Origin of the sequence: Spiribacter curvatus (genome assembly GCF_000485905.1) — a bacterium.
GTDB lineage: Bacteria > Pseudomonadota > Gammaproteobacteria > Nitrococcales > Nitrococcaceae > Spiribacter > Spiribacter curvatus.
The window spans coordinates 1245137-1475822 of the sequence record NC_022664.1 but is presented as its reverse complement, the minus strand read 5'-3'; the positions used below and the strand labels follow the sequence as shown (position 1 = coordinate 1475822).

Annotated in this window: 209 protein-coding genes, 3 tRNA genes, 1 other RNA gene and 1 pseudogene (2 of these 214 cut by a window edge); 131 read left to right on the top strand and 83 right to left on the bottom strand. The window is 64.4% G+C overall.

Features of this window, described 5'->3' with window-relative positions; genetic code table 11:
- A protein-coding gene (epmB, locus tag SPICUR_RS07215; RefSeq protein WP_023367571.1) for an EF-P beta-lysylation protein EpmB crosses the window boundary here: on the bottom strand, positions 1-472 show its 5' portion. The gene continues 524 nt to the left of window position 1, outside the view; the window shows 472 of its 996 coding nt (coding positions 1-472); it begins with the start codon at positions 470-472; its stop codon lies off the left edge, out of view.
- 80 nt (positions 473-552) lie between these two features.
- Between epmB and efp the strand changes: the two genes are divergently transcribed.
- Together efp and epmA are read left to right on the top strand one after the other, a co-directional pair.
- Entirely contained in the window at positions 553-1122 is a 570-nt protein-coding gene (gene efp, locus SPICUR_RS07210) for an elongation factor P (RefSeq protein ID WP_023367569.1), read from the top strand.
- Between the two features lie 7 nt (positions 1123-1129).
- Positions 1130-2077 (top strand): EF-P lysine aminoacylase EpmA, encoded by a 948-nt coding sequence (gene epmA / locus SPICUR_RS07205; RefSeq protein ID WP_023367567.1) that lies wholly within the window; start codon positions 1130-1132, stop codon positions 2075-2077.
- Here epmA and asd (SPICUR_RS07200) read toward each other — a convergent pair.
- Both asd (SPICUR_RS07200) and SPICUR_RS07195 read right to left on the bottom strand, forming a co-directional pair.
- Positions 2036-2941 (bottom strand): archaetidylserine decarboxylase, encoded by a 906-nt coding sequence (gene asd / locus SPICUR_RS07200; protein ID WP_023367565.1) that lies wholly within the window; start codon positions 2939-2941, stop codon positions 2036-2038. The genes epmA and asd (SPICUR_RS07200) overlap by 42 nt on opposite strands.
- A gap of 6 nt (positions 2942-2947) precedes the next feature.
- Positions 2948-3598 carry an SCO family protein gene (locus tag SPICUR_RS07195; protein ID WP_041382441.1) on the bottom strand — a complete coding sequence of 217 codons (651 nt, stop codon included), beginning with the start codon at positions 3596-3598 and terminating at the stop codon, positions 2948-2950.
- 61 nt (positions 3599-3659) lie between these two features.
- Here SPICUR_RS07195 and prmB point away from each other — a divergent pair, with 61 nt between their 5' ends.
- From prmB to SPICUR_RS07085, 22 genes are all read left to right on the top strand, one after another.
- Positions 3660-4571 carry a 50S ribosomal protein L3 N(5)-glutamine methyltransferase gene (gene prmB / locus SPICUR_RS07190; RefSeq protein WP_023367561.1) on the top strand — a complete coding sequence of 304 codons (912 nt, stop codon included), beginning with the start codon at positions 3660-3662 and terminating at the stop codon, positions 4569-4571.
- 32 nt (positions 4572-4603) lie between these two features.
- Complete coding sequence (gene aroC, locus SPICUR_RS07185) at positions 4604-5707, top strand: chorismate synthase (protein ID WP_023367559.1); 1104 nt, start codon at positions 4604-4606, stop codon at positions 5705-5707.
- A 15-nt stretch (positions 5708-5722) separates the two neighbouring features.
- Complete coding sequence (locus tag SPICUR_RS07180; RefSeq protein WP_023367557.1) at positions 5723-6886, top strand: MFS transporter; 1164 nt, start codon at positions 5723-5725, stop codon at positions 6884-6886.
- A 64-nt stretch (positions 6887-6950) separates the two neighbouring features.
- Positions 6951-8360 carry a 3-isopropylmalate dehydratase large subunit gene (leuC, locus tag SPICUR_RS07175; RefSeq protein ID WP_041382440.1) on the top strand — a complete coding sequence of 470 codons (1410 nt, stop codon included), beginning with the start codon at positions 6951-6953 and terminating at the stop codon, positions 8358-8360.
- Between the two features lie 3 nt (positions 8361-8363).
- The gene (leuD, locus tag SPICUR_RS07170; RefSeq protein ID WP_023367553.1) at positions 8364-9017 is read left to right on the top strand and encodes a 3-isopropylmalate dehydratase small subunit; all 654 of its coding nucleotides are present in this window, start codon (positions 8364-8366) and stop codon (positions 9015-9017) included.
- The gene (gene leuB / locus SPICUR_RS07165; protein WP_023367551.1) at positions 9014-10093 is read left to right on the top strand and encodes a 3-isopropylmalate dehydrogenase; all 1080 of its coding nucleotides are present in this window, start codon (positions 9014-9016) and stop codon (positions 10091-10093) included. Before leuD ends, leuB begins: the two co-directional genes overlap by 4 nt.
- A 31-nt stretch (positions 10094-10124) precedes the next feature.
- Positions 10125-11237: an aspartate-semialdehyde dehydrogenase gene (asd, locus tag SPICUR_RS07160; protein WP_023367549.1), complete on the top strand. Its 1113-nt coding sequence runs from the start codon at positions 10125-10127 to the stop codon at positions 11235-11237.
- Positions 11237-12862, top strand: coding sequence for a type IV pilus assembly protein FimV (locus SPICUR_RS07155; protein WP_023367548.1), 1626 nt, complete (start codon positions 11237-11239; stop codon positions 12860-12862). The genes asd (SPICUR_RS07160) and SPICUR_RS07155 overlap by 1 nt, the downstream gene beginning before the upstream one ends.
- Positions 12859-13659, top strand: a complete 801-nt coding sequence (gene truA / locus SPICUR_RS07150; protein WP_023367546.1) for a tRNA pseudouridine(38-40) synthase TruA — start codon at positions 12859-12861, stop codon at positions 13657-13659. Before SPICUR_RS07155 ends, truA begins: the two co-directional genes overlap by 4 nt.
- Positions 13660-13668: 9 nt before the next feature.
- On the top strand, positions 13669-14298 hold the full coding sequence (locus SPICUR_RS07145; protein WP_041382438.1) for a phosphoribosylanthranilate isomerase: 630 nt from the start codon (positions 13669-13671) through the stop codon (positions 14296-14298).
- The gene (gene trpB / locus SPICUR_RS07140; protein WP_023367542.1) at positions 14273-15505 is read left to right on the top strand and encodes a tryptophan synthase subunit beta; all 1233 of its coding nucleotides are present in this window, start codon (positions 14273-14275) and stop codon (positions 15503-15505) included. Before SPICUR_RS07145 ends, trpB begins: the two co-directional genes overlap by 26 nt.
- Positions 15502-16326 carry a tryptophan synthase subunit alpha gene (gene trpA / locus SPICUR_RS07135; RefSeq protein WP_023367540.1) on the top strand — a complete coding sequence of 275 codons (825 nt, stop codon included), beginning with the start codon at positions 15502-15504 and terminating at the stop codon, positions 16324-16326. The genes trpB and trpA overlap by 4 nt, the downstream gene beginning before the upstream one ends.
- The gene (gene accD / locus SPICUR_RS07130; RefSeq protein WP_023367538.1) at positions 16323-17207 is read left to right on the top strand and encodes an acetyl-CoA carboxylase, carboxyltransferase subunit beta; all 885 of its coding nucleotides are present in this window, start codon (positions 16323-16325) and stop codon (positions 17205-17207) included. The genes trpA and accD overlap by 4 nt, the downstream gene beginning before the upstream one ends.
- A gap of 9 nt (positions 17208-17216) precedes the next feature.
- Positions 17217-18509 (top strand): bifunctional folylpolyglutamate synthase/dihydrofolate synthase, encoded by a 1293-nt coding sequence (locus SPICUR_RS07125; RefSeq protein WP_023367536.1) that lies wholly within the window; start codon positions 17217-17219, stop codon positions 18507-18509.
- 27 nt (positions 18510-18536) lie between these two features.
- The gene (locus SPICUR_RS09580) at positions 18537-19049 is read left to right on the top strand and encodes an SPOR domain-containing protein (RefSeq protein ID WP_023367534.1); all 513 of its coding nucleotides are present in this window, start codon (positions 18537-18539) and stop codon (positions 19047-19049) included.
- A 26-nt stretch (positions 19050-19075) separates the two neighbouring features.
- Positions 19076-19666 (top strand): CvpA family protein, encoded by a 591-nt coding sequence (locus tag SPICUR_RS07115; protein WP_023367532.1) that lies wholly within the window; start codon positions 19076-19078, stop codon positions 19664-19666.
- A 4-nt stretch (positions 19667-19670) separates the two neighbouring features.
- A complete protein-coding gene (gene purF, locus SPICUR_RS07110) occupies positions 19671-21182 on the top strand; it encodes an amidophosphoribosyltransferase (protein ID WP_041381790.1) in 1512 nt (503 codons plus the stop codon).
- Positions 21179-22360 carry an O-succinylhomoserine sulfhydrylase gene (locus SPICUR_RS07105; RefSeq protein ID WP_023367528.1) on the top strand — a complete coding sequence of 394 codons (1182 nt, stop codon included), beginning with the start codon at positions 21179-21181 and terminating at the stop codon, positions 22358-22360. The genes purF and SPICUR_RS07105 overlap by 4 nt, the downstream gene beginning before the upstream one ends.
- Before the next feature lie 202 nt (positions 22361-22562).
- Positions 22563-23762, top strand: coding sequence for a glycine betaine/L-proline ABC transporter ATP-binding protein ProV (gene proV, locus SPICUR_RS07100; protein WP_023367526.1), 1200 nt, complete (start codon positions 22563-22565; stop codon positions 23760-23762).
- Positions 23763-23773: 11 nt separating this feature from the next.
- Entirely contained in the window at positions 23774-24613 is an 840-nt protein-coding gene (locus SPICUR_RS07095; RefSeq protein ID WP_148291363.1) for an ABC transporter permease, read from the top strand.
- A 35-nt stretch (positions 24614-24648) separates the two neighbouring features.
- Positions 24649-25518, top strand: a complete 870-nt coding sequence (locus SPICUR_RS07090; RefSeq protein WP_041381788.1) for a glycine betaine ABC transporter substrate-binding protein — start codon at positions 24649-24651, stop codon at positions 25516-25518.
- Between the two features lie 85 nt (positions 25519-25603).
- Positions 25604-26092 carry a hypothetical protein gene (locus SPICUR_RS07085; protein WP_023367520.1) on the top strand — a complete coding sequence of 163 codons (489 nt, stop codon included), beginning with the start codon at positions 25604-25606 and terminating at the stop codon, positions 26090-26092.
- On the opposite strand, the gene SPICUR_RS07080 is transcribed toward SPICUR_RS07085, so the two are convergent.
- The gene (locus SPICUR_RS07080) at positions 26060-26851 is read right to left on the bottom strand and encodes a UDP-2,3-diacylglucosamine diphosphatase (RefSeq protein ID WP_023367518.1); all 792 of its coding nucleotides are present in this window, start codon (positions 26849-26851) and stop codon (positions 26060-26062) included. The genes SPICUR_RS07085 and SPICUR_RS07080 overlap by 33 nt on opposite strands.
- Positions 26852-26877: 26 nt before the next feature.
- Here SPICUR_RS07080 and gltX (SPICUR_RS07075) point away from each other — a divergent pair, with 26 nt between their 5' ends.
- Positions 26878-28305 (top strand): glutamate--tRNA ligase, encoded by a 1428-nt coding sequence (gene gltX, locus SPICUR_RS07075; protein WP_023367516.1) that lies wholly within the window; start codon positions 26878-26880, stop codon positions 28303-28305.
- Complete coding sequence (gene cysS / locus SPICUR_RS07070) at positions 28298-29692, top strand: cysteine--tRNA ligase (protein ID WP_023367514.1); 1395 nt, start codon at positions 28298-28300, stop codon at positions 29690-29692. Before gltX (SPICUR_RS07075) ends, cysS begins: the two co-directional genes overlap by 8 nt.
- Before the next feature lie 15 nt (positions 29693-29707).
- On the opposite strand, the gene SPICUR_RS07065 is transcribed toward cysS, so the two are convergent.
- Positions 29708-30997: an HlyC/CorC family transporter gene (locus SPICUR_RS07065; protein WP_023367512.1), complete on the bottom strand. Its 1290-nt coding sequence runs from the start codon at positions 30995-30997 to the stop codon at positions 29708-29710.
- A 6-nt stretch (positions 30998-31003) separates the two neighbouring features.
- Positions 31004-31816, bottom strand: a complete 813-nt coding sequence (locus tag SPICUR_RS07060; RefSeq protein WP_023367510.1) for a cytochrome C assembly family protein — start codon at positions 31814-31816, stop codon at positions 31004-31006.
- 143 nt (positions 31817-31959) lie between these two features.
- Between SPICUR_RS07060 and ffh the strand changes: the two genes are divergently transcribed.
- Genes ffh through rplS form a run of 5 tightly spaced genes read left to right on the top strand, consistent with a single transcriptional unit; the run spans position 31960 to position 35359 of the window.
- Positions 31960-33363, top strand: a complete 1404-nt coding sequence (gene ffh / locus SPICUR_RS07055; RefSeq protein WP_023367508.1) for a signal recognition particle protein — start codon at positions 31960-31962, stop codon at positions 33361-33363.
- Positions 33364-33417: 54 nt separating this feature from the next.
- Positions 33418-33687: a 30S ribosomal protein S16 gene (gene rpsP, locus SPICUR_RS07050; RefSeq protein ID WP_023367506.1), complete on the top strand. Its 270-nt coding sequence runs from the start codon at positions 33418-33420 to the stop codon at positions 33685-33687.
- 49 nt (positions 33688-33736) lie between these two features.
- Positions 33737-34219, top strand: coding sequence for a ribosome maturation factor RimM (gene rimM, locus SPICUR_RS07045; protein WP_041382431.1), 483 nt, complete (start codon positions 33737-33739; stop codon positions 34217-34219).
- A gap of 6 nt (positions 34220-34225) precedes the next feature.
- Entirely contained in the window at positions 34226-34963 is a 738-nt protein-coding gene (trmD, locus tag SPICUR_RS07040) for a tRNA (guanosine(37)-N1)-methyltransferase TrmD (protein WP_023367502.1), read from the top strand.
- Positions 34964-34981: 18 nt separating this feature from the next.
- Positions 34982-35359 carry a 50S ribosomal protein L19 gene (gene rplS / locus SPICUR_RS07035; RefSeq protein WP_023367500.1) on the top strand — a complete coding sequence of 126 codons (378 nt, stop codon included), beginning with the start codon at positions 34982-34984 and terminating at the stop codon, positions 35357-35359.
- Positions 35360-35384: 25 nt separating this feature from the next.
- On the opposite strand, the gene serB is transcribed toward rplS, so the two are convergent.
- Complete coding sequence (gene serB, locus SPICUR_RS07030; protein ID WP_023367498.1) at positions 35385-36617, bottom strand: phosphoserine phosphatase SerB; 1233 nt, start codon at positions 36615-36617, stop codon at positions 35385-35387.
- Positions 36618-36679: 62 nt separating this feature from the next.
- Between serB and msrB the strand changes: the two genes are divergently transcribed.
- The 6 genes from msrB (at position 36680) to minE (ending at position 42769) form a co-directional block, all read left to right on the top strand.
- Positions 36680-37087, top strand: coding sequence for a peptide-methionine (R)-S-oxide reductase MsrB (msrB, locus tag SPICUR_RS07025; RefSeq protein ID WP_023367496.1), 408 nt, complete (start codon positions 36680-36682; stop codon positions 37085-37087).
- A gap of 67 nt (positions 37088-37154) precedes the next feature.
- Positions 37155-39044 (top strand): biosynthetic-type acetolactate synthase large subunit, encoded by a 1890-nt coding sequence (gene ilvB, locus SPICUR_RS07020; protein WP_023367494.1) that lies wholly within the window; start codon positions 37155-37157, stop codon positions 39042-39044.
- A gap of 67 nt (positions 39045-39111) precedes the next feature.
- Positions 39112-40977, top strand: coding sequence for a molecular chaperone HtpG (gene htpG / locus SPICUR_RS07015; RefSeq protein ID WP_023367492.1), 1866 nt, complete (start codon positions 39112-39114; stop codon positions 40975-40977).
- Complete coding sequence (minC, locus tag SPICUR_RS07010; protein WP_023367490.1) at positions 40977-41687, top strand: septum site-determining protein MinC; 711 nt, start codon at positions 40977-40979, stop codon at positions 41685-41687. The genes htpG and minC overlap by 1 nt, the downstream gene beginning before the upstream one ends.
- Before the next feature lie 16 nt (positions 41688-41703).
- On the top strand, positions 41704-42510 hold the full coding sequence (gene minD, locus SPICUR_RS07005) for a septum site-determining protein MinD (RefSeq protein WP_041382429.1): 807 nt from the start codon (positions 41704-41706) through the stop codon (positions 42508-42510).
- Between the two features lie 4 nt (positions 42511-42514).
- Positions 42515-42769: a cell division topological specificity factor MinE gene (gene minE, locus SPICUR_RS07000; RefSeq protein ID WP_023367486.1), complete on the top strand. Its 255-nt coding sequence runs from the start codon at positions 42515-42517 to the stop codon at positions 42767-42769.
- A gap of 20 nt (positions 42770-42789) precedes the next feature.
- Here minE and SPICUR_RS06995 read toward each other — a convergent pair whose 3' ends face one another.
- On the bottom strand, positions 42790-44400 hold the full coding sequence (locus SPICUR_RS06995) for a LysM peptidoglycan-binding domain-containing protein (protein ID WP_023367484.1): 1611 nt from the start codon (positions 44398-44400) through the stop codon (positions 42790-42792).
- A 10-nt stretch (positions 44401-44410) separates the two neighbouring features.
- Positions 44411-45178 carry a hydroxyacylglutathione hydrolase gene (gene gloB, locus SPICUR_RS06990; protein ID WP_023367482.1) on the bottom strand — a complete coding sequence of 256 codons (768 nt, stop codon included), beginning with the start codon at positions 45176-45178 and terminating at the stop codon, positions 44411-44413.
- Between the two features lie 72 nt (positions 45179-45250).
- Between gloB and SPICUR_RS06985 the strand changes: the two genes are divergently transcribed.
- Genes SPICUR_RS06985 through SPICUR_RS06950 form a run of 8 tightly spaced genes read left to right on the top strand, consistent with a single transcriptional unit; the run spans position 45251 to position 51502 of the window.
- Positions 45251-46015, top strand: coding sequence for a class I SAM-dependent methyltransferase (locus SPICUR_RS06985; protein WP_023367480.1), 765 nt, complete (start codon positions 45251-45253; stop codon positions 46013-46015).
- Positions 46002-46448, top strand: a complete 447-nt coding sequence (gene rnhA / locus SPICUR_RS06980) for a ribonuclease HI (protein WP_023367478.1) — start codon at positions 46002-46004, stop codon at positions 46446-46448. The genes SPICUR_RS06985 and rnhA overlap by 14 nt, the downstream gene beginning before the upstream one ends.
- A complete protein-coding gene (gene dnaQ, locus SPICUR_RS06975; protein WP_023367476.1) occupies positions 46448-47176 on the top strand; it encodes a DNA polymerase III subunit epsilon in 729 nt (242 codons plus the stop codon). The genes rnhA and dnaQ overlap by 1 nt, the downstream gene beginning before the upstream one ends.
- Positions 47173-47910 carry an HAD family hydrolase gene (locus SPICUR_RS06970; protein WP_023367474.1) on the top strand — a complete coding sequence of 246 codons (738 nt, stop codon included), beginning with the start codon at positions 47173-47175 and terminating at the stop codon, positions 47908-47910. Before dnaQ ends, SPICUR_RS06970 begins: the two co-directional genes overlap by 4 nt.
- The gene (locus SPICUR_RS06965) at positions 47910-48692 is read left to right on the top strand and encodes a competence/damage-inducible protein A (protein ID WP_023367472.1); all 783 of its coding nucleotides are present in this window, start codon (positions 47910-47912) and stop codon (positions 48690-48692) included. Before SPICUR_RS06970 ends, SPICUR_RS06965 begins: the two co-directional genes overlap by 1 nt.
- Positions 48673-49824, top strand: a complete 1152-nt coding sequence (locus tag SPICUR_RS06960) for a hypothetical protein (protein WP_023367470.1) — start codon at positions 48673-48675, stop codon at positions 49822-49824. The genes SPICUR_RS06965 and SPICUR_RS06960 overlap by 20 nt, the downstream gene beginning before the upstream one ends.
- Before the next feature lie 23 nt (positions 49825-49847).
- Positions 49848-50039 carry a hypothetical protein gene (locus SPICUR_RS06955; protein WP_023367468.1) on the top strand — a complete coding sequence of 64 codons (192 nt, stop codon included), beginning with the start codon at positions 49848-49850 and terminating at the stop codon, positions 50037-50039.
- On the top strand, positions 50036-51502 hold the full coding sequence (locus SPICUR_RS06950; RefSeq protein ID WP_023367467.1) for a sodium:solute symporter family protein: 1467 nt from the start codon (positions 50036-50038) through the stop codon (positions 51500-51502). The genes SPICUR_RS06955 and SPICUR_RS06950 overlap by 4 nt, the downstream gene beginning before the upstream one ends.
- On the opposite strand, the gene SPICUR_RS06945 is transcribed toward SPICUR_RS06950, so the two are convergent.
- Both SPICUR_RS06945 and SPICUR_RS06940 read right to left on the bottom strand, forming a co-directional pair.
- Entirely contained in the window at positions 51499-52068 is a 570-nt protein-coding gene (locus SPICUR_RS06945; RefSeq protein ID WP_158499836.1) for a chalcone isomerase family protein, read from the bottom strand. The two genes, SPICUR_RS06950 and SPICUR_RS06945, sit on opposite strands and share 4 nt — an antisense overlap.
- Complete coding sequence (locus tag SPICUR_RS06940) at positions 52061-52627, bottom strand: DUF3833 domain-containing protein (protein WP_023367463.1); 567 nt, start codon at positions 52625-52627, stop codon at positions 52061-52063. Before SPICUR_RS06940 ends, SPICUR_RS06945 begins: the two co-directional genes overlap by 8 nt.
- Positions 52628-52715: 88 nt before the next feature.
- Between SPICUR_RS06940 and SPICUR_RS06935 the strand changes: the two genes are divergently transcribed.
- Positions 52716-53420: a DUF3429 family protein gene (locus SPICUR_RS06935; protein WP_158499835.1), complete on the top strand. Its 705-nt coding sequence runs from the start codon at positions 52716-52718 to the stop codon at positions 53418-53420.
- Here SPICUR_RS06935 and SPICUR_RS06930 read toward each other — a convergent pair.
- Positions 53404-54813, bottom strand: coding sequence for a phospholipase D-like domain-containing protein (locus SPICUR_RS06930; protein WP_023367459.1), 1410 nt, complete (start codon positions 54811-54813; stop codon positions 53404-53406). The genes SPICUR_RS06935 and SPICUR_RS06930 overlap by 17 nt on opposite strands.
- 62 nt (positions 54814-54875) lie before the next feature.
- Here SPICUR_RS06930 and SPICUR_RS06925 point away from each other — a divergent pair, with 62 nt between their 5' ends.
- The 9 genes from SPICUR_RS06925 (at position 54876) to SPICUR_RS06885 (ending at position 63192) form a co-directional block, all read left to right on the top strand.
- Entirely contained in the window at positions 54876-56399 is a 1524-nt protein-coding gene (locus SPICUR_RS06925) for a lytic transglycosylase domain-containing protein (RefSeq protein WP_077176349.1), read from the top strand.
- Positions 56389-56937: a tellurite resistance TerB family protein gene (locus tag SPICUR_RS06920; RefSeq protein WP_237220325.1), complete on the top strand. Its 549-nt coding sequence runs from the start codon at positions 56389-56391 to the stop codon at positions 56935-56937. The genes SPICUR_RS06925 and SPICUR_RS06920 overlap by 11 nt, the downstream gene beginning before the upstream one ends.
- The gene (locus tag SPICUR_RS06915; protein ID WP_023367453.1) at positions 56937-57419 is read left to right on the top strand and encodes a hypothetical protein; all 483 of its coding nucleotides are present in this window, start codon (positions 56937-56939) and stop codon (positions 57417-57419) included. The genes SPICUR_RS06920 and SPICUR_RS06915 overlap by 1 nt, the downstream gene beginning before the upstream one ends.
- Positions 57420-57586: 167 nt before the next feature.
- Positions 57587-59743, top strand: a complete 2157-nt coding sequence (locus SPICUR_RS06910; RefSeq protein ID WP_023367451.1) for an adenosylcobalamin-dependent ribonucleoside-diphosphate reductase — start codon at positions 57587-57589, stop codon at positions 59741-59743.
- Between the two features lie 11 nt (positions 59744-59754).
- Positions 59755-60471 (top strand): TSCPD domain-containing protein, encoded by a 717-nt coding sequence (locus tag SPICUR_RS06905; RefSeq protein ID WP_023367449.1) that lies wholly within the window; start codon positions 59755-59757, stop codon positions 60469-60471.
- A gap of 75 nt (positions 60472-60546) precedes the next feature.
- On the top strand, positions 60547-60939 hold the full coding sequence (locus SPICUR_RS06900; protein WP_023367447.1) for a prepilin-type N-terminal cleavage/methylation domain-containing protein: 393 nt from the start codon (positions 60547-60549) through the stop codon (positions 60937-60939).
- Positions 60936-61808: a prepilin-type N-terminal cleavage/methylation domain-containing protein gene (locus SPICUR_RS06895; protein WP_023367445.1), complete on the top strand. Its 873-nt coding sequence runs from the start codon at positions 60936-60938 to the stop codon at positions 61806-61808. The genes SPICUR_RS06900 and SPICUR_RS06895 overlap by 4 nt, the downstream gene beginning before the upstream one ends.
- The gene (locus SPICUR_RS06890; protein ID WP_023367444.1) at positions 61805-62290 is read left to right on the top strand and encodes a hypothetical protein; all 486 of its coding nucleotides are present in this window, start codon (positions 61805-61807) and stop codon (positions 62288-62290) included. Before SPICUR_RS06895 ends, SPICUR_RS06890 begins: the two co-directional genes overlap by 4 nt.
- A gap of 44 nt (positions 62291-62334) precedes the next feature.
- On the top strand, positions 62335-63192 hold the full coding sequence (locus SPICUR_RS06885) for a D-amino-acid transaminase (protein WP_023367442.1): 858 nt from the start codon (positions 62335-62337) through the stop codon (positions 63190-63192).
- On the opposite strand, the gene dsbG is transcribed toward SPICUR_RS06885, so the two are convergent.
- From dsbG to SPICUR_RS06855, 7 genes and pseudogenes are all read right to left on the bottom strand, one after another.
- The gene (dsbG, locus tag SPICUR_RS06880) at positions 63193-63966 is read right to left on the bottom strand and encodes a thiol:disulfide interchange protein DsbG (protein WP_023367440.1); all 774 of its coding nucleotides are present in this window, start codon (positions 63964-63966) and stop codon (positions 63193-63195) included. It abuts the gene before it with no gap.
- A gap of 107 nt (positions 63967-64073) precedes the next feature.
- The gene (locus SPICUR_RS06875; RefSeq protein ID WP_023367438.1) at positions 64074-64412 is read right to left on the bottom strand and encodes a high-potential iron-sulfur protein; all 339 of its coding nucleotides are present in this window, start codon (positions 64410-64412) and stop codon (positions 64074-64076) included.
- 145 nt (positions 64413-64557) lie between these two features.
- Entirely contained in the window at positions 64558-65514 is a 957-nt protein-coding gene (locus SPICUR_RS06870) for an SLAC1 anion channel family protein (protein WP_023367436.1), read from the bottom strand.
- Between the two features lie 3 nt (positions 65515-65517).
- Positions 65518-65865: a hypothetical protein gene (locus SPICUR_RS06865; protein ID WP_023367434.1), complete on the bottom strand. Its 348-nt coding sequence runs from the start codon at positions 65863-65865 to the stop codon at positions 65518-65520.
- An 11-nt stretch (positions 65866-65876) separates the two neighbouring features.
- Positions 65877-66563, bottom strand: coding sequence for an NAD(P)/FAD-dependent oxidoreductase (locus SPICUR_RS10140; RefSeq protein WP_023367432.1), 687 nt, complete (start codon positions 66561-66563; stop codon positions 65877-65879).
- A 227-nt stretch (positions 66564-66790) separates the two neighbouring features.
- Positions 66791-67210: pseudogene (locus SPICUR_RS10250) on the bottom strand (FAD-dependent oxidoreductase); the annotation flags it as partial.
- A gap of 111 nt (positions 67211-67321) precedes the next feature.
- Entirely contained in the window at positions 67322-68830 is a 1509-nt protein-coding gene (locus SPICUR_RS06855; protein ID WP_023367428.1) for a protein adenylyltransferase SelO, read from the bottom strand.
- A gap of 65 nt (positions 68831-68895) precedes the next feature.
- On the opposite strand from SPICUR_RS06855, the gene SPICUR_RS06850 reads away from it, so the two are divergent.
- Complete coding sequence (locus SPICUR_RS06850) at positions 68896-69402, top strand: disulfide bond formation protein B (RefSeq protein ID WP_023367426.1); 507 nt, start codon at positions 68896-68898, stop codon at positions 69400-69402.
- On the top strand, positions 69402-71330 hold the full coding sequence (locus tag SPICUR_RS06845) for an ATP-dependent DNA helicase (RefSeq protein ID WP_023367424.1): 1929 nt from the start codon (positions 69402-69404) through the stop codon (positions 71328-71330). Before SPICUR_RS06850 ends, SPICUR_RS06845 begins: the two co-directional genes overlap by 1 nt.
- Here the strand turns inward: SPICUR_RS06845 and SPICUR_RS06840 are convergent.
- Positions 71309-71698, bottom strand: coding sequence for an ectoine synthase (locus SPICUR_RS06840; protein ID WP_023367423.1), 390 nt, complete (start codon positions 71696-71698; stop codon positions 71309-71311). The genes SPICUR_RS06845 and SPICUR_RS06840 overlap by 22 nt on opposite strands.
- Positions 71699-71746: 48 nt before the next feature.
- Complete coding sequence (gene ectA / locus SPICUR_RS06835; protein ID WP_023367421.1) at positions 71747-72280, bottom strand: diaminobutyrate acetyltransferase; 534 nt, start codon at positions 72278-72280, stop codon at positions 71747-71749.
- A 118-nt stretch (positions 72281-72398) separates the two neighbouring features.
- On the opposite strand from ectA, the gene SPICUR_RS06830 reads away from it, so the two are divergent.
- The 6 genes from SPICUR_RS06830 (at position 72399) to SPICUR_RS06805 (ending at position 77868) form a co-directional block, all read left to right on the top strand.
- A complete protein-coding gene (locus tag SPICUR_RS06830; protein WP_023367419.1) occupies positions 72399-73688 on the top strand; it encodes an MFS transporter in 1290 nt (429 codons plus the stop codon).
- Entirely contained in the window at positions 73685-74371 is a 687-nt protein-coding gene (tsaB, locus tag SPICUR_RS06825; RefSeq protein ID WP_051373248.1) for a tRNA (adenosine(37)-N6)-threonylcarbamoyltransferase complex dimerization subunit type 1 TsaB, read from the top strand. Before SPICUR_RS06830 ends, tsaB begins: the two co-directional genes overlap by 4 nt.
- 59 nt (positions 74372-74430) lie before the next feature.
- Positions 74431-74919 carry a Fur family transcriptional regulator gene (locus SPICUR_RS06820; protein WP_023367415.1) on the top strand — a complete coding sequence of 163 codons (489 nt, stop codon included), beginning with the start codon at positions 74431-74433 and terminating at the stop codon, positions 74917-74919.
- 22 nt (positions 74920-74941) lie between these two features.
- The gene (locus tag SPICUR_RS06815) at positions 74942-75766 is read left to right on the top strand and encodes a M23 family metallopeptidase (protein WP_023367413.1); all 825 of its coding nucleotides are present in this window, start codon (positions 74942-74944) and stop codon (positions 75764-75766) included.
- Positions 75763-77316, top strand: coding sequence for a cryptochrome/photolyase family protein (locus tag SPICUR_RS06810; protein WP_023367411.1), 1554 nt, complete (start codon positions 75763-75765; stop codon positions 77314-77316). The genes SPICUR_RS06815 and SPICUR_RS06810 overlap by 4 nt, the downstream gene beginning before the upstream one ends.
- Before the next feature lie 132 nt (positions 77317-77448).
- The gene (locus tag SPICUR_RS06805; protein ID WP_023367409.1) at positions 77449-77868 is read left to right on the top strand and encodes a DUF423 domain-containing protein; all 420 of its coding nucleotides are present in this window, start codon (positions 77449-77451) and stop codon (positions 77866-77868) included.
- Here SPICUR_RS06805 and pdeM read toward each other — a convergent pair.
- From pdeM to SPICUR_RS06785, 4 genes are read right to left on the bottom strand one after another with little or no spacing between them, the layout of a single operon-like run.
- Positions 77853-78521 (bottom strand): ligase-associated DNA damage response endonuclease PdeM, encoded by a 669-nt coding sequence (gene pdeM, locus SPICUR_RS06800; protein ID WP_023367407.1) that lies wholly within the window; start codon positions 78519-78521, stop codon positions 77853-77855. The genes SPICUR_RS06805 and pdeM overlap by 16 nt on opposite strands.
- Entirely contained in the window at positions 78518-80977 is a 2460-nt protein-coding gene (locus SPICUR_RS06795; RefSeq protein WP_023367406.1) for a ligase-associated DNA damage response DEXH box helicase, read from the bottom strand. The genes pdeM and SPICUR_RS06795 overlap by 4 nt, the downstream gene beginning before the upstream one ends.
- The gene (locus tag SPICUR_RS06790) at positions 80974-82572 is read right to left on the bottom strand and encodes an ATP-dependent DNA ligase (protein ID WP_023367404.1); all 1599 of its coding nucleotides are present in this window, start codon (positions 82570-82572) and stop codon (positions 80974-80976) included. The genes SPICUR_RS06795 and SPICUR_RS06790 overlap by 4 nt, the downstream gene beginning before the upstream one ends.
- A complete protein-coding gene (locus SPICUR_RS06785; protein ID WP_148291332.1) occupies positions 82572-83585 on the bottom strand; it encodes a ligase-associated DNA damage response exonuclease in 1014 nt (337 codons plus the stop codon). Before SPICUR_RS06785 ends, SPICUR_RS06790 begins: the two co-directional genes overlap by 1 nt.
- 31 nt (positions 83586-83616) lie before the next feature.
- Here SPICUR_RS06785 and SPICUR_RS06780 point away from each other — a divergent pair, with 31 nt between their 5' ends.
- Positions 83617-84387 carry an SDR family NAD(P)-dependent oxidoreductase gene (locus SPICUR_RS06780; RefSeq protein ID WP_023367400.1) on the top strand — a complete coding sequence of 257 codons (771 nt, stop codon included), beginning with the start codon at positions 83617-83619 and terminating at the stop codon, positions 84385-84387.
- A 12-nt stretch (positions 84388-84399) separates the two neighbouring features.
- Here SPICUR_RS06780 and SPICUR_RS06775 read toward each other — a convergent pair whose 3' ends face one another.
- From SPICUR_RS06775 to SPICUR_RS06755, 5 genes are read right to left on the bottom strand one after another with little or no spacing between them, the layout of a single operon-like run.
- Positions 84400-85851, bottom strand: a complete 1452-nt coding sequence (locus tag SPICUR_RS06775; RefSeq protein ID WP_237220323.1) for a M20/M25/M40 family metallo-hydrolase — start codon at positions 85849-85851, stop codon at positions 84400-84402.
- 23 nt (positions 85852-85874) lie between these two features.
- Positions 85875-87665, bottom strand: coding sequence for an SLC13 family permease (locus tag SPICUR_RS06770; RefSeq protein ID WP_023367396.1), 1791 nt, complete (start codon positions 87663-87665; stop codon positions 85875-85877).
- A gap of 5 nt (positions 87666-87670) precedes the next feature.
- Positions 87671-88567 carry an ABC transporter substrate-binding protein gene (locus SPICUR_RS06765; RefSeq protein WP_023367394.1) on the bottom strand — a complete coding sequence of 299 codons (897 nt, stop codon included), beginning with the start codon at positions 88565-88567 and terminating at the stop codon, positions 87671-87673.
- A 14-nt stretch (positions 88568-88581) separates the two neighbouring features.
- Entirely contained in the window at positions 88582-88764 is a 183-nt protein-coding gene (locus SPICUR_RS06760; protein ID WP_023367392.1) for a hypothetical protein, read from the bottom strand.
- A gap of 29 nt (positions 88765-88793) precedes the next feature.
- Positions 88794-89240, bottom strand: a complete 447-nt coding sequence (locus SPICUR_RS06755) for a ProQ/FINO family protein (protein WP_041382418.1) — start codon at positions 89238-89240, stop codon at positions 88794-88796.
- Positions 89241-89371: 131 nt separating this feature from the next.
- Between SPICUR_RS06755 and SPICUR_RS06750 the strand changes: the two genes are divergently transcribed.
- Genes SPICUR_RS06750 through SPICUR_RS06740 form a run of 3 tightly spaced genes read left to right on the top strand, consistent with a single transcriptional unit; the run spans position 89372 to position 91279 of the window.
- Positions 89372-89791 carry a hypothetical protein gene (locus SPICUR_RS06750; RefSeq protein WP_041382417.1) on the top strand — a complete coding sequence of 140 codons (420 nt, stop codon included), beginning with the start codon at positions 89372-89374 and terminating at the stop codon, positions 89789-89791.
- Position 89792: 1 nt separating this feature from the next.
- A complete protein-coding gene (locus SPICUR_RS06745) occupies positions 89793-90473 on the top strand; it encodes a uracil-DNA glycosylase family protein (RefSeq protein ID WP_023367386.1) in 681 nt (226 codons plus the stop codon).
- Positions 90470-91279, top strand: coding sequence for a creatininase family protein (locus SPICUR_RS06740; protein WP_023367384.1), 810 nt, complete (start codon positions 90470-90472; stop codon positions 91277-91279). Before SPICUR_RS06745 ends, SPICUR_RS06740 begins: the two co-directional genes overlap by 4 nt.
- On the opposite strand, the gene SPICUR_RS06735 is transcribed toward SPICUR_RS06740, so the two are convergent.
- Complete coding sequence (locus SPICUR_RS06735; protein ID WP_023367382.1) at positions 91276-92388, bottom strand: GTP cyclohydrolase II; 1113 nt, start codon at positions 92386-92388, stop codon at positions 91276-91278. The genes SPICUR_RS06740 and SPICUR_RS06735 overlap by 4 nt on opposite strands.
- 62 nt (positions 92389-92450) lie before the next feature.
- On the opposite strand from SPICUR_RS06735, the gene SPICUR_RS06730 reads away from it, so the two are divergent.
- On the top strand, positions 92451-93275 hold the full coding sequence (locus tag SPICUR_RS06730) for a RibD family protein (protein ID WP_023367380.1): 825 nt from the start codon (positions 92451-92453) through the stop codon (positions 93273-93275).
- On the opposite strand, the gene SPICUR_RS06725 is transcribed toward SPICUR_RS06730, so the two are convergent.
- Genes SPICUR_RS06725 through SPICUR_RS06705 form a run of 5 tightly spaced genes read right to left on the bottom strand, consistent with a single transcriptional unit; the run spans position 93262 to position 97417 of the window.
- Positions 93262-94143, bottom strand: a complete 882-nt coding sequence (locus SPICUR_RS06725) for a lysylphosphatidylglycerol synthase transmembrane domain-containing protein (RefSeq protein WP_023367378.1) — start codon at positions 94141-94143, stop codon at positions 93262-93264. The two genes, SPICUR_RS06730 and SPICUR_RS06725, sit on opposite strands and share 14 nt — an antisense overlap.
- The gene (locus SPICUR_RS10015) at positions 94131-94934 is read right to left on the bottom strand and encodes a class I SAM-dependent methyltransferase (RefSeq protein ID WP_023367376.1); all 804 of its coding nucleotides are present in this window, start codon (positions 94932-94934) and stop codon (positions 94131-94133) included. The genes SPICUR_RS06725 and SPICUR_RS10015 overlap by 13 nt, the downstream gene beginning before the upstream one ends.
- 21 nt (positions 94935-94955) lie before the next feature.
- Complete coding sequence (locus SPICUR_RS06715) at positions 94956-96032, bottom strand: glycosyltransferase family 4 protein (protein ID WP_023367374.1); 1077 nt, start codon at positions 96030-96032, stop codon at positions 94956-94958.
- Positions 96029-96433 carry a 6-pyruvoyl trahydropterin synthase family protein gene (locus tag SPICUR_RS06710; protein WP_023367372.1) on the bottom strand — a complete coding sequence of 135 codons (405 nt, stop codon included), beginning with the start codon at positions 96431-96433 and terminating at the stop codon, positions 96029-96031. The genes SPICUR_RS06715 and SPICUR_RS06710 overlap by 4 nt, the downstream gene beginning before the upstream one ends.
- Before the next feature lie 9 nt (positions 96434-96442).
- Complete coding sequence (locus SPICUR_RS06705; RefSeq protein WP_041382412.1) at positions 96443-97417, bottom strand: zinc-dependent alcohol dehydrogenase; 975 nt, start codon at positions 97415-97417, stop codon at positions 96443-96445.
- Positions 97418-97480: 63 nt separating this feature from the next.
- On the opposite strand from SPICUR_RS06705, the gene SPICUR_RS09930 reads away from it, so the two are divergent.
- The 3 genes from SPICUR_RS09930 to rssA are packed head-to-tail and all read left to right on the top strand — an operon-like array spanning position 97481 to position 99763.
- Positions 97481-98197: a CDP-alcohol phosphatidyltransferase family protein gene (locus SPICUR_RS09930; RefSeq protein WP_023367368.1), complete on the top strand. Its 717-nt coding sequence runs from the start codon at positions 97481-97483 to the stop codon at positions 98195-98197.
- Between the two features lie 11 nt (positions 98198-98208).
- Positions 98209-98802 (top strand): YceI family protein, encoded by a 594-nt coding sequence (locus SPICUR_RS09925; protein ID WP_148291331.1) that lies wholly within the window; start codon positions 98209-98211, stop codon positions 98800-98802.
- Positions 98795-99763 carry a patatin-like phospholipase RssA gene (rssA, locus tag SPICUR_RS06690; protein WP_023367364.1) on the top strand — a complete coding sequence of 323 codons (969 nt, stop codon included), beginning with the start codon at positions 98795-98797 and terminating at the stop codon, positions 99761-99763. Before SPICUR_RS09925 ends, rssA begins: the two co-directional genes overlap by 8 nt.
- On the opposite strand, the gene SPICUR_RS06685 is transcribed toward rssA, so the two are convergent.
- Positions 99760-100773 carry a phosphoribulokinase gene (locus SPICUR_RS06685; protein WP_023367362.1) on the bottom strand — a complete coding sequence of 338 codons (1014 nt, stop codon included), beginning with the start codon at positions 100771-100773 and terminating at the stop codon, positions 99760-99762. The genes rssA and SPICUR_RS06685 overlap by 4 nt on opposite strands.
- 108 nt (positions 100774-100881) lie before the next feature.
- On the opposite strand from SPICUR_RS06685, the gene rraA reads away from it, so the two are divergent.
- Genes rraA through SPICUR_RS06670 form a run of 3 tightly spaced genes read left to right on the top strand, consistent with a single transcriptional unit; the run spans position 100882 to position 102232 of the window.
- Positions 100882-101361 (top strand): ribonuclease E activity regulator RraA, encoded by a 480-nt coding sequence (rraA, locus tag SPICUR_RS06680; RefSeq protein WP_023367360.1) that lies wholly within the window; start codon positions 100882-100884, stop codon positions 101359-101361.
- A 30-nt stretch (positions 101362-101391) separates the two neighbouring features.
- Complete coding sequence (locus SPICUR_RS06675; protein WP_051373247.1) at positions 101392-101850, top strand: CBS domain-containing protein; 459 nt, start codon at positions 101392-101394, stop codon at positions 101848-101850.
- Positions 101828-102232, top strand: a complete 405-nt coding sequence (locus SPICUR_RS06670; protein WP_023367356.1) for an RNA-binding S4 domain-containing protein — start codon at positions 101828-101830, stop codon at positions 102230-102232. Before SPICUR_RS06675 ends, SPICUR_RS06670 begins: the two co-directional genes overlap by 23 nt.
- Here SPICUR_RS06670 and uvrA read toward each other — a convergent pair whose 3' ends face one another.
- From uvrA to lexA, 9 genes are all read right to left on the bottom strand, one after another.
- Positions 102233-107752, bottom strand: a complete 5520-nt coding sequence (gene uvrA, locus SPICUR_RS06665) for an excinuclease ABC subunit UvrA (protein ID WP_023367354.1) — start codon at positions 107750-107752, stop codon at positions 102233-102235. It lies immediately after the preceding gene.
- Positions 107745-109772, bottom strand: a complete 2028-nt coding sequence (locus SPICUR_RS06660; protein ID WP_023367352.1) for a tRNA(Met) cytidine acetyltransferase TmcA — start codon at positions 109770-109772, stop codon at positions 107745-107747. Before SPICUR_RS06660 ends, uvrA begins: the two co-directional genes overlap by 8 nt.
- Positions 109772-111616 carry an ABC transporter ATP-binding protein gene (locus SPICUR_RS06655; RefSeq protein ID WP_023367350.1) on the bottom strand — a complete coding sequence of 615 codons (1845 nt, stop codon included), beginning with the start codon at positions 111614-111616 and terminating at the stop codon, positions 109772-109774. The genes SPICUR_RS06660 and SPICUR_RS06655 overlap by 1 nt, the downstream gene beginning before the upstream one ends.
- Before the next feature lie 9 nt (positions 111617-111625).
- Positions 111626-113461 (bottom strand): DNA helicase RecQ, encoded by a 1836-nt coding sequence (gene recQ, locus SPICUR_RS06650; RefSeq protein WP_023367348.1) that lies wholly within the window; start codon positions 113459-113461, stop codon positions 111626-111628.
- A gap of 64 nt (positions 113462-113525) precedes the next feature.
- Complete coding sequence (locus tag SPICUR_RS06645; protein ID WP_023367346.1) at positions 113526-116618, bottom strand: error-prone DNA polymerase; 3093 nt, start codon at positions 116616-116618, stop codon at positions 113526-113528.
- A gap of 6 nt (positions 116619-116624) precedes the next feature.
- Positions 116625-117551: a DMT family transporter gene (locus SPICUR_RS06640; protein WP_023367344.1), complete on the bottom strand. Its 927-nt coding sequence runs from the start codon at positions 117549-117551 to the stop codon at positions 116625-116627.
- 1 nt (position 117552) lies between these two features.
- Positions 117553-119007 carry a Y-family DNA polymerase gene (locus tag SPICUR_RS10010; RefSeq protein ID WP_023367342.1) on the bottom strand — a complete coding sequence of 485 codons (1455 nt, stop codon included), beginning with the start codon at positions 119005-119007 and terminating at the stop codon, positions 117553-117555.
- 34 nt (positions 119008-119041) lie between these two features.
- On the bottom strand, positions 119042-119716 hold the full coding sequence (gene imuA / locus SPICUR_RS06630; RefSeq protein WP_023367340.1) for a translesion DNA synthesis-associated protein ImuA: 675 nt from the start codon (positions 119714-119716) through the stop codon (positions 119042-119044).
- A 23-nt stretch (positions 119717-119739) separates the two neighbouring features.
- Positions 119740-120375, bottom strand: coding sequence for a transcriptional repressor LexA (lexA, locus tag SPICUR_RS06625; RefSeq protein ID WP_023367338.1), 636 nt, complete (start codon positions 120373-120375; stop codon positions 119740-119742).
- Positions 120376-120463: 88 nt separating this feature from the next.
- On the opposite strand from lexA, the gene relA reads away from it, so the two are divergent.
- The 6 genes from relA to SPICUR_RS06595 all read left to right on the top strand — a co-directional run bounded on the left by relA (position 120464) and on the right by SPICUR_RS06595 (position 127301).
- Complete coding sequence (gene relA / locus SPICUR_RS06620; protein ID WP_023367336.1) at positions 120464-122680, top strand: GTP diphosphokinase; 2217 nt, start codon at positions 120464-120466, stop codon at positions 122678-122680.
- Positions 122661-124307 carry an ExeM/NucH family extracellular endonuclease gene (locus SPICUR_RS06615; RefSeq protein WP_023367333.1) on the top strand — a complete coding sequence of 549 codons (1647 nt, stop codon included), beginning with the start codon at positions 122661-122663 and terminating at the stop codon, positions 124305-124307. Before relA ends, SPICUR_RS06615 begins: the two co-directional genes overlap by 20 nt.
- A gap of 71 nt (positions 124308-124378) precedes the next feature.
- On the top strand, positions 124379-125173 hold the full coding sequence (locus SPICUR_RS06610; protein ID WP_023367331.1) for an ABC transporter ATP-binding protein: 795 nt from the start codon (positions 124379-124381) through the stop codon (positions 125171-125173).
- A complete protein-coding gene (locus SPICUR_RS06605; protein ID WP_148291330.1) occupies positions 125170-125907 on the top strand; it encodes an ABC transporter substrate-binding protein in 738 nt (245 codons plus the stop codon). The genes SPICUR_RS06610 and SPICUR_RS06605 overlap by 4 nt, the downstream gene beginning before the upstream one ends.
- An 18-nt stretch (positions 125908-125925) precedes the next feature.
- Complete coding sequence (locus SPICUR_RS06600; RefSeq protein WP_023367327.1) at positions 125926-126618, top strand: ABC transporter permease; 693 nt, start codon at positions 125926-125928, stop codon at positions 126616-126618.
- Complete coding sequence (locus tag SPICUR_RS06595; RefSeq protein ID WP_023367325.1) at positions 126615-127301, top strand: ABC transporter permease; 687 nt, start codon at positions 126615-126617, stop codon at positions 127299-127301. The genes SPICUR_RS06600 and SPICUR_RS06595 overlap by 4 nt, the downstream gene beginning before the upstream one ends.
- On the opposite strand, the gene SPICUR_RS06590 is transcribed toward SPICUR_RS06595, so the two are convergent.
- Entirely contained in the window at positions 127246-127920 is a 675-nt protein-coding gene (locus SPICUR_RS06590; protein ID WP_023367323.1) for a GNAT family N-acetyltransferase, read from the bottom strand. The two genes, SPICUR_RS06595 and SPICUR_RS06590, sit on opposite strands and share 56 nt — an antisense overlap.
- 108 nt (positions 127921-128028) lie before the next feature.
- On the opposite strand from SPICUR_RS06590, the gene SPICUR_RS06585 reads away from it, so the two are divergent.
- The 4 genes from SPICUR_RS06585 to ppx are packed head-to-tail and all read left to right on the top strand — an operon-like array spanning position 128029 to position 131632.
- Complete coding sequence (locus SPICUR_RS06585) at positions 128029-128601, top strand: hypothetical protein (RefSeq protein WP_148291329.1); 573 nt, start codon at positions 128029-128031, stop codon at positions 128599-128601.
- 23 nt (positions 128602-128624) lie between these two features.
- Complete coding sequence (locus SPICUR_RS06580; RefSeq protein ID WP_023367319.1) at positions 128625-129020, top strand: DUF2721 domain-containing protein; 396 nt, start codon at positions 128625-128627, stop codon at positions 129018-129020.
- The gene (locus tag SPICUR_RS06575) at positions 129017-130084 is read left to right on the top strand and encodes a GGDEF domain-containing protein (protein WP_023367317.1); all 1068 of its coding nucleotides are present in this window, start codon (positions 129017-129019) and stop codon (positions 130082-130084) included. Before SPICUR_RS06580 ends, SPICUR_RS06575 begins: the two co-directional genes overlap by 4 nt.
- An 18-nt stretch (positions 130085-130102) precedes the next feature.
- Positions 130103-131632, top strand: coding sequence for an exopolyphosphatase (gene ppx / locus SPICUR_RS06570; RefSeq protein ID WP_023367315.1), 1530 nt, complete (start codon positions 130103-130105; stop codon positions 131630-131632).
- Here ppx and ppk1 read toward each other — a convergent pair whose 3' ends face one another.
- Both ppk1 and sthA read right to left on the bottom strand, forming a co-directional pair.
- Positions 131633-133711: a polyphosphate kinase 1 gene (gene ppk1, locus SPICUR_RS06565; RefSeq protein ID WP_023367313.1), complete on the bottom strand. Its 2079-nt coding sequence runs from the start codon at positions 133709-133711 to the stop codon at positions 131633-131635. It abuts the gene before it with no gap.
- A gap of 133 nt (positions 133712-133844) precedes the next feature.
- On the bottom strand, positions 133845-135242 hold the full coding sequence (gene sthA, locus SPICUR_RS06560; protein WP_023367311.1) for a Si-specific NAD(P)(+) transhydrogenase: 1398 nt from the start codon (positions 135240-135242) through the stop codon (positions 133845-133847).
- 87 nt (positions 135243-135329) lie between these two features.
- Between sthA and SPICUR_RS06555 the strand changes: the two genes are divergently transcribed.
- The 6 genes from SPICUR_RS06555 to SPICUR_RS10005 all read left to right on the top strand — a co-directional run bounded on the left by SPICUR_RS06555 (position 135330) and on the right by SPICUR_RS10005 (position 142457).
- The gene (locus SPICUR_RS06555; protein WP_023367309.1) at positions 135330-137507 is read left to right on the top strand and encodes a malate synthase G; all 2178 of its coding nucleotides are present in this window, start codon (positions 135330-135332) and stop codon (positions 137505-137507) included.
- A 167-nt stretch (positions 137508-137674) separates the two neighbouring features.
- Positions 137675-138832, top strand: a complete 1158-nt coding sequence (locus SPICUR_RS06550; RefSeq protein WP_023367307.1) for a TRAP transporter substrate-binding protein — start codon at positions 137675-137677, stop codon at positions 138830-138832.
- A gap of 80 nt (positions 138833-138912) precedes the next feature.
- A complete protein-coding gene (locus SPICUR_RS06545; RefSeq protein WP_023367305.1) occupies positions 138913-139530 on the top strand; it encodes a TRAP transporter small permease subunit in 618 nt (205 codons plus the stop codon).
- Positions 139527-140945: a TRAP transporter large permease gene (locus tag SPICUR_RS06540; protein WP_023367303.1), complete on the top strand. Its 1419-nt coding sequence runs from the start codon at positions 139527-139529 to the stop codon at positions 140943-140945. Before SPICUR_RS06545 ends, SPICUR_RS06540 begins: the two co-directional genes overlap by 4 nt.
- Positions 140946-140988: 43 nt before the next feature.
- Positions 140989-142296 carry an amidase gene (locus SPICUR_RS06535; protein WP_237220322.1) on the top strand — a complete coding sequence of 436 codons (1308 nt, stop codon included), beginning with the start codon at positions 140989-140991 and terminating at the stop codon, positions 142294-142296.
- Positions 142293-142457, top strand: a complete 165-nt coding sequence (locus SPICUR_RS10005; protein ID WP_158499832.1) for a hypothetical protein — start codon at positions 142293-142295, stop codon at positions 142455-142457. Before SPICUR_RS06535 ends, SPICUR_RS10005 begins: the two co-directional genes overlap by 4 nt.
- Positions 142458-142623: 166 nt before the next feature.
- Here SPICUR_RS10005 and SPICUR_RS06530 read toward each other — a convergent pair whose 3' ends face one another.
- A complete protein-coding gene (locus SPICUR_RS06530; protein WP_023367297.1) occupies positions 142624-144162 on the bottom strand; it encodes a CoA-acylating methylmalonate-semialdehyde dehydrogenase in 1539 nt (512 codons plus the stop codon).
- A 193-nt stretch (positions 144163-144355) separates the two neighbouring features.
- Between SPICUR_RS06530 and tpx the strand changes: the two genes are divergently transcribed.
- Positions 144356-144865, top strand: coding sequence for a thiol peroxidase (gene tpx / locus SPICUR_RS06525; RefSeq protein WP_041382386.1), 510 nt, complete (start codon positions 144356-144358; stop codon positions 144863-144865).
- A 126-nt stretch (positions 144866-144991) separates the two neighbouring features.
- On the opposite strand, the gene acnA is transcribed toward tpx, so the two are convergent.
- The 3 genes from acnA to mnmA form a co-directional block, all read right to left on the bottom strand.
- Entirely contained in the window at positions 144992-147745 is a 2754-nt protein-coding gene (acnA, locus tag SPICUR_RS06520; RefSeq protein ID WP_023367293.1) for an aconitate hydratase AcnA, read from the bottom strand.
- Positions 147746-147874: 129 nt separating this feature from the next.
- Complete coding sequence (hflD, locus tag SPICUR_RS06515; protein ID WP_023367291.1) at positions 147875-148492, bottom strand: high frequency lysogenization protein HflD; 618 nt, start codon at positions 148490-148492, stop codon at positions 147875-147877.
- Complete coding sequence (mnmA, locus tag SPICUR_RS06510) at positions 148479-149600, bottom strand: tRNA 2-thiouridine(34) synthase MnmA (RefSeq protein WP_023367289.1); 1122 nt, start codon at positions 149598-149600, stop codon at positions 148479-148481. The genes hflD and mnmA overlap by 14 nt, the downstream gene beginning before the upstream one ends.
- A 94-nt stretch (positions 149601-149694) precedes the next feature.
- Here mnmA and clpS point away from each other — a divergent pair, with 94 nt between their 5' ends.
- Both clpS and clpA read left to right on the top strand, forming a co-directional pair.
- Positions 149695-150015, top strand: a complete 321-nt coding sequence (gene clpS, locus SPICUR_RS06505; protein ID WP_023367287.1) for an ATP-dependent Clp protease adapter ClpS — start codon at positions 149695-149697, stop codon at positions 150013-150015.
- A 58-nt stretch (positions 150016-150073) separates the two neighbouring features.
- Entirely contained in the window at positions 150074-152344 is a 2271-nt protein-coding gene (gene clpA, locus SPICUR_RS06500; RefSeq protein ID WP_023367285.1) for an ATP-dependent Clp protease ATP-binding subunit ClpA, read from the top strand.
- A gap of 6 nt (positions 152345-152350) precedes the next feature.
- Here the strand turns inward: clpA and infA are convergent, their stop codons facing one another.
- The 4 genes from infA to SPICUR_RS06480 all read right to left on the bottom strand — a co-directional run bounded on the left by infA (position 152351) and on the right by SPICUR_RS06480 (position 155260).
- Entirely contained in the window at positions 152351-152569 is a 219-nt protein-coding gene (gene infA / locus SPICUR_RS06495; protein ID WP_023367283.1) for a translation initiation factor IF-1, read from the bottom strand.
- Positions 152570-152641: 72 nt separating this feature from the next.
- Complete coding sequence (locus SPICUR_RS06490; RefSeq protein ID WP_023367281.1) at positions 152642-153376, bottom strand: arginyltransferase; 735 nt, start codon at positions 153374-153376, stop codon at positions 152642-152644.
- On the bottom strand, positions 153361-154110 hold the full coding sequence (aat, locus tag SPICUR_RS06485) for a leucyl/phenylalanyl-tRNA--protein transferase (RefSeq protein ID WP_023367279.1): 750 nt from the start codon (positions 154108-154110) through the stop codon (positions 153361-153363). Before aat ends, SPICUR_RS06490 begins: the two co-directional genes overlap by 16 nt.
- Complete coding sequence (locus SPICUR_RS06480) at positions 154103-155260, bottom strand: GNAT family N-acetyltransferase (RefSeq protein WP_023367277.1); 1158 nt, start codon at positions 155258-155260, stop codon at positions 154103-154105. Before SPICUR_RS06480 ends, aat begins: the two co-directional genes overlap by 8 nt.
- 84 nt (positions 155261-155344) lie before the next feature.
- Between SPICUR_RS06480 and SPICUR_RS06475 the strand changes: the two genes are divergently transcribed.
- The 6 genes from SPICUR_RS06475 (at position 155345) to SPICUR_RS06450 (ending at position 161830) form a co-directional block, all read left to right on the top strand.
- Positions 155345-157726: a DNA translocase FtsK gene (locus SPICUR_RS06475; RefSeq protein ID WP_023367275.1), complete on the top strand. Its 2382-nt coding sequence runs from the start codon at positions 155345-155347 to the stop codon at positions 157724-157726.
- A complete protein-coding gene (gene lolA, locus SPICUR_RS06470; protein ID WP_023367273.1) occupies positions 157726-158403 on the top strand; it encodes an outer membrane lipoprotein periplasmic chaperone LolA in 678 nt (225 codons plus the stop codon). The genes SPICUR_RS06475 and lolA overlap by 1 nt, the downstream gene beginning before the upstream one ends.
- The gene (locus SPICUR_RS06465; RefSeq protein WP_023367271.1) at positions 158400-159698 is read left to right on the top strand and encodes a replication-associated recombination protein A; all 1299 of its coding nucleotides are present in this window, start codon (positions 158400-158402) and stop codon (positions 159696-159698) included. Before lolA ends, SPICUR_RS06465 begins: the two co-directional genes overlap by 4 nt.
- Before the next feature lie 63 nt (positions 159699-159761).
- Complete coding sequence (gene crcB, locus SPICUR_RS06460) at positions 159762-160145, top strand: fluoride efflux transporter CrcB (protein ID WP_023367269.1); 384 nt, start codon at positions 159762-159764, stop codon at positions 160143-160145.
- 15 nt (positions 160146-160160) lie between these two features.
- Positions 160161-161444, top strand: coding sequence for a serine--tRNA ligase (gene serS, locus SPICUR_RS06455; protein WP_023367267.1), 1284 nt, complete (start codon positions 160161-160163; stop codon positions 161442-161444).
- The gene (locus SPICUR_RS06450; protein WP_023367265.1) at positions 161441-161830 is read left to right on the top strand and encodes a GNAT family N-acetyltransferase; all 390 of its coding nucleotides are present in this window, start codon (positions 161441-161443) and stop codon (positions 161828-161830) included. Before serS ends, SPICUR_RS06450 begins: the two co-directional genes overlap by 4 nt.
- On the opposite strand, the gene SPICUR_RS06445 is transcribed toward SPICUR_RS06450, so the two are convergent.
- A complete protein-coding gene (locus SPICUR_RS06445) occupies positions 161827-162498 on the bottom strand; it encodes a 7-cyano-7-deazaguanine/7-aminomethyl-7-deazaguanine transporter (RefSeq protein ID WP_023367263.1) in 672 nt (223 codons plus the stop codon). The genes SPICUR_RS06450 and SPICUR_RS06445 overlap by 4 nt on opposite strands.
- Here SPICUR_RS06445 and SPICUR_RS06440 point away from each other — a divergent pair.
- The gene (locus SPICUR_RS06440; protein ID WP_051373301.1) at positions 162497-163849 is read left to right on the top strand and encodes an MATE family efflux transporter; all 1353 of its coding nucleotides are present in this window, start codon (positions 162497-162499) and stop codon (positions 163847-163849) included. The genes SPICUR_RS06445 and SPICUR_RS06440 overlap by 2 nt on opposite strands.
- Here SPICUR_RS06440 and hisC read toward each other — a convergent pair.
- Positions 163846-164922 carry a histidinol-phosphate transaminase gene (gene hisC, locus SPICUR_RS06435; RefSeq protein WP_023367259.1) on the bottom strand — a complete coding sequence of 359 codons (1077 nt, stop codon included), beginning with the start codon at positions 164920-164922 and terminating at the stop codon, positions 163846-163848. The genes SPICUR_RS06440 and hisC overlap by 4 nt on opposite strands.
- Positions 164923-165115: 193 nt before the next feature.
- On the opposite strand from hisC, the gene SPICUR_RS06430 reads away from it, so the two are divergent.
- Positions 165116-166753 (top strand): ABC transporter permease, encoded by a 1638-nt coding sequence (locus SPICUR_RS06430; protein WP_023367258.1) that lies wholly within the window; start codon positions 165116-165118, stop codon positions 166751-166753.
- Here the strand turns inward: SPICUR_RS06430 and SPICUR_RS06425 are convergent, their stop codons facing one another.
- Positions 166754-167893 (bottom strand): ABC transporter ATP-binding protein, encoded by a 1140-nt coding sequence (locus SPICUR_RS06425; protein WP_023367256.1) that lies wholly within the window; start codon positions 167891-167893, stop codon positions 166754-166756.
- 140 nt (positions 167894-168033) lie between these two features.
- Here SPICUR_RS06425 and SPICUR_RS06420 point away from each other — a divergent pair, with 140 nt between their 5' ends.
- The 3 genes from SPICUR_RS06420 (at position 168034) to xerD (ending at position 170878) form a co-directional block, all read left to right on the top strand.
- Positions 168034-169059: a Fe(3+) ABC transporter substrate-binding protein gene (locus SPICUR_RS06420; protein WP_023367253.1), complete on the top strand. Its 1026-nt coding sequence runs from the start codon at positions 168034-168036 to the stop codon at positions 169057-169059.
- A gap of 99 nt (positions 169060-169158) precedes the next feature.
- Positions 169159-169971 carry a slipin family protein gene (locus SPICUR_RS06415; RefSeq protein ID WP_023367251.1) on the top strand — a complete coding sequence of 271 codons (813 nt, stop codon included), beginning with the start codon at positions 169159-169161 and terminating at the stop codon, positions 169969-169971.
- Positions 169964-170878, top strand: coding sequence for a site-specific tyrosine recombinase XerD (xerD, locus tag SPICUR_RS06410; RefSeq protein ID WP_051373300.1), 915 nt, complete (start codon positions 169964-169966; stop codon positions 170876-170878). Before SPICUR_RS06415 ends, xerD begins: the two co-directional genes overlap by 8 nt.
- Here xerD and fdxA read toward each other — a convergent pair.
- Both fdxA and mutS read right to left on the bottom strand, forming a co-directional pair.
- Positions 170875-171198, bottom strand: coding sequence for a ferredoxin FdxA (fdxA, locus tag SPICUR_RS06405; RefSeq protein WP_023367247.1), 324 nt, complete (start codon positions 171196-171198; stop codon positions 170875-170877). The genes xerD and fdxA overlap by 4 nt on opposite strands.
- A gap of 65 nt (positions 171199-171263) precedes the next feature.
- A complete protein-coding gene (gene mutS, locus SPICUR_RS06400; RefSeq protein ID WP_237220320.1) occupies positions 171264-173840 on the bottom strand; it encodes a DNA mismatch repair protein MutS in 2577 nt (858 codons plus the stop codon).
- Between the two features lie 132 nt (positions 173841-173972).
- On the opposite strand from mutS, the gene SPICUR_RS06395 reads away from it, so the two are divergent.
- Positions 173973-176111, top strand: a complete 2139-nt coding sequence (locus SPICUR_RS06395; protein ID WP_023367243.1) for a copper-transporting P-type ATPase — start codon at positions 173973-173975, stop codon at positions 176109-176111.
- A gap of 70 nt (positions 176112-176181) precedes the next feature.
- Here SPICUR_RS06395 and SPICUR_RS06390 read toward each other — a convergent pair whose 3' ends face one another.
- From SPICUR_RS06390 to SPICUR_RS06380, 3 genes are all read right to left on the bottom strand, one after another.
- Complete coding sequence (locus tag SPICUR_RS06390) at positions 176182-179355, bottom strand: hypothetical protein (RefSeq protein WP_023367241.1); 3174 nt, start codon at positions 179353-179355, stop codon at positions 176182-176184.
- Positions 179355-180644 (bottom strand): metallophosphoesterase family protein, encoded by a 1290-nt coding sequence (locus tag SPICUR_RS06385; RefSeq protein ID WP_023367238.1) that lies wholly within the window; start codon positions 180642-180644, stop codon positions 179355-179357. Before SPICUR_RS06385 ends, SPICUR_RS06390 begins: the two co-directional genes overlap by 1 nt.
- Positions 180645-180737: 93 nt before the next feature.
- Positions 180738-181091: a hypothetical protein gene (locus SPICUR_RS06380; RefSeq protein WP_023367236.1), complete on the bottom strand. Its 354-nt coding sequence runs from the start codon at positions 181089-181091 to the stop codon at positions 180738-180740.
- A gap of 157 nt (positions 181092-181248) precedes the next feature.
- Here SPICUR_RS06380 and SPICUR_RS06375 point away from each other — a divergent pair, with 157 nt between their 5' ends.
- Both SPICUR_RS06375 and SPICUR_RS06370 read left to right on the top strand, forming a co-directional pair.
- Positions 181249-182175, top strand: coding sequence for a LysR substrate-binding domain-containing protein (locus SPICUR_RS06375; RefSeq protein WP_023367234.1), 927 nt, complete (start codon positions 181249-181251; stop codon positions 182173-182175).
- Positions 182176-182246: 71 nt separating this feature from the next.
- Positions 182247-183215 carry a transporter gene (locus SPICUR_RS06370; RefSeq protein WP_023367232.1) on the top strand — a complete coding sequence of 323 codons (969 nt, stop codon included), beginning with the start codon at positions 182247-182249 and terminating at the stop codon, positions 183213-183215.
- A 6-nt stretch (positions 183216-183221) separates the two neighbouring features.
- Here the strand turns inward: SPICUR_RS06370 and SPICUR_RS06365 are convergent, their stop codons facing one another.
- The 8 genes from SPICUR_RS06365 to SPICUR_RS06330 all read right to left on the bottom strand — a co-directional run bounded on the left by SPICUR_RS06365 (position 183222) and on the right by SPICUR_RS06330 (position 192241).
- Complete coding sequence (locus tag SPICUR_RS06365; protein WP_023367230.1) at positions 183222-183818, bottom strand: response regulator; 597 nt, start codon at positions 183816-183818, stop codon at positions 183222-183224.
- Entirely contained in the window at positions 183815-185647 is a 1833-nt protein-coding gene (locus SPICUR_RS06360) for a PhnD/SsuA/transferrin family substrate-binding protein (RefSeq protein WP_023367228.1), read from the bottom strand. Before SPICUR_RS06360 ends, SPICUR_RS06365 begins: the two co-directional genes overlap by 4 nt.
- Positions 185619-186659: an NADP(H)-dependent aldo-keto reductase gene (locus SPICUR_RS06355; protein WP_023367226.1), complete on the bottom strand. Its 1041-nt coding sequence runs from the start codon at positions 186657-186659 to the stop codon at positions 185619-185621. The genes SPICUR_RS06360 and SPICUR_RS06355 overlap by 29 nt, the downstream gene beginning before the upstream one ends.
- 184 nt (positions 186660-186843) lie before the next feature.
- Entirely contained in the window at positions 186844-188088 is a 1245-nt protein-coding gene (moeA, locus tag SPICUR_RS06350; RefSeq protein ID WP_023367224.1) for a molybdopterin molybdotransferase MoeA, read from the bottom strand.
- Between the two features lie 83 nt (positions 188089-188171).
- Complete coding sequence (gene glcF / locus SPICUR_RS06345; protein WP_023367222.1) at positions 188172-189386, bottom strand: glycolate oxidase subunit GlcF; 1215 nt, start codon at positions 189384-189386, stop codon at positions 188172-188174.
- Between the two features lie 2 nt (positions 189387-189388).
- Complete coding sequence (gene glcE, locus SPICUR_RS06340) at positions 189389-190468, bottom strand: glycolate oxidase subunit GlcE (protein ID WP_023367220.1); 1080 nt, start codon at positions 190466-190468, stop codon at positions 189389-189391.
- Entirely contained in the window at positions 190468-191967 is a 1500-nt protein-coding gene (locus SPICUR_RS06335) for an FAD-linked oxidase C-terminal domain-containing protein (RefSeq protein WP_023367218.1), read from the bottom strand. The genes glcE and SPICUR_RS06335 overlap by 1 nt, the downstream gene beginning before the upstream one ends.
- 199 nt (positions 191968-192166) lie before the next feature.
- Positions 192167-192241, bottom strand: a tRNA-Val gene (locus tag SPICUR_RS06330).
- Between the two features lie 115 nt (positions 192242-192356).
- On the opposite strand from SPICUR_RS06330, the gene gltX (SPICUR_RS06325) reads away from it, so the two are divergent.
- From gltX (SPICUR_RS06325) to SPICUR_RS06310, 4 genes are all read left to right on the top strand, one after another.
- Positions 192357-193775: a glutamate--tRNA ligase gene (gene gltX / locus SPICUR_RS06325; RefSeq protein ID WP_023367216.1), complete on the top strand. Its 1419-nt coding sequence runs from the start codon at positions 192357-192359 to the stop codon at positions 193773-193775.
- 76 nt (positions 193776-193851) lie between these two features.
- Positions 193852-193927 (top strand) — tRNA-Ala (locus SPICUR_RS06320).
- Positions 193928-193933: 6 nt separating this feature from the next.
- Positions 193934-194010 (top strand) — tRNA-Glu (locus SPICUR_RS06315).
- Positions 194011-194086: 76 nt separating this feature from the next.
- The gene (locus SPICUR_RS06310) at positions 194087-194404 is read left to right on the top strand and encodes a helix-turn-helix domain-containing protein (RefSeq protein ID WP_023367214.1); all 318 of its coding nucleotides are present in this window, start codon (positions 194087-194089) and stop codon (positions 194402-194404) included.
- A 34-nt stretch (positions 194405-194438) separates the two neighbouring features.
- Here the strand turns inward: SPICUR_RS06310 and SPICUR_RS06305 are convergent, their stop codons facing one another.
- On the bottom strand, positions 194439-195797 hold the full coding sequence (locus SPICUR_RS06305) for a TrpB-like pyridoxal phosphate-dependent enzyme (RefSeq protein WP_023367212.1): 1359 nt from the start codon (positions 195795-195797) through the stop codon (positions 194439-194441).
- A 151-nt stretch (positions 195798-195948) separates the two neighbouring features.
- On the opposite strand from SPICUR_RS06305, the gene lon reads away from it, so the two are divergent.
- On the top strand, positions 195949-198348 hold the full coding sequence (gene lon, locus SPICUR_RS06300) for an endopeptidase La (RefSeq protein ID WP_041382366.1): 2400 nt from the start codon (positions 195949-195951) through the stop codon (positions 198346-198348).
- Here lon and mdoH read toward each other — a convergent pair.
- Entirely contained in the window at positions 198315-200171 is a 1857-nt protein-coding gene (mdoH, locus tag SPICUR_RS06295; RefSeq protein WP_023367208.1) for a glucans biosynthesis glucosyltransferase MdoH, read from the bottom strand. The genes lon and mdoH overlap by 34 nt on opposite strands.
- A 90-nt stretch (positions 200172-200261) precedes the next feature.
- Between mdoH and SPICUR_RS06290 the strand changes: the two genes are divergently transcribed.
- Together SPICUR_RS06290 and SPICUR_RS06285 are read left to right on the top strand one after the other, a co-directional pair.
- Positions 200262-201899 (top strand): alkaline phosphatase family protein, encoded by a 1638-nt coding sequence (locus tag SPICUR_RS06290; protein ID WP_077176342.1) that lies wholly within the window; start codon positions 200262-200264, stop codon positions 201897-201899.
- Positions 201886-203064, top strand: coding sequence for an FAD-dependent monooxygenase (locus SPICUR_RS06285; RefSeq protein ID WP_023367203.1), 1179 nt, complete (start codon positions 201886-201888; stop codon positions 203062-203064). The genes SPICUR_RS06290 and SPICUR_RS06285 overlap by 14 nt, the downstream gene beginning before the upstream one ends.
- Here SPICUR_RS06285 and chrA read toward each other — a convergent pair.
- Positions 203043-204215 (bottom strand): chromate efflux transporter, encoded by a 1173-nt coding sequence (gene chrA / locus SPICUR_RS06280; protein WP_023367201.1) that lies wholly within the window; start codon positions 204213-204215, stop codon positions 203043-203045. The genes SPICUR_RS06285 and chrA overlap by 22 nt on opposite strands.
- A 60-nt stretch (positions 204216-204275) precedes the next feature.
- Here chrA and ffs point away from each other — a divergent pair.
- The 6 genes from ffs to SPICUR_RS06255 all read left to right on the top strand — a co-directional run bounded on the left by ffs (position 204276) and on the right by SPICUR_RS06255 (position 209245).
- Positions 204276-204372, top strand: an RNA gene (gene ffs, locus SPICUR_RS09755) — signal recognition particle sRNA small type.
- 46 nt (positions 204373-204418) lie between these two features.
- Positions 204419-206014, top strand: a complete 1596-nt coding sequence (gene dnaX, locus SPICUR_RS06275) for a DNA polymerase III subunit gamma/tau (RefSeq protein WP_023367199.1) — start codon at positions 204419-204421, stop codon at positions 206012-206014.
- Positions 206015-206338, top strand: coding sequence for a YbaB/EbfC family nucleoid-associated protein (locus SPICUR_RS06270; RefSeq protein WP_041381775.1), 324 nt, complete (start codon positions 206015-206017; stop codon positions 206336-206338).
- Positions 206339-206353: 15 nt separating this feature from the next.
- Positions 206354-206953, top strand: coding sequence for a recombination mediator RecR (recR, locus tag SPICUR_RS06265; protein WP_023367195.1), 600 nt, complete (start codon positions 206354-206356; stop codon positions 206951-206953).
- A gap of 180 nt (positions 206954-207133) precedes the next feature.
- A complete protein-coding gene (locus SPICUR_RS06260) occupies positions 207134-207553 on the top strand; it encodes a universal stress protein (RefSeq protein ID WP_023367194.1) in 420 nt (139 codons plus the stop codon).
- Between the two features lie 39 nt (positions 207554-207592).
- A complete protein-coding gene (locus tag SPICUR_RS06255) occupies positions 207593-209245 on the top strand; it encodes a BCCT family transporter (protein WP_023367192.1) in 1653 nt (550 codons plus the stop codon).
- Here SPICUR_RS06255 and SPICUR_RS06250 read toward each other — a convergent pair.
- The 4 genes from SPICUR_RS06250 to SPICUR_RS06235 all read right to left on the bottom strand — a co-directional run bounded on the left by SPICUR_RS06250 (position 209242) and on the right by SPICUR_RS06235 (position 213677).
- Positions 209242-209958: a 3'-5' exonuclease gene (locus tag SPICUR_RS06250; RefSeq protein WP_023367190.1), complete on the bottom strand. Its 717-nt coding sequence runs from the start codon at positions 209956-209958 to the stop codon at positions 209242-209244. The genes SPICUR_RS06255 and SPICUR_RS06250 overlap by 4 nt on opposite strands.
- Positions 209958-211877 carry a DUF294 nucleotidyltransferase-like domain-containing protein gene (locus tag SPICUR_RS06245; RefSeq protein ID WP_023367188.1) on the bottom strand — a complete coding sequence of 640 codons (1920 nt, stop codon included), beginning with the start codon at positions 211875-211877 and terminating at the stop codon, positions 209958-209960. The genes SPICUR_RS06250 and SPICUR_RS06245 overlap by 1 nt, the downstream gene beginning before the upstream one ends.
- Positions 211878-211891: 14 nt before the next feature.
- Positions 211892-212878 (bottom strand): HTH-type transcriptional regulator CysB, encoded by a 987-nt coding sequence (gene cysB, locus SPICUR_RS06240; RefSeq protein WP_023367186.1) that lies wholly within the window; start codon positions 212876-212878, stop codon positions 211892-211894.
- 115 nt (positions 212879-212993) lie between these two features.
- A complete protein-coding gene (locus tag SPICUR_RS06235) occupies positions 212994-213677 on the bottom strand; it encodes a Bax inhibitor-1/YccA family protein (RefSeq protein ID WP_023367184.1) in 684 nt (227 codons plus the stop codon).
- 143 nt (positions 213678-213820) lie between these two features.
- On the opposite strand from SPICUR_RS06235, the gene thrH reads away from it, so the two are divergent.
- From thrH to lysS, 5 genes are all read left to right on the top strand, one after another.
- Complete coding sequence (gene thrH, locus SPICUR_RS06230) at positions 213821-214429, top strand: bifunctional phosphoserine phosphatase/homoserine phosphotransferase ThrH (protein ID WP_023367182.1); 609 nt, start codon at positions 213821-213823, stop codon at positions 214427-214429.
- A complete protein-coding gene (locus SPICUR_RS06225; RefSeq protein ID WP_023367180.1) occupies positions 214426-215013 on the top strand; it encodes a metallophosphoesterase family protein in 588 nt (195 codons plus the stop codon). Before thrH ends, SPICUR_RS06225 begins: the two co-directional genes overlap by 4 nt.
- Positions 215006-218746 carry an ATP-dependent RNA helicase HrpA gene (hrpA, locus tag SPICUR_RS06220; RefSeq protein ID WP_023367178.1) on the top strand — a complete coding sequence of 1247 codons (3741 nt, stop codon included), beginning with the start codon at positions 215006-215008 and terminating at the stop codon, positions 218744-218746. Before SPICUR_RS06225 ends, hrpA begins: the two co-directional genes overlap by 8 nt.
- 36 nt (positions 218747-218782) lie before the next feature.
- Positions 218783-219881, top strand: a protein-coding gene (gene prfB / locus SPICUR_RS06215; protein ID WP_148291327.1) for a peptide chain release factor 2 whose coding sequence is annotated in 2 segments (ribosomal slippage) — positions 218783-218857 and positions 218859-219881 — 1098 coding nt in all. Because the reading frame shifts where the segments join, the coding sequence is not laid out codon by codon here.
- A 39-nt stretch (positions 219882-219920) separates the two neighbouring features.
- A complete protein-coding gene (lysS, locus tag SPICUR_RS06210) occupies positions 219921-221408 on the top strand; it encodes a lysine--tRNA ligase (protein ID WP_023367174.1) in 1488 nt (495 codons plus the stop codon).
- Here the strand turns inward: lysS and SPICUR_RS06205 are convergent.
- The 3 genes from SPICUR_RS06205 to ygfZ are packed head-to-tail and all read right to left on the bottom strand — an operon-like array spanning position 221405 to position 226865.
- Positions 221405-224536, bottom strand: a complete 3132-nt coding sequence (locus SPICUR_RS06205) for an efflux RND transporter permease subunit (protein ID WP_023367172.1) — start codon at positions 224534-224536, stop codon at positions 221405-221407. The two genes, lysS and SPICUR_RS06205, sit on opposite strands and share 4 nt — an antisense overlap.
- Positions 224533-225777 carry an efflux RND transporter periplasmic adaptor subunit gene (locus SPICUR_RS06200; protein ID WP_041381773.1) on the bottom strand — a complete coding sequence of 415 codons (1245 nt, stop codon included), beginning with the start codon at positions 225775-225777 and terminating at the stop codon, positions 224533-224535. The genes SPICUR_RS06205 and SPICUR_RS06200 overlap by 4 nt, the downstream gene beginning before the upstream one ends.
- Positions 225778-225806: 29 nt before the next feature.
- Positions 225807-226865: a CAF17-like 4Fe-4S cluster assembly/insertion protein YgfZ gene (gene ygfZ, locus SPICUR_RS06195; protein WP_237220319.1), complete on the bottom strand. Its 1059-nt coding sequence runs from the start codon at positions 226863-226865 to the stop codon at positions 225807-225809.
- Between the two features lie 46 nt (positions 226866-226911).
- On the opposite strand from ygfZ, the gene SPICUR_RS06190 reads away from it, so the two are divergent.
- The 6 genes from SPICUR_RS06190 to SPICUR_RS06165 form a co-directional block, all read left to right on the top strand.
- Positions 226912-227118: a DUF1674 domain-containing protein gene (locus tag SPICUR_RS06190; RefSeq protein WP_023367166.1), complete on the top strand. Its 207-nt coding sequence runs from the start codon at positions 226912-226914 to the stop codon at positions 227116-227118.
- 109 nt (positions 227119-227227) lie between these two features.
- Positions 227228-227608, top strand: a complete 381-nt coding sequence (gene sdhC, locus SPICUR_RS06185) for a succinate dehydrogenase, cytochrome b556 subunit (RefSeq protein ID WP_023367164.1) — start codon at positions 227228-227230, stop codon at positions 227606-227608.
- 11 nt (positions 227609-227619) lie between these two features.
- Positions 227620-228000 (top strand): succinate dehydrogenase, hydrophobic membrane anchor protein, encoded by a 381-nt coding sequence (gene sdhD, locus SPICUR_RS06180; protein WP_041381771.1) that lies wholly within the window; start codon positions 227620-227622, stop codon positions 227998-228000.
- 4 nt (positions 228001-228004) lie between these two features.
- On the top strand, positions 228005-229792 hold the full coding sequence (gene sdhA, locus SPICUR_RS06175) for a succinate dehydrogenase flavoprotein subunit (RefSeq protein WP_023367160.1): 1788 nt from the start codon (positions 228005-228007) through the stop codon (positions 229790-229792).
- An 18-nt stretch (positions 229793-229810) separates the two neighbouring features.
- Positions 229811-230590 (top strand): succinate dehydrogenase iron-sulfur subunit, encoded by a 780-nt coding sequence (locus SPICUR_RS06170; protein ID WP_023367158.1) that lies wholly within the window; start codon positions 229811-229813, stop codon positions 230588-230590.
- Positions 230591-230604: 14 nt separating this feature from the next.
- Positions 230605-230686: the 5' portion of an FAD assembly factor SdhE gene (locus SPICUR_RS06165; RefSeq protein ID WP_041381769.1), read on the top strand. It continues 182 nt past the right edge of the window; only the first 82 of its 264 coding nucleotides appear in the window; its start codon is at positions 230605-230607; its stop codon lies off the right edge, out of view.

The window sequence follows — 230686 nt, the reverse complement described above, 5'->3', positions numbered from 1 at the left end:
GATCACCCCCACTGAGGATGACTTCGCTGATCGATGGATCGTCGCGCAGGTAATCGAGTGCCTCCGCCCATTGTCCGCTGCTGGCGTTGGCGTCGGCATAAGGGAAGTGGCGCCGGAAGCAATAGCGGCAGTTGATGGCACAGGCGCCGGTGGCAATCAGCAGGGCCCGCCCCTGATATTTGTGGATGACGCCGCCGTTGGCGAGGCTCGCGTGGTCGCCGACCGGATCGTTGGCGAAACCCGGCGTATCGTCGGATTCCGCATCCACTGGCAGCACCTGCCGGAGCAGTGGGTCGGCGGCGTTGCCGGGCTCCATGCGTTCCAGAAAGGCCTCGGGGACGCGCAACTCGAATAGCTGGTCGGCGCGCCTTGCCGGTCCCAGCAGGGCGGTATCCAGTCCCAGCCGCTCGAGCAGGGTCGCGGGGTGGCGGATGGCGTTCTGCCACTCACGTTGCCAGGGCGCTCGGCTCATGTGTAATCCCTATGTCTTTTCCGTTAGCATGCAGCGCTGTTCGCCGTGCAGGACGCGGCAGTCAGCGCAATGGAGAACCAATGGCGACCTATAGCACCAATCAGTTCAAGTCGGGCCTGAAGCTACTGCTCGATGGCGAGCCCTATTCGATCGTCGAGAACGAATTCGTGAAGCCCGGCAAGGGGCAGGCATTTAACCGGGTGAAGGTGCGCAACCTCAAGACCGGCAAGGTGATCGATCGGACCTTCAAGTCGGGAGAGAGCGTTGAAGCCGCCGATGTGATGGAAACGGAGATGCAGTATCTCTATAACGACGGCGAATTCTATTACTTCATGGCGCCGGAGACATTCGAGCAGCATCCCGCCCCCAATGCGGCCGTGGGCAACAGCGGCAAATGGCTCAAGGAGCAGGATGTCTGTAACGTCACGCTCTATAACGGCGAGCCGTTGTCCGTCGAGCCGCCGCCGCATGTCACGCTCGCGGTCACCCAGACCGATCCGGGCATGAAGGGTGATACCAGCAGCGGTGGCAGCAAGCCGGCAACGCTCGAGACCGGTGCGGTGGTTCAGGTTCCACTGTTCATCCAGGAAGGCGAGGTCCTCAAGGTCGACACCCGGACCGGCGAATACGTCTCCCGCGCCAAGGACTGATGCGCCGGTGGCGTCCGGGGCGGACTGGTCACCGGTGGCAAGCGTTGCCGCTCTGCACCAGCGGGCGGAGTGGCTGGGTCAGCTGCGGCGCTTTTTCCATGACCGGGGGGTGATCGAGGTCGATACGCCGGTACTGGCTGCGGCCGGTGTCACCGATCCACAGGTCGAATGCCTTCAGGAATCGGCCACGGGGCGTTGGCTGCAGCCGTCGCCCGAATACGCCATGAAGCGCCTCCTCGCCGCCGGTGTCGGCGACTGCTATCAGATCACACCGGCCTTCCGCGCGGGTGAGCAGGGGCGTTGGCACAATCCCGAGTTCACCCTGCTTGAGTGGTATCGCGTCGGCTTCTCCGCCGACGCTCTGATGGACGAGATCGAGCAGCTGGCTGCGTGCATGCTCGGTGCCGGTGAAACCACGCGGCTGACCTATCAGTCGGCATTCGTGACTGCCGATCTGCCAGATCCACTGACGGCCAGTCGGTCGCGACTGGCGGCGGTCGCCGCCACCCTCCCCGCCGCCCGTCCCATGCCTGCGGCGCTCTCACGCCGGGATCTGCTCGACTGGTTATTCAGCCAGGTTGTCGCGCCGCAGCTGCCAGCGCGCTGTTTTATCACCCACTATCCAGCCGATCAGGCGGTGCTGGCACGACTCGATCCGGCGGATCCACGGGTGGCCGAGCGTTTCGAGCTGTTCGTAGAAGGCGTTGAGGTCGCCAATGGGTTCCACGAACTCACCGATGCCGCGGCGCAGCGCGATCGGTTCGAGACCGATCAGGCGGCGCGCCGGTCAGCGGGTCAGACCGTGATGGCGATCGACGAGCGGCTGCTGGCCGCCATGGAGACCGGTCTGCCGGATTGCGCCGGCGTGGCGATGGGATTGGATCGGTTGTTCGCGATCGCGATGGGTGCGGATTCACTCGCTGGCGTGATGGCTTTCCCCTGGACGCGTGCCTGAGGGCGAGGCCGCACCATCAAGGTGGCCCAGTGCCTCGCCCATGCGGATGGGCTGATCCTCAGCCAGTCCGTCCGCCCATTGCAGTCGCGCGTCGGCGAACAAAAGGATCACGGTCGAGCCCAGATTGAACCGGCCCATCTCCTCGCCGGCCTCAAGCGCTGGCGGGTCGTGCTGATAGTCCCAGTTGCGGATGCGGTGCCCGCGCGGAGGCGTTATTTCACCGGCCCAGATGGTCTCGATGCTGCCAACGCCGATCGCCCCCACCAGGACCATCGCCATTGCGCCCTGATCGGTGTCGAAAAGGCCGACAACGCGCTCGTTGCGGGCGAACAGTCGTGGTACGTGGCGGACCAGCGGGCGTGAAACGCCGAACAGCCGGCCTGGGATGTGGAGCATCCGCACCAGCGATCCGGCAAGCGGCATGTGCACCCGGTGGTAGTCCCGGGGCGAGAGATAAAGCGTCGCGAAGTGGCCATTCTGAAACGGCGCAGCCAGTTGGTCATCGCCGCCGAGCAGTTCGGTGACGCTGTAGTCCTGGCGCTTGGCCTGGATCAATCGCCCGTTGCTGACGCTGCCATGCTGACTGATCACTCCATCCACCGGGCTCACGATCGTGCCCCTGGTATCGGCAATCGGGCGTGCACCGGGTGCCAATGGCCGGGTGAAAAAGGCATTGAAGCTCACGTAAGCATTGCGCTCGCTGGCCGCGGCCTCGCCGCAGTCCACGCCATAGGCGCGCGTGAAAAGCCGGATGAGCAGGTTTTTCCATGGCCGCCAGCGCCAGCGTGCGAGGCCATGGATGACGCGCGATATCGCGTGCTGCGGAAGCAGTGTGACGAGGTAGCGGAAAAGCCTTGAGATCATGACATGTTATGCCGACGGAAACCGTTTGCGGATCTGGCGGAATTCCTTGGCCAGGACGTCGCGACCGTGGGGCGGCTGCCAGAGGGCCCGGAGCCGTCCCTGGGGATCGATCAGCAGAATGGCCGCGCTGTGATCGACCGCGTAGTCGCCGTCTTCGCCAGGCTCGTGGAGCGTGTAACTGATGCCGAGCGCTTCGGTCAGCCGATCGATTGCCGCACGCTCGCCGGTCACGCCGACGAAGTCGTCGTTGAAGTGCTCCACATAGGTTTTCATGGCGGCTGGCGTATCGCGCTGTGGATCGACGCTGACAAAGACCACGCCGGGAACCACCGCCGCCTGCGACTGCTTGAGCTGATCCAGGGCCCCGGCGAGTGTCGCCAGCGTCAGGGGGCAGACATCCGGGCAGTTCGTGAAGCCGAAGAACAGATACTGCCACTCACCCTTGAGGGATTCACGGGTCCAGTTTTCACCCTGATGGTCAGTCAGGGTGACCGCGGGCAACTCGCGGGCCTCTGGCAGTACGGTGCCCACGGCAACGCCGGTATCCTGGCCGGGTCCAATGGCGTTCTCCGGCCATAGAGCCGTGGCGGCCGCGGCCACGATGGCCATCACCACTGCCACCAGCGCGAAGAGTCGAAGGCCTGATCCAATCCTCATAAGCCCCATTATGCCATTCCCGGCGGCGTTCATGACCCGAAGAGCCTGATAAACTGATCCTATGAATGGTACGGCGACCGACGCACTGCGCACCCTGGGTGACTTCATCCGCTGGGCAGCCAGCCGCTTTCAGGCGGCGGGCCTGCATTATGGACATGGCACCGACAACGCGCTTGATGAGGCGGCGGCGCTGGTTCTGGGCTCGTTGCATCTACCGCCTGATCTGCATTCGGTGTACTTCAGTTGTGCATTGACCGCCGACGAGCGGGAGTTGCTGCTCGCGCGCATTGATCAGCGCGTCACGCACCGTCGTCCGGTGCCTTATATCCTTGGCGAGGCGTGGTTCTGCGGGCTCGCCTTCGGCGTCGATGAACAGGTATTGATTCCACGCTCACCCATCGCCGAGCTCATCGAGGCGGGGTTCGCGCCGTGGGTCGATCCCGGTCGGCTGACGCGTATCGCCGATGTCGGGACCGGCAGCGGCTGCATTGCGATCGCCGCGGCGCTGGCGCTGCCACACGCGGAGGTCGAGGCCCTCGACAATGCGCCACCGGCGCTGGCCTGGGCGAGTGAAAACGCGGTTCGTTACGGCGTCGCGGAACGGGTCCATGTACAGTCCTCGGATCTGCTCGATGCCCTCGCGCCGGAACCAGTGCTTGACCTGATTGTCAGCAATCCGCCCTATGTCGATGCAGAGGCGATGGCGGCGCTGCCGCCCGAGTATCGACATGAGCCGCGTGCGGCCCTCGCCGCCGGCGACGATGGCCTCGATGCGGTCCGGCGTCTGCTGCCGCAGGCCGCACAGCGGCTCACTGATCAGGGGATGCTGATCGCCGAGATCGGCCATGGCGTGGACGCCTTTGAGGCAGCCTTCCCCGGTCTGCCGGTCACCTGGCTCGAGTTCGAGCGGGGTGGACAGGGCGTTTTCGCCGTCGATGCCAGTACGTTGCGGAGCGCCTTCGCCGCCCGCTGATTGCCACCCTTTGATGGAGACGACTGACGGACATGTCCGGAAATACCTTTGGCCGACTGTTTACGGTCACCACATTCGGCGAGAGCCATGGCCCCGCTCTGGGGGCGGTAGTCGATGGTTGTCCGCCGGGTCTCGCGATCAACGAAGCCGATCTGCAGGGCGATCTCGACCGGCGTAAGCCGGGTACCTCCCGGCATACCTCGCAACGCCGCGAGGGCGACGAAGTCCGCATCCTGTCGGGCGTGTTCGAGGGTCAGACGACCGGAGCGCCGATCGGTCTGCTCATCGAGAACATGGATCAACGATCCAAGGATTACTCCAAGATCAGCGAGCTGTTCCGCCCCGGGCATGCCGACTACAGCTATTGGCAAAAGTACGGCACCCGGGACTACCGCGGCGGTGGCCGTTCGTCCGCCCGGGAAACGGCTGTTCGCGTCGCCGCTGGGGGCATCGCCCGTAAATACCTCCTCGAGCGACTCGGCATCGAGATCCGCGGCTGGCTGAGTCAGCTTGGTTCTATCGAGCTTGCGCTCGAGGACTGGGCGAGTGTCGATACCAACCCGTTTTTCTGTGGTCAGCCGGAACGTCTCCCCGAACTCGAGGCGTATATGGACGGGCTGCGTAAGTCAGGCGACTCCGTGGGCGCCTCAGTGGGTGTGATGGCCCGCAACGTCCCACCGGGACTGGGCGAGCCGGTGTTCGATCGGCTCGACGCGGATATCGCCCATGCGCTGATGAGTATCAATGCGGTTCGGGGTGTCGAAATCGGCGCGGGCTTTGAGAGCGCCGCGCAGAAGGGCACCGAGCATCGTGATGAGATCACCCCCGAGGGGTTTCTCTCCAATCATGCCGGCGGGACCCTCGGCGGTATCTCCACCGGTCAGGATGTGGTCGCCCGCATGGCCCTCAAACCGACATCGAGCATCCGTATTCCGGGGCGGTCGGTGGATATCCATGGTGATCCGCAGGAAGTCGTGACCACTGGACGCCACGACCCCTGCGTCGGGATTCGTGCGACGCCGATCGCCGAGGCGATGCTGGCGCTGGTGCTCATGGATCACTATCTGCGTCATCGTGGCCAGAACGCCGATGTCGATTCCGGCACGCCGGTGATCCCGGCCCGCGTCGACGACTGAGCGCGGGGTCTCGGCGTGGCGCTTCCCTATGTCCGTCTGTCGGCGTTCTACCTGGCATTCTTCGGGGTGCTGGGTGTGCTGTCGCCCTATTGGGGGCCGTATCTCAAGGCGCGGGGGTTTGAAGCGGCGGCGATCGGGACGCTCATCGCGCTGCTGCATGGCACCAAGATCATTGCACCGAATCTCTGGGCCTGGGTGGCGGATCACACCGGCCAGCGGATCGTGGTTATCCGGATGGCCTGCATGGCGGCACTGATCGTCTTCTCCGGGGTGCTCCTGCCCGGCGGCGGATTCGCCTGGATGGCGGTTGTGATGATCGGCTTCAGTTTCTTCTGGCACGCCGCGATGCCGCAGTTCGAAGCCAATACCATGAACCATCTTGTCGGTCAGACGCACCGCTATCCGCGCATCCGTGTGTGGGGGACGGTGGGCTTCATGGTATCGGTGCTGGCCGTGGGTGAGGGCATCGACCGGATTGGCGTGGAGATCGTGCCGTTGGTGCTGATGGGGCTGTTCACCCTCCTGGCACTGGTGAGTCTGACGGTCCCGCAGGCCGATGAGGGCGATCACTCCAGTGACGCGGGTGGGTTGCTGGCGGTGCTGCGGCAGCCGTCGGTTTTTGGTCTGCTGATCGCCTGTTTTCTACTGCAGGTCAGCCATGGTCCCTTCTTCGCGTTCTACAGCATCTATCTCCAGGAGTATGGCTATAGCGCAACGGCCATTGGTCTGCTCTGGGCCATCGCGCTGATCGCCGAAATCGCGGTATTCCTGCTGATGCCCCGTTGGCTGCCCCGTTTCGGTCCGCGTCGGCTGCTGACAATCGCCATGACGCTGGGTGTCGTGCGCTGGCTGCTGGTCGCGCGTTTCCCTGAGGTGGCCGCGACCCAGGGACTGGCCCAGCTGCTCCATGCCGCGACCTATGGTGTCTATCATGCGTCGGCGATTTCGCTGATCCATCGATATTTCACCGGTCGTCTGCAGGGCCGCGGCCAGGCGATCTACAGCAGCATGACCTTTGGCGCCGGCGTCGCGCTGGGGAGTTTTGTGGCGGGTAACCTCTGGGATACCGCCGGTGGCTCACAGACCTTCTACCTGGCGGCCGGGGTCGCCGCGCTGGCCGCGATGACCGCCGCTATCGTCGTGCCGGCCCGAGAGCGGTTGTATCCGGCGCGCGCTTAACCGGCGCGAGCGGGGGGCGTATACTGTCTTCAGAAATATCCGTATGGCCGCACGAGAGGATCTGATGGGCGGTAAAACCCTCTACGACAAACTCTGGGATGCCCACGTCGTCCGCGATAACGGCGACAGGACCGCATTGCTCTACATCGATCGGCAGCTGGTGCATGAGGTGACCTCGCCGCAGGCGTTCGAGGGCCTGCGGCTTGCCGACCGTCCCCTGTGGCGGGTCAATGCCAATCTCGCGGTGGTCGATCACAATGTTCCGACCACCGACCGCGCCAACGGTATCGCCGATCCGATCTCCGCGCTACAGGTCGAGACCCTCGGTCATAACTGCCGTGAATATGGCATCACCCAGTTCGGGCTGATGGATCGACGGCAGGGCATTGTGCATATCATCGGTCCCGAGCAGGGCGCGACGCAGCCCGGGATGACAGTGGTCTGTGGCGACTCGCATACCTCCACGCATGGTGCGCTGGGGGCGCTGGCGTTTGGTATCGGCACCTCTGAGGTCGAACATGCGCTGGCGACGCAGACCGTGGTGCAGGCGCGCTCGAAGCGCATGCTGATCCGTGTCGATGGCCGCCCGGGACCGGGTGTCACGGCCAAGGACATCATGCTCGCGATCATTGGCCGGATCGGCACTGCCGGCGGAACCGGCTACGCCGTGGAGTATGGCGGCGAGGCGATCCGATCCCTGCCTATGTCCGGGCGGATGACGATCTGCAACATGTCCATCGAGGCGGGTGCCCGCTGCGGTATGGTCGCGGTGGATGATACGACCATCGAATATCTCCGCGACCGTCCATATTCGCCGAAAGGCGAGATGTGGGATCAGGCCGAGGCGTACTGGCGAACGCTGGTGAGTGACGATGACGCCGAATTCGATCGGGTCGTCACGCTGGATGCCTCGGAGATCAAGCCGCAGGTCTCCTGGGGAACATCACCGGAGATGGTCGTTCCGGTGGATGGAGTGGTGCCCGATCCAACGGCGGAATCCGATGAGACGCGGCGTGCCGGCATGGAACGGGCGCTGGAGTATATGGGGCTGACCGCCGGTACACCGATCCGCGAGATCCGACCGGAGAAGATCTTCATCGGCTCCTGTACGAATGCCCGCATCGAGGATCTTCGGGCGGCGGCCCGTATCCTGCGCGGCAAACGCCTGGCGCGGGGGATCCGCGAGGCGATGGTCGTCCCGGGATCGGGGCTGGTGAAGTGGCAGGCCGAACAGGAAGGGCTGGACCAGGTGTTCAAGGCGGCCGGGTTTGAATGGCGTGACGCCGGCTGCTCGATGTGCCTGGGCATGAATCCCGATCGGCTCAGCCCCGGCGAGCGCTGTGCCTCGACCTCGAACCGGAACTTCGAGGGGCGCCAGGGTGGCGGCGGCCGCACCCATCTGGTGAGCCCCGAAATGGCGGCGGCAGTGGCCGTTGCCGGGCATTTTGTCGACGTCAGAGAGCTGGAGCAGTAGGCGATGGAACCACTCACCCGAGTCAACGGCCGGGTCGCGCCACTCGACCGGTCCAATGTCGATACCGACGCGATCATTCCCAAGCAGTTCCTGAAGTCGATCCACCGGACGGGGTTCGGCCCGAACCTGTTTGATGAGTGGCGCTATCTCGATGAGGGGCAACCGGGGCAGGAGTGTAGTGAGCGCCCGCTCAACCGCGATTTTGTACTCAATCAGTCCCGCTATAAGGACGCCAGCATCCTGCTGACCCGCGCCAACTTTGGCTGCGGTTCATCGCGGGAGCACGCGCCCTGGGCACTGGCGGACTTCGGTTTTCGTGTGCTGATCGCGCCGAGTTTTGCCGATATCTTCTACAACAACTGCTCGAAGAACGGGATATTGCCGCTGACGCTGCCGGCCGAGACGGTCCAGGCGCTGTTTGAGGCTACCTGGGCGCAGCCGGGGTACGCGCTCACGGTCGATCTGCCATCGCAGTCGGTGACAACGCCGGATGGCACCCGGTATGCGTTCGAGATCGATCCCCACCGCAAACACATGCTGGTGGAAGGACTCGACGAGATTGGAGTCACCCTCGAGCACGCCGACGAGATCCGTGCCTACGAGCAGCGTCAGCGCCAGGTCACGCCCTGGTTGTTCAGCGACGTGGAACCGACATGACCCACCGGATCCTGATGCTGCCCGGCGATCACATCGGCCCCGAGATCGTGGCCGAGGCGGATCGACTCCTCCAGGCCCTGATCGATGATTACGGTCTGGACGCCACGCTCGAGTATGCCCACCTGGGGGGGTGTGCGGTGGACGCGGAAGGCGAGCCGTTCCCGGCTTCCACCCGCCGTCTCGCCGAGGCCGCGGATGCGATCCTGCTGGGCGCCGTCGGCGGTCCCCAGTGGGACGGACTGCCACGGGACAAACGCCCGGAGACGGGGTTGCTCAATATCCGCTCGGCGCTGGGCCTGTTCGCCAATCTGCGACCGGCGATACTGTTCCCTGAGCTGGTGGATGCCTCATCCCTGCGACCGGATGTCGTGGCCGGCCTTGATATCCTCATCTTCCGCGAGCTCACGGGGGGGATCTATTTCGGTCAGCCACGCGGACTGCGGACCCGCGACGATGGCATCCGCGAGGGCTTTAATACCCTGGTCTATGGGGCCGATGAGATTGAACGCATCGGCCGGGCCGCTTTTCAGGCGGCGTCGCGGCGCGGCGGACGGCTATGCTCGGTGGACAAGGCCAACGTGCTCGAGTCGAGTGAGCTCTGGCGCGAGGTGATGACATCCATCGCGCCGGATTATCCCGATGTCGAGCTCAGTCACCTCTACGTTGACAATGCCGCGATGCAGCTGGTGCGTGATCCGAAACAGTTCGATGTCATTGTCACCGGCAATCTTTTCGGTGATGTGCTCTCGGATTGTGCGGCGATGCTGACCGGCTCAATCGGTATGCTGCCATCCGCCTCGCTCGATGCCGGGGGGCGGGGGCTCTACGAGCCGGTTCACGGATCGGCCCCGGATATCGCCGGTCAGGGAGTCGCCAATCCGCTGGCGACGCTGCTGTCCGTTGCCATGCTCCTTCGCTACAGCCTCGACGAGGGCGCGCTCGCCGATCGTGTCGAGCGGGCGGTCGGGCGCGTGCTTGCCGCGGGGCGGCGCAGCCCCGATCTGGCGGCTGATCCGGCCCAGGCGCTCGGGACCCGGGCGATGGGCGACGCGGTCGTCAACGCGCTTGATCGCTAGCGACTCATTCGATTCTTTTTGGGGGATATTCATGCATAAGGTAGGTTTCGTCGGCTGGCGCGGCATGGTGGGCTCAGTGCTCATGGACCGCATGCGCCGCGAGCATGACTTTGCCGACATCGAGCCGGTCTTCTTCTCGACATCCCAGACGGGTCGGCCCGGCCCCGATGTTGGCAAGCCGGTGGCCGAGCTCCGCGATGCCCATTCAATCGACGCTCTCGCGGAGATGGATATCATCGTGACCTGCCAGGGCGGTGACTACACCGGCGCAGTGTATGACGATCTGCGTCGGGCCGGCTGGCGTGGCTACTGGATCGATGCGGCCTCGACGCTGCGCATGGCCGACGACAGCATCATCGTGCTGGATCCGGTCAACGACGGTGTCATCCGCCAGGGACTGCACGATGGGGTGCGGACCTTTGTCGGCGGCAACTGCACGGTCAGCCTGATGCTGATGGCCATTGGCGGACTGCTGGAGCACGATCTGGTCGAGTGGATTTCGCCGATGACCTATCAGGCCGCGTCGGGCTCCGGCGCTCAGCACATGCGTGAACTCCTGCGGCAGATGGGCTACCTGCACCATGCCGCCGGCAGTCGTCTGGATGATCCCTCGGGCGCGATCCTCGATATCGACCGCGATGTCAGCATGGCGTTACAGGGCGCGGACTATCCCGCCGATCATTTCGGTGTGCCGCTGGCGGGCAGCCTGATTCCCTGGATTGACCAGGCCATGAGCAGCGGTCAGAGTCGCGAGGAATGGAAGGCAGGGGTGGAGACCAACAAGATCCTTGGCCGCCATGCCAATCCGCTGCCCATCGATGGGCTCTGTGTCCGGGTCGGGGCGATGCGCTCGCATGCCCAGGCGCTGACGATCAAACTGCGCCGGGATGTCCCGCTCGCCGACATTGAAGCGATGCTCGGCGAGGCCAACGACTGGGTTGAGGTGGTGCCCAACGAACCAGCCGCCAGTCAGCGGCAGCTTACACCGGCGGCGGTCAGTGGGGGGCTGGATATCCCGGTCGGCCGACTGCGCAAGCTCGCCATGGGGGATGACTACCTCTCTGCGTTCACCGTCGGGGACCAGCTGCTCTGGGGGGCTGCCGAACCGCTCCGGCGGATGCTGCGGTTGCTGGTGGCAGACTGATGCGCCGCGCGGTCGTCCTGACCGTCCTGTGGCTGATGGCCCTGCCTTCAGCATGGGCACTGCAGTTGGGCGATCTGGCGCTGGAATCGCAACCCGGTGCACCGTTATCGGGCCGTATCCCGATCATCGATGCCGGCGGTATGTCGTTGGATCGGGTACAGGCCGATCTCGCCGGCGACCGTGCCCATGCCGAGGCCGGTATCAACCCGTCGGCGCTGCCGCCCGGCCTGATGCTGACGCGCGGCGGAGCGGCCACTGATGATATCCAGGTGACGACGGCGAATCCGCCGGAGTTGGCGGCGGACGGCCCGGCGCTCGAGTTTCTGGTGCGACTGCGCTGGTCGGAGGGCCGGGTCCTGCGCCGCTACCGGGTGGAAAGCGATGGGGTGGCCCTGCAGGGCACCGCGTCATCGACGGCCCGTTACGGACCCACCGAGGGCGACGATACGCTCTACAGCATTGCCGAGCAGCTGCGTCCGCAAGCGGTCACCAATAACCAGATGATGCTGTCGCTATTGGCCGAGAATCCGGCCAGTTTCAACGCCGACAACGTCAATGCCCTGCAACGCGATGCTTTTCTGACTGTGCCCCGGGGTGATGCGCTCCGGTTCCCGGATGAGGCGACCGCCACCGAACGCGTGCTGGCCCAGCAGCGGACATGGCGGACCGGCGAACGACCACAGGCGGTGGAGGAGTCGGCTCCCGAGGCCCCAGAGGCGCCAGAGCCATCGGAACCCCCGCAATCCCCGGAACCCGTGAGCGATATCCGTCCGATGCTGGCGCTGCTTCCAGCGGATCCCGCGGCAACACAGCCCACACCGGCGGAGCGGGATGCACGGGTCAATGAGGCCCTGGCGCCGCTGGAGGCGCAGCTGGATCGCCTGGAGACGTCCAATGAATCGCTGAGCGCGCAGAACCGGTCCCTTCAGGAAACGCTCGCGCAGCTGCAGTCCGATGTGCAACGGCTGGAGGGGCTGCTGGCGCAGTCGGTGCCGGCATCGCGTCCGACGGCATCTGCCGCTCCGACCGCCGCCACGGCCGTCGAGGAGCGCGCCGATGCGGTAACGGCGGCCATGGTCCGGGCCTGGCTGATGGATGAGGCCCGTGCTGCCATTGCCAACCCGCGTGCCACACTGCGAGCGCCCTGGGCCCAGTGGACGCTGGGAGGCGTCGCATTGCTGCTGATGCTCGTCCTGTTCCGAATACGGCGGCGACGTGCCCGTCAGGGAGCCGCCGCTGCGGCCATGCCGCCGCACTGGCAGCCCTCACGCAGTGATGTCGCCGCCGGACCAGTGGCCGCCGAGCCATCGCTGGGCGAGACGCGGGTGCGACCACTCGACGAGGCCCCCGGGGATCCACTCGAAAGGGCGAGTGAGCTGATCGCCTATGGTCAGCTGCATGGGGCGCAGTCGGTGCTCGACGAGGCCCTGGGGGAGGAGCCGGATAGCGTCGATCTGCGGCTCAAGCTGCTCGATGTGCTGGCCATGCGGGAGGATCAGGCGGGGTTCGAGTCGGAGGCGCATGTCCTGCAGGCACAGATCAACGACCCGGAGGATGTGCGCTGGCAGCGGATTGCCGCCAAAGGGCGGATGCTCTCGCCGGATTATCCGCTGTTCCAGGCATGACCCGACTCGCGATCGGCGTTGAATATGACGGCAGTGGCTACAGTGGCTGGCAGCGTCAGCGTCATGCCGATTCGGTGCAGGTACGGCTCGATCAGGCTCTGAGTGCGGTTGCCTGTCATCCCGTCCAGACCGTGGCTGCGGGGCGTACCGATGCCGGCGTGCATGCCTGCGAGCAGGTCGTGCATTTCGACACCGATGCATCACGCCCCGATCGCGCCTGGGTCAAGGGCGTGAATGCGCATCTGCCCGCTGATATCGGTGTGCGCTGGGTGGCCCATCCGGGTAACGGGTTCGATGCCCGGCGCAGCGGTGTCTCGCGGGCCTATCGGTATCTGCTCATCGACAGTCCCGAGCGCCCGGTGCTATTACGCGATCGCGTCGGCTGGACGTTCCGGGCGCTCGATGCGGGGCCGATGCAGCAGGCCGCCGAGGCACTGCTCGGTGAGCATGACTTCAGCAGCTTCCGCGCCTCGGCGTGCCAGGCCCAGCATCCGTTGCGTCGGGTCGAAACGCTGACCGTGAGGCGACGCCAGGGCCTGGTGGTGGTGGATATACAGGCGAACGCGTTCCTCCATCATATGGTCCGCAACATCGTTGGTACGCTGATGCCGGTGGGCGCTGGTGAGCGGTCGGTGGACTGGGTCGGCGGTGTGCTCGCGGCAAGGGATCGTCGCCGGGCGGGAATTACCGCGCCGGCAGCGGGTCTATATATGGTCGGCGTGCGGTATCCAGCGCGGTTCGGGCTGCCCGATCCACCCGCTGGACCGATTTTTGCCCCGGCGTGGGGCGACGGGTAGGATATGAATGTGCGTTGCCGGGTAAAGATTTGCGGCGTGACAACGCCTGAGGACGCGGTGATGGCCGCCGAGGCGGGCGCGGATGCCATCGGGCTGGTGTTCCATCCGCCCAGTCGACGCTGCGTGACGGTGGATCAGGCGGCGCGGATTGTCGCGTCGCTGCCGCCCATGGTCACCGCGGTGGGGTTGTTTCTGGACGCCGATGCCGAGCGGGTCCGGGACGTGATCTCGCAGGTCGCGCTGGATCTGCTGCAGTTCCATGGCAGCGAAACGCCGGGGTTCTGTGAGCGATTCGGTCACCGCTACCTCAAGGCAATCGGGATGGCGGGGGGCGATCCCTGGGCGGTCGCCCGGGACCATCCCCAGGCGGCTGGTCTGCTGCTCGATGGCCACCCACCGGGTGCCGCCGGTGGCAGTGGCGAGGCGTTCGACTGGGGGCAGCCGCTACCCGGCAGTCACCGGATCATCGTCGCCGGCGGGCTTCGCGTCGATAATGTCGCGCAAGCCGTTCAAACCATTCGGCCCTGGGGCGTCGACTGCAGCAGCGGTGTCGAGTCTTCCCCGGGGATCAAGGATCGGCGCCTTGTCGCCGCCTTTATTGAAGAGGTCCATCGTGTCCAACGTTATTCAGGCGATTGAAGCCCCCGCCGATTTCGGCGAGTTTCCCGACCCGCTCGGGCATTTCGGCCCCTATGGCGGGCGCTTCGTCCCCGAGCTCCTCATGGCGCCACTCGAAGAGCTCGCGTCGGCGTACGCACGCTTTCGGGCGGATCCGGAGTTCCAGGCCGAGCTCTATGCAGATCTGCAGTATTACGTCGGTCGGCCCACGCCGCTTTACTTCGCCAGGCACTGGACCGAGCAGGTCGGTGGCGCGCAGCTCTACCTCAAGCGCGAAGACCTCGACCACACCGGCGCGCACAAAATCAACAACACCATGGGGCAGGCGCTGCTCGCCTCCCGCATGGGCAAACGCCGGATCGTCGCCGAGACCGGTGCCGGCCAGCATGGTGTCGCCACGGCAGCGGTCTGCGCGCGGCTGGGTCTCGAGTGCATTGTTTATATGGGGGCCGAGGACGTCCGGCGGCAGTCGGTCAATGTCTACCGGATGCGCCTCATGGGGGCGACTGTGGTACCCGTGGAGTCCGGAACCCGTACCCTCAAGGACGCACTCAATGAGGCCTTCCGCGACTGGGCCGCCAACGTCGATGACACCTTCTACATCATTGGCACCGTCGCGGGTCCGCATCCCTATCCGGAGATGGTGCGCGACTTTCAGGCCGTCATCGGCCGCGAGACCCGCGAGCAGTGCCTGGAGCAGCACGGGCGCCTGCCGGACGCGCTGGTTGCCTGTGTGGGTGGCGGCTCCAATGCCATCGGCATGTTCCATCCTTTCCTCGGTGATACCGGTGTCGAGATCTATGGGGCCGAGGCCGGGGGTGAGGGTGTCGAGACCGAGCGTCACGCAGCCCCCCTGTCGGCGGGGCGTCCGGGCGTCCTGCACGGGAATCGGACCTATCTGATGGAGAACGCGGACGGCCAGATCATGCCGACCCATTCGGTGTCGGCCGGTCTCGATTACCCCGGTGTCGGGCCTGAGCATGCCTGGCTCAAGGACACGGGGCGTGTGCGCTATGTGGCAGTGGATGATGACGACGCGCTTGCGGCATTCCACGGACTGGCGCGTCTGGAGGGCATCATCCCGGCGCTGGAAACCGCCCATGGCATCGCCTATGCCGAGAAGCTCGCCGCGCGGATGAGGCCGGACCAGGTGATCGTCATCAACTGCTCGGGACGCGGCGACAAGGATATCGACACCGTGGCCGAGGTAGAGGGAATGAATCTATGAGTCGCATTGCATATCGCTTCGCCCAGCGCCGCGCCGAGCAGCGCAAGACGCTGGTCACTTACGTCACCGGCGGAGATCCGCACCCCGGGGCGACGGTGCCGATCATGCATCGGTTGGTCAGTGCCGGTGCCGATATCATCGAGGTCGGCATGCCGTTCTCCGATCCCATGGCGGATGGACCGGTGATCCAGTCCGCCTGCGATCGGGCACTCGAGAACGGCACGGGACTCGCCGGCGTGCTCGAAATGGTCCGCGCATTCCGGCGCACGGACAACGATACGCCGGTGGTGTTGATGGGCTATCTCAACCCCATCGAGCAGATCGGTTATCAATCATTCGCCCGCGATGCGGCCGCGGCCGGTGTCGATGGCGTGCTGACGGTGGATCTGCCCCCGGAAGAGGGCAATGAATTCGTTGCGGCGCTGACCGAGCATGACCTCGACCCCATCTGGCTGATCGCGCCAACCACCCGCATGGAGCGCGTCAACGCCATCTGTGATCAGGCCCGCGGGTTCGTCTATTACGTCTCACTGAAGGGCGTCACCGGTGCCGGCACGCTGGATGTCGATGATGTGGGCAGCCATGTGGACACCATTCGCGAAGCCACCCAGACGCCGGTTGGGGTGGGCTTCGGTGTGCGCAGTGGCGACGATGCGGCGCGTCTGGGGCAGGTCGCTGATGCGGTGGTCGTTGGCACCGCCATCGTTTCGCGGATCGCCGAGAATGTGGGTGACGATGCGGCGATCGGCGACGCGATCCATGCCATCACCGATGAGTTGCGACAGGGGCTGGATGCGCCAATGGTGGAGCGCACGCCTTGAGCTGGTTCGAGAAACTCATGCCCTCGCGGATCCGGACCGAGGGCGGCCGCAGCCACAGCATCCCCGAGGGGCTCTGGACCAAGTGCGAGTCCTGTAATGCGGTGCTCTACCGCCCCGAACTCGAGCGCAATCTCGAGGTATGCCCGAAGTGCGCCGCGCATATGCGCATCGGTGCCCGCCGGCGCCTCGAAGTCTTCGTTGACGCGGCGGGCCAGGAGGAGATCGGTACCGATCTGCAGCCCGTCGATGCCCTTCGATTCAAGGACACCAAGCGCTACAAGGACCGGCTCGCGCAAGCGCAGCGGACCACCGGCGAGCGTGACGCGCTGGTCGCGATGAAAGGCACGCTCGCCGCCGAACCGGTGATTGCCGTTGCCTTCGAGTTCCGCTTCATGGGCGGCTCGATGGGGGCGGTGGTTGGCGAGCGATTCGTCCGTGCGGTGGAGCAGGCACGCGAGGCACGCTGTCCGCTGGTCTGCTTCAGCGCGAGTGGCGGGGCGCGCATGCAGGAAGCGCTCCTGTCGTTGATGCAGATGGCAAAGACCAGTGCCGCGCTCAAGCGCCTGTCTGAATCCGGCGTTCCGTTCGTCAGCGTCCTGACCGATCCCACGATGGGGGGTGTGTCAGCCAGTCTGGCGATGCTGGGCGACGTGATCGTTGCCGAGCCGGGGGCGCTGATCGGTTTCGCGGGGCCGCGGGTCATCGAGCAGACGGTCCGCGAGACACTGCCGGAGGGTTTTCAGCGCAGCGAGTTCCTGCTCGAACACGGCGCGGTGGATCTGATTGTCGATCGACGTGAGCAGCGCATGCGCATCGCGTCGCTGCTCGCAATGCTCATGCAGGCGCCGGCGCCCCAGCAGGCCGCCGCCGGCCAGATCTGACCCGTCGGAGTGGCGGATACAACACTCGACGGCTGGCTGGCCTGGCTGGAGGGTCTGCATCCGCGCGAGATCGAGCTGGGGCTGGGCCGCATCGGCCGCGTCGCCCGACGGCTCAGCCTGCCCCCGGAGCAGGCGCCGCTCATTACCGTGGCAGGCACGAACGGCAAGGGCAGCACCGTGGCCTGCCTCGAATCGATGTTCCGGGCCGGCGGTCATCACCCCGGTGCCTTCACCTCGCCGCATCTGCTCCGCTACAACGAACGGATACGGATTGATGGCCAGCCGGTGGATGATGCGGCCATCCTTGATGCATTTCGAGCGATTGATCGAGCCCGGGGCGAGATCACGCTGACCTATTTCGAGTTCGCTACACTCGCCGCTGTCTGGTGCTTCCGGGCGGCGGGGGCGAGCCCCTGGATCCTCGAAGTTGGATTGGGCGGTCGGCTCGACGCCACCAATTGCCTGGATGCCGATCTGGCGATCGTGACCGCCATCGACCTCGATCATATGGAGTGGCTGGGCGACACGCGGGAGGCGATCGCGACGGAAAAGCTGGGGATTGCCCGGCCGGACCGGCCGATTGTCTGCGCCGACCCGGATCCGCCGTCGCGAGTCGCCGAAACGGCGTCGGCACTGCCCGCGCCGCTCCACCAGCTGGGTGAGCACTATCACTATCAGACCAGCACCACGGACTGGTCATGGTGGAGCCACGATCGCCGTTACGACCATCTGCCGCGTCCTCACTGGATGGCCGACGACGCGCTTGCCAACGCAGCGGGGGCGGTAGCGGCCGTGACCGATGCCATGCCAGCACTCGCACTCGATTCAACGAGCATCGCGACGGGGCTCGCCAATGCCCATGTCATCGGTCGTCAGAGCTGGGCGCCGGGCGGTGGTGGTGGCTGGTTGCTCGATGTCGGCCATAATCCGGCCGCTATCGATCTGCTCGCGCGGCGGCTCGAGGCTGTCCGCGACCGGGGGCGCGTCCGGGTCGCGTTCGGTCTGATGGCCCGAAAACCGCTGTCAGCCCTCATCGTCCGGCTGGCCCCGGTTGTCGATGAGTGGTTCGCGCTGGCGCTTGATGATCCGCAGAGTTTTTCGGCCGATGCCATCGAGCAGGCACTGGGCGAAGCGGGGCAGGTGGTCATCGGGCAGGGCGACGCGTCATCGGCCCGGGCGATACTGGAGGCGCGCGCCGCCGCACAGGATCTGTCGGTCGCCGCCGGATCATTCCGTGTGGTCGAGGCATTCATGCGGGCCGGTATCGTTCCTTGCAACGACCGCGGCAGCAGCCGAGACTGAACGGGTCGGATAACGCGGAGCAGCCAGTTGGAGCAGCGGGTCAAACAACGGTTGGTCGGGGCGGTCGTGCTCGTCGCCCTCGGTGTCATTTTCCTGCCCATGCTGCTGAGCGGTCCGGTGGAGCGTACCCGTGTCGATATTCAGCTGGATATGCCGGCTGAGCCAACGCTTGAGGCGGCGCCGGCGCTGCCCGAGGATTCCGCGGTTGAATCGTCCCAGCCCGGCCAGTCGCTGGCCGACCAGCCCGCACTGGGCGGGGACGGGGCGGTCCCCGATCCGGCACCAGCGCCCGTGCGTCCCGATACCGGCGCTGATGTCTATGTCCAGGTGGGTGCGTTTGGCAGTCTCGAAAATGCCCGACGGCTCGCCAACCGCCTGACGGATAATGATCTGGACGTCCGCATCGCCGAAGACGATCGCGAGGACCGGCTACCCTACCGGGTCCAGGTCGGGCCACTGGACGGTCGGGCGGCAGCGGAACGGATGGCGCAGCGACTGGCCGATGGCTTTGGCCTGCCGGGATTTATCGTCGAGCCGTGAAGGATCGACTGCTATAATGAGGAATCATGACACCGTTGAACTGGCTCGACCTTGCGTTTATCAGCGTCATCGCCCTGTCGGTGCTCATCGGCGTCATCCGCGGCTTCGTCCGCGAGGTCATATCCGTGCTGATCTGGGTGGCGGCATTCTGGATCGGCGCCCGGTACAGTGCGCAGGTGGGCGACTACCTCTCGCCGTGGCTGGCGTCCTCCATGCTGCAGCTGGTCGCCGGTTTCGCCGGTCTGTTCATTCTCACCCTGCTGGTCGGCGCGCTCATCAGTTACGTCGCGCGAGTGTTGGTGGGACGGACCGGACTGACTGGCACCGACCGACTGCTGGGGGTGGTGTTTGGCGCGCTGCGGGGGTTGCTGCTGACCGGGGCGGTGGTACTGGGCGCGGGCCTGACAGCGATTCCCGGCGAGACCTGGTGGCAGGAGTCGGTCATTGCCCAGAGCTATCGGCCATGGGTCTGTCATGCCCGGGTCGGGAGCTGGCTGGACAAGGCACAGCAGGTACCCGGCGTGGCCCGGGCACCCGTGAACAGCGCGGCGGCCTTCGCCTACTGGGAGGCCTACTGTCAGATCAATTCCGAGCAGAATAGCGAGAGCGGGAGCTGAATCTATGTGTGGCGTAATCGGCATGGTGGCCCGGCATCCGGTCAATCAGGCCCTTTATGACGGCCTGACGGTCCTCCAGCATCGCGGCCAGGATGCCGCGGGGATCATGACGTTCAATCGCGGCAGGCTGCATCTGCGTAAGGACAATGGCCTGGTCCGTGATGTGTTCAGTGCCCAGGACATGATGCAGCTGCAGGGCAATATGGGCATTGGTCACTGCCGCTATCCAACCGCCGGCTGTGCCAGCGCCGCCGAGGCCCAGCCGTTCTATGTGAACTCGCCCTACGGCATCAGCATTGCGCATAATGGCAATCTGACCAACGCCGAGGCGATCAAGCGCGATCTTTTCCTCGAAGACCTCCGCCATATCAATACCACGTCGGATTCCGAAATCCTCCTCAATGTCTTTGCGCACAAGCTCGCTGAGCTCGGCAAGCTGCGCGTCAACGAGTCGGATATCTTCAATGCCGTGAGCGGCATTCATGAGCGCTGTCACGGCGGCTACGCCGCAGTGGCGATGATCAATGGCTATGGCGTGCTCGGATTCCGCGATCGTAACGGCATCCGGCCGCTGTGTTTCGGCAGCCGCGAGACCGAATCAGGGACCGAATACATGATCGCCTCGGAGAGCGTGGCGCTGAATGTGCTTGGCTTTCGACTGATCCGTGATGTCGCCCCTGGCGAGGCGGTGTTCATTGATCTGGAAGGCAACCTGCATACCCGTCAGTGCGCATCGGAGACCCAGCTCACACCCTGCATCTTCGAGTATGTCTATCTCTCCCGGCCGGACTCGATGCTCGACGATGTGTCGGTCTACAAATCGCGCCTGCGGATGGGGCGGATGCTCGCCCGCAAGATCAAGCGCGAATGGGCGCACCATCATATCGATGTTGTCATCCCGATTCCGGATACCAGCCGGACCAGTGCGCTGGATCTGGCCAACGACCTCAACCTCCGCTACCGCGAGGGCTTCATCAAGAATCGCTATATCGGCCGGACCTTCATCATGCCGGGGCAGGCGGTACGAGAGAAGTCGGTCCGCCAGAAGCTCAACCCCATCGAGCTCGAATTCCGTGGCAAAAACGTGTTGCTGCTCGATGACTCCATCGTGCGCGGTACCACCTCCGAGCAGATCATTGAGATGGCGCGTGATGCGGGTGCCAATAAGGTGTTTTTCGCCTCCGCGGCACCGCCGGTGCGCTATCCGAATGTCTACGGCATTGATATGCCGGCTGCCCACGAGTTGCTTGCCCACGATCGCTCGGTAGAGGAAATCCGTCGGACGATCGGCGCCGACGGGATGATCTACCAGGACCTGGATGATTTGATGAGCGCGGTCCGGGAGGGCAACAGCGAACTGGACGCGTTCGACTGCTCCTGCTTTGACGGTCAGTACGTCACCGGCGATATCAGCGTCGACTACCTGCTCCAGCTCGAGGCGGAACGCGGCGAGGCGGCGCGGCAGGTCGGCCATGAGAGCACGGCCGTCAACGAGCTGGGGCTGGTGCGCTCGTGACCTGGGGAGACGATACAAAGGGGCTGAGGGCCGGCTGGGAACGCACGCCCGAGCAGGAGCACTCGGAGGCGATTTTTCCCACCTCCAGCTTTACGTTCCATAGCGCTGCTGAGGCCGCGGCACGGTTCAGTGGTGAGGAATCCGGCAATATCTACTCCCGCTTCACCAATCCCACGGTGCGGGCCTTCGAGACCCGCCTGGCCGCGATGGAGGGGGGTGAACGGGCGATAGGCACGGCCTCGGGCATGTCGGCGATTCTCAGCCTCTGCATGGGGCTGTTGCGGGCGGGTGATCATGTGATCTGTTCGCTCGGCGTCTTCGGGACGACTGCATCACTGTTCGCCAATCAGCTCTCACGCTTTGGTGTCAGTACCGATTTTGTCCCACCCACGGATGTCGGGGCCTGGGCAGCGGCAATGCGGCCGGAGACGAAACTGCTCTTCCTGGAAACGCCCTCGAACCCGCTGACCGAGGTGGCGGATATGCGGGCGCTGGCAGACCTTGCCCATTCCCATGACGCGCGCCTCGTGGTGGATAACTGCTTCTGTACCTCTGCACTGCAGCGTCCGCTGGAGTGGGGGGCTGATATCGTCTCGCACTCGGCGACCAAGTATCTGGACGGTCAGGGCCGCTGCGTGGGCGGTGCGCTGGTGGGGGACGCGGACACCCTCGATCGGTTCATATTCCCGTTCCTGCGAACGGCGGGTCCGACGATGAGCCCGTTCAACGCCTGGGTCTTCCTCAAGGGACTGGAAACGCTCAACCTGCGCATGCGAGCCCACAGTGATCAGGCGGCGGCACTGGCGGAGTGGCTGCGGTCGCATCCGGCGGTGAGCCAGGTCTTCTACAGCGGGCTGGCGGATCATCCCCAACATGCCCTTGCGGCGCGTCAGCAGAACGCCTTCGGCGGTATCGTCTCATTCGAGGTCGAGGGAGGGCGCGCGGCGGCGTGGGAGGTCATCGACCGTACGACCATGCTCTCCATTACGGCGAATCTGGGCGATGTCCGCACGACGATCACCCATCCGGCCAGCACGACCCATGGGCGCGTACCGGTCGACCAGCGCGAGGCGATGGGTATCCGTGAGGGGCTGGTCCGCGTCTCCGTCGGGCTGGAGGATCTCGCCGACATCCAGACCGATCTCGATCAGGGGCTGTCGCGCCTGAAACCGGTCTGATGCGCCTACGATCGCGATTGCCGGAGACCGCCCCCGGTTGATTCAGCGGTCGCCGTTACGTACCGTCCCCATCAATGAAGCCATTGCGGAGCGGTATGAAAAGCCAACTGAACAGCCAGTATTCCTTCTCTGATGCCCCGTCCGCATCGCTCATCCGTCCCGGTTCAGGGCCGTCGCGCGGTTGCCAGAAGGCGACCCAACGATGAGCACGAAAATCTCCATCGACAACCTCTACAAGGTCTTCGGGCCCAATCCCGACGAAGGGATGCGGCTGCTCGAACAGGGTCACGAGAAGGATGCGATCTTTGAGAAGACCGGTAATACCGTTGGCGTCCAGCGGGCCTCCTTCGACATCGAAGAGGGTGAGATCTTTGTGATCATGGGACTGTCCGGTTCGGGCAAGTCGACCATCGTGCGGATGTTCAACCGTCTGATCGACGCCACCGCCGGACACGTGCTGATCGACGGCCGTGATGTGACCGCCATGCCGCGGAACGAGCTCATCGATCTGCGTCGGCATGAGATGAGCATGGTTTTCCAGTCATTCGCGCTCATGCCCCACAAAACCGTGCTGCAGAATGCCGCCTTCGGTCTCGAAGTCGCGGGCACGGAGCGTGAGGCGCGCGAGGAGCGGGCACTGCAGGCGCTCGAGCAGGTCGGTCTCAAGCCCAATGCGAACAGCTATCCCGATGAGCTCTCCGGCGGCATGCAGCAGCGCGTCGGGCTCGCCCGGGCGCTCGCGGCCGATCCCTCCATCATGCTCATGGACGAAGCCTTCTCGGCCCTCGACCCCCTGATCCGGACCGAGATGCAGGATGAGCTCGTCCAGCTGCAACGCGAGAACCGGCGCACGATCATCTTCATCTCCCATGACCTCGATGAGGCCATGCGCATCGGTGATCGTATCGCGATCATGCAGGGCGGGCGGGTCGTGCAGGTCGGCACGCCCGAGGAGATCGTCACGCAGCCCGCCAACGAATACGTCCGCTCGTTTTTCTACGGTGTGGATGTGACCCGCGTGTTCTCGGCCGGCGATCTCGCCGATCGGCGTCAGGTGATGGTGTTCGACCGGCCGGGTACGAGCCTCCATGCCGCGCTCGAGCGGCTGCATGCCAACAACCGCGAGCTCGGCGTGGTCCTTGATACCGATCAGCGCTACCAGGGGACCGTCACCGCGGATTCGCTCAAACAGGCGATGGATGGCGATAGCGGGGGCAGCTTCCAGTCGGCATTCCTGGAGTCGGTGGAGTCGATGGCGGCGGATACACCACTCAATGATGTGGTGACCCAATCGGCACGGACGGGCTACCCCCTCCCGGTGATCGACACCGACGGTCGCTATGTAGGGAGCGTCAGTCGTACCGCTGTGCTCAAGACACTCGATCGCTCAGGAGAAGAATAATGGCGTCTGATCTGCGGGAAATGATCGATATCCCAGTCGGGCCGTGGGTGGAGTCGGGCGTTGAATGGGTCCGCTCCACTCTGGCTGGCCCGCTCGACGGCTTTGCCACCGGCGTTGGATTCGTTGCCGATGGCCTCGAGAGTACGCTGCTGTTCCTGCCGGACTATGTGCTCGGCCCGCTGCTGGTCGCGCTGGCATGGAATCGGGTCGGCTGGCGCTTCGGTGTCTTCGCCGCGCTGGCGCTGTTCCTGGTGATCGGTATCGGCCTCTGGGAAGAGACGATGCAGACGCTGGCGCTGGTGATCGGTGCCAGTCTGATCGCGCTGGCGGCCGGGCTGCCGTTGGGGATCACCATGGCCCGTCGGGATTCGGTGGCCATGGTGGTACGGCCGATCCTCGACTTCATGCAGACCATGCCGCCCTTCGTCTATCTCATTCCGGCGGCGATCTTCTTCGGGCTGGGTAAGGTCCCTGGCACCATTGCCACGGTGATTTTCGCGATGCCCCCGGCGGTCCGCCTGACAAACCTGGGCATCCGCCAGGTCAGTCAGGAGAACGTCGAAGCCGGGCTGGCGTTCGGGTGTACCCGCCGCCAGCTGCTCTACAAGGTCCAGGTCCCATTGGCGATGCCCTCCATCATGGCGGGCGTCAACCAGACCATCATGCTCGCCCTCTCCATGGTCGTGATCGCATCGATGATCGGAGCCGGTGGTCTGGGCAATACCGTCCTGACAGGCATTCAGCGGCTGGATGTCGGCCTCGGCTTCGAGGGCGGACTGGGCGTAGTCATTCTCGCAATCCTGCTGGATCGACTGACGCAGAGCTTCGGCCTGCGTCGCGGCAAGGATTGATGTTTTCGATGCAATGGAAGAAAGGAGAAGACCCGATGTTGAGGCAATCAACGCGACTCTTGATGACGGGAGCGCTGGGGATGGCCCTGGCAAGCGGTGTTCAGGCCCAGGACGATACCATCGAGATCGGCTGGACCGCCTGGTCCGATGCGGAGTTTGTGACGAAACTGGCGTCCCGGCTCATCAACGAGAATACCGATCATTCGGTTGAGCTGGTTCAGACCGATATTGCCCCGCAGTATCAGGGCATTGAGACCGGCGATATCGACGCCATGATGATGGCGTGGCTGCCGGCGACCCATGAGGACTACTACGAGAACGTCGCCACTGGCGTCGAGAACCTCGGCGTGCTCTACAACGGCGCGCGTCTGGGTTGGGTCGTGCCGGACTACATCCCCGAGGACGAGTTGAGCTCGCTGAGCGATCTCAGCAAGGATTCCGTTCAGGACAAGCTTGACGGGACGATCACTGGCATCGATCCGGGAGCCGGCCTGACTCAACTCTCCGAGACGGCGATTGAAGCGTACGGTCTGGATGATTACACGCTCCAGACCTCGAGCGGTGCCGGTATGACCGCCGCGCTGGATCGGGCCACGAACCGCGACGAGTGGGTTGTGGTCACTGGCTGGAGCCCGCACTGGAAGTTCGGTGCTTATGATCTGCGCTATCTGGAAGATCCGGATGGTGTGCTCGGCGGGCCGGAGCGCGTTCACGTCCTCGCCCGTGAGGGCTTTGACGCCGATTATCCGCAGATCTCCCAGGTGCTCTCGCGGATGTATCTCTCGCTCGATAAGCTCCAGAGCTACATGTTCGAGGCCCGCGAGGGTTCGTACGAAGAGGCGATTACCCGCTTCATCGACGACAACCCGGATCAGGTCGACTACTGGCTCACCGGCGAGTTATAAAGGCGGCTGCGACCACAGCCTGATCGGTTGAACCGATCGATTCACACCCCGCCGCGTGCGGGGTGTTCTGTTTTAGACTGAGGGCATGTGGTTTCACCGACGTCCGCGGCCCGATATTCATGACACCGCGCCGGCTGTGCGTCGTGCGGCGATCAATGCCGGCGCGGTCGGTCACAATGCGCTGCGCCGCGTCGTTACGGCCGATCCGGACAGCCGGGTCCGGTCCACGGCCGTGGGGCGGCTGCATGATCTCGTGATCCTTCGATCGGTCCTCGAGGGCGATCCCGATGAGTCGGTCCGTGAGGCGGCCCGCGTGCGCTATCGCCAGCTGTTGGCGGGCGGCGACACGCTCGATCTCGACTATCGCCGGGCCGCACTGGAGGCCTGTCCGGATACCCAGATCATCGCCCATGTCGCACGTAGCGCCCGGGAGCCATTACTGCGTCGCGTCGCGATCGGCCGCATTCACGAGCCGCGTCTGCTCGACGAGATTCGTCACCACGACACCGACCCGACGGTCCGTGCTGCGGCGGCGGAGCGGCTAGCGCTCGAGGCGCAGCGTTTCCAGCGTTGAGACGCCGTGATCGATGCGCAGGACGCTACCCTGCTCGAACCAATCACCGAGTACCGTGCGGGTCCCCGGCTGACCGTTGATGGTCAGCTGATGGAGCGCGGGGCGATGGGTGTGCCCGTGGATCAGATGCTGCACGTCCCAGTCCCGCATTCGCTGATCAATGGCATCGGCATTGGCGTCCATGATCCGCGCCGTCTTCCCCGCCATCGCCTCGCCACTGCGCTGGCGGATAGTCCGGGCCTGTTCGATGCGCTTGGCGATGGGCTGGGCGAGGAATGTCGCTTGCCAGTCGCGATTGCGGACCTGCTCGCGGAAGGCCTGATAGGCGCTGTCATCAGTGCAGAGCGCATCGCCGTGCTCGAGCAGCACCGGCTCGTTGTCGATAGTCACCCGCGTCGGCTCGGTCAGCAGCGTGGCCTGTGCGGCATGGCAGAAATCATCGCCGATCAGGAAGTCGCGATTGCCATGCATGAGATAGATCGGTACGCCTCGGGCGCTGAGCGCCGCCAGCGCTGGCGCCACGGGGTCATCGGCAGGCCGCGCATCATCACCGATCCAGGCCTCGAAGAGATCACCAAGGATGAACAGCGCCGTGGCGCTCGACGCGTCGGTGTCGAGGAACCGGAGAAAGGCCCGCGTGGCGGCCGGACGGCTGGGGTCCAGGTGCAGGTCGGCGATGAACAGGACGGGCGACGGGGAGCTCTCAAAGACCAATGGCTTCATCGCACCAAAGATGACGCCGGCGGCGGCTGCATGCAAGTCGTGGTTCCATTACCATTGCGTGGATGAATGAACAGGTCGTCCGCACACGTTTCGCACCCAGCCCGTCGGGTCGGCTGCATATCGGCAATCTGCGCACGGCGCTTTTCAACCGGCTGCTGGCGCGGCACCACCGGGGCGTTTTTATGCTGCGGGTCGAGGATAGCGATGCCGCGCGCAGCGAATCGACCGCGACTGAGGCACTGCAGTCCGACCTGCGATGGCTTGGGCTGACGTGGGATGCCGGTCCGGGGGTGGATGCGCCTGCCGACTGGCAGCAATCACGCCGGACAGCCCTCTATGCGGATGCGGCGGAGCGACTGCGCGCCGCCGATTCGGCCTATTACTGCTTCTGCTCTGTCGAGCGTCTGGCGGCGCTGCGTGATCGCCAGCAGCGTGCCGGCGAGCCGCCGCGTTACGACGGATGCTGCGCCGGCATCGACCCGCGGCGGGCGGCGGATCGGGTGGCGGCCGGCGAACCAGCCGTGCTGCGCCTGCGCATGCCGATGGATGGGGCGATCGAGTTCACTGATCAGGTGCGCGGTGAGCAGTCGTTCCCCGCCGCGGATCTGGATGATCCGGTCATTCAGCGAGCCGATGGCAGTCCGGCGTTTCTGTTCGCCAATGCACTGGATGACGCGCTGATGGGGATTACCCACGTGCTCCGCGGTGAGGATCATCTCTCCAATACACCCCGCCAGCTCGTGCTCCTCGCGCATCTCGGACTCAACGCACCCGCCTATGGGCATCTCTCGCTGGTGGTGGACGAGCAGGACGCACCGCTGTCGAAACGACGGAGCGCCCCGGGTATTGATGACCTGCGTGGTCGTGGGGTCCGGCCGGAGGCGATCTGCAACTACCTGGCCCGCCTCGGCAACCCGGCGCCCGACGAGGCGTTGCAGACGTTGGATCAATTGGCCGAGGGCTTCGATGTGACCCGCCTGAGTCGCCGGCCCGCGCGCTTCGACGAGCGTCAACTCCAGTACTGGCAGTCACTGGCCATGGCTCAGGCGCCGTTTGAGACGCTGCGGCCGGCGCTGCAGACCCGCTGTATTCCCGACGACCAGATTCCGGCGTTCATCGCTCTGGTGCAGCCGAACCTGCAGACGGCCCGCGAGCTCAATGACTGGGCGGTGCGGCTTTTTGACGATCAGGACGTCATGACGGATGCCGCTGTGGCGCGGGCGATCGAATTGGGGCCGGCGTTTTTCAAGACCATCATGACCGAACTCGAGTCGGCGGATACGCATGACTGGAAACCGCTTCGCGCCCGACTCGAGGCGGCGACCGGGCGACGCGGCGGGGCGCTCATGAAGCCGCTGCGCCAGGTGCTGACCGGGCTCGACCATGGGCCGGCACTGGGCGCCATCATTCACCTCATGCCGGCGGCGGTCCGTCGGATGCGTTTACAGCGGGCGGCGGCTGCCGCCGCGGGAGCCGGTTCGGATGCTTGAGATCCATGACAGTCTGAGCGGGCATAAGTCTGCTTTCGTGCCCATTGATCCACCGCGGGTCAATCTCTATGTCTGCGGCATGACGGTCTATGACTACTGCCATCTCGGTCATGCCCGTGCGATGGTGGTCTTCGACATGGTCGTGCGTTATCTGCGCTACAGCGGCTATGACGTTCACTACATCCGCAACATCACCGATATCGACGATAAGATCATCGCGCGGGCCGCCGCGCTGGGCGAGTCGATCGATGCACTGACACCCCGCTTTATCAATGCGATGCACGAGGATGCGGACGCGCTGGGCTGCGAGCGCCCTGACCAGGAGCCCTGCGCGACGGACCATATCGAGCAGATCATCGCTATGATCGAGCGCCTGATCGAGCGCGGCTATGCCTATCAGTCGATGGGTGATGTGTATTATGCGGTGGGCCGTTTCCCCGACTATGGCCGCCTTTCCGGAAAGCGGCTCGAGGATTTGCGCGCCGGGGCGCGTGTCGATGCGGGAGAGCAGAAACAGGATCCGGCCGACTTCGCACTCTGGAAAGCCGCCCGGCCCGACGAGCCGAGCTGGGATTCGCCCTGGGGGCAGGGACGCCCCGGGTGGCATATCGAGTGCTCGGCGATGTCGACGCACTGCCTTGGCAATCAGTTCGATATTCACGGCGGCGGTATTGACCTGAAATTCCCGCATCATGAAAACGAGATCGCGCAGTCAGAGGCTGCGACCGGGGAGCACTTCGTCAATTACTGGATGCACAATGGTCACGTACGGATCGATGACGAAAAGATGGCCAAGTCGCTCGGCAATTTCACGACAGTGCGCGACGTACTGGCGCGGCACGATGCCGAAACGGTGCGTCAGTTCCTGCTCTCGAGCCATTACCGCAGCCCGCTGAACTACACCGCCGACGCCCTGCTGCAGGCGCGTAGCGGCATGGAACGTCTCTACACCGCGTTGCGGGGACTGCCTGGCGCGCACTCGGAGCATGCCGACAGCCAGGCCTTTCGGGACCGGTTCCGGTCGGCGATGGATGATGACTTCAACACGCCGCTGGCGCTGTCGGTGCTGTTTGATCTGGCGCGGTCGATCAACCGGGCCCGCGAGGCCGACGACAGCGATAAGGCAGACGGGCTTGGTGCGACGCTGCATGAACTTGGCCGCGTCCTCGGGCTGCTCAATCAGGCCCCGGCGGACTACCTCCAGGGCGGCGCGGTGATGGACGAGACCAGCGCCGAGCGTATCGAGGAGAGGATCGCGGAACGCGCGGCTGCCCGAGCGGCACGGGACTTTGCGCGGGCCGATGCGATCCGCGATGCGCTGCTGGCCGAGGGGGTTGTCCTTGAGGACAAGCCCGATGGCACTCTCTGGCGCCGCGAAAGGGGTTGATCCCTTTCCGGGCGCTCAGTTGTCCATTTCCGCGGGCCTCGCCCGCGGATAGACGCGTCGCTCCAGCCTCGCCACTTTCACCCGGTTCTCCTCCGCCTGGAGGACGGTCACCGGATGCCCGTCGATGAGCAGGCTGATGCCCGGCTCAGGGATGGTCTCGAGGTGCTCGAGGATGAGCCCATTCAGGGTCTTCGGTCCCTCGGGAGGCAGCTCCCAGCCCAGCAGGCGCTTGAGCTCCCGCACACTGGCGCTGCCGGCGGCCAGATAGCTGCCGTCGGACTGACGGTGGATATCGCGGATCGCTTCGGCGGGATCGGTGGTGAATTCACCCACGATCTCTTCGAGGATGTCTTCAAGGGTGACCAGCCCGTGAAACTCGCCGTATTCATCCACGATCAGGCCGATCCGGCGACGCTCGGACTGGAAATTCAGCATCTGCTGGTGCAGTGGTGTGCCCTCGGGGACAAAGTACGGATCGCGCACATGCTCAAGGAGACGCTCCCGGGTAAGGGCACCGTCGAGCATGGCGGTGAGCACCCGACGGACGTGAAGGACGCCCCGAATCGTATCCACTCCGCTCTCGAAGACCGGCAGCCGCGTGTACTCAGAGCTCGCGATCTGTTCGGTGATCCGCGTCCAGTCATCGCTCAGGTCAATGCCGACGACCTCGTTACGCGGCACCATGATGTCGTCGACCGTGGCCTGGTCAAGGTCGAGGATGCCCAGGAGCATCCGCTGGTGACGGCGCGGGATCATCGCCCCGGTCTCGTTGACCACGGTGCGTAGCTCTTCACGACTGAGGGCCGTCTGACCGCCCTCGGTCGGATTGACGCCCAGCAGGCGCAACAGGGTGTTGGCGACCATATTGGTCAACCAGACCAGCGGGTAGAGAACCCTCAGCAACGGTCCGAGGATGAACGCTGCCGGGAAGGCCACCCGCTCCGGGCGTAGCGCCGCCAGTGTTTTCGGTGCGACTTCCGCGAAGATCAGGATCGTCAGGGTGAGGAGGCCGGTCGCCGCTGCGAGTGTTCCCTCTCCGCCCAGCCGCAGGGCGATGAGTGTCGCGATCGACGAGGCGGCGATATTGACGAAGTTGTTGCCCAGAAGAATGATGCCGATCAGCCGATCCGGACGTGCCAGCAGCCGCTCCGCACGCTGAGCGCCCCGATGGCCCTTGCGGGAGAGATGGCGCAGTCGGTAGCGGTTGAGGGTCATCAGTGCCGTTTCCGAACTCGAAAACGCACCGGAGAGGACGATGAGTACGCCCAGTATCGCGAACAGGAAGGGGAGGGGAATAGCGTCCAAGGTTGTTTAAGCTGCCCGGCCGAGGATCAACTCAAGCACGATTTTACTGCCGAAATAAGCGACTGCCAGCAGCGCAAAGCCCCAAAGCGTCCAGCGGATCGCCGTGCGCCCCCGCCATCCGGCGGCGCTGCGGCCGATCAGCAGTCCTGCAAACACCAGCCACCCGGTCATCGAGATGACGGTCTTGTGTACGAGATCCTGTGCGAACAGGTTGTCGACGAAAAGCCAGCCGCTGACGAGTGCAACCGACAGCATGACAAAGCCACTCGCGACGAGCTGGAAGAGGAGTGACTCCATGCCCTGTAGCGGCGGGAGGAACCCCACTATGGGCCCTGCCCGGCGTCGCCGCAGGGCGCTTTCCTGCCATGCAAGAAGCAGCGCCTGGGCGCTGGCGAGTCCGAGAATGGCATACGCGATCACCGATGCGATCACATGCACATCAACGGATTCCCCCACCGGCACCATGCTGGCGGTGGGGACGCCAAGCGCCTCTGCGAGCATCAGCGTCAGCGCCGCGAATGGATAGACGATCAGTCCGAGGCTGTGGAGCGGCTGGCGGACCGCGGCGATGATCAGCATCACCGCCATGAGCCAGCCGAGCAGGGAGGCGGCATTGAACAGCGACAGATCAATGCCCGCGGGCGTCCACAATCCCAGCCACAGATGGATTCCATGGCTCAGCGCCGCTACCGCCGCGAGCCCGAGGGCGAGCGGCTCAGCCCGCTGGGTGGCTAGCCGCCCACGCAGCGCCGCCAGTAGGGCTGCCAACGCGAGCGCATAGAACGCCACTGCGGTCCAGGTCGTCAGGGTAAGGATCATCTACGCGCCGATTACTGCCGTTACGAGCATTAGGATCATCGCACACAAAAACCGCCGCTTCGACCATGGGCGCGCGGTGAACCGGGATGCGCTGATACAATCATTCCCATTGAAGATAGGTGCCGCTGGGGGTTCCAACCAACATGTTCGATAATCTGAGTGATCGCCTCGAAGCGATTGGCAAGCGCCTCAAGGGCAAGGGCCGACTGACCGAGGACAATATCCAGGAGACGCTGCGCGAGGTCCGGATGGCGCTGCTGGAAGCGGATGTGGCCCTGCCCGTCGTCAAGACCTTCGTCGCCAATGTCCGCGAGCGGGCATTGGGTGCCGAGGTAACCAAGAGCCTGTCCCCGGGACAGGCATTCGTGAAGATCGTGCACGATCAGCTCGTGCAGGTGATGGGTGAGCAGAACGATGCGCTCAACCTGAATACCCGCCCACCCGCTGTGGTGATGGTCGCCGGGCTGCAGGGCTCGGGCAAGACCACCAGCATCGCCAAGCTTGGGCGTCTGCTACGGGAGCGGGAAAAGAAAAAGGTCCTGGCGGTCTCGGTCGACGTATATCGTCCAGCCGCCATTGACCAGTTACAGCGCCTCAGCGAAGAGGTGGGGATCGATTTCCACCATACCGACGCCAGGGCCGACCCGGTGGCAACGGTCAAGGCTGCCCATGATCAGGCCCGGACGGGTTATTACGACGTCCTGCTCGTGGATACCGCCGGCCGGCTGCATGTCGACGGTGACATGATGGATGAGGCGGGCCGGGTTCACGAGGCGGTGGCGCCGGTTGAGACCCTCTTCGTCGTTGACAGCATGACCGGCCAGGATGCCGCCAATACCGCACGGGCCTTCGACGAGGCCCTGCCATTGACTGGTGTCATTCTGACCAAGGCCGATGGTGACGCCCGCGGCGGTGCCGCGCTCTCGATCCGCGAGATCACCGGCAAACCAATCAAGTTCCTGGGTATCGGCGAGAAAACCGACGCCCTCGAGCCGTTCCATCCCGATCGCATGGCCTCCCGTATCCTGGGTATGGGCGATGTGCTCTCGCTGGTTGAGGAGGTCGAGCGCAAGGTCGACCGTCAGCAGGCGGAGCGCATGGCCGGCAAGCTCAAGAAGGGCAAGGGGTTCGACCTCGAAGACATGCGTGATCAGCTCCAGCAGGTCACCCAGATGGGGGGCATGGGAGGCGTCATGGATAAACTCCCGGGCATGGGCCAGCTCAGCGAGCAGGCGACTCAGCAGATGGACGACGGTCAGGTCCGGCGCCAGATCGCGATCATCAGTGCCATGACACCCGGCGAGCGGCACCGCCCCGATGTCATTAATGGCTCGCGCAAGCGCCGTATCGCCCGCGGTTCCGGGTTACAGGTCCAGGACATCAACCGCTTGCTCAAGCAGCACAAGCAGATGCAGAAGATGATGAAACAGTTCAAGAACGGCGGCATGAAGAAAATGATGCGCCAGATGGGTGGTGGCAATGGCATGCCACCCGGTGGTGGAATGCCGCCAGGCGGCGGTCTGCCGCCGGGACTTGGCGGGCGCTGAACACCTAGGTAAACTACTCGGTTTAATAATCACCAGAACTGACTGGGAAGTAATATGGTTACGATTCGTCTGGCGCGCGCCGGCGCTAAAAAGCGCCCCTTCTACCACATTGTCGTCACGGACAGCCGGAACGGCCGTGATGGCAGTTTCATCGAGCGGCTGGGTTTCCTGAATCCGGTCGCCCGGGGGCAGGAGGTGCCCTACCGGATGGATCTTGAGCGTGCCGAGCATTGGCTCGCGCAGGGTGCGCAGCCGTCCGAGCGGGCGCAGCGGCTGATCCGTCAGGCACGCCGTGGAGCCGCCGAGGGTGTCGAGAGCGCCTGAGCAGGCGACGGCACAGGCGGACAGTACGTCCGCCGACGCCCATATACTCATGGGAGAGATCGCCGGCGTCAGGGGTGTCAGCGGAGAGCTGAAGTTGCATTCCTGGACGCGGCCACGAGAGAACATATTGGATTATCCGGTCTGGACGCTCGAGATCGGCGGCACGTCTCATGAGCGGGGACTGGTTGCCGGGGGGTGGCGAGGCAAGAATCTTGTCGCGCGCCTCGAAGGTGTGACCGACCGGGATACAGCGCAGGCGCTGGTCGGCAGCCGCATTCTTGTGGCCCGATCGTCCATGCCTGAGCCGGAACCGGAATCGTTTTACTGGTTCGAGCTTCAGGGGCTTTCGGTCGAAACACTGGATGGAACGCCCCTGGGCGCGGTGGCCGGCCTGATTGAGACGGGTGCGAACGATGTGCTGGTGGTCCGCGGTGAGCGGGAGCGGTTGATTCCCTATACACCCGGTGTCCACGTGCAGTCGGTTGATCTCGAATCCGGCCGTCTGCGGGTAGACTGGGATCCGGAGTTCTGACCGGGAATGCGGTTCGATGTGATCACGTTATTCCCGGAGATGGTGACGTCCATGACCGCGCACGGCGTTGTCGGTCGGGCCATCGATCAGGGGTTGGTTGAGCTGGTGACATGGAATCCGCGTGATTTCAGCACCGATCGGCATGGAACGGTCGACGACCGGCCCTACGGGGGTGGCCCGGGGATGGTCATGAAAGTCGAGCCGCTTCAGGCGGCCATCCGGGCCGCGCGTGAGGCGGGCGGTCCGGCGCCGGTCATCTACCTGTCGCCGGACGGTGACGTGTTGGATGGGGCTCGAGTCACGGGGTTGAGTCATCTCGGGCGAGTGATTCTGCTCTGCGGGCGCTATGAGGGCGTCGATGAGCGGCTCATCGAGCTCGAGGTCGATGCAACGCTGTCCATCGGCGATTATGTGGTCAGCGGCGGCGAGCTGCCGGCGATGATCGTTATCGATGCCGTGGCGCGACTGGTGCCGGGCGTACTGGGTCACGCCGAATCGGCGTCGCAGGATGCGTTTGCGGATGGGTTGCTCGACTGTCCGCATTACACGCGCCCGGAGACGATCGGTGGGCTGCAGGTGCCCACGGTATTGCTTAGCGGCGATCACCAGGCAGTGGCGCGCTGGCGTTTGCAACAGGCGCTTGGGCGGACGCGGGCAAAACGCCCTGACCTGATTGAAAGGCGCGGGCTCAGCGACAGTGAACAGGCACTGCTCGACGATTATCGGGCGGGGCATTTGAATTAAAGACAAGGGGATGCAGGCATGACCAACATCATCGGAGAACTGGAGCGCGAGCAGGTCGAGAAAACCGGCCGCTCGCTCGATGACATCAACACAGGCGACACGGTCCTCGTCAACGTCTGGGTCCGCGAGGGCAACCGCGAGCGCACCCAGCCCTTCGAGGGGGTGGTGATCGCCATGCGCAACCGCGGCCTCAATTCGTCGTTCACGCTGCGCAAGGTGTCGCATGGTGAGGGTGTCGAGCGTGTCTTCCAGCTTCACAGCCCGCTCATCGAGAGTATGAAGGTGAAGCGCCGGGGTGATGTCCGTCGGGCCAAGCTCTACTTCCTGCGCGAGCGCCGCGGCAAGGCGGCCCGGATCAAGGAGAAGGTGCGCTCCAAGAGCCGCACCGCGTCCTGACCCTGGCGTGTCGTCGGCCCATGGATCAGTGTGGGTTCTCGGCGTCGTTCATGCCCATTAGATAGAGAACGCTATCCAGGCCAATCGTTGAGATGGCCTGGCGAGCGTTCTTCTGCACCAGCGGCTTGGCATGGAAGGCGATGCCAAGGCCGGCAGTGCGCAGCATCGGGAGATCATTGGCGCCATCGCCCACCGCGATGACCTGTGCGAGATCGATTTCCATCTCGCTCGCCAATCGCTTGAGGAGTTCCGCCTTGCGCTCGCCGTCGACAATGCGACCGGCCACCTGACCGGTGAGTGCCCCGTCGACGATCTCCAGCTGATTGGCATAGACCGTGTCGAGGTTCAATCGGGCCTGCAGATGGTGACCGAAGAACTCGAATCCACCGGAGATGACCGCGGTCCGGTAGCCAAGCATCTGCAGCGTTTTCAGGAGCCGTTCCGCACCCTCGGTCAGTGTCAGCCGCTCGGCCACCCGCTCAAGCACGCCCTCATCCAGCCCCTTCAGCCAGGCGACCCGCTGAGTGAGGCTCTCGCGGAAGTCGATCTCGCCACGCATGGCCGCGGCCGTGACCTCGGCCACCTGCGCGCCCACGCCGGCCTCGTGGGCGAGCTCGTCGATGACTTCCTCGTGGATCAGCGTCGAGTCCATGTCGAAGACCACCAGGCGTCGATTGCGCCGATAGAAATTGTCTTCCTGGAAGGAAATATCGATATCCATTTCGCGCGAAATGGACAGGAATTCCGCCTTCATCGCGTCGGCATCATCGGGCTCCCCCCGCAGGCTGAGCTCCAGGCAGGCGCGGCTCTCGTCACGATCGTCGTGGAGCGGGCTTCGGGCGGAAAGGCGGACGATATCCTCGATGTTGAGACCATGCCCCGTGGTTACCGTCGCGATGCGCGCGATCTGCCCGGCGGTGACGCGGCGGCCGAGCAGTGTCAGGACATAGGCCGGCTGGCCCTCACCCCGAACCCACTGCTGATACTCGGCCGCTGGCACCGGCTGGAAACGCACCCGCAGCTCGAGCTTGTGCGCCTCGTAGAGCAGGTCCTTGAGAACAGGAGCGGTGGCCGTATCCCCGGAGAGCTTGATGAGGATGGCGAGCGCGAGATTCTCGTGGACCATTGCCTGACTGATATCCAGCACCCGCACCTGGTAGTCGGTCAGTATTCCCATCAGTGCGGCGGTCACCCCCGGTCGATCGCTACCCGAGATGTTGATGAGGATGATTTCGCTGTCGGATCGGGTGTCGCTCATGGATTCGCTCATTGAGGATCTGGCGCGATATTGTAGGGGAAATTCCACAGGAGCCCATGCCCATGAACGATTCGACTGATCCAGGCGCGATCGACTGGCGCGATAAGCTGACCCCGGCTCAGTATCGGGTCGCCCGCGAGGGCGGTACGGAACCACCCTTCAGTGGTGAGTACAATGATCTAAAGGCTGATGGCGTTTTCCGCTGCATCTGCTGCGGCAAACCATTGTTCGACAGTCAGCAGAAATTCGACTCGGGCACAGGCTGGCCGAGTTTCTGGTCGCCGGCGGATGACAACGCGGTCGCCACCGAGAGTGATCAGAGTATGGGAATGCGTCGCACCGAGGTGCACTGTCCGCAATGCCAGGCCCACCTCGGTCATGTCTTTCCGGATGGTCCCCAGCCAACCGGGCTGCGTTATTGCATCAATTCGGTCTCGCTGCGCTTTGAGCCGCGTGATGGGAATGATTGAGGCTTGTCTCCGTGTACGACGCCTCGGTATAGTCGATTGTCTAAGTTACTGATTTCAGGATATCACCATGAATGAACCGGCCCCTTATCTCGATGCCGATCACACCGACCACGCTCCCCGGCATAAGTCCGGCCATCCTCGCGCTGGCGAGGCGATGAGTGGCGCCGAAATGGTCGTCGAAGTGATGGCGCAGGAGGGGGTTGATACCGTCTTCGGGTATAGCGGCGGCGCGATCCTGCCAACCTACGATGCGATTTTCCGCTATAACGAGCGGGAGCGCACCGCGACAGTGACGGATCCGATGCAGCTGGTGGTACCGGCCAACGAGCAGGGCGCCGGCTTCATGGCGGCTGGTTACGCCCGCAGCACCGGCCGGGTCGGCTGCTTTCTGGTGACCTCGGGTCCGGGGGCGACCAATACCGTGACACCAATCCGCGACTGTATGGCCGACTCGGTTCCCGTCGTGCTGATCACCGGCCAGGTGGCGCGGGCCGCCATGGGAACTGATGCCTTCCAGGAGGCGCCCATCGTCAACATCATGGGCAACTGCGCGAAGCATGTCTTTCTGGTGACACGCCCGGAACAGCTCGAGGAAACCATTCGCACGGCGTTTGAGGTAGCGCGTTCAGGCCGGCCGGGGCCGGTGGTCGTGGATCTGCCGAAAGACGTCCAGAACTGGGTCGGCGAGTTCAAGGGCGAAGGTCTGCTGGGGATCCGTGGCTACCGCCAGCGGATGGAGTCGCTGCGCCAGACATCGCTGCCTGAGGGCAAGGCGCGGCGATTCTTCGAGATGCTTGAGCAGTCGCGCCGGCCGCTGTTCTATGTCGGAGGCGGCGCGATCCATGGCGAGGGAAGCGCGGCGCTGACGGCCTTTGCGCGTGAGTACGGCATCCCCAGCGTCAGCACGGTCATGGGGCTGGGAGCGATTGATTCCACTGACGATCTGCATCTGCACATGCTTGGCATGCACGGAACGGCCTACGCCAATTACGCGGTGGAAGACTGTGATTTCATCATTGCGGTGGGGTCGCGGTTCGATGACCGCGTCGCTGCGAAGGCAGAGTTGTTTGCGCCGAACGCCGAGAATATCGCCCATATCGATATCGATGCCGCCGAGATCGGCAAGGTCAAGAAGGTGACCTGGTCGCATATCGGCGAGGCGGGCAGTACGCTCCAAGAGCTCCTCGAGCAGGGACGAAGCATGGGCTTCAGCGCCGATTATGAGGACTGGGGTGAGCATTGCCGGACGCTGCGGGAACGCCATCCGATGGACTTCAAGCAGGATGGCGACTTCATCCAGCCGCAGGCGGTGATGCGGGCACTGAACAAGCTCACCGGGGGCGATGCGATTGTCAGCACCGGTGTCGGTCAGCATCAGATGTGGGCGGCGCAGTATCTGGACTTCCGTCGGCCGCGGCTGTGGATGACATCAGGATCGATGGGCACCATGGGCTTTGGTCTGCCGGCGGCGATCGGTGCGCAGTTCGCCAATCCGAACGAGCTGGTCATCGATATCGACGGCGATGGCAGCCTGCGTATGAATCTCGGTGAGATGGAGACCGTGACCACCTACGGACTGCCGGTGAAGATCCTGCTGCTCAATAACGCCGGCGACGGCATGGTTCGGCAGTGGCAGAAGCTCTACTTCGGTGATCGTTTCTCCGGTAGTGATAAATCCCTGCACCGCAAGAACTTTATCAAGGCCGCGGAGGCCGATGGCTTCGAATTTGCCCGCAGCGTCTCCGATCCTGCCGAGATGGCGGCGACGCTTGAGGCATTCATTCGATTCGATGGTCCCGCCTTCCTCGAGGTCGGCGTCGATCCGGACGCATCGGTCTATCCGATGGTGGGGCCGGGGATGGGCTATAAGCAGATGGTGACGGGTGAGCACATTCCTGCGCGGGAAATACCGGAGATCGGCCGTCATGGGCGGGTCAATCCCAGTGAAGCCTTCTGAGCGCTATTGAAAACGGGGGTGTCCGCCCCCAGATCGCGGCGGAACTTGGGATGAAACGGAAGCAGGAATGAGTAACCAAGAAAAAGCCGCGGAAACCCACGAATTCCAGGCCGAGGTCCGGCAGCTGCTGGACCTCATGATCCACTCGCTCTACAGCAATCGAGAGATTTTCCTCAGGGAGCTTGTCTCCAACGCCGCGGATGCCGCCGATCGGCTCCGCTTCGAGGCGTTGCAGGATAAGGGGCTGCTCGAGGCAGATCCGGATCCGCGGGTATCGATCGCAGTCGATACCGAGGGGCGGACCATCACGATCAGTGATAACGGCATTGGTATGAACCGGGAGGATGTCATCGACAACCTCGGTACCATCGCGCGTTCCGGAACTCGGCGCTTCCTCGATGCAATGACCGGTGACCAGAAACAGGATGCCCAGCTCATCGGCCAGTTCGGTGTCGGGTTCTACTCCGCGTTCATCGTCGCGGACGAGGTGACCGTCCATACCCGGCGCGCCGGCGAGGGCGCGGATCAGGGCGTGCTCTGGCGCTCCGATGGCAAGGGCGCATTCAGCCTCGAGGCGCTCCCGCGTGAGGCACGGGGTACGGCTGTGACCCTGCATCTGGCCGAGGGGCAGGACGAGTTCCTCGATCGCAACCGTCTCCGTCAGATCGTGCGTCGTTATTCCGACCATATCGCCTTGCCGATTGAGCTCGAGGACGAGCAGGGCGAGGCGGAGACGGTCAATCAGGCCTCGGCGCTATGGATGCGGCCGAAGTCCGAGATTACCGATGAGGCGTACCGCCAGTTCTATCAGCAGCTCAGCTATGATCCGGAGCCGCCGCTGGAGTGGATTCATAACAAGGTTGAGGGCAACCAGTCCTACACCTCGCTACTGTTCATCCCGGCGCAGCGACCCTTCGATCTGTTTGAGCCAGATGCCAGCCAGGGCCTGCGGCTGTATGTGCGCCGCGTTTTCATCATGGAGGATAAGGACAGCCGTCTGCTGCCCCGCTATCTGCGTTTCGTCCGCGGATTGGTCGATTCGGATGATCTGCCGCTCAACGTCTCCCGGGAGCTGCTTCAGCATAACAAGCTGATTGATCGTATCCGGGGCGCCTCGGTGAAGCGCGTGCTGGACACCCTTGAGCGCATGGCACGCGATGACCCCGAGCGCTACGCGCGTTTCTGGGAGGCATTCGGGACCGTGCTCAAGGAAGGGCCGGTGGAAGATCCCGGCAACGCCGAGAAGGTCGCGGGCCTGCTGCGCTTTCACTCGACGCATGGCGATGGGGGTTCGAATGTCGGTCTTGCCGACTACATCAGCCGCATGCACGAGGGTCAGAAGGCGATCTACTATCTCACTGGCGAGAGCCTTGCGGCAGTCCGCAACAGTCCGCACCTGGAGGTTTTCCGACAGCGCAACATCGAGGTGCTTCTGCTCGCGGAGCCGGTGGATGAATGGCTGGTCGCGCACCTCAACGAATTCGATGCGACTCCGCTGCAGAGCGTGGCGAAGGGTGATCTTGAGATCGATGATCTCGGCGGCGCGGATGACGGGACGACCGAACCGCCCGAGACGAGTGAATCGGTCGAGGCGCTCATCGGTCGTGTCGGTGACGCCCTGGGAGACCGGGTGTCAGCGGTCCGTGCCAGCAGTCGGCTGACCGACTCGCCGGCCTGCATCGTCGTCGGCGAGCATGAGTTCGGACTGAACATGCAGCGCATGCTCAAGGCCGCCGGCCACGAGCTCCCGCAGCAAAAGCCGGTGCTCGAGCTCAATCCACAGCATCCCATCATCCAGCGTCTCGCCACGGATGAGTCCGCGCCGATCGATGAGTGGGCGGCCCTGCTCCTCGAGCAGTCAATGCTCATGGACGGTGGTCGTCTGGAGGATCCGGCCGGTTTCGTCCGGCGTATGAATCGGTTGCTCGACTGATGGCAGTGACCGAGCGATCCGGTGCGGCCTTTGAGCTCAAGGGCCGCATGACGACGCTGACGGTACTGCGGGTGCTGACACCGGACCCGCAGGTACTGCTCCAGCAGCTCGATGCACGACTGGCGCAGGCGCCGGATTTCTTCGATGGAATGCCGCTGGTGCTGGTGCCCGCCGATGGGATCACGATCGACACCGAAGCCCTGACCACACTCGCGGCCGGGCTCCGCGAACGGCGGCTGCTGCCCGTGGCGGTCGCTGGGCTATCGGCGCAGACGGCGGCATCGGCAGGTCTGGGAGTCATTCCCAATCTGGATGAACCGCGCGCGGAGACGACGCAGGCAACGGCCGCTGAGCGCCAGGACAGGCCGGCCCCTCAGAGCACCGGTGCGGCGCGATTGGTGACCCAGCCGGTCCGCTCCGGCCAGCAGGTCTATGCCCGCGGCGGCGATCTGATCGTCACCGCGCCGGTCAGCGCCGGCGCCGAGCTCATGGCCGACGGACACATCCACGTCTACGATACGCTGCGTGGGCGCGCATTGGCGGGTGTGCAGGGTGATGTCAATGCGCGTATCTTCTGCCGGTCGTTGCAGGCTGAACTGGTCGCGGTCGCCGGGCAATATCGGCTGAGTGATCAGATCAATGCCAAGCTCCGTGACGCACCGGCGATGGCCTGGCTGCGTGACGGCGAGCTGGAACTCAACGCGCTCTGATAATCGGGAGGTGAATGTGGCGCGAATCGTGGTTGTGACATCCGGCAAGGGGGGCGTTGGCAAGACGACCACCAGTGCTGCATTCGGGGCGGGACTTGCTCGGGCGGGCTACAGGACGGTCGTCGTCGATTTCGACGTCGGCCTCCGCAATCTCGATCTCATCATGGGCTGCGAGCGGCGGGTCGTTTACGATTTCGTGAATGTGATCAATGGTGAGGCCAATCTCAATCAGGCCCTGATCCGCGACAAGCGTGTTGATGGGCTGGAGATTCTCCCGGCCTCCCAGACCCGCGACAAGGACGCACTGACCTTCGAGGGGGTCCAGTCAGTCCTCGAGACACTCGCCAGTACCCACGATTACGTGATCTGCGACTCTCCCGCAGGCATTGAGCGGGGCGCCCATCTGGCTATGTACTTCGCCGATGATGCGCTTGTGGTCACCAATCCGGAGGTGTCATCGGTCCGTGATTCCGACCGTGTGCTGGGGCTTCTGTCGAGCAAGACCCGCCGTGCGGAGCAGGGGGATGAGCCCGTCAAGGAACATCTGGTGGTCACCCGCTATGCCGCATCGCGCGTCGGTCGGGGGGAGATGCTCAGTATCGAGGATATCTGTGAGATCCTGTCCATCGATCTGCTGGGGGTGATCCCCGAGTCCACCGCGGTGCTGAACGCTTCGAATGCCGGTGTGCCGGTGATCATGGAAGAGAAAACGGACGCCGGACAGGCTTACGCTGACATTGTCGCGCGCTATCTGGGTGAGGCGCGCGATCATCGTTTCCTGACCGAGAAAAAGGGCCTGTTCGGCCGGCTGTTCAAGGGCTAGCACAATGGCGTTCCTGGATTATTTCCGCTCGGAGAAAAAACGCAGCGCCTCAGTCGCAAAGGAGCGCCTGCAGGTGATTGTGGCCCGGGAGCGGGGCAACCGCGGCGGGCCGGATTACCTACCGGCCCTCCAGCAGGAAATCCTGCAGGTGATCCGCCGCTACGTTGAGGTCGAGGACGACGCGGTGCGCATCGAGGTGGATCGCGAGGGCGACTGCGAGGTGCTGGAGCTGAATGTCACACTGCCGGATAGCGAATAGCGGCGGCGTCGACCAACCGCTCAGGTCCCGCTCTGGGCGGTGACATCCACCTCCATCTGCAGTTCCTGGCCGGGTTGCAGGTAGGTGTTGGCGCTCAGGTCGTTCCAGCGTCGCAGATCGCCAATGCTGACGTTGAACTGGCGGGCGATCCGGTAGAGCGAGTCTCCCTGCCGGACTGAATAGGTCACTGACTGCAGTCGACGGGACGAACCCGTGCCGCGGCCGCCACCGTCCTGCGTCCACACGACCAGCTGCTCGCCCACACCGAGCGTATCCCCGGGGGCCATCCCGTTCCAGCCCGCCAGTTGCCGGGCAGTTACATTGAAGCGCTGGGCAATGGCCCAGAAGCTGTCACCGGCCTGGACAGTGTAGTGCCGCCGCTCACCATCGTCCCGCTGGCGATTGCGCATTGTCTGACGACGCGCATCCGCGGTCAGCACATAGTCGTCGGTCGGGCGGCTGGCCATGGGGACGAGCAGATGATCGCCGCGGCGGATCATGTCGCCGTTGAGGTCATTCGCCTCGCGAAGCGAGGCCACGGTGATGTGGTACTGATTGGCGATGCCCCCCAGGGTGTCGCCCTGACGGATCTGATGCCGTTGCCAGCGCATCCACGCGGTCTCGGGAGTGCGCTCCAGTCCCTGTCGGAATGCACTGGCGCGTGCCGCCGGCAGGAGTAGCCGATGGGGCCCGGATGGCGGGGTGGCCCAGCGGTTGTAGCCGGGGTTGAGCCGATAGAGGGTCTCCATGTCGATACCGGCGAGGTCGGCGGCCAGTGCCAGATCGATCTGGCGGTCGAGATTGATGGTGACGACCGCGGGGTCATTGGCGATGGGTTCCAGCTCAACGCCGTGCGCGGATGGATTCGCGACCAGCTCACTGATTGCCAGCAAGCGCGGGACATAGTTCATGGTTTCCCGGGGCAGATCGAGCGACCAGTAGTCGGTCGGGCGGCCCGCCTGGCGGTTGCGCTCAATCGCGCGCATGACCGTCCCCTCGCCTGCGTTGTAGGCGGCGAGGGCCAGGAGCCAGTCACCCTCGAACATCTCACCGAGGTAGCTCAGGTAGTTCACGGCGGCATCGGTGGCGGCCAGGACATCCCGGCGGCCGTCATACCACCAGTTCTGTGCCAGCCCGTAGTGCCGGCCGGTCGCGGGGATGAACTGCCAGATACCGGCGGCACTGCCGTGGGAATAGGCGAACGGCCGGAAGGCACTCTCGACGACCGGCAGAAGCGCCAGCTCCAGCGGCATATCGCGGGCGTCGAGGGTCTCGACGATGTGATAGAGGTAGGGACGGGCGCGCTGAGACACTCGCTGCCAGTAGTCGCCGTAAGTTGCATAGTCGGTCAACTGACGGCGCACACGCGGGTTGTCGTGATCAGGGATGGCATAGCCGCGTCGGATCCGCTCCCAGACATTGGCCGCCGGATCGGGGGAGGTGCCGGCGTCAGCGCCGCCTGCGGTGCGCGTCGATGGCTCCCGGGCCATGGGGTGTTCCGCAGAACCAGTCGGTGACCCGCCCGTCGCCACAGCCTGATCGGCATCGGGGGATGAGGTCTGCTGCGGGACATTGGCGCAGCCGGCGATCAGGAGGGCCGTGAGTAGCGGCGCGAAACAGTAGCGGCTCAAGAGCGGTTCCTCAGAAGTGATCTTTCCAGTCGCGGAGTACGGCGAAGACATCGGCCGGACCCTCCAGGGGGCGACCTGCATGTTCGGTGGCATGCCGTATGACTGCATGACTGTCCCAGCGCATGAACGGATTGGTGGCGCGCTCATCCTCGATGGTGGAGGGCACCGTGATGGCGCCGCGCCGGCGCTGTTCGCGCACGCGCTCGAGTCGTTTCTCAAGCGCCTCGTTCTCGGGCTCGACCCGCTTCGCGAACTCGAGGTTCGCCTGCGTGTATTCATGCCCGCAGTAGATGTCGGTATCGGGGGCCAGATCGCGTAATTCGGCGAGATAGCGCTGCATCGGTTCCGGCGTGCCCTCGAACATCCGCCCGCAGCCGCCGGCGAAAAGCGCATCGCCGGCAAACAGCATGCCATCGCCCAGATAGGCGATATGATCAAGGGTGTGTCCGGGCACTGCGAGCACTTCCAGCGAAATGCCAAGACCACCCGGCGCAACCCGGTCACCCGCCCGGAGCGGATGCGTCAGGTGTGGAATGTTGCTGTCAGCCGGCCCATAGACCGGGAGGGCATCCGCCAGCAACCCCCCGACACCGGCCACGTGATCACCGTGATGATGAGTGATCAGAATGGCAGTCAGGTGCAGGTCGAGGCTGTCCAGCGCGTGCGCGACCGGCGTGGCGTCGCCGGGATCGACGACGATCGCGCCAGAAGACTGCGGCTGATGGATGAGCCAAGTATAATTATCGCTGAGGACGGGGATTGGTGTAACTTCGAGCATCGTTGCATGCTACCCCGACCGACCGGTCGCCTCAATTGCCAATGTTCGATCAACCGTACGGAGGAATCATCGATGCGTGCGCTGCATGAATGGTTTGCTACACCGGCGGGGGAGGATCTTGCGGAGCGCGAGACGCGATTGCTGACGCGGCGTCTGGCCGGACTGTATGCACGGCGTGTCCTGCAGGTCGGTGCCTATGGCGGCGGCCGCAGTCCAGCAGTGTTCGGTAATGTCCGTCAGTGGGTGATGGATGACTGCCCGGACGGGTCGATTGATCTGGAGGCAGACAGTCGGGTGATTCCGCTGACCTCGAGCAGTGTCGATGTGGTCATGCTGATCCATCAGCTGGAGTTCAGTCACGCCCCCCATCAGGTCATCCGCGAGGCGGCACGTGTCCTTGCGCCGGAGGGTCATCTGCTGGTGCTGGGGTTCAACCCCTACAGCCTGTGGGGGGTGCGCCGCGCTCTGTCGGGCAATGCCCGGACGCCGCCATGGTCGGGGCGCTATCTTGCCGCCCGACGGATCGCCGACTGGATGATGCTGCTGGGTATGGTGCCCCGGCGGCCAGAAGGGGTGGCCCTCCTGCCACCGCCGCTGAGTCGTTGGTGGCTGCAACGCCATCCCCATTCCCAGGCCAACCGCCGGAGGGAGTCGCTGGGTGCGGGTCTCAACTGGATTGGCGGTGCCCATCTGGTGATTGGTCAGAAGCGCGTTAACGGCGCGGTGAATCCGCCCCAGCAATGGCGGCGCCGATTTGAAATCATTCCCGGCGGCCTGACGCAGGCCGGCGCCGGGGCCACTCGAAGTCGAAGGGAGAGCTGGCATGACGCCGGTTGAGATTTTCACGGACGGCGCCTGCCGGGGCAATCCCGGACCGGGTGGCTGGGGCGTGCTGATGCGCTGGGAAGGGGTCGAGAAGACCCTGCACGGCGGCGAGCGGGAGACCACCAATAACCGCATGGAGTTGATGGCGGCCATTCAGGCGCTGGAGACGTTGAGCCGTCCATGTTCGGTGGATCTGACCACCGATTCCCAGTATGTCCGCAAGGGCATCACCGAGTGGGTGGATGCCTGGAAGCGCCGTGGCTGGAAGACTGCCAGTCGCCAGCCGGTCAAGAACCGGGATCTGTGGGAGCGTCTGGATGCGCTCTCGCAGCGCCATGAGATACGCTGGCACTGGGTACGTGGCCATACCGGCCATGATGGCAATGAACGCGTTGATGATCTTGCCAACCAAGGGATCGACGAGCTGGAAAGGGCGGCGGACTGATGCGCCAGGTCATTCTGGATACGGAAACCACTGGACTCGAGCCGGAAAACGGCCACCGGATCATTGAGATTGGCTGTTATGAGGTCGAACAGCGCCGGCCCACCGGGCAGCGTTTCCATGAATACATCAACCCCGATCGGGCGGTGGATCCCGAGGCCGTCGAGGTGCACGGGATCACCGACCGGTTCCTGATGGATAAACCGCGCTTTGCGGATATCGCCCGGTCTTTCCTCGATTTTGTGGCCGACGCCGAGCTGATCATCCATAACGCGCCCTTCGACGTCGGTTTTCTCGACAGCGAGCTCGGCCGGCTTGGCACCGACTGGGGACGGATCGCCGATCACTGCCGGGTGACCGATAGCCTGACGCTCGCGCGGCGTCGCCATCCCGGTCAGCGCAACAGCCTCGACGCCCTCTGCCGGCGCTATGCGATCGATAACAGCGGTCGCACACACCATGGTGCGCTGCTCGACGCCGAGATCCTTGCCGAGGTGTATCTGGCAATGACCGGCGGGCAGGTCACCCTGCATCTCAGTGCCCAGGAAGAAGAGGGCCCCGCGCAGCGGATCGAGAGCGACCAGCCGGTCAGCGCCGATCGGCCACGGCTGCGGGTCATCGAGCCGACCGAGGCGGAAACGGCCGCTCACACCGCATGGCTCGATCAGCTCGATCAGCAGAGCGGTGGCCACTGTGTCTGGCGAACACTGGATGGGGAGGTGCACGCGTGACGCGCCGAACGCTACAGGCGCCGATCGCCGCGGTTACGTTCGACCTCGACTTCACCCTATGGGACCTCGATGGCGTTCTGCCGCATGCCGAGGCGGTCTGCCACGGGTTGCTCGAGCAGCACTACCCGGCAGTAACACAGCATGTCGGCGCCGAGGGCATGCGGGAGCTGCGCAACCAGATCGCGGCCGAGCGGCCTGACATCGCGCACGATGTCACTGCCCTGCGCCGCGCAGGGCTGCGTCGGGCCGGCGAGCTCGCCGGTTATGCGGGCCCTATCCTCGATACGCTGGTGGAAGAGGCCTTTGACGTGTTCCTGGAGGCCCGTCATGCGGTGAGGCTCTACCCGGATACACTGGCGATGCTGCGGGCCCTTCAGGGCCGCGTCCGTGTGGGTGCCATCACCAACGGCAACGCCGATATCGCCCGGATCGGACTGGATGCGTACTTCGATTTCGCGCTCTCCGCGGTCGATCTGGGTGCGGCCAAGCCCTCGCACCTGGTCTTTGACACAGCGGCGGGCCGGGCGGGAGTCGCGGCCGGGCAGATCGTCCATGTCGGTGATGATGTCCACAGCGATGTCTATGGCGCAGCGGCGAATGGCATGCAGGCGGTCTGGCTCAATCGGGACAATGCGGCGTGGCCCGGGGACGTTCCCGATGTCCCGCATACGCCAGTCTCCAGCCTCGCGGAGCTCGAGGGCATGCTGCTGGGACTGATTCGGGAGTCGATGTAATGGCGGACTCTATCCCTGGCTTCGGACTGATTGTGATTGGCGATGAGCTGCTGTCTGGCAAGCGCTCAGACAAGCATTTCCCCCATCTGCTGGAACTGCTGGCGGAGCGTGGTCTCGAGCTGCGCTGGGTGCGGATGATCAGCGACGAGCCAACACTGATCACCCGCACGCTGGAGGAAACGCTGGCGGGGGGTGACGTCGTATTCAGCTGCGGCGGGATCGGCGCCACGCCCGATGACCGGACCCGTCAGTGTGCCGCCGCGGCACTGGGCCGCCCGCTCATCCCCCAGCCGGAAGGAGTCGCGATGCTTGAGGAGCGCTTTGGCCGTCCGGTCGAGCCCGCCCATCGTCTCCAGCTGGTGGAGTTTCCCGAGGGATCGGATGTGATCCCCAATCCAGTCAATCAGGTGCCCGGGTTCAGCATTGCCCACCATCATTTCATGCCGGGTTTCCCCAGCATGGCCTGGCCAATGATGGCCTGGGTGCTTGATCATCACTACTCGCAGTGGCAGGACGCGGAGCGTCTGGCGGAACAGGCGATCGCTGTCGATGGCGCCCGTGAAAGCGATATGATCCCGCTGCTCGAGCGTTTCGAGCGCGATTACCCGGATCTGCGCCTGTCCTGCCTGCCGACGCTGCGGGAGGATGGTTTCTCGCTGGAGCTGGGGCTGCGGGGCTCGCCGGCAGCCGTCGGAACGGCCATGGAAGCACTGCGAGGGGCGGTCGAGGCGCTCGGGTTTGACTGGCGGGTGGTGGCGATCGATGCTGTCGACAGAGACTGAATCGCGATACGGCGGGTGGCGGCGTCACGGTCTCCAGACGCTGGCGATCGTGGCGCTGATGGTCGTCGCGCCACTGGTGGGTGTCCTGATCGTCAACGGCGATCCAGGCGATTACCTGCGCTTTCCGCCGCGACCCATCGAGCCGGCGCCCGGCAGTTTCGTGCCGCTCGCCTTCGCGCTCTATGCGATCCTGATCCTTGCCACCCTGCTGCCCTTCGTGATCCGGGTCCTGCGGGCCAATGCCCATCACCCGTCGGCAGCGCCAGCGTCCGTATCGCCACGACCGGCTTTCCCACGTTGGGGTTGGCTGTCGCTGATCGCGCTTGGGGTGTTCTGGGTCATCGCCTGGGTGCCCATCCCGGGACTGGAAACCGTTCGTCGACTCAGTTTCACACCGCTGTGGGTGGCTTACGTCGGTGTGATCAGCGCGTGGATCCAACGCCGCGGTGGCCGGGTTCTTGTCATCGAACAGCCGCGGCGGTTTCTCGCGCTTTTCCCGGCAAGCGCACTATTCTGGTATCTGTTTGAATACCTCAATCAGTTCACTGGCAACTGGATCTACACCGGGACGGGAGTCGCGGAGAATGACGCCCTCAACTGGTTTCTGCGATCGGCGCTGCCGTTCAGCACCGTGCTGCCGGCGGTGCTGGTTACCCGGGATCTGTTCGCGACCTGGCCGGGCCTGTCCCGGGGTCTGGATCAGTTTCTCCAGTTGCGCCCGTCACGGCCGGAACGCACCGCCAAAGCGGTACTGATAGCCGGCGCGCTGGGACTGGTGGCGATCGCCATCCGGCCCGATGCATTCTATGCGCTGGTCTGGGTCGCTCCGCCGCTGCTGATTGTGGCCATCCAGGGCGCGGTTGGCGAGCGCCACCTGTTCAGTGGCGTTGCAGGCGGGAACTGGCGTGACCCCTGGCTTGCGGTGCTCGCCGCGCTGTTCTGCGGATTCTGCTGGGAGCTCTGGAACATTTTCAGCCTGGCGCGGTGGACTTACCACATCCCCAATGCACAGATCCTGCATGTCTTTGAGATGCCGTTGCTCGGATACGCCGGCTATCTTCCCTTCGGGCTCACCTGTGTGGTGGCGGCGCAGCTGCTGACCGGGACCGATCCCCGCGCGCGAACCGCCTGAGGTGCTATCAGAGGAGGCTTGCCATGAGTGACGGGCGTCGACGCAGTCACAGGACACTTGCGCTGCTGGCGGTCGCGATCGTGCTCGCCTATGTCGTACCGTACGGCCCGCTCCGGGGACTGGCGATGTGGCAGGGCGCCTTTCTTTTCTGGGTCATCTTCGGGGTGGTTGTGATCGCCCTGATCGGTCGGCTCGTGGCGGACTGGCGGCCATGACGGCCGGGATCATCACAGCGCTGATCCTGTACGCGCTCATCGGCCTTGGTGTCGCCCTCGCGGCCCGTCGGGGCCTGGGTGCCGGCGCAGCCGAGTATTACCTGGCAGGGCGCCGGGCCGGCGGCGTCATCTCGGCCCTCAGCTACGGCGCAACCACTTACAGTGCCTTCATGATGATCGGGCTTGCCGGACTGACCTATGCCGGTGGTGTAGGCGCGCTTGGCTTTGAGCTTGTCTATCTTGCCGGGCTCGGCCTGGTGGCGATTTTCGGGCCGCGTTTCTGGCTCGCGAGCCGTGCATTCGGTTTCATTACGCCGGCGGAGATGCTGAGCTACCGCTACGACAGCCGTCTGGTCGGCGGCGCCATGGCGATCACCGCCTGCGTGTTTCTGGTGCCTTACAGCGCCGTTCAGCTGATGGGGATCGGTTATCTGGTATCGGGGATGACCGATAGCGCCATCAACTTCGAGCAGGGCATCCTCATCGGGGCGTCGCTCGCACTGATCTGGACCCTTGCCGCAGGGATGCGCTCAGTACTGTGGACCGACGCACTGCAGGTCATCGTGATGCTGATCACCAGCCTGATTGCGGTGGGGTTCGTGGTGGCGGCGCTGGGCGGTCCCGGCGAATTCCTCGCGTCGACCGCCGCCACTCACAAGGCGTGGCTGAGCGTTCCGGGGCCGGGGCTGTTCAGCCTGACGACGTTCATCGGGCTGACCCTGCCGTGGTTTTTCTTCTCCATCAGTAATCCACAGGTCAGTCAGCGCCTGTTTACCACCGCCTCCATCGGCGCGATGCGGACCATGCTGATGGGGTTTCTGGTGCTGGGATTCGTCTACACCCTGATCTCGGTGATCTGGGGGGTTTCGGCGCTGCAGCTGGTCCCGGATCTTGATCAGGCCGATCTGGCCACCCCACGTCTACTGGCCACTGGCGCCGTTCCGCCGGCGGTGGCGATTGTGCTGGTCGTGGGCATCGTCGCCGCGGCGGTCTCTACGGTGGATTCCATCCTGCTCAGCCTGTCGTCGCTGGTGGCCCGCGATATTTACCGGCCGCTGGCACCGCAGGGTGGGCGTGAGATGCTCGCCGGACAGGCGGTCGTGCTCATCACGACCGTGCTCGCGATCCTTTTCGCACGACTCCAGCTTGACCTGATTACGGTTCTGTCGGTCGCTGCCTCATCCGGACTGCTGGTGACCGTTCCCGCCATTGTCGGCTGCTTTTTCTGGCGTCGCGGAACGTCCACCGGTGCGATCGCCAGCATGGTGGGTGCGGGTGTGACCGTCACCTATCTGCAGGTGACTGGCACCGATCCGCTGGGTATCCCGGCATCCGTCTGTGGCGGCGCGCTCGCCGTGGCATTGTTCATCGCCATCAGCGCCGTCACCACGGCCCCGTTGCAGCGCGCCGACACCTTCCTCGATCCCGTGATTCGAGGGCTTGACCGGCACCGTATCCGCTAGTCCGTCAGCAGGTTGTTCCGCAACCCGGTGGATAGCGGATTGTCGGCGTCCAGCCAGATACCGAAATAGGCGGCAGCGAATGCCTCGCCCTCCACCTGACCGACCGGTTCACCGTTGAATGAGAGCGCTGTGCCTTCGCCCGGTACATAGTCCATCCGGTAGCGATCACCATCGCTGACCGCCTGGAACAGATCGTGGTAGCGCTCAATCTGCGGTTGCAGATCCTCGCGCTGCGAGTCACTGAGCTGCTCATCCAGCTTGGTGTTGGCGGCGCGGATAATGTCATCGGCACTGATGTCGTGGAAATACTCGATCTCCAGCCGCCGCGGCGTATCCGCCGCCAGGGCGTCGCTGCCGGACTTTCCAGGCGGTAGGTAGAGCCCGGCGGCATAAACGGTAAACACAATCCGGTACTTCACGGTGCCAGTCCCGGTGAGCTCAAGGCGCTCGCCGGCCAGATCGATCCGCTCTTCAAAGCGAGCCCCTTTCTCCTCGACCACGGCCGTTGCCGCGGACGTGAAGCCCGTCGCCAGTATGATGAGGGCGGCTGCTAGGGCGCTATTCACTGCTGCCTGCCCCCGTCGTGTTGTCGCGGCGGAAGAACAGCGTGACCGTGCCGACCCGGAAGCCGAACTTGCTGACCTCTGCCGTGTTGATGAGCGTGTTCTCGTCATTCAGATACATCCAGTCATCGAACTGGACGTTCCAGGTCCGATCGCCCACCTCAAGGGCGAGGGTGTACTGCCAGTTCAGGGCATTGCCATAACGCTTGCCTTCGGCGACACCCACCACGTCGCCGGCGGTGCCCTCATAGGTATGCTCATCGATGCGCTCGATTTCCCAGACCCGCCGGTCGGTCTCGCCGTCGTCGTAGGTAAAGCGCTCGTCAAGCGTGATCTGGTCACCGTCGACAGTGCCCTCGATATCCACCGTAAAGCGCCGCTTCACTTCACCACTGCGCGACTGGAACATTCCCCAGGCCTTCACATCTCCGTCGAAGTACTCCTCGATGCGGAACTCAGGGGTCTGTCCGGCATAGTCCTCGGGAGAGACACCCGCACAGCCGGCCAGGAGCAGTGTGGTTACCGTGATCAGACTCAGTATCAGCAGGCGCAGACGCGACATTAAAACCTCCGGGAAACGCGCTGATGAATTGGGTTATTGTTGCTTCGACCCTATTATGGACACGGAATTCTCAACGCCGGGGCAAATCATGTCGGACGAGCCGACCCTCAAGGATCTCGCCGCCAGTGCAGAGGTGGTGGTCTTTCACTCCACTGTCACCGATCTGGGCGGCCTGGATGAATTACTGGAGTCGAGCGGCCGGGATTGGCGCGCCATCGAGATGGGGATGGGGTCGGCGGACAATCGCGAACAGTTCGCCCGTCTCAAGGCCCTGACCGGCTCGACCACGCTACCGCAGGTGTTCATCGATGGGCGCTTTGTCGGTGGTCTGCAGGCGGCGACCGCGCGGATTGAGGCGCCCGGGCGTCATCCGAACGCTGCCAGCTGGATGGGCTATCTTGGTCTGCTGCCATTCGCGGCGGCGGCCGCCGGACCATGGCTTGGACTGGCCTGGACGGTGGAATGGCTGCTTGCCTATGGCGCGGTGATCCTGTCGTTCGTCGGCGCGATTCACTGGGGGCTCGCCATGGGTCAGCATCATCCAGCGCCGGCGTCATTCCATGCCTCGGTCATCCCCGCGCTGGTGGGCTGGGTCGCGCTGATTCTGCCGACGCTGATCGGACTGCCGCTGCTGGCGGTGGGCTTCATGGCCTGGCGGTTCTGGGAGGCGCGTTATGCCGCGATGGTCATGCCGCGCTGGTTCCGACGCCTTCGCACCGTCCTGACCGTGGGAGCGGTCGCTGCACTGATCGGCGGTTGGCTGGCGCTGCTGCCTGCTACAGGTACGGCGTGAACAGCCAGGCAATGGCATCGCGGATCCGCGGCAGGAGGGGGCGCTCGTCGAGCTCTGTCAGCGTCACGCGATGGGCGCTCGCCCGCGCCGTCTCGATATGCCGCGCCATTCGGGCACCGAAGCGCGTGTCATAGACCTCAACCATGATCTCGAAGTTGAGTCGCAGGCTCCGCGCATCCAGATTGGCCGAGCCCACCTGAGTGTAGTGCTCGTCGACGACGATCAGCTTGGTGTGATCAAACGGGCCCGGCTGGTAGTAAACCCCGACATCCCACTTGACCAGCTCCCAGAGCATGTTGCGGCTCGCCCAGTGCATGAATGGCAGATTATTGTGAGCCGGCAGGATGATATCGACGCGGGTACCGCGGACGGCGGCCGCCTGCAGTGCGGCCACCAGTTCCCGGGGTGGCACGAAGTAGGGTGTCATGATGGCGACATGTTCGCGCGCCGCAGCGACCGCGCCGACCAGGACCATCGTCAGCCGATGCAGATCCTCATTGGGACCATCCACGAGGGTCCGGCCCAACGCGGTGCCGGTCTGTTCCGGCCCGGCGGGAGCGGACAGTGCGGGGCGCTCGCCGGTGACGAACTCCCAGTCGTCGAGGAAGACATCCTCGAGCTGTCGGGTCACCGGTCCCTGCACGCGGAAATGGATGTCACGGATACCCTCACGATGATCGGGCCGCTCATGGAGATGGCGGTCACCGATATTCATGCCGCCGACAAAGCCGATGGTGCCGTCGGTGATCAGGAGCTTGCGGTGATTACGCAGGTTGATGACGGGACTCGGGGGGAACAGACGAGGGGGCAGGAAGCGCTCGACATGAACGCCATCCGCCTGTAACCGGTGCCGGATCGCCGGCCGGTTGTAGTACTCACCCGCGCCATCCACCAGCACGCGAACGTCGACACCCCGCTCGTGGGCCGCGGCGAGGGCATCGGCGAAACGCTGTCCGACGCTGTTGCTCTCGAATATATAGGTGGACAGATAGACCCGGTCGGTCGCCTGATCGATCGCCTCGAGCATGGCGGGATAGGCCGCCTCGCCGCCCACCAGGCTGTCGATGACGTTGCCATGGGTCATCGCCAGCCCCGTTACGGCGCCCGAGATCTGTGCCTGGGTGCGGAATGCGGTCGGGATGGGATCGGCGACGTGGGTGTTGGTGGCATCGAGGCTGCTTGTGTGTTCACCGCGCAATTGACGGGCACGCATGTAGATCCGGTTGATTCCGAGCAGGTAATAGAACACCGGGCCGACCACGGGGAATAGCAGGCAGAATGCGATCCATCCGAATGCCGCCGCGGGCTCGCGCTTGAAGAGCAGGGCGTGCAGGGCGCTGCCGGTCGAGATCAGCAGGACAGCGGCGACGAGAATCCATTGAATCGGCTGCATTGTCTGCGGCGTCCTCCGCGACTAGTATCCGATAGAGAGCCACTCTCCCTATTGAGGATGCCATGTTAACGCTTCGTCGCGCGCTGCAAACGATCCTGTTGGTCGGGGGGATGATCTCGGCATCGGCGGCGGAGACCACACCGTCACTGCCGGTGCCGGCGGCCCTCGAGCCGGCCGTCGCATTCTGGCAGCAGATCTATACCGAGGTGTCCGTTGACGCGGGCGTCATCCACGATGCCGGCCCTGGGTTGCGGATCATCGCGCGGCTCGAGGTGCCTCAGCCCCCGCACTGGCAGGCGCGTCGCGAGGTGATCCGGGTGGCACTGGATCGACACCGGGAAGCGCTGAACGCACTGGCGGATCAGGCGATGCAACCCGCCGGTGCGCTGCAGTCAGATCTGTTGACGCGGTTGCCCGCTGGCATTGGCGCGGCGGCCACGCGCGAAATGGCGTCGCGTCTGCGGTTTCAGGGAGGATTGCGGGAGCGCTTCCGCGAGGGGCTCGTCCGATCGGGTCGCTGGCGGGCGCACATCCTCGATGCGCTTGCCGCCCGGGGCGTGCCGGCCGAGCTTGTCGCCCTGCCACATGTCGAGTCGTCCTTTAATCCGCGGGCGCGCTCCCACGCCGGGGCTGCCGGGCTGTGGCAGTTCACCGCCGGGACCGGACGTCGTTTCCTGCGGATCGATCCGGTTGTCGATGATCGACTCGATCCGTGGAAGAGCAGTACCGCCGCGGCCGCACTGCTTGCCCATAACCATGATGAGCTGGGCGATTGGCCGCTCGCCATTACCGCCTACAACCACGGCCTCAACGGCATCCGGCGGGCGGTGCGCGAGGTGGGTTCAAAACAGTATATGGCGGTGCGCGAGCGCTATGAGGGGCCGCGTTTCGGCTTCGCGTCGCGGCACTTCTATCCGGCGTTGATCGCCGCCGCCCGCGTGGACGAGGATGCTGAACGCCATTTCAGTGGGATCCGCCGCGATCCGCCACTGCAGACCCTGCGCGTGCAGCTGCCTCACTACACGCCGGTGGACACACTGCTGGCTGGAACACCGATTGACCGCTCGGCGCTCCAACGCCTTAATCCGGGCCTCGGACCATCGGTCTGGGACGGACGTAAGTTCATTCCCCGGGGCCATGCCCTGGTGCTGCCGGTGAGAGAGCGGGTTGACTGGGCGAGCGCCATTGCCAATCTGCGCGGCGATCGGCTCTATCGTGACCAGCGTCCAACGCGTGAGCACCCGGTGGTGGCGGGGCAGACGCTGTCCGCGATTGCCCAGCGCTATGACGTTGACCTGCAGGCCCTGATGGCGGCTAACGGGATTGCTGATCCGCGGCGGCTGCGTGCCGGGCAGCGTCTGGATCTGCCGATGGCAGGATCAATGCCGTCGGCCGTTGGGGCAAACCATCATGAGGTTCGTCCTGGCGAGACGCTGGGCGCCATAGCGAGGCGCCACGACGTCGATACCGATCAGCTGATCCGGCTCAATGAACTCGATGACCCCGACCGCATCCAAGCGGGACAGCGACTGCTGGTGGCCCGCTCGGCCGCCATTTCCGTGGTCGACATGGCGGATGAGCCCTGATAAGACGGGAACAACGGAGAGCAGGAAACAGGTTCTGGAGATGATTGAAGCCATCAAGCAGTTTTATGAACAGCGCATGAACCCGGGCGCGGCATCCGCTGACGATCCCGAGTCGCACCGATTGCAGCTTGCCACGGCCGCGCTGCTCATCGAGATGGCACAGGCGGACAACCAGCGCGACAGCGTGGAGTTCCAGGCGATCCACGACGGCATCATCGAGGTTTTCGGGCTCTCGCCGGAGGAGACTTCGGAGGTGATCGAGCTGGCCGATCAGGAGGTGCACGACGCGACGGATCACTTCGAGTTCAGTCAGCTGATCAACGAGCAATTCGACTATCAGCAGAAGTGCCAGGTGGTAGAGCTGCTGTGGCGGGTCTGCCTTGCTGACTCGGAGATGGATCGCTACGAAGAGCATCTCGTCCGCAAGATCGCCGAACTGCTTCATGTCGAGCACAGCGCCTTCATCGCCGCGAAACTGCGCGTCCAGCGCGACTACAGCGCCAGCGGCCAGCTCAGCGACTACGACGGCTACGAATAGTGGCGGCATTTCGAGCGAGGCAGGTCGCACGGATACGTGACGCCGTCGCCACGGCCCGCCAGGCGGTCCGGCAGGCCGCCCACCCGGATCGGTTGCTTTTCGCCCGCGCTTTCGTCGACGCCGGGGGGGCGCAGGTGCCGGGTGACCGCGGCGGTGAGGCCAGCGCTGCCCTGGCTGAACGACTGCTGGACGCGGTCGCTGGCGGGCAGTGCGAGGCACCGGCCGACGCTGACCTCGAGCGTGAGCTCCAACGGGTACGCACAGAGACCGAATGGGCGCTTGCCCTGGATGATGAGCGCATCGTCGGTTTCCTGCTCGATCTACCGGATTCGGCCATGGAGACCCCGACCGTCGAGGCTCTGGCCCACCAGAGTCAGGGACTGGGCCCCGGGATCTTCCGTAAGGCCGATATCCTTGTCCTGCAGCCCGAGTGCGATGGCGCCCGATTCATCCCCGTCACCGAGCACGATATCGAGTGCTGAGCCCGCCCCGTCCGGCTTGACTTGTGCCTGTCCTGGGTTAGGCTATGGGTCATTGCACAATATGTAGTGGTGGAACGGGAAATCGCCTGTATATGTTGTGGATAACCGCCGGTAACCCGCGTGTGTCGCGGTTCCGGTGCCGAATCGACCAGCGCAAGGAGAATGCCATGACAACCGCAACTAAATTGCGTGCGCTACCCAAGGCCGTCACCGATATCCCCATCCAGCCCGCCTCCGCCGATATCTGGGACAAGAAGTATCGGCTCAAGTCCAAGGAAGACACGATCATCGATGAGACGGTCGATGACACCTATCAGCGTGTCGCCCGGGCGCTCGCCGATGTCGAGCCCGAGAAAGACCGGGGCTACTGGTTCGAACAGTTCCTGTGGGCGCTGCGCCGCGGGGCCATCCCGGCTGGCCGCATCACCTCCAACGCCGGTGCCTGGGATCACAAACCGGCGACCTCGACGATCAACTGCACGGTCTCGTCCACGGTCAGTGACTCGATGGACGACATCCTCGAAAAGGTCCACGAGGCTGGCCTGACGCTCAAGGCGGGCTGTGGCATCGGCTATGAGTTCTCGACACTGCGTCCCAAGGGGGCCTATGTGTCCGGCGCCGGCGCCTATACCTCCGGGCCGCTGTCGTTCATGGATATCTACGACAAGATGTGTTTCACCGTCTCCTCTGCAGGAGGGCGCCGGGGCGCCCAGATGGCGACCTTCGACGTCGGCCATCCCGATGTCATGGATTTCATCCGCGCCAAGCGCGAGGATGGTCGCCTGCGCCAGTTCAATCTCTCCCTGCTCATCACGGATGGATTCATGCAGGCGGTCCGCGACGGCGCTGACTGGCCGCTGGCCTTCCCGATGAAGCCCGAAGAGGCGCAGAGCGAGGGTGTCGACGTCAACGATGCCGATCAGGTGCTCTGGCGGGAATGGCCGAACCGCGCCAGCGGGTATCTGACGCGGGACGATGGTCTGGTTGCCTGCCGGATCTATCGCTGGGTCAAGGCCCAGCGGATCTGGGACATGATCATGACCTCGACCTACGATTACGCCGAGCCGGGTTTTGTGCTCATTGATCGCGTCAACGAGATGAACAATAACTGGTTCTGCGAGGAAATCCGCGCGACCAATCCCTGTGGTGAGCAGCCGCTGCCGCCTTACGGGGCCTGCCTGCTCGGCTCGGTGAACCTCACCAAGTTCGTCCGCGAACCATTCACCGAGCGTGCCCACTTCGACTGGGACGAATACCGCCGTGTAGTGGCGCTGTTCACCCGCATGCTCGATAACGTTGTCGAGATCAATGGCCTGCCGCTCGAGCGTCAGCGTGAGGAGATCCAGCGCAAGCGCCGCCACGGCATGGGCTTCCTCGGCCTTGGTTCAACGGTCACGATGCTGCGGATGAAATACGGCGATGCCGATTCGCTGGCGTTTACCGAAGAGGTGTCCCGGGAGATGGCGCTGGAGGGCTGGCGCGAGGCCCTGCGACTGGCCGAGGAAAAAGGCCCGGCGCCGATCATGGATGAGTCATTCACGGTCACCGAGCGGATGCTCGCCTGGCGGCCGGAGCTCCGCGATGATGGCTATAGCAGCGGCGATACGATCCCGGGCCGAGTGCTTTGGGGCCGCTACAGCCGCTACATGCAACGGGTCGCCGGCGAGGAGCCGGAGCTGGTTGAAGCGCTGGTTGAAAAGGGAGCGCGGTTCACCCATCACACCTCCATTGCGCCGACCGGCACGATCAGCCTGTCGCTGGCGAACAATGCCTCCAATGGCATCGAGCCGAGCTTTGCGCATCATTACTTCCGTAATGTGATCCGCGAGGGTAAGAAGTCGAAGGAGAAGGTGGATGTCTTCAGCTTCGAGCTGCTCGCCTACCGCACGCTCATCGACGAGGGAGCGCTGCCGAGCATGGATGCGGAGACCCGTAACCTGCCCGATTACTTCATTGCCGCGGACGATGTCACACCGAAGCAGCACGTCGACATTCAGTCCGCCGCCCAGAAATGGGTGGACTCGAGTATCTCCAAAACCGCCAATGTCCCCACGGAATATCCCTATGAGGACTTCAAGGGCATCTACCAGTACGCCTATGACAACGGGCTGAAGGGCTGCACGACCTTCCGCTTCAATCCGGAGGCGTTCCAGGGGGTGCTGGTCAAGGAGTCAGACCTTGAGAACACGATCTACCGCTTCCGCCTGGATGACGGCCGCACCGTCGAGGTGAAAGGCGGCGATGAGGTCGAGTACGACGGCGAGGTTCATACCGCCGCCAACCTCTATGACGCCCTCAAGGAAGGGTACTACGGGAAATTCTGAGGACAGACGCCATGGCAGTGAAAATCGATACCAAGATCGTTGACTACGAAGTCGCCCGGGCGGATGCGGAAGACGCCCCCGCCAGTGACGCCGGCCATACCCCGGCGGCGGCCGCTGCGATCGAGCACATGCACGAGGAGTTGAAGCGACCGGAGCGCCTCGAGGGGCAGACCTACAAGATCAAGACGCCGCTCTCCGAGCATGCGCTCTATGTCACCGTGAACGACCTGATACTCAACGAGGGCACGGAGCATGAGCTGCGTCGACCATTCGAGGTGTTCATCAACTCGAAGAACATGGACCATTTTCAGTGGATCGTGGCGCTGACACGGATCATCTCGGCGGTGTTCCGCAAGGGTGGCGACTGCACCTTCCTGGTCGAGGAACTGCGCAGTGTCTTTGACCCGCGCGGCGGCTATTTCAAAAAGGGCGGTCGCTTTATGCCCTCCCTGGTCGCCGAGATCGGCGAGGTGCTCGAGCAGCATCTGCGCTCCATCGGCATGATCGAAGCGGAGGGGCTGGATGAGCATCAGCGCCGCTATATCGAGCAGAAAAAGGCCGAGGCCATGGATCGTGGCCAGGCAGGCAATCCGGCCAATGATGCCGCGACGGATGACGATGGCTATCCCGCGGGCGCTGAGCTCTGCGGTAAGTGTCACATCAAGGCCATGGTGGTCATGGATGGCTGCCTGACCTGCCTCAACTGTGGCGACAGTAAATGCGGCTGACGGTCACCGCCTGACGGTATCGGACGGCCGATCAGCGGTCGTCCGGCACCACCGGGGGCCTGCTACGTTGGGCCCATGCACGCGACGAGAACAACGCCTGTCAGTAGCCGTCAGGCCGGCAGCTCACTGGTTGAGGTGCTGGTCGCCTCCGCCATTCTCGGGATGGGGCTGCTGGGCCTTATCCTTGGCCAGACCCGGGCCGGCAACGACCTGCGCCAGATGCAGTGGCATACGGATGCACGCGTGCTGGCGATGGCGCTTGCCGAACAGGTGCGGGCCTACGGCCCGTCCGGTCTCCCGGCGGTCCATCGAGCGGCATGGCGGGATCGTGTTGCCGAACGGCTGCCCGAGGGTGAGGCCAGCGTTGAGTGGCCCCGCACCCGCGCGGGCCGCGGTGTCATCACGCTTGCCTGGCGGCGTCCGGGTCAGGCCGAGGCTGCCCAGCTGCGCTATGTATTCCGTCCATGACCACGGGCCACCGTCGCCAGTGCGGGCTGACGCTGGTCGAGCTGCTGATTGCCACGGGTCTCGGTGCGGTCGTCCTGCTGACCGCCGGGGAGTCACTGCTGACCGCCCGGCAGATCGAGCGAGTGGATCGTTCGACCGCACGTCAACTGGATGGCGCAGGGACCGCGCTGGCACTGATCGCGCGCACACTCCGGCAGGCCGGTTATCCGGGCTGTCACCCCGACCGCCGGCGCAATCTGGTTGCGTCCGGCGTTGACCCCATCGCAACGGTGATCAGCGCTGGCAATGGACTCACCATCCGTACGATGCGCAGCCTCGGGCACGCCGGTCTGGTGGGAGCACCCGTCAGAGGTGAAAACCTGCCGCTCGATCGGGCTCATGGGGTGGAAGCGGGGCAGCCGGTGGCCGCGGTCAACGCGCGTGGCAGTGGCTGCGTGCTGTTTCGGCAGGCGGATACGGCCACTGACACCCTCGATCGAGGTCCTGGACCTGCGGCGGTCAACCGACGACCGACCGAGGGTTACTGGCCGATGGGCGATCCGATCGAGATATTCGTGCCTGAACGAACGACCTTTTTCGTCGATGCCTCGGTGGGTGATGGAGGGGGTCGCAGCCTGTTCCGGCGTCGCCAGTCGAGGGGGGGTGATCGTGAGGAATTGGTGGTCGGGGTCCGCTCGCTCAGCATCGAAGCGGGCATTGATGACAACGGCGATGGCTACGTCGATCGAACCGTCAGTGGCGAAGCGGACCTGGACGGTCTGGATGTCGTTGCCGTGCAGGTTGCGCTTGAGCTGAGCGCGCCGGATGCGCCAATCGCGGCCGGTCGGTCAGTGCAGACCACCATTGCGCTGCGGAATGGCCGCCCGTGAGGGGTGATGAGCGCGGTATCGCTCTGATCGGAGTCCTCGGTGTGGTGGTGATCGTTGCGTTGATCACCCTGTCGGCGCTGGAGCGGGGCATGCTCCAGGCCCGCTCTGTCACCGCTGCGATCGACCGCGCCAGGACGTTCGAGGCCGCAGCTTTCGCCCTGCGTCGTGGGGCTGACCGCGCAAGCGACTGGTCCCGGCCACCGGTGGATCCGGTGCCAGCGCCGCAGCGGGCGGCATGGCGGTCGGTGATCCGGGCGCAGGGGCGGGCGGTGAGTGGTGCGCCCCACCACCCGCTGCTGAGTCGCGCGCCCGAGGTCCTGGTTGAGCGGCTCCGCTCGATCAACCAGGCTGACTGTCGTGGCCATGCCTGTGGCTACCGGCTCACTGCGCTTGCCGATGACAGCGGCGATGGCGCGGATGTCGTGCTGCAGGCACGGATCATCGACGGCTCGGCGGTTCGCATCTGGCGGGTGCTGCGGTGATACCCTGATGATCGAGTCGAGCCGAGTGCAAGGGGAATCGAGGGATGTCACGTATCGTCTACGTCAATGGCGGTTTCCTGCCGGAGGCATCTGCCAGTCTGTCCATTTTCGACCGCGGCGTCCTCTTCGCCGATGCCGTCTATGAAGTCACCGCAGTGATCGACGGTGGGCTCGTCGACTTTGATGCCCATCAAAGGCGACTCCGCCGCAGCCTTGCGGAACTGGGGATCGACTTCGATCCGGAGGAGGCCGGGTTGCTGGATATCCACCGCGAGCTCATTCACCGCAATGACCTGCGTGAGGGGCTGGTCTATCTGCAGATCAGCCGCGGTGTGGCGGACCGCAGCTTCCTCCAGCCAACGAATGCTCAGCCCTCGGTGATCCTTTTCACGCAGGCCCAGTCACTGCTTGATACACCGGCAGCCGAGTCCGGCCTGTCGATCATTACCCAGCCGGACAAGCGCTGGCATCGGCGCGATATCAAAACGACGCAGTTGCTCTACCCCTCGATGATGAAGACCCTCGCCGACGAGCGGGGTGCGCATGATGTCTGGATGGTGGAGGGGGGGCACGTCACCGAGGGCAGCTCGAGCAATGCCCACATCATTACCGCCGATGGCAGCCTGGTCACTCGCCCGATATCGCAGGACATTCTCCATGGCATCACTCGTGCCGCAGTGCTCGACTACACGCGGGAAACCGGTGCCGGGGTCGTTGAGCGGGCCTTCACCGTGGCTGAGGCTCAGGGCGCCCGGGAGGCCTTCATTACCAGTGCCACCGCCTTTGTGACTCCGGTGACAGCGATTGATGGCGTGCCCATCGGCGACGGCCATCCCGGCCCGGCGACACGCCGGATCCGGGCGCACTATATCGATCACAGCCGCAGTCGACTGCAGTACTGATCATTCGGGGCGCGGGCCACCCATAACGGCGGTGAGGCGTTCGTCCCTGGGCAGTCCGCGGGCCAGTCGGATGTCACCGTTTTCATCACGGTAGTAGACCGACGGGGTGCCGCGGATGCCGAGACGGCTCATGAGCTCGTTATTCGACTGCACCGTCGATGACGCGGATTCAGGAATGGGATCAGCCGGTGTGACGCCACCTTCATCGAACGCCGCTTCGTGTGCGGCCAGCGCGGCGGCCGGGTCGTCATCGGCCAGCAGCGTCGCGGCCTTGCCCAGGCTGTCCTCTCGGAGGACCCCCACCATCACATGGCGGATCTGCACGTCGCCCGCCTCGACCCAGTCCCGGCTCTGTTTGTAGAAACGACTGCAATAGGGACAGTTGGGATCGGTGAACGAGTAGATCACGCGTTCCGCATCGGGACTGCCATCGGCGATCCAGCCTGCATCCGCGACCGCGTCCCACTCGCTTTCCGGCCTTGCGGCGTTGGCGGCGGCGGAGAGGACGGGTTCGGACAGGTTGGTGCCATCACCATCCAGCAGTGTCCCGACGAGTACATGCTGCTGGTCAGAGGTCACGTAAGCGGCGAGTGTCTGACCCTGGAAGCTGACGGTGTAGCCGGTCAGCCCGCCGGGCGCCTCGAAGGCCTCACCAATGGTGGCGCCCCGATCCTCCAGCGCCATGATCGGTGCCGGAAGCGCGGTGTCGTCTGCCTGGGCGAGGACCAGGACGGGCATCAGCAGAGCCAGTGCGGAAAGCAGGGATCGGATCATGGAGAGTGCCTCGGGTTGGGTCCGTGGGTTGTTCCGACGATCGACCTAATAAAAGCCCCCGGCTCGGAGGACGAGACCGGGGGCTTGCGTTCGAACGTGATTCGGCCTTAGCTGCTCGCCCGCACCCAGGCGCTGCACCAGCCGTTGGTATTAACGGCCTTACCCGGGAATGCAGTGCAACCGCCCCACTCATCATCACGGCTACCGAGGTAGAGCCGGCAATTGGCGCAGACCGCGTCGGATTCGCGCATGTCGTCCTTCTCGGTCGCATCATGGACGTAGTTCAGGGCGATCGCCTGCGGATCGTCCTCGGCGAGTTTGGGCATATCCTGGGCGAGTGCGTTGGAGCCGCGAACGCCCATGTAGCCAATCGGTGCAGCGGCAGCGCCCATGAGCGCACCCCGCAGGAGACGGCGCCGGTCGTTACGGAAACTATTGTCGGTCATGAATTCACCCCTTGATGGTGGATAGGAAATCGCTTTGTAAGCGTTTTAATCTTCACCGGTTAGCCTACCGACTGCGGATCCTTCGGGAAAGCGTCAGCGCGAGCGGAATTGATCGCAAGCAAATCAAACCGGGCTCTGCCAACGACTATTCAGGGACGCATATCTGTCCGCGTCCCGCTGCCCGCACAGTGAGCAGGCACAGCCACAGGATGACCGCGCTCGTGACAGCGATCAGGACTGCACTCAGCCACTGCGCCCAATCGGCACCCGTGTGCTGGTGATAGACCATCGCCGCGATCGTCATTGCCGCGAGCGGAAAGGAGTAGGCCCAGAAGGACAGGAAAAAACCGAGCGCGGCGAATCGGCGGATCTGGGTAGCCAGAAGCAGCGTCATGAACAGCCCAGTGTTGAACAGGATCCGGGCGAAGGGATCCATACCACCCACCATGCTGGCATAGGCGATGAATCCGACTGCCGGCGGGGCGATGAGGATGAACAGCGTCGGCAGCAGTCGGCCCGGCAGCGGATCATGAAAGATGATCCGGTAGAAGATGATCGTCAGAAGGATCATCCAGAAGATCAGGCCGACGCTGAAGAAAAACCATGACACCGCGACATAGCCATGCGTCATCCCGGCGATCGGGACCAGGATGTTGCCGACCGCCGGGATGAACCAGGCCGGATTGATATGGACGATCTGAAAGTGCTCGTGATGCATCCAGCGATCGACGATGAACAGTGTTAGAGCCAGGTGCAGGCCGACGCCAATGGCCCACAGACTCAGCGAGAAATCGGGCAGTATGTGGCGTGTTGCCGTTCCCAGCAGGATCAGGCTGATACTGATGGTCGCGAAAAAGCTGAGCTTGACGGGGTGGTTCAGCTCAGCCTGAACGGCGGCGGGATAGCGCGCGAGCTTGAGGATGTAGGCCATCAGCAGCAGGGCGAACATCCCGCCGGCGAGGACCAGTAAACCCTGGCCGATCGCCGTTGGAAGGCCGAACACCATCGCCCCTTTCTGCCACAGCAATGTCAGCCCTGAAATGCCCATGACCATGGCGAAAAGGGCGATGGGCAGGTGCTGCAATCGGGTCGACTCTGTCATGGATCAGGCGGTCCTTTTCATGAGCAGCTGGATCGGCGGATAGACGATACAGGCGGACGCGAATCCGATCCCGACGCCGGCGGCAACGATAGCCAGATAGTCAACGATACTCTGGAGCTGTGCCAGATTGGCGCCGGTCCAGGCGGGGAAGTAGAGCGCCGCGGAAATACCAAGCAGCGCACCGATGCCCGCGGCCGTTCTGAGGCCGGCCGCCAGATTCAGTCGACGGTGCCGGCCCACCACCATTGCGAACAGGAGAAGATCCACCCCTATCACGAGTCCCACCGGCAGCAGAATGGGCCGGAAAAGCTCCAGGACCACCGCCAGGATGCCAAAAATCGAGAATTCCATGACGTTTCTCCTTAGACCCGACCGCGGAGCATCGCGTTGTAGGCCGCATGGAGCATCCGCTCCTTGAGAAACCATGGGGCCCACTGCGGCTCGAACGGATTGAGGAAATCGAATGAGGGCGTCATCTCGAGGCTGAAGTCGAATTCGACCAGCATCGCCTGACCCTTCTCGGTGATCAGTGGGCAGGACGTATAACCCGTCCACTCCATCGGGAATTCCCGATCGTCGATGGCGGCGACCAGATTATCCGCCACCACCGGGGCCTGTGCCTTGACGCTGGCGGCCGTCTTGCCCACTGGCGTTCCGACAACGTCACCGGCGCCGAACACGTTCGGGTAGCGGCGATGCTGCATGCTGTACTGATCCACTTCGAGCCAGCCCTGGAAGTCGCCCGTCTGCCAGCCGAGATCACCGTTGCGGATCATGTCCGGTGCCGACATCGGTGGGACCACATGGATGAAATCGTAATCGACCGTCCGTGATCCCTGTGGTGTCGCGAAGGTGGCCCGCCGATTGGCCGGATCGATGCCGGCGAGCGGGTGGTTCCAGTCAATCGCCACATTCCGCTTGTCCGGGAAATACGATGTGAGGAACTCGTGAATGTCCGGCTGGGAGAAAAGCCCCTCACCCGGCGGCAGATAGTGCATCTCGGCACGATCACGCATGCCGCTGTCCTGCAGCGCATCCTCGATGAGCATCGTGACCTTAAGCGGCGCTCCTGCACACTTGATGGGTCCCGGTGGTCGGGTGAAAAGCCCACACCGCCATTATGGATGTAGTCGCGGGCGGCGTCCCAGGTCCGCGCTGCGTTCTCCGGCGTGTCGTAAACGCAACCCAGCCCGTTGCTGCCGATGAGGTCCGCATCCATTCCCTCAATCTCGTCGAAGTTCAGCTGCAGCCCCGTTGTGACCACCAGGTAATCATAGTCGACCCGGTCGCCCCCGGCGGTCTCAACCTGATTGCGGTCCGGATGGAAGGCGACGACGTCGTCCTGGATCCATTCCGCACTGTCCGGCATGTAGCGGGCGTTTCGGTCCTCGACGTGATCCGCTTCCCAAACGCCCGTGGCAACCAGTGTCAGTCCGGGCTGATAAAGGTGGACCTGCTGACTGTCGATGAGTGTGATCCGCGCGCCGTCGAGCTGGCGGTTGAGCCGTGTGGCAATCGACAGACCGGCCGCGCCGGCCCCGGCGATCACGATCCGGGCGTTGGTTGATACGGCCTTCGCAGCGCCGCTTGCGACGAGCGCGCTACCGCCGATACCGGTTGCCGCGGCGCCCGCCGCCACGGCGGAACCGGCGAGAAAACGCCGGCGGGAAGGATGGGTCGGATAAGCGTTCGTCATGTGTCCTCCTCACGGAAGGTTCGCCTGACCTTCTCGTGACCAGCCTCCCGCGATCAGGAGGGAAACACAGTGACTTTGTCACGCTCCGGGACTGTCGTTGTGAGTGCCCGGTCAGGTCCCGCAGAACGTAGCGGGGATCCGCTCATCAAGGGCCGGCGGTGTCTGCAGCCACTGCGATGCATCAACGGGTTGATAGGGCGACCGAAGCGCCGCCAGTAGCTGTTCAGTCGGCTCCATATCACCCTGCCGAGCCGCTTGTATGGCCATTTCCAGACGGTGATTGCGGGGTATCACAGCGGGGTTGGTCGCATTCATGCGCGCCCGCCTCTGTGACTCGGTGACGCCGGCCTGCTCGAGGCACACCGCGTAATCCGCCATCCAGCGCCGCCATTCGTTGTCGTCTCCCAGCCACTGGGCCATGGCATCGATCTGTCGGTTGTCGTCGGGTGATCCCTCTGCCAGGGCGCGCCAGCTATTCGTGAAGTCGGCCTCGTGGCGGGCCATAAGCCCTAGAAAACGCTCAGCCAGTTCGCTGCCCTCAGCCGACGCCACTGGGGTCTCGTCCTGGTGATCGATCAGCCCCAGTTTCGCCGCCAGGACCCGGTTATAGCAGGCTTCGAATCGCGTCGAGTAGGACGCCAGAATGCCCTCGGCCCGTTTGACAGCGGTGTCCTCATCGTCGTCCAGCAGCGGGATCAGGCACTCCGCCAGCCGTGCCAGGTTCCAGTGACCGATGCGGGGCTGCTGGTTCCATGCATACCGGCCCCGCGCATCGATGGAACTGAATACCCGATCGGGCCGGAAGCCATCCATGAACGCGCAGGGTCCATAGTCCAGTGTCTCGCCACTGAGGGTCATGTTGTCGGTGTTCATCACACCGTGGATGAAGCCCACCCGGAGCCACTCACTGACCAGTACGGCGGTGCGATCGGCGACCCGCTGCAGGAGCCCGGCGGCACGTTCCGCTGCCGGCAGCGCCCGCAGATCCGGGTCATGCCAGTCGATGGCGTTGTCGGTCAGCGTCTGCAGCGCCGCCGTATCGCCGCGGTGCGCAAAGTACTCGAAGGTCCCGAAACGCAGATGGCTTGCCGCCACGCGGGTGAGTACCGCACCCGGTTCCGGCCCGAACTGCCGGTCGATCGTCTCACCGGTCGTTGCCGCCGCGAGCGCCCGGGTCGTCGGGATGCCGAGTGCGTGCATGGCCTCGCTCACGACATACTCCCGCAGCACCGGGCCCAGCGCCGCACGGCCGTCGCCGGCGCGTGAGAAGGGCGTCGGACCGGATCCCTTGAGTTGTAGATCACGCAATCGCCCGTCCCGGCCGGTGAGCTGGCCGAGGATCAGCGCCCGGCCATCACCGAGTTGTGGGACCGGTTGCCCGAACTGATGACCGGCATAGGCGAGGGCCACCGGGCGAGTGCCGGCGGGTAATTGTGTCCCGGTCCAGAGTGCCGCCGCCTCATCGCCCCGGAGCCATTGCGGATCGAGACCCAGATCCGCGGCCAGGTCGTGATTGGCGAGCTGCATGGCGGGTGCGGGCGCCGGTCGTGGCTCGCAGAACGCATAAGCGGCGTCGGGGGCTTCGTCGGGGTAGCGGTTATCAAGTGATAGCAATGTCATGCCATCACGGTATCCGATGACGGATGGGGATGGCGAGGCCGGCGCCCATTCGGCAGACTACGTGGATGATCGCGTTCATCAAGCAACAGTGGCGGCAACCGGCCCGGGTCAATCTTTTCATCGCGCTGGTGTGTTTTGGCCTGGTGGGGTTCGCGCTGGTGCTTGAGGGGGTCGGCGGAATGGAGCCCTGCCCGCTCTGTGTGTTCCAGCGAATCGCTTTTGTTGCGATCGGGACGGCACTACTGCTGGGCGTATTCTTTCCGGGGCGCATCGTTGCCGCGTTGAGCGCCATTGGAGCTGCCGCCGGGATCGGACTGGCCTGGCGGCATCTATGGCTGCAGTCACTGCCGGCGGATCAGGTGCCGGCCTGTGGGCCCGGCCTGGACTATCTGGTGGGCGTATTCCCGATCACCGAGGTGGTCGGCATGGTGCTCTCGGGCTCCGGGGAATGCGCCGAGGTCGATCGGGTCCTCGGGCTGAGTATTCCGCTATGGACGTTGTTGACCTACGCGATGGTCGGAGCGCTCGCCGTTTACGTGAATCTGGCCGTACGTCGACCGGCGGTGGATTGATGACCGACTACTCCGCGCTTGATCACGCGCTCGCAGCCGATGGCCCACTCGCCGATATCCTTGATGACTACGCGCCGCGTGATGAGCAGCTGCGCATGGCCCATGCGGTCGCCGAGGCGATCGACGGTGATGAATCGCTGGTCGTGGAGGCGGGTACCGGAACCGGTAAGACGCTCGCCTATCTGATTCCAGCGCTCCTGTCGGGCCAGCGGGTGGTGATTTCTACCGGGACGCGGACGCTGCAGGATCAGCTCTATCATCGCGATCTGCCGCTCGCCCGTGCCGCATTGGAGCGCCCGGTCCGTACGGCACTGCTCAAGGGCCGGGGCAATTACCTCTGTCTCTACCGCATGGAGCGAACCCTCGAGGAGGGACGTCTGGAGACCGCGGCGATGGCCGATGGTCTCCAGCAGCTTCGGGCCTGGGCGGGCCGCACGCGTAGCGGCGATCTGGCCGAAGCACCCGCCGGTAGTGCCGAAGGACGGCTACAACCGCGGGTGACCTCCACAGCGGATAACTGCCTGGGCCAGAACTGCCCGCTCTATGCCGACTGTTTCCTGATGCAGGCCCGACGCGAGGCGCAGGAAGCGGATGTCGTGGTCGTGAATCACCATTTGCTGATGGCGGACTGGGCGCTCCGTGAGGGTGGTTTTGGTGAGGTTCTGCCGAGCGCGGACGTTTACATCCTCGATGAGGCCCATCAGTTACCAGAGACCGCCGCGCGGTTTTTCGGCGTCACCATTTCGAGTCGTCAGCTACAGGATCTGGTACGCGACACCCGGCTCGAGCAGCAGCGGGAGGCCGGCGACTCGGCCGATCTCGCGGAACGCGCTGGTGCGGTGGAGCGTCAGAGCTCGGTGTTGCGACTCGCCCTCGGTGATGGCACACGCACGGCATGGGCGGAGGCGCCCGAGGCGGCGATCGAGGCGGCCTCGGACCTTGCCGCCGCCCTCGAGTCGCTGACCGGGGCGCTCGCGCCCCAGGCGGCCCGCGGGCGAGGACTGGAGAACTGCCATAAACGCAGTGATGAACTCCAATCGTCGCTGCGCGGCTTTCTCGCCAATGAGACCGACGCCCGGGAGGTGGCCTGGGTGGAGACCCGGGGCCAGGGGTTCGCGCTACGGCTCACACCCCTGGACGTGGCCGAGCATTTTCGCAGGAGCCGGTCACGCCATGGACAGTCCTGGGTGCTGACCTCGGCCACGCTGAGCGTCAACGCATCGTTCGAGCACTTTCAACGTCGCCTTGGCGTGGAGTCGGCGCAGACGCTGCAACTCGATAGCCCGTTCGACTACGCCGCAAACACCCTGCTATACCTCCCCGCATCGCTGCCGGAACCCCGCGATCCGCGCTTCAACGAGGCCTATCTGCGGGCCGTGGAGCCAGTGCTGGAGGCCAGTGAAGGGCGGGCGTTCATGCTGTTCACCAGTCATCGGGCACTGCAGCAGGCGGCCGAGTGGTTGCGCGGCCGCGGCTGGCCGGCCTTGATGGTGCAGGGCGACGCCGCGCCCAAACAGCTGCTGGAGCGGTTTCGCCAGACGGCCGGGGCGATCCTGCTGGGCACCCAGTCGTTTTGGGAGGGCGTGGATGTGCGCGGGCCGGCGCTGTCCTGCGTGATGATCGATCGGCTGCCATTCGCCTCGCCCGGAGATCCCGTGTTGCAGGCGCGGGCGGCATGGCTGCGTGATCAGGGCCGCAGCCCGTTTGGTGAATATCAGCTACCGGAGGCCATCATCGGTCTCCGCCAGGGCGTGGGTCGGCTGATCCGCGATGCCGCGGACCGTGGCGTGCTGGTGCTCGGTGACAACCGCATTGTCAGCAAACCCTACGGCAGACTGTTTCGTCGCAGCCTGCCACCGATGCCACTCGTCCGCGATCTTGATGCCGTGACCGGGTTTTTCGCCGATCAGTCCTCGACCAGTTCGTAGGCGCCATCCGCGTCATGGGTCTCACGACCCGTGACCGGCGGGTTGAAGGCGCAGATCAGGCGCATGTCCTCTGTCCCACCGCGCAGTACATGGCGGTCGTGCTGGTCGAGTGCATAAAGCACGCCATCCCGCAGCTCATGGCGCTCGCCGGTGGCCAGATCCTCGACGCTGCCGTTGCCCTCGACGCAATAGACCGCTTCGAGATGGTTTTTGTACCAGAGCGTCATTTCGGCGCCGGCCGGAATGATGGTTTCGTGGAACGAAAAGCCCATGCCGTCCTTTTTGAGGAGTAGGCGGCGACTGGTCCAGCCGGGGCCGTGGACTTCACGCTCGGAGCCTTTGATGTCTTCCAGATCAACGATCTTCATGGTTCGAATCCTTTTGCGGTTGAATGCATTGATGGGGTGGTGACCCGTTCAGGGGGCCAGTCGATTGAGTGCCGACGGCCGATACGGGCCGATCGTGAACAGTTCCTCGGTTGGGTGACCTTCATCCGGAAAGTCTTCCGCCCGAAAACAGGGACTGATCTGGCACTCCGCATCCAGCTCCCGGGCCATTGACTGGAACAGAGCCCGCGAGGCGCCGTTGTCGGGGGCGATGGTGGTCTCGAGCATGCTGGCACGGTCAGCGCCAGGCTGTCTCAGGAACGCGGCGATGAGACGCTTGCCCAGTCCTTGACCCTGCAGGCCGGGTCGGATGCCGACCTGCCAGAGGAACACGACCTCGGGATGTCGCGGTCGGCGATAGCCGCTGGCAAAGCCGACGACCCGGCCGTCGTGTTCGGCGATGACGCAGGTATCGGCGAAATCGCGCGCGAGCAGCATGTAGAGATAGCTCGAATTGAGATCAAGGGTCTGTGTATCCCGTGCCACTGCCCACATGGCACCCCCCTCATCGGCGGTGGGTGAGCGCAGCCGGATGCCCTTGTCAGGGATTTCTTCGTCGATCAATTCCGCCCCCCGGGCTGGCCTGTCATGACAGGCACTGATAGTAGCAATGCCGCGGCAGGTCGACTATCCTCGAGACACTTCGCAACGCACTCCACGCCCACCCACGGTCGGTATCCGCATGCAGCGCACGCTCTCACCGCTGATTGCACTGTTCGTATCGTTCGGACTGCTGCTGACTGGTGGCGGGCTGCTCACGACACTGGTCGGTGTGCGCATGTCCGAGGAGGCCTTCAACACCGGCGTCATCGGTATCGTGACGGCCGGTTACTCGGTCGGATTCGTGCTGGCGACGCTGGTCTGCGCCGGTATTATCTCGCGGGTCGGTCACATCCGCAGTTTCGCGGCCTTCGCTGCGATGGCGGCGATCAGTACCCTGGTGTACCCGATGCTGATCGACCCCTGGCTCTGGGGGGCGATGCGGGTGGCCTATGGCTTCAGTCTCGCCGGTCTCTATATGGTGACGGAGAGCTGGCTCAATGACCGGACACCCAGTGAGCGCCGCGGACAGGTGCTCGGGGTCTATAGCATCGTCAGTTACGTCGGCCTGGGTGGAGGGCAGTTCCTGCTGATGATCGGTAAGCCGGGCGGGTTCGAGCTCTTCAGTCTTGCCGCGATGCTGATCGCCGCGGCTGTGGTGCCGGTCACGATCACCCGGATCGCCTCGCCGGCACTGCCGGTGGTCGAGCGGGTCGGCCTGCGCCACCTGTTCGATGCCTCGCCGCTCGGAGTAGTCGGTTCCGCGCTTGCTGGCGTTGTGGGCGGGGCGTTCCTGGGGCTGGCGCCGGTCTATGCCCGCAGCGTCGGGTTCAGCGACAGCCGTATTGCCTGGCTGATGGGGCTGAGCATCCTCGGCGGGTTCCTGCTGCAGTGGCCAATCGGGCATCTCTCGGATCGCTTCAACCGCCGGGATGTGCTGATGGGGGTGAGCTTTCTGATGACCGCCTCCAGCGTTGGCATCGTCTATGTGACCGGCACCAGTGAGCTGCTGGTCATCGGCATGGCGATCCTCTGGGGCGGGTTGGCCTTTACGCTCTATCCGATCTCCCTCTCGCTCGCCAATGACTTCATTGAGCCGCAACAGATGCTGGGTGCCAGTGCAAGTCTGCTGCTGGTTCACGGTTCAGGGATGATCCTTGGTCCGCTGGTCGCCTCGCAGCTGATGTCATTCATCGGTCCGGCGGGGCTGTTCTGGACCCTCGCGGGCGCAGGACTGCTGTTGGGCGGTTTCGCCTGGCTGCGGCAGCGCATTGGTCCGCCGATCCCTGTGGGTGAGCCATCCACCTACCGCATCGTGCCCCAGGAAGCGGTTTACGCCGGTGGACTTGATCCCTATTACGAGGAAATCCAGCTGGAATTCGATTTCGAGGCGGATATCGCCGATGCACCCGAACCGGAGGCCGAGCCATGAACCCGTCATCCGTGATGCTTGGTATCGATGCGACCACCGGGCCTTGCAGCGTCGCGCTGGCCGTCGACGGAACAGTGCTCAGCCGGGTCGCGCATGCGCGCAGGGGCCAGAGCGCTACGATCCTCGCGTTCGCGGATGAGTTGCTGGCGGAGGCCGGGATCGCTCGTCCGGCGGTTGATGCCATTGCCTGTACCCGTGGGCCCGGCAGCTTCACCGGTGTGCGCATCAGCACTGGGGTCGGTCAGGGTCTGGCGATGGGGTTGGATCGGCCGGTGGTGGGACTATCGACCCTCCAGGTCGTCGCCGAGGCCGTGCTGCAGGCCGATGCCGCGCCGGACGGCGCGGTGGTGCTGCTGGATGCACGCATGGGTGAGGTCTATGGCGGACTGTTCCGCCGCGGCGCAGGGACAGAATCAACCACGGTGGCGGTCTCCGCCGAGTGGCTGGGTCCGCCGGTCAGCCCGAGCCTTCCCGCCGGGCAATGGTGCGGCGCTGGCAGTGGCTTCGCCGCCTATCCGCCGCTCGCGCAGGCGACCGGTCTGACGGGGGTCTGGTCCGACTGCGTCCCCGACATGGGAGCGGCCATGGAGCTGGCGCGGCATGCTCTGGCCCGCGGAGACGCCATCCCCGCCGCAGAGCTGGAACCGGTCTATCTGCGCAATCGCGTCGCCCGCCCGGCCTAGGGTTTCCCGTCGGCAAGCGAGCGCTTAGGCTTGATACCCCCAGGCAGGAGACGAGGCGGATGAGGGCTTTCCCCGGCGACGATCACGATCATCAGCACTGCATCGATGAGGCGCTGGCCGAGGCGGAGCGTCTCTGCGCGCAGCGGGGCCGGCGGCTCACCGCGCTGCGACGCCGGGTGCTGGAGCTGATCTGGGAGAGTCACCAGCCGGTCAAGGCCTATGATCTGCTGGCACGGCTGCGGGAAGGGACCGCCGCGGCGGCCCCGCCGACTGTGTACCGGACGCTGGATTTCCTCATGGCTGAGCGGTTTGTCCATCGGCTGGCCTCGATCAACGCCTATGTCGGTTGCGGGCATCCCGAGCACAGTCACAACGGCCAGTTCCTGATCTGCCGCTACTGCCATCGAGTGGCTGAGCTCGATGACGATGCGATCGAGGCATCACTTGACCATCGCGCGGGTGAGCTGGGATTCGTGCAGCTCGAGCAGACTGTTGAAATCGAGGGTATCTGTCCACGCTGTCGCCCGCTGGCGGATGCACCGTCCTGACCTCATGGAAAGGATCCCTGCGATGACCATCACCCATACGACGATCGGACTGCTCCTGCTATGCCTCTCGCTGGGAGCGGCGGCGCTGGAGATGGAGGGGCCCCGTCGCCAGGGTGGTCTGTTGCATGGGCAGGTGGCACCCGACGCCAGGGTCCGGGCGATGGGGCACGAGATCCCTGTGGATGCCGATGGGCGATTCGTGCTGGGACTGGGCCGCGATGCGCCCAAAACCGTGACAGTGACAGCGGTTTTCGCTGACGGCGCGCGTCAGCAACGCACCCTTCGGGTGGCGCGACGTGATTACGACATTCAGCGCATCGACGGGCTCGACCGCAATCAGGTCAGTCCCGATGCCGAGACCCTGAAGCGGATCCGCCGCGATGCGGCGGCGGTTCGGGCGGCTCGATCCAGGCGACTGGCGGCGCGCCACTTCGACGCTGGCTGGGTCTGGCCGCTGACTGGCCCCATCTCGGGCATCTTTGGCAGTCAGCGCATCCTCAACGATGAGCCGCGGCAGCCGCATTACGGTATCGATATCGCGCGGCCCACCGGAACGCCGGTCCGCGCGCCCTCCGATGGGGTGGTGACCCTCGCCGCGAAGGATCTTTTCTTCTCCGGTGGAACACTGATCCTCGACCATGGTCAGGGTCTGTCATCGAGCTTCCTGCATCTGTCGGCGATGCGGGTGGCACCCGGCGATCGGGTCCGTCAGGGCGAGATCGTCGCTGAGGTGGGAGCAACCGGTCGTGTGACCGGACCGCATCTCGACTGGCGGATGAACTGGTTTGACCAGCGTATCGACCCGTCGATGCTGGTTCCCCCGATGCAGGAGGCAAGGCGCGAATGAGCACAATCCGGCGACTGATCGTCGTGCTGGGCGATCAACTTGATCGCAACGGCCCGCTACTCAGCGATGTCGACCCGCGGCAGGATGCTGTCTGGATGGCGGAAACGGTCAGCGACCCGACTGGCGGGGCGGTCCACCAGCAGCGCCTCGTGCTCTACTTCGCTGCGATGCGCCATTTACGCGATGAATTGCGGGAACGCGGCGTGACCGTTCACTACCACGCCGCCGACGATGCCGACCGGTCGGCGACCATCAACGGGCCCGCCGACCGGCTGGCCGCCGACCTGCCGGTGCTGGAGCCCGATACCGTCGTGCTGATGGAGGCGGGCGACTGGTCGGTTGAGCAGGGCCTGTGCGATGTCGTAACCGCGGCGCAGGTGCCCCTGGAGTGGCATCGGGACCGTCACTTTCTGGCAAGCCGCGAGGCATTCCAGGATTGGGCGAAAGGGCGTAAGAGCCTGACCATGGAGTATTTCTACCGCAGCATGCGCAAGCGCCATGACGTGCTCATGGACGGTGGGCAGCCAAGCGGCGGGGCGTGGAATTTCGATAAGGACAACCGCGCCGCCTTCGGTTCGGCGGGCCCGGGTGAGTTACCGGCGCACCCGGTCTTCGAGCCCGATGCCATCACCCACGGGGTGATCGATATGGTCCATCAGCGGTATGGCGATCACCCGGGCGATGCAGCCGACTTCAATCAACCCGTGACGCCTGATCAGGCGCAGGTCGCGCTGGATGATTTCATCCGCTACCGACTGCCGGCGTTCGGGACCTGGCAGGATGCGATCTGGGTGGGCGAGCCGCTGCTCTATCATGCCCGGCTCTCGACCTCGCTCAACCTGCATCTGCTCGACCCACGAGCCTGTCTGGAGCGGGCAGAGGCGGCGTTGGCGGCAGGCGATGCGCCGCTCAACGCGGTCGAGGGATTCGTCCGCCAGATCCTTGGATGGCGGGAATTCATCCGCGGAGTGTACTGGCTGCGGATGCCCGATTATGCCGATTTGAATGCCCTCGACCACCAGGCTGATCTGCCGTCGTTTTTCTGGGATGGGAAGACCGACATGGCCTGTGTCGCCGATGCGATGTCGGCGCTGCTGCGCCATGGCTATGCCCACCATATCCAGCGCCTGATGGTGCTGGGGTTATTCGCTCAGCTCTACGGGGTCCATCCGTACGCCTTCCACGAGTGGCATATGGCGCTCTATCTCGATGCCGCCGACTGGGTCAGCCTTCCCAATGCCCTGGGGATGAGCCAGTTCGGCGACGGGGGTGTCGTCGGAACCAAGCCGTACTGTGCCAGCGGTGCCTACATCGACCGGATGAGCAACGCCTGCGCGCAGTGCCGGTACAACCCGAAAGAGGCGGTGGGCGAGACGGCCTGTCCGTTCACCACTTTCTACTGGGACTTCCTCGACCGGCACGAGGAACAGCTTGCCGGTAATCGGCGACTGCAGTTCCAGTACCGCAACCTGCAGCGCAAGACCGACGGGCAGCGCGCGGCAATCCGTGCCCAGGCGGAGACATTGCGGAGCCGCATGCGTGGGGAATAGACAGAACGGATCACACGGTTGTTGGCGCAGGTCGATGAAGTGCTATACTGCATCGCAACACAGAGTTTACCTCTCTCTCCTCCTCTTGGCCGACACTCCTGTCGGCTTTTTTTTGTGTAAAGGGTTGCAATCATGGATTCGAACGAAAGGATTGCCGGCTATCCCAGCCTCGTGGTGGGCGTCCTGCTAGTGGGTACGGGTGTGCTGCTTGGCGCGCTCGGTGCCCATGCCCTGAATCCTGACCTGCCGGCGTCAACGCGCGCCGCCTGGGAGACGGCCGCGACCTATCAGATGATCCATGGTCTGGCGCTGTTCGTGCTGGGCGCCATGGCCGACCGTTTCCCGGCCGCCCAGGTGCGCAGCCACGCCGCATTACTGATCGGGCTCGGCTGCGTTCTGTTCTCCGGCAGCATCTACTGGCTGGCCCTGGGCGGACCGGGCCTGCTTGGGCCGGTAACGCCGCTTGGGGGTGTCACGCTCATGATCGGCTGGATCTGGGTGCTTCGCTGGCTCTGGATGGTGCGGCGGATGCGGGTTCAGTCCGAGCGCTGAGGGGCGTCGATCCCGAACACGGCGGCCTCACTGGTTACATAGCGCCGTCGTCCCGGCCGTCGCTCAATCAGTACACCGCCGGTCAGACCACCGAAAGCGGGTACCACCAGACCATCGCCGGGTTCGTGAATGAACGCCGGCAGTCGCAGGCTGTCGCCGCCGGCGGCCAGCCGCACCATGGGATGCCAGTGCCCACCGATCCAGGGCCCCGCCGAGGCGTTCTCCGGGGGGTGGTGGCGAAGGATCAGACCGTTTGTCTCGAGTCCCTCGACCCGGCAGTCAACGGCGGGCTCGAGCTGACGGATATCGCGGTCATGGTTGCCAATGATGGCGATGATCGCGAGTGAGGGATGGCCCGTGCGCCAGTCCAGCAGTTGTTGGTGCAGGGCTGGATCGGCGGCGAGCGAGGCGTGCAGGATATCGCCAAGCAGGATCAGTGATCGCGGCTGCCAGGCGTTGATCAGCGCATCCACGCGCTGCAGTGTCGACTGGTTGTCGCCTTCGGGGACCGCAAGCCCGGCGCGTCGGAAGGCCGCGGCCTTGCCCAGATGCAGATCGGCCAGCAGCAGCGCGCCGGTCTGTCGCCAGAACACCGCCCGCTGCGGGAGTAGATCGAGTGTCTGGCCCGCGAAACTGAGTGACTGCAGGGTCATGGTTGACCAGCGGCCTTTTCCAACTGCGCGACCATGCGGGCAACACGATCCTGCCAGTTCTGTGTGGTCAACCGGTTGCGCAGCCGTTCGGCCCAGAGCGGGAAGGCCAGCGGCGTGAACCGATCGGTGGTGTGGATGAGCAGCTCGGCATCCGCCATCTGCTGCAGCGTGGTGCGCAGCCGCTCCACCTCGAGGGTACTGTCGAGCACCTCGCGGCGCGCCTGATCGAGCAGCCGGTTGTCCGGATCGTAGCGATCGATGGTATCGAACATCAGTCCGCTGGATGCCTGTAGCTGCCGCGCGCTCTTGCCCTTGCCCGGATAGCCCTGGAACACCAGTCCCGCCACCCGAGCGATGTCGCGGAACTGGCGGCGGGCCAGTTCACTGGCGTTCATGGCGCTCATCAGGTCATCGATCAGATCCCGGTCGTCGAAAAGGGCCTGCCAGCCTGGCGCATCCAGATGGGGGATGTCGCGGCCCATCAGCTCAAAGCCATAGTCATTGACCGACAGGCTGAAGGTGGCCGGCGTATGCTGCCCGAGCCGCCAGGCGCAGAGCGTGGCCAATCCCTCGTGGGCAAGCCGGCCGGCAAAGGGATAGATGAACACATGTTTCCCTTCGCGGGAGCGTGTCCGTTCGATCAGCAGGGTGCCCGGTCGGGGCAGGGCGGACCACTCGGCCTGTACGCTCAACAGCGGCCGGATAGCCGCCGTCTCCGGTGCCTCGAAGCGGCCCTCAGCCGCATCGGCGAGCAGTGCGAGCACATGGTCGGCGAGGGCAGTCGACAGGGGCAGCCGTCCGCCCTGCCAGCGAGGGACGGCCTGTCGCCGAGCGCTGGCGCGGCGGACGTAGGCGGTCAGATCCCGGACACGGACCAGAGCGAGGCTGCGTCCGGCGAACAGGAACACATCGCCCGGTCGCAGACGCGCGATGAAGCTCTCTTCGATGGTGCCGATATGGCCGCCACCCTGATAGCGCACCGCGATGGCGGCATCGCTGGTGATCGTGCCGATGCTCATGCGATGGCGACTCGCCTGGCTCCGACCGGCGATGCGGTGTCGGCCCTCCGTGTCCCGCACTACGCGTTGGAAATCCGGATAGGCGGCAAGGACCGGACCGCCATGAGTGACAAAGTCGAGTGTCCACTGCCACGCCGCCGGCTCCAGTCCCGCGAAGGCATGTGTGCCGCGGACCTCCGCATAGAGGGCATCGGCGTCAAAGCCGTCACCGGCGGCCAGTGTGACCAGATGCTGAGCGAGGACATCGAGGCTGTCGCGCAGCGGCCGCCGCGCCTCCACCTCACCGGCCGCCCAGGCGCGTCGGGCGGCGGCGATCTCGACCATCTCCAGTGCATTGGTGGGCACGCATAGCACGGTGCTGCGGCGGCCAGGCTGGTGACCACTCCGACCGGCGCGCTGCGCGAGGCGGGCGACGCCTTTGGGACTGCCGACCTGAATGACTCGGTCCACCGGTGCGAAATCCACGCCGAGGTCGAGGCTCGCGGTGGCGACCACGCAGCGGAACGTGCCGGCGGCGAGTCCCGCCTCGATCCGGTCGCGGAGTGAGCGATCGATGGAACCGTGGTGCAGCCCCAGTCCCTCGATCCAGTCCGGACGGGCGCGGACCAGCGATTCGAACCACAGCTCCGCCTGCGAGCGGGTGTTGGTGAAAAGCAGGCAGCTCCCGGGCCCCTCTAGCTCGGCGATCACGCCGTCGATCAGTCGTGTACCCAGATGACCGGCCCATGGAAAGCGCTCGTTGGTCCCGGGTTCGAGGGTGCGGATATCAATGGGGCGTGCGGCCGGGCCCTCGATCAGCCGCCCCGCCGTCGTCTCCTGACCGAGCAGGCAGTCACGGGCCTCGTCGAGATTGCCCAGCGTCGCCGACAGTCCCCAGGTGCGCAGTCCGGGGGAGAGCTGTCGCAGCCGCGCCAGGCAGAGCTCGAGCTGGACGCCCCGTTTGGTACCGATGAGCTCATGCCATTCATCGACAATCACGGCCTGGAGATCCTCGAACTGGCGGCCGGCATCGCGGTAGGAGAGCAGCAGCGAGAGGCTCTCTGGGGTGGTGACGAGGGCCTCGGGTGGCCGCTGACGCTGACGGGTCCGGGTGCTGCTGCGGGTATCACCGGTCCGTTTCTCGACCCGCCAGTCGAGACCCACACCGGCGGCGGCTGTTGCCAGATTCTGGACGGTGTCACCCGCGAGTGCGCGCAACGGCGTGATCCACAGGACTCTGAACCCGGCCGGTCGCCGACCCCCGGCAGCCGCCTCGTCCAGCCCCTCGATCAGCGCTCCGCCCCAGGCCGCCAACGATTTCCCGGAGCCCGTGGCGGAGTGGATGAGCCCACTCTCGCCCCGGCCATAGGCATCCCATGCGGTGTGCTGAAAATCGGCCGGCTGCCAGCCGTTCTGCGCGAACCACTCGGTCAGCCTTGCCCGCGCCTGGGTACTCAAGGCAGCAGCGCCCGCGCCTGGGTCAGCGTATCGGCATCGGCCGGCCCCAGGTCCTCGCGCCAGCGGACGATCCGTGGAAAGCGCAGTGCAAGCCCGGATTTGTGCCGGGACGAGGGGGCAATGCCCTCGAACGCGAGTTCAAAGACCTGCACGGGTTCGACCGAGCGGACCGGGCCAAACCGCTCTTTCGTGTTGCGTCGGATCCATCGGTCGAGGCGCCGGATCTCGCGATCGTCGAGCCCGGAGTAGGCCTTGGCGATGGGCACCAGCTGATCCCCATCGGCGACCGCGAAGCTGTAGTCGGTATAGAGGTTGGCCCGCCGTCCATGACCGGGCTGGGCATAGAGCAGCACGACATCGAGGGTGAGCGGGCTGACCTTCCATTTCCACCATGGGCCACGGGATCGACCCGTGCCGTATCGGGTGTCGCGGCCTTTCAGCATGATGCCCTCGACGCCCCGGTCACGGGATTCGTCGCGGCGGCCGGCAAGATCCGACCAGCTCGTTGATTCAATCAGCGGTGAAATCATGAGCGGCGGTTCCATCGGCGCCATCAGGGCCTCAAGCCGGGTGCGGCGGGATGTCAGTGGCTCACCGCGCAGGTCCTCGCCGTTGGCCTCAAGCAGGTCGTAGGCCATCAGTCTCACCGGGACCTCGTTCATGAACCGACGCGTCACGCGCTTACGCCCCAGACGGCGCTGCAACTGGGCGAAGGGCAGGACGTCGTCCTGCCATGCGAGGATCTCGCCATCGATCACGGTATCCGCCGGCAGTGCGTCGGCGGCCGTGATCAGTTCGGGAAAGGTCTCGGTGACCAGCGCCTCGCCCCGCGACCAGAGATAGACCGCGTCGTCGCGTCGTACCAGCTGGGCACGTATGCCATCCCACTTCCACTCCAGTTGCCAGTCGTCAATGGCACCCAGCGATTCGCGCGGATCGCCCTCGAGGGGATGGGCGAGAAAGAAGGGATAGGGGCGGGAGGCGTCTTCCTGCCCGGAGCTCGCATCGAAGAGTCCGGTGTAGAACGCAGGCTCGGGAGACCATTGGCCCATCATCCGGTGGGCGATGACCGGACGTGGATGACCACTGGCCCGCGCCAGGGCCCGTTCCACCAGGGTCTGTGAGACCCCCACCCGCAGCGCGCCGGTGAGCAGCTTGGTGTGGAGGAATCGCCCTGCCTCGTCGAGCTCGCACCATGCCGTGGTGACCTGATGGCGACGGGTTGCGTCATCCAGATCGCGGAGCGGGAGGATCCGTGACTCCACCCAGGTGGCGAGGCCGGGATCCGCGCCGTCGCCGTCGCCAGCGGTGCGTGTCGGTGTCTCGAGCATCAGCGCGACCGTCTCGGCCAGATCGCCTACATGCTGATGGGTCTCCTCAATCAGCCAGGCGGGCAGGCCGGTCATCTGCGTCAGCCACTCGCGCAGCTGCACCGGGCCGATCAGCCGTTTCAGTCGACGGCCGCTGAGGAAGTAGACCGCCCAGGCGCCGTCAGCGGCTGATACCTGGCGGAAGTACTCGGTCATGGCGTCGACCTTGGCGTTGGTGCCGCGCTGCTCGTCGAGCGCACGGAACAGATCGGCGAAACCCTGCATCAGCCGTCCTCCCCACTGTCTCCGTCATCACCGTAGAGCGTCGCCAGCGGCCGGGCCTGCAGGCCTTGCTCGCCCAGATAGCGGACCAGTTCGTCCGCACGGCCATGGGTGGTGAGGATCTCCCGGGCGCCGGTGTCCTCGATGGTCTGAAGCAGTCCCGGCCAATCGACATGATCGGAGATGACGAAGCCACGATCATAGCCCCGACGCCGGCGGTTACCCCGAATCCGCATCCAGCCGGATGCAAAGCCGAGGGCCGGACGGCGGAACCGGCGCATCCAGGTGGACCCGGCGGCGCTGGGCGGCGCGATCACCAGTGCGCTCGCGTAGTCCTCGTCCTTCGGTGCCTCACTGACCCGATGGGTGTCCGGCAGGGCAATGCCCGCCTCGCGATAGTCCTCGGTGAGTGGTGCTACGGCACCGTGGAGATAGATCGGGCCGGGGCGCTCCGTCGGCAGCGCCGCCATCAGGCGCTGGGCCTTGCCGAGGGCATAGGAAAAGAGCACTGTCGTGCGCCCGTTCGCGGCGTTGCGTCGCCACCAATGGTGGATGTCCGCGGCGACTGTCTCCACCGGCGGCCAGCGGTAGACGGGCAGGGCGAAAGTGGCTTCAGTGATGAAGGTATCGCAGCGCACCGGCTCAAAGGCCGCGCAGGTCGGATCGGGATCACGTTTATAGTCTCCGGAGGCGACCCAGACCTCGCCCTCGTGCTCGACGCGGATCTGTGCCGAGCCGAGGATGTGGCCGGCGGGATGGAAGCTGACCGTGACCGGACCGAACCGCAATGCCTGGCGGTAATGCACGCCGTTGAGCACGGCCCTGGGGCCCAACCGCCGTCGCATCAGCCCGAGTCCCGCATGGCTGCCCCAGTACTCACCGCTCCCGGGGCGGGCATGATCGGCGTGGGCATGGGTGATGAGGGCCCGTGGCACGGGTCGCCAGGGATCGATGTGGAAGTCGCCGGCGGCACAGTAGAGACCCAGACGGGTGGGCTGGATGAGTGGGACTGACATAATTCGATTATAACGCGGCATGAGGACTGGAATGATGAATACGCTCGATGGCGACTCGAACGTCCTGGTGGTGGGGGCCAGCGGGGGAATTGGTGCGGCGCTGGTCGAGCAGCTCCTGGCCGACTCACCCGCGCGCCGGGTCTGGGCAGCCTCGCGGACGCCCCAGGGCCCGCGGCTCACAGCGCTTCGCGAGGCCTATGGTGAGCGCTGTGTGCCGGTACCGGTGGATATCCTCGATGAGTCGAGCATCGCCCGGCTGGCCGAGACGCTGCGTGGCGACAGCCCGCGCCTGCATCTGCTCATCAATGCATTCGGTCTGCTCCACGACGAGGCTCGGGGCATCTGGCCGGAAAAACGCCTCGAGGACATCAATGCCGAGGCGATGCTGGCAAACTATCGGGTGAACGCGCTGGCTCCGGCGTTGATCGGCCGGTATTGCCTGGGACTGCTCAACCATGCCGATCGGGCGGTGTTCGCCAGTCTCTCGGCGCGGGTTGGCAGTATCACCGACAATCGGTTGGGAGGCTGGTACGGCTATCGGACCAGTAAAGCGGCGCAGAACATGTTCACCCGTGATATGGCCATCGAGTGCCGGCGTCGGGCGCGGCGGGTGATCTGCCTCGCGCTGCACCCCGGCACCACCGACACCGGGCTGTCAGAGCCATTCCAGAAGCGCGTCCCCGAGGGCAAGCTGTTCCGGACCGAGTTCGCCGCCGGCAAGCTCCTCGAGCGTATCGATGCGGCGAGCCTTGAGGACTCGGGCGGCTTTTTCGCCTGGGATGGCGCCCCGATTCCCTGGTAGCGCCGGATCCGCTTATCCGGCCGCCGCCTGGGCGGCCAGTGCCTCGGCCACCACACCGCTGAGGCGTTTCGCCATCGGCATGTGGAGGAATTCATTGGGGCCATGGGCGTTCGAGCCCGGGCCCAGCACACCAGTGACCAGGAATCGCGCTGCCGGGAAATGGCGGCCAAGGAGATTCATCAGTGGGATACTACCGCCTTCGCCCATGAAGACCGCCGGTTTGCCAAACCAGTGCTCCGAGCTCGCGACCAGACTGTCCCCCAACCAGCCGGCGAATGCCGGCGCGTTCCAGCCGTTGGCGGCTCCAGCGGCCCGAAAACTGACCTCGGCGCCCTGTGGCGGATTGGCCGTCAGGGTGTCCGCCATCACCCGGGTCGCTGTGTCACCGTCCACGGTGGGCGGCAGCCGGAGCGAGAGCCGCAGTGCAGTCTCGGATCGCAGGACATTGCCGGCTTCAGCGCGTGCCGGTAGGCCATCGGCGCCGATCACCTCCAATGCGGGGCGCCAGGTGCGGTTGAGGATGAGTGTCTGTGTGGAATCGCTGTTTGGCTGGGTCCCATTCGCCCATGGAAACTTCCCGGCCAGATCGCCACCGACGACCGTCGCTGCCCGTTGCGCCTGCTCCTGTCGCTCGGCGGGGATATCGGCCTGGAGCGCTGGCAGGCGGACCGCTCCAGTCGCGGCATCCTCGATGCGATCGAGGAGCGAGCGGGCAATGCGAAAGCTTGATGGCACGACGCCGCCGGCGTCACCGGAATGCACGCCCTGCTCGAGGACCCGCACCCTCAGATCGCCGGCGGCCATGCCGCGCAGCGAGGTGGTGACCCAGAGCTGGTCGTAGTTGGCGCAGCCCGAATCGAGGCAGACCACCAGCCCCGGCTGACCCAGCCGACGGCCGAGATAGTCGATATAGGCCGGCAGATCCGGGCTGCCGCTCTCCTCGGCACACTCGATGAGCAGCATGCAGCGTGGATGGGGGATGCCCTGGTCATGCAGGAGCCGGACCGCTTCGAGCGATGCGAACACGGCATACCCGTCATCCGCCGCACCACGGCCGTAAAGGCGGTCACCCTCGACCACCGGCGTCCAGGGGCCTTTGTCAGTGTCCCAGCCGCTGGCTTCGGGTTGCTTGTCGAGATGCCCGTAGAGCAGGGTCTCACCGGCACCGGTGCCGGGTATATCCACCCATAGCAGCGGGGTCCGCCCGGTCAGACGGATCACCTCAACGTGACTGCCGGTCGGGGCCTGCTGCCGGCACCAGTCCTCCGCCAGCGCGACCGCTGCGTCGATATGGCCGTTGTCCGACCAGTCCCGATCGAAGGCGGGCGACTTTGCCGGGATGCCAATGAACGCCTCCAGTGCCGGGCGGATGCTCTCGTGCCAATCCGCCTCGACCATCTCCCGTGCGTGATCCGGATTGAAATGCGCCCCCATTGAAGCCTCCGATCGATTGCCTTGAGTCATGCCGACAGCCTAGCGGTCCCGCGTTACAGCGGCCAGACCCTGGGGATGATCAGCAATGCCAGGGTCATGGCAATGAGGTTGAGCGGCAGACCAAAGCGGACATAGTCGCCGAAGCGATAGCCGCCCGGGCCAAAGACCATGAGGTTGGTCTGGTAGCCGATGGGTGTGGCGAATGCTGCCGATGCCGCGATCATGATTGCAATGGCGAACGGCGTGGCGGACACACCGAGCGACTCTGCGGCCGCCATGGCGATGGGGAACATCAGCACCGCCGCGGCGTTATTGGTGATCATTTCGGTGGTGACCATTGTCAGCAGATAGATGGCGGCGAGGGCGAGCAGCGGCCGGCCGTCAGTGAGTGCCATGACCTGGCCGCCGATGGCGGCGGCGGCGCCGCTATTGTCCATGGCCTGGCCGATGCCGAGCGCGGCGCCGATGACCAGCAGGACATTCCAGTTGACATTGCGGATCGCTTCGCCGAGCTGCATGCAGCGTGTCACCACCAGCGCCATGGCGGCGAGCAGGGCGGCGTTGAGCATGCTCATCCAGGGCGTCGCCGCGAGCGCCACCATAGCGGCGAGGATCGGTATCGCCAGCCAGGCCTTGTCGTGCTGCGGCGGTGCCGAGTCCTCGACGCCGCTGACGAGATAGAAGTCGCGCGCATCGCGCTGGCGGTCGACGAAACTCGGGTGGGTCTCGAGCAGCAGGGTGTCGCCGGGGCGCAGGACGATATCACCGATCTTGCCGGGCAGCTGACGCCCACCACGGGCAACGGCGATGACGGCGGCCTGATAGCGCTCGCGGAAGCGCCCGGCACGAATGCTGCGGCCCACCAGTGGACAGGCCTCGGAGACAACGGCCTCGACCAGACAGCGCTCACGCCGCGGCTCATTGAGATCCTCGACGGCCCGGGTGGCCGGCCGCAGCCCCCGCATCTTATGCAGGTCGACCACCGACTCCAGCACCCCGACAAACACCAGCCGATCACTGGCGCGCAACCGTTCGCTGGGGCCGACAGCGGGAATGAGCTGGCCTTCGCGCTCAATCTCGGCGAGAAACAGTCCCGGCAGATGCCGTAGCCCGGCGTCCTTGATCGACTTGCCGACCAGCGGTCCGTCGCGGATCACCTCGACTTCGACGGTGTACTGCCGTGGGTCGAGTCGATCGGCAGCGCTGTCACGGCGATCGGGCAGGAGCCATGGAGAGGCTGTTAACAGATACACAAGCCCGACCAGCGTGATCGGTACGCCGACCCAGGCAAGATCAAACAAGCCAAGGCCTTCCATCCCGCGGCCGGCGCTCGCGAGGTCATTGATGATGAGGTTGGTGCTGGTGCCGATCAGCGTGCAGGTCCCGCCCAGGATGGCGGCATAACTGAGGGGCAGATAGAGGCGCGAGGCCGGTAACTGCAGACGTCGCGCGAGGTCATCCACCACCGGCAGGAAGACCGCGACAATGGGGGTGTTGTTGAGAAACGCGCTGAGCGCGGCAACCGGAGTCAGCAGGCCCAGCTGGGCAGAGCGCAGCCCACGGGACCGGGCGATGAGTGGTTCGGCGATCATCGCGATCGCTCCAGTGCGGGTGAGTCCTGAGGCCACGACGAACAGCAGTCCAACCGTGATCAGGCCACTACTGCCAAACCCCTCCGCGGCGGTCGCGGCATCCAGCAGTTGCTCGCTTCCGGTGACTGCGCTTGCTGTGACCAACAGGGCCAGCCCCGTGAAGAGAATGCCCACCGGCGAGGCGAGGCCGGTTGCCAGTCCGCCCAGAACCGAGAGCACGATGAGGATCGTCAGCCATCCCTCCCAACCCATCGGCATTACTCCGTGGCGCGGCGCCAGGCGCCGGGTGCCGGGTCGGTGGCGTCGGTACCGAGGATATGCGCGGTGATCTCGAGACCCGTGAACGCCGCGGGCCCCGGGCGACTGAAGTATCGGTTGCCATCGAGGAGATAGACCTCACCGCGCCGGACGGCGGGGAGTGCGCGCCAGCCCGGCCGCTGTTGCAGCGACTGCAGTCCGGTCGCCGCTCCGCGAATGGACTGTCCGCAGGGGAGTACCAGTACGACCGTTGGTGCGAAATCGCGGACCTGGTCCCAGTCGATTGCGACCGAGTGATCGCCCGGCGCATTCAGCGCCCGGGCGCCGGCCGTCACGATCATATCCGGTACCCAGTGGCCGCCGATGAACAATGGCTCCGGCCATTCCACGGCGAGCACCCGCGCGGTTGAGCGCGGCCGCTCGGCGACCGTCCGCCGCCGTCGTTCGAGTGACTGGATAAGCCTCACGCCCCGATCGGGCACGCCAGCGGCGGCCGCCACCCGCTCGATATCCCGAAGCAGTCCCTTGAGGTCGCGACCATCCAGCGCCAGCACCGTGGCATCGCCAATCGCCCTGGCGGTCAGGCTGTCGGGGGTGGCGGCACAGACATCACAAAGCGACTGCGAGAGCACGAGGTCGGGTCGCAGTGCCCGCAGGGCGTCGCTGTCAGCGCGGAAGTGCGGCGCGCCGCTCGCCAGTCGTGCCCGCACCTCGCGGTCGATCGCAGCGGGGTCCGTTTCCCCGGTATCCAGGGCGGCGATGCTGACGCGTGGCCGATCCATCAGGGCGGATGGCTGGTCGCATTCAGCGGAAATACCCACCAGCCGGTCGGCGAGTCCCAGCGCGGCGACAATCTCCGTGGCTCCGGGAAGCAGCGAGACAATGCGTTGCGCCATCGTTGGAGACTGGCTCAGCGCCGGCGCCGCTGCGCCTGATGATGATCGTCGATCCAGGCCTGCCGGCTGAGGTGGGACTGCAGTTCGCGGCGCAGCTGATCCTCGAATGCACGCGCCTCGAGTTCGGTCTCGACCCGGTCGCGCAGCGAGGCCAGCGCGTCCCGACTCAATGCCTTCAGATCAATGGATGAGCTCACTGGGGTGTCCTGTTGCGGCTTGGCAGGGGTTACTGATTGAAGCGCTCCGCGAGCTGCGAGAGCTTCTCCTGGCGTTTGCGCGCCTCGGCCTCCTCGGCCTTTTGGCGTTTACGCTCGGCGCTGCGCTGTTTCTGCTCAGCACGCTGCTCGTGGGCGCGGTTGATCGCGGACTCGGTGACCGCCTCGACCGCTTCGCCCTGTAGATTGATCCGTTCGTGCCCAGCGATGATGGCATTCAGATACGCCGGTGAGCGGGTGTATCGGGCGAGTGCCTGGCGGATGAGCCAGTTGGGCGCCGCCTGATCGCCATCGTCATGATCAAGGGCTGCGCGCAGGGCCTTTTCAATGCCGATTTCGAGGGGGCGTATCGCATCGCGCTGGCTGCTGAAGCAGGCGGGGTAGCGTTGGGTCAGTTCCTTGAGGAAGTCGCGGGTGCGCTCGGCACGGCGCTGCCTCTGGCGAATCGAGTTGGACATGATCGAGTAGCCGTTGCTCAGGAAATCAATTTCGACAACTAGAGCATACGCGATGCGGATATGGGTCAACAGACCGGCGGTCGGGTTGTATGATGCAGGTGATGAATTATGCGACCGCAAAGGTGGATTTGATGCGAGCAGAGGCCGTCATTCCCAAAAAAGAGCTCCTGCAGATCCTCGAAGACAACCCATTCGAGCACCTCTCGAGCAGCGTCCACGTCATGGACAATCAACGCGGCAGCGGCCATGAGCTCGCCGGCGTGTCTCTGTACTCCAACGCCCGTGGCTGGATGGCGCAGGTCAACTGGCGGGCAATCGTCGACGCCGACGAGATCACCCTGCGGGTCGGCGATGGCGACAGCGGCGAGCGTGCCTACGAGCTCCGTGACCGGGATCACTCCCGGCTTGCCGTGGGTGACGACGGCGGCGACCCGGTCAGTGCGGACGAAGTCTCGGCGCTGGTTGCGCAGTCCCCCCTCGCCAAGAGCTGGGAGGAAGACGTTGTCGGCGTGCTCAAGGAAACCCGCGAGCGCCAGGCGACCGTGCACTGAAATGCGCGATCTCCCCACCGCTCTGATGGAGCGGTTCCAGAGCGCCTCGGAGGGCCTCGCCGGGCGTGATGAAGCCGTCTACGAGGCCGCTGGCCGGCAACCCACCGAGCCGATTTTCGGACTTGGGCCGGCCGATGCCCGGATCGCCTTTTTCGGCCGGGACCCGGGTCGGGACGAGATCCATGTCGGGGTTCCATTCATCGGCGCGGGCGGCCGGCAGGTGCGGCGGGTGCTGTTTCAGCGTCATCACGGCGGCGAGATGAATGGAACCCGCGATGCCCTCGCTGCGGGTGCTCCCTACTTCTGGGCCAATACTGTTCCCTACAAACCACTGGGCAACAAGGCCTGGCCGATGGCGGTGAAGCGACGCTTCCAACCACTGGTCGCCGACGTTCTCCTCGAGCTGTGGAACGGTAGCGACGTCATCACGCTCGGCCGGGAAGCCTTTTTCTGGTTCGGTCTTGGCCAGACGGCGGCGGTCCGTGAGCAACTGCAACAGTACTGGCAGCGCGAGGACCGTTTCGAGCAGTCGCTATGCCTCGATTACCGCGGCCCCGATGGCACACTCCGCCGGTTGACACTGCATCCGCTGCCACATCCCTCGCCGCTCAACGCGACCTGGTTCAAACACTTTCCCGGGCTACTGGCGGCACGGCTGGATCGGTTGGAGACGCTGGCATGACCACCGCGGAGTGGGCGGATCACACCACGCAATCACTGGCCAGCGCCAGTGGTAACGACGCGGTCGCCCTGCTGCCGCTGGGTGCGGTCGAACAGCACGGTGCGCATCTGCCGCTGTCGACGGATGCCTGTATTGCTGAGGGCCTGTCGATGGCCGCGATCGAGCGCTGCACGGGCGGTGGGTCGGTGTTGCGCCTGCCGACACTCAACGTTGGCCAGGGTATCGAGCATGCGGGCTTTCCAGGGACCCTGGCGCTGGAGCCGGCGACCTTCGAGGCGATGCTCTATGACATCGGAGCCTCTGTGGCACGATCGGGATTCCGTCGGTTGGTGATGTTCTCCGCCCATGGTGGCAATCTCGCCGCGATGGACACCGCAGCGCTGCGGCTGCGCCGGGATCTCGGGCTACTGGTCGTGAAGGCCTGCTACTTCGATTTTCCACCCCCCGTCGATGCGATCAGCGCCCGTGAGGCGCGGGAGGGCCTGCATGGCGGTGCGCTGGAGACGGCGCTGATGCGGCACTTCGCACCAACACAGGTGGCGGACCAACAGGCCGATCATGCCGTTTCGATCGAGTATGATGCGCTCGCGGCTTTCAAATGGATTGGTGCAGAGACGCGCCCGGCACGGTTCGCCTGGTTGGCGGGTGATCTGAATCGGACCGGCGTGGCGGGTGATGCGCGGGCTGGCGACGCCGCGCTGGGCGGAGAACTCGCGGCCCATTACGCCGAATCGCTGGCACGCGTTCTGACCGAGACGGCGCAGTTCCCGCTGGCACGACTATCGGCGCCGCAGCCGCGCGCCTAGCGCGAGTGGCGATCGGCGGTACCGGTGATCACCTCTTCCAGCCAGTGGCCGGCCCGCTCGGCCTTGGTGGTCAGATAGCGTTGGTTGTGTCGGTTGAGTGCGCCATGAATCGCCTCGCGCCCCGCGATCTCAATGCCGTGACGCTCCAGCGCGGCGATTTTGCCGGGATTGTTCGTCATCAGCCGAACCCGATCGATGCCGAGGTCGTCCAGCATCGCAGCCGCTACCTCGTAACGGCGCTCATCCGCCCCGAAGCCAAGCAGCCGATCGGCGTCAACGGTGTCCAGTCCGGTGTCCTGCAGGCCATAGGCGCGGAGCTTATTGGCGAGACCAATGCCGCGACCCTCCTGGGCGAGGTAGAGGAGGATACCCCCGCCTTCGTCGGCGATCGTCCCCACCGCGCTTCTGAGCTGCTCGCCGCAGTCGCAGCGCAGCGAACCGAACAGATCGCCGGTGAGACAGGCGGAGTGCATGCGCAGGGCAGGGGTGTCCGGCCATTGCGTGGGATCGCCGACAATCAGTGCCACATGCTCGAGCAGGCCGTCCGCCTCGCGGTAGAGAATGAATCGTGATTGCTCCGCATCCGCCAACGGCACGCGTGCCTCGCTGATACGCTCAGGCTGTCGAGCGTTCTCGATGCATGCGCTATGAATATCGGTTATCTCGATGGAGAGGACCTCGCCGCGCCCGATCTCGTCATTGAGCCGTGCGTCTTCCTCGCCGGTGGCGATGGCGACCAGCGCCGGTAGCAGCGTCGCCTGTCGGGCAAGGTTGAGGGCCTCCTGCTCAGCGGCTTCGGCGGCCCGGCTGCCCCGGTCCACCGGCGAGTCGGCCTGATCGCTCGCGAGCTCGATGGCGGTCTCAACGGGATGATCGGCATCCAATGTCATGGCCAGATCATGACGGTCGCCGTCATCCAGACCCATTGCATGGGCGCGGTGTCGCGTGATCAGCAGGTAGGGGTCGCCGGCGGCGAGCGTTCGCGCGCGGCCCAGCAATGCGTCGCTCAGGTTCTCGAGCGCCAGTATCAGCATTCCGCCGGCCGGATGCGCCAAGTGAACGGGTTCGCCCCGCCTGAGATCGATCAGTGCGCGCCGGATGCGCTGCATGCCTGCTCCTTGAAGACGATTTCTCGCAATAGACCGTCCAGGCCTGTAACAATTCCGCCAATATGGCACAAAAAGACGTTTCAGGAACGGGGCAGCGGCCAGAGACGGTCTGGCCGGCGCTCATCCGCCAGTGTCGGGGTCAGGCCATCGGCGGATCGGTCGCGGCCGATGCGCAATGTCTGGAACCAGCGGATGTGGCCGGTCTGTCGGCCCCTGCGATCGACGCTGCGCTGAGCGCCCGCTACGCCCCTCTGACCCGTCCGGTGACGGGGCGGCCGCGGGTCGTTGCCCAACTCGGACAGAGCCTGGACGGCCGGATCGCCACTCCAAGCGGCCACTCACGCTACGTCACCGGCGAGGCTGACCGGGTCCATCTGCACCGCCTTCGGGCGCTCTGCGACGCGGTGCTGGTCGGGGCCGGAACGGTCGTCGCCGATGACCCACAGCTGACGGTCCGGGCGGTCAGCGGTCCCAACCCGACGCGCGTGGTCGTGATCAGCCGCGATCATCTAACCCCCCATCGGCATGTATTCGTGGATGGCGCCGCGCCGACCTGGGCGGTGACCCCCCCGACCGCCACAGCGCCGCCGGTGGATCGACATTTTCCGCTCCTGGATGGGTCACCGGCAGCGGTGCTGGAGTGTCTGTCCGCGGCAGGTATCCGCCGCCTGCTGGTGGAGGGAGGCGCGCAGACCGTCTCGGCATGGCTCGCGGCAGGCCTGGTGGACTCGCTCTACCTGGTCGTGGCGCCGGTGATCATCGGCTCGGGTCCAACAGGGCTGAACCTGCCGACGATCGACCATATGGACCAGGCGTGGCGGCCCACCGTCGAGCCCTTCGCGCTGGGAGCGGATCGACTCTATCGGCTCGACTTCAATGGCGCATGACGGCGATCAGGCCGGGTGTACTCGCGACCAGTGACAAGGCCCCGTAGAGAACGGCAGCACTGACACCTTCCGCCGCCGGAAGGCCGGCGAGTGGCCAGAGGACGGCTGCAGCGCCCTCCCGTAATCCCCAGCCGGCGATACTCGCCGGGATCAACATCGCAAACAGCACCAGCGGGATCAGCGGCAACCAGGTCGCGGGCGACGACTCCGGCGCCAGTGACAGCACACAGGTTGCGTAGACACCAATATAACTGGCCGCCACCAGGATGGAGGCGATCAGCTGAATGGGCAGAACACGCGGCGCCAGCAGTGCGCAGCGCAGTGCCTGCCACCAGTCGATCAGCCAGTGCGGGCGCCATCCGGTGATCAGTGCCAAGGCGGCGAATGCGGCGCCGATGGCACCCATCAGCGCAACTGCCCCGGTGAACCAGGCGTCCGGTAACGCCAGTGCCCCGCCTGGGCGCCAATACCCCCAGACCACCAGCGCCAGCGCGACCATCGCCAGCTGCCCCGAGAAGCGTTCGATCACAACGGCCTGGAATGCGGGGCCACGACGGGGCGTATTGTGACTGTGACGCCAGGCACGCTGGGCATCACCGACAACACCGCCGGGCAGTATCTGATTGACCAATGTCGCCAGGTAGTACTCACGGACCGCGACGCCGGGGCGCAGCGGCACTGCCAGCTGCGCCGCGGTGAACCGCCATCGCCAGGCCGATAGCAGGACCTGGGCGACGGTGATCAGGAGGCCGGCGACAAGCCAGCGCCCGTCCACCTGCTGGAGTTGCTCGAGTACCCCGGCACCGAACCGCTCGGCGATGAAGCCAAGGATCAGCAGACTGATCAGCAGCCGGATCAGTCGCGGCACGGGATAGCCAGCAGGTCCTGATGACCCACGCGGATGTCGCTTCGCTCGAGCAACCGCAGCCGTTCGTTCAGCCAGTGATCGATGGTCTCGGTGGCGTCGGGGCGCTGCACGCGGGCGGCCTGGTGCCAGCCCTCAATGAGGAGTCGCTGGAGTGAGGCCTCCTCGGGGCCGAGCCGCCAGTCACTCCGGCGACAGTCGACCTGTGCCCCGCGCTCGGCAAACAGTCGGGCCGCGAGGGCGCTGGCGTCCGGTCCCAGCGCCGGTCCCATATCCTTCGATCCACGCTGATGGGTGAGTACCGCGGCCTCGACGAGCTGATCGCCTGATACGGCGGGTGCGAGCGACAGTCGAGCATCCACGCTCAGGGCGAACAGTGCCGGTATACGCCGCTGGCAGCAGATATCCACGACCCGCCGCATCCAGTCCTCGGAGACAAGATCCAGCAGGGCCGAGGCGGTGAGCAGATCCGGTGTCTCCGGCAGACAGTCGGGGAAACCGGCCAGCTCCGCTGGATGGGCACGGGCAAGGACGCGCGTGTCACTGGCGCTTGCATCAGTGGGGGCGGCCGCCACGGCACGTTCGAGCAGCTCGGTGTCATGGTCGATGAGTGTCCACTGCTGGCGCTGTGGCAGTCGCGGGGCAAGGTAGCGGAGATTGCTGCCGGCCCCCGCGCCGAGATCGGCGATGGTGACAGACCGATCCGTCGGCAGGAATGCGGCGAGGATCTCGGCGAGATCGTCGGCGCGAGCCGCATGATCGGCCGGCTCCGGGGCGGGGGGGGGGAGCCGCATGATCGGCCGGCTCGCGGAGCGTCAGCCAGCTGGCCGGGAATCGCTCGGGCATGGTGGATCCTCCTCCAGGATATCGATGAAATCGGCGATGCTCTGATCCCAGTCGTTGAGCTGATTGCGAGCATGTCGAGCGCCGCGGGCCAGCCCCTGCCGCCGTTCGGGACGATCGAGCAGCTCCGCCAGCTCGGTGGTGAGTGCCTCGACGTCATCCGGTGGAACGGCGATACCCGCGCCCGGCGGGAGGGTGGTAGCCAGCGCTCCCCCAGTGGTGGTGACGATGGGCAGACCGTAGGCGACCGCCTCACTGATCACCATCCCGAAGCCCTCGTAGACCGAGGGCAGGATGAACAGATCGGCCGCCCGATAGGCCGCGTCGAGCTGTTGGTGATCGATGGCGCCGCAGAGCTCGACGCGATCGGCAAGGCCCAGCCGATCGCGTTGTGCAGCAATCGCCGCGGCATAATCCGGATTGAGATCGGTCGTGCCCACCAGTCGGCAATGCCATGGTCGGTCGACGAGCCGGGAGAGGGCATTGAGCAGGTGATGCTGCGCCTTGCGTGGGGTCAGTGAGGCGACGCAGAGCAGCGTGGGGGTGTCACCGGGCGAACCAGCGGCGAGGGGGCGGGGTGTGCAGCCCGGCGGCACAACGTGAACGCCACCGTCATGGATACCGAGTGCGCTGAGGCGTTGCGCGGTGAATGCGCTGGTGGTGATGACCCGCTCAGCCAGGGCGATCGCCCGGGCTTCGTCGGTGATCCACTGCCGCGCGCGATCGGCCTCGATGCCGGTCTCATCGGCAATCGGGTGGTGGATCAATGCATCAACGCGGAGCCGCCCGGCGTGCCTGGCGAATACGCGCTCAAGCCCCCCCAGCACCAAGCCATCGACGATGACCCGCTGCCCCGACGGGAGCCTTGACAGCGCGGTGGCCACGGCCTGGCGGGCGGTCGCATCGGCGTCGGGGTACCGGCCGGGCAGCTCATCCACCCACACCGAGCGTCCCGCCGCGCGCAGCCCGGCGATGATGGTCCGGTCGTAACGGCTGCCGCCGGTGGGTCGCGCCAGCGCGCCGGGTACCAGGAAGTGGCAGTCGCTCACGGCTGCAGCGGACGCTCGTAGGCCGCCGAGGCGATATGCGATTCATGCAGCGTAATGCGGATCCGGTCCAGCGTGCGCGCCGTCTCGCCGAGCTCACCGTCATGAATGGCGCCGGCGAGCGTATCGGCAATGTGTCGGGCGAGATGCTCGGTGGTGGTGTTCACGCCCTCGAACGCCGGAAGGGTGTCGAGATTGGTCAGGTTATAGCGGCCCAGTATCCGGTGCAGGACGTCCGTGGCGCGGGCAATGTCGACCACCACATTATCGGCGTCGAGCCGATCGCGGAAGAACGTTGCGTCGGTGACGTAGGTGGCGCCGTGAAGGGCCTGCGCGGGCCCGAATGTCTCACCCTGGAAGCTGTGCGCGATCATGAAGTGGTCGCGGACGTTGACGCTGTACATGCTGACTCCTCAGTAGTTAACGCGATGACAGAGCCCCGAGCCGTTGACGATGTCGGCCATCGCCTCGGGGAGTTGGTCGAAGGCTGTTTCGCCATCGATCAGGCAGTCCCATTGGGGATGCCCGGCGAGCAACGCCAGCGCCTTGCCCAGGCGCCGGGCGTAGGTCCAGCGCGCTCGCATGGCGGGCGGGATCTGTCCCACCTGGCTGCCCCGCAGCGTCAGGCGGCCGGAGTGGAAGGCCTCGCCCAGCGGGACGCGGGGATGGCGATCGCCAAACCAACTCGCCTCGACCAGGGTGGCCTCATCGGCGGCGACTCCCAGCGCAAGGGCCAGACCGTCCTCGCTGCCGCTGGCGTGGATGACCCGGTCGTTGCCGCGGCGGGCGCCGTCCGGGTGGGCGAAATCGACCCCCAGCGGATCGGCGAGGGTGCGACGGGCCGGGTTGATATCCACCAACTCCACCTCGGTACCTGGCATTTCCGCGCACAGGGCGGCTGTCAGCGCACCGACGACGCCCGCACCGATCACGCTGATTCGCTCGCCGGCCCGCGGGGCGGCATCCCAGCAGATATTCAGCGCAGTCTCGGTATTGGCGGCGAGAATGGCGCGTTCCGCTGGCAGTCCTGTGGGCAGTGGCTGGACGGCGGCCGCCGGCACCGTGTAGCGGCTCTGGTGGGGATAGAGACAGAATACGGTCTGCCCCTGCCACGCATCGGGTCCGGCCTCGACGACGCCGACGCTGGCGTAGCCGTATTTGACCGGCGCCGGGAATGAGCCCGCCTGAAACGGCGCGCGCATCCGCTCGTACTGACTCTCGGGGATCCGCCCCTGCCAGACCAGCGATTCGGTGCCGCGGCTGATCCCGGAGTGGAGCGTGCGGATGCCGAGCTCCCCCGCCTGGGGCTGGCTGACCGTTTCTGCCCGAAGGGCGCCTACGCCTGGATGCGTGATCCAGAAAGCCCAGCTGCTCTGCCCGTCCGTCACCACGTGATTGTCCCCTGTGCTGCTAGAATTCGGAGAAACCGATCGGATAGCCGGAGCGTAGCATTGGTTCCCCCTGAGACCGACGAGTCGCCGTTACAGATTCTCCCTGATTTCCTTGTCGCCGCCATTGTGCTGGCAGCGGCCGCGGGTGGCCTGCAACGGGTGCTCGATCTGCCAGCGGGCGTCATGGTTCTTGCCCTGGTGGCCTATGCCGCGATGGCACTGATGGTCTGGCGCCAGCGTGGTAACCGCCCCCTGACCCCGGCTGATCGGGTGACCATGGGGCGCGGTCTGCTGGTCATGCTGCTGATTGGGCTGCTGCCCTCGGCCGGGGCGCTGCCGGCCGAGCCAGCACTGCCGTTCGCGCTGGGTATAACGGCGGTCCTGCTGGATGCCCTTGATGGATGGGTTGCGCGCCGACTCGATTGTGCGACGGCGGCGGGTGCCCGCTTCGATATGGAGCTGGACGCGGTGCTATTGCTGGTGCTCACGCTGTGGATCTTCCAGCTCGGCCTCGCCGGCGTCTGGGTGCTGGCGATCGGCGCCTGGCGCTACGGCTTCATCCTCGCCGGCCGCTGGCGCCCGTCGCTGCGCCAGCCACTGCCCGCGTCCCAGCGACGGCGTATCGTCTGTGGGATTCAGGCGATCAGCCTGGCGGTTTTCCTGGCCCCCGGGTTTCCGGCGTTGTGGGTGCCGCCTCTGGCCGCTGCCCTGCTGGTACTGCTCAGCTATTCATTTATAGTGGATATCATCGCTTTATGGCGGTTGCCCGACCACTGAGGAGATGGGTCATGGCTCGATATCTATGGCAATCAACCCTGCTTGCGCTCTGCCTGGTTGTGACGACCGTCGTCCGGGCAGAGCCGGAGCGTTTTCGCATCGACGAGAGCCACGTCAGCGTCGGCTTTCTGGCCGGGCATGCCCGGTTCGCCGATGTGCTGGGTCAGTTCACCGACGTCTCCGGTGGCTTCGTCTATGATGCGCAGACGCAGACGTTGGTGTCCGGGCGTGTCGAGGTCGCGGCGGAGACGGTCTTCACCGGTCATGATGAACGCGATGGCCATCTGCGGGGTGGCGATTTCCTTGCGGTCGATGCCCACCCGGTCATTGCCTTCGAGGCGAGCGGCTATGAGCCCGTCGATGACCGTCAGGGGGTGCTGAGCGGTGATCTCACCCTGCTGGGTGTCACTCGCGCCATCGAGCTTGATCTCACTCTCAACCGCCGTGGTGATCACCCGATTGGCGGTGCCGATACCCTGGGCGGGTCCGCACGGGGAACGATCCAGCGTAGTGAATTCGGCATGGATTATGCGCTGCAGGGGGATCTGGTCAGCGACGCCATCGAGCTGATCGTCGAGTTCGAGGCGGTCCGGCAGGATGACTGAGCCGTCGCACGCGGCCAGACGCTCGAGCATTGGCCTGGCCCTCGGTGGCGGTGCCGCCCGCGGTTGGGCGCATATTGGCGTTATCAGGGCGCTGCAGCGCCAGGGAATCGAGCCGGACATCATTGCCGGGACATCGGTAGGGGCCATCGTTGGCGCCATGTTCGGCAGCGCTCGGATCGATGCCTTCGAGGACTGGGTCAGATCGCTCAAGCGTCGAGATGTTTTCAGCTATATCGACTTCGCGCTGGGTAACGGGGGCTTCGTCCAGGGTCGCCGATTGATGGCGCAGCTCAACGAGACACTGGGTGTAGCGGATTTCAACGAGCTCGGCTGTCCGCTCGGTGTCGTCGCCACCGACCTCTACAGCGGCCAGGAGCGGTGGTTGCGTGAGGGTGATCTGGCGACCGCGGTGCGGGCGTCAATGGCGCTACCCGGTCTGTTCACACCCGTTCAGGTGGAGGGTGAGTGGCTGGTCGATGGCGGTCTGGTCAACCCGGTACCCGTCTCACTCTGCCACGCCATGGGCGCGGATCGTGTCATTGCCGTGAATCTCAGTGGGGGACTGGTCGGGCGTCGTATCCAGTCTCCGCTGCGTCAGACCGATATCCATTCGAGTGATCCCGCTCCAGCCCACGGGGCGGAGGCGGCCACCGCCAGTGATTGGTGGCGACGGCTGACGGGCGGGTTGCGGGACGGCGCCGAGACACTCCAGGCCCAGTTCGAGAGCGGTGGTGCGGACTCGGCGCCGGGTGTGTTCGATGTGATCGCCACCTCGATCAATGTCATGCAGGATCGGATCACCCGCAGTCGCATGGCCGGTGATCCGCCCGATCTGATCGTTACGCCGGACCTCGCTCATATCGACCTGCTCGAGCTGCACCGCGGTGAAGAGGCGATTTCCGAGGGAGCGGCGGCGGTCGACCGCCTGCAGCCAGCGATCGACACCTTTCTCAGGGATTAGCTGCTCAGCGCGACGATGCGATTGAGGATGGGCCAGGCCACCAGCATTTGGGCGAAGCGGACCGTGGCCGGCTGGGGCCTGTCACTGCCGGGGTCACCCGCTGGGGCATCCAGACCGACAAAGGCGGCAATGGCGTACTCCAGGGTCTCGAGCGCCGTGGGGGCCATATAGCCGTCAACGTGCAGCACGTTGACGGCCTCACCGCGGAACTGACTGGGCACCGTGGCGAGCATGAATGGCATCGCCTCCTGACGGGTCATGTTACTCAGGTCCACCGGCAGGAACAGCGATTGCTGATCGTCGTCGCGCGGCGTCACGATCATCTCCAGGTGATAGCAGGTTTCGGGCATCTCGGCGCTGAGCTGGCCCACAGCCAGGCGACTCAGTTCGCTCGGATGAATGCGCAGGATGACATCAGCGACATCCTGCTGGCGGGCGATCCACTGCTCGTACTGATTCGCCCGACGCTCAATCTCGGCGGCGGCATCGGACTGGGCATACCCCCGTTCCCGGGTATCGCGGCGCTGTTTCCAGTCATGTTTGACCGCCGCGTCGGTATCGACATAGACGGAGAAGTCGAGCAGCGGCCGGAATGCCGGGTAGAGCGTGTGCAGGCCCTCGACCACGACGATCGGTGTCGGCGTATGCAGGCGCGGGGCGCGGAATGCGCCCGATTCATGGTCATAGATAGGCACCTCGACCGCCTCACCGGCGCGCAGGCGCTTGATATGACTGACCGCCTGCTCAAGGTGGTTGGCGTCGGGATCGAGCGGGGTCCGTCCCGTGATCCGTCGCGTGGCCCGATCCTCGGCGTGGTAGCCATCGAGGCTGATCTGACTGACGCGCTCTGGCCCCAACAGCCATTCGATGCCCTGGGTATAGGTGCTCTTGCCACTCCCGCTGTCGCCGGCCACACCAATGATGATGGGACGCTCAGGGTCGGCGAGTCGTGCCGGCAGCTGGTTGGCGCCAGGGCGCGGTGCCTTGTCGGGGGAAATACTGGCTGTCATCGACCGTATTGTCCGCCGCCGCGGCCGGCTGTCAAACCGTAATAGCGATGGAGTTGCTCGGCGTCCGGCGGACCGTTAGCGTTGGAGCATTATCCAAGGAGTGTCCGGATGGCAATCAAGACGACAGATCTCTGCGACGACCACGCCGACGAACTGCGCGTGCTCGCCCCCATTTTCGGCGATTTCGGTGGTCGCTACGGATTCGCGGGGACCATACAGACAGTGAAGACGTTTGAGGACAACAGCCGGGTCCGCGACGTACTGGAAACGCCTGGCGAGGGACGAGTGCTGGTGGTCGATGGCTCGGGCTCGCTGCGCTGTGCGCTGATGGGGGACCAGCTCGCCGCCAAGGCGCGTGACAATGGCTGGGCGGGGTTGCTGATCTATGGATGCGTGCGTGATGCCGCCGATCTCGCGAACCTGGATATCGGCATCAAGGCGATCAATACCCATCCCTGCCGCAGTCAGCCCAACGGTGAGGGCGAAGTCGGTGTGGTCGTGACGCTGGCGGGTGCCACCCTGACGCCGGGCGAATGGCTCTGTGCCGATCGTGACGGTATCGTAATTGCGGAAAGCGCGCTGGTCTGACCGGCGTCAGAACAACCGGAGGACAGGGGTATGCCCAATACAATGCGATCGCTGCTGCGCGAGGGCAGTGGTGGCCTTCAGGCGCTGGGTCCTGACAGTTCAGTCGCCGACGCCGTGTCGCTGATGAACCGGCGCAACATCGGTGCCGTGCTGGTCATGACGCCCGACGAGGCCCTGCTGGGGATTTTTACCGAGCGTGATGTGCTGCGCCGTGTCCTCGGGCAGCGGCTCGATCCGGAAGAGACCCCGCTGGAGTCGGTGATGACCCGGGAGGTGTTCTGGATTTCGCCCGCGGCGAGCACTGATCAGGCGCTTGCCCTGGTGGCACAGTGCAATGTCCGCCATCTGCCGGTCATGGACGAACAGCGGGTGCTGGGTATGATCTCGGTGCGGGATCTGAGCACGGCGGTGGTTCGCGAACGGGATATGGAGGTCGCGGCCCTGACCAGTTATCTGCATGGCAGTTATGGCGGCCATGTCGGGGGCTGAGTCGGTTCGTCTGGATCGTTGGCTTTGGGCGGCGCGCTTTTTCAAGACCCGCCGTCTGGCCGTGGATGCGATCAAGGGAGGCAAGGTCGATGTCGACGGGGTTCGGGCCAAGCCAGCCCGCGCCGTGCGCATCGGTCAGCGGCTTGTGATTCACAAGGGCCCGCAGACTTTTGAGGTCCACGTCGACGGTCTCTCCGAGCAACGCGGTCCAGCCGCGCAGGCGCAGATGCTCTATACCGAGACGCCGGACAGCGTGCGCGCCCGGGAGCAGCAGCGCGAATCGCTTCGTGCCGCATCGGCAGCGCAGCCACGGCCCGATCACCGCCCCGACCGCCGCGACCGTCAGCGCCTGGCTGACTTCAAACGGGGCGGCCGCCACTGATCAGGGGCGAGGGCCCATGAATTCGCCCAGCAACCGGCCGGTGTGCGACGTCCGGTTTCGGCAGACCTGCTCGGGCGTGCCCTGAGCAACGATCCGGCCGCCGCCGTCACCGCCTTCCGGGCCCAGATCGATGAGCCAGTCCGCCTCGGCGAGGACATCCAGGTTATGCTCGATCACCACGACGCTGTGACCGGCATCCACGAGGCGATGGAGAACGCCGAGTAAACGCTCGACATCGGCGATATGCAGACCAACGGTCGGTTCATCGAGGATGTAGAGGGTCTTTGCCGGTCGGGCGCCGCCCGTCTCCGGCCGTGCCTTGGCGAGTTCACTGACCAGCTTGATGCGCTGCGCCTCACCGCCGGAGAGGGTCGGACTGGGCTGGCCAAGCGTCAGATAGCCGAGGCCCGTGTCGCGCAGCAGCCTGAGCGTGTGGTGCAGGCGATGATGGGCGGCGAAGAAATCCACCGCGGTCTCGATCTCCATGTTCAGGACATCGCCAATCGAGCAGCCTCGCCAGGTCACTGCCAGCGTCTCTGGCGTAAAACGTTGTCCGTGGCAGCTCTCGCAGGGAACCGTTACATCGGGCAGGAAGTTCATTTCCACCCGGCGCATGCCCTGTCCCTCGCATTCCGGGCATCGCCCCTCGCGGGTGTTGAAAGAGAACCGGCCCGGCCCATAGCCGCGGATACGGGCCTCTTCAGTCTGGGTGAACAGGCGCCGGATTTCGTCATAGATACCGACATAAGTCGCCGGGCAGGACCGCGGCGTCTTGCCGATCGGTGTCTGATCCACCTCGAGCACACGGTCGATTGACGCTGAACCCGTTATGGTCCGGCACCCCCGCGTGGGGGCGTTGATATCTCCCTTGCGACCAACGCGATGGGCCAGGCTGCCATGCAGGACTTCCCGGACCAGGGTGCTCTTGCCCGATCCGGACACACCGCTCACATCGGTCATGCATGCCAGCGGGATGCGGGCACTGACATTACGCAGATTATGGGCGTGAACGCCGCCCAGCTCGATGGCGTCCGCTTCATGCGGATCGCGGCGCTGACCACGCAGTGGATGCTCAAGCGGATGGGCCAGCGCCCGGCCGGTGACCGAGTCCGGGTTGGCGAGCAGATCATCGAGCTGGCCCTCGGCCACGATGCGCCCGCCCTCGACACCGGCACCCGGCCCGAGATCGATGACATGCTCCGCGCGCCGGATCGTATCCTCATCATGCTCGACAACGACCATGGTATTGCCCTTTGCCTGGAGGGCCGCCAGTGTATCGAGGAGCATGCGGTTATCGCGGGCATGCAGGCCGATCGTCGGTTCATCGAGGATGTAGCAGACACCCTGGAGATTGGAGCCGAGCTGGGCGGCGAGGCGGATACGCTGCGCTTCGCCACCCGATAAGGTGGGCGCCGATCGATCCAGCGTGAGGTAGCCAAGACCCACTGCTTCCAGAAAACCCAGCCGCCCCTGCAGTTCAGCGATGACGTCATCGGCGATCCGCGCCTCGCGCGCCGCGAGTGTGATGCCCCGGAAAAAGGCCGCGGTCTGTTCTACCGAAAGTGCCCCATAGTCGGCGATGCCCCGGTCCAGAAAGCGCACTGACAGGGCTTCAGGCCTTAGCCGATGGCCGTTGCAGACTGGACAGGGGCGGGTTGTGTCGTCTTCAGTCAGCTGCCACTGGCGCTCCTCGCCGGTCTGCTCGGCGTCGAAGCCCTTGAGCATGGCGCCGGTGCCATAACAGCTCGGGCACCAGCCATGGCGGGTGTTGTAGGAGAAAAGCCGCGGGTCGAGGGGAGCGAAGCTTCGATGACAGCCCGGGCAGGCCCGTTGTGTGGAGTAGAGCGTTACAGCCCCGCTCGCCGTCGCCACTCGAACCTGGCCCTTGCCATATCCGAGCGCATGCTCGAGTGCGGTATCGAGCGCCTTCTCATTGGCGGGATCCGGCGTCACCGTCGCCACCGGCAGATCGATGTCGTGCTCCTGATAGCGATCCAGCCGCGGCCACTGATCGGTGGGACGGTCCTCGCCATCCACCCGCAGATGCGTGAATCCCTTGCCGGCGGCCCACTGGGCAAGATCGGTGTAGTAGCCCTTGCGAGCGACCACCAATGGTGCCAGCAGCGTCACGGACTCGCCCCGGCAGTCCTCGATCAGCCGGGCGGCGATGGAGGCCTGGCTCTGCTCGCGGATAGGCCGGTCGCAGTCCGGACAGTACTGGGTCCCGAGCTTGACGAACAGCAGGCGCAGGAAGTGATGGAGCTCGGTCATTGTGGCGACCGTGCTCTTGTGTCCGCCACGGCTGGTGCGTTGTTCGATGGCGACCGTGGGTGGAATCGCAAAGACTGCATCGACGTCGGGACGAGCGGCGGGCTGGACGAACTGCCGCGCGTAGGCGTTGAGTGACTCGAGGTAACGCCGCTGCCCCTCGTTGAAGAGGATATCGAAGGCGATCGTGCTCTTGCCCGAGCCCGACAGCCCGGTGATGACCGTGAGCTGGTCCTGCGGAATGCGCAGATCAATCCCGCGCAGGTTGTGCTCGCGGGCGTTGCGGATCTCGATGGCCCGCGGTTCGGACGGCCGGACCGCTGGGGCGCTGGGCTCGGCCATCCGGTCGTGGTTCGGCGGTGGCGGCGGCGCTTGCCGATCGGTGGCATAGCGCTTCAGCGCCATCCCCGTGTGGCTGTCCTCGACCGTCATGACCGTTTCCGGCGATCCGGTGGCGAGCAGCTGTCCGCCACCGGTGCCGCCCTCCGGGCCAAGATCGATCAGCCAGTCGGCGGCCAGCATGACATCAAGGTTATGCTCGATGAGGATGACCGAGTGGCCGACCGTCAGCAGCCGCTCAAGTGCAGTGAGCAGGACCCGGATATCCTCGAAGTGCAGACCGGTGGTGGGCTCATCGAACAGAAACAGTTTGTGCCCGCCGCCACGCCGCCGGGCCTTGGCGAGATGGCCGGCGAGCTTGAGGCGCTGCGCCTCGCCGCCGGACAGGGTGGGGACTGGCTGGCCGAGTTTCATGTAACCGAGGCCGACGGCCGCCAGCGGCTCGAGCCCGCGGAGCACGTCGTTCTGGTCGGCAAAGAACTGCCGGGCCGCATCGACGGTCATGTCGAGGCACTCGGCGATGGAGGCCGGTGCCTGTTCACAGCCGGCCGCTGGCGCCAGTCGCACCTCGAGGACCGCATCGCGATAGCGTCGGCCATCACAGGTCGGACAGCGCAGATACACATCGGAGAGAAATTGCATCTCGACATGCTCGAAACCGTTGCCGCCACAGGCGGGGCAGCGGCCGGCGCCGGCGTTGAAGCTGAAGGTGCCGGCGGTATAACCACGCTCCCGGGCGAGTGGCTCGCGGGCGAAGGCCTTGCGGATCGGATCGAAGGCACCGACATAGCTCGCTGGGTTGGAGCGTGTGGTGCGGCCGATCGCGGACTGATCGACAAGGACCACCTCATCGATCGATTCGGCATTGTCGATGCCATCATGGGCGCCGGGCGGGTCAACCGCCTCACCCAACCGCTTGCGCAGCCCCCGATAGACGATCGACTCGAGCAGCGTTGACTTGCCCGATCCCGATACCCCGGTCAGGCAGACCAGCCGGTGTAGCGGCAGATCGATGTCGACACCGGTGAGATTGTGCTCCCGCGCGCCGCGGATGGTCAGCCACTGATCCGGCTGCGGTCGCGCCTGACGCCCGCTACCCGCCTCGACGCGCCGTCGCCCCTGCAGATAGGCACCGGTCAGGGACTGGCTATCCTGGATCAGCGCTTCGGGAGTGCCGTTGAACAGAATGCTGCCCCCCTCGCGACCGGGGCCAGGGCCGATGTCGATCACTCGATCGGCGGCGCGCATGATGTCCGGATCATGCTCCACCACCAACAGGGTATTGCCGGCATCGCGCAGGCGGTGCATCACGCCGGTGATACGCTCGATGTCGCGGGGATGTAGCCCGATGCTGGGCTCATCGAGGACGAATAGCGTGTTGACCAGTGAGGTCCCCAGTGCGGTGGTCAGATTGATCCGCTGGACCTCCCCCCCTGAGAGCGTCCGCGACTGACGATCCAGGGTGAGATAGCCGACACCCACCCGCGCCAGGAACCCCAGCCGGGTCTGGATCGCCTCGAGCAGTAGCGGTACGGCCTCGTCCATGGGGGCAGGCAGATGGAGCGCATTGCAGAACCGCTCGACCTGCGCGAGCGGGAGGCTCATCAGGTCATGCATGTTCAGCCCGGGCAGGGCCTGGAAGGCCGCCTCGCCCAGCGTCATGCCTCGCGGATGATGGCGCTCGGCGGGCGCCACCGCGTCATTGGCCTCGACATGATCGCCGAGTCGCCAGAGCAGGGACTCGGGGTTGAGTCTTGCCCCGCCGCAGTCCGGGCAAAGGTCATAGCTCCGGTATTTCGAGAGCAGTACCCGGACATGCATTTTGTAGCTCTTCGACTCCAACCGGTCGAAAAACCCGCGTACGCCGTACCAACGCTGACGTCCGCGGCCCTCGCCCTCAATCACCCAGTCGCGATCCGCGGCGGGCAGGTCACGCCAGGGGATGTCAGTGGCAACACCACGACGCTGGGCATGCCGGATCAGGTCCTTCTGGCATTCCGCGGACTTGCCGGACTGCCAGGGCCGGATGGCACCGCCCGCCAGGGTCTTGCCCGGATCGGGGATGACCAGCCCGTCATCGATCCCCATGATCCGACCGAAACCGCGGCAGGTCTCACAGGCGCCCACCGGAGAGTTGAACGAGAACAGACTTGGGCTCGGATCGCGGTAATGGCGGTTGCAATCGGCGCAATGAAGCGCCTGTGAGAAGCGATGCTCGGCGCTCACCTCGCGCTGGTCGTTGAGCACCTCCACCACCAGATGACCACGCCCGTGCTGGAACGCGGCCTCGACCGCCTCTACCAGACGGTCGCGCCGGGCGGCCTCCACCCGGACACGATCCTGGGTCACCCGCAGCCGCTCATCACTGATGTCGCGAATGCGCGTATAGCCCTGACGCTCGAGCAGGCTGCGGATCTCCGCGGAGTCGTAGTGCTCGGGGATGGCGGTATCGAAGGCGATCACGACACGGGCGTCCGGGCATTGCTCGCGGAGTCGGTGATAGACCCCATCCGCGGTGTCCCGGGTTACCGCGCGCCCGCAGCCGCCGCAGTAGAGCCGTGCTGCGCGGGCGAACAGCAGCTTGAGGTGGTCGTTGAGCTCGGTCATCGTGCCCACCGTGGAGCGCGACGTGCGGACCGGGTTGGTCTGATCGATGGCGATCGCCGGTGGGATGCCTTCCACCCGGTCGGTGGCCGGTCGATCCATGCGATCGAGGAACTGTCGGGCGTAGGGCGAGAAGGTTTCGACGTAGCGGCGCTGACCCTCGGCGTAGATGGTGTCGAAGGCGAGCGACGATTTACCTGAGCCGGAAACGCCGGTGATCACCGTGAACTCGCCGGTGGGCAGATCGAGATCCAGATTGCGGAGATTGTTCTGGCGGGCACCGCGGATACGGATGCAGGAATCACTCATGGTGGAGCCTCGGGCGTTGGGCGATCAGGTGACGCAGTCGGGCGATGGCGTCGCGGCGGCCTGAAACACCGGCTGCCTGCGCCATCGCGGCGGTATCAAGTGGCTGTTCGACCGCGGCTGCAATCAGGGCCTGATCGCAGGGCGCTTCATTATCTCCAGCACGGGTCAGCCCCGCCCAGCGAGCCACCGCGGCATGACTGTCCAGTAGCGGGCGATGGCCAGTCGCGAAGGCCTGCAGGTCCGCCCGGTCGATGGCGTCTCGCTCCCAGTCGTCGAGCGGGCCGGGGCGGAGCCGACTCCGCAGGGAAACGGACAGACCATGGAGGCTATGGTTCAGCTGATCCGGCAGATGACGGGCAAAACGCCGATCGGCCGCTTCTTCCAGCGCTTGCCCAGCGGCATTCAACGCGCGCAGAAGGATCACCGAAAATGTCCCGCTGCGCGCGTCGCGGCGGTTGCCCACCCGTACCGGCCTGAACCCACAGGCCACCCAGAAATCGAGCAGCCCGGCGGTCATTCCAAAGCTCGTACCGAGCCAGTCCATCTCCGCCGCCGATGCATCACGACGGGCGGCCTCGATCAGGCGCCGCCCGACGCCGTGGCGTCGGGCCTGCTCATGGACGGCGATGCGCTGGATGCGCCAGCCCCGATGTCCCGCGGCATCCGCCACCCCGGCATGGAAGGTGAGCGACTGGGCGATGAGATGACCGCTGGGCCGCCGTTGCCCCAGGTGGATGGCCCGGCACAGTTCGGGATCGATTCCACCCTCGGTCCGTGCCGCGAGCACGCCAATGATCCGGCCCTGATCCCGCGCGGCATAGAGCCGGACGGATGGATCGTCGAGCAACTGGCGCAGATCCCGTGGCCGGGTCTGGTAATGGCCGGCGACCAGCAGTCCGAAGGCGTCGCGCAGATCCTGCTCCGAGCCGGCGAGCGCCTGTGGCTCGACCGAATCAATCGTCACGGCGTCTGGTGCGCGATGGGCCTCGGGCTCGGCACTGAGCAACAGGATCCTGTCGATGAGGGCCTCCAGCGGGTCATCAGCCGCCCACCGGACCGGTTCGGCGAGATGCCGGTGCTCAAACCATCGTTCCGGATCGGCGAGTGTCTTTGCCAGACGCAGGTTCATACCGCGACCGCTGCCCTCATAACCATGGACAGTGCCGGTCAGTACGCAGTGGGGGTTATCGTCGACGAGCTGGACGACCAGCGGTAGGGGCAGGGCGGCTGCCTCATCGATCAGCAGCAGTGAAGATGCCGGTGTGACGGCCTCTGGTGCCAGAAATCGTGGCCCTCGATCGCCGGCGCAGGCGAGTGCGGTGGTGGTGGCGGCCCGCGAGGGCGCGGTCAGTCGTGGCGTCTCGGCGAGTGACATGGTCTGGATTGCCATCCCCAGTGCCGCGGATTTGCCGCGACCCCGGTCCGCCGTAACCAGCAGTGTCCCACCCTCGGAGCGACGGGCCAGGGCGTCGATCGCTTCAATGATCTGTTGCTGGTCATCGGTGGGCTGTCGCGGCGTATCCTCGCGGCAGACGGCGCTGCCGGCGGGTAAGGGTAAGGGCTGATTGGTGGTTGTCAGACGCTGGACTGCCGGATCATCGGTCAGGCAATCGATCAATCGTGTGATGAACACCGAGCCGCGTGGATCGGGGGCGACGCCCTCGCTGAGCAGCGCGGCGAGGACCGGGTCCGGTTGTTGGGGCCATACCGCTGCGGGGGGCGTCAGTAGCAGTCCGATGCCAGACCCGTCGATCGTGCCCGAGAGGGCGCCCAGATCGTCGGGATCAAGGCCGGCATGCGCATCGAGGACCCCGACCGATAGTGTCTGCCCGAGTAGCTGTCGGCCATGCCCCGGTGGTACCCGCCGGATGGTGTTGGTGCGCGCTCCAGCGCCCGTCTCCAGGGAGCCAATCCAGCCGATGGCCGCCGTCGCCCGTTCATCGAGAAGCTGCAGGGCCCGCCGGCGGCAGGTGACGGCGTCTCCCTCGATCCAGATCAGCGACCGCCAACCGCCCGGCATTATTGATAGCCTGCCGCCTGGAGCCGGAACAGACGGGCATAGTGGCCATTCTCGGCGAGCAGTGAGTCGTGGTTGCCGCGCTCGATGATCCGACCGCCATCCATGACGATAATCTCGTCGGCCATGCGCACGGTCGAGAAGCGATGTGATATCAGGATCGCCATCCGGTCCTCGGTGAGGGCCCGGAAGTGTTCGAATATCTCCGCCTCGGCCGCGGCATCCATCGCCGCGGTTGGCTCATCGAGCACCAGCACATCGGCACCCTCGCGCATGAAGGCGCGGGCGACGGCGATCTTCTGCCATTGACCGCCCGAGAGCTCGCGGCCGTCGCGGAACCAGCGACCCAGCTGGGCGTGGTAGCCGCCGGGGATGTCTTCGATGAAGGTCTCCGCCAGTCCCTTGCGGGCCGCGCGTTGCCAGCGCTCCTCGTCGCTGAAATGAGCCACGTCGCCGGCGCCGATGTTCTCGCCCACCGGCAGCTGATAGCGCATGAAATCCTGGAAGATGATGCCGATGCGCTCGCGCAGCGCGCTGCTGTCCCAATCACGTAGATCGGTACCATCGAGCAGGATCCGCCCGCTACTGGGGGCATAGAGTCCGGCCAGCAGCTTGATCAGGGTGGTCTTGCCCGATCCGTTGCTCCCCACCAGCGCGATGCTGCGGCTGGGCGTGAGATGCAGCGAGACATCGGACAGGGCATCGAGCTCACTGCCGGGATAGCGGAAGCTCACTGACTCGAATCGCAGGCCGTCACCCGGATCGGCACCGGCGGTCGCCTCGCCGCTGCCCACCGTGATGGGCTGTTCGAGGTATTCATAGAGGTTGGACAGGTAGAGGTTGTCCTCGTACATCCCGCTGATGGCCGTCAGGCTCGCGCTGACCGCGCTCTGCCCCTGGCGAAAGACGCTCAGATACATCGTCATCTGCCCAAGCGTAATCTGACCGGCCACGGTGGTCACGACGATCCAGGCATAGGTGCCATAGAACGCCAGCGTAGCGATCAGCCCCAGGCCAAACCCCCACAGATCGCGTCGCAGCGTCAGGCGACGGTCTTCGCGATAGAGCCGTTTGAAGATGTCGCGGTAGCGTTGCAGGAACAGCGGCCCGAGCTCGAAGAGCTTGACCTCCTTGGCGCTGTCCTCCCGCGCCAGGACTGTCTCGAGGTACATCTGCCGCCGTGTGTCGGGGCTGCGCCAGCGGAACAGTCGGAATGCATCACCGGAGAATTTCGCCTCGGAGAAGAACTGCGGCAGACCGGCAGCGACCAGAATCGCGACGGCCCAGGGTGAGAAACCGAGTAGCAGACCAGCGAAACTCGCCAGCGATATGCCGTTCTGGATCAGGCCGAAGGTGCGGTTGACCAGGCTGAGTGGCCGGCTGGAGGCCTCGCGCCGGGCCCGCGTGAGTTTGTCGTAGAACTCCGAGTCCTCGAAATCCGCCAGCTCAAGGGACTGCGCCTTCTCGAGGATCATGACGTTGACCCGCTGTCCGAGCTGGGCGCGCAGCAGCGACTGGGCGATCTGGATGGCTCGCTGAGCGCCGGCGATCCCCATCATGATCCCACCCTCCAGCGCCACCAGCCAGAGCAGGTCGGCGGGGATGCCGGCATTGGCATCGATCGCCGCCACCACGCCGTCGACGATGAGCTGTCCGACCCACGCCGCGGCGGCGGGCAGGAGGCCAGCGATCAGCGTGCCCGTGGCAAGCACCACGGTAAGCAGCCGACTGGTCTGCCAGACCAGCTCAATGGCGCGGCGGCTGTAGCGGAAGACCCCCAGATACTCCCGCCAGCCCTGGTTCGAGGTGCCGGAGGAGGCCGTGGTTGAATGCGGAGAAGCTGCCATCGCCCCAGTTTAACGCATGGACGAGTCGGGTAACGCCGCCAGCGTATCGAGGAAGGCTTCAGCATAGCGCTCGAGTTTGCGGGCGCCGACGCCGGGCAGTGCCGCGAACTCCTCGAGATTGCTCGGTTGCTGCTCGACCATCGCCAGCAGAGTGGCATCGTGGAAGATGACATAGGGCGGGACGCCCTCGGTGTCGGCGAGACGTCGTCGCTGCGCCCGCAGCGCCGCCCAGGTATCCGGGGCCATCGCCACATCGGCGGCGGCCACGCGGGTGCGGGGTTCGGACCGGCGGGCCGGGAGGTCCTCGCGCAGCGAGAGTCCGCACTCGCCGCGCAGTAGCGGCCGGCAGGCGTCATTGAGGCGCAGGCCGCCGTGGCCGTCCGGATCGGGTTCGAGGTAGCCGCGGGCGAGGAGTTGCCGGGTCACCGACTGCCAGGTGGCGCGGGCCAGGTCTTTACCGATGCCGAACGTGCTCAGCCGATGGTGACCGCGCTGGCGGATTCGTTCGTTGTCCTGCCCCAGCAGCACATCGATCACATGCGCGGCGCCGAACCGCTGACCGGTCCGATAGACGCAGGACAGTAGACGCCGCGCCGGATCGGCGGCGTCCCAGGTGCGAGGGGGTGACTGGCAGTTGTCGCAGTGGCCGCAGTGGCCCGCATAGGACTCGCCGAAATGCGCGAGCAGGGTGGGCCGGCGGCATTCACTGGTCTCACAGAAGCCCAGCAATGCCTCGAGCCGGTGCTGCTCGCGGCGTTTGTGCCCTTCACCGGCCTGCGACTCGGCCCCCATCTGGCGAATCCGGTAGATGTCCTGCAGACCGTAGACTAGCCAGGCCTCGGCCGGCAGTCCGTCACGGCCCGCGCGACCGGTTTCCTGATAGTAGGCCTCGAGGGTCTTGGGTAGATCGAGATGGGCGACAAAGCGCACGTCCGGCTTGTCGATGCCCATGCCGAAGGCGACGGTTGCGACCATGACCAGTCCCTCCTCGCGGAGGAATCGGGCCTGGTGGTGGGCCCGGAGCGTCGATTCCAGACCGGCATGATAGGCCAGTGCCGGGACGCCGCGGGTGTTCAGCCAGTCGGCGATCTGTTCGGTGGCGCGGCGCGACATGCAGTAGACGATCCCGGATTCGCCGGCATGACGGTCGCGGATGAACTGCAGTAGCTGCTCCCGGGGACGCTCCTTGAGGCCGACCTGATAGCGGATGTTGGGGCGATCGAAGCTCGAGACGAACGACGCGGCATCGCTCGGAAGCAGGCGGTCACGGATTTCCTCGCGGGTGCGCTGATCGGCGGTGGCGGTAAGAGCAATCCGCGGTACGTCGGGAAAGCGCTCGGCAATCACGCCGAGCTGCAGGTACTCGGGCCGGAAGTCATGACCCCACTGGGAGACGCAATGCGCTTCATCGATGGCGAAAAGGGCGACATCGATGCCGGCGAGGCGTTGCATCAAATCGCTGTTGAGCAGGCGTTCGGGGGCGATATAGAGCAGATCGATATCGCCGGTCCGCAAGGCATGCTCGGTCTCTGCGCGCTCCTCCGTCGGCAGGCTGGAGTTGAGCGCGGCGGCCCTGACGCCCTGCTGTCTGAGTGCTGTGACCTGATCGGTCATCAGGGCAATCAGCGGCGAGACGACGACGGCGACACCGGACCGGACCAGTGCCGGAATCTGGTAGCAGAGCGACTTGCCACCACCGGTGGGCATGAGCACAAGGGCGTCGCCGCCGCCGATCACGTGCTCGATGACCTCGGCCTGACGGCCGCGGAAATGCGAATAACCGAAGACCGCCTCGAGGACATGGCCGGCGGAAACGCTGGGTTTGCTGGACATCGCGTCGTGCATGCGTTGGATCAGTGGGCGCCCATTGGACAGAAGCCACTATCCTATCGCTGCAATGCGAGGGACGTCAGTGAAAATCCCGTGATCGAGTCTGCAGTTCGCCCAGCAGGTGGCTGTGGTCCTCGAGTCGACCGGCGACAAGATGGTGAACGTCGCCCCGCTGCTCCCAGATGCCGACGACGCCCAACAGCCGGGCACCGACCACCAGCGAGCGCTGGCGTTGGGCGAGGTCCTTCCAGATCACCACGTTTACGCTGCCAGTCTCATCCTCCAGCGTGAGAAAGACCACACCGCCCGCCGCTCCCGGGCGCTGGCGGTTGATGACCAGACCCGCCGCGCGGGCGATGCGCCGGTGGCCGCTTTGCCCCAGTTCCGTGGCCGGTCGATAGCCATGCTGTCGCAGTCTCGCTCGCAGCAGTGCCAGGGGATGGCGACCCAGGCTCAGCCCGATACCCCGATAGTCACCGATCAGGTCTTCGGCCTCCGAGGGGGCGGGGAGGTCCGGTGCGGGCTCTTTCGCCGATACCGATTCGAGAAGCGGGCCGCGCGCCTCGATGCCGAGGACCTGCCACCAGGCTTCGCGGCGATGCCCGCCGATGCCCGCGAGCGCTCCAGCATCCGCCAGTGCCCGGAGGCTGCCACGATCCAGCCCGGCGCGGCGGGCGAGGTCGGCGATGTCGGTGAATGGTCCGTCCCGCTCGCGGGTCCGGCACAGCCGTTGCGCCGATGCTGCGCCGAAGCCATGGATCAACCGCATCCCCAGACGCAGGCTGGGGTGAGTGGATGGATCGCCATGCTGCTCGAGACTGCAGTCCCAGTCGCTGAATCGGACATCCACTGCCTCGACATCGACGCCGTGGGCCCGTGCGTCGCGGACCAGCTGGGCCGGGGCGTAGAACCCCATGGGTTGGCTGTTGAGCAATGCACAGACGAACGCCGCCGGGTAATGACGCTTGATCCACGCGGAGACGTAGACCAGCAGCGCGAAACTGGCGGCATGGGATTCGGGGAATCCGTAGTCGCCGAAACCGCGGATCTGCTCGAACAGCCGTTCGGCGAATGCCGGTGAGTAGCCGCGGTCACTCATACCCTCGAGCAGCCGCTCACGGAACGATCCCAACCCACCGCGCTTTTTCCAGGCGGCCATGGCCCGACGCAGCGAGTCCGCCTCACCCGGGCTGAACCCCGCCGCCACAATCGCGAGTTGCATGACCTGCTCCTGGAAGATGGGCACGCCCAGAGTGCGCTCGAGCACGCCACGGACGGCCTCACTCGGGTAGTCGACGGCCTCCCGTCCCTCGCGGCGTCGTAGATAGGGATGCACCATGTCGCCCTGAATGGGGCCAGGGCGGACGATCGATATCTCGATGACGAGATCGTAGAAACAGCGCGGCCGCAGACGGGGCAGCATGGCCATCTGGGCCCGGGATTCGACCTGGAATACACCAACCGTGTCGGCGCGCTCGAGCATGTCATAGACGGCCGGATCCTCGGCAGGGATATCGGCCAGCTCCATGCGCCGTCCGTGATAGCGCTCGATCAGCTCAAGGCTGCGCCGTACCGCACTGAGCATGCCCAATGCCAGACAGTCGACCTTGAGCAGTCCCAGGGTCTCGAGATCGTCCTTGTCCCATTGAATGATGCTGCGCCCCGCCATGGCGGCGTTCTCGGTGGGGACGAGCTCACTCAGCGGGCCCTGGCTGATCACGAATCCCCCCACATGCTGGGAGAGGTGACGCGGGAACCCCACCAGTGCCCCGGCCAGCGTGACAAGGCGGTGGATCATCGGGTTGGCAGGGTCAAATCCCGCCTCCCGGAGCCGGTCAGGATCGATGTCATGACCATCCCACCATTGCAGTGTCCCGGTCAGGCGGTCGATCTGATCGGTGTCCAGTCCCAGCGCCTTGCCGATATCGCGTATCGCACTGCGGGGGCGGTAGCAGATCACCGTCGCGGCCAGAGCGGCGCGATGTCGTCCGTATTTGCGATAGATGTACTGAATGACCTCCTCGCGTCGGTCGTGCTCGAAGTCGACATCGATATCCGGTGGCTCATTGCGCTCGCGGGAGACGAAGCGCTCGAAGAGCAGACTCGAGCGGGATGGATCGACCGCGGTGATACCCAGGCAATAGCAGACGCTGGAGTTGGCTGCCGAGCCCCGCCCCTGGCAGAGGATGCCCTGACCGCGGGCGAATCCGACGATATCGTCGACGGTGAGGAAAAAGGGCTCGTAGGCGAGTTCGCGGATCAGCGTGAGCTCGTGTTCAATGGACGTACGGACCCGCTCGGGGATTCCCTCGGGCCAGCGTCGAAGTGCACCGGCCTCAACCCGGTCACGCAGCCAGCTGGCGGGAGTATGTCCAGCCGGAACCAGCTCCTCGGGATACTCGTAGCGTAGTTCGTCCAGGGAAAAATGGCAGCGCGCGGCGATCCGGACAGTTTCGGCGATCATCGCCTGAGGATAGTCGATGGCGATGCGATGCCTCGGTCGCAGGTGCCGCTCGCCATTGCCTCCGAGGGCATGGCCAAGTTCGCTCAGCCGCTGGCCATGACGAATGGCGGTGAGGGTGTCCTGCAGTGCCCGCCGGCCCCGACGGTGCATGATGACGTCGCCGGTCGCGACCGCGGGCAGGCCCTGGCGGCGGGCGATGCTCTGGCAGTGCTGCAGTCGCTCGCCATCACGCCCGTCCCGATGGATCGCAGTGGTCAACCAGCCACGCCCGGGGAATGTGCGCTTCAGCCAAGCGGCGTTCTCCGCATCGTCCTCAGGACTGGTGACGAGTAGTGCCAGACAGCCGGGAACGCCGTCCTGCAGATCCTCACGGCCGAGTCGATAATGGCCCTTGCCGGCCTGGCTGCGGCCCAGCGCGACCAGTGCCGAGAGTCGGGCATAGGCGGACCGATCCGGCGCCAACACAACGAGATGCAGGCCATCATCGAAGTGGAACTCGCTGCCAACGATGAGTTGTATGTCGCGCTCCCTGGCGGCGGCGTGGGCTCGGACCACACCGGCCAGAGAGCACTCGTCAGTGATCGCGAGTGCTTGATAGCCCAGTGCATCGGCCTGTTGGATCAGCTCCTCGGGATGCGAGGCACCCCGCAGGAAGCTGAAGCTGCTGATGCAATGGAGCTCGGCATAGGCGGCATCGACAGCTGCCATGTCCGGTCAGCCGAGGATTCGCCGGGCAACGCCAGGAACCGTGAGCAGTACCACCGCCACCGTCAGCATGACCGCGCCGATCAATCCATAGCGACCCAGTGCCTCGCCGAGGAGCGCCCATGCCAGCAGCGCCGCGCCCAACGGTTCGAGCAGCACGAGGATGCTGGAGATGGTGGCGGTGGTATGCCGCAGGCCATTGAAAAAGCAGATATACCCTAGTGTGGTTGGAATCAGGGCGATGTAGGCGAGTGCTGGCACTGCGATGGCCGCGCCCTCAACGAGTGGCGTTACGCCCTCCACAAACAGGATGGGTAGCATGGCCAGTGCGCCGATACCGAACCCAAGGGCGGCGCTCTGCATGGGATGGACATGATCGGCCGCATAACGACTGATGAGTGTGAAACCGGCATAGATCGCGGCCGCGGCGAGTCCGAAGCCGAGTCCGGCCCACAGCCCGTCGCCGATATTCAGCGCCTGGGGAGAGACGACCAGCAGCGCCGTACCAGCGATGGCGATCGCCATGGCGGTGAGGATGCGACGGGTCAGGGGCTCACCCAGCAACAGCGTGCCGAATAGGGCCACCAGCACCGGCGCCAGACAGAGTGTGACCAGTGTGGCCAGTCCAGCGCCGATCCGCTCGACGGCGCTCAGATAGCCCGCCTGGAACCCGGCCTGAGCGAGGCCCAGCGCCAGCAGCCAGCGCCCGGTTGACGGTGGTAGTTGCAGGAAGCGTCGGCCCTGATGCAACCACCCCACCGCCATGAAAAGCGGGGCTGCGATCGCGAGTCGGATGAACGCCACCATGAAAGGGGAGACATCGGTCTGCTCGAACAGTATCCGGGACATGATCCCGGTGGTGCTCCAGAGGATGGCGGCGACCGCCACGAGCAGGATGCCACGGCTGCGATCGAGCCCTGGGAAAGATATCGGCATATCAGGCGAAGATCCCGTGCAGGTACCAGTCCCGCTGTCCCCGCCGATCGCGGAAGATCCAGATACGTCGTCCCTGGGCGGTGCGTGCATGGTAGTAGTCGCGGGTGATGTCGAGCCCGTCCCACCAGCCGGTCTCGATGCGCTCTGGCCCTGCTTCCAGCAGCAGCGGTGCATCGTCGTACTCCGGCCGCCCCCGGGGGCTCCGCAGCGGCAGGGGGTGATCGAGCAACCAGGTAGGGCGCGTGGGTTGCGCGGGCAGCGTCAGGGGTCGGATAGTCGTATCCGGCCGTTGATAGCACCACGCACGCTCGGGTCGGTGCTCCGCCAGCGGTTTGACCATGCAGACCCTTTCCTCGCCCAGTCGGCTGTCGAATGTCTCGATGAGTGTCCGCCAGTCGGCAGCCGTCGTGTGTCGGTCATCCCGGTCGAGCAGATCGAATGCCTCACTCACGCCCTGCAGGGCATGGAAACGCCCCGCCCGCAGGGTGACGGCGACCACATCGGCCGTCAGCGTCAGGTTATCGAGTTGTCGATCGATCAGCCACTTCAGATGTCCGGCATCGCGGGTAGGGGAAAGAACGCCCAACGGTAGCCGCGTCGGCCTTCCTTCGCGATGCCAGAGGGCGAATCGCAGCCGCCTGATACCCGCGTCGCGGTGGCGCAGATCGGTGCAGAGGCCATCGATCAGTTGTTGGAGGATTGGGCGCAGCCCGTCGGTGGCTGCGATCGCCTCGAGGCAATCGACCCGGCGTTCGAAGTGAGCGGGCGGCTGCCAGTTCCGGCGCGGGTCGGGACGTTCGCCATGTGCCCGCTGGAGGGTTTCGAGCAGCGTGCGACCAAGACGCCGTGTCGCCCCGTCGCTGGGAAGGGCGCGCAGCGCGCCAACGGTTTCGCAGCCCAGGCCCTGGAGGGCGTCTGTGGCGCGTTGGCCCAGTGGTAGCACGTCCACTGACAGGGCGGCCAGGCGTTCCGCCAGTTCCGACCGCGCGGTCACCGGTGTGCCATCACCTGCGCGGGCGAGCATCCATGCACCGGTGGGTGTCGGTGCAATCCCTGTGCCCGCCTGATGACCCCATTGCTCAAGTCCATCCAATATCCTCCGCCGCAGTGGTTCCATGCCGTGGAAGTAGCGCAGACTGCCCTCTATTTCCAGCAGCAGTGCCGTGGGCGGTTCGATGCTGACCCGCGGTGTGAATTGAACCGCCCAGGTGGCCAGCCGCTCCAGCGTACGCTGCTCCCGATCAGGGTCACGCAGTTGGTGGCGGCCGTCTTCGGTCAGTGCGCGGGCGGCCGTCGGCGTCATACCCGGCCGAATGCCGAGTCGCCGGGCCGGTTGGTTGCCCCCGATGACACGGCCCGCCTGAGAGACGAAGAGTGGCCGTGTCTCACCCTCACCCTCGGCATCACGAAAGCACTCGACCGGCAGTTTGAATAGATGCAGGCATAACCAGAGCATTACCGCGCCTTCACCCGGTCACAGGGGCGTTGCCTCACTCCTCCAGCGGCAGCGGATGCTGTGTGCGCACCGGCGAGGTCGACCAGCTGTCCAGTGAGACGGCACCCGGCGGTGTGCCCCGGCACTTGAGCACACGGATATTCAGCTGCTGACCGCTGCTCTCGCCCAGCGTCAGCCGGAGCGCCGCCGGTGAGCGCTCGGTGGCCGCCGCCGATTCACGGAACAGCATGCCCACACTGCTGCCGGATTCGGCGGCCAGCTGGAGGCGGCGCAGGCTGCGATCGTCGCAACGGCTGGGCCAGGCCATGACTGCCGCGCAGGTACCGCTTCGCAGGGCCTGCTCAATGGACCAGAACGCCTGTGCCCGATCGCCTGGATGGACGACCAGCAGGCGTGACAGATCAATACCCTGTGCGGCCAGCGCGGGTGCATAGGGGACAAAGGGCGGCGCGATCATGGCGATCCACCGACCGCTGCGTGACAGTCTGGCGAGGGCTGACATGACCAGCCGTAGTTCGCCGATGCCGTGGGCTTCGTGCAGGATCTCCGTGAGCGCGCTGCCGGGGAAGCCGCCGCCGGGCAGTGCCCGGTCCAGTGCCGCGAAGCCGCTGGGGGTGTGATCCCCCGCCGGTGAGGATGGTCCACGGTGCGATGTGTTGGCGCGCCAGATACCGGGCTGGTCGAGTAGCTCGTGGATGGCTTCTTTCATGATGAACCTCCTGTCGATTCGGCTTAGAGCCCGGAACGGATGACACCCACGCCAATCCCCTCGATGACCAGTTCGTCCTGGCGCAGATCGAGTTCAATGGGGGCGAATTCGGGGTTTTCCGGGAGTAACTGGACATGGTGACCGGTCCGGGAAAAGCGTTTGACCGTGACCTCGTCCTGGATGCGGGCGACGACGATCTGGCCGTCGCGGACTTCAGTGGTGGAGTAAACCGCGAGCAGATCACCATCGAGGATGCCGGCATCGCGCATGCTCATACCGCGAACCCGAAGCAGATAGTCCGCGCCTGGCGAGAAGAGCCCATCGCTGACCCGGTAGTGGTGATCGATATGGGCCTCAGCAAGCAGCGGGCTGCCGGCGGCCACCCGACCGATGACCGGTAGCCCCTCCGTGTCCGTGTTGTCGGCATCGTCGGCCGGGGCTGACGCTTGCTGGCGCAGGCGGATCCCGCGCGAAGCACCGGGCTGGAGGGTGATGAAACCCTTCCGGGCGAGAGCCCGCAGATGCTGTTCGGCGGCATTGGCTGACCGGAACCCGAGTTCTGCCGAAATCTCGTTACGTGTGGGCGGGTAGCCGGTACGCTCCAGAAAGCGCTGGATAAGCTGGAGAATCTGGTCCTGACGGGGAGTGAGCGTGTTCATGGTTTGCTACCGATCAGTCTGCGATTAACTGTTAATATATACAGTACTGTATGGATATTCAATATCCATAGGCGATAGAATCCTGTTGATGGTGAAAGTGAGCGACAACCCGGCCGTCGGTCGTCCCGGTGATCAGTCCATCGCGGACTGGCTGGCCGCCATGCCCAGGCGCCCGGATGCGGAGGCGCGCGAGCGTCTGGCAGATGCCTGGGACTATGCCGTCACGTCTTACGGTGACGACGTTCGAGTCACCGGGGATCGCCGTCTCGATCATGCCGTTGCGGTGGCCGACACATTGAGTGGCCTCGAACTCGATGCCGATTCGATCATTGCCGGTCTCCTGCATGATCTGCCCAACTGCGGCGGGCCTGATCTTGCGGCGATCCGGGCACGGATGGGTGATACGGTCGCGAGTCTGGTGGAAGGCTGCCTGCGCATGGGGCAGGTCAGTCGCCTGTACATGGCCGGTACCACGGAGAACGAGGGCAAGCGGGGCGAGGCGCTGCGCAAGATGCTGCTGGCGATGGCCCGCGACATCCGTGTGGTCTTCCTGGTGCTGGCGGAGCGCCTGGATGACATGCGCGTTCTCAGCGTGCTGCCGGAATCCGACCAGCAGCGGATTGCCCGGGAAACCCTCGACCTGCATGCACCGCTAGCGAATCGACTGGGGATCTGGCAGATCAAGTGGGAGCTTGAGGATCTGTCATTCCGCTATCTGGAACCGGAAAACTACCGCCGGATCGCCCGGTTGCTGGCCGAGCGGCGTGTCGATCGCGAGCGCTTCATCGAGGCCATGAAAGCGCGTATGGAAACGAGCCTTGCCGAGGCGGGCCTGAATGCCGAGATCACCGGCCGGCCCAAACATATCTACAGCATCTGGCGGAAAATGCAGCGCAAGGGACTGGGGTTCGAGGAGCTCTTCGATCTGCGCGCCGTGCGTATTCTGGTGGATAGCGTTCCGGCCTGTTATACCGCGCTGGGGATCGTCCACAGCCTCTGGCAGCCGATCCCGCGCGAGTTCGATGACTACATCGCAAGCCCCAAGGAGAATGACTACCGCTCGTTGCATACCGCCGTGATGGGCGACGGCGGTCGTGCCGTCGAGGTCCAGATCCGGACCCGGGAGATGCATGATCAGGCGGAGCTCGGGATCGCCGCGCACTGGCGCTACAAGGAAGGGCGCGGCGAGGATCCCGATTTCGATGCGCGGGTCGCCTGGCTGCGCCGGCTGCTCGAGTCGGCGTCGGATAGCGATACCGACGGCGACCTCATCGATCGCTTCCGTGCCGAGATCTTCGAGGACCGGGTCTATGTGATCACGCCCAAGGGCGATGTGATTGATCTGCCGCAGGGCACCACGCCGCTGGATTTCGCCTACACCATCCATAGCGAGATCGGCCATCACTGTCGTGGCGCGCGGGTGAACGGTCGAATGGTCACACTGACGCAGCCCCTGCAAAACGGCGACCAGGTGGAGATACTCACCGCCCGGAACGCCCGCCCCAGCCGCGACTGGCTCAACCCGGCGCTGGGCTATCTCAATTCACCCCGGTCACGGGCAAAGGTGCGTGCCTGGTTCCGCCAGCAGGATCAGGACAAGACCGCGCAGCTCGGTCGCGAGCTGCTCGACCGTGAATTGCATCGCCTGGGTCTGGCCGACGTTAACCTCGAGACACTGGCGGCACGATCGCGCTTTTCACGGCTGCCGGAGTTCCTCGCCGCGATCGGGCGGGGCGACATCACCGGGGGACAGATCGCTCACCTGTTGCGCGACCGCTTGCTGCCAACGGAGTCGGAGACCGACGAGCAGCTGTTGCGTCGTCGTAGTGGTACGGCGTCGAAACCGACCGCGCCGCAGGACGATATCAGCATCTATGGCGTCGGTAACCTCATGACCCGGATGGCTCGCTGCTGCCAGCCGACGCCGGGTGACAGCATTCTCGGTTTCATCACCCGTAGTGAGGGCGTGGCGGTTCACCGCACCGACTGTCCCAATATCCGCCGTCTTCAGGAAACCGCTCCGGAGCGACTGATCGAAGTCAGCTGGAGTCAGGATTCAGGTCGGGCCTATCCGGTCGACATTCTGGTTGAGGCCTATGATCGGCCGGGGCTGATCCGCGATATCTCCTCGCTGCTCAATAATGAAGGGATCAATGTAACGGCGGTGAATACCCGGACCGACCCCGATGATCAGGTGGCCCGCATGGTCATGACCGTCGAGGTGGCTGATGTCGACCAACTGAGCCGGGTGATGCAGCGAATGGTCGGTCTGCGCAACATCCGCGATGTCCATCGTGCGGTTTGAAGGGTGGCTTGTTGCGGCCTTTGTGATGGCTATGCCGGGTATGGCGGTGGCAGCCACCGATCCGAGCTGTGGGGCGCCGGGTACGACCTCGCTGGCGGATGTCCGTGGCCTGAACGGTTCCGCGGTCGCTGAGGGGCGGGAGATCGAGGTTGAGGCCGTCGTCAGCGCCCGCTTCCCGGGCGATCAGGGGCTGAACGGCTTCTACCTCGCAGCGGATGAGCCGGCGGCCGGTCTGTTTGTCTATGCCCCGGATCTCTCTCCGGCGGCAATGCCTGAGCGTGACGAGCGCTGGCGGATCCGGGCCCGGAGTGGCCGCTACCGGGGGCATGTCCAGCTCGAGCGCATTGTATCGATGGTCCACTGCGGGTCCGGGACCGCGACGCCCGCTACACTCAAGCCGGGTAACGATCCGGCCTATGCGCGCCTGCAGGATCGCCTGGTCCGGATTGATGGGCCGCTGAGCGTCGCTGAGGTCTATAATCTGGGCCGCTACGGTACTCTGCGGCTGGCGCGGGGCGAGCGGCCCTTCCACCCCAATAACGGCGGGATCGGTGGTCAGCGCCTGGACCTGCTCATCGACGATGGCAGCTATCAGCGCGATCCGCGACCGATTCCCCATACCGATAGCGGTGTCCGACGTGCGGGCGATCGCGTTGAATCGGTCACCGGGATCCTCACCCGGGCCTTCGGGCGCTGGCGGATCCATCCGACTCAGCCACCGGCCTTCCGGGCCACGAATCCCCGCCCGGACGTGCCGCCGCGCGCAGCGGGGATTCGTGCGGTGCATCTCAACCTGCACAACTACTTCACCGATCGTGACGGTCGAGGGGCCCGAACCGAATCGGCGTTTCAACGTCAGCGGGCGCGCCTGCGCCGCTTCGTACGCGCTCTCGATGCGGATCTGCTGGCGCTCCATGAGATCGAAAACAACCCGGCAACCATGGAGAACCTGATCGCGCTGTTGAATGATGGCGCATCCGAGTCCGAGGCATATCGGCGGTCGGTCCGCGGGCGCAGCGAGGCGGTCATCCGTAGCGCGCTGCTCTATCGACCCGCCCGATTATCCCGGATGAGCGGCGGTCACCAGACCCGCTCCGTTCACCCGCGAGATCCGATACAGGCACGGTTCCGCACCGGGCATGGGTTGCACTTCCGGGTTGCCGTGGCGCATTTCAAGTCCCGTGGCGGATGCCCCGACGACGGTGATGTCGACCGTGGCCAGGGCTGCTGGGCCCAGCGCCGACAGGCCCAGAGTGATGCCATGATCGACTGGCTGGGTCAAACCGCGCAATCGCCGACTGTGAGCCAGCGCCCGCTACTGGTGATGGCGGACTTCAATGCCTATCCACAGGAATCGGCCCTGTCGCGCTGGGCGTCGGCAGGCTATGCGGATCTCCTGGCCCGCTATGTCCCGCCGATGGCGCGCTATACCTACAACTATCACGGCCGGGCGGGCTACCTTGATCACGCATTGGCGAACCCGGCCCTGCTCGAGCATGTCGCCGACGTCGATGTCTGGCCGATCAATGCCGACGAACCTGCCTATCTGGCGCGCGAGGGCAAGGGCTACTGGCGGCTGTCCGATCATGATCCGATCATCGTCGACATGATGGCGCCGACACCCTGAGCGTACAGGGCGACACTGCGATGCTGCGCTGCTAACCTTGTCATCTGTCTGTCATGGCTCGGGGATGTCGCATGGATGAGGCCGCAATCGAGTTGCGCGGGATTCACAAGCGCTTCGGCGATCTGGAGGTCATTAAGGGGATCGATCTGACCGCCCGGCGCGGTGAGGTCGTGGCGCTGATCGGTACCAGTGGTTCTGGAAAGAGCACGTTGCTGCGTTGCGTCAACCTCCTCGAGCAACCCGATGTTGGCGAGATCGTTTTCAACGGTGAGACCCTCGATCTTCGCACCGGTCGTGATGGCACGCTCCATCCGGCGAATCGCGATCAGATCACCCGCGTTCGAGCAGGGATCGGTTTTGTATTCCAGAACTTCAATCTCTGGCCGCATATGAGCGTCCTCGAGAATGTCATCGAGGCGCCGATGCATGTGCTGGGCATATCCCGGCGACAGGCCATCGCCGAGGCCGAGGCGATGCTCGAAAAGGTGGGTCTGGGCAATAAGAGAACCGACTATCCGGCGTTTCTCTCCGGTGGACAGCAACAGCGTGCGGCCATCGCCCGGACGCTCGCCATGAAGCCCGCGGTCATCCTGTTTGACGAACCGACCTCGGCACTTGATCCGGAACTGGTCGGCGAGGTGCTCGGTGTGATCCGCCAGCTGGCCGAAGAGGGCCGGACCATGCTGATCGTCACCCACGAGATGCGCTTCGCCCGGGATGTCGCTCACCGTGTCGTCTTTCTCGACGCCGGTCGAATCGAGGAGGAGGGGCCGCCATCCGAGGTGTTCGGTCGCCCCCGATCGGAGCGCTGTCGCGCATTCTTAACCACCCATCTCTCGGAACCAAAAGGAGTGACACCGTCATGATCCGTTCAATGTTCGGTCTGCTGCTGGGCAGCCTCTTGGCCTTCCCCGTGTTCGCTCAGGACACCCTCAGGATTGCCACGGAAGGGGCTTATCCTCCCTTCAACTTCATCGATGCCTCGGGCGAGGTGAAAGGCTTCGATGTCGATATCGCCGACGCCCTGTGTGCGGAAATGGGCGCCGACTGCGAGCTCGTGACGCAGTCCTGGGACGGGATCATCCCGGGCCTCATCGCCGGTCGTTACGACGCCATCATCGCGTCCATGTCGATCACGCCCGAGCGCCAGGAAGCGGTCAGCTTCAGCGAGCCCTATTACTCCAACAAGCTGCAGTTTATTGCGCCGGATGAAAGTGAGTTCATGCCGGCCGATGCCGCTGATGCGGTGATTGGCGCCCAGCGCGCCACGATCGCCGCGCAGTGGCTTCAGGATAATATTCCCGAGGCCGAGATCCGGGTCTACGACACGCAGGAGAATGCCTACCTCGATCTGGAAAGCGGTCGTCTGGATGCCGTGCTCGCTGATGTCTATGTCAGCTATGAGTGGCTGGATAGCGACGAGGGCGCCGCTTACGAGTTCAAGGGCGATCCGGTCTACGACGATGACAAGATTGCCGTCGCCGTTGGCAAGGGCAATGAGGCGCTGGCCGAGCGATTCAGTGAGGCGATTGAGGCCATCCGCGCCGACGGGACGTATCAGGCGATCAACGCCGACTATTTCCCCTTCGACATCTACTGATCCGCCAGGCGTCCGCGCATGGATCTTCAGGGGTTTGGCGCGCAGCTCGCCTCGGGCACCTGGATCACGGTGCAGCTGGCCGTCGTCAGTATGGTCTGCGCCGTGGTTCTGGGGCTGCTCGGTGCCAGTGCGAAAACCGCTGGCCCGCGCCCACTGCGGTGGCTTGGAACGGTTTATACCGGAACGGTCCGTGGACTCCCCGAGCTGCTGGTCATCCTTCTGGTGTACTTCGGTGCGGCCAACGCCATCAATCACGTGGCCACCGCGTTTGGCTACAGCGATTACATCGCGCTCTCCCCATTCATGGCGGGGGTGATCGCACTGGCGTTCAACTATGGCGCCTATATGACCGAGGTTTTCCGGGGCGCGTTGGCGACCATACCTCCCGGGCATCGTGAGGCCGGCCTGGCGCTGGGGATGAGCCCGGCGCGGATCTTCCGGCGCATCGTTCTCCCTCAGGTCTGGCGAGTCGCGCTGCCCGCGGGCGGCAACATCTTTCTGTCGCTGCTCAAGGACACTGCGCTGGTGTCGGTGATCGGTCTGGAGGATCTCATGCGTGAGACCTCCATTGCGGTTGGCTATAGCAAAGCCCCCTTCACCTTCTACGTCGCCGCCGCTTTCATCTATCTGGGCCTGACCGCCGTAGCGACCCTGGGTATCCACTGGCTGGAACGGCGAACCACCCACGGTATGCGGACGCTGACAGAATGAACTGGGCGGTCATGCTCGAAAGCCTCCCGGCGCTTGCCGAAGGTGCGCTGCTGACTTTGGAGCTGGTAGCGGTCTCCGGTGTCCTCGGCTTTATGCTGGCGGTGCCCGTTGCCATCGCCCGCGTTTCCGATCGCTGGTGGATGCGTGCATTGCCAATGGCGCATATCTACTTTTTCCGTGGGACACCGCTGCTGGTGCAGATCTACCTTGTCTATTACGGGGCAGGGCAGTTCGAAGCGGTCCGCACATCCATGCTCTGGCCATACCTCAGTCAGGCCTACTGGTGCGCGATCATTGCGTTCACACTGAATACCTCTGCCTATACCGCCGAGATCCTTCGGGGCGCGATACAGACCGTTCCCCGCGGTGAGATAGAGGCCGCCAGGGCGGTTGGCATGGGGCCGGCGCTCATCTGGCGTCGGATCCGTCTTCCCCGTGCGTTCCGCATTGCCCTGCCGGCCTACAGCAATGAGGTCATCCTCATGCTCAAGGGCAGTGCGCTCGCCAGTACCATCACGCTTATGGATCTGACCGGGGTCGCGCGGACGATCATCGCGCGGACCTACACCCCGATGGAGCTGTTCCTCGCCGCCGGGCTGATCTATGGGCTGCTCACCGTCTTTATTCTCAGCGGTTTCCGGCTGATCGAGCGACGTCTGAACCGGCATCTGCGGCCGCGCTGAACGCATTGACGGCCGCTTCGCCGGTCCATGGCAGGTTCACGGCATCGCCTGCGCCGGCATCAAGAAGACCGCGGCGTCGCGGATCGATAACCCATTCCAGCCGGGTGGCGAAAATCCGGAACCCGGCTCGCTGATAGAAGCCCAGTGCCGCCGCGGAGTCCTCACTGCAGGTGTGCAGCCAGAGCCGTTGTGCCCCCAGCGCGCGTGCACCCGTCAGTGCGCTGTTGATAAGACGCCGCCCCAGCCCCCGACCGCGAGCCGTGGGGACAACGCCGCAGTGGAGGACCTCGGCATCGCCCGGTCGGCGGGAGACAAGCTCGCAGAAGCCCGCGAAACCCCGTTCATCGTCGACCCGCCAGCATTGCTGACGCGGATCCGAGAGGTCGCGGGTGATGCGCTCCCTGCCCATAGCCAGCCGGTCGGACCACAGCCATGGCGCGCCCACCCGGTGGTAGGCATCGAGATAATCGTCGATGTCAGGGAACCATGGGACGGCCTGTCCGGCCGAATCATGGGTCGAAACAACAGGTTGTTCCAGGAAAACGACACGCGAGCTGTAGCCGAATTGATCCGGCTGATGGTGGCGCTGGAATGATTCAGGCCGGTGTGATGCAGTCATTCGCGACATGATAACCCGATTATTGTAGGGGATTGTTGACACGACAACGTCACGGGCTGGTACTTTGCCAGCCTACTTTCGGTTCAAACAGACAGGATGGAGTCATCGATGTCGACATTATTTCTTCCCAGCTGGGCGCGGCGTACCGTCCTGATGCTCGCTGTATCGGCGCTCGGTGCGGTGGGCATCGCACAGGCCCAGAATACCGATGGCCCGTCCGCAAAGCGCGAAGAGCTGCAGTCGCTCCAGCAGTCGCTGGCATCCATCCGCGAGGAGGCGATCAACCAGAACCCCAATCTGGGTGATCGCCAGCAGTCCCTGGAGGACCGCATGATGTCGCGGATGCGTGATGAGGGTGTCAACCCGCGGGCGGACGTCAAGCGGCTGCAGGACATCGCCAGTCAGCTTCGGGGCGGCGACGTGGCCGAGGAAGAGCGGGCCGGTCTGATGGAGGAATACCAGAGTATGCGCCAGTCGCTCCTCGAGGCGCGCCGTACCGCCATGCAGGACAGCGGCATCCAGGAAGAGCAGGTCGAGTTGCAGGACGACATCGTGAGCGCCATGAGCGATATCGACGATGAGGTGCCGGCTATGATCGAGCGCTTCCAGAGCCTGCGATCGGAGGTGCAGGGTCAGCGCCGCTCCGGTTCGGCGGGTGGTGCCGGCAACGGCGCACAATAAGCGGTACCGGGGAGCAAGCGGGTATGGACCTCACGCTGGGAACGCCGTCGCTGCTGTTTCCAGCGGTCTCCCTGCTGTTGCTCGCCTACACCAACCGGTTTCTGGCACTCGCCTCGCTGATCCGCGACCTGCAGGCGAGATACTCCTCGACGCCACGCCGCAATCTGCTCGAGCAGATCGATAACCTGCGACGCCGTGTCCGGCTCATACAGTACATGCAGGCCGCCGGGGTCGGCAGTCTGCTCGCCTGTGTCGCGAGCATGTTCCTGCTGTTCGGCGGTTTCGTGCTGGTGGCGCGCTGGCTGTTTGGCCTCAGCCTGATCCTGATGATGGTTTCACTGGGGCTTTCCGTGCGTGAGATCTGGATCTCCGTGAACGCGATCAATATCCAGCTCGCCGAATTGGAGTCAGAGGAATGAAGCTCCCGCTGGGCATGGTATTGCCCCAGGATGATCCGCGCCAGTCGCTGCGGGTGCGCCGCTTCCTCCTGGCGGCAACGGTCTATGCCCTGGCCGTGGCGCTGATGGGGCTCTATGTGCGGCAGGGGCTGCTGGCGGTGCCCGAATGGCAGTTCCTGAGCCTGGTTGTCCTCCTCGTCAACGTGGGGCTCTATGTATTGCTGCGCAGCGGCCGTAACGAGCATTTCGTCGACCCCAGTCTGACCGGTCTGCAGATGTTCATGGTCTGTCTGCTCATGGGTATCACGATGTATCTGCTGGATGGTGGCCGTGGCGGGTTGCTGCTCCTGTTTCTGGTGCTTTTGATGTTTGGCGTGCTCCGCCTCAACGCCCCGCAATTCACCGCGCTCGGTGGATTCGCGCTCTTCTGCTACGCGCTGGCGGTGGGGGCGGTCTGGCATCAGCGCCCGGATGCGTTCAATGCCCAGGTGGAGCTGCTGCATCTGGTTGCACTCAGCACGCTAGTGCCCTGCGGCGGGTTCTTCGCCAGTCATGTCAGTCAGCTGCGGCGGCTGCTGCGGGATCGCCAGATCGACCTCCAACGCGCCCGCGAAGAGGTCCACGACTTGCGGGTGCTCGATCCCCTCACCGGGATCAGCAATCGCAGCGCGATCATCGCCTTCCTCGATCAAGAGCGTCAGCGCGCGGAGCGACTGGGGCAACCGCTGGCGGTGATATTCATCGACCTGCTGCATTTCAAGCGCATCAACCGCGACTACAGTCATGCCATCGGGGATGAGATTCTCCGCGAGGTGGCGCGGCGGCTTCGCGGCTGTGTCCGGGATATCGATGGTCTGGGCCGCTATGGGGGTGAGGAATTCCTCGTCGTGCTGCCTGATGCAGCAGACGAAGAGGCCAGCCGCGTCGCGCAAAAACTGCGCAACTGCATCGAGAACCGCCGTTTCGCGCCGTTGCCGGCGACACAGCGTATGCGCTGTGTGCTGGGTACCAGCATGCTCCGGTCATCGGATGCGGATATCTGGCAAGGCATCGAGCGGGCCCGTATCGATACAGAGTCAGCATAGAGCGTTGGGGGATTTTTGATGGCTGGCGACCAATCGCAGGCAATCGACGCGGCCGCTGAAGCGGATGAGGTCGCAGCCGTCGATCTGGGATCGAATAGCTTCCACATGATCATCGCGCGACCGGAGGAATCCGCGCTACGCACCCATGACCGATTACGGGAATCGGTGCGGCTCGCCGCCGGCCTCGATGACGATAAACAGCTCTCCGCCGAGGCGCGTCAAAGGGCGCTCGCCTGCCTCGAGCGATTCGGTCAGCGCGTGCGGGAATTACCCCAGGGGGCTGTCCGCGCGGTCGGGACCAATACCCTTCGGCAGTCGCGTAATGCGCGGGAATTCCTGAGCGAAGCGGAGCGTGCGCTGGGCCATCCCATTCAGATCGTCTCCGGTTATGAGGAAGCGCGGCTGATTTATCTGGGCGTCGCCCACAGCATCGCTGATGACGACGACCGGCGGCTGGTGATGGATATCGGCGGCGGCAGTACCGAGTTCATCATTGGCGAGCACTTCGTGCCGCGGGAGATGGAGAGTCTGCATATGGGCTGCGTGAGCACCACGCAGCGATTCTTCGCCGATGGTGGTATCACCGATAAGCGTCTCCGGAACGCCGAGATCGCGGCACGCCGGGAATTGGAACCGATTTCGGACCGCTACCGCCGGCTGGGCTGGGAGCGGGCCATTGGTGCCTCGGGTACGATTCGCGCGATTGAGCGCTGCCTGCGCGAGAATGGCTGGACCACAAACGGCATCGATATCCGCGGCCTGGAAAAACTGCGCCGCGCGCTGATGAAGGCGGGTGATATCAAGCGACTCAGGCTCAATGGTGTGGGTGCCGCCCGCGCCGAGGTGCTGCCCGGTGGGCTCGCGGTGCTGTTGGGGGCCTTCCGGCAATTGGGCCTGGAGCATATGGAGGCCGCCGACGGAGCGCTCCGCGAGGGATTGCTGCTGGATTTGATCGGGCGGATCCGCCACACCGATGTGCGCACGGAGAGCATTGATGCGATGGCGGAGCGCTATCATGTCGATGCCGATCAGGCCCGACGAGTCGCCCGGTCCGCGGAGTATCTCCGTCGTCAGGTGGCGGATGACTGGGCGCTCGAGACCGCGACGGCACGTGACACGCTCAACTGGGCCGCCTGGATCCATGAGATCGGCCTCGATCTGTCTCACAGCCAGTATCACAAGCACGGCGAATACATCGTCCGGCACAGCGATCTGGCTGGTTTCGCACGCGAGGAGCAGCAGGTGCTGGCGATCCTGATCCGTGCCCACCGGCGCAAGTTTCCGCGCAATGCATTCCGTGATCTCCCCGGTGACTGGCAGCAGCACTCGATCCGGCTCGCCGTGCTGCTGCGTCTGGCCGTTGGTCTCCACCGGGCACGAAGTGATGAGCCGCTACCGTCACTCACCCTCAAGGCTTCGGACCGCAAACTGACGGTGCGTTTTCCAGCGGGCTGGCTGGAGGATAATCCGCTGGTGGAGGCCGACCTCAACGAGGAAGCAGGCTACCTCGAGGCGGCTGGCTTTCGCCTGAAAATCGCTGAGGATTGATCAGCTGCCCTCGCCATAGCCCTCCAGCAGGGCGTGCTGAGCACTGACGGCTTCCTCCTCATCACCGGGCGTCAGCCGCTCATAGCGACCCTCGGAGTCCAACACCCAGGCCTGGCTGTTATCCGCGAGATAGGTCTGCAGATCGGCCAGCACCCGATCCCGCAGCTCGGCATCGAGTACCGGGAAAGCGGCCTCGACACGGCGGAAGAAATTGCGCTCCATCCAGTCGGCAGAGCTGCAGAAAAGGTCCGGATCGCCGTTGTTGGCGAAATAAAAGACTCGGGTGTGCTCGAGGAAGCGGCCAATGATCGAGCGAACACGAATGGTCTCACTCACGCCCTCGACGCCGGGTCGCAGGCAGCACATACCGCGCACGATCAGATCGATTTCAACGCCTGCCTGGGAGGCGGCATAAAGCGCCCGGATCACTCTCGGCTCGACCAGCGAATTGACCTTCACGATGATGCGCCCGGGGCGCCCGGCCTCGGCATGGGCCTGCTCCCGGGCGATCTTCTCGAGCATCCCTGGATGCAGCGTGAAGGGTGACTCGAGCAGGTGGTTCAGTGCCGATACCTTCCCCAGACTGGTGAGCTGCAGAAAGACACGATGGACGTCCTGACCGATCGCAGATCGGGTCGTCATCAGACCATAGTCGGTATAAAGCCTTGCGGTCCGCGAGTGATAGTTGCCGGTGCCGAGGTGCACATAATGCCGAAGGCGGCGACCCTCACGGCGGACGATCAACATCATCTTGGCATGCGTTTTATGCCCCACCACGCCATAGACGACATGGGCGCCGGCCTCCTGCAGCCGGTTCGCCAGACCGATGTTCGCTGCCTCGTCGAAGCGGGCACGGAGCTCAACGACCACGGTGACCTCCTTGCCGGCGCGGGCCGCCGTCACCAGGTGATCGACCACCGCCGAGTCGGGCCCCGTTCGGTAGAGGGTCTGTTTGATCGCCAGAACATCTGGATCCTGAGCGGCCTGGCGGAGTAACTCGATCACCGGCGCGAACGACTCGAAGGGGTGATGCAGCAGGACATCGCGCCGCCGCATGACCTTGAAGATATCCCCGCTGTGACTGAGCTCCGCCGGTAGTCCCGGTGTAAAACCGGGGTATTTCAGATCGGGACGGTCAACCAGGTCACAGACCGCGAGCAGGCGGTTGAGATTGACGGGACCGTTGACCTGATAGAGCGCCTCGGGCTCGAGCTCGAATTCCTCAAGCAGGAAGCTGGCCATATGCTCAGGACAGTTCGCCGCCACCTCGAGCCGTACCGCGTCGCCATAGCGGCGCGAGGGCAGTTCGCCCTCCATCGCCCGGAGCAGATCGTCGATCTCCTCTTCGTCGACGTAGAGATCGGAGTTGCGCGTGACGCGGAACTGATAGCAGCCGGTGGTTTTCATGCCCGGGAAAAGATCAGTGACGTGGGCATGAATGATCGATGACAGGAATACGAAGTCACAGGCGCCGCCCCCATCCAGCTCCGAGGGCAGCTTGATGATCCGTGGCAGCGCCCGGGGCGCCTGGACCACGGCCATGCCACTGCTGCGGCCAAAGGCATCCTTACCCTCCAGCGACACCATGAAGTTCAGGCTCTTATTGAGCACCTGCGGGAAGGGGTGAGCCGGGTCCAGCCCCAGCGGACTCAGGATCGGCAGCAATTCGGTCTCGAAATAGGCGCGGATCCAGTCCTGCTGCTCGCCGGTCCATTCGTTGCGGCGCAGAAAGCGGATGCCCGCCTCAGCCAGGGCCGGCGTGACCTCGTCATTCAGGAGCCGATACTGCTCGTCCACCAGCGCATGAGTGCGCTCGCTGATCTCGCGCAGGATCTGCTGGGGTGACCGATTATCCGGTCCACTCTGTCCCACGCCCAGCTCCCGGGCCTGACGCAGTCCGGCGACCCGTATCTCGAAGAACTCATCGAGATTCGAGCTGGCGATACACAGGAATTTCAGTCGCTCGAGAAGGGGGTTGGACAGATCGGCGGCCTGTGCCATGACCCGCTCGTTGAATGCCAGCAGGCTGAGTTGGCGGTTGAGGTAGAGGGCCGGTTGGTTGAGGTTGTCGGCTTGCATTGCGTCCCTGTCCTTTGAATCAACACCCGAGGATAGACCAGATTGATTGCCGTGAGGTTACGCGGGCGCGCATTCGAGCGTGCATTCCGCGAGGCCTGGCGGCGCCTTGAGCGCTCCCTTTCCAATGGCTCAATCAGGCGACGCGGTTATAACCGTTGAGCGCTGCAACCCGGTAGCCCTCAGCCATGGTCGGGTAGTTGAAGGTCGTATTCAGAAAATAGCGCAGCGTGTTGTTCGGTGCCGGCTGCGCCATGATCGCCTGACCGATGTGCACGATCTCGGCGGCCTGGTCGCCAAAGCAGTGGATCCCGAGCAGTTCCAGCGTATCGGCGTGGAACAATAGCTTGAGCATGCCCATGGTCTGGCCGGAAATCTGAGCGCGCGCCAGATCCTTGAAGAACGCATGTCCGATCTCGTAAGGCACCTGAGCGTCGGTGAGCTCGCGCTCGGTCTGACCGACGGAGCTGATCTCGGGGATGGTGTAGATGCCGGTCGGGACATCATGGGCGAGTCGATAATCGCAGTGTCCGTCGAGCATATGCGTCGCCGCGTACCGGCCCTGGTCGTAGGCGGCGCTGGCAAGGCTGGGATAGCCGATGACATCGCCGATCGCGTAGATATGAGGTTGTGCGGTCTGGAAATTGTCGTTGACGTCGACCTGACCGCGTCCGTTGGGTTGGATACCGATGGCTTCGAGACCCATTCCGTCGGTGTTGCCGCTGCGGCCATTGGCCCAGAGGAGTAGATCGCCGCGTACCCGTTTGCCCGACTGCAGCGCCAGGGTGACGCCTTCGTCATCGGCCTGGATGGACTGGTACTGCTCGCGGTGCCGGATCAGGACGCCGTGCTCGCGGAGGTGATAGGAAATAGCGTCGGATATCTCATCGTCGAGGAACGCAAGCATGCGCTCTCGGGTGTTGATCAGATCGACCTTGACGCCCAGCCCGCGGAAGATCGAAGCGTACTCGCTGCCGATGACACCGGCCCCGTAGATGATCACGCTACGCGGGGTGTGTTCGAGCGACAGGATCTGATCGCTGTCATGGATCCGCGGGTGACTGAAGTCCACATCTGCCGGTCGATATGGACGGGAGCCAGTCGCGATCAGGAAATGCCGGGCGGTCAGCCGGTGGGTGCGACCATCGATGCCGGTCAGCGCCAGCGTGTGTTCGTCCTCAAAGCGGGCCGCCCCAGTGAGTACGGGGACGTCGTTGCGCTGATAGAAACCGCTTCTCAGGCCGACCTGCTGATCGATGACGCGACGGGCATGGTGGAGCATTGTCTGAAAGGACAGGTGGCGTGGTTCCCCCGCCTCCCGGAACAGGGGGGAGCTGTTGTACTCCATCAGCCGTCGGACATTGTGGCGCAGTGCCTTGGAGGGAATCGTACCCCAGTGGGTACAGCCGCCGCCCACTTCACGGTGGCGCTCAACCATCGCCACGCGTTGCCCGCCCTTGGCGAGTTTCATCGCCGCGCCTTCGCCGGCGGGGCCGCTGCCGAGGACGAGTGTGTCGTAGTGGGCGTCATCCATGGGGTTCATCCTCCCGGCGATCTGCTTTATTTTAGCGACATCGTATTAGAGAACAACATTCACATCGATCATGACGGGGACGAGTTAATGACAGAGCGTGTTCAGCGAGCGGGGCTCCAGGTGGCGAAGCCACTTTATGACCTCATCAGCCAGTCGGCTATCGTCGGTACGGGCGTTGATGAGGCCCATTTCTGGGAAGGGCTGGCGACGCTGGTCAGCGAGCTGGGCCCGCGCAACCACGCGTTGCTCGCACAGCGCGACACGCTTCAGGCGCAGATCGATGAGTGGCATCGCCAGCATCCCGGGCAGCATGCCGCGCCGGCCTATCGCGGTTTTCTCGAGGAGATCGGTTATCTGCAGCCGCCGGTGGATGATGTGCAGGTGACAACGGCGCACGTGGATGCCGAAGTCGCTGAGATCGCAGGCCCGCAGCTGGTTGTACCCCTCAACAACGCACGCTACGCGCTGAACGCCGCCAATGCGCGCTGGGGAAGCCTCTACGATGCGCTCTACGGCACCGATGTGATCCCCGACAATGAAGGCATCGAGCGGCGCACTGAATTCAACCCGGAACGCGCCCGTCACGTGGTGGCCTGGGCAACGGCATTTCTGGACGCCAACTTCCCATTGGCGGCCGGCAGTCACGGTGATGTCACCGCCTATCGCATCGTCGAGGGTGAGGCGGGAGAGACCCTGCGTGTGACGATCGGCGAGGGCGGTGATACCGGCCTCGCCGAGCCGGCACAGTGGGTCGGCTTTGCCGGCGATGCATCGGCGCCGACTGCCGTGCTGCTGCGCCGCCACGGGCTGCATGTCGAGATCAGCATCGATTCCTCCGATCCCATTGGTCGCACTCATCCAGCCGGGGTTCGCGATCTGGTGATGGAATCGGCAATCACCTCGATTCAGGACTGCGAGGACTCGGTCGCTGCCGTGGATGGCGAGGACAAGGCGCTTGTCTACGCCAACTGGCTGGGCCTGATGCGGGGCGATCTGGAGGAGCGTTTCTATAAGCAGGGGCGGGAGGTGATCCGAACGCTCAATGCCGACCGGCACTACACCGGCGCGGGTGGGGATCCGTTCAGTCTCCAGGGCCGCAGCCTGATGCTGGTGCGCAATGTCGGCCATCTGATGACCACGCCGGCGGTTCTTGACGCCAATGGCAACGAGATCCCGGAGGGCATTCTGGATGCGCTGTGCACATCGCTGATCGCCATGCATGATCTTAAGCGCGAGGGCGGCAACAGCCGGACCGGAAGTGTGTATATCGTCAAGCCGAAGATGCACGGGCCGGATGAAGTCGCCCTCACGGTGGCGCTATTCGCGCAGGTCGAGCAGATCCTCGGGCTGGCGGAGAACACCCTCAAGATCGGGGTCATGGACGAGGAGCGGCGGACAACGCTCAACCTCAAGCGCTGCATCCACGAGGCCCGTGAGCGGCTGATCTTCATCAACACCGGCTTCCTGGATCGCACCGGTGACGAGATCCACACCAGCATGGAGGCCGGGCCGATGATCCGGAAGGCCGCCATGAAGCAATCCCGTTGGCTCAATGCCTACGAGGACTGGAACGTCGATACGGGCCTCGCCTGTGGTCTGGCCGGTCATGCCCAGATCGGTAAGGGCATGTGGCCCATGCCGGACCGGATGGCCGATATGCTCGACGCCAAGATCGGCCATCCGCGGGCGGGTGCCAACTGCGCCTGGGTGCCGTCGCCGACGGCGGCCACGTTGCACGCCACGCACTACCATCAGGTGGACGTCCGGGCGCGCCAGACCGAACTGGCCGGCCAGTCACGGGCCGACATCGACGATCTGCTGACGATTCCAGTCGCGACCGACACCGACTGGAGTGAGGTGGAGGTTGCTGCGGAACTCGATAACAACTGTCAGGGCATCCTCGGCTATGTGGTGCGCTGGATCGATCATGGGGTGGGTTGCTCGAAGGTCCCGGACATCAGTGACATTGGTCTGATGGAGGACCGTGCGACGCTACGTATCTCCAGCCAGCACATCGCCAACTGGCTCTATCACGGAATTGTGACCGAGACCCAGGTCATGGAGGCGATGAAGCGTATGGCGGCAGTGGTGGACCGCCAGAATGCCGACGATCCGACCTATACCCCGATGGGGCCGGGATTCGACGGCAGGGCTTTCGAGGCGGCCTGCGATCTCGTCTTCAAGGGCCGCGAGCAGCCGAGTGGTTACACCGAGCCGCTGCTGCACGCTCATCGCCTGACACTGAAGGCCCAGTCCCAGGCTTAGGCATTGATGGCAAATGTGATTTGCTCGAATGGCACAGATATGGTGTATTTCGAGGGCAGACTGATTACCGGCGTCCTGCGAGGCCGGTGACTGGTGCTGAGAGTGCCCTGCAACGATGGGGTGCGTTACAACAATGAGGAGGAGAGTGCAGCATGACCGAGTCTAGAGTGGATCATGTCAATGCAAACGCGGCAGAGCCGGATGGTTCGCGCCGGAAATTTCTGAAGAGCAGCCTCTCTGCGGCCGGCGGCATCGCTGCGGGCACGGCAGTCGTCGGTGCACCGTATGTGCACGCCCAGTCGCCAATCGTGCTGAAAATGCAGACGGCCTGGGGCGGCGGCAATATCTGGAACGATTTTGCCCAAGAATACGTGGATCGCGTGCACAGCATGTCGGGCGGGCGGATACAGATTGATCTGCTTCCGGCTGGCGCCATCGTGGGGGCCTTTCAGGTCATTGACGCAGTCAGCGACGGGATCATCGATATCGGCCATGAAGTGCCGGTCTACTGGTATGGCAAAAATAACGCCGCTTCGCTGTTCGGCACTGGTCCGGTCTGGGGTGGCGATGCGAACAACATGATGGCGTGGTGGTATGCCGGCGGCGGCAAAGAGCTGTACCGCGAGCTCACCCAGGACATCATGGGTCTGAACGTGGTCGGTCAATTTGGTTTTCCGATGCCATCCCAGCCATTTGGTTGGTTCAAAAACAGTGATGTCACCTCGGTCGAGGACATCCAGGGTCTGAAGTACCGGACCGTGGGTCTTGCCGCTGATCTGCTCAATGAGATGGGCATGTCAGTTGCTCAGCTCCCCGGCGGCGAGATTGTGCCAGCGATGGAGCGGGGCGTTATCGACGCCTTCGAATTCAACAACCCGTCGTCCGATAGTGATTTCGGTGCGCAGGATGTCGCTAAAAACTATTATCTGGGCTCTTACCATCAGGCCAGTGAGTCCTTTGAGTGGCTGTTCAACCGCGACATGCTCGAGAGCCTGGACGACGACCTGCAGGCGATCCTTCTGCATGCGGTCGAGGCGGCCTCAACGTCGAACACGGCCAGCGCGCTGGATCGGTACTCAGCCGACCTTGAGACGATGCAGACCGAGTCTGGTGTGACCGTACATCGGACTTCCGACGAAATCCTGGAAGCACAGCTGGAGGCCTGGAGCACACTCATTCCGAGGCTGGAAGAAGACGACTTCATGCGCCGTGTCATGGAAAGTCAGAAAGCCTGGGTTGAGCGGACCGTATTCTATGAGCTCATGAACCAGCCGGATCTGCAGCTCGCCTACGAGCACTTCTTCCCCGGCCGGCTCAACATGTAAATCGGGTGATCCGCCAACTGATCCGCCCCGGTCTCTCGACCGGGGTGGTTTTATGACAATCGGCTGAAAAAGAGTGATCTATGCTCCAGATCATCCACACGATTGATCGATTCACCACCTGGGTTGGGCGTAGTTTCGCCTGGCTGATTCTGCTCATGGCCTTCGGAATGGGGTATGAGGTGGTGTCACGTTATCTCTTCAATGCGCCGACGGCCTGGGCCTACGACATGTCGTATATCCTCTACGGCACGCTGTTCATGGTTGGCGGGGCATACACGCTTTCGCGCAATGCGCATGTCCGAGGTGACTTTCTCTATCGGCTCTGGAAGCCACGGACCCAGGCTGCTGTCGAGTTGACGCTTTATTTTCTGTTCTTTTTTCCAGGCATCCTCGCGCTGGTGTTCTCCGGCTGGAAATACGCTTCCCGCTCCTGGCAGTACCTGGAGACGAGTACCTTTTCACCGGCCGGGATTCCAATCTTCCATTTCAAGACGATGATGGTGGTGGGTGCCGTGCTGCTTCTGATTCAAGGCATTGCCCAGGTCTGCCGCTGCCTCGTTTGCCTTCGCACCGGTGAATGGCCCGCCGACGTCAAGGACGTGACCGAATTGGAAGATCAGCTTCTCGAGAGTGGCGGTGAGGGTTACGCGGACAACGCTTTGGACACCGCACCTGACACGGGAGGCAATGAACGATGACCGATCCTCAAATCGGGATCCTGATGTTAGGGGTCTTCATCCTCTCGATCTTTCTGGGGTTTCCCATCGCCTTTACGCTGATGGCGCTGGGTATCGCCTTCGGCTATTTTGCTTATTTTGAGCCAGGCCGGATGTGGCGTGCCTATGACCGCCTGGTGGAGCAGGGCGCTGAGGGCTGGGAAGTCTGGCAGGCCTATCTTGAAGGATTTCTGAACAACCGCATTTTCGATTTATTCGTCAACCAGACCTATTCGGTCATGGCGAACGAAGTGCTGACGGCGGTGCCCCTGTTTCTGTTCATGGGCTATATCGTCGAACGCTCCAACATCGTGGAGCGCCTGTTCTCCACGCTTTATATCGCGGCGCGACGAGTGCCCGGCGCCATGGGCGTTGCAGCGCTTATCACCTGTACGCTCTTCGCGACTGCGACCGGTATCGTCGGCGCGGTTGTGACATTGATGGGATTGCTGGCGCTACCGGCGATGCTCAATGCGCGTTACAACAACGCATTCGCATCGGGCGTCATTTGTGCCGGTGGTACCCTGGGGATCCTCATTCCACCGTCGATCATGCTGATTGTTTACGCAGCGGCAACGGGCACGTCGATCGTGCGGCTTTACGCCGGAGCGCTCTTCCCGGGACTGCTGCTGGCTGGCCTGTATATCAGCTATATCGTCATACGGAGTATTCTTCAGCCGTCGGTGGCGCCGAAGCCAACCGATGACGAGGTTGGGGACGTGCCATACAGCAGGCTACTGCTGATGATCCTGACGTCCTTTGTGCCCCTCGCGGTGCTCATCCTGGCCGTCCTCGGCTCAATCCTATTCGGTCTGGCCACGCCAACCGAGGCCGCTTCGGCAGGCGCGCTGGGTGGGCTGGCGCTATCAGCGATCTATCGGGCGCTAACCTGGGATAAACTGCGGGATTCGGTTTATCTCACCCTCAAGACGACGGCCATGGTGTGCTGGCTTTTTGTGGGGTCCTGGACATTCTCGTCGGTATTTTCCTATCTGGGTGGCGAGCATCTCATCACAGAATTCGTGGTCGGGCTCGACCTTAATACCATTACTTTCCTGATCCTCGCTCAGCTGATCATTTTCCTGCTCGGGTGGCCGCTCGAGTGGTCAGAGATCATCATCATATTCGTGCCGATCTTCCTGCCGTTGCTGGATATTTTCGGCGTCGATCCGCTGTTCTTCGGGATCCTGGTGGCGCTTAACCTGCAGACCTCATTCCTGACGCCACCGATGGCGATGTCGGCCTATTACCTCAAGGGGATTGCGCCACCGTCTGTGAATCTAGTGGACATTTTCAGAGGCTGTATGCCATTCCTCTTCTTTGTGCTCGTCGCGATGGTGGTGCTTTACGTGTTCCCGCAAATCGTCTTCTGGCTTCCGGATACTGTTTATGGTTGAGCGCGTAGAAATTGGAGACCCGGCGAGCCTCACGGTGTCGCAGATGGCGAGGCATTTGGCCGATGGTGCGTTGAGCAGCGAAACGGTTACCAAAGCCTGTCTGGCACGGATCGAGGCCATAGAGCCAAGTGTGCACGCGTGGGCCCATTATGACCCGCAGCAGGCGCTCATGCAGGCAAAAGAGGCCGATCGCCGGCGCGCAATGGGTTTGCCCCTCGGCCCACTCCACGGGGTTCCAATCGGCCTCAAGGACATCATTGATGCGCGTGGAATGCCGACCGAAAACGGCACCTCACTGGATGCGGGGCAACGCCCTACCCAGGATGCGACGCTGACACAGCGGCTCCGTAATGCGGGCGCGGTGATTGTGGGTAAGACCGTCACCAGTGAACTGGCGTACTTTCATCCCGGACCCACGACGAATCCTCACGATCCAGCACGTACGCCGGGTGGATCATCGAGCGGCTCCGCGGCGGCGGTTGCGGCCGGCATGGTGCCATTCGCCGTCGGTACTCAGACGAATGGCTCAGTCATACGCCCGGCCTCATACTGCGGCGTGATTGGGTATAAGCCAAGCTTCGGCTCGGTGCCACGAACGGGTGTGCTGAAGGCTGCCCAGTCGCTTGATCAGGTTGGGTTTTTCGCCCGCAGTGTCGAGGACGTCGCTCTGGCCGCGACGGTGATGGGGCCGGATGGTCAGGATCGCGACTGTGGATTGAATCCGGGACCATTGCTGGACACGGCGTTGTCAGCGCCGCCGGTTACCCCCGACATTGCGATGGTCCATACGCCATTCAGTGAGCGTCTTGAACCGGCAACAACCGAGGGGTTTGCAGAGCTGGTCGATCTGCTCGGTGAGCATGGTACTGAGGCGGCCCTGCCGGATTTATTCGGTCGGAGCGCGGGATGGCTCGCAACCATCATGGCCAGTGAGATGACGCGGAATCTCGGCCATTACGCTGAGCGCGATACGGATCAACTGAGTGATGCGTTCGGTGCATTAATGGACCAGGGCCGCAGCATCGCAGCAGTCGATTACCTCGCAGCTCGGGATATGCAACCGGTGCTGCGCGAGGCCCTCGATCCTCTGTTTGAGCGTTTTGACGCGATCATTACCCCGGCGGCGCCGGGCGAGGCCCCCGCCGATCTGAGCACGACGGGTGATCCGATCTTCTGCTCGCTCTGGAGCTTGTGTGGGCTCCCAGCGATTACGCTGCCGCTTTTGACAGGCCCCAACGATATGCCGGTGGGTATTCAGTTGGTCGGTGCTTATGGACAGGATGCACGGTTATTGAGAACGGCACGCTGGCTGCTGTTGCAGTGCAGCCCGGATGAGGAGACAGGCCCATGATGGATCGGGTTATGGCGGTGATCGCGTTACTGATGCTCGGCGCGTTCCTGTTGGTGGTGCCGCTTTTCGTGCCGCATATCGATCTGATGATCGCGATTATTGGGTGCGCGGTGCTGGCGACGTATGATATGTGGCGACATCTTGCCGTAAAAAGAAGCTAGCGGGCGTTTCAGTCCCTCTGAAGGGTCTAATACAAAAACCCGGCTCATGGCCGGGTTTTTAGTGGTCCGTCGCCCGTTGTCGGAATCAGCGCCCGGATCCTGAGGCCCTCAATGGGGCTCGTAGGGAACGGGAGCTCAGCATGAGCAGGGATGTGCCCGGCCTTGATTACATCGTTGGCATCACGAACTGGCTCCCGCCGTCGCGCACGCCCTTCGGCCAGCGGCTGGTGACGGTCTTCATCTGGGTGTAGAAGCGGACCGCGTCCGGCCCATGGGCGTGGAGGATGCCAAAGCGCGACTGCTTCCAGCCACCGAAGCTGTGGAAGGCCATCGGCACTGGGATTGGGACGTTAACGCCGACCATGCCCACTTCGACGCGCTCGCTATAGGTGCGGGCGGCATCGCCATCGCGGGTGAAAATGGCCGTGCCGTTGGCGTATTCGTGGCCATTGACGACGCCGAGGGCCGCTTCGAAGTCGGCGGCGCGGACCACGCTGAGGACAGGGCCGAAAATCTCTTCGCTGTGTACACGCATGCCCGGGCGGACGCGATCGAACAGAGAGCCGCCGATGAAGAACCCGTCGCTTGTATCGTCTCCCGGGAAATCGCCCCGCCGGCCATCAACGACAAGCTCAGCCCCTTCGGCAGTGCCGATATCGAGATAGCTGGCGACTTTGTCGCGGTGCTCGCGGGTGACCAGCGGGCCCATTTCGGGCTCGGGCTTGCTGAGGCCGTCGCCGATGGTGAGGGTCTTGAGACGGGCCTCCAGACCCGCCACCAAGCGATCGGCGGTCTCTTCGCCGACTGGAACGGCGACCGAGATCGCCATGCAGCGCTCACCGGCCGAGCCGTAGGCGGCGCCCATGAGGGCGTCCACGGTCTGCTCCATGTCGGCATCGGGCATGACCACGGCATGATTCTTGGCGCCCCCGAGGGCCTGGACGCGCTTGCCGTGGGCCGATCCGGTGGAATAGATATATTGGGCGATCGGCGTGGAGCCCACGAAGCTGATGGCGCCAACCCGCGGATCGGTCAGCAGGACATCGACGGCCTCCTTATCACCGTTGACGACGTTCAACACGCCATCGGGCAGGCCGGCCTCCTTGAGTAGTTCCGCCAGCAGCATGCTCGCCGACGGATCCTTCTCCGAGGGCTTGAGGATAAAACTATTCCCGCAGGCGAGCGCCACGGGCGCCATCCACAGCGGCACCATGACGGGGAAGTTGAACGGCGTGATGCCGGCACACACGCCCACGGGCTGTTGCATGGAGTGGCTGTCCACGTCGGTGCCGACGTTGGGCGAGTGCTCACCTTTGATCAGATGCGGAATGCCGCAGGCGAACTCGACGACCTCCAGGCCGCGGACCACCTCACCCCTGGCGTCGGAGAAGGTCTTGCCGTGCTCGCGGGTGATGCACTCGGCCAGCCGGTCGTGGTGACGCTCGATCAGTTCCTTGAAGCGGAACATGACCCGCGCCCGACGCAGCGGGGGCGTGGCCCCCCACGCGATCTGCGCGGCGGTGGCATGGGCGATGGCATGCTCCACCTCATCGACCGAGGCGAGCGCGACCGAATGAGTCCGCGCCCCTGTCGCAGGGTTGTAGATGGGGTGAGTGCGGCCGCCGGTGGCACCGGCGGCGGCTTCGCCGTTGATGAAGTGGCCGATCTCGCCGGTGGCGGTGGCGTCCTGGGATGCGGTGGCCATGGTCTCTCCTCCTATGGTCTCTCCACGGGCGAGTGTAGCGACTCAGACCATGTGACGATAACCTTGTGCGCGATCGTCACACGTTTATCCTATCGCCCAAGCGTGTGGTGGAAAGCGATTAAAACAATCAGACGCCGCCGCGATGGGGCCAATCGCCCACGCTGCCTCAACCGCGGTGAATGGAGAGCACGACATGACCACGATTACCCGACGCGGCGAGACCGTGCATATCAATGGTGACCTGCCGGCCGTGGGCAGCCCGGCCCCGGATTTCAAACTGACCCGTAAGGACCTGAGCGACGTCTCCCTGGCGGACTACGCCGGCCTGCGCAAGGTACTCAGCATTGTCCCCAGCTTGGATACACCGACCTGCGCGATGTCCGCGCGGCAGTTCAACCAGCGCGCGGCGGCGCTCGAGAACACCGTGGTGCTCAACATCTCCGCCGACTTGCCCTTTGCCATGGCGCGGTTCTGCGAGATCGAGGGCATCGAGGCCGTTGAGGCTCTGTCGATGATGCGCGACCGACGCTTTGCCACCGACTACGGCATCCTTCAGGTCGATGGCCCAATGGCGGGCCTCACCGCCCGCGCGGTCTTGGTGCTGGACACCCATGATGTCGTGGTCTACCGCGATCTTGTCCCCGAAATCCGCCAGGAGCCGGATTACGACGCGGCCCTGGCGGCACTCGAGTCGGCGGGCTGATCGACGGGTGATTGCTCGCCCCGCCATTGTCGGTGGGTCCGCGACCGCGTCATCGGGACTGTCATTCGAGCATAAAAAAACCCGGCCACATGGCCGGGTTTTCTGTCTCCGCCGGATGGCGGTGGTTCAGGCGGCCTGGTGGCTGCGCTGAGCCAGATCCCGCAGGACGTAGTGCAGGATGCCGCCGTTACGGAAGTAGCTCCACTCGGTGGGCGTGTCGATACGGACCTTCGCCTGGAAGCTCTTGACCTCGCCATCCGGTGTCACTGCGCGGACCGTCACTGTTGAAGGCTCGGTGTCGAGACTGCCAACGCTGAAGGTCTCCTCACCGGTAAGGCCGAGGCTCTCGGCATCCTCACCCTCGGCAAACTGGAGCGGCACAACACCGAAGCCCACCAGGTTGGAGCGGTGGATGCGCTCATAGCTCTCGGCGATCACGAATCGCACGCCCAGCAGGGCCGTTCCCTTGGCCGCCCAGTCACGACTCGAGCCGGTGCCGTACTCCTTGCCAGCCAGCACCACCAGTGGCGTGCCCTGCTCCTTGTAGCGCATCGCGGCATCGTAAATGGAGGTCTGTTCGCCGGTGGGGAAGTACGTCGTCCAGCTCCCCTGAGTCCCGGGGGCGAGCTCGTTTTTGAGCCGAACGTTGGCGAAGGTGCCCCGCATCATGACCTCATGGTTGCCACGCCGTGAGCCGTAGCTGTTGAAGTCCTGCGGCAGAATGCCGAGTGAGCGCAGATACTCGCCCGCCGGGCTGTCGGCCTTGATCGCGCCGGCTGGCGAGATATGGTCGGTGGTGATGGAGTCGCCGACCTTGACCAGGCAGCGGGCCTGCTTGATCTCGGAGATGTCGCCGGGCTCCATGTCCATGCCCTCGAAGTAGGGCGGGTTGCGGACATAGCTCGAATCTGGCCACTCATAGATCTCGCCTTCCGGAGCGGGGAGTTCGCGCCAGGTCTGCGATCCCTCGAAGACATTGGCGTACTGCTCGCGATACATCTTCGAGTTGATGTGCTCCTCGATGACGTCGGCGATTTCCTTCTGACTCGGCCAGATATCCTTCAGGTAGACCGGATGACCATCGCGGTCGACATCGATCGGCTCGCTGGAGATGTCCCTGGCGACGCTGCCGGCCAGGGCGTAGGCAACCACCAGCGGCGGCGATGCCAGATAGTTGGCGGGCACATCCGGATGGATCCGACCCTCGAAGTTGCGGTTGCCTGAGAGCACGCCAGCAACATTCAGATCGCCCTCCCGGATGGCTTCACTGACCGGCTCCGGCAGGGGGCCGGAGTTGCCGATGCAGGTCGTGCAGCCAAACCCGACGACATCAAAGCCGAGCGCCTGGAGCGGCTCCATCAGACCCGCCTCGCCGAGATAGGCGGGCACCACCTGGGAGCCGGGTGCGAACGAGGTCTTTACCCAGGGTTTAGTGGTCAGACCGCGCTCATGAGCCTTTTTCGCCACCAGGCCAGCGGCGACCAGCACCGCCGGATTGGAGGTGTTCGTGCAGGAGGTGATCGCGGCGATCACGACGTCGCCGTGTTTGAGCATGAACTCCTGGTCGGCGTAGTTCACCTTGACGGCGCCCTTTTCGTGCCACATTGCGTTGCCGGTGGCTGTGGAGCCACCTTCGCCCTCGAACCGGGCCTCTTCGGCATCGGGCATGACGCCGCGGGCGGTGAGCTCCTCTTCGAGATACTCGAGGAAGGCCGGTTTGGCGTTGGTCAGTGGGATGCGGTCCTGGGGGCGCCGCGGTCCGGCAATGCTGGGCTCAACCTCGCCCAGATCGAGTTCGACCACATCGGTGTACTCAGCCTCGCGGGATCCCGTCTCGCGCCACATGCCCTGTTCCCGGGCATAGGCCTCGACCAGATCAATGGTTTCTTCATCGCGGCCGGAGACCCGGAGATATTCGATGGTCTCGCTGTCGATGGGGAAGATACCGCAGGTGGCCCCGTACTCCGGCGCCATGTTGCCGATGGTCGCCCGGTCAGCGAGGGGTAGATTATCGAGCCCATCGCCGAAGAACTCGACGAACTTGCCGACCACGCCCTTCTTGCGGAGCTTCTCGGTGACAGTCAACACCAGGTCAGTGGCGGTTGCACCCTCGCGCAGCTCACCGCTCAGCCGGAAACCGATGACCTCGGGGACGAGCATGGTGATCGGCTGACCGAGCATGGCCGCCTCGGCCTCGATGCCGCCGACGCCCCAACCGAGCACACCGAGCCCATTGACCATTGTGGTGTGGGAGTCGGTGCCGACCAGCGTATCGGGGTAGGCGAGGGTGCCGGTCTCGGTTTCCTTGGTGAACACCGTCTTGGCGAGGTATTCGAGGTTGACCTGATGGACGATGCCCGTCCCCGGCGGTACGACCCGGAAGTTCGAGAAGGCCTTCTGGCCCCAGCGCAGGAACTTGTAGCGCTCTTCGTTGCGCTTGAACTCGATCTTGCTGTTGAGATCGAGTGCGCCGGCGGTTCCGAAGTGATCCACCATGACCGAATGGTCGATGACCAGATCCGCCGGCTCAAGTGGATTGATCAGGTTGGGGTCGCCGCCGAGACGCTTCATCGCATCGCGCATGGCGGCCAGATCCACCACTGCCGGCACGCCGGTGAAGTCCTGGAGCACAACCCGCGCGGGCATGAAGGAGACCTGCTCGCCAGGGCCACCATTCGGGTCCCATTCACAAATCCCCTTGATCTGCTCCGGGCCGATGTTCTGGCCGTCTTCCTTGCGCAGCTGGTTCTCGAGCAGCACCTTGAGCGAGAACGGCAGCCGATCAATGTCGTATTGATCCCTGAGCGCGTCGAGTCGGTAGATCTCGTACTGCTTACCCTTAACGTCCAGCGTTCCGCGGGCATTGTAGCTATTGGTCATGACTTCCTCCCGGAATCGGCGTGCGCACCATGCACGACCGTTGTAATGGGTCCATCGACCCGTCTGAATCTGTCATTTTACATGACGCATGACCACAAGGGCATGCGCTTCGCAGGCCGCCGACGGCGGTCAATGCGCGGTCAGTATCGCCTCTGCTGACTCGATGATCGCCCGCCGGCCGAATACAAGCCTCAGGCGGCCGCCGCCGTTCATCTGCCAGATCCCCGCCGCGCGGATCGCGGCGAGCAGCAATCCGCGGATGAGCGCGGCATTGCGCGTCCCCTGTAGATAGGTGGCGTGACCCTGGACAAGGATCCGCGGCCGCAGCGGGCTGATGTGCTCGCTGTAGAGATCGCCAAGATGGTGGATGACACTGTCATGGTCGATCCGGCCGAAATAGTCCGCCTGACTGCGAGCGCGCTCCAGACCACCAGCGATTGCCGGCAGACGGTGCCTGTCACGCCGGATCCGCCGCTCGAGTTGCAGGACGCCGATCATGTAACGGGTCAGATGCATGGATTCGGGTTTCGAGAGGTGATTCACCAGGTCCCTCAGGCCTGTATCGAGGGCCCCGGGACCGCCATAAAGCGTTTCCACCGACCCCGAGTAATCGCCCAGCAGTCCGCGCAGGCAGGTCTCGGTGCGAGTCGCATCATGCTGTCCCCGTTCGGCAATCGAGCGGACTTCGCCGAGGGCCTGAAAGACGGCGCCGAGCGCCTCGGTACGCTCCTGCTCAGGCGACGCCACTGATCGGGCTCCCCGCCACCGGAAGACGCGTCTCGATGATGCCACCGCCCAGGCAGTCCCCACCGTCGTAGATGACCACTGACTGCCCGGGCGCCACGGCGCGCTGCGGATGATCGAAAATCAGTCTGCGGCGGCCCGCCGTGAGCGGCGTCAGCCACCCGGGCTGATCGACGTGGCGATGCCGCAGTCGGGCGGTACAGCGGATGGGTGCCGCGGGGCCACGGCCGTCGACCCAGTGCCAGTCCGCCGCGATGAGGCCATCGTTCATGAGTGCCGGATGATCGTGTCCCTGTACGACGATCAGCTGGTTGGTGGTCATATCCTTGTCGGCGACATACCAGGGCAGCCCCGGGCGCGCTGCATGCCCCCCCAGGTTCAGGCCGCGACGCTGGCCGAGGGTGTAGAACGCAAGTCCGTCATGCCGACCGACCGTATCACCCTCGGGCGTCACGACTGCCCCTGGCGTACTGTCGATATAGCGGCTCAGAAAGCCCTGAAAATCGCGCTCACCGATAAAACAGATGCCGGTGCTGTCGGGCTTGTCGAAGTTCTCGAACCCGGCCTCATCAGCCAGCCGCCGGACCGCCGGCTTGCTCAGGTCAGCGAGCGGAAAGATCGCCGCCTCGAGCTGTTCCTGGCCAAGTGTGTAGAGGAAGTAAGTCTGATCCTTGTTGGCATCGGCTGCGCGACGCAGTGTCCGTGCGCCCGGCTCGCCGCCCACGCTGGCGTAATGGCCAGTGGCGACGGCATCGGCACCGAGCCGGCGCGCGTGGTCGAGGAATGCCCGGAACTTGATACGCTGATTGCACAGGATGTCTGGATTCGGGGTGCGGCCGGCGCGGAACTCGCGCAGGCAGTGATCGAATACCTCTGCCCGGTACTGCGCGGCGAAATTGGCCCGATGCAATGGGATTCCAAGGGCGTCTGCGACCTGCCTCGCGTCGGCATGGTCGGTTTCGGCGCTGCAATAGGTGTCGGTGTCGTCGTCTTCCCAGTTCTTCATGAACAGGCCCTCGACCCGGTAGCCCTGCTCTTTGAGCAACCAGGCGCTGACCGCGGAGTCGACACCGCCCGACAGCCCGACAATGACGTGTGATGTGCGCTGCATGATGAAATAATAACACTGAGGATGCCCGATGGACCTTTTACTCGACGGGAAGTGTCCTCATATCCAGATGTGAAGCCCTTGGGATGAACGGTTGATGAGCGAAGAGAACGATCCGAAACGCGACGACGATTTATCGGTCAAAGAAAGTGAACCGAGCGTCAAGCAACCGCCGCTCTATCGTGTCGTGCTGTTGAATGATGACTACACGCCGATGGAGTTTGTCGTCGAGGTCCTCCAGACGTTCTTCCGCATGGATCGGGAGCAGGCCACACAGGTCATGCTGCATGTCCACACCCGGGGTAAGGGTGTCTGCGGGGAGTTCAGCCGAGACGTCGCGGAAACCAAGGTGGATCAGGTCAACGACTACGCACGTGAGAATGATCATCCACTGATGTGTACGCTGGAACCGGCCTGATTGCTTTACCGACCGGGCGCAACCGGGTTTTCCCAACAAGATTGCAAGTGAGATATCGATGCTGAGCAAAGAGCTGGAATTCACGTTGAACCTCGCCTTCAAGGAAGCGCGTGACAAGCGTCATGAGTTCCTTACCGTGGAGCATCTCCTCCTCGCGCTGACCGACAACCCGGCGGCGCTCGAGGTGCTGCGCGCCTGCGAGGCCGATCTCGAGACCCTGCGGCAGGATCTCGAGGCGTTCCTCGATGAGACGACACCGCTGCTACCGGCCAACGACAACCGCGAGACGCAGCCCACACTGGGGTTCCAGCGGGTGTTGCAGCGGGCGATCCTGCACGTCCAGTCGTCCGGCAAGAAGGAAGTGAGTGGCGCTAATGTGGTGGTGGCGATCTTCAGCGAGCAGGAGTCGCAGGCTGTGTATTTCCTCCACAAGCAGAACATTTCCCGGCTTGATGCGGTGAATTTCATTTCCCACGGCGTCTCCAAGGGCAGCAGTGAGGAAGGCGGTGGCGAATCCGAGTCATCGCGCGAAGAGGGTGAGGTCAGCGAAGATGGCGAGAGCACCAATCCGCTGGAGAGCTTCGCGACCAACCTCAACAACCGGGCCCGTCAGGGGCGGACCGATCCCCTGATCGGTCGCAAGTTCGAGGTTGAGCGGACCATCCAGATCCTCTGCCGTCGGCGTAAGAACAACCCGCTCTATGTCGGTGAGGCCGGCGTCGGCAAGACCGCCATCGCCGAGGGTCTGGCCAAGCTCATCGAGGACGATGAGGTCCCGGATGTGCTCGCCGATGCCACGATCTATTCCCTCGACATGGGGGCGCTGGTGGCCGGTACGAAGTATCGGGGTGACTTTGAAAAGCGGCTGAAGGGCCTGCTTGCACAGCTTAAAAAGCAGCAGCACGCGATCCTTTTCATCGACGAGATCCACACCATCATTGGTGCCGGGTCGGCATCCGGTGGAGTCATGGACGCGTCGAACCTCCTCAAGCCCATGCTCGCGAGTGGTGAGCTCAAGTGCATCGGTTCGACGACCTATCAGGAGTATCGCAGCGTGTTCGAGAAGGATCGGGCACTGGCGCGGCGCTTCCAGAAGATCGACGTTGCCGAGCCAACCGTCGAGGAAACGGTGCAGATCCTGCGTGGGCTCAAGGATCGGTTCGAACAGCATCACGGCGTGCGGTTCACACATCCGGCCCTGGAGTCGGCGGCGGAGCTGGCAGCCAAGTACATCAGTGACCGGTTCCTGCCCGACAAGGCGATCGACGTGATTGATGAGGCGGGCGCCAATCTGCGTCTGCTGCCGCCGTCGAAGAAAAAAAAGACGGTCAGTGTCAGCGATGTGGAGACGATCATCGCGAAAATCGCACGGATTCCTCCCAAGCGGGTGTCGACGTCGGACATGCGGCTGCTGGAGACGATGGAAAAGGATCTCAAGCGGACCATCTTTGGTCAGGACGAGGCGATCGATACCCTTGCCACGACCATCAAGATGTCGCGCGCCGGGCTGCGTGATACCGGCAAGCCGGTGGGCAGCTTCCTGTTCGCCGGACCCACCGGTGTCGGCAAGACCGAGGTCACACGGCAGCTCGCCGAGACCATGGGGATCAACCTGATCCGCTTCGATATGTCGGAGTACATGGAGCGGCACACGGTGTCACGGCTGATTGGTGCACCGCCGGGGTATGTCGGTTTTGATCAGGGCGGGCTGCTGACCGAGGAGGTGCTCAAGCACCCCCACTCCGTCGTGCTGCTCGACGAGATCGAAAAAGCGCATCCGGACGTGTTCAACCTGCTGCTACAGGTCATGGATCACGGCTCGCTGACCGATAATAACGGCCGCCATGCGGACTTCCGTAACGTGATCCTGGTGATGACCACCAACGCCGGCGCCGAAGAGCAGAGCCGGCGGACGATCGGGTTCACACCGCAGGATCAGAGCAGCGATCAGATCGAGGTGATCCGCAAGCAGTTCACGCCGGAGTTCCGTAACCGGATGGATGCGATTATCCAGTTCAATGGTCTGGCGCCGGAGGTCATCCAGCGGGTGGCGGACAAGTTCATCCGTGATCTACGACACCAGCTGGCCGACAAGCGGGTCACGCTCGCGGTCAGTGACCCGGCCCGGGACTGGCTCGCGGAGCAGGGCTATGATCCGAAGATGGGTGCTCGGCCAATGGCCCGCCTCATCCAGGATCGGCTCAAGCGTGAGCTGGCGGACGAGCTACTGTTTGGCAAGCTGACCAACGGTGGGCATGTCAGTGTCGATCTGGATGATACCGGTGAATCGCTGGCCTTCCACATCGAGACACCGGAGCCGGTCGAGTAGGCCGGCTCAGCGGGCTCGGAAAACGATACGCCCTTTGTTGAGATCATAGGGCGTGAGCTCGACGGTCACCTTGTCGCCGCGCAGGATCCGGATGTAGTGCTTACGCATCTTTCCGGATATATGGGCGGTGACAATGTGGCCGTTCTCCAGCTCGACGCGGAACATAGTGTTGGGCATCACCTCAGTGATGGTGCCCTGCATACGAATATTCTCTTCCTTCGCCATTCAGCTTTTCTCTTCCTGATTAAAAGACTTGATTCTACCCGAGCCGGTTACGTTCACCAATCGCGGCGGGATCTAGTCGTCTGCGACCCAGCCGCTCGGTGATAGCCGCTCATGCGGCCGAAAGCCAATCTTGTAGTCCATTCCCGGGCAGCCTTCGATCCAGTACCCGAGATACAGCCAGTCCCGTTGCCGTCTTCTCGCTTCCTCGATCTGCAACAGGATCGCCAGCGTCCCCAGACTGCGTTCAGTGAGGCTTGGGTCGTAGAAGGTATAGACGGCCGAGAACGCCGCGCCCGTATCGTCAGTGACCGCAACGCCGAGTAGTCGATCATCCGGCGCTTCGCGGAGTTCCATGAACTCCGTGGTGCACCAGTCCGAGGTCAGGTATTGCCAGTAGAGATCCGGGTCGGCGTCGTCCATACCACCACCGGGATGGCGCGATGAGACATAGCGACTGTAGAGATCAAAGTGCTCGGGCCGATACCGGAACCCAACGCTGCGGAGATAGACATGTGGATTGTCCCGGCGGCAGCGCCGATGTCGGCGCCGGGGCTGGAACCGCGCCACAGGGATACGGATGCTCTGACACAGCTGACAGCCAGGGCAGGCATTGCGATAGAGGTGCTCGCCACCGCGTCGGAAGCCATTCTTGAGCAATTCGTCATAAAGGGCCGGAGTCGGGGTCAGCCGTGGGTCAACGAAGTCGAACTGCGATGGCCGGTCATGGAGATACGGGCAGGGGCGATAGCCGGTCCCGAAGAGCCGTATCTGGTGGGTGGTATCGGGCCCGGTCACGACCGCCGCCATGCGTGGCTGACATCACTGCGAGTGATCGAAACAGACCAGTCTCCGAGGCGTGTCGCCCCCCGCTGACTGGCGGCCAGCCTGAGCAGAAAGCGTTTGCGGGGCACTGTTTCGGCGCCCAGGCTGAGCAGGTGTTCGGTCGGCATCTGGCAATCGAGGAAGTCGAATCCCCATTCGTCCAACTGTCGGAGCAGCCAGGCGATGGCGATCTTGCTGGCATTGGTGGCGCGACTGAACATCGACTCTCCGAAAAAGGCATGGCCGGTGGAAACGCCGTATAACCCACCGATCAGACGTTTCCCGCGCCAGACCTCAATGGAGTGGGCGAGCCCGAGTGTATGCAGCTGACAGTAGGCATCAGCCATTTCCGGTGTGATCCAGGTGCCGGGTTGATCCAGCCGCGGTGCGGCACAGGCGGCGACAACCGCCTCGAAGGCGGTGTCCATGGACACCTCGTAATCGGGTTTCTGCAGCCGCCGGCGCAGTGATCGGCTCATGTGAAAGCCCGATGGGGTGATCAGCGCGCGTGGATCCGGACTCCACCACAGGATCGGCTCGCCCGGGGCGTACCAGGGGAATATGCCGCGCCGATAGGCCGATTCCAGTCTCTGCGGCGACAGTGACGCCCCGATGGCGAGCAGCCCATTGGGATCGGCAAGGGCGGTTTCCGGATCAGGGAGTGGTGTCGTCTCGTCATTCGGCGCAAGCCATGGGACGGGGAGCGCCGGCTCAGTCACGGGGTAGCTGCTCCAGTATGTCGGCCCGATAGGGGCCTTCTGCGGTCAGGGTCTGAGCGTACTCGGCCACAGCGGGTCGCTCGCGGGCGAGAAAGTCATCCACGGCGGCGCGGAACTGTTCGTCGCGCAGATAGTGGGCGGAGTGTGTGAGGACAGGCAGAAACCCACGAGCCACCTTATGCTCGCCCTGCGCGCCGGGTTCAAACCGATCCATCCCCTCACGGATGCAATAGTCGATGCCCTGATAGTAGCAGGCCTCGAAATGCAGGTCGTCGTAGTCGTAAGCGGCCCCCCAATAGCGGCCATAGAGTGTGTCGTCACTACGCAGACAGATCGCTGCCGCGACGGGGGTACCGTCGGCCTCGGCGAGGAAGACCACCACCCGATCGCCGAGCCGTTCGCCGAGTTCCGCAAAGCAGTCCCGGCTTATGACCGGCAGATTGCCATGGGCGTGAAAGGTGTCCTCGTAGAAGCCGTGCAGCGCCGTCCAGAGTTCATCGCTGACTTCATGGCCGTGGAGCGTGCGCATCTCCAGGCCCTGTTCATCGACCCGGCGACGCTCGCGGCGGATATTCTTGCGCTTTTTAGCGTTGAGCCCGCCAAGGAACGCCTCGAAGTCGCGATAGCCGGCATTCCGCCAATGGTACTGGCAGCCGTCCCGACGAGCGTAGTCGGCACTCTCCAGCGCGGCCATGTCATCGGCCTGCGGGAATAGCCAGTGGACTGAGCTGATCGCCATTGCATCGGCCATCTGCTGCGCGCCGTCGGCGAGCGTCCGGCGGAGCCCATCCGCTGGGTAATCACTATTCAACAGCATGCGAGGGCCATTCACGGGGCTGTAGGGCACCGCAATGATCAGCTTTGGATAGTAGTCCAGCCCGTTGCGCTCGTAGGCATGCGCCCAGGCGAAATCGAATACGAACTCGCCCCATGAGTTGCCCTTGATATAGGCCGGCGCCGCCGCGGCCAGGGTGTCGCCATCCTCGAGGAGAAGATGGTAAGGGACCCAGCCGTTCTCCCGGGACACAGCGCCATGGCGCTCCATCGCATCGAGGAATTCATGGCGCAGGAACGGGTTGTCAGCCCCGATCAGTGCGTTCCATCGCTCGGCGGCGATTTCGTTGATTGCTGATATGGCTCTGAGTTGCATGTCTGGACAGACCGCATAAGTCACCCTGAAGTGCCCGGCTTTCCCCGCTGCTAAAGGCCGGACGCCTACTGTACACTCAAGGCCATGGCAGGCAAGACGACAGCGCGGCAACTGATGGCGCCAGGGAGCCATCACATCAGTCGGGTCATCCGGGAGGCGGCCCTGCTGTTGCTGATGGCCGTGGCCGGCTTTCTCGTGCTCTCGCTGCTGACCTACGCGCCGGCTGATCCCGGGTGGAGCCAGTCCGGCCCGGTTCGGGGCGTCGATAACGCGGGGGGTGTGGTCGGTGCCTACTGGGCCGATCTGAGCCTGTATCTGTTCGGCTATCTCGCCTATCTGTTTCCCATTCTGATCGCGTTGCTGGCGACACTGGTGTATCGCTGGCAGCGCCGCGGCGGTCCTGTGCACTGGGGCGTGATGGGGGTGCGGGTGTTGGGCTTCGTGCTCACTCTGCTTGCCGGGGCGGCCGTGGCAAGACTGCATATCCCGCCGGTGGTTGGCACCGTCCCGCTCAGCTCCGGCGGCGTGCTCGGCAATCTGGTCGGCGACTGGGCCACGGATGCGTTCAGTTTCATCGGCGCCACATTGCTGGCACTGGCGGTCCTGCTCGCCGGCGTCACGCTTTTCACCGGCCTGTCATGGATTCTGCTCATGGACCGGCTCGGACAGTTCGTACTCGCCCAGGGTAAGTATCTGGTGGCCCTGCAGGGCTGGATCCAGTCGGGCATGACCGCGCTGCGGGCCGCGCACGCCCGACAGACAGCGAAACGCGCTGAGCGCCGCGAGAGCCGCGAGCGGAACCGTCCAGCGATTGCGGCGCCGGCGCCTGAGCCGGCGGTCGCACCGACCGCCGCACCGGCATCGCCGGCGCCAGCCCCAGCGCCGGGGAAAACAAGCCGGGCGCAGCCGCGTCAGCGCCCGGCGCCATCACCCGCGCCAGGCGGTCAGCCACCGGTGTCGCTGCTCGACACGCCACAGGCGGAGCAGCCGGGCTATAGCGAAGACGCGCTGGAGACGATGTCACGGCTGGTCGAGACCAAGCTCCGCGATTTTGGCGTCCAGGTCGAGGTCGTGGCGGTCCAGCCGGGCCCGGTGATCACCCGCTTCGAGCTCAAGCCCGCGGCCGGCGTAAAAGTGAGTCAGATCAGCAATCTGTCCAAGGATCTGGCGCGCGCGCTTTCCGTCACTGCTGTCCGGGTGGTCGAGGTCATCCCCGGCAAGTCGGTCGTTGGTCTGGAAATCCCGAACGCGCACCGCCAGATCATTGCCCTGTCGGAGATCATCCGCGCCGATGCCTTCGATCAGTCGGATTCGCCGCTGACTCTGGCGATCGGCAAGGATATCGGTGGCTTCACGCAGGTCGTCGATCTCGCCAAGATGCCGCATCTGCTGGTCGCCGGTACCACCGGCTCCGGTAAGTCGGTGGGCGTTAACGCCATGATCATCAGCATGCTCTACAAGAATAGCCCAGAGCAGGTCCGCATGATCATGATCGATCCCAAAATGCTCGAGCTCTCGGTCTATGATGGGATTCCGCATCTGCTCGCGCCGGTGGTCACCGACATGAAAGAGGCGGCCAACGCGCTGCGCTGGTGTGTGGGCGAAATGGAGCGCCGCTACCGCGTGATGTCGACGCTGGGCGTGCGCAACATCGATGGTGCGAATGAGAAGATCCGCGCCGCGCGGGATCGGGGTGAGCCGATCACCGATCCGCTCTGGGAAAAGGCGGGGGGACGGATCGAGCCGACCCTCGATGGGGAGGCGCCGCAGCCGCCACTGCTTGAGCCCATGCCGTACACCGTCGTCGTGGTGGACGAGTTCGCCGATATGATGATGATGGTCGGCAAGAAGGTCGAGGAGCTGATTGCCCGACTCGCACAGAAGGCCCGTGCAGCTGGGATCCATCTGATCCTCGCCACGCAGCGCCCGTCGGTTGATGTGATCACCGGCCTGATCAAGGCCAATATCCCGACGCGCATGGCGTTCCAGGTGTCATCACGTGTCGATTCACGCACCATCCTCGATCAGATGGGCGCCGAATCACTGCTTGGCCATGGCGATATGCTCTACCTCGGTCCCAGCAGTCGCGGACTGCCTGAGCGGGTCCACGGCGCCTTCGTCTCGGACGCCGAGGTGCACCGGATCGCCGAGCATCTCAAACAGACGGGCTCGCCGGATTATGTCGATGGGATCCTCGATGAATCCACGGGAGAGAGCGCCAGTGCCGGTGCACTGCCGGGCGAAATGAATGCGGCGGGTGGCGAGTCCGATCCGCTCTATGATCAGGCGGTGCGTATCGTCACCGAGACGCGCAAGGCCTCGATCTCGGGTGTCCAGCGACGGCTGAAGGTGGGCTATAACCGCGCGGCACGGCTGGTTGAGGAAATGGAGGCGGCCGGCATCGTCGGACCGCTGCAGGCCAATGGCTCGCGCGAGGTGATCGCGCCACCGCCACCGGGGGGTTGATGACAGGATTGACGAGCGGGCTGAAGCGTCGACTGGGTGGCGTGCTCATCGGCGCCCTGTTGGCGCTGGGTGGCATGTCGGCGGTGGCCGCCGGCACAACGGATGCGGCTTCCCCGGCATCACCCCCCGAGGCATTGCAGCGCCTCGAGCAGTACTTTGAGGCGGTCGATACGCTCAAGGGCGAGTTCCGTCAGGTGACAATGGATGAGACCGGAGCAGTCGTCGAAGAAGCGGCCGGGTCGTTTGTGATCGCCCGCCCGCAACGCTTTGTCTGGGACTATGAAACGCCCTGGGAGCAGATCATCACCGCCGATGGTGAAAAGCTCTGGGTCCACGATGTCGCGCTTGATCAGGTCGTAGTGCGCCCGCTCGACGAGGCGCTCGGCGTGGGCGCGGCGCAGCTTCTGAGCGGCGATTTTGCGCGTCTGCAGGAGCGCTTTGAGCTCTCCGTCGCGGATGACGGCCGGATCGTGATGAAGCCGACCGATCCTGCCTGGGATTTCCAGCGCGTTCATCTCACCCTCGAGCAGGGTGTACCGGTGGCCATTGAGGTCGCGGACGGTCTTGGTCAGCGCATCACCGTGAAGCTGCTCGAGATCGTGCGTAACCCCACGATCGAGTCCGGGCGTTTTGATTTCCAGCCCCCGGAGGGGGTCGATGTCATGCAGGGGTCATGATCGACCGTACCCGTCCACTCGCCGATCGGATGCGGCCACGCCGCGCGGATGAGTTCGCGGGTCAGGATCACCTGCTTGCGCCTGGAAGGCCGCTGGGTGAGGCGCTGGCGGCGGGTCGGCCGCATTCCATGGTCCTGTGGGGGCCGCCCGGGACGGGCAAGACGACGCTCGCACGGATGGTGGCTGCTGCGGCCGATGCCGAATTCCTCACGTTGTCGGCAGTCATGGCAGGGGTCAAGGACATCCGCGAGTGCGCTGCCCGTGGCAGTGCCAACCGCGAGGCGGGACGACAGACGTTGCTGTTCGTCGACGAGGTCCACCGCTTCAACAAGGCGCAGCAGGACGCTTTCCTGCCCTACATCGAAAACGGCACGCTCCTGTTTATTGGTGCCACGACCGAGAACCCGTCCTTCGAGCTGAACAATGCGCTGCTCTCACGAGTGCGGGTCTATGTCCTCCGTGCCCTCGAGCCGGTCGCCATCGGTCGTCTGATCGATGCCGCGATGACTGATGCGGAGCGCGGCCTCGGCGACACTGATCTGAGTCTGAGTGATGCGGCGCGGGAGGCCCTGACCCAGCTCGCCGACGGGGACGCCCGCACCGCGCTCAGTCTGCTCGAGGTCGCCGCTGACCTTGCCGGTGACGCGGCAACGATTGATGTGGACCAGATCCGTGAGGCCGCCGCGGGGGGACGGGCACGCTTCGATAAGGGCGGCGACGCCTTCTACGATCTGATGTCCGCCCTGCACAAATCGGTGCGGGGTTCTGCGCCCGATGCCGCCTTGTACTGGTACGCCCGTATGCTCGATGGCGGCTGCGATCCGCTCTACATTGCCCGACGCGTGGTACGCATGGCCTCAGAGGACATCGGCAATGCCGACCCCCGGGCCCTGCAGATTGGCCTTGATGCCTGGCAGGCGCAGGAGCGTCTGGGCTCTCCCGAGGGTGAGCTGGCCATCGCGCATGCGATCAGCTACCTCGCCGCTGTGCCAAAGAGCAATGCGGTCTATCGTGCCTTCAGCACGGCGATGGCGGATGCCCGTTCCGAGGGCTCGCTCGAAGTGCCGGTCCATCTGCGCAACGCGCCAACCCGGCTGATGAAATCCCTTGGTTACGGCCATGACTATCGCTACGCCCACGACGAACCGCATGGCTACGCCGCGGATGAGACCTATCTGCCGGAGGCCCTCGCCGGGCGGCGTTACTATCAGCCCACTGACCGCGGACTGGAGCGGCGTATCGCGGACCGGCTCGCCTGGCTTGCCGAGCTCGACGAAGCCGCGCGCCGCCACTGACCGCTACGATCGTGACCGCGATTCGCGTACACTTCCGCCGTCTGACACTTGGGGTAGGGATGAATGGCATTCGTCGGTGAAGCCGTAGCCGTTGCCACCGGTGGCGCGATCGGCGCCGTCATGCGCTACAGCGTCACGGCGCTGGTGACTGGCTGGCTCCCCAGGGGCTTTCCCTGGGGAACCCTTACCGTGAATGTGCTCGGCAGCCTATTAATGGGTGTCGCCTTTGTGCTGCTCGTGGAAAGGGCGATGCCCGGATCCGGATGGCGGCTTTTCTTCGGTGTCGGGGTGATTGGCGCATTCACGACATTCTCGACTTTCTCACTCGACGCCGTCGCGCTCTACGAGGCGGGTGCTGGCCTGCGTGCCGCACTCTATGTGGTGGCCAGCGTGACGACCTGCCTGCTGGCCACACTAGCGGGTATCCTCATCACCCGAAGTTTCTAGGACACGAGCCAACCGATGCTTGATCAGAAAACCCTCCGACAGGATCCGCATGCCGTCGCGCATCAGTTAGCGCGCCGGGGTCATTCCTTTGATGCCGATCACTATGGCGCGCTGGAGGCGCGGCGCCGGGAGTTGCAGTCGCGTACGGAGTCGCTTCAGCACGAGCGCAACGCCCGATCGCGGACCATCGGCCAGGCCAAGCAGGCGGGCGAAGACATCCAGCCGCTGCTTGATGAGGTCGCGAACCTCGGTGATGCGCTCAAGGCGGCCGAGTCTGAACTCGAGCGTGTCCAGGCTGAGCTGAGGGAGTGTCAGCTCGCACTGCCCAATCTGCCCCACGAGAGCGTACCGCCGGGGCAGGACGAGGCCGATAACGTTGAGATCCGGCGCTGGGGAACGCCGCCGGCGTTCGACTTCCGGCCCTGTGATCATGTCGAGCTGGGCGAGGCGCTGGCTGGCGGTCTGGATTTCGCTGCGGGCGCGAAGCTCTCCGGGTCGCGCTTCGTCGTCATGCAAGGGGGGGTTGCACGGCTACACCGGGCGCTCGCTCAGTACATGCTCGACATCCATACCGAAGAGAATGGCTATCAAGAGACTTACGTTCCCTACCTTGTGGGCACGGAGGCCCTGGTCGGAACCGGTCAGCTGCCGAAGTTTGATGATGATCTGTTCGCTATTGAAGGGTTTGAGCCCTCGCTGCGGCTTATCCCGACCGCCGAGGTCCCGCTCGCCAACCTCGCGGCGGGGGAAATCATCGAGGCCGATCAACTGCCGCGGGGTTATGTCTGTCACAGCCCATGCTTTCGCTCGGAGGCAGGCTCTTACGGTCGAGATACCCGGGGCATGATCCGTCAGCACCAGTTCGACAAGGTCGAGCTCGTGCAGCTGACCCGGCCAGAGGACTCCTATGCGGCACTGGAGCGTCTTACCAGCCATGCGGAACTCATTCTGCAGCGGCTCGGGCTGCCCTATCGGGTGGTCACGCTGTGCGGCGGTGACATCGGATTCGCCGCGGCTAAAACCTACGATATCGAGGTCTGGCTACCGGGACAGGCGGCCTATCGTGAGATCTCGTCCTGCAGCAATACCGAGGCATTCCAGGCGCGCCGGATGCAGGCGCGCTGGCGCAATCCAGAGACCGGTCGTCCCGAGCCACTGCACACGCTGAATGGGTCGGCACTGGCCGTGGGCCGCTGCCTGGTGGCGGTGCTCGAGAACTACCAGCAGGCTGACGGCCAGATCCGCATCCCCGACGCGCTGAGGCCCTATATGGGCAATCGTGAGTGGTTATCGCCATGAGTGGTGATGTCGATGCCGCGATCCGCGTCTGGCATGAGGAGACCTCGGCGGCGGCAGCGGATCCAGAGTCGGTGCTGGACTATCGATGGTGGAGTCATGTCCGCGCGGTCGTTGAGGCGGAATCGGCGTATCTGGTGCTGATGCGGATCGAGACCGATCCCCGATGGCGAGGCCGGGGTGAGGCGAGTCGGATGCTGGAGTGGTTAAAGGCGCTCTGCGATCGCTACGACGTCACTCTGCTCGGTCAGGCGAATGTCGACGATGCCGAAGGGCTTGGGCAGGCCGAGCTCCTCGAGTGGTACGCCCGGCACGGCTTCCACATCGACGACAGTCACCGCGGCGGGCCGCTGGTCTGGTACCCGCAACGGCCGGAGACGATCGCCTAGCGCGACGCCGTCTGCAGCCCGACGCGGCCATCCGGCCCCAGCACGCGGCGCCGCAGCCATCCCAGGAGCAGGCCATAGGCCGGGATGAACAGCAGCAGCGAGATGGTGATCTTGAGGGCGTAGTCCACTGCCGCGATCTCGGGCCAGTTGGCGGCCATGAATGCATCAGGACTGCGGTGGAATGCGATGCCGAAGAAAGCGATGGTATCGGCGAGGTTCCCGAACACCGTGGAGACCGCGGGTGCGATCCACCAGCGCGCCGACTGCCGTAGACGGTCGAAGATGTGGATGTCGAGCAACTGACCCAGTGCATAGGCCATGAAACTCGCCAGCGCGATCCGGCCCACGAATGCATTCAGCGCCAGTAATGCGTCAGTCCCCTGAAAACTGCCCTGCTGGAACAGCACGCCGAGCAGGTAGGAGACCAGCAGCGCCGGGCCCATGGCGAAGAAGATGATCCGCCGGGCCGATGCCTTGCCAAAGATCCGGACCGCCAGGTCGGTGGCGAGGAAAATAAACGGGAAGGAAAACGCGCCCCAGGTGGTCTGCACGCCGAGCAGCGAGACCGGCAGCTGCACGAGGTAATTGCTGGCGGTAATGATGGCAATGTGTGCACCGGCGATCAGCAGGAGGGCACGGCGATACTGTTCAGGAGTGATGGTTTTCATGGTGACTGATTATAGCAGCCCAGACACTGGTCGCACGCCGCTGTCACCCCGCCGCCGGGTGTTCGCGCTTGCCTGGCCGCTGATCGTCTCCAATCTCACCGTGCCGCTGCTGGGGCTGGTGGATACCGCCGTCGTCGGGCATCTGCCCGACAGCCGGTTTCTCGGTGGCGTGACCCTGGGCGCGACGCTGTTCAGCTTCCTCTATTGGGGATTTGGTTTCCTGCGTATGGGTACGACCGGTCTGGCGGCGCAGGCCTGTGGCCGCGACGACCTTGACGACCTCATCCGGTTGCTGGGACAGAGTCTTGCGCTGGCGGGGCTGATCGGCGTCGCGCTGATTGCCCTCCATCCAGTACTGATTCCGCTCGGACTGCAGCTGCTCGACGGCAGTGCTGCGGTTACCGCCGAGGCCGATCTCTACGCCCGTATCCGTATCCTGAGTGCACCGGCCGTGCTCGCCAACTATGCCCTGATCGGCTGGTTTCTGGGGCGCGGTTACAGCCGTGTCACGCTACTGCTCATGATCATCAATAACGCCGCCAATATCGTTCTCGATCTGGTGTTCGTCGTCGGATTGGAGATGACCACGGACGGTGTGGCGCTGGCCAGTGTGATCGCCGACTACCTGACCTTTGTGGTGGGTGCCGGACTGGCACTGCGCGCCTGGCACGGATGGGGCTGGCGTCGCGTGTCGGGGGTGGTCGCGGATATTGCTGGCTATCGGCGTCTGGTTGGCGTGAACCTGGCGCTTTTCATCCGCACGCTCTGTCTGTTGTTCGCGTTTGCCTTCTTCCATTCCCGGGGCGCTCAGCTGGGTGACGTGACACTGGCCGCCAACGCGGTACTGCTGCAGTTTGTGCTGCTTGCCTCCTACGGGCTTGATGGATTCGCCCATGCCACGGAATCACTGGTCGGCCAGCAGATCGGTGCCAACGACCGGCACGGGTTCCGTCGTGTAGTGGGTGCAGCGATCGAATGGTCGCTGGCAACGGCAGCGGTGGCCAGTCTCGGCTTTGCGCTGGGCGGTGAAGCGCTGATCGCACTGCTGACGGATCTACCCGAGGTTCAGGCCATGGCGGAGCGGTTCCTGCCCTGGATGATCGCCATGCCGATCCTGGCGGTGGGAAGTTATCTGCTCGACGGGCTTTTCATCGGCGCCACCCGGACCGGTGCCATGCGCGACACCATGATCCTTGCAGTGGCGGGGTTCTATCTGCCGGTCTGGTGGTTCAGCCAGTCTCTGGGTAATCACGGCCTGTGGCTGGCGTTCGTGAGCTTTACCGTGGCGCGCAGCCTGCTGCTGGGCGCTGTTTTCTGGCGATCCTGGCGGCGCGGTTATTGGTTTGCCTAGCGCTCGAGCTGCCTTTGTAGCGACTCGAGCAGGGCGTCATTCTGTGCCGGCGTTCCGACCGATATCCGCAGCTGATCCTGTAGCCGCGGGGTGTCGAAATGCCGCACGAGAATGCCGTCATGCTTGAGCCCGGCGTAGATCGAGGCGGCACTGCGGTGTGCGTCGGTGGGCACTTGAGCCAGGCAGAAATTCGCCTGGCTGTCGGGTACCCCGAACCCCCAGCCGCGTAGCGTGTCGGTCAGCCGCTGACGCTCGCGCCGAACCGATGCCCAGCTCGCCCGGGCGGTCCCGGGATCCGCCAGCGCGGCGGCACCCAGCTGGTCGGCGACGGCATCGACGCTGTAGCTGTCACGCGTTTTCGCGGCAATGGGCTGGATCAGGCTGGCCGGACCAATGCCGTAGCCCAGCCTCAGCCCGGCCAGCGAATAGCCCTTGGACAGGGTCCGCAGGATCATCAGATTGTCGTGATGCGCGATCAGACTCACGACATCATGGTCGGGGTCGGCGAAGTCGACGTAGGCCTCGTCCACCAGCAGCACCCCCTCCAGCGCGTCGGCCAGTCGGGCGATGGCCGCGGCGTTGAGCAGTCGGCCGCTGGGCGCGTGCGGGTTGACCAGTAAAGTGAGCGGCACACCGGCGGCGTTCAGCTCGTCGGGAAAGCCAGCGGGCAGCGACCAGTCGTCGTCGAGTGCCACGCGATGCACCGGGCTGTCGTGGATGGCGGCGAGGATTGGATAGAGCGAGTAGCTCGGCTCGGCGATGCCGATCGGTCGACCCGGCGGGACGAAAGTGGTGATCGCCAGCCTCAGCAGCTCATCGCCGCCGTTGGTGGCGACCAGCTGATCGGTGTCGACGCCGTGCAGCGTCGCCGCCTCGGCCAGGAATGCCGCCGCGCTCGGGGACGGGTAGCGGCGTAGTGATTCAGCACTCACCGTGGCAAGGGCGTCGATAACGCGCGGCGATGGCGGCCACGGATTCTCATTGGTGTTGAGTTTGATGATGCCGGAATCAGTGGGCTGCTCGCCCGGCACGTAGCCCGCCATGTGACGGACGATGTCGCGTTCATAAGTCATGGCTCCAGTATACCGCCAGCGCCCGTGAGCGTCAGCGCCGATCCGGGCTGATGGGCTGAAAACGCGGGCTGAGGCGGGTATGATTGTGGACCAATAAGGTCCTGTTCCACCGTTGCGTCTGGAGTATTCAACCTTGGCGGTCTCTGCGCGTTCGCTTTCCTTCTTCCCCAGGCTGCTCCTCGCCTCCCGGCGCATGAGCATCTGGACGGTCATGATGCTGACGATCGCGCTGCTGGTCGCGCTTCCCGTGCTCACGGTGCTTGGCCATGTGTTCGTACCGGCGCCGGATATCTGGGCGCATCTCGCGACCACCGTGCTGCCCCGCTATCTCCTCAACACTGCCGGACTGGCGGTTGGCGTAGGCGTGGGGGTCCTGGTCCTTGGGGTGGGGACGGCCTGGCTGGTGGTCATGTGCCGGTTCCCCGGCCAGCGGGTGTTCGAATGGGCGCTGCTGCTGCCCCTGGCCGTGCCGACCTATGTGATCGCCTATGCCTACACCGACTTCCTGCAGTTCGCAGGACCGCTGCAGAGCCTGCTCCGTGACACCTTTGGCTGGGGCGCGGGGGATTACTGGTTCCCGCCGGTGCGCTCGCTGGGCGGTGCGATCGCATTGCTGTCACTGGTGCTCTACCCGTATGTCTATCTGCTGACGCGTGCGGCCTTTCTGGAGCAGTCGGTGTGCGTACTGGAGGTCGGGCGGACACTGGGGCGCGGCCCCTGGCGCTTGTTCAGCACCATCGCGATCCCGCTCGCCCGGCCGGCGATCGCTGGCGGTGCGGCGCTGGCGCTGATGGAGACACTCAACGAATTCGGCGCGGTGCAGTTCTTCGCGCTGGATACCTTCACCACCGGTATCTATCGAACCTGGTTCGGGTTGGGTGAGCGGACCGCGGCTGCCCAGCTTGCCGGTGTGCTACTGCTGTTTGTGCTGGCTTTGCTACTCATCGAGCGGGTCTCGCGTGGCAAGGCGCAGTACTTTCATACCTCCAGCCGTTATCGGGCGCTCCCGCAGTACGAGCTTACCGGGGCCCGTCGCTGGCTGGCAGTGATCGGCTGCAGTCTGCCGGTGCTGCTCGGTTTTCTGGTGCCTGCGCTGCTGCTGCTGGAAATGAGTATCACCAATGGCGACGGGCGTCTGGGCTGGTCGTTTCTGCCGTACATCATCAATAGCGTGAGTCTGTCGACGGCCGCGGCGCTGGGCGCTGTGGGACTGGCTGTGCTGCTCTCGTATGGCGTCCGTCTGGCGCCGTCACCGCTCACCGAGGCGGCGGTGCGGGTGTCTGCGATGGGTTACGCGGTTCCGGGTGCGGTGATCGCGGTGGGGATACTGATCCCACTGGGCTGGATGGATCAGCAGATCTATGGCGTGCTGAAGGGTGAGTTTGGCTGGGACGTCGGGCTGGTGCTGACCGGCAGCGGCCTGGCGCTGGTGTATGCCTATCTTGTGCGTTTTCTGGCGGTCTCCTACAACGCGGTTCAGGCGAGCCTGACCAAGGTGACGCCGACAATGGATGCCGCATCGCGCACGCTCGGCAAGACCGCCGGTGGGACGCTGCGTCGGGTCCATGCGCCAATCATGCGCGGCAGTCTGCTGGGCGCGGGGATCCTGGTGTTCGTCGATGTCATGAAGGAGCTGCCGGCCACGATCATCCTGCGGCCGTTCGATTTCACGACGCTGGCGGTGCGCTCCTATGAACTCGCCTCTGACGAACGGCTGAGTCAGTCCTCGACGGCGTCGCTCGCCATCGTGCTGGTAGGTATCATCCCGGTGATCCTGCTCAGTCGTGCGATGCGTCGTTCCCGGCCCGGATCGGCCGACGACGAGGATTGATCAGGCCGGGAAAACGAAGGCCTGGCTCTGATCCAGATGGATGTCGATGGGGTCGTCGCGCTGCGGCAGAAACACCCCCGGCATGTGGGCATGCATGTGGAATTCATCGTTGCCCTGATGGACACACAGATGAATGAAGCTGGCGCCGCCAAGCAGCCGTGACATCAAGACATGGCTGTGGCTGTGATCGATCGGCCCCGAGCGTTTCTCGACACTCAGCGCCTCGGGGCGGATGAGTACCTGCGCATTGGTCCCATCGGTGAGGTGGCCGGCATCCACGGGGCCCAGTGGCGTCTCCACGCGGCCGTCGCCGACGACGCCGCGCACCTCATTCACGTCGCCGAAAAAGCGCACGACGAATGGATCCTGCGGATTGCAGTAGATATCCGTGGGCGTGCCCTGCTGGACGATCCGGCCATCGCGCATCACGGCGATCCGGTCGGCCATGAAAAGCGCCTCTTCCGGATCATGCGTCACCAGTAGCGTCGCCGTACCGTTGCGCTTGAGCAGATGCAGCGTGTCATCGCGGATGCGATCGCGAAGGCGGGCATCAAGCCCTGAAAACGGCTCGTCCAGCAGCATGATCCGCGGCGACGGTGCCAGCGCCCGGGCCAGCGCCACGCGTTGCTGCTGTCCGCCCGACAGGACATGCGGGAAGCTCTCCGCGAACGGCGCCAGACCCAGTTGCGCGAGCAGTGCCCGGGAGCGCTGCTCGCGCTCGCGGGCCGACATTTTCGGCAGTCCGAAACCGACGTTATCGAGCACGCTCAGGTGCGGGAACAGCACGGCATCCTGGAACACCAACCCAACCTGACGTTGCTCCGGCGGTGTCCATGTGCTGCCAGCCGCATCGGACATCAGGTTACTGCCAATGCGTACCCGCCCCTGCTGCGGCCGCTCGAGCCCTGCGGCAAACCGTAGAAGGGTCGTCTTGCCGCAGCCGGAGGGACCAAGCAGACAGAGGAGCTCTTCCGGCTCGACGCTGAGGTTGATGTCCTCGGCGGCAGTGACGGTGTCGAACCGATGGCTGATCGACTCCAGTTGCAGGGCCTCGCCCGAGGGGGTCGGACAGGGCGCCTGAACGGCTGCTACGCCACCCGCCGGAAACCGGGATACAAGATCGTGCTGCTCTGCGCTCATAGGGCATGAGTGTCCGCCATTGCCCGGCGTTTTTGCAAGCGATTCTCATTGCCAGTTGACGCAGGCAAAAGTCTTCGATTTAATCGTCTTTGGATTGCGAATGATTCGTATCCGCATCTAAAACAGCTTAGGAGATAACCATGTCGAGGATGATCCGCAGCGCGGCCCTGCTGATTGGCGTTGGCCTCAGCGCTGGCATCAGTGTCGCCGGTGCGCAGACACTCAATCTCTACACGGCCCGTCACTACGATTCCGACGAGGCGCTCTATGATGCTTTCGAACGCCGCACGGGCGTCGAGGTGAACGTGCTGGAGGGTGATTCCGATCAGCTCATCGAGCGGATCAGTCGTGAGGGCGCGGCAAGTCCGGCGGATGTGTTCATGACCGTGGATGCCGCCCGCCTGCAGCGTGCAGAGGATGCGGGGCTGTTCGCGCCAGTCGAATCCTCGGTCCTTGAGGATCGAATTCCAGACGCATTGCGCGATCCGGATAACCTCTGGTTTGGCTTCAGCGAGCGCGTCCGGATCGTGTTCTACGACAGGTCGGCGTATGACGAACCGCCGCTGGCTCGTTATGAGGCGCTCGCCGACCCCCGTTTCGAGGGTGAGGTCTGCATCCGCTCGTCGAGCAACGACTACAACCAGTCACTGGTCGCATCGCTGATTGCCGCCAATGGACCTGAGGCCACCGAGGACTGGGCCGAGGGGCTGGTCGACAACATGGCCCGCACTCCGCAGGGTGGCGACACCGACCAGATTCGCGGGGTGGCCGCGGGCGAGTGCAGCCTGGCGGTCGGAAACCATTATTACTGGGTCCGTCTGTCGCTGTCGGATAGCGATGCCGACCAGGCCGTTGCCGATCAGGTCGGAATGATCTTCCCCAATCAGGAGGATCGTGGAACGCACCGCAACATCGGTGGCGCCGGCATGGTGGAAGGGGCACCGAACCCTGACGCAGCCCGTCAGTTCCTCGAGTTCCTCGCCTCGGATGAGGCGCAGAAACTGTTCTCCGCCGGTAACAACGAGTTCCCGGCAGTGAACGGTGTTGAGCCCGTCGCGGTGTTGCAGCCCTTCAGCGATTACAAGCTCGATGATGTACGCATGAGCGTGCTCGGCGAGAATAACGCCGATGCGGTTCGCCTCATGGATCGGGCGGGCTGGCGCTGATCCGGCTCATGACCCCGCTTCATTCAGGGCCGCGATCGGGGCGAACCCGGTCGCGGCCTTTTATGTCTAGAATGGAGACACACTATTGGGGGAAGCACCATGTTGATTCCGAGTCTGATCGTTGCCGCCGCGGTCGCCATTATTCTTTTCGCCTCGTTCCGGGTATTCCGCGAGTACGAGCGTGGCGTGGTGTTTCTCCTGGGTCGTTTCTGGCGGGTCAAGGGCCCCGGGTTGCGGCTCATCATTCCGTTCATCCAGCAGGCGGTGAAGATCGATCTGCGCGTGATCACACTGGACGTACCGTCTCAGGACGTCATCTCCAAGGACAACGTCACAGTCAAGGTGAACGCGGTTCTGTACTACCGCGTCATGGATCCTGAACGGGCTGTGATTCACGTTGAGGATTTCAACGCCGCCACCAGCCAGCTCGCGCAGACCACGCTGCGCTCGGTCCTGGGTAAGCACGACCTCGATCAGATGCTCTCGGAGCGCGACAAGCTCAACGCCGACATCCAGGAGATCCTTGATGACCAGACCAATGCCTGGGGGATCAAGGTGGCCAACGTCGAGATCAAGCACGTTGACCTCGATGAGTCGATGATTCGGGCCATCGCCCGACAGGCCGAGGCGGAGCGCAATCGCCGGGCCAAGGTGATCCACGCCGAGGGCGAATACCAGGCTTCGCAGCAGCTGCTCAGTGCCGCGAATGTGCTGGCTGAAAACCCCCAGGCGATCCAGCTGCGCTACCTCCAGACGCTGAGCGACATCTCGGTGGATAATGCCTCGACGATCGTCTTCCCGGTGCCGATGGAGATGATGAAGTCGTTGGGACCGGGCGGACTGCAGACCGGGGGTGCGCCATTCAATGTGGCGCCGGGCGCTGCTGCCAACCCTGCCGGCGCGGATGGCTGAACGCGGTCCGGGCGGGGAAGACCCGGCAACGATCGAGGCCTTTCTGGACGGTCTGTGGATGGAGCGCGGGCTGGCGGATAACACTCTCGCTGCCTACCGAAGCGATCTACAGGCGTTCGCGCGCTGGTTGAGCCAGGGCGGGAAGCCATCGCTGAGGCAGGTCGGGCGAGCCGATGTGATGGGGTATCTGTCGGCCCGCGTCGCCGCCGGGTCGAGTCGGCGGAGTAGTGCGCGGCTGCTATCAACGCTGCGACGTTTCTATCGGTTTCAGGTGCGCCAGGGAGCGCTGGAGCGTGATCCCACCGCCCGAGTGGATGCGCCCAAGCCCGGTCGCCCCCTCCCCGCATCGCTCAGCGAGGACGAGGTGGAGCGATTGCTGGATACGCCCGATGCCGGCACAACGCTGGGCCTGCGTGACCGGGCGATGCTAGAGGTGCTTTACGCGACCGGCCTGCGGGTCTCAGAACTGGTCTCACTGCGTATGGACCAGGTCAACCGCCGGCAGGGTGTGGTACGGGTGACTGGCAAGGGTGGCAAGGAGCGACTGGTACCGCTCGGCGATGCGGCGCTGGAGGCGCTTGACCGCTATCTTGACGCAGCGAGGGCGTTGATCGAGGGGGCCGCATCGACGCCAGCGGTGTTCATCACGAATCGTGGACGGGGCATGACGCGCCAGGCGTTCTGGTATCGCATTCGCGATCATGCCCGCAATGCCGGCATCCATCAGCCACTCTCACCGCATACGCTGCGTCACTCGTTCGCCACACACCTGCTCAATCACGGCGCCGATCTGCGCGTTGTCCAACTGCTGCTGGGCCACAGTGATCTCTCGACCACGCAGGTCTACACCCATGTCGCCCGGGCCAGGCTGCAGGCGCTGCATGCCGAGCACCATCCCCGTGGTTAGCGCTCGAGGTGCTCGAGTTTGTTGGGTACCCCATCCCACTGTTCGGCATCCGCCGGTGACTCCTTCATCTCGGTGATGACCGGCCACTTCTGCGCCAGCTCGGCGTTGAGATCAAGGAAATGCGCCATTTCGCTGGGCAGGTCGTCCTCCGAGTAGATCGCCTCGGCGGGGCACTCGGGCTCGCAGAGTGTGCAGTCGATACACTCATCCGGGTCGATCGCGAGAAAGTTGGGTCCTTCGTGGAAGCAGTCCACGGGGCAGACCTCAACGCAATCAGTGTATTTGCACTTGATGCAATTATCGGTGACGACGTACGTCATGGTTCTCTCCGGCGTAGGTGCATTGAATACGAAAGAGCGTAGGCGGGTGGTGTGATGGCATCAACCTACGTGCGTTGGGGTTTGCCCGTCGGGTCGGCGCCGTCGCTGATCTGCTCCTGGAGGTTATACAGAAGTTCGTGCGCCTGGCGCGGCGTCAGCTCATCGGCGTCAATCGCCTCCAGCCGCTCCCGAAGCGCAGTGGCCCTCGGATCCGCCGGTGCAGGCGCTGGTGCCGCCGCCGGCTCGGCAAACAACGAAAGCTGCGGTGCGGCCGGCTCACTCGCCTCGAGCCGCGCGAGTTTGTCACGGGCAGCACGGATGACGGTCTCGGGAACGCCGGCGAGGGCAGCCACCTGGAGCCCATAGCTCTGGCTGGCGGGGCCGTCGCGGACGCTGTGCAGGAAGACGATCCGCTCGGCATGCTCGACGGCCTCCAGATGGACATTCGCGGCACTTGGGTATTGCTCGGGCAGTGCCGTCATCTCGAAATAGTGTGTCGCGAACAGCGTGAAAGCACGGATGCGCTCGCAGAGGGCCTCCGCGGTTGCCCACGCGAGCGCCAGACCGTCGAACGTGCTCGTGCCCCGACCGATTTCGTCGAGCAGGACCAGGCTCTCGCGGGTGGCATTGCGGAGGATGTTCGCCGTCTCGGTCATCTCCACCATGAACGTCGATCGCCCGCCGGCGAGATCGTCGGACGCGCCGATGCGGGTGAAAATACGATCGATGGGTCCGAATGTCGCCGCCGTTGCCGGGACGAAGCTGCCAATGTGGGCCATCAGCGTGATCAGGGCGATCTGGCGCATATAGGTCGACTTGCCGCCCATATTAGGGCCCGTGATCATGAGCATCCGTTGCCGATCATCGAGTCCGATGTCATTGGCGATGAACGGATCCTCGGTGCTGTGCTCGACGACCGGGTGCCGGCCCTCGCTGATCGTAATCCCCGGCGTTGGTTGCAGGACTGGCCGGCTGTAGCCGAGGCGATCGGCCCGTTCCGCCAGGGTGGCAAGAGTATCCAGTTCGTCAAGCGCGGCGGCAAGATCGAGCAGCCCGGCGAGGTGCTCGCCAAGCCAGTCGACCAGTTCCTCGTAGAGGGTTTTCTCCCGGGCCAGTGCCCGCTCGCGGGCGGACAATACCTTGTCCTCGAATGCCTTGAGCTCAGGGGTGATATAGCGCTCGGTTCCCTTGAGCGTCTGTCGCCGGGTGTAGCGGGTGGGTGCCTGTCCGCTCTGGCTGCGACTGATTTCGATGTAGTAGCCATGGACGCGGTTGAAACTCACCTTGAGCGAGTTGAGTCCGGTGGCCTCGCGTTCACGGACCTCGAGATCGGCGAGATAGTCATCGGCATGACGCGAGAGATCGCGCAGCTCATCGAGGGTGGCGTCGTATCCATCGGCAATGACGCCGCCGTCGCGGATCACCACCGGTGGCTGGGCGACCAGCGCTCGCTGCAGCGCATCGGCCGGCACTGGTAGCGGTGCGGCGTCACGGGCGAGCGTCTGCAGTCGTGGTTCCTCGAATCCGTGGAGATCGGCGGCGAGATCCGGCAGCACGCCGAGTGTGTCGCGTAGCCCGGTCAAATCGCGCGGTCGCGCCGATCCCATCCCGACGCGGGCGCTGATCCGCTCAACATCGGCACAGCGCCGCAACTGTTCGCGCAATGGGGTCGGGTCGCGCTCGATCAGCGCAGCGATCGCCGACTGACGATCGCGAAGCACCGCCTGGTCACGCAGCGGGCGGTTGATCCAGCGCCGCAGCGTACGGCTGCCCATGGCGGTAACGGTCGTGTCGAGCACTGCGGCAAGGGTGTGATCACTCCCACCGGCGAGGTTGGTTTCGAGCTCGAGATTACGCCGGCTGGCGGCGTCGATCGTGATCGCGGCATCGGTCTGTTCGATGCGCAGTTCGCGGATATGCGGCAGTGCCGAGCGCTGTGTATCGGCGACATACTGCAGGATAGCCCCGGCAGCCGCGATTGCCCGGGGCATTGCGGTCACACCGAAACCACTCAGATCGCGGGTGCCGAAGTGGCGGATGAGTGCCCGCTCGCTGGCCTCATGCTCGAAATGCCAGGGCGGCCGGCGGGTCAGGCCCGCAGCGTCCCGCCAGCTGGCCGGTGGTGGGGCCGATTCAGCGATCAACAGCTCAGTCGGCGAGAGGCGTTCGAGTTCGGCGCTCAGCTCGGCCTCTCCCCGTCCCTCGCAGACCGTATACCGGCCAGCCGCAAGCTCCAGGCTGGCGAGTCCCCAGTCATCGCCGTCACGGGTCAGGGCGGTGAGTAGATTGCTGCGCCGATCCTCCAGCAAGGCCTCGTCGGTGACCGTGCCGGGCGTCACCACCCGGACCACCTGGCGTTCCACGGGGCCCTTGGCGGTGGCTGGGTCACCGACCTGCTCGCAGATCGCGACCGACTCGCCCCGTGCCAGAAGCCGAGCCAGGTAGCCCTCATAGCTATGGATCGGCACGCCGGCCATGGGGATCGGCGCACCCGCTGATTCGCCGCGCTGTGTCAGGGTGATATCGAGCAGTGCCGACGCCCGGCGCGCATCCTCATAGAAGAGCTCGTAGAAGTCGCCCATGCGATAGAACAGCAGGATATCGGGGTGCGCTGCCTTGATGCGCAGAAACTGCTGCATCATGGGTGTATGTTTGGATGACTCGGTGGAACCCATACTGCTACTGACTTTCGGTGGTGATCAGCATTGTACAGATGCACTCACCATCAGGGCGCGGCTTGAACCCCACACGGTCGATATAACGGGAGGCCTGTCATGGCCGAACAGAACCCGCTCTACTACACCTGTCCCATGCATCCGGAGATCCGCCAGCCAATGCCGGGTGACTGTCCGATCTGTGGCATGGCGCTGGAACCGGAGACAGTGAGCCGCGATGACGGGCCGTCCGCGGAGCTCACAGATATGACGCGCCGCTTCTGGATCGGGCTGTTTCTGGCTCTGCCGGTACTGATGCTCGAGATGGGCAGTCATCTGATCAGGCTCGATGCCCTGATTGCCCCGCAGGCCTCGAACTGGATTCAGCTGGTCCTGGCAACGCCGGTGGTGGCCTGGTGTGGCTGGCCGTTCTTCGTCCGGGGTTGGAAATCGGTCGTCAGCCGCAACCTGAACATGTTCACGCTGATTGCCATTGGGACGGGAGTGGCGTTGATCTACAGCCTTGTGGCCACACTGGCACCGTCGATCTTCCCGGCGACCTTCCGTCAGCAGGATGGCTCGGTCGCCGTCTACTTCGAGGCAGCAGCGGTCATTGTCGTGCTCGTGTTGCTCGGTCAGGTGCTGGAGCTGCGGGCGCGCGAGAAAACCTCAGGCGCCATTAAGGCGCTCCTCGATCTGGCGCCTGCGACCGCACGCAGGCTCGATGAGCAGGGTGGCGAGTCGGATGTGTCGCTGGACGAGATCGCCGTGGGCGACCGCCTGCGGGTTCGCCCGGGGGACAAAGTGCCGCTGGATGGAGAGCTGCTTGAAGGCCGCTCCAACGTGGATGAATCGATGGTGACGGGGGAGCCGCTGGCGGGTGGCAAGCAACCCGGCGATGAGGTGATTGGCGGCAGCATCAACCAGCAGGGAAGCTTTATCATGCGGGCCGATCGGGTCGGCCGCGATACCATGCTGGCGCAGATTGTGCAGATGGTGACCCGCGCCCAGCGCAGCCGTGCCCCCATCCAGAGTCTGGCCGATACGGTGGCGGCGTATTTCGTACCGACCGTGTTGGCGATCGCCGTCGTGGCCTTCATCGTCTGGTCGGTCCTCGGACCGGCGCCACCGATGGCCTTCGCGCTGATCGCGGCTGTCAGTGTCGTGATCATTGCCTGCCCGTGCGCCCTGGGCCTGGCAACACCGATGTCGATCATGGTTGGTGTCGGCCGGGGCGCTCAGAGCGGTGTGCTGATCCGTGACGCCGAGGCGCTGGAGCGCATGGAAAAGGTCGATACCGTGGTGGTGGACAAGACCGGCACATTGACCGTGGGTCAGCCTCAAGTGACCCGGATCGTTGCGTCGACGGGGTTCAGCGAGGCGGCATTAATGCGGCTCGCCGGCGGCCTCGAAAAGGGCAGCGAGCACCCATTAGCCCAGGCGATCGTTGACAAGGCTCACGCCATGGGACTGGATCTCCCTGAGGCGGAGGGCTTTGACGCGCCAAACGGCAAGGGCGTGACCGGCACGCTCGAGGGCCAGCGGGTGTTGATCGGCAACCGCCTGTTGATGGAATCGGAAAACGTCGACGTGACGGCTTTTGAAGAGAAAACCGATCCATTCCGCCAGGACGGCGCGACGGTCATTTTCGTGGCGGTGGACGGCTCTGTCGCCGGCCTTATCGCCATCGCCGATCCAGTCAAGGAAACCACGGAGGCCGCTATTTCCGCCCTGCAGGGAGGCGGCATTCGCGTGGTCATGCTGACCGGCGACAATCAAATCTCCGCCGAGGCCGTCGCCCGTCAGTTGCACATCGACGAGGTGCGGGCGGAAGTCCTGCCCGAGGACAAGGGACGGGTCGTCCAGCGTCTCAAGGACGATGGCCGGATTGTCGTCATGGCTGGCGACGGTGTGAACGATGCGCCTGCCCTGGCGACTGCGGATGTCGGCGTCGCGATGGGTACGGGGACCGACGTCGCCATTGAAAGCGCCGGAATCACCCTGCTCAGAGGCGATCTGATGGGGATTGTGGAGGCACGACGGTTGTCGCTGGCGACCATGCGTAATATCCGCCAGAACCTGTTTTTTGCCTTTGTCTATAATTCCGCCGGCATTCCCATTGCAGCCGGGGTTCTGTATCCGTTTTTCGGCGTATTGCTATCGCCAATCTTTGCGGCGGCCGCGATGTCACTGTCTTCGGTGAGTGTTATCGTCAACGCACTGCGCCTGCGAATGATCAAGCTCGCCCCCAATCATTGATACTCCGGATGACTGGAGAAAGTCGTGTCCTATACCATCAATCGAGTCATCACCAATGCTCTGATTCGCGTCAGACAAGGTCGCCGGTGCCGACCGCCAGCCAGTCGCTGATCTGCTGGATGCGGGCCGGATCGGCCGAATGGCCCAAGCGATCGAGCAGGCGCCGGGTCAGGGTCTCGGCATCGAGCCGAGGCCGCGGGTCAAGGTAATCGTTGTCCTGCAGCCACGACTCCAACGTGGCCACCTGATCCTGCTGGAGGCGGGGTACCGAGCGCTGCTTGAGGCTATCGACCAACGCCGCCGGATCGCCCGCGAGCGCATCCGCCTTTTCAGCGACACGCTCGCCCATCTTCGCCGAGAAACACCCGGCCGCTTCGATCACTGACCGATCCACAGGGCGGTTGCGTCCCTCACGGGCAAGCTCATGCCAGGCGCGGGCGATCAGCAGCCGTTCGCCGAGGCTGTCCCCGACCAATAATCGCTGACGGCCCGTCTCACCGGCCCGTGTCGCGAGCCACGCCGCGAGCGGCCCAATAGACGCGAGACGCCACTCGCTCATGAGCGTGTAGAGGCCCATCAGGTCATCGCGTAGCAGGTGGAACAGGTGAATAGCGCCAACATCGTCGAGCGGGTCCACTGCCGGCACCTGCAATAGCCTGCCATAGGCTACCGCATCGCGGTCATCCGGGGCTGGCGGCTGCGGCGCTATGCTCGCGGGAGCCAGCACCGGGGCCTGATCCGTGATGCCACGCAGTGCGCCCAGATCGATCCTGTGCGGCGCATGTCCGACGCTCTGCTGCCAGAGGGCGAGATCCTCCTGCCGGGCGGTCAGGTAGAGGATCTGGCGCCCCTCGCGATCAGCGAGTGCGTCGAGGTTACGGGCAATCGCCGCGAATCGTTCGGCGTCGGTGTTGGTGAGCGCCTCGTCCAGGACCAGTGGCAGGGGGGAGCCCTGACCTTCCTGGTCGCGGGCCCAGGCGATACGCGCGGCGAGCAGCAACTGCATCCGTGTACCCGATGAGAGGGCGGTCAGCGGCCGACGCACATCCCGATGCAGGTCCCGCGCGACGGGCCGGTGGGCAGCATCGACCTCGAACGACCATTGATGGTGGGTGAACTGCTCGAAGCGTTCCCGGGCGTCGCGGAGGAGGCCGGGCTCGTGGCGCCGGCGGTAATCCGCCTCGACATCCGCCAGCAGCCAATCCCCCAGGCTCGCCTGGAGGTAGCGGTGATATTGCCCGGTCAGGGTGTCGGCAAGGGCGTGCTCGCCTGCCATGGCCTCGGCCAATGCGTCATCGCCCCCGGCCCGTGCAATATCCGCGTCCAGATCGGCGAGTTCACGGGTGAGGGCGTCGAGCTGGTCGGCTGCCTCGCGCTTTTCCTCGATCGCCGCGGTGATGGTGCTCGCCTCCGCGCTCGCGCTCCACTCGATGAGATCAGGGTGCTGTGCCAGCGGGGCCTGCAATTGCTGCTCCACCACTCGGGCCTGGTCGAGTGCCTGTTGGTTGTGTGTACAGCGCTGATGATCCGCCAGTCGCGTGGCGAGTCCAGAGCGGTCGTCAGTGGAGAGGTCCGCGATCGAATAGATCGCGGCTTTGCGCATGATCGCATCGTCGAGCTCGGCCTGCAGACGCTCCTGTTCGCGGCGCGACCCGTCGATCACCCGCTGGCGGTCGCGGGCGCGATCCAGCCGTTCATCCAGCGACTCCAGCGCGGTCTGCAATGCCAGTGTGTCAGCGGCGTCGATATCAACCCAGGGCGCAAGCCGTTCGTACACCTCGGTCTGTGTAGCCTCGATCCGATGATCCCGATCCGCGACCCGCGCGGCCTCGCGTTCGTACTCAAGCCGTGCCCGGTCGAGCTGGCCGACCAGATCAAGGAATCGGGCCACCCCCAGATCAACATAGTCCAGGTTCTGCAGCCTCGCCTGAGTGAGCGCCTCATCGAGCCCGGCCCGAGCCTCGCGCGTGGCCGCCGCGAATCCGTCGCCGTCGGTGCGTTGGCGCCATCGCAGCGACACGCCGGCTGCGATGGCCGACAGCCCGGCGACCAGACCACCGACAGTCGCCAGCAGATGACCGGTCAGGCCAGCGGCGACACTCCCGCCCAGTCCACTGACCGCTGCGAGTGCCAGCCAACTCAGCGTCATCCCGTCCGGTGATCGTACTGGCGTGCGTGCTCGCGTTTCTACATCCCGGGCATCGCGGTATGCACGGAGCGCCTCACCGATGGCGTCAATGGTTGCAGGATCGAGGGACGGCACGGCGGGCGTGTCGATATTCAAGGCGGCGGCTGCGTGATCGCGTCCCGCTGCGGCCATGGCCATGGCCTCAGCCGCATGGGTGCGTGCCTGCTCGGTGCTGCGCAGCGCCTCGAGCCGCTGGCGGCAGTCGCTGATGAGTGCCCGATCCGGCTGGCGTTCAGCGAGTCCGGTCGCGATCAGTGCCCGGTCCTGTTCCGTCTGGGTGCGCGCCAGGTCACGAAGCTGTTGTCGAAGGCTGTCGATATGCCGGTCGAGGCTGTCGACCTGCTCACCCTCGTTGCCATTGAGCGCCTGCAGGACCGCTGGAAATCCTGCCTGGTGGGCCTCGAGGGCGCGGCGTTGATCCACGGCATCCTTGAGCCGTTGACACTGGTTGAGACGCTCGAGGCTATCCCGGGCGTTTTGCGCCGTTTCCCGGCGCTGGGCGAGCTCCGGCCGCCGTGCACGCTGGTCCTCAAGATCCCGGTACCGGCGTTCGGTGGCCTCTCGGTTCCTGATCGCCGCTTGCCAGTCCCGACGCTCATTCTGTGGGAATGCGGGCGGGATCAGATCGGCATCCTCGCGCACCTTATCGAGATCAATGCCACCCGCCAGGGCTTCGCGCAACCGGCGCTGAAGGGCCGGATCACTGTCTTCATCCGGTGAAATCAGGGTCTCTGCCCGCAGCCAGTAGCAGTTCAGCGTATCGGCTGCAGGCAGCATCGGCGGGTCGCTTGGTTCATCGTCCCGAAGCCAGCTGCGGTAGGGGCCGTTGCGCTGAGCCTGCCAGCGATACTCGCCGTCATTGAACCGGGCGCTGACGGATAGCGCTGATGGATCGGTACGACGCGGTTCGGCGAGTAAATAGTGCAGGGCCCGGATCAGGCTGCTCTTGCCGACTGCGTTGGGGCCGATGACGAAGTTCGTCCCGGCTCGCAGATCGGTGACGCGTATCGGATCGATGCCGGGTAACAACTCGATGTCAATGCGGGTCAGCTGCATCAGTCGCGCTCCTGGGCGAGCATTGCGCGCAGGGCATTCTGCCCGCTCTCGCGCAGCCATTCGGCGACGCTGTGGGTGTCAGGCGGATCACCGGGTAGTTGACCCCAACGCGGTTTGTCAGCCGCGGACCGCAGGTGCTGCGCCGCGGCTTCGAGCAGGGCGCGGCGGTCGGCATCGTCGGGGTCGCGCTGGAGAATCAGCAGCCGCCTGGCGAGTAGTCCCGGCTGATCGTCCCGCTCGGCGAGTCGCTCCAGCGGCGTCACGGGTCGTGTGTCGATGCGCCACGACTCGACGAACCACTGGATGGCGGTTGCGCCGGGCAGGCTCAGGCTCCGGTCTGTTTCCGGCATCGCGGCGCGGATATCCGCTTCCGTCAGGTCGCAGTCACCGGTCAGGCGGATCCGCAGAGCCACCAGGTCCGGTCGTTCGCGGGCTTTGCCCAGCTGCGTGCCCAGTGCTGCCAGTCCATCGCTCAGTCGCTGAGTGACTTCTGCGCTGCTGGCGGTGTCGGTCAGATCGACATCGATGCGCTCCCAGCGCAGAGGGGCAATGGTACGCTGCTCGAAGCGCTGGATATGGCCGCCGCTGATCTCAATCAGCCAGGGGCCGCGAGGGCCGGGTTCACCGGCATCCAGACCCACGACCGTTCCCAGATAACCGCTTGGCCGGGTCGGTGCGAGCGGGTCAGGTTGATGGATATGCCCGAGCAGCCAGGCATCGAACCGCGTGCGGCGTAGCTCATCACTGGTGACCGGGGCGTAGGGGCTCGCGGCCTGGTCGCGATCGCAATGGAGAAGCCCGATCAGCGGCCCGGTTCCGGGATCCGGGGGCAGCTGCGTCAGCGGGCTGGTGTGGACCCGATCGGTGGGAAAGGACCATCCCCACAACGTCGCGCTGGTATCGCTCCCGCCGGATGGATCGCGCAGTTGGACGGACTCCCACTGACCGTTACGGCCCAGCAGATGGGCATCCGGCACGCGATCGATCAGCCGGGGCAGGACGTTGACGTCGTGGTTGCCGCTGACCGCAAGGGTCTTGATACCCGCGCGGGTGAGCTCGGCGATACCGGTCTGCAGGCGTGGCAGCGCCTCGAAATAATCATGACTGGATTCGGCGACGTCGCCGGCGAGCAGAACAGCCGCCACGCCTTCCCGGATGGCCAGATCGACTGTTCGGCGCCAGGCCGCCGCCGGGGAGAAGTCGGCCGCGCGTGACACAAGGTCAGCGGGTAATCGGGCCGGCCGGTGCCCCAGGTGCAGGTCACCGACGGCGAGGAGTTTAAGGCTCATGCCCCAATGCTCGGGGATCGCACCGCCAGACACAAGCCGACCGCCGGCATCGTGCGACACCGGCGGTCGGCCAGGGCCCGACGGGACGGGGCTTTAGTGACGCGTGTCCTGCACGCGGCGGTTACGCGTCTGATGCTGCTCCGCGGGTGCGCCGCCACGCCGGCTCAGCCGGATCTGTCCCAACGGCTGGGAATAGATCCGTGTCAGCTCGCGTTCACCAATGCGGTGGTCTTCACGCGCGCTAATACCGATATCGGCCTTGAGGTGGCTGTTCAGCCGCGTCGGGTCGGCAGCGCTCTGGTGTCGACGACGTCCCCGAAGCCACTGACCGATGGCCCGCGATAGCCGCATGGGAGGCATGGCCGGCAGGCAGAGCGCCGGGTTCTTCTGCTCCGTCTGTTCACGGAGGTTGATGGAATGGTTGTTTCGATCGCTATTGTTGATCATCGTCGTTGACCTCCGTTGAGTCGTTTGACGGTCTTCGCAGGCAGCGGTGTGGCTGCACTGGCAATATTGTCTCGCCCGGTATTTGTTCAGACAACCGAATAAGAATAAACTTTCAGTTCAATTTTAATGATCCGTAAGGGAAAAACAGGAGCGACCGATGTCGACGCCGACGTCACCCAATTCGCCGCAGGGGCTACCCTTGCTGGATATGGAAATCCTGCGGACTTTCCTCGCCATCTCTGAGACCGGGAGCTTTTCCCGAGCGGCACAACAGATCTATCGAACGCCATCGGCGGTGAGCATGCAGATCAAGCGCCTCGAGGAAATGCTTGGACGGGCGCTTTTCGTGCGCGAGCCGCGCCAGGTCCATCTCACCCCGGAAGGGGAGACGATGCTGGGATATGCCCGTCAGCTGCTGGAAATCAACGATGAGGCGGTGGGCCAGTTCCTCTCGCCCCAGGTCGGGGGTACCGTTCGGTTGGGGGCCCCGGACGATCTGGGGACACGTGTTCTGCCGGGTATTCTTTCACTCTTCAGTCGGAGCTATCCGGCCGTCCAGGTCAATGTGCGTGTGGGTCGAAGTCCGGATCTGATGCGACGTCTGGATATCGGCGAGTTGGATGTGGCCCTTCTGGTCGCCGAAGCCGGTAATCGACCCCACCGGCTGGCGGAGCCGGTCTATCGCGAGCCATTGGTGTGGGCCGGTCGCGAGGGCGGTATCGCGCTGCAGCGAACCCCCCTGCCCATAGCCGTGGCCGATCGTGGCTGCCCCTGGCGGCGAATGGCCCTGGAGTCGCTCAACCGCAGCGGCCATCGTTATCGGATCGCCTATACCTGCGAGCACACCGCCGCTCAGGAGGCGGCTACGGGGCAGGACATCGCGATCACGCCGCTACCGAGGGGACTGGTGCATGCCCCGCTGCGTGTCATCGAGGAAGAAGAAGCCGGTCTCTCACCGCTGGGCGATTATGAAGTGCTCATGCTGCGCATGCCCGCCCGCGGGGCCGCCGTGGAGGCGCTCGCGGAGCACATCATGGAGCATTTTGCGGGCACGCCGAACGCCACTGCCGCAGCGGTCGTCTAGCCGATCAAAACTTGCTGATTGCGACCATTCCTGTCATTCATAAAGCAGTGTCAGGAAACGGTATATCGACGTTGGCAGGACAAGCATCGAGTGTCACCGGGCGGTGGCGGGCATGGCTCATTGGCGTGGTGTTGATCGCGGGCCTCGGGGTTCAGCCGGCTCGCGTAGACGCCCTGGATCTGGGGCCGCTCAGTGGCATCGCGCCACCGGCGGGCGTGACCGGGCTGAGCCTCGAGCTCTCGGAACGGTCTCTGTCCGGGCGCCTCGATGTGGGCGCGGGCATGAATGTCGATGCCACCGTCGACCGGCATAGCGCCAGTCTGCGCCTCGGTCAGGCCTTTTCGCTGGGTGATCAGCCTGCCTATGTGTACGGCGAGATCCCGTTTGTCGACCATGACCTGGGTGGGCAGGCCGCCTCGCAGTTTGATCTTGATGGCGGCCGCGGTGTCGGCGATGCCGCGCTGGCCGTGGCGACATGGCCGCTGGCGGATCGGGTCGCCGGGCGCTTTCTTGGCATTGCCGGGTATCTGATTGCCCCGACCGGCGAATACAAGGTGGATCGCACCCTGGGGGCCAACCTCAATCCGGGCAGTAATCGTTACGCCGGGATCGTGCAGGCCGGCTTTCATCAGCGTCTGCCGGCAGGATTCGAATGGAGCCTGGCGGCTGATGTGATGGCGTTCGGCGACAATGATGACTACATCGGCGATCGTCTGACGGTGGGGCCCGAAGGGCTGATGCCGGCGCGTCCGGCGACGCTCGAGGTCGAGCCCTACCACAGCTACCAGACATCGCTCGCCTGGCGTGCCCATCCGGCGGTGACCCTGGCCGCGAGCTACTACATCGACCGCGGTGCCGCCTCCCGCATTGACGGTGGCGACTGGGGACCGTCGATCAATCGCGATCGGTACGGCCTCTGGGGGCTTTTTGCACACACCCGCCAGACGCGGATCAATGTCAGCCTTAAACGGGTTGTCAGCGATCGCAGCGCCCTTTCACTGGAATCCGCGGTGCAGGTGCGACTGGTGCAGTTCTTCTAGCCGCAGTCAGGCTTCGAGGCGCTGCCACAGCGCGGCCAGTTCGGCGCTGTTCGCCGCACCCATCTTCTCGACCACCCGCGAGCGGTGGACCTCGACGGTGCGGACCGCGATATGCAGCGCCTCGGCGATTTCTCGGTTGGTCAGGCCCTCGCTGACCCGGCGGGCGATCTCGCGTTCCCGCTCACTGAGAGCGGCGGCGAGGTGACGGATCCGCCGATCGCTGGCGCACTGGCGGGCACGGGCGAAGGCCGAGGCCAGGGCCCGCTCCATGGCCCTGGCACCAACGGGTTTCTGCAGAAAGTCTACAGCGCCGCGTTTCATCGATTCGACCGCCATGTCGATATCGCCATGACCGGTGAGGATAATGACGCCGAGGCAGGCGTCGGCGGCCTGCAGCCGCTCGTGGACGGCCCTGCCATCGATGCCCGGCAAGCGCATGTCGAGCAGTACAGCAGCGGGCTCGTCGAGGTTGGCGCCGGCCAGAAAGTCCTCACCACTGCGCCAGTCAATGACCGCGAGCCCCAGGCCCTCGAGCAGATAACGGCAGGCCTCGGCCACGCCTGCATCGTCATCGACCAGGTGGACGGCCAGCGCCTCGCTCATTGCGATGCCTCCGCGCTTGGGATGCGCACCGTGATCTCCGCGCCGCCCCGGGCATGGTTGCCGACGCTGATGTCGCCACCCTGGCGCTGCAGCAGCCGGCGGGTGATCACCAGCCCCAACCCCATGCCCTGAGCACGGGTGGTGTCGAGGGGCATGAACGGTCGCGCCAGTCGCTCGGGGCTGAAGCCCCCGGCGTTGTCACGGATCGTCAGCGTCACCTGGCCGGGGTCTGCGGCGCGACGCGCGTCGATGTGGATCCAGCCGCATCGGTCGGCGGCCTCGAAGGCGTCGAGGCTGTTGCCGATGAGGTTGCCAAGGACCTGCTCCATGGCCAGACGATTGCCAAGCACAGCCAGATCATCGGGCTGGATGGAGCGCTCCAGGGAGACATCCAGCCGTTTCAGCCGCGGCTGGGCCAGTGCCCGGACATGGTCGAACAGGCCATGCAAAGGCAGGCGCTCCGGTGGCGGGGCGTCGCGCCGGATCCATTGCCGGGCCTGGTCGATGATGCCGGCGCCGCGATCGGCCTCATGGCCGATGCGTGACAGCGGCTCGAGAAGGGGGCTGTCGGGCGCTTCGCGCTGCAGGCGCAGGACACTGCCCTCGGCATAGTGACGGATGGCGGCAAGCGGCTGGTTGAGTTCGTGGGCAAGGGTGGTGGCCAGCTCGCCGGACACGTTCAGGCTCTGGGCATCGGCCAGTTCCCGTTCACGCTCGCGCAGCGCCAGCTGCGTCGCCTCGAGGGCCCGCCCGTGGCGGCGGGCCTTGCGCTGCAGCCATGCGTGGTACATCAGCGCCATCGCGAGCAGCACGAGGGCCGCCACGCTGTAATGCCAGTAGCGCTGCAGGGCGTCCATCAGCCGCGTGGACAGGGGCTCGCCCAGCGGGTGGAGCGCCAGATCATCGAAGAGTGTCGCCACCCGGGCGGCCGAGACGGGCGCGCCCCAGCGCGCGGTATCCTCACCGTCCATCGCGAGCAGGCGGCGGGCCATATCGCCGGTCAGCGCCTCGCTGACATGCGGCAGGGCGGCAAACGTCCAGTCGGGATAGGCGGGGGTGCTCGATACGCATCCGCCGAGGGGTTCGTCCGTCGCAAGGGCACGAAAGTCATCGCGCCTGACGAGTCCCTCGCTGACCATCCGCTCGAGCATGCACACGGGCATGATGGCCGCCTCGGCCTGCCCGTCACGAAGTTGATAGACCAGCGCATCCACCGGATAGCCCAGGAAGTCCACCGCAATCTCGTCGCTATCCACGCCGGCGGCCTGCAGCTCGGGCCGCATCAGCAGATAGCCGCCGAAGGCGCGCTCGTGAACCGCCACGATGCGACGCCCGGTAAGCTGCTCGACGCGGCGGTAGGACGATTCCGCCCGCACCCACAGAACCGAGCCAAGGGCCGCACGGGCCGAATTGGCGGGGTTGGAGCGCAGCGTCGCCAGCCAGCTCAGCGCATAGGGCGTGCCGAGCAGCACGAACTGCCCGGGATTGGTCAGGACAAAATCCACCTCGCCCTGCGCCACGGCCGCGGCGATGCCATCGAGCGTCATCGCACGGGCGGTGAGGGTGATCCGCGGGATGGCATCGTCGAGGGCGTCAAGGGTGATCTGCCACTGCGCGAGGGTATGGGCCTCGCCGCGCGGGGCGAGGATGCCCACGGTGACATCGCCGGCGTTGACACTGGCATGGCCGCCATCGCTGTCCGGGGCATGGGCCGCCGTAGCGGCGACCGGGCCGAGCAGGGCCATCAGGCCGCTGAGCAGTATGCCCGCGAGCCTGACCCGCCGCCCGGCCGGCAGCGCGCTAGGGGCAGGGGTTGGGCGCGTCGGCATGAATGGCTTCGATGGCGTCGAGGACCTCATCGCTCAGATTGACTTCGGCGCTGTCGATATCGTTCTCGAGCTGCTCGATCGTGGTGGCACCGATGATGTTGCTGGTCACGAACGGTCGGCCCGTCACCCATGCAAGCGCCATCTGCGCCGGGTCAAGGCCATGTTCGTGGGCCAGTTCAACGTAGGCTTCAGTGGCACGCACGCCGGGTGCCTTGGTGTAGCGCGTGAACCGGTCGAACAGCGTCAGCCGGGCATTCTCGGGCTGACCGTCGCCGAGGTATTTGCCACTGAGCACCCCGAACGCCAGGGGCGAGTAGGGCAGCAGGCCGACCTGTTCACGATGGGAGACCTCGGCCAGGCCCACCTCGTAGCTGCGGTTGAGCAGGTTGTAGGGGTTCTGCACGCTGACCATGCGTGGCAGGCCGTGGCGCTCGGCCAATTCCAGGAACTTCATGGTGCCCCAGGCCGACTCGTTGGACAGTCCCACATGCCGGATTTTGCCGGCGGTGACCAGGGACTGAAGGGTCTCGAGTACATCGAGCATCCCATCGACCGGATCCGGCTCATCACCCCGGGGGGCAAAACCGAGCTTGCCAAAGAAGTTGCTGTTCCGCGCCGGCCAATGCAGCTGGTAGAGGTCGATGACATCGGTCTGCAGGCGCTGCAGTGACTCGTCAACCGCCGTGCGCAGCTGCTCCGCGCTGTAGTCGCCCTTGCCATTGCGCACCGTGCTGAGCCCGGGGCCGGATATCTTCGTGGCAATGACCAGGTCGTCCCGCCGGCCCCGGTCGGCCAGCCAGCGACCGATCATGGTCTCGGTGTCGCCCTGGGTTTCGGTTTCGGGGGGAACGGGATACATCTCTGCGGTATCAATGAAGTTGATGCCGCGCTCGACCGCGTAGTCGAGTTGCGATGAGGCGTCCTGCTGGGTGTTCTGCTTGCCATAGGTCATGGTCCCCAGACACAGTGCGCTCACCTCGATGTCGGTATGGCCGAGTTTGCGGTATTCCACTCAATGACTCCTGTTGCACGGAAGTTGCCGATCAGCGGCTAGTCTGCCGGGGTGACCGGGGTCAGTCGACCCGTCGATCCAGGTTTTGCTACCCACCCCTTTCAATCGATAAGGATTCTGGTCAGGCCCCAGCCAACGCGGATGAGCTGCTGGAGCACTCGGCCGGTGATAGCGCCGCCGCCGTCTAGACGAGCAGCGGCGCTGCGAACGGTTCAACCTCGACGATCTCGCCCTGCTCGACCGAGCCGCGCTCGGCGGGCAGTACGATAAAGCAGTCCGCCTCGCTCATCGAGCGCAGAACGCCCGAGCCCTGATGGCCAACGCTGACCACTTCGAGTTGGCCGTCGCCACCCTCGACGAGTCGCCCGCGCTGAAAATCCTGACGGCCGGGCGTCTTCCCGAGGGGGCTCTGGGTCGTCACGCGCATGCGACGGGCGGGACGTTGTGCCTCACCCGCCAGACGCCGCAGCGCCGGCGTCACCAGTTGCGTAAAGGTGGTCATGACCGACACTGGATTGCCGGGCAGGCCAAAGTACCAGGCCGCGTCGAAGCGCCCGACAGTGACCGGCCGTCCGGGCTTCATGGCGATGCTGCCAAAAAGCAGTTCACCGTACTCTCCGAGCAGCGAGGGGAGATGGTCGGTATCGCCGACCGAGACACCGCCGGAGGTCACGATCGCGTCAGCGTCGCGCGCACCCTGGCGCAGGGCGCCGGCCAGGGTTTCGGGGTCATCCCGGATCGTGCCCAGATCCATCACCTCGACGCCGAGTTGCGTGAGCATGCCGTAGAGGCTGTAGCGGTTGCTGTCGTGGATCTCACCCGGGCCAAGGGGCTCACCGACACCGCGCAGCTCATCGCCGGTGGAGAAGAACGCGACGCGCAACGGCCGCTTGACGTTGAGCTCAGCCTGACCGGTGGAAGCAATGACCCCCAGATCCGCCGCCGTGAGCCGTCGCTCCGCCTCGAGAATGCAGTCACCGGCCTGCAGATCTTCGCCGGCCCGTCGGATACTGTTGCCCGCCACGGGCCACTGCGTGGTCGTGATGTGATCGCCATCGCGGCGGACGCGCTCCTGCATCACCACCGCGTCGGCGCCGGCCGGTACGACCGCCCCGGTCATGATGCGCACACACTCGCCCGCGCCGAGCGTGCCGGAGTAGGGATGGCCGGCAGCGGCGGTGCCCACGATTCGGAGCTGAGCGAAGTCGTCATCGGCATGCCGAAGTGCATAGCCGTCGACCGCCGAGTTGTCGTGGGCCGGTACTGAGACGGCCGTGCGCAGGGGCTCGGCCAGGATCTGCCCCAGCGCCGCGTGCAGGGCGACCCGGTGGTAGCCGCTGATGGGTTCGATCGTGGTGACAAGGTCGCGGACGGCGGCGCTCAGGGAGCGATCCGATCCGTGGGGGTTACCGTGAGCGGGTTGGGTCATTGGTCTTCCTGTTGCCGGCCAGACAGTTGATGGCCGGTCCGCAATGGGGGTAGCTCATGACTACGCGAGTGAGCGATACGCCCCTATGCTGCCTGTATCAGCTCCAACCAGTGTCTGACCGGCACGCTGGCAGCCTCATCAAGATGAGCCAGGCAGCCAATGTTGGCCGTGGCAATCATCTCCGGTGAACCGGTCGCTAGGTTATCGAGTTTTTGTTCACGCAACTGCTCAGCAAGGGCAGGCTGAAGGACCGAGTAGGTGCCGGCCGAGCCACAGCAGATATGGGAGTCAGGCACAGGCGTAAGCTCAAAACCAATTGTGGTTAAAAGTGCGTCAACGCGGCCCCCAAGCTGCTGGGCATGCTGTAGGGTGCACGGCGTTTGAAAGGCGATCCGCCGCGGCGCATCGGCCGCCGGTGCCAGACGCTCGGCGTAGCGCTCGAGTAACTCGATGGGGTCGACAGCGAGCTCACTGATACGCTGCGCTTTATGGGCATAGGTCGGATCGTCTGCCAGAAGGTGCGCATAGTCTTTCACCTGCGCACCGCAGCCACTGGCATTGACAACGATGGCTTCGGCGCCAGCTTCAACCAACGGCCACCATGCATCAATATTGTGTTGAATACGGGCCCTGGCTTTATCGGGAGCCCCCAAGTGCTGATCAATCGCGCCACAGCAACCCGCGTCTTGGGTGCGCTTCACGCCGATCCCGAGCTCATCGAGCAGACGCGCAGTCTGTGGGTTCAAAGGCGGTTCCAGAGCAGGCTGCACACAGCCTTCGAGCATGAGCACAAAGCGCTCATGCTGGTTTGTCCGTGGCCACGCGGGTGGAGCGCGTCGGGGGCGAATTTTTTTGCGCAGCATCGTCGGGACCAGTGGCCGGCTGAGCCGACCGAGGCTGAGTAGAGCGCCGAATAACCGGGGCCGCGGCAGGACGGTGCGCAGTGCCCAGCGTAAGCCTCCCTGAGGGGCGGTTCGTGGCACCTGCGTTTCGACAATCTCCCGGCCCAGATCGGCGAGACGACCGTATTCGACCCCAGATGGGCAGGTGGTTTCGCACGCCCGACAGGTCAGGCAGCGGTCCAGGTGCAGCTGAATGCTCTCAGTCGCGGGCTCACCCTCAAGGACTTGCTTGATTTGGTAAATCCGCCCCCGGGGGCTATCCAGCTCGTCACCGAGGAGGCGATAGGTCGGACAATGAGCGAGACAAAATCCGCAGTGCGTACATTTGCGCAGAATGTCATCAGCTTCCTGGCCCGCGGCGGTCTCTTTTATGAAGTCAGCGAGATTGGTTTGCATAATCAAGGCTCCTCAAGATCGGGGTAGAGCCGGCCGGGATTAAAGATCGCCTGCGGGTCAAAGGCTTTTTTCAGTCGTTGGTGAAGCCGTGACTGCACCGCATCGAGGGGCTGAAAAGCGCTCGTGCCTGCTGGCGCGTTGCGAAAACAACTCACACTGCCGCCCGATCGTTGAGCCTGCGTGCGCAACGACTCGACTGGGTGATCACCGCGCAGCCAGATCTGTTGCCCGGCCCAGTCGATGAACTGCGGGCCGGGAAAATGCCCTGGATCGATGGCAGGCGGCAACGACAGCCGCCAGATTGGTTCATCGGTGACGAAGAATGCGTGCGTCTGATCACGAACGCTTTGCCAGAAGGCTTCGGCCTGATGGGCTTTGAGCGGTTCGCCGTCGATATTGGCGAGTGCATCGTCAAGCGCCGATTGGGTGCCGGAAAGGCGGACCCAGAGATAATCGCCGTCGTGACATACTGCGCTGAGTGGCCGGCCCTCACGCAGCCATTGCTCGGTGTAGCGATGACATTCGTTGGCGGCGGCATCAAGCCGGATCGTGGCATGATGTTGGGGTGCCGGCAGGACCTTGACCGAGACCTCTAAGATAATCCCCAAAGTTCCGAGGGCCGCGACATTCAACCGCGCGGTGTCATATCCGGCGACGTTTTTCATCACTTCGCCACCAAAACGCATCAGCTCACCGTGACCATTAATCAGGCGGATGCCCAGGGTCATGTCGCGGGTTGACCCCCAAAAGGGCCGCCGAGGGCCGGATAAGCCTGTTGCCAGCGCCCCCCCAATGGTGCCGCTGCCTGCAAATAGGGGCGGCTCAAAGGCGAGCATTTGGTTTTGTTCGGCGAGTACGGCATTGATGTCGGCGATCGGCGTCCCAGCACGAGCGGTGATCACCAGCTCCGTGGGCTCATAATTGACCACGCCGCGATGCCCGTCGATCGCCAGGGCGGGCGCATCGACCGGGTTACCATAGAACCGCTTACTCCCGTGACCCACAATCTCAACCGGGGTTTTGGCCGCCAGCGCTGCCTTCACGCGCGCTTTAAGCTCGGTGGATTGATCGGCGTCAGCCATCAAAGCCGTTCGATTTCAGGGTGAGGCAACTCACCGTTATGGACATGCATGCGACCGAATTCCGCGCAGCGATTGAGCGTTGGAATGGCCTTGCCTGGATTGAGGAGCGCCTGGTCATCAAAGGCCGCTTTGATGGCGTGGAACTGCTCAATTTCAGCCGTTTCAAACTGCACGCACATTTCGTTGATCTTCTCCACGCCAACGCCATGTTCCCCGGTGACGGTGCCGCCGACTTCAACGCACAGCTGCAATATGTCACTGCCGAGGGCTTCAGCCGCATCAAGTTGATCAGACTGATTGCCATCAAAGAGGATAAGAGGATGCAGGTTGCCATCGCCGGCATGAAAAACGTTGACGGTTTCGAGTTTATGCGCCGCGCTCAGCTCACTAATCCGGCGCAGTACATAGGCAAGCTGTTTGCGCGGGATAGTGCCATCCATGCAGTAATAGTCAGGCGATATACGACCGACAGCCGGAAATGCCGCTTTGCGTCCGGCCCAGAAACGCGCCTGCTCCGCGTTATCGGCCGCCACGTGAATGGCACTGGCGCCGTGCGCAGTCAGGCAGTTTTCGACCGCCTGCATCTGATCGGCCACCTCGGCTTCGCTGCCATCGAGTTCGCAGATGAGAATGGCGGCGGCCTGGGTGTCGTAGCCCGCATGCACGAAATCTTCGGCGGCCTGAATGGCAGCACCATCCATCATCTCTAAACCGCCGGGAATGATGCCATCGGCGACAATGCCGGCAACGGCATGTCCGCCGGCCTCAACGTTGTCGAACGAAGCCATCAGGACTTGCTTGGTGAGTGGGGCCGGCAGCAGTTTTACCGTAATTTCGACGATCACCCCGAGCATGCCCTCGGAGCCATGCATGAGCGCGAGCAGATCAAGGCCCGGCGAATCGAGCGCCTCTGAGCCAATGGTGGTGATGTCGCCATCCATCGTGACGACTTTCAGCGCCAATACATTATGGACAGTGAGACCATATTTAAGACAGTGAACGCCGCCGGCATTTTCGCCAACATTGCCACCGATCGAGCAAGCGATCTGTGATGATGGGTCAGGCGCGTAATACAGCCCGTAAGGAGCGGCCGCTTCGCTGATGGCTAAGTTGCGAACGCCTGGGTCGATCCGGGCGATACGCCGCTCGGCATCGACGTCGTGAATGCGGTTGAACTTGCCCATCGCCAGCAATAGACCCTGCGGATGAGGCAGGGCACCGCCCGAGAGGCTGGTCCCTGAACCGCGGGTAACGACTGGAACCCCGGCCTCGCTGCAGGCACGAACGGTTGCCTGGACCTGCTCAATGGTCTCGGGAACGGCCACGAGCAAAGGCAGTTGTTTATAAGTGGACAGCCCGTCGCATTCGTAAGCGCGTCGGCCGGCCTCGTGAACAATCAACCCTTCGCCGGGCAGGACCGCCCGCAACGTCTCGATGAGTGGGTCAATGGCGACATCGAACTGCGTGTCTTCAGCACGAAAAACAGCATGAGCTGGCATGCTATCCACTCCACATGTTTGGTCTCGCCAACCTATCGCGGTTGGCTGGCAAGCTCAAGGCGGTTGGAGTGAGTGATAGACCCTGCGATGTTTTTATTGCATACCTGCGCCACGCGCGCAGAGGCCACGCAGCGGATGTGAGCAGAGCCAGGCTTGGGTGCAGTGCGAGCGATCAATCAGTGAAAGGATCGGGGCAAGTTGGTGGGCGGTGCTGGGATCGAACCAGCGACCCCTGCCGTGTGAAGGCAGTGCTCTCCCGCTGAGCTAACCGCCCAACTTTAACGAAGTTTAGGAATCAGCCGGTAGGCTGTCAATCGCTGATCGTGCCCACTGGCCCGTGACCCCGGTCACTCGCTAGACTACCGGCTTTACAGACAGCGAAGACCGATATGTCCGTCACCACCCGTTTCGCCCCGAGTCCCACCGGCTATCTCCATATCGGCGGTGCCCGTACGGCGCTTTTCTGCTGGCTCTACGCCCGCCGGCACGGCGGCCGCTTTGTCCTGCGGGTCGAAGACACCGATCTGGAGCGCTCAACCCCCGAGGCGATCAACGCTATCCTCGAGGGCATGAGCTGGCTTGGTATCGACTATGACGAGGGGCCGCTCTACCAGACGGAGCGTTTTGAGCGGTACGGCGAGGTGATTGACCGGATGCTCGAGGACGGTACGGCTTACCGTTGTTATTGCTCGAAGGAGCGACTCGATCACCTCCGCGCCGATCAGCAGGCGCGTAAGGTCAAACCCCGCTATGATGGCCGATGCCGGCATCTGACCGAGCCGCCCGCGGACGCCGTGGGTGATCCGGTGATCCGCTTCCGTCAGCCCCACGAGGGGCACACCGTGGTCGACGATCAGGTCAAGGGGCGGGTGGCGTTCGACAATGCCGAGCTTGATGATCTGATCATTGCCCGTGCGGATGGCTCACCCACCTATAATTTCGTTGTGGTGGTGGATGACATGGACATGGGGATCAGCCATGTCATTCGCGGCGATGACCACCTCAACAACAGTGCGCGCCAGGCCAATATCCTCAAGGCGCTGGGGGTCGAGCCACCGGCCTACGCGCATGTGCCGATGATTCTTGATGCCCAGGGCAAGAAACTCTCCAAACGCACCGGGGCAGCCAGTGTCATGGATTATCGCGATGCCGGCTATCTGCCCGAGGCGGTGATCAACTACCTGGTCAGGCTGGGATGGGCGCATGGCGATCAGGAGGTATTCACGCTTGATGAGCTGATCGAGTATTTCGACATCGGCGAGATCAATCACTCGGCCTCCAGCCTCAATCCGTCGAAACTGGACTGGCTCAACCAGCATTATATGAAGACGCTGCCGCCGGCGCATGTCGCCCGGCATCTGGCGCAGCATCTGGGGGCGCTCGGCATTGATCCCGCTGCGGCCGGGGCGCCCGGCATCGAGGCGGTTGTCGCGGCGCAGGCAGAGCGCAGCAAGACGCTGGTCGAGATGGCCGAGAACAGCCGGTTTTTCTACCAAGATCCTGATGGCTTCGATGAAAAGGCGGCGCGCAAGCATCTGCTGGGTGCCGCTGAGGTGCTTGATGCATTGAGCAATGCACTGGCCGAGGTGGAGCACTGGCAGGCCGACGCCATCCACCAGGCGGTGACCGGCGTCGCTGAAGAGCAGGGGCTGAAGATGGGCAAGGTGGCCCAGCCCCTGCGGGTGGCGGTGTCGGGCGGCCCGGTGTCCCCGCCCATCGATATCACGCTCGAACTTCTGGGGCGCGAGGCGGTGCTTCGTCGTATTCATGCGGCGAGTGAATGGGTCCGCGTGCAGGCGGAAACCTGAGGCTCGGCTCTGATTTCGGGCCTCCTGTATTGACAGCAGGCCCATCTGTTCCTAGACTTCACGCCGTTGGTTAGAGGGGGCCATAGCTCAGCCGGGAGAGCGCCTGCATGGCATGCAGGAGGTCGGCGGTTCGATCCCGCCTGGCTCCACCAATCATTGTCCCCATCGTCTAGACGGCCTAGGACACCACCCTTTCAAGGTGGCGACACGGGTTCGAATCCCGTTGGGGACGCCATTTCGGCCATTTCTGTGTTTCACATTCCTGTAACGGTTCCGACGGGATAATCCGGGAAATCATCAGGAGAGCTTCCGTGGATAACAGAAACAATTCCCAGACCGTTGTACTACGCGGTGCAGACTTCCATCGGATCATCAGCGACGAAACCCGTCTGCGCATGCTGACCTGCCTGCATCGGGCCGGTGAGCTGGAGGCGGATGATCTGGCCCAGGCGATGACGCAGGAACCGGCTCAGACGCGTCAGCTGCTGGGTGATCTGGCCGCCCGCGGCCTGCTCGCGGCGAGGCACCAGCATCCCCGGATTCACTACCGGTTGGCTGACGATTTACCGGTATGGGTGACCATCGCCTTGGGTGCGGCGCGCGATTGGGACGGGGCCGCCGCCGGCTGATCCCGCCGGCGACGCCCTTGATGACCGGATCCGCTCACACGCCCGGCAACCCGGACAACGCCATCGACTGCTCGGCCATCTGGCTGGTTTCCGCCTCGAGGTTGCCGGCCAGGTAGTCTGTATAGGCCCGCATGTCGAAGTGGCCATGGCCGCAGAGATTGAACAGCAGCGCCTTCGATTCGCCGGATTCACGGCAGGCGATCGCCTCGTCGATGGTCGCCTTGACCGCGTGGTTGGCCTCGGGTGCCGGGATGATGCCCTCCGCGCGTGCGAAGGTGAGTCCTGCCGCAAAGCAGTCCAGCTGGCCGTAGGCGCGGGGTGCGATATAGCCGAGGTCCGTTAGATGGCTGATCTGTGGCGCCATGCCGTGATAGCGCAGACCGCCGGCATGGAACCCCGGGGGCATGAACCCCGACCCCAGCGTATGCATTTTGGTCAGCGGCGTCAGGTGACCCGTGTCGCCCCAGTCGTAGGCAAACTCGCCCCGGGTCAGTGTGGGACAGGCGGCCGGCTCCACGGCGATGAACTCCGTTTTCGGCCCCCCGCGCAGCCGCTCGCCGAGAAACGGGAAGGCGACGCCGGCGAAGTTCGAACCACCTCCAGTACAGCCGATCACCTTGTCGGGATAGTCGTCGACCTGCTCGAGCTGGCGCATCGTCTCCAGACCCGAGACGGTCTGATGCAGCAGAACATGGTTGAGCACACTGCCAAGGGCATATTTCGTGTCGTCGCGCTGAGCGGCGAGCTCAACCGCCTCGCTGATCGCGATGCCCAGGCTACCGGTCGCATCGGGCTGTTCGGCGAGTACCGCTCGCCCGGCTGCCGTGGTTTGACTGGGACTGGCGATGCAGCTCGCGCCAAAGCTCTCCATGAATGCCCGACGATAGGGTTTCTGGTTAAAGCTGACCTTGACCATGAACACCTCGATATCGAGGTCGAACATGGCGCCGGCGAGTGCCAGTGATGAGCCCCACTGTCCGGCGCCCGTCTCGGTGGTGATTCGCTTGACGCCCTCTGCCTTGTTGTAAAAGGCCTGGGGGATCGCCGTGTTGGGCTTATGGCTGCCGGCCGGGCTGACGCCTTCATACTTGTAGTAGATCCGCGCCGGCGTTCCCAGCGCCTTTTCCAGTCGCCGCGCCCGATACAGCGGTGACGGCCGCCACTGGCGATAGACATCGCGCACCGGCTCGGGGATCTCCACCGCGCGCTCGGTGCTCATTTCCTGCTCGATCACGGCATTCGGGAAAATCGGCGCCAGATCGTCCGGCTCCACCGGCTCGTAGGTATCCGGCCGCAGCACTGGCGCCATGGGCGCCGGTAGATCGGCGTTGATGTTGTGCCAGTGCCGGGGGATATCGTTTTCCGGCAGCGTAATCTTGACGGTCTCGTCCATCGCTGAGGCGCCTCTCGATGCGTTTTGGGTGAGCGCGTAACGATACCATCCAATGGGTTCGGCGCGCTCCGCCGCGACTTGAATCCAACGTCCATAGCCACCATTTCCTGCCCATCAGCCGGACAACGACCGGCTCCGCATGGAGGTCGCAATGCAGACGATTGAAAACGAGGGTGTCGAGCCGTCCCGTAGCCTGGTTATTCCGCGGCTGCCGGACGACGCGATGATCGTGCTTCCGATCCGCAACATGGTGCTGTTTCCGAATATGCTGGTGCCGGTGGGCATCGGTCGGTCGAAGTCGATTCTCGCCGCCCGTCAGGCGGTGCAGAACGAACAGCCCATGGGCGTGATCACGCAGCGCGATGCCAGCATCGAAGATCCGGGTCCGGATGATCTTCATGCCGTCGGCACCGTTGCGAACGTCATGCGCTTCGTGAATGGACGTGAGGGTCATCATCATCTCGTGCTCCAGGGCGAAGAGCGGCTCCGCGTTGTCGAATACCTGGAGGGCTACCCCTTTCCGGTGGCGCGCGTTGAGCGGCTTCCCGAGCAGCAGCCAGCGGGGCAGGCCGTCGATGCGCGGATGATCGCGCTGCGCGACAAGGCGCTCGAAGCGCTGGAGTTACTCCCGCAGGCCCCGCAGGAGCTGACCGGCGCCCTGTCGAACATCAAGGAGCCCGGTGTGCTTGCCGATACGGTAGCTGGCCACCTCGATCTGGGCAGCGAGGATCGGCAGGAGCTCCTCGAAATCCTCGATATCGAGACTCGGCTGGAGCGGGTGCTCACGCTGGTCGACTATCGGGTCGAGGTGCTCAAACTCTCGCAAAAGATCAGTGAGCGGACCCACGAGACCATGTCCGAGCGCCAGCGCGAGGCCCTGTTGCGTGAGCAGCTGCGCTCGATTCAAGAGGAATTGGGCGAAAGCGACGACAAGGGCGAGGAGATCCGCGAGCTCGAGCAGCGCATCGATGCACTGCAGATGCCCGAGGCCGTGGATGAGCAGGCCCGCAAGGAACTCAAGCGCCTGGAGCGTATGCCTGAAGGAGCGGGCGAGTACTCGATGGTGCGGACCTATCTGGACTGGTTGCTCGAGCTGCCCTGGACGGTGACACGGCCGGAGGATATTGATATCGCCCGCGCCCGGGAGATCCTCGACGCCGACCACTACGGCCTGGAGCCGGTCAAGCGTCGGATCCTCGAGCATCTCGCGGTCCGCAAGCTCAATCCGGAAGGCCGCAGCCCGATCCTCTGCCTGGTGGGTCCGCCAGGCGTGGGCAAGACCTCGCTCGGTCAGAGCATCGCCCGGGCAACCGGACGTGATTTCGTGCGCTCGAGCCTTGGCGGCGTTCATGATGAGGCGGAAATCCGCGGTCATCGGCGGACCTATCTGGGCGCGCTGCCCGGCAAGGTCGTTCAGAGCCTGCACAAGGCCGGTTCCCGCAACCCGGTCCTCATGCTCGATGAAATGGATAAGCTCGGTGGCGGTATCCAGGGCGACCCATCGGCGGCACTGCTCGAGGTGCTCGATCCGGCCCAGAATGGGACCTTTCAGGATAACTACCTGGGCGTGCCGTTCGATCTCACCGGGGTATTGTTCATCGCGACGGCGAATGTCCCGGACTCGATCCCGGGGCCGCTGCGCGATCGCATGGAGATGATCGAGATCCCGGGGTATACCCAGGAGGAAAAGGTCGAGATTGCCCGGCGCTATCTGCTGGATCGCCAGCGCGACTCGGCCGGTCTTTCCGCCGAGCAGTTTGAGGTATCGGATGGCGCCATCGAGCGGGTGATCGCCGAGTACACGCGGGAGGCGGGCTGCCGGCAGCTCGAGCGCGAGCTCGGAGGCATTGCCCGCCACTTCGCCGTGCAGTTCGCCGAGGGTACTGTCACGCAGGCGTATGTCGAGGCCGGTGATGTCGACACGATACTGGGCGCACCGAAGTTCGAGAGCGAGACCGCCATGCGCACCAGCGTCCCGGGCGTTGCGACGGGGCTGGCCTGGACGCCAGTCGGCGGTGACATTCTATTCATCGAGGCAAATCGCTACGCCGGCAGCGGTCGGCTGATGCTGACCGGCCAGCAGGGCGATGTCATGAAGGAGAGCGCCCAGACTGCACTCAGTCTGATCAAGGCGCGGGCGGGTCAGATCGGTATCGATCCCAATACCTTCTCCAGCGACGACATCCATGTCCATCTGCCCGCGGGGGCGATCCCGAAGGATGGTCCCAGTGCCGGTGTTGCGATGTACAACGCGCTCGTGTCACTGGTGACTGGGCGTTGCATCCGCGAAGACGTCGCCATGACCGGTGAGATCACTCTGCGTGGTCTCGTCCTGCCAGTCGGCGGGATCAAGGAAAAAGTGCTCGCCGCCCGTCGCGCCGGCATTCACACCGTCCTGCTCCCGGCCCGCAATCGCAAGGATTATGAGGATATCCCGGAGTCGGCGCGCCAGGACATGACATTCCACTGGATCGAGCATGTCGAGGAATCGACCGCTATCGCCCTCCGCGATGCCGCTCAGGCGCCCGACGGCGGTGCGGATAGTGGCTGAAGCGGCATCGGCCGATAGTCTTCGCGTGGCGTGTCGAAGGTAGTGGCCGCGGACACCGCGGACGCCGTGGGCGCCTGACCGACGGCCGTGGGATTCATGGGCACGCGTCGCCGTGATTCCGCCGGGGTGGCGGGCAGCCAGCCCGGCGCGAGCAGGCTGGTGACATGCAGGAACAGCGGGAACAGCATCGGTCCAGCGAGGGCCGGCATCAGCCAGGGCAGCAATTGCGGCGCCGTGATGGCCACGCCCAGGGCCACCGCCAGGGTGCCACCCGCGATTGACCCGCCCAGCCGCCAGGCCTGACCGGCAGGGATGCGCCGGCGACCGCGCAGAGAAGTGTCCCAGCGTGCCGGCCGCCCGGCGAGGATGCGTAGGATAAAACCTGTGTAGAGCACCATCATGAGGGGTGAGCGCAGGATGCCGAACAGCAGTTCAAGCAGGCTGCCCCGCAGCAGTGCGGGCCTGCGCCCGGCGCTGTCGCGATCCACGACGGCGAGCATGATGCCCAGCAGGCGTGGCAGGAAGAGGATCACCAGACTCAGCCCAATCAGTTTGATCGCTGACTGGGGTGCGGAGGCGGCGGCGCTGACCCAGCGTCCACCCCCGGTGGCCAGTGCCGCTTCGAGGACGCCAGCGCTGATCATCATCAACCAGAGAGGCGCGGTCACATAGGCCAGCCCGCCGAGCAGGAAATTGAGCCGGGTGACCGGACGCCAGCCACGCCCCGTGAGGAGGCGCAGATGCTGGAGATTACCCTGGCACCAGCGGCGCTCGCGCTTGAGATCGTCGACGAAGTTGCCGGGCATGCCCTCAAAACTGCCGCCGATCTCAGGAAGCACATACACGCTGCGTCCATGCCGGCGCATCAAACCCGCCTCGACATAGTCGTGACTCATGATGTCACCGCCCAGCGGCGGCCGCCCGGGCAGCGGCGAGAGCCCGCAGCAGGCCTGGAAATCCGCGATCCGAATGATGGCGTTATGTCCCCAGTAATTGGTGCTGTTGCCCTGCCAGAATGCCAGCCCGTTTGCGATATGACGGGCATGCAGACTCGCAGCCAGCTGCTGGAAGCGGCCTAGAATGGTGCGCTGCCCCACCGGCAGTGGGACCGTTTGGATAATGCCCGCCTGCGGGTTCGCGGCCATCCGACGCACAAGGGTCAACAACGCTTCGCCTGTCATGCGGCTGTCGGCGTCCAGAACGACCATGTATTCATAACCGGCGCCCCAGCGCTCGCAGAAATCGCGGATGTTGCCGGGCTTGCGGCCGGTGTTCTCATCCCGCGCTCGATAATAGAGACGCGGGCCGTCTGGGAAACGCCGCTGCAGTCGCGCCATTCCCTCCCGCTCACGCGCGCGCTGGGCGGGGTCACTGCTGTCGCTCAGCAGAAAACAATCGAACCAGTCGCTCTCACCGGTCTGGTGCAGCGAGCGTAGCGTCGACATGAGACAGTGAACGACATCGGCCATGTCCTCGTTGTAGGCCGGCATGACCAATGCGGTCTTCGCGAGTGCCGGTGCATCCGCCGCGCCCGGTGCGTTACGCCGCAGCGTCACGGGGTGTCGACCTGCAAGACGCAACAAAATGCCCGCCATCATGGTCCAGAACGCAATGCAGGAAACACTGAACGTGATCGAGAACGCCGCAATGACCAGCCACTCCAGACCGCCGACACCGCCGGGCTGGAGCAGCGTCCATAACCAATGGATCCCCAGTGCGCTGCTGGCGACAGCCAGCACCGCCATCAGCGCCCGGCGCAGCGGCAGCGCCGGCTCAACGAGCGCCCAGGTGGTATTCTGGCCGGCTGGTTTCTTGTCTTGCATCAACACCCTCCCTGACATCGAATCGACAATGTCACAGGATGGAAGTTGCACGGGCATAATGCCCTCGGCACCTCACCACAGGATCGACTGATGCGTCCTCTGTCTGGCGGTCTGCTGCTCGCGGTGGCACTGAACCTGATTCTGGTGATGCCCGAGTGGTGGATGCCCTATACCCGATTCCCCTACCCCTGGCTGGCGGCGGAAACGGCGATCATCGTCGGATTGATGATGACGACACCCGTCCGCATGGCGCGCTGGCTGTCACCGCCGGTCGCGCTCGCTGTCCTGGTTGCGCTTGGGCTGGCGCTGTCTGATCTGGCGACGGGTTGGGCACTGGGTCGTCCCATGAACCTGCTCATCGATGTCCCGCTGGCGACCTCGGTCGAACATCTGCTGCGGGGGGCCATTGGGCGACCGCTCGCGTGGCTGACGCTGGCAGGGGCGGCACTGGGTGTTGTGGCGCTCGGGATAGGGATGACCTGGGCGCTGCGCCGACTGGTCTCACCCCGCGGTGCGGTGGCGGTGCGTGTGGTGGGTGTCTGCGTGCTGGCGGCCGGGTTATTGATGCAGCATTACCGTGATCAGCCGCCGATCGGGATGGCAGTGGATGCGCCGGCGATCATCCGCTTCAACGACCAGACCGAGCGGGTGATCCGGACCGCGCATGAACGCGCCCGTTTCGCCGACGCGCTCGAGCAGCCTGTCCATGGAGCGGATAGGGACATGGCTCGGCTGGCGGACCGGGACCTGATCGTTGGTTTCATCGAGTCCTATGGCGTGGTCATGCTCGACGACCCGCGTTACCGCTCGGTGGGCCAGGCCGCGCTGTCGCAATTGCGCGCGTCACTGGATGACGCGGATCTGCATGTCACCACTGGCCGCTTTGAATCGCCGGTGCAGGGCGGTCAGTCATGGCTTGCCCATGGCACCGTGCTCAGCGGTCATTGGATGAGCAATCAGATCCGCTATGACCTGTTCCTGAATGCCGATCAACCATCGCTGATCCAGGACTTTGCAACGGCCGGGTATGAGACCGTCGCCCTGATGCCGGCCATCACTGACCCGTGGCCTGCAGGTGTGCAGTGGGGTTACGACCGTATTGATGACCATGCGCGGATCGATTACGCGGGGCCACCGCTCAACTGGGTGACAATGCCCGATCAGTATACCTGGCACTACCTCCAGCGCGCCGTGCGGGACAACACCACAGCGCCGGTCTTCGCCGAGGTCGCGCTGATCAGCAGCCATGCCCCCTGGACACCGATCCTGCCCATTATTGACTGGGATCGAATCGGCGATGGTGCGGTATTCCAGCGCTGGGCCGATGCCGGTCCGGCGCCGGGTGAGGTCTGGGGCGACGGCGACCGCATCCGCGACCACTACCAGCGCGCCGTTGACTACGCCCTGCGAACCGCTGGCGAATGGGCGGCCAGATCACTGGGTGACGGGGTGCTGGTCCTGCTCGGGGATCATCAGCCAGCCCCGCTGATCACGGGTGATTCGAGCGCGCGATCCGTACCGGTCCACATTATCGCCAACGATTCTGATCTCACTGATCGCTTCAAGGCGTATGGATTCCGATCCGGTGTCATGCCGCCGCCGGAGTCGGCAGGAACATTGGCTGAGTTGCGCGGCCAGCTCTTGACTGTGTTCGACGCTGCGCCCGCGTCGGAGGCTGTCGATCCCACAATGGCGTCACTAAGGAGGCGTTCGGATGAACAACGATAATGTGCTCGTGGTCGGTGGTGGAATGGTTGGCGCGGCCGTGGCTGTGGATCTCGGCCGGCGGGGGATCCCGGTGCGCGTGCTCGAGGCGCAGCCGCCCGCCCGACCCGGTCGCGATGAGCCACCGCGGCTGCGGGTATCCGCCCTGAATGGTCGGTCCATTGAGTATCTGCAGGCGCTCGGTGCGTGGCCGGCACTGGATGATGAGCGGCTCGCCGACTTCAACGAAGTGATGGTCTGGGATATCGCCGCGTCGGGTCGCTTGCACTTCACCGCCGAGGACTTGGGTCTTGACCGCCTGGGAGTGTTTCTCGAAAACGACCACCTGCAGGCGGCCCTCCTCGATACGGCCGCGACGCTCGAGTCAGTGCAGCTGGACGCGCCGGCGGCTCCATTGGATGTCCGCCCGGGTGATGACGGCCCAAGGCTCTTTCTTGAGGGCGAGGGCGAGTTGACGCCGGCCTTGACCGTGGCGGCGGATGGCGCGGCATCACGACTCCGCGACAGCGCCGGCATCGGTGTCTGGGAGGGGGATTATGGCCAGCATGCGGTCGTGGCGACGGTGCGTCCGAACCCGCCGGCGGGACAGCAGACCTGGCAGCGGTTCACTCCGGATGGGCCGCAGGCGCTATTACCGCTGGCAAATGGCATGGCATCGCTGGTCTGGTATGTCTCACCTGACAAGGCGCGACTGCTCAAGGCGATGAGTGAGGCCGACTTCATTGAAGCGGTGGAGGCGGCCTTCCCGACGGATCTGGGCCTGATTGATGGGGTTTATGCCCGGGGTAGCTTTCCAATCCGGCGCCTGCATGCACGGCGCTACTGGCAGGATGATGTCGTGCTGGTGGGGGATGCGGCGCATGTCATCCACCCGCTTGCCGGACAGGGCGTCAACATCGGGCTTCGGGACGCGCGGGCGTTGGCTGAGCAGATCGCTGAGGCGTATCGGCGCGGGCTGCCCGCGTCGCATCCGTCACGACTGGCCGCCTATGAGCGCGAGCGCCGTCCCGATAACCAGCTCATGCAGTCGACCATGACGGCCTTCCATGTCGGATTCACGGCGCCCCTCGGACCATTCGCGCCGGTACGGGGGTTTGGGCTGCAGATCGCCAACCACGGCGGTTGGCTGAAGCGGCGGGTGCTCCGCTATGCGATGGAGGGCCAGTAGCCCAGTGCCACTCCGGCGAGCGCGCACCCCGCAACCACCGCCCATGGTGGGGTGCGCGTCAGGGACAGGAGCGCCAGTGCGATCAGTGCAATGATGGCCTCGCTGATGGTGCTGATACCGGTAATGATGACCGGATCCCAGAGCACCGCGGCCAACAGCCCGACGACAGCGGCATTAACACCGGGCAGTGCCCGTCCCGATGCGGGATAGCGCCCCGCCGCCTGCCAGAAGGGCAGGAGACCAACCACCAGCAACAGCCCAGGCGCGAATATCGCCGCCGTTGCGATCAGTCCGCTGACCACCGGGGCGTCGGCCACACCGCTGGCACCGAGGAAACCACCGAACGAGAATAGTGGGCCCGGCAACGCCTGGGCGGCGCCATAGCCGGCGATGAAACGGTCATGATCGATCAGCCCGGGCTCGACCAGCCCCGCTTCGAGCAGTGCCAGTACGACATGCCCGCCACCGAATACCAGTGCGCCACTGCGATAGAGCGCTGAATAAAGCGGCGCGACTCCGAACGGTCCAGTCAGGATCAGCAGGCCAAGCGCGAAGAGGATGAGCGCTGCGATCGCCTGGCGCCGGCTCACCGAGCCGCCCAGATCGGCATGGGGCGCTGGAGCGCTCTGGAAGAGTAAAAGCCCGGCCGCGGCACCGCCGATTATGACCACGAACGGACCGACAGCGCCCGGGACGAGGCTGACTGCGAGCGCACTGGCGAGGGCGATGAGTTGCCTCGCGCGGTCGGGGCAGAGCTGGCGTGTCATGCCATAGAGTGCATGGGCGACCACTGCAACGGCGGCCAGCTTCAAGCCGGTCAGCCAGCCGGCATGATCGATGCCCCCGAGCTGGCTGAGGCCGACGCCCATGGCGATCATCAATGTGGCTGACGGGAGCGTGAAGCCTAGCCAGGCGGCCATTCCGCCCATCAGCCCGCCGCGATGCAGGCCGATCGCGAAGCCGGTCTGGCTGCTTGTCGGCCCCGGCAGTAATTGGCACAGGGCGAGTGTCTGGCTGTAGGTTGCATCAGCCAGCCAGCGCCGATCCTGGACAAACCACCGATGAAAGTAGCCGAGGTGGGCCACCGGCCCGCCGAACGCGATGAGCCCCAGGCGCAGAAAGATCGTGAATATCTCTGCAATGCGGGTCATGGCTGCAATCCTTTCCGTTAGCGCGCAGTCCGGTGTGCTGTTACCATACAAATGCGGTGGCGCTGGTCCCCTCGCGACGATAAACCGCGAACCCCGTCAGGCCCGGAAGGGAGCAGCGGTAGCGGTGGATTCGGGCGCCGGGGTGTGGCTGGCGTCCCCGCCTTTTCTCTCTTGTCCGCCCATGCCGATGGTATACTCAGAGTATGGGTTATCAGGTACTGGCGCGGAAGTGGCGCCCCCACCGCTTCGATGAAATGGTCGGTCAGGCCCATGTGCTCCGGGCGCTTGGCAATGGCCTTGCCAACGGGCGCCTGCATCACGCCTATCTGTTCACCGGGACGCGGGGCGTCGGGAAGACGACGGTCGCGCGTATCCTCGCCAAGTGCCTCAACTGTGAATCAAAGGGAATCACTGACATCCCCTGCGGAACCTGCGCTGCCTGTGCCGAGATCGATGCGGGCCGTTTCGTCGATCTGATTGAGGTCGATGCGGCGTCGCGTACTAAAGTCGAAGACACCCGCGATCTGTTGGATAACGTCCAGTACGCACCCACCCGCGGGCGCTTTAAGATCTATCTGATCGACGAAGTCCACATGCTCTCCACGCACAGCTTCAATGCGTTATTGAAAACGCTTGAAGAGCCACCTGAGCATGTGAAATTCCTGCTGGCGACCACCGACCCGCAGCGCCTGCCGGTGACAGTGCTCTCACGCTGTCTGCAGTTCAATCTCAAGCCGTTGATGCCGGACATGATCGGCGGCCAGCTCGAGAAAATCAGCGCGGAGGAGGGCATCGAGGCGGAGAAATCCGCCATCGAGCGTCTTGCCCGCGCCGCCGATGGCAGCATGCGGGATGCCCTCAGCCTGACCGATCAGGCGCTTGCCTTCGGCGGCGGGCAACTGGTGGATGCCGAAGTCCGCGATATGCTGGGCAGCATTGATCATGATTTCGTGCTCGATCTGCTCGAACGCCTCAGTGAGGGCGACGGTCCCGGGCTGCTCGATACCGTCGCTCGGATGGCTGAGACCTCGCCGGATTTTGCGGAAGCCCTCGCGGAACTGCTCGCCATGCTGCACCAACTCTCGCTCGCCCAGACCGTGCCATCCATGTTTGACGCCGAAACTCCCGAGGGTGCGCGCCTTGCCGGCCTGTCAGAACGCCTGGATGCCGCGTGGGTGCAGTTGCTCTATCAGATTGTCCTCCATGGGCGCCGCGATCTGCCGCTCGCCCCGGATCCGCGCGCCGGCTTTGAGATGATTCTGTTGCGGATGCTGGCGTTTGAGCCCGACAGTGGTGGGGGCACGCCGCAAGCGCCGGCACCATCGCGGCCTGCACCTGCGCGACCGGCGGCAGGCGACAGCCAGCCACCGGCGCCGCCAATCGCGGCACCACCGGCCGCAACAACGCCTGCCGGTAATGAGGACTGGCACCGGCTGGCAGCCGCGTTGTCATTGAGCGGAATGGCACAAGCGCTTGCCAATCACTGCGACTGGGTGGCGCGGGATGGCCAGCGCGTCACGCTGCAGATCGATGAAGGGCACCGGCATCTCGTCAACGACAATGTGACCGTGCGGCTCGCGGAGGCGTTGTCCGAGCACTTCGGTGAGGCACTCAGTGTCGATATCCGGGTGGGGCCGGTCAGCAGCGAGACACCGGCCGCTGCCGCGGAAAGGGTGGCGAGCGATCGACAGGCCCGGGCCCGGGAGCAGATTGAGGCCGATCCGAATATTGCGGCACTCAAGGCGACATTCAGTGCCGAAGTCATCAACGAATCCATTCGTCCACGGGACCAGGAGTGAATCATGAAAGGCGGACTTGGCAACATGATGAAGCAGGCTCAGCGCATGCAGGAGGAAATGCAGAAAGCGCAGTCCGAGCTTGCGGAGATGGAGATCACCGGACAGGCCGGCGGCGGCATGGTCAGCGTGGTCATGACCGGGCGTCACGAGGTGCGGCGTGTGTCGATCGATGAGAGCGTCTATGACGATCGGGAAATGGTCGAGGATCTGGTCACCGCGGCCTTTAATGATGCCGCCCAGAAGCTCGAGCAGGAAACGCAGGATCGCATGGGCGGGTTGACTGACGGGCTCAACCTGCCACCGGGCATGAAGATGCCATTCTAGGGCAGGATCGCACGCATGGCCTATTCTCCGGCGGTTCAGGAATTGATGGAATCACTCCGCTGCCTGCCTGGCGTGGGTCCGAAGTCCGCGCAGCGCATGACGTTCGCGTTGCTGCAGCATGACCGCAGTGGCGCGGGGCGTCTCGCGCGGGCACTACAGACGGCAGCGGAGTCGGTGGGGGAGTGCCGGCTCTGCCGTAATCTGACCGAGGCCGATCTGTGTCCGCTCTGTGCCAGTGGTCGCCGCGATCCGGGCGTGCTCTGCGTTGTCGAGAACCCATCCGATGTCCAGGCGCTCGAGGACGCGACCGATTATGGCGGCCTGTACTTCGTCCTCAAGGGCCGTTTATCTCCCCTCGATGGCATTGGCCCCGGGGAACTCGGTCTGGAGGGACTGGAGGCACGCTTAGTCGCCGGTGAGATCCGTGAGATCATCCTGGCGGTCAGTCCCACGGTCGAAGGCGAGGCGACGGCCCAGTACCTTGCCGGCATGGCCGCTGAAGCGGGTGTTGAGATCGCCCGCATTGCCCACGGTGTGCCGCTCGGTGGCGATCTTGATTATGTCGACGCCGGAACGCTCTCTCATGCGTTTGCGGGTCGCTCGCAGTATCGCTGAGCTGTATTGACCGATCCGGTCGGTTTTCAACAAAGCGGTTGACCCCCTGCTCCAACCTCGCGCAGGGTTGGCACGCTTTCTCGGCCATAACTGACTGTATTCCGGCGCCACAGATTCTGCGGCCGGCCGGCTGAATCATTCTGTGTAGCGGTTATGCGCAAGATGTAAGGAGTCGACCCTATGTTTAAGAAAATCCTGGTCCCGGTGGATCTGGCGCATATCGACGCGATCCAGCGCGCGCTGGCCACCAGCGCGGACCTGGCCCGGCACTACGAGGCGGAGGTCTGTTATCTGGCCGTCACCACGTCTACGCCGGGCAGCATCGCCCGGACGCCCGAGGAATACGAGCGCAAGCTCGAGACATTCGCGAACGAGCAGCGTCAGGTCCACGGGCAGACCACGTCGGCGCGGTGCGTCAATTCCCCGGATCCGGTTTCCGATCTGGACGATACGATCCTCAATACTATCGAGGCGGTGAACGCCGATCTGGTGGTGATGGCGACCCATCTGCCACGGCATCTCGATGCGGTCATGCCATCCCACGGGGATCGGATCGCCTCGCATACCAATGTCTCGGTATTCCTGGTCCGCCCGGACTGAGCGGACTGATCGAACCGGAATCCGACAAAGGAGACAATCGTGAGTAAAGAAGAACAGGACGAAGCAGCGGCAACCGGTATTCCGGCACCCGAGGGCGCATCGGGACTGATCGATACCGACTATGTCATCGGCCAGGATAATATCTCCGGCAACAAATTCGGGGTCGATGTCGACCTCCATGGCAAGGTATTCACCGTTTCCGGACTGATTATCCTCGCCTTCGTGATTATCACCCTGGCTTTCCAGAACGAAGTGGGTCCGCTGTTCGAGGGCACGCGGGAATGGCTGACCAGCAATCTTGCCTGGGTGTTTATTGGTGGTGCCAATATCCTCGTGATCGTCGCCGTCGGGCTGATTTTCACGCCGCTGGCGAAAGTCCGGCTCGGGGGAGCCAACGCGGTCCCTGATTTCACCTACGCAGGCTGGTTTGCCATGCTGTTCGCAGCGGGCATGGGCATTGGCCTCATGTACTACGGCGTGTCCGAGCCACTGGGGCACTTCTCCAGCTCTATGGCCGGTACGACGATGGATGGTGATGTGCGCACTGACTGGGCGCCGCTGGGCGCGGCGGCCGATGACCAGGAGGCCGCCATCTCCCTTGGTATGGCGGCGACGATCTTCCACTGGGGGATTCATCCCTGGGCCGTCTACGGGATGGTGGCACTCGCGCTGGCGCTGTTCTCGTTCAATAAGGGCCTGCCCCTGACGGTGCGCTCGATCTTCTACCCGATCCTCGGCGAACGTGTCTGGGGCTGGCCGGGGCACGTGATCGATATCGTCGCCGTCTTCGCGACGCTGTTCGGCCTGGCGACCTCGCTCGGGCTCGGAGCGACCCAGGCAACCATCGGATTGAACTATCTCTACGGCGTTCCCAATACCGACACAACCATGGTGTTCCTGATCATCGGCATCACCATTATTGCCCTTGGCTCGGTCACTCTGGGCGTCGATAAGGGAGTGCAGCGGCTCTCGCAGCTCAATATGGGACTGGCGGGTCTGCTGCTGCTGTTCGTCATCGTCGTGGGGCCGACACTGGCGATCGCGACCGGGTTTTTTCAATACCTCGGAGACTACGCCACGAAGGTCTTCGCGCTCTCCAATCCGGTAGGTCGTGAGGACGTGAACTTCTCCCAGGGCTGGACGGCCTTCTACTGGGCCTGGTGGATCTCCTGGTCACCGTTCGTGGGTATGTTCATCGCTCGTGTCAGCCGGGGCCGCACCGTTCGGGAATTCCTGATCGCCGTACTGGTGATTCCGACGCTGATCTCGGTGCTCTGGATGACCGCACTGGGCGGGACCGCGATCGACCAGGTCGTTAACCAGGGGCTCGAGAGCGTCTCGGCGGCCGGCACGGACACCCAGCTCTTCGAGATGCTCGGGAATCTGCCACTGGGTCTGATTACCTCAACGCTGGCCATTTTCCTGGTGATCGTGTTCTTCGTGACCTCGTCGGACTCCGGGTCGCTGGTTATTGACGCGATCACGGCAGGCGGCAAGGTGGATTCACCCAGGCCCCAGCGGATGTTCTGGGCGATCATCGAGGGCGCCATCGCGATCGCACTGCTGCTCGGCGGCGGGCTCACTGCCCTGCAGGCGATGGCACTATCGGCCGGACTGCCGCTGACACTGGTCCTGCTGGTCGCTTGCTACGCCACGATCAAGGGACTGATGTCAGAGCCCCGCGCGGCCTAGAGCCAGAGGTCGCCAACCGCCGTTGAGCTGCTGTAGTGGTGCTGGATCTGCGCCTGCAGCAGCTCGGCCGTTCCAATCGCATCCAGTACGGCCTGATGCCCCTCATAAGGGGGTAGGCCATATCGAATGCGACTGTCGTTGAGACGGATCGACTCGGGCGACTGACGAAGCAGCTTACGGAGCCGCAGCCGCCACGGGCGGCGGTGGCGCTGTGCCTCGATCTCCATGGTGTCAATGAGCGGGAACCGGAATACGGTACCGGTCCGCTGACGGACTGCACGATCCAGAAACCGGCGCTCGATGGGGTGGTAGTGCACGACCGGAATGCGTCCATGAATGCTCGCAAGGACATCCGGGAGAACGTCAGCAAGATCCGGTGCCTGTTCCACTTCGGAGTGGGTGATGTGGTGGTAGGCCACCGATTCACCGGAGAACTCCTGTGGCGGTCGCAGGATCCAGTGCCGGCGCTGCCCGATCCCGATCCCACGAAGGGTGAACGGCACAACGCCGATACTCAGAATGGCGTGGTGACGCGGCTCCAGACCGCTTGTCTCCAGATCGATCGCGATCAGTGGGGCATCCCCCACCGGGCAGGTCGAATCTGACGGGAAACCCGCATAGAAGTGGCGCAGATCATCGGTGGTGGCTTGCCGTGCCATATCCGCGAGCCAGTCATGCCAATCGTCACGCTGCTCCGATTTGCCACCTGCCATCACCGCTGGCGCTTGTGGGCGCTACTGGAGGGCATCGGATAGCGGAAACGCAGGAATTTCTGCGCATCGCTCAATGCCCGGAAGGCCTCTTTGATTTCCGCGCGCTGTTTCGCGGGGACGTTGCGGGGTTCGATATTGTTATCGGGCTCGCGTTCTTCCTCGATGTCCAGGACCTGATCGCGCAGACGCGCCAGACTCAGGACCTCGAGCGAATAACTGAGCCGATCCGCCACGCCGGGGCCGAGTAGTGATGTCTCTTTGATATCCGCCAGGCGCTCGAAGGAGTTCTGTGCACGCGATCCGCAGGCCAGCGCGTGGATCCGGACCAGATCGGTCAGTGGGGCGGTGCCCCGGCGTTTGACGTTGATCGAATCGTTCTGCTGGCCATCCTTCTCGGTGACGAATTCGCGGAAAAACCCGATTGGCGGCGTCCGATTCAGCGCATTGCGCGACATCGCGGCGAGGAAGGCTGGACTCTGGCCGGCCTCTGTGGCGATGAGTTCCTGGAGCGTCTCGATCAGGCGTTCCTCGCCATAGAGGTTATCCAGGTCAAAGAAGATGTTGCTGTGCAGCAGTCGCTCCGCGTTGGGCGCCTGGATCCAGCTCCTGAAATACCGCTGCCAGACTGACAATGGCTGTCGCCAGCGCGGGTTGGTCGCCATGATGCCGCCCTTGCAATATTCATAGCCACAGGCATCCAGACCTTCGCTCACCCGCTGAGCGAGTTTGAGGAAGTACTCATCGTGCTGTTGCGGATCGAAGCGATCGTCGAGCACCAGTGCGTTGTCCTGATCGGTGACCAGTGTCTGCTCATTGCGAGCCATCGAGCCCATCGCCATGAACGCGTAGGGCACCGGCGGCGGGCCGAGCTCCGCCTCGGCAAGCTCGAGCAGTCGGCGGGCGAAGCTGCGGCCGATCGATGACAGCGCGGTGCCGACGGTCCGTGAGTCAGCGCCATCACGGATCAGTCTGACAGCGGCGTTGCGGACATCGGGGAGCAGCCGGGCAAGCCCGATCGGATGACGCTGGCTGAAGATGCTCTCGATGAGATAGAGGCTGCTCTGCGTCTCGTAGCGCACGACATCCTCCAGCCGGATCACCCCGATCGGACGGCGGCGGTGGATCACCGCCAGGTGGTGAACGTTGTGCCGGAGCATGGCGAGCATCGCTTCCTGGACTGTCTCATCTGATCGCACGGCAACCAGCCCCTGGCTGACGATCTCCCGCACCGGTGTATCAACCGAGCGGCCCTCGGCAACGATTCGTGCACGGAAATCCGCATCGGTCAGGATGCCCATGACCTGCCAGAGCTCGCCGTCGGCATCGGCGTAGGTATAGCGCGGGTCATCCCCTCGTGCCTCAACCACCAGCAGTGCCGCGGCAGGCTCATTGGCCAGCCGCTGAGCGACGTCGCGGGCTGTCTCGTCGGCCTCAGCGATCAGCGGTCGGCGGTTCACCAGCCTGCGGATACGCGTCGCCATGCGATTATTGCTGACGCCCTGTGTGTCAGCGACGCTGGAGGTGCGCGGTCTGCCGAGCTCGACGAAGTCGGCGAAGTCGTTATCGGTCTCGCAGAGGCGATCGAAAATGTCCGCATCAATGGCGTAAATCAGCGTGTCTTCGATGGCGATGGCCGGGTAGTGAGCCCGGCGACCGCGCAGCAGCCCATAGTGCCCGAAGATGCTCCCCTCGCCGAGTCGGTCGAACAGATCGCCGCTTCGGCGATAGACCTCGACGGCCCCACTGCGGACATAGAAAAGCGCCTTGATCGGTTGATTCGAGGCGATGATTTCCGAGCCCGCACGGTAGTAACAGATGTCCACATGGTTGGCGATATCGTCGAGTTGGTCGTCCGTCAGCCCATCGAACGGCGGATGAGCGCTCAGGTGGCGTCGCATTTCGAGCAGTTCCGGATCCATCGCGATCCCCCGTCCTATTGGTGAGTCGAATCAAGCAGCGGTTCGAGTTCCCGCTCCAGGGCCTCACGCTGCCCCGGTGTGCGTGCCTCAATGGCCTGCTGCACAACGGCCGAATCGAGATGCGGCGCAAACGTCTCGATGAACGAAAACATATAGCCACGCATGTAGGCACTGCGACGGAAACCGATCTGCGTGGTGCTGGCCTCGAAAAGATGACTTGCATCGAGGGCGACCAACCCCTCATCACGCTTTGGATCGAAGGCCATGCTCGCCATGATGCCGACACCCAGCCCGAGTTGGACATAGGTTTTGATCACCTCCGAGTCGGTCGCGGTGAAGACCACATCGGGTGATAGCCCCCGGGCCGTAAATGCCGCATCCAGCCGCGACCGCCCGGTGAAGCCGAACACGTACGTGACCAGGGGATGCTCGGCCACTGCCTCCAGGGTCAGCTCGCGAGCGTCGCAGAGCGGATGCCCCCGCGGCACGATCACGCTCCGGTTCCAGCGATAGCACGGCAGCATGACCAGATCCTCGTAGAGCTCCAGCGCCTCGGTGGCGATGGCGAAGTCCACTTCACCGGCAGTCGCCATCTCTGCGATCTGTGTGGGAGTGCCCTGATGGAAGTGCAGGCTGACCCGCGGGTAGGAGGCCCGGAACCGGCGGACGGCCTCCGGCAGGGCGTGTCGTGCCTGGGTGTGAGTTGTGGCAATACTCAGACTGCCACTCTGGTCGTCCGCGAATTCTGCGGCGATTGACTGAATGCCCGCGGTTTCCGCCAACGTTCGTTCAGCCGCTGCGAGTACCTGTTGTCCGGGACGGGTCAGGCCAGTGAAGTGCTTGCCGCTGCGCTCGAAAATCGGTACGCCGAGCTCCTCTTCGAGCATGCGGATCTGTTTGCTGACACCCGGCTGCGAGGTATAGAGCGCATCGGCGGCCGCCGACACATTCAGGCCGCGCCGAGCCACTTCGACGATGTAGCGGAGCTGGTTGAGTTTCATGGTCGTTATTCATAGAGCGTCTGTTGGCTCCCTATGATAGACCTTCTGGAGATAAAAAACCCCGCCTGATCGATGATCGGACGGGGTCGTATCGACGTCGGAACGCCGCGTTCGATCAGCGCTCGCCGGCGAAAGCGGCAAGCAGCTGCAGCAGGCTGAGGAACAGGTTGTAGATGGTTACATACAACGTGATCGTCGCCATGATGTAGTTGGTCTCGCCACCGTTGATGATCTCGCTGGTCTGGTAGAGGATCAGCGCGCTCATCAGCACAACAAACGCCGCGCTTACGGCCAGTGAAAGCGCCGGAATGGAAAACAGCACGGCGATGATGGAACCGGCGAACGCCACCAGGACACCTGCAAAGATGAACCCACGCATGAAGCTGAAGTCGCGCTGGGTCGTCAGGGCGTAGGCGGACAGACCAAGGAAGATCATGCCGGTACCACCCAGTGCCATCATCACCAGCTCGGCGCCATTACTGAAAGCGCCGATATAGAGGCTGACAATGGGACCAAGCGTGAAGCCCATGAACCCGGTCAGTGCGAACACGCTGGCCAGTCCCCAGACGCTGTTACGCAGCCAGGTCGTCAGGAACAGCAGGCCGAAGTAACCACCCAGCACCATGAGCCAGTGCATCGGCGGTGCGTTGGTGGCCATCGCGACGCCTGCCATGGCCGCGCTGAACACGAGCGTCAGCGACAAAAGCGCGTAGGTGTTGCGAAGCACCTTGTTAGTCGCCAGCACCGAGTTACCGGTTGAGCGATTGCCGGCAATCGAAGTGCGGAAATCCTGGGCCATCGTTGCTTACCTCCGTTGGAACAATGATGCAACTGCTATCAATATGTCATTGGATGAGGGCATTGTCACGGAAGTTCAACGCCTTGCAGCCCGGGTGGAAAAATCGTACCGTCCGCGAGCCTTTGGAAGAGGAAAAATCCCCAGTGAATATCGTCTGTCTCGATCTCGAGGGCGTGCTCGTCCCGGAAATATGGATCGACTTCGCGGCGCTGACCGGTATCGACGCGCTCAGCGCGACGACGCGTGACGTCGCCGATTACGATGAGCTGATGCGCATGCGCATCGATACACTGGCGACCCATGGCCTGGGTCTGCCGGATATCCAGGCAGTGATTGATGAAATGACACCACTCGCCGGTGCGCGGGCATTCCTTGACTCGCTACGCACGCACTACCAGGTGATCATCCTGTCCGACACATTCTATGAGTTCGCCTGGCCACTGATGCGGCAGCTGAACTGGCCGACGCTTTTCTGTCATCAGCTCGAGACCCGCGATGACGGGCAGATCACCGGCTATCGACTGCGGATGCCGGATCACAAGCGCGCCGCCGTGGATGCATTGCGGGCTCTGAACTTTTCAGTGGTGGCCGCTGGTGACTCCTTCAACGACACCAGCATGCTCGCCGCTGCTGAGCAGGGGGTGTTTTTCCACGCGCCGGATAACGTCACCGAGGCGTTTCCGCAGTTCCCGGTCACGAACGACTATGACGCGCTGGCGGCCGCCATCGCCGGGGGCTTCGCGCGGGCATGACCGATCACACCACCCGGGTCGCTATTCTCGCCGACACCCATGGTTTTCTCGATCAGCGCATCGCCGATCAGATCCGGGGGTGTGATATCGCGCTCCATGCCGGTGATGTCGGCGGCGTCGACGTGCTCTTTGCCATGCACCCGCGGCATGAGGCCGTGGCGATCCGCGGTAATAACGATGATCCCGACCACTGGGCGGATGCCGAGCGCGATATGCTCGCCAACCTACCCGGCGACGCGACCGTGGATCTGCCCGGGGGCCGGATCAAGCTCGTCCACGGCGACGATGGTGGAACGCTTGAACAGCGCCATCGCCGCTATCGCCATCAATTCGCCGACTGCCGTGCCGTTGTCTACGGCCACAGCCACCGCCAGTGCATCGACCAGCGCGAGACACCATGGGTGCTGAACCCGGGGGCGGCTGGTCGTACGCGCACCAACGGTGGTCCGGGCTGCCTCCTGCTGGCCTGCGATGGGCATCACTGGGAGATCGAGGCGCTGCGGTTCGAGCCCCAGTCGGCGCCCCGCTCGCGTCGGCGATCCGGCCCGGCATCCCCGACCCCGCACGAAGGTGGGAATGGCTAGGCGTCGATCCAGCCAATCGCCCCAGCGGCAGGCACAGGCGCGGACCGCCCGCGAGTCGGTCCAGCTGCGTCCCGACTACAATCTCGATCTACCGGTCCTCGAGCACGCCGAGGAGATCAAGGCGACGGTACGCGATCATCAGGTGGTGGTGATCTGCGGCGAGACAGGCTCGGGAAAGAGCACACAGCTGCCCAAGCTGATGCTCGATCTCGGACGCGGCGTCGAGGGCGTGATCGCCCATACCCAACCCCGGCGTATCGCTGCCCGCAGCCTCGCGACCCGCGTTGCCGAGGAATGCGCGACGGACGTGGGCAGTGGTGTCGGCTACCGCGTGCGATTCAGCGATCAGACCCGCCTACAGACCCGGGTCAAGCTGCTCACCGACGGCATGCTGCTCGCCGAAACGCAGGCCGACGAGCGCCTTGAGGGTTATGACACCCTCATCATTGACGAGGCCCATGAGCGCAGCCTCAACATCGACTTTCTGCTCGGCTACATCAAGCGGCTGCTACCGCAGCGGCCGGATCTGCGGGTGATCATTACCTCAGCGACCATCGATCCGGCCCGTTTTTCCCGACACTTCGACGATGCCCCGGTCATTGAGGTCTCGGGGCGGACCTACCCGGTCGAGGTCCGCTACCGGCCACTGGTGGAACAATCCGAGGATGAGCGCGAGCGCAGTCTGCGCCAGGGTGTGCTGGAGGCAGTCGACGAGCTGGCCGGACTGGGGCGGGGGGACGTTCTGGTGTTTCTGCCCGGCGAGCGTGAGATCCGCCACTGCGCCGAGGCGCTGCGCAAGCACCATCCGCCCCAGACCGAGATTCTGCCGCTTTTCGGGCGGCTGTCCGCCGCCGAGCAGCAACGCGTTTTCGCACCCCATCGCGGCCGTCGCATTGTGTTGGCCACCAATGTCGCCGAGACCTCGCTGACGGTCCCGGGCATTCGTTATGTGGTGGACAGCGGACTCGCGCGGATCAGCCGCTACAGTTATCGCACCAAGGTCCAACGCCTGCCGGTGGAGCCGGTTGCCCAGTCGAGTGCCGACCAGCGGGCCGGTCGTTGCGGGCGGGAGGGACCGGGCGTCTGTATACGGCTCTACGATCAGGCCGATTTCGAGGCCCGGCCGCGGTTCACGGATCCGGAGATCCTGCGGACCAATCTGGCATCGGTCATCCTGCAGATGAAACACCTGCGTCTGGGTGCCATTGAGCGGTTTCCGTTCATCGAGCCACCCGATCCGCGCTATGTGAAAGACGGGCTGAAGCTCCTCGACGAACTGGGCGCCCTCAATAAGCGCCAGAATCTGTCGCGACTGGGCCGCCAGCTGGCGCGCCTGCCGGTCGACCCACGGATCGCCCGTATACTGTTCGCCGGTGATCGCGAGGGCGCGCTCCGCGAGCTGTTGGTGCTCGCCGCGGCACTGTCGGTACAGGACCCGCGGGAACGGCCGATGGACCGGCGTGAGGCCGCCGACGCGGCCCACTCCGCCTGGCAGGACAAGCAATCGGATTTCGGTGGCTTGCTGCGGCTCTGGGATGCCTATCGCGAGCAGGCCCATCACCTGAGTCGCCGCAAGCTGCAGGCCTGGTGTCACGAGCACTTCCTCTCCCATGTGCGAATGCGGGAATGGGCGGACACGCATGCCCAGCTGCATCGCCTGATGCGTGACATGGAGCGGGTGGAGAACGACACGCCAGCCAAGCCGGTGGCGATCCATCGGGCACTACTCAGCGGCTTTCTGTCGAATATCGCCCGCCGCGAGGAGGGCGAGGAGTATCGGGGCCCGCGGGAGCTCAAGCTTGCGATCCACCCTGGATCCGGCGTCGCCCGCAAACGGCCGCGCTGGATCATGGCCGCGGAGCTGGTGGAGACCCGTCGGGTATTCGCCCGGGTAGTGGCTGAGGTACGACCGGAGTGGATCGAACCGCTGGCCGGTCATCTGCTCAAGCACCGCTATCATGATCCATGGTGGGATGCGCACAAGGGCAAGGTATTCGGGCGCGAGGATGCCACGCTCTACGGGCTGCCGATCGTCAGCGGCCGCAAGGTTGACCATGCTCGGGTCGCGCCGCGGGAGGCGCGGTCGATATTCATCCGCGATGGCCTGCTGGGTGATCCCCCGCCTGATCCACCGGCCTTTCTGCAGGCCAATCAGGCCTTGATCGCCGAGGTCGAGACCCTCGAAGCCAAGGCCAGACGACGCGATGTGTTGGTGGATACTGAGGCACTGGCGGCGTTCTATGAGGCCGCACTGCCCGAGACGGTCGTCGATGGCCCGAGCCTCGATCGCTGGCTGCGCGAGGGGGGCGATGACACCCCATTGCGGCTCGACCGCGAGCAGTTGATGGCGCGCGGCGTATCCGAAGGCGCCGCCGACTATCCGGACACGCTGGCTGTAAACGGTATCCATCTACCACTGCGCTATTCGTTCTCTCCGGGGAGTGAAGTCGACGGCGTCAGCGTCTGTATACCGGTGGCCGCGCTGAATGCGCTTGTCCCCGAACCATTCGAGTGGCTGGTGCCGGGCCTGCTCGAGGAAAAGGTCATCACCCTGATACGCGCGCTACCGAAGTCACTGCGGCGGCATTTCGTGCCAGTGCCTGACTTCGCCCGGGCGGTCCTCGAATCGTTGCCGGCGCGCACCGGTTCGCTGGAATCGGCCGTACGCGATGAATTACGGCGTATGACCGGCATCGATATCCCTGGCGGGATCTGGGATGAGCTGGTCCTGCCGGATCATCTGCAGATGCGCTTCGAGGTGCTTGATGAGGGGGGCGGGCGACTAGATAGCGGCCGTGATCTGCCCGCGCTGCAGCGCGTCCATGCCGATCATGCGAGGGCCGATTTCAGCGCACCGGCGGACAGTGGCTTTGAGCGCACGGGCATCACCGACTGGGATATCGGTGATCTGCCTGATCGCGTCCCGTTCACACAGGGTGGTATTGAGCTGCAGGGCTATCCGGCGCTGTGCGCCGAGGGCAATGAGGTCGCCCTGCGGCTGCTGGACGGGCCTGAACGGGCCGCGGCCGCCCATCGGAGCGGCGTCCGACTGCTGCTCATGAAACGCTTTGCGCAGCAGGCACGCCATCTCCGCCGGGGTCTGGAGGGGCTCGATCGCATGGCGATCGACTATCGCGACGTCGGTGACGCCGATGCCCTCAAGCGCGAGTTCGCCCAGGCCGTTTTTCATCAGGTCTTCCTCGCCGCGACGGTGCCGCGGGATCGGGCAGGCTGGCTTGAGGTCTGCGAGTACGGGCGTACTGCCGTGGTCCCCCGCGCCGAGCAGCTCCGCGACCGCGTCTCTGATATCCTTGCGCGGCAAAAGCGGGTACGACGCGCGCTCAAGGGGGATATTCCGTTGGGAATGGTGGACAGCTATCGGGATATCCGCCAGCAGCTGGACGGTCTGGTCTATCCGGGCTTCCTGCTCGATACGGTTCCGGCCCGACTCGAGGACCTGCCCCGGTATCTGACCGGGATCGAACGCCGGGTCGAGCGTTTGAAGCGGGATCCGAGCCGCGATCAGGCTGGTCTGGCAAGCATTCAGCCGCATCAGCGTCGCCTCGACGATGCGCTTGCCCGGCATGCCCGCCGGGCGATTCGTGACCCGGCGCTCGAGCAGGTCCGCTGGCTCATCGAGGAGTACCGGATCTCGCTGTTCGCCCAGGATCTCGGCACCCGCGAGCGGGTCTCTGAGAAGCGCCTCGCCCGCGCGTGGGAATCGGTTCGCTGAGCCCCCACTGATTCACTGACAGACAAGAGGAATATCGTGCTCGACAGTAACCAGCTCGCCAGCCAGCTCGACGATCTCAAGGGACGTAATGAGTCCCTGAGGGGGTATCTTTGACCTCACGGAAAAGGAAGAACGCTTCGAAGAGGTCACCCGTGAGCTCGAACAGCCCGATGTCTGGAACAATCCCGAACGCGCTCAGGACCTGAATCGCGAACGCGCGTCCCTGGATCGGCTGGTGGGCCAGATGCGGGGTCTGAGTAGTGGCCTGGATGAGGCCGGCGAGCTGCTTGAGATGGCCCGCGAAGAGGACGATGCCGAGACGCTCGCCTCAGTGGAAGCGGATCTCGCCGCCCACGAGCGGTTGATCCAGAGTCTTGAGTTCCGGCGTATGTTCTCCGGCGAGATGGATCCCACCAATGCGTTTGTGGATATCCAGGCCGGCTCCGGTGGTACAGAGGCCCAGGACTGGGCGGACATGCTACTGCGGATGTATCTGCGCTGGATCGAACACAAGGGTTTCACGGCTGAGCTCATCGAGGTATCGGCGGGCGATCAGGCGGGCCTGAAAAGTGCAACGATCCGGGTCGAGGGCGAATATGCCTTTGGCTGGCTGCGCACCGAGACGGGCGTCCACCGGCTGGTGCGCAAGTCACCCTTCGATTCGGGCAACCGTCGCCATACCTCCTTTGCGTCGGTGTTCGTGAGCCCCGAGATCGACGAGAACGTGGATATCGAGGTTGATCCGTCCGATCTGCGGATCGATGTCTACCGGGCAAGCGGTGCGGGTGGCCAGCACGTCAACCGGACCGAATCAGCGGTGCGGATTACCCATCAACCGACCGGGATTGTGGTGCAGTGTCAGAACGACCGCTCACAGCACAAAAACCGGGCCACAGCCATGAAGCAGCTACGCGCCAGGCTCTATGAGCGTGAGATGGAGGCCCAGCGGGAACAGGCAGCGGCGGTGGAGGATTCCAAGTCCGACATTGGCTGGGGGAGTCAGATCCGCTCTTATGTCCTCGACCAGAGCCGGATCAAGGATCTGCGTACTGGGGTCGAGGTCGGTAACACCCAGGCCGTGCTGGACGGTGGTCTGGATCCATTCATAGAGGCGAGTCTCAAGGCCGGCCTGTAGGTCGGTGACGCGCCCGACGATTCGTGGAAAGAGAACAGCATGGCTGAAGAGCAGGACGAACACCGTCTGATCGCCGAACGGCGCCGCAAGCTCGATGAGTGGCGCGCGGTCGGGGCGGCATTCCCCAATGATTTCCGGCGCGATGCGATGGCAGCGGATCTGCAGTCGCGCTGCGCCGATCAGGACGCCGCGCAGTTGGCGGCCGAACCGACGCGGGTGCAGATCGCCGGTCGGCTGATTCGTAAGCGGGTCATGGGCAAGGCGAGCTTTGCCACCCTCCGGGATATGTCCGGGGATATCCAGCTTTTCGTGCGTCGTGATGATCTGCCCGCCGATGTCTATCCGGCGTTCAAGGGCTGGGATGCCGGCGATATCGTCGGCGCAGCCGGTACGCTCATGCGCACCCAGACCGGCGAGCTGTCGGTCCACTGCGACGGGCTGCGACTGCTGACCAAGTCGCTCCGCCCCCTGCCGGATAAGTATCACGGGCTCGGCGACACCGAGGCCCGCTACCGGCAGCGCTATCTGGATCTTATGACCAACCCGGAGGCACAGCGCGTCTTCACGATGCGCAGCCGGATCATCCGCACCATCCGGGACGCCTTCCACGAGCGCCGATTCCTAGAGGTGGAGACGCCAATGATGCAGCCCATTCCGGGCGGCGCGGCGGCACGGCCCTTCGTGACCCACCACAACGCCCTGGATATCGATCTCTATCTGCGGGTCGCCCCAGAGCTCTACCTCAAGCGCCTGGTGGTCGGTGGCATCGAGCGCGTTTACGAAATCAATCGTAACTTCCGCAATGAGGGCGTCTCGACCCGGCATAACCCTGAATTCACGATGCTCGAGTTCTATCAGGCCTACGCCGATTATCGGGATGCAATGGACTTCACCGAGATACTGCTGCGCCAGCTCGCCCGTGAGGTGGTTGGTAGCGAGCAAATCGAGTGGCAAGGCGAGGGGATTGATCTGGCGCCGGCTTTCAAGCGCGTCAGCGTTCGCGAGGCGGTGATCGAGCATAATCCCGCGCTAGGCACTGACGTCGACGATCCGGCGGCTCTCGCGCGCTACGCCGAGTCACTTGGCATCAACATCCAGTCGCAGTGGGGAGCGGGCAAGATCCTGCTTGAAGTCTTTGAAAAGACGGCCGAATCAGCGTTGATCCAGCCGACCTTTGTGACCGACTATCCGGTGGAGGTCTCTCCGCTTGCCCGCCCCCGTGATGACGACCCGGGCGTGACTGAGCGTTTCGAGCTCATCGTCGCCGGCCGTGAGATCGCGAACGGTTTCTCGGAGCTGAATGACGCCGAGGATCAGGCGCGCCGTTTCCGTCGTCAGGCAGAGGAAATGGCCGCGGGGGATGAAGAGGCGATGCACTATGACGCCGATTACATCCGCGCGCTCGAATACGGGATGCCGCCCACGGTGGGAGAGGGGATCGGTATCGACCGCCTGGTGATGCTGCTTACCGACAGTGCCTCGATCCGCGATGTCCTTCTGTTCCCCGCGATGCGCCCCCGCGACTAGGCCAGGGCCTCACGCCAGCGGGCGAGTCGTTGCTGGATCGAGGCACGGCCTGAGAGCAGGGCGGGGATGACGAAGAGCACCAGCAGGGTAGAGTAGGCGAGACCGAAGGCGATGGAAGTCGCCATCGGGATCAGGAATTGCGCCTGCAGCGAGGTCTCGAACAGTAGTGGCGTCAATCCGCCGATCGTGGTCAGCGATGTCAGCATGACGGCGCGGACACGGCGCACCGCCGCTTCCTCGAGCGCGGCGTTGACGGCGAGACCCTCGGCGAGCTGATCGCGGTAGAACGTCACCAGGATGATGGCATTGTTGACGACGATGCCGGAGAGCCCGAACAGGCCAAACAGCGATAGAACCGTCAGTTCAATGCTCATCAGCCAGTGTCCGAAAATGGCGCCAACCAGGCCCAGCGGGATCACCAGCATGACGATCAGGGGCAGTGTCCAGGCGGAAAAGACCCACACCAGCACGATGAACATCAGCGCCAGTCCCAGATAGAGACCGAACTGCATATCCGCCAGGGTGTCGCGCTGATCGGCCTGGCGGCCCTGGAAGCTGTAATCAATGCCATGGCGCTCGGCGAGCCGGGGCAGCGTCCCGCCACGCAGCGATCCGATCAGGTTCTCGGCATTGGCGGTCTCGCGGTCGAGTGAGGCGGAGACCTGGACCGCCCGACGCCCCTCGGCATGGCGGATCGCCTCAAACCCGCGCTGGGCATCCAGGTCGACGACCTGCATGACGGGCACGAAGCGCCCCTCGGGAGTGCGGATGCTGAGGTCGGCCAGTGACGCGATCTGGCGCTGTTCATCGCGCGGCAGCACGACACGGACCTCCATCTCGTCGGGTCCGGACTGAAAGATCTGGCTTAGCACGCCGTCATAGGCGCCCCGGAGCTGGGCACCAACATCCTGCGTCGTCAGCCCCAGCGCCCGACCCTGCGCGTTCACTGAGAAGGTGACCTGCTGACGCCCATACGGGAGATCGTCGCTGACATCGACCACACCCGGCACGCCGTCGAGGGTCTCCGTGAGCGAGACCGCCGCCGCCTTCAGCGACTCGGTCTGCGGACCAGTGAGTCGAACCGTCAGGTCGGCGCCCGGTGGTCCGCCCTGTCGCGAGGCAACGGAGAAGTTCTCCATGCCCGGCGGTACCTGGGTATTGGCTTTCCAGTTGCGGATGAATGCCGCGTTCCGGGTCTGTCGGGCATCCGGTGGCGTGAGCTCGACGAGCATCGAGCCGAGCTGGTCGCCCTGCGTGCCGCCTCCGCCGCCGATTGTTCCGCCGGCTCGGGTGATGGCGGTCTCTACGAGCGGTTCGCCGGCCTGTGACTCGGTTTCTGCGAGGCTCCGCTCGAGCTCATCGAGAAAGCGTTCCATTTTCTCCCGATTGGTGCCGGCGACGAAGGTCGCGTTGGCGTAGACGATCTGCGATTCGGGCGTGGGGAAAAAGGTAAACCCAAGCCGGCCACTCGCGATCAGTCCCACTGCCAGGATCACGCTCGCAAGCGCGACTGAAAAGGTAACGGCGCGATGACTGATTGCGAAGCGTACGGCGCTACGGAAATAACGCTTGCGAAAGCGCTCGAAGCCGCGCTCGAAGGCCGCTCGCCACGCCCCCGGACTCAGGGCGCCCGCGCCCGCCGCGTTATCGGGTCGGACACGCCCGGAGAAGGCGCCGCGCAGATGCCCTGGGAGGACCAGAAAACTCTCAACCAGTGAGGCCGCGATCACACAGACCATGACAATGGGAATGTCGCGGAGTATCTGGCCGACCGTGCCGCCCACCACCAGCAAGGGCATGAAGGCGGCGACGGTGGTGAGCGATGACGCCATGACCGGCCAGAACATCCGCCGTGCGGCGCCCTCAGAGGCCAGCAGCGGTGGCTCACCCCCCCGAAAGTGCGCATCGGCATCCTCGCCGACCACAATGGCGTCATCAACAATCACGCCCAAAGCCATGATCAGGGCGAAAAGCGAGATCATGTTGATACTGCCGCCGATGAGCCAGAGGATAGCCAGTGCGGCCAGGAACGCTGACGGTATTCCCACTGCCACCCAGAAGGCGACCCGGGCGGGGAGGAACAGATAGAGCAGGATCAGGACCAGGATCAGTCCACCAAGGCCGTTGGTCACCAGCAGATTGATGCGATCACGGATCAGTTGCCAGGACTGATCGTAGAGCGTTAGATCGAGTGCCGAGGGCATCTGCGGCCGCGTATCCGCGACCCATTCCTCGAGTGCACGGGCCGACACCAGGCTGTCGCCATGCTGGGCCCTCTGCAGGACCAGCTCGACGGCCGGTTGACCCTTGTGGCGCAGAAGGACCGAGTCGCTGCGGGGCATTTCCCGTATCGAGCCGACCGAGTCCAGGGTGATCCCGCTGCGGGGGCCGCTGATAACGGGGAGATCGGCGAAATCCAGCACGCCGCGGCGCTGCTCGACGGCGCGCAACTCGCGCCCGCCATCGGCGCTGCCGAATTCCCCGGCGGGAATATCCGCCGATCGGTTGGCGATTCGCTCGGAGAGCTCGGGGAGACTGAGGTCGAGCTGTGGCAGCCGCTCGGAGGGAACGGCGATGGTGATCTGCTGTTCGGGTACGCCATTGACGGTGATGCGGTCGATGCCGCGATCAATCAGCTCGCGTTCGTACTGATCGGCCCAGGACAGAAGGGCTGATCGGTCGACATCGCCGTGAATCAGGACACGACCGACGGGATCGAACTCTGGCGCCCGGCTGATCTGCGGTGTCTCGGCGTTCGCTGGCAGATTACGGAAGCTCTCGACCTGCTCACGCACGTCAGCGAGGGCGAGTACCGTGTCTGTCCCCTCAATGAACTCAAGCGTAATACTGGCAACGCCCTGAGCCGATGTGGAGGTCATCTTGCTGACATCGGGAACGGCCCGAAGCCGTTCCTCAAGCGGCTCGGTGATACCGCGTTCGACGTCCTCGGCCGAGGCGCCGCTCCAGACAACGGAGACGGTGACCACGTCGATGGAAAAGTTGGGAAAAAACTGTACGTTCATCCGCGAGATGGCGAACAGCCCGCCAAGGATCATCAGGATCATGACCAGATGGGCGGCGACCCGATGCCGCGCGAAGCGCTCAAGTAATCCCGGGGTGTCGCTCACTGCGTCGCCTCGGTGTTCTCATCGAGCCGAACGCGCAGGCCCGATACCGCATTGGGTAGCTGCGTGGTGGCAATCCGGTCGCCTGCCGACAGGTCATCGCTGCGGATCAGGGCGCGCTGTTCGCCATTGAGCCGGGTTGTGCCGAGATGCTCGACGAGGACGCGCTCCAGCTCGCCGTCGCGCACCCGGTAGACCCGATCATTGCCGTACAGGGCGCTCCGCGGCAGAGCGATTGCATTGTCGATGGCCGGCATCACCAACGCCAGGCTGATGACGGTCCCGGGACGGAGCTGTTCGCCGGGTGACTCGAACTCGAACAGTCCGACCACCCCGCGGGGACTGGCCTCACCGGCAAGCCGCACGAGCCGCAACTCAACGTTGTCACCCAGCATTTCTGCCTCGGCCCGGGGCGGTTCATTGCGTGCCAGCGCCCGAAGGAGGATGCCCGTGTTGCGGCTGGGAATCAGGGCGCGCACCTCGAATCCATCGCGGGGCAGGAACGTGAGCAGCGTTTCGTTGGCGTTGACCCGGGATCCAACCGCCACCTGTCGGTCCGCGACCAGTCCCGTTGAAGGCGCTTCGAAACGGGAGCGCTGGATATCGCGGCGAGCGTCCGCGACATCTGCGCGGGCGGCATCACGGCGGGCCTTGAGGGATGCGAGTCGGGCATCGAATGTGGCCACGCGCTCATCCCTTGCCGTGACCGCGAGGCGGGCCTGATTGACTGCATCCCGCGCGGCCTCGACCTCTGATGGCGAAGCGAGATCACGTTGGCGCAGGTTGCGGGTCCGCTCCAGGGAGCGCTCTGCGTTATCGACCAGTGCCTGTTCGATCGCCAGTGCGGCCTGATCACTGTCGTGGGCGCGGCGGGCCTGACTGAGCTGTGCTTCCAGGTCGGCGAGGTTGGCCTCGGCCCGGCGCAGGATGGGGTCGTAGTCGGCCGGATCAAGCGCGACCAGCAATTCGCCTGGCTCGACGGCCTCGCCATCCGTGACCGGCACCGCCTTCACCCGCGCCTGCAGCGGTGCCTTCACCGGCACGCGGTCGGGGTTGCCGACTTCGCCGGTCAGCGTCAGTCGTGGGTGGTGGGTGGCGGGCTGGACCGTGATCGTGTCCACCAACCACTCCCGCTCGGCGACCTCCGACGCTGGCGGCGTTGGCCCGCTCCGTTCAAGCCAGACGTAGCCGCCGGCGGCCACGGCCAGGATCAACACCGGTAGGAGCAGTCGCAAGAGACGCATGGGCATCGCCTGTTAGTTCGATTATGCCCTCAGCGGGGCGGGGCGTAGGGGAGATCGAGTAGCTGTATTGATCGCGTGTCGACCTGCAGTTCATTCTCCGCCTTTTCGATGCGCATCACCGCGAGCAGTTCGCTGCTGTCACCGGAAGCGGGGGCCGCATTGATGACGATTCCTGCTTCGTGACCCTCGGTATCCTCAATACTGGTGCCGGCGGTGGGCGGATCGCCGGCGACGGCGGCCCGGTAGAGCCGGCGCTTGAGCTGGCCGCGATAGTGCATGCGTGCCACCACCTCCTGGCCGGGGTAGCAGCCCTTTTCATAACTGATGCCGCCGAGGGGCTCGAGGTTGAGCATCGTCGGTACGATCGATTCGCTGGTGGGGCGGGTGAGGTCAGGCAGACCCGCACGGATTGCCTGCAGCTGCCAGAAGTCCTCATGGCCCTCGGTCAGTGCCTCCCGGTAGCGTGCCCAGAATGCCGCCAGTTGATCGGTGGGGGCGGAGACCAGATAGCGCATCGCCATCGTCCCGGGGAGGGCGATCACATGCAGGTCACCGGCGCGCACGACACCGCCCGCCTGCTCGGGCAGCGAGCCGGCCGCCTCGGTCAGCAGCGTGGCGGCTGCGGGGCCGGCCATACCCAGTGCGCCCTCATCGGGAGCCAGATCGGTCAGCGCGACCTGCGAGCGCAGGATGAACATCTGCAGGGTCGGGCGGATGGCGTCGAGCAATTCAGCATCGGCGAGCAGGACCAGACCGGTGTCACTGGGAACGACGCGGAAGATTGCGCGTGCACGGCCCTTGGCATTACACCAGGCGGCCAGCGTGCTGTCTGATTCGGTGAGTCCGGCGACATCCTGGCTGAGCTGGCTCTGGAGGAAGGCGATGGCATCGTCGCCGGCGACATGGAGCATGCCCAGTGAGGGCAGAGGGCAGATGACGCCGCTGTCACTGAGCGCCATTTCCATTTCATCCGGCGTAGCCAGCGGGCCAGCCGCTGCCGCCGCCGATCGGGCGAGGATTGTGTTCCAGGGTTCACGCATGGTCGGCTCCGAGCTGGGGGCGGATAGAATGACCGTCTCGACTGTCATACAGGATGACATTTGACGCCTATCCCGTGTACCTGGAGTGAAACCGATGACTGATCAGTATCCGGAAAAGAACCACGATCCTGACGCTGTCCCTGAGCCCGCCGACCAGCCCGAAGGGACGGATGTCGCCGACAGCGAGGCCGTCGACTGGCAGCGCCCGGAGACCTGGCCGCGGGAAGTCGGCGGCAATCGCGGCCCCGAGCCGACGCGCTATGGCGACTGGGAAAGCAACGGCCGCTGCACCGATTTCTGAGTGCCAGTGATTCGCTTTGCTGCACTGCCGCGATATTGCGCGAAACGTTGCTTGAGCGTAATTTACGGGAATAATTCCAATCACAGGCCACCTCCTGGAGAGCGCTGAGATGAGTTCGGATAACCGTCCCCTTTCGCCGCACCTGCAAGTCTACCGACTACCGTTCACCGCGCTGACCTCAATCAGTCACCGCATCAGTGGTGTCCTGCTCTCGGGCGGCGCACTGGTCCTTGTCTACTGGGTGATTGCCGCGGCCGCCGGCCCCGAGGCGTACGCAACGGCGAATGCGATTCTCAGCAGTCTGCCGGTTCAGGCACTGATCTTCCTGTGGACGTTCGTGCTGTTCTACCACCTGTGTAATGGCATCCGGCACCTGGTGTGGGACGTCGGCTACGGGTTCGATCTGAAAACGGCACAGCGCTCCGGCCAGGCCGCCATCGGTGCAGCTGCCGTGCTCACATTGTTCGCCTGGCTCATCGCCCTGGTCTGAGGAGCAAAGCAATGGATTACCGGACTCCCCTCAAACACGCTCAGGGCCTGGGCGCCTCTCATCACGGCGCCTCCCATTGGTGGATGCAGCGGCTGAGCGCGGTGGCCATGGTGCCGCTGATGCTCTGGCTGGTGGTCGGCCTCGCGACGCACACGGGTGGCGGATACGAAGGCACCGTGGCGTGGCTTGGCAACCCGGTTAACACGGTCATGCTGGTCATTGCCTTTGGCGTCCTGTTCTACCACGCCTCACTTGGCCTGCAGGTGGTGCTCGAGGACTACGTCAGTCACAAGGGGGTGAGGCTCGCGGTGGTCACCGGCGTGCGTTTCCTCGCCGCCCTGCTGGCCGTCTCGGCGATTTTCGCCCTACTCAAGATTGCGTTCGGAGGCTGACTGGATGAGCACCGATTACGAGATTATCGATCATAGTTACGACGTTGTGGTGGTGGGCGCCGGTGGCGCTGGCCTGCGAGCGACTTTCGGCATGGCCACCAAAGGGCTCAAGACCGCCTGTGTGACCAAGGTCTTCCCGACCCGGAGCCACACCGTCGCTGCGCAGGGTGGCGTGAGCGCCGCGCTTGGCAACATGGGTGAGGACGACTGGCGCTGGCATGCCTACGACACGATCAAGGGGTCAGACTGGCTCGGCGATCAGGATGCCATCGAGTACATGTGCCGGGAGGCCATCCCGGCGATCATCGAGCTCGAGCACTACGGCGTGCCCTTTTCGCGGACCGAGGAAGGCAAGATTTACCAGCGGCCCTTCGGCGGCATGACGACGCGTTATGGCGAAGGGACGGCGCAGCGGACCTGTGCGGCGGCCGACCGGACTGGCCATGCCATCCTGCATACGCTCTATCAGCAGTCGATGGCCCATTCCGCCGATTTCCATATTGAGTTCTTCGCACTCGATCTGATCATGGAGAATGGTGCCTGCCGGGGCGTGATCGCCCTTGAGCTCGCGACTGGCAGGATCCACCGCTTCCGGGCGCACATTGTGGTGCTGGCGACGGGCGGCTATGGCCGGGCCTGGTTCTCCTGCACATCGGCGCATACCTGCACCGGTGATGGCGGAGGCATGGTCCTGCGGGCCGGACTGCCGCTACAGGACATGGAGTTCACTCAGTTCCATCCCACCGGTGTCTACGGCGCTGGTTGCCTGATCACCGAGGGTGTTCGGGGCGAGGGAGGCTATCTGACCAATGCCGACGGCGAGCGCTTCATGGAACGCTACGCACCCAACGCCAAGGATCTTGCCTCGCGTGATGTGGTGTCACGCTCGATGACGGTGGAAATCCGCGAGGGCCGCGGCGTTGGCCCGAACGCCGATCACATCCACCTGCATCTCGAGCATCTGGGCCCGGATGTGATCAATCAGCGGCTGCCGGGTATCGCCGAGACAGCCAAGATCTTCGCGGGTGTCGACGTGACGAAGTCGCCGATACCGGTTCTCCCGACGGTGCATTACAACATGGGCGGAATCCCGACCAATTATCGGGCTGAGGTGGTTGCACCGCGGGACGGTGATCCCGATGCCGTGGTGCCCGGTCTGATGGCGATTGGTGAGGCCGGCTGCATCTCGGTGCATGGCGCCAACCGGCTCGGGTCCAACTCACTGCTTGACCTGGTGGTGTTCGGCCGTGCCGCTGCGATCCGGGCGGCGGAGATCGTTGCGGAGACCGGCGAGCATAAGCCGCTGCCGGCCGATAGTGCTGACTATGCGGTGAGTCGTCTTGACCGGCTGCGCCATGCCGATGGCAGTCATCCGACGGCGGATATCCGTGAGCACATGCAAAAGACCATGCAGGAATACTCGGCCGTCTTCCGCACCGATGAGACCCTTGCCACGGGGCACTCACGGATTCATGAGGTCCACGCCATGCTCGATGACGTGAAGCTTTCCGATCGCTCGCTGATCTGGAATACCGACCTCGTCGAGACGCTGGAGCTCGAGAACCTGCTCGGTAACGCTGTGGTCAGCATGGACTCGGCGCTCAACCGTCAGGAAAGCCGCGGAGCGCATGCCCGTGAGGATTACAGCGAGCGTGATGACGAAAGCTGGATGAAGCACACGGTCTCCTGGCTGCAGGAGAGTGGTGACGTTCAGCTTGATTACCGGCCGGTACACATGACAACGCTGACGGACGAGATGGAAGTCATTCCCCCGAAGAAGCGCGTGTACTGACTCCAGGAGAGATTTGCCATGGCCCAGTTCATATTGCCCCCCAATTCGAGAATCCAGAAGGGCGAGCACTACGCCGCTCCGACCGGGGTCGACAACACCCGCACGTTCAAGGTCTATCGCTGGGAGCCGGACGGTGGCCAGAACCCACGTCTGGACACCTACGAGGTGGATCTGGACAGCTGCGGGCCGATGGTGCTCGATGCCCTGGTGAAGATTAAAAACGAGATCGACCCGACGCTGACCTTCCGGCGTTCCTGCCGCGAGGGAATCTGCGGGTCCTGCGCGATGAATATCGATGGTCGCAACACGCTGGCGTGCATCCAGTCCATTGATGAAATCGACGGCGACGTTCGGATTTATCCGCTCCCGTCGATGCGCGTCGTCAAAGATCTGGTGCCGGATATGACGCACTTTTATGCCCAGTATGCGTCCATCCGGCCGTGGCTGCGCACTGAGACGCCCACGCCACCGGATCGCGAGCGTCTTCAGAGTCCGGAAGACCGTGAAGAACTGGACGGTCTTTACGAGTGCATCCTCTGCGCCTGCTGCCAGACGTCGTGCCCGAGCTACTGGTGGAATCCGGATCGCTACCTTGGCCCCGCGGTGCTGCTGCAGGCCTATCGCTGGATTGCCGACAGTCGCGACGAGGACACCGCAGGTCGCCTGGACGATCTTGATGATGCGTTCAAGCTCTATCGTTGCCACACAATCATGAACTGCGCTTCCGCCTGTCCCAAGGGGCTCAACCCGGCCAAGGCGATTGCGGAGATCAAGCGCCTCATGGTGGCTCGGCAGTAGGGCGGCGAAGGTCCATGAGTGAGATGTCGAGACTGCGCTGGCGGTGCCGGCGCGGGACGACCGAACTGGATCGGCTGCTCACCCGGTTTCTGGAGG

Excerpts from the sequence above, each read along its gene's own strand:
- SPICUR_RS06740 (WP_023367384.1), top strand. The coding sequence starts at position 90,470 with ATGACCACCGCGGAGTGGGCGGATCACACCACGCAATCACTGGCCAGC.
- crcB (WP_023367269.1), top strand. The coding sequence starts at position 159,762 with ATGGCATTCGTCGGTGAAGCCGTAGCCGTTGCCACCGGTGGCGCGATC.
- SPICUR_RS06840 (WP_023367423.1), bottom strand. The coding sequence starts at position 71,698 with ATGAAGATCGTTGATCTGGAAGACATCAAAGGCTCCGAGCGTGAAGTC.
- SPICUR_RS06545 (WP_023367305.1), top strand. The coding sequence starts at position 138,913 with ATGCTCCAGATCATCCACACGATTGATCGATTCACCACCTGGGTTGGG.
- SPICUR_RS09925 (WP_148291331.1), top strand. The coding sequence starts at position 98,209 with ATGGCTCGATATCTATGGCAATCAACCCTGCTTGCGCTCTGCCTGGTT.
- SPICUR_RS06445 (WP_023367263.1), bottom strand. The coding sequence starts at position 162,498 with ATGAAAACCATCACTCCTGAACAGTATCGCCGTGCCCTCCTGCTGATC.
- cysB (WP_023367186.1), bottom strand. The coding sequence starts at position 212,878 with ATGAAACTCAACCAGCTCCGCTACATCGTCGAAGTGGCTCGGCGCGGC.
- lolA (WP_023367273.1), top strand. The coding sequence starts at position 157,726 with ATGACAGGATTGACGAGCGGGCTGAAGCGTCGACTGGGTGGCGTGCTC.
- SPICUR_RS06375 (WP_023367234.1), top strand. The coding sequence starts at position 181,249 with ATGTCGACGCCGACGTCACCCAATTCGCCGCAGGGGCTACCCTTGCTG.
- SPICUR_RS06380 (WP_023367236.1), bottom strand. The coding sequence starts at position 181,091 with ATGATCAACAATAGCGATCGAAACAACCATTCCATCAACCTCCGTGAA.
- ppk1 (WP_023367313.1), bottom strand. The coding sequence starts at position 133,711 with ATGCAAGCCGACAACCTCAACCAACCGGCCCTCTACCTCAACCGCCAA.
- SPICUR_RS06985 (WP_023367480.1), top strand. The coding sequence starts at position 45,251 with ATGCGTGCGCTGCATGAATGGTTTGCTACACCGGCGGGGGAGGATCTT.
- SPICUR_RS06920 (WP_237220325.1), top strand. The coding sequence starts at position 56,389 with ATGAGCCCTGATAAGACGGGAACAACGGAGAGCAGGAAACAGGTTCTG.
- xerD (WP_051373300.1), top strand. The coding sequence starts at position 169,964 with ATGGCTGAACGCGGTCCGGGCGGGGAAGACCCGGCAACGATCGAGGCC.
- SPICUR_RS06660 (WP_023367352.1), bottom strand. The coding sequence starts at position 109,772 with ATGCCGGGCGGTTGGCGGTCGCTGATCTGGATCGAGGGAGACGCCGTC.
- SPICUR_RS06790 (WP_023367404.1), bottom strand. The coding sequence starts at position 82,572 with ATGCAGGGTTTCGCCGATCTGTTCCGTGCGCTCGACGAGCAGCGCGGC.
- rssA (WP_023367364.1), top strand. The coding sequence starts at position 98,795 with ATGACTGAGCCGTCGCACGCGGCCAGACGCTCGAGCATTGGCCTGGCC.
- dnaX (WP_023367199.1), top strand. The coding sequence starts at position 204,419 with ATGGGTTATCAGGTACTGGCGCGGAAGTGGCGCCCCCACCGCTTCGAT.
- SPICUR_RS06440 (WP_051373301.1), top strand. The coding sequence starts at position 162,497 with ATGGTGACTGATTATAGCAGCCCAGACACTGGTCGCACGCCGCTGTCA.
- SPICUR_RS06425 (WP_023367256.1), bottom strand. The coding sequence starts at position 167,893 with ATGAGCGCAGAGCAGCACGATCTTGTATCCCGGTTTCCGGCGGGTGGC.
- relA (WP_023367336.1), top strand. The coding sequence starts at position 120,464 with ATGGTGAAAGTGAGCGACAACCCGGCCGTCGGTCGTCCCGGTGATCAG.
- mutS (WP_237220320.1), bottom strand. The coding sequence starts at position 173,840 with ATGATGCAGCAGTTTCTGCGCATCAAGGCAGCGCACCCCGATATCCTG.
- asd (WP_023367565.1), bottom strand. The coding sequence starts at position 2,941 with ATGATCTCAAGGCTTTTCCGCTACCTCGTCACACTGCTTCCGCAGCAC.
- SPICUR_RS06595 (WP_023367325.1), top strand. The coding sequence starts at position 126,615 with ATGAACTGGGCGGTCATGCTCGAAAGCCTCCCGGCGCTTGCCGAAGGT.
- SPICUR_RS10015 (WP_023367376.1), bottom strand. The coding sequence starts at position 94,934 with ATGCGGCTCCCCCCCCCCGCCCCGGAGCCGGCCGATCATGCGGCTCGC.
- dsbG (WP_023367440.1), bottom strand. The coding sequence starts at position 63,966 with ATGATCCGATCCCTGCTTTCCGCACTGGCTCTGCTGATGCCCGTCCTG.
- SPICUR_RS06750 (WP_041382417.1), top strand. The coding sequence starts at position 89,372 with ATGCGAGCAGAGGCCGTCATTCCCAAAAAAGAGCTCCTGCAGATCCTC.
- SPICUR_RS06530 (WP_023367297.1), bottom strand. The coding sequence starts at position 144,162 with ATGGCCACCGCATCCCAGGACGCCACCGCCACCGGCGAGATCGGCCAC.
- SPICUR_RS06385 (WP_023367238.1), bottom strand. The coding sequence starts at position 180,644 with ATGAGCCTTAAACTCCTCGCCGTCGGTGACCTGCACCTGGGGCACCGG.
- SPICUR_RS06490 (WP_023367281.1), bottom strand. The coding sequence starts at position 153,376 with ATGGCGGCGGTCGTGACCGGGCCCGATACCACCCACCAGATACGGCTC.
- imuA (WP_023367340.1), bottom strand. The coding sequence starts at position 119,716 with ATGAAAGAAGCCATCCACGAGCTACTCGACCAGCCCGGTATCTGGCGC.
- SPICUR_RS06770 (WP_023367396.1), bottom strand. The coding sequence starts at position 87,665 with ATGGGTTGGGAGGGATGGCTGACGATCCTCATCGTGCTCTCGGTTCTG.
- asd (WP_023367549.1), top strand. The coding sequence starts at position 10,125 with ATGCATAAGGTAGGTTTCGTCGGCTGGCGCGGCATGGTGGGCTCAGTG.
- SPICUR_RS07115 (WP_023367532.1), top strand. The coding sequence starts at position 19,076 with ATGACACCGTTGAACTGGCTCGACCTTGCGTTTATCAGCGTCATCGCC.
- SPICUR_RS06290 (WP_077176342.1), top strand. The coding sequence starts at position 200,262 with ATGCGTCCTCTGTCTGGCGGTCTGCTGCTCGCGGTGGCACTGAACCTG.
- SPICUR_RS06755 (WP_041382418.1), bottom strand. The coding sequence starts at position 89,240 with ATGTCCAACTCGATTCGCCAGAGGCAGCGCCGTGCCGAGCGCACCCGC.
- SPICUR_RS06260 (WP_023367194.1), top strand. The coding sequence starts at position 207,134 with ATGTTTAAGAAAATCCTGGTCCCGGTGGATCTGGCGCATATCGACGCG.
- SPICUR_RS06305 (WP_023367212.1), bottom strand. The coding sequence starts at position 195,797 with ATGGACGAGACCGTCAAGATTACGCTGCCGGAAAACGATATCCCCCGG.
- gltX (WP_023367216.1), top strand. The coding sequence starts at position 192,357 with ATGTCCGTCACCACCCGTTTCGCCCCGAGTCCCACCGGCTATCTCCAT.
- trpA (WP_023367540.1), top strand. The coding sequence starts at position 15,502 with ATGAGTCGCATTGCATATCGCTTCGCCCAGCGCCGCGCCGAGCAGCGC.
- SPICUR_RS06250 (WP_023367190.1), bottom strand. The coding sequence starts at position 209,958 with ATGGCAGGTGGCAAATCGGAGCAGCGTGACGATTGGCATGACTGGCTC.
- SPICUR_RS06335 (WP_023367218.1), bottom strand. The coding sequence starts at position 191,967 with ATGCCAGCTCATGCTGTTTTTCGTGCTGAAGACACGCAGTTCGATGTC.
- SPICUR_RS06420 (WP_023367253.1), top strand. The coding sequence starts at position 168,034 with ATGTCGAGGATGATCCGCAGCGCGGCCCTGCTGATTGGCGTTGGCCTC.
- SPICUR_RS06885 (WP_023367442.1), top strand. The coding sequence starts at position 62,335 with ATGTCACGTATCGTCTACGTCAATGGCGGTTTCCTGCCGGAGGCATCT.
- SPICUR_RS06190 (WP_023367166.1), top strand. The coding sequence starts at position 226,912 with ATGACTGATCAGTATCCGGAAAAGAACCACGATCCTGACGCTGTCCCT.
- htpG (WP_023367492.1), top strand. The coding sequence starts at position 39,112 with ATGAGTAACCAAGAAAAAGCCGCGGAAACCCACGAATTCCAGGCCGAG.
- hisC (WP_023367259.1), bottom strand. The coding sequence starts at position 164,922 with ATGACTTATGAACGCGACATCGTCCGTCACATGGCGGGCTACGTGCCG.
- minE (WP_023367486.1), top strand. The coding sequence starts at position 42,515 with ATGGCGTTCCTGGATTATTTCCGCTCGGAGAAAAAACGCAGCGCCTCA.
- SPICUR_RS06600 (WP_023367327.1), top strand. The coding sequence starts at position 125,926 with ATGGATCTTCAGGGGTTTGGCGCGCAGCTCGCCTCGGGCACCTGGATC.
- sthA (WP_023367311.1), bottom strand. The coding sequence starts at position 135,242 with ATGGATGACGCCCACTACGACACACTCGTCCTCGGCAGCGGCCCCGCC.
- SPICUR_RS06960 (WP_023367470.1), top strand. The coding sequence starts at position 48,673 with ATGCTGTCGACAGAGACTGAATCGCGATACGGCGGGTGGCGGCGTCAC.
- SPICUR_RS07155 (WP_023367548.1), top strand. The coding sequence starts at position 11,237 with ATGCGCCGCGCGGTCGTCCTGACCGTCCTGTGGCTGATGGCCCTGCCT.
- SPICUR_RS10010 (WP_023367342.1), bottom strand. The coding sequence starts at position 119,007 with ATGCTCTGGTTATGCCTGCATCTATTCAAACTGCCGGTCGAGTGCTTT.
- SPICUR_RS06845 (WP_023367424.1), top strand. The coding sequence starts at position 69,402 with ATGACCGACTACTCCGCGCTTGATCACGCGCTCGCAGCCGATGGCCCA.
- prmB (WP_023367561.1), top strand. The coding sequence starts at position 3,660 with ATGAATGGTACGGCGACCGACGCACTGCGCACCCTGGGTGACTTCATC.
- serS (WP_023367267.1), top strand. The coding sequence starts at position 160,161 with ATGCTTGATCAGAAAACCCTCCGACAGGATCCGCATGCCGTCGCGCAT.
- SPICUR_RS06805 (WP_023367409.1), top strand. The coding sequence starts at position 77,449 with ATGGATTCGAACGAAAGGATTGCCGGCTATCCCAGCCTCGTGGTGGGC.
- SPICUR_RS06590 (WP_023367323.1), bottom strand. The coding sequence starts at position 127,920 with ATGACTGCATCACACCGGCCTGAATCATTCCAGCGCCACCATCAGCCG.
- pdeM (WP_023367407.1), bottom strand. The coding sequence starts at position 78,521 with ATGACCCTGCAGTCACTCAGTTTCGCGGGCCAGACACTCGATCTACTC.
- SPICUR_RS07195 (WP_041382441.1), bottom strand. The coding sequence starts at position 3,598 with ATGAGGATTGGATCAGGCCTTCGACTCTTCGCGCTGGTGGCAGTGGTG.
- SPICUR_RS06535 (WP_237220322.1), top strand. The coding sequence starts at position 140,989 with ATGGCGAGGCATTTGGCCGATGGTGCGTTGAGCAGCGAAACGGTTACC.
- SPICUR_RS06395 (WP_023367243.1), top strand. The coding sequence starts at position 173,973 with ATGGCCGAACAGAACCCGCTCTACTACACCTGTCCCATGCATCCGGAG.
- ffh (WP_023367508.1), top strand. The coding sequence starts at position 31,960 with ATGTTCGATAATCTGAGTGATCGCCTCGAAGCGATTGGCAAGCGCCTC.
- hrpA (WP_023367178.1), top strand. The coding sequence starts at position 215,006 with ATGGCTAGGCGTCGATCCAGCCAATCGCCCCAGCGGCAGGCACAGGCG.
- SPICUR_RS06685 (WP_023367362.1), bottom strand. The coding sequence starts at position 100,773 with ATGACAGCCAGTATTTCCCCCGACAAGGCACCGCGCCCTGGCGCCAAC.
- gloB (WP_023367482.1), bottom strand. The coding sequence starts at position 45,178 with ATGCTCGAAGTTACACCAATCCCCGTCCTCAGCGATAATTATACTTGG.
- SPICUR_RS06870 (WP_023367436.1), bottom strand. The coding sequence starts at position 65,514 with ATGACAGAGTCGACCCGATTGCAGCACCTGCCCATCGCCCTTTTCGCC.
- SPICUR_RS06955 (WP_023367468.1), top strand. The coding sequence starts at position 49,848 with ATGAGTGACGGGCGTCGACGCAGTCACAGGACACTTGCGCTGCTGGCG.
- SPICUR_RS06200 (WP_041381773.1), bottom strand. The coding sequence starts at position 225,777 with ATGCGTCTCTTGCGACTGCTCCTACCGGTGTTGATCCTGGCCGTGGCC.
- SPICUR_RS06935 (WP_158499835.1), top strand. The coding sequence starts at position 52,716 with ATGTCGGACGAGCCGACCCTCAAGGATCTCGCCGCCAGTGCAGAGGTG.
- SPICUR_RS06670 (WP_023367356.1), top strand. The coding sequence starts at position 101,828 with ATGGCGGCCATGTCGGGGGCTGAGTCGGTTCGTCTGGATCGTTGGCTT.
- SPICUR_RS06475 (WP_023367275.1), top strand. The coding sequence starts at position 155,345 with ATGGCAGGCAAGACGACAGCGCGGCAACTGATGGCGCCAGGGAGCCAT.
- SPICUR_RS06675 (WP_051373247.1), top strand. The coding sequence starts at position 101,392 with ATGCCCAATACAATGCGATCGCTGCTGCGCGAGGGCAGTGGTGGCCTT.
- SPICUR_RS06900 (WP_023367447.1), top strand. The coding sequence starts at position 60,547 with ATGCACGCGACGAGAACAACGCCTGTCAGTAGCCGTCAGGCCGGCAGC.
- ygfZ (WP_237220319.1), bottom strand. The coding sequence starts at position 226,865 with ATGACAGTCGAGACGGTCATTCTATCCGCCCCCAGCTCGGAGCCGACC.
- SPICUR_RS06765 (WP_023367394.1), bottom strand. The coding sequence starts at position 88,567 with ATGGCGCAACGCATTGTCTCGCTGCTTCCCGGAGCCACGGAGATTGTC.
- lysS (WP_023367174.1), top strand. The coding sequence starts at position 219,921 with ATGGCTGAAGAGCAGGACGAACACCGTCTGATCGCCGAACGGCGCCGC.
- SPICUR_RS06365 (WP_023367230.1), bottom strand. The coding sequence starts at position 183,818 with ATGAGCGAGGCGCTGGCCGTCCACCTGGTCGATGACGATGCAGGCGTG.
- SPICUR_RS06450 (WP_023367265.1), top strand. The coding sequence starts at position 161,441 with ATGAGTGGTGATGTCGATGCCGCGATCCGCGTCTGGCATGAGGAGACC.
- SPICUR_RS06965 (WP_023367472.1), top strand. The coding sequence starts at position 47,910 with ATGGCGGACTCTATCCCTGGCTTCGGACTGATTGTGATTGGCGATGAG.
- trmD (WP_023367502.1), top strand. The coding sequence starts at position 34,226 with ATGCGGTTCGATGTGATCACGTTATTCCCGGAGATGGTGACGTCCATG.
- SPICUR_RS06245 (WP_023367188.1), bottom strand. The coding sequence starts at position 211,877 with ATGGATCCGGAACTGCTCGAAATGCGACGCCACCTGAGCGCTCATCCG.
- proV (WP_023367526.1), top strand. The coding sequence starts at position 22,563 with ATGAGCACGAAAATCTCCATCGACAACCTCTACAAGGTCTTCGGGCCC.
- glcF (WP_023367222.1), bottom strand. The coding sequence starts at position 189,386 with ATGCAAACCAATCTCGCTGACTTCATAAAAGAGACCGCCGCGGGCCAG.
- SPICUR_RS06610 (WP_023367331.1), top strand. The coding sequence starts at position 124,379 with ATGGATGAGGCCGCAATCGAGTTGCGCGGGATTCACAAGCGCTTCGGC.
- infA (WP_023367283.1), bottom strand. The coding sequence starts at position 152,569 with ATGGCGAAGGAAGAGAATATTCGTATGCAGGGCACCATCACTGAGGTG.
- SPICUR_RS06615 (WP_023367333.1), top strand. The coding sequence starts at position 122,661 with ATGTCCATCGTGCGGTTTGAAGGGTGGCTTGTTGCGGCCTTTGTGATG.
- SPICUR_RS06735 (WP_023367382.1), bottom strand. The coding sequence starts at position 92,388 with ATGCAGCGCATCCGGCGCGCACTGATCGATCTCAGGCGGGGCGAACCC.
- mdoH (WP_023367208.1), bottom strand. The coding sequence starts at position 200,171 with ATGCAAGACAAGAAACCAGCCGGCCAGAATACCACCTGGGCGCTCGTT.
- SPICUR_RS06775 (WP_237220323.1), bottom strand. The coding sequence starts at position 85,851 with ATGACTCAAGGCAATCGATCGGAGGCTTCAATGGGGGCGCATTTCAAT.
- SPICUR_RS06415 (WP_023367251.1), top strand. The coding sequence starts at position 169,159 with ATGTTGATTCCGAGTCTGATCGTTGCCGCCGCGGTCGCCATTATTCTT.
- sdhC (WP_023367164.1), top strand. The coding sequence starts at position 227,228 with ATGAGTTCGGATAACCGTCCCCTTTCGCCGCACCTGCAAGTCTACCGA.
- acnA (WP_023367293.1), bottom strand. The coding sequence starts at position 147,745 with ATGACCAATAGCTACAATGCCCGCGGAACGCTGGACGTTAAGGGTAAG.
- SPICUR_RS06655 (WP_023367350.1), bottom strand. The coding sequence starts at position 111,616 with ATGGCAGCTTCTCCGCATTCAACCACGGCCTCCTCCGGCACCTCGAAC.
- SPICUR_RS06780 (WP_023367400.1), top strand. The coding sequence starts at position 83,617 with ATGATGAATACGCTCGATGGCGACTCGAACGTCCTGGTGGTGGGGGCC.
- SPICUR_RS06875 (WP_023367438.1), bottom strand. The coding sequence starts at position 64,412 with ATGACCGACAATAGTTTCCGTAACGACCGGCGCCGTCTCCTGCGGGGT.
- minC (WP_023367490.1), top strand. The coding sequence starts at position 40,977 with ATGGCAGTGACCGAGCGATCCGGTGCGGCCTTTGAGCTCAAGGGCCGC.
- SPICUR_RS06390 (WP_023367241.1), bottom strand. The coding sequence starts at position 179,355 with ATGCAGCTGACCCGCATTGACATCGAGTTGTTACCCGGCATCGATCCG.
- SPICUR_RS06465 (WP_023367271.1), top strand. The coding sequence starts at position 158,400 with ATGATCGACCGTACCCGTCCACTCGCCGATCGGATGCGGCCACGCCGC.
- SPICUR_RS06940 (WP_023367463.1), bottom strand. The coding sequence starts at position 52,627 with ATGTCGCGTCTGCGCCTGCTGATACTGAGTCTGATCACGGTAACCACA.
- rplS (WP_023367500.1), top strand. The coding sequence starts at position 34,982 with ATGACCAACATCATCGGAGAACTGGAGCGCGAGCAGGTCGAGAAAACC.
- SPICUR_RS06285 (WP_023367203.1), top strand. The coding sequence starts at position 201,886 with ATGAACAACGATAATGTGCTCGTGGTCGGTGGTGGAATGGTTGGCGCG.
- SPICUR_RS06225 (WP_023367180.1), top strand. The coding sequence starts at position 214,426 with ATGACCGATCACACCACCCGGGTCGCTATTCTCGCCGACACCCATGGT.
- SPICUR_RS06640 (WP_023367344.1), bottom strand. The coding sequence starts at position 117,551 with ATGCCGATATCTTTCCCAGGGCTCGATCGCAGCCGTGGCATCCTGCTC.
- SPICUR_RS06905 (WP_023367449.1), top strand. The coding sequence starts at position 59,755 with ATGGCAGTGAAAATCGATACCAAGATCGTTGACTACGAAGTCGCCCGG.
- tsaB (WP_051373248.1), top strand. The coding sequence starts at position 73,685 with ATGAACCCGTCATCCGTGATGCTTGGTATCGATGCGACCACCGGGCCT.
- SPICUR_RS06730 (WP_023367380.1), top strand. The coding sequence starts at position 92,451 with ATGGCACAAAAAGACGTTTCAGGAACGGGGCAGCGGCCAGAGACGGTC.
- SPICUR_RS06580 (WP_023367319.1), top strand. The coding sequence starts at position 128,625 with ATGGACCTCACGCTGGGAACGCCGTCGCTGCTGTTTCCAGCGGTCTCC.
- mnmA (WP_023367289.1), bottom strand. The coding sequence starts at position 149,600 with ATGCAGCGCACATCACACGTCATTGTCGGGCTGTCGGGCGGTGTCGAC.
- rnhA (WP_023367478.1), top strand. The coding sequence starts at position 46,002 with ATGACGCCGGTTGAGATTTTCACGGACGGCGCCTGCCGGGGCAATCCC.
- SPICUR_RS06910 (WP_023367451.1), top strand. The coding sequence starts at position 57,587 with ATGACAACCGCAACTAAATTGCGTGCGCTACCCAAGGCCGTCACCGAT.
- SPICUR_RS06575 (WP_023367317.1), top strand. The coding sequence starts at position 129,017 with ATGAAGCTCCCGCTGGGCATGGTATTGCCCCAGGATGATCCGCGCCAG.
- rraA (WP_023367360.1), top strand. The coding sequence starts at position 100,882 with ATGGCAATCAAGACGACAGATCTCTGCGACGACCACGCCGACGAACTG.
- gltX (WP_023367516.1), top strand. The coding sequence starts at position 26,878 with ATGAATGAACAGGTCGTCCGCACACGTTTCGCACCCAGCCCGTCGGGT.
- SPICUR_RS06585 (WP_148291329.1), top strand. The coding sequence starts at position 128,029 with ATGTCGACATTATTTCTTCCCAGCTGGGCGCGGCGTACCGTCCTGATG.
- SPICUR_RS06865 (WP_023367434.1), bottom strand. The coding sequence starts at position 65,865 with ATGGAATTCTCGATTTTTGGCATCCTGGCGGTGGTCCTGGAGCTTTTC.
- SPICUR_RS06830 (WP_023367419.1), top strand. The coding sequence starts at position 72,399 with ATGCAGCGCACGCTCTCACCGCTGATTGCACTGTTCGTATCGTTCGGA.
- leuB (WP_023367551.1), top strand. The coding sequence starts at position 9,014 with ATGACCCACCGGATCCTGATGCTGCCCGGCGATCACATCGGCCCCGAG.
- serB (WP_023367498.1), bottom strand. The coding sequence starts at position 36,617 with ATGAGCGACACCCGATCCGACAGCGAAATCATCCTCATCAACATCTCG.
- SPICUR_RS06745 (WP_023367386.1), top strand. The coding sequence starts at position 89,793 with ATGCGCGATCTCCCCACCGCTCTGATGGAGCGGTTCCAGAGCGCCTCG.
- SPICUR_RS06235 (WP_023367184.1), bottom strand. The coding sequence starts at position 213,677 with ATGGCCCAGGATTTCCGCACTTCGATTGCCGGCAATCGCTCAACCGGT.
- SPICUR_RS06360 (WP_023367228.1), bottom strand. The coding sequence starts at position 185,647 with ATGCCGACGCGCCCAACCCCTGCCCCTAGCGCGCTGCCGGCCGGGCGG.
- sdhA (WP_023367160.1), top strand. The coding sequence starts at position 228,005 with ATGAGCACCGATTACGAGATTATCGATCATAGTTACGACGTTGTGGTG.
- SPICUR_RS07090 (WP_041381788.1), top strand. The coding sequence starts at position 24,649 with ATGTTGAGGCAATCAACGCGACTCTTGATGACGGGAGCGCTGGGGATG.
- truA (WP_023367546.1), top strand. The coding sequence starts at position 12,859 with ATGACCCGACTCGCGATCGGCGTTGAATATGACGGCAGTGGCTACAGT.
- SPICUR_RS06540 (WP_023367303.1), top strand. The coding sequence starts at position 139,527 with ATGACCGATCCTCAAATCGGGATCCTGATGTTAGGGGTCTTCATCCTC.
- moeA (WP_023367224.1), bottom strand. The coding sequence starts at position 188,088 with ATGACCCAACCCGCTCACGGTAACCCCCACGGATCGGATCGCTCCCTG.
- SPICUR_RS10005 (WP_158499832.1), top strand. The coding sequence starts at position 142,293 with ATGATGGATCGGGTTATGGCGGTGATCGCGTTACTGATGCTCGGCGCG.
- chrA (WP_023367201.1), bottom strand. The coding sequence starts at position 204,215 with ATGACCCGCATTGCAGAGATATTCACGATCTTTCTGCGCCTGGGGCTC.
- leuD (WP_023367553.1), top strand. The coding sequence starts at position 8,364 with ATGGAACCACTCACCCGAGTCAACGGCCGGGTCGCGCCACTCGACCGG.
- SPICUR_RS06710 (WP_023367372.1), bottom strand. The coding sequence starts at position 96,433 with ATGTACAGCGTCAACGTCCGCGACCACTTCATGATCGCGCACAGCTTC.
- SPICUR_RS06785 (WP_148291332.1), bottom strand. The coding sequence starts at position 83,585 with ATGTCAGTCCCACTCATCCAGCCCACCCGTCTGGGTCTCTACTGTGCC.
- recR (WP_023367195.1), top strand. The coding sequence starts at position 206,354 with ATGGCCTATTCTCCGGCGGTTCAGGAATTGATGGAATCACTCCGCTGC.
- clpS (WP_023367287.1), top strand. The coding sequence starts at position 149,695 with ATGAGCGAAGAGAACGATCCGAAACGCGACGACGATTTATCGGTCAAA.
- msrB (WP_023367496.1), top strand. The coding sequence starts at position 36,680 with ATGAACGATTCGACTGATCCAGGCGCGATCGACTGGCGCGATAAGCTG.
- SPICUR_RS06930 (WP_023367459.1), bottom strand. The coding sequence starts at position 54,813 with ATGCAGCCGATTCAATGGATTCTCGTCGCCGCTGTCCTGCTGATCTCG.
- recQ (WP_023367348.1), bottom strand. The coding sequence starts at position 113,461 with ATGCACGACGCGATGTCCAGCAAACCCAGCGTTTCCGCCGGCCATGTC.
- ppx (WP_023367315.1), top strand. The coding sequence starts at position 130,103 with ATGGCTGGCGACCAATCGCAGGCAATCGACGCGGCCGCTGAAGCGGAT.
- cysS (WP_023367514.1), top strand. The coding sequence starts at position 28,298 with ATGCTTGAGATCCATGACAGTCTGAGCGGGCATAAGTCTGCTTTCGTG.
- rimM (WP_041382431.1), top strand. The coding sequence starts at position 33,737 with ATGGGAGAGATCGCCGGCGTCAGGGGTGTCAGCGGAGAGCTGAAGTTG.
- SPICUR_RS06555 (WP_023367309.1), top strand. The coding sequence starts at position 135,330 with ATGACAGAGCGTGTTCAGCGAGCGGGGCTCCAGGTGGCGAAGCCACTT.
- SPICUR_RS06820 (WP_023367415.1), top strand. The coding sequence starts at position 74,431 with ATGAGGGCTTTCCCCGGCGACGATCACGATCATCAGCACTGCATCGAT.
- aroC (WP_023367559.1), top strand. The coding sequence starts at position 4,604 with ATGTCCGGAAATACCTTTGGCCGACTGTTTACGGTCACCACATTCGGC.
- SPICUR_RS06815 (WP_023367413.1), top strand. The coding sequence starts at position 74,942 with ATGACCATCACCCATACGACGATCGGACTGCTCCTGCTATGCCTCTCG.
- rpsP (WP_023367506.1), top strand. The coding sequence starts at position 33,418 with ATGGTTACGATTCGTCTGGCGCGCGCCGGCGCTAAAAAGCGCCCCTTC.
- SPICUR_RS06605 (WP_148291330.1), top strand. The coding sequence starts at position 125,170 with ATGATCCGTTCAATGTTCGGTCTGCTGCTGGGCAGCCTCTTGGCCTTC.
- glcE (WP_023367220.1), bottom strand. The coding sequence starts at position 190,468 with ATGGCTGACGCCGATCAATCCACCGAGCTTAAAGCGCGCGTGAAGGCA.
- SPICUR_RS06895 (WP_023367445.1), top strand. The coding sequence starts at position 60,936 with ATGACCACGGGCCACCGTCGCCAGTGCGGGCTGACGCTGGTCGAGCTG.
- uvrA (WP_023367354.1), bottom strand. The coding sequence starts at position 107,752 with ATGAGTGATTCCTGCATCCGTATCCGCGGTGCCCGCCAGAACAATCTC.
- SPICUR_RS06855 (WP_023367428.1), bottom strand. The coding sequence starts at position 68,830 with ATGACATTGCTATCACTTGATAACCGCTACCCCGACGAAGCCCCCGAC.
- SPICUR_RS07085 (WP_023367520.1), top strand. The coding sequence starts at position 25,604 with ATGTGGTTTCACCGACGTCCGCGGCCCGATATTCATGACACCGCGCCG.
- SPICUR_RS10140 (WP_023367432.1), bottom strand. The coding sequence starts at position 66,563 with ATGCTCATCGAGGATGCGCTGCAGGACAGCGGCATGCGTGATCGTGCC.
- SPICUR_RS06925 (WP_077176349.1), top strand. The coding sequence starts at position 54,876 with ATGTTAACGCTTCGTCGCGCGCTGCAAACGATCCTGTTGGTCGGGGGG.
- SPICUR_RS07060 (WP_023367510.1), bottom strand. The coding sequence starts at position 31,816 with ATGATCCTTACCCTGACGACCTGGACCGCAGTGGCGTTCTATGCGCTC.
- SPICUR_RS06170 (WP_023367158.1), top strand. The coding sequence starts at position 229,811 with ATGGCCCAGTTCATATTGCCCCCCAATTCGAGAATCCAGAAGGGCGAG.
- SPICUR_RS06480 (WP_023367277.1), bottom strand. The coding sequence starts at position 155,260 with ATGCAACTCAGAGCCATATCAGCAATCAACGAAATCGCCGCCGAGCGA.
- purF (WP_041381790.1), top strand. The coding sequence starts at position 19,671 with ATGTGTGGCGTAATCGGCATGGTGGCCCGGCATCCGGTCAATCAGGCC.
- clpA (WP_023367285.1), top strand. The coding sequence starts at position 150,074 with ATGCTGAGCAAAGAGCTGGAATTCACGTTGAACCTCGCCTTCAAGGAA.
- SPICUR_RS06810 (WP_023367411.1), top strand. The coding sequence starts at position 75,763 with ATGAGCACAATCCGGCGACTGATCGTCGTGCTGGGCGATCAACTTGAT.
- dnaQ (WP_023367476.1), top strand. The coding sequence starts at position 46,448 with ATGCGCCAGGTCATTCTGGATACGGAAACCACTGGACTCGAGCCGGAA.
- SPICUR_RS06430 (WP_023367258.1), top strand. The coding sequence starts at position 165,116 with ATGAGCATCTGGACGGTCATGATGCTGACGATCGCGCTGCTGGTCGCG.
- tpx (WP_041382386.1), top strand. The coding sequence starts at position 144,356 with ATGACCACGATTACCCGACGCGGCGAGACCGTGCATATCAATGGTGAC.
- lexA (WP_023367338.1), bottom strand. The coding sequence starts at position 120,375 with ATGAACACGCTCACTCCCCGTCAGGACCAGATTCTCCAGCTTATCCAG.
- ilvB (WP_023367494.1), top strand. The coding sequence starts at position 37,155 with ATGAATGAACCGGCCCCTTATCTCGATGCCGATCACACCGACCACGCT.
- lon (WP_041382366.1), top strand. The coding sequence starts at position 195,949 with ATGCAGACGATTGAAAACGAGGGTGTCGAGCCGTCCCGTAGCCTGGTT.
- sdhD (WP_041381771.1), top strand. The coding sequence starts at position 227,620 with ATGGATTACCGGACTCCCCTCAAACACGCTCAGGGCCTGGGCGCCTCT.
- efp (WP_023367569.1), top strand. The coding sequence starts at position 553 with ATGGCGACCTATAGCACCAATCAGTTCAAGTCGGGCCTGAAGCTACTG.
- fdxA (WP_023367247.1), bottom strand. The coding sequence starts at position 171,198 with ATGACGTACGTCGTCACCGATAATTGCATCAAGTGCAAATACACTGAT.
- leuC (WP_041382440.1), top strand. The coding sequence starts at position 6,951 with ATGGGCGGTAAAACCCTCTACGACAAACTCTGGGATGCCCACGTCGTC.
- SPICUR_RS06950 (WP_023367467.1), top strand. The coding sequence starts at position 50,036 with ATGACGGCCGGGATCATCACAGCGCTGATCCTGTACGCGCTCATCGGC.
- SPICUR_RS06645 (WP_023367346.1), bottom strand. The coding sequence starts at position 116,618 with ATGGCAGCTGTCGATGCCGCCTATGCCGAGCTCCATTGCATCAGCAGC.
- SPICUR_RS06850 (WP_023367426.1), top strand. The coding sequence starts at position 68,896 with ATGATCGCGTTCATCAAGCAACAGTGGCGGCAACCGGCCCGGGTCAAT.